Origin of the sequence: Dinoroseobacter sp. S124A, assembly GCF_049801015.1 — a bacterium.
Taxonomy (GTDB): domain Bacteria; phylum Pseudomonadota; class Alphaproteobacteria; order Rhodobacterales; family Rhodobacteraceae; genus Dinoroseobacter.
The window spans coordinates 1-222208 of the sequence record NZ_JBNAGD010000006.1 but is presented as its reverse complement, the minus strand read 5'-3'; the positions used below and the strand labels follow the sequence as shown (position 1 = coordinate 222208).

222 protein-coding genes, 1 tRNA gene, 2 pseudogenes and 1 riboswitch (1 of these 226 cut by a window edge) are annotated in these 222208 nt (G+C 66.2%); of the genes and pseudogenes, 115 read left to right on the top strand and 110 right to left on the bottom strand.

Translation table 11 applies throughout. The features are described from left to right. From ACP15I_RS16450 to gltB, 4 genes are all read left to right on the top strand, one after another. On the top strand, nucleotides 1–155 hold the final stretch of the coding sequence (locus tag ACP15I_RS16450) for an NAD(P)-dependent oxidoreductase (RefSeq protein ID WP_424975918.1). It extends 1285 nt beyond the left edge of the window; only the last 155 of its 1440 coding nucleotides appear in the window; its start codon lies beyond the left edge, outside the window; the stop codon is at nucleotides 153–155. Between the two features lie 133 nt (nucleotides 156–288). Beyond that, complete coding sequence (locus ACP15I_RS16445) at nucleotides 289–996, top strand: hypothetical protein (protein ID WP_424975917.1); 708 nt, start codon at nucleotides 289–291, stop codon at nucleotides 994–996. After that, nucleotides 996–1217 carry a hypothetical protein gene (locus ACP15I_RS16440; protein ID WP_424975916.1) on the top strand — a complete coding sequence of 74 codons (222 nt, stop codon included), beginning with the start codon at nucleotides 996–998 and terminating at the stop codon, nucleotides 1215–1217. The genes ACP15I_RS16445 and ACP15I_RS16440 overlap by 1 nt, the downstream gene beginning before the upstream one ends. Beyond that, entirely contained in the window at nucleotides 1214–5752 is a 4539-nt protein-coding gene (gene gltB / locus ACP15I_RS16435; RefSeq protein ID WP_424967180.1) for a glutamate synthase large subunit, read from the top strand. Before ACP15I_RS16440 ends, gltB begins: the two co-directional genes overlap by 4 nt. A 145-nt stretch (nucleotides 5753–5897) precedes the next feature. Here gltB and ACP15I_RS16430 read toward each other — a convergent pair whose 3' ends face one another. Further along, nucleotides 5898–6761: an LOG family protein gene (locus ACP15I_RS16430; RefSeq protein ID WP_424967179.1), complete on the bottom strand. Its 864-nt coding sequence runs from the start codon at nucleotides 6759–6761 to the stop codon at nucleotides 5898–5900. Between the two features lie 256 nt (nucleotides 6762–7017). Between ACP15I_RS16430 and ACP15I_RS16425 the strand changes: the two genes are divergently transcribed. From ACP15I_RS16425 to ACP15I_RS16415, 3 genes are all read left to right on the top strand, one after another. Then, nucleotides 7018–7677: a hypothetical protein gene (locus tag ACP15I_RS16425; RefSeq protein ID WP_424975915.1), complete on the top strand. Its 660-nt coding sequence runs from the start codon at nucleotides 7018–7020 to the stop codon at nucleotides 7675–7677. A gap of 64 nt (nucleotides 7678–7741) precedes the next feature. Then, complete coding sequence (dapD, locus tag ACP15I_RS16420; RefSeq protein ID WP_424967177.1) at nucleotides 7742–8569, top strand: 2,3,4,5-tetrahydropyridine-2,6-dicarboxylate N-succinyltransferase; 828 nt, start codon at nucleotides 7742–7744, stop codon at nucleotides 8567–8569. A gap of 3 nt (nucleotides 8570–8572) precedes the next feature. Next, nucleotides 8573–9661 carry a peptidoglycan-binding domain-containing protein gene (locus tag ACP15I_RS16415; RefSeq protein ID WP_424975914.1) on the top strand — a complete coding sequence of 363 codons (1089 nt, stop codon included), beginning with the start codon at nucleotides 8573–8575 and terminating at the stop codon, nucleotides 9659–9661. Nucleotides 9662–9799: 138 nt separating this feature from the next. Here ACP15I_RS16415 and ACP15I_RS16410 read toward each other — a convergent pair whose 3' ends face one another. Both ACP15I_RS16410 and ACP15I_RS16405 read right to left on the bottom strand, forming a co-directional pair. After that, complete coding sequence (locus ACP15I_RS16410) at nucleotides 9800–10657, bottom strand: homocysteine S-methyltransferase family protein (protein WP_424975913.1); 858 nt, start codon at nucleotides 10655–10657, stop codon at nucleotides 9800–9802. A gap of 132 nt (nucleotides 10658–10789) precedes the next feature. Next, nucleotides 10790–11332, bottom strand: coding sequence for a hypothetical protein (locus tag ACP15I_RS16405; RefSeq protein WP_424975912.1), 543 nt, complete (start codon nucleotides 11330–11332; stop codon nucleotides 10790–10792). A 234-nt stretch (nucleotides 11333–11566) separates the two neighbouring features. Here ACP15I_RS16405 and ACP15I_RS16400 point away from each other — a divergent pair, with 234 nt between their 5' ends. The 4 genes from ACP15I_RS16400 (at nucleotide 11567) to ACP15I_RS16385 (ending at nucleotide 16908) form a co-directional block, all read left to right on the top strand. After that, complete coding sequence (locus ACP15I_RS16400; protein WP_424975911.1) at nucleotides 11567–13990, top strand: NAD-binding protein; 2424 nt, start codon at nucleotides 11567–11569, stop codon at nucleotides 13988–13990. Then, nucleotides 13987–14616, top strand: a complete 630-nt coding sequence (locus ACP15I_RS16395; protein WP_424975910.1) for a hypothetical protein — start codon at nucleotides 13987–13989, stop codon at nucleotides 14614–14616. The genes ACP15I_RS16400 and ACP15I_RS16395 overlap by 4 nt, the downstream gene beginning before the upstream one ends. Nucleotides 14617–14618: 2 nt before the next feature. Continuing rightward, nucleotides 14619–16115, top strand: a complete 1497-nt coding sequence (locus tag ACP15I_RS16390; RefSeq protein WP_424975909.1) for a type IV secretory system conjugative DNA transfer family protein — start codon at nucleotides 14619–14621, stop codon at nucleotides 16113–16115. Nucleotides 16116–16188: 73 nt separating this feature from the next. Next, nucleotides 16189–16908 (top strand): hypothetical protein, encoded by a 720-nt coding sequence (locus tag ACP15I_RS16385; protein WP_424975908.1) that lies wholly within the window; start codon nucleotides 16189–16191, stop codon nucleotides 16906–16908. On the opposite strand, the gene ACP15I_RS16380 is transcribed toward ACP15I_RS16385, so the two are convergent. Both ACP15I_RS16380 and ACP15I_RS16375 read right to left on the bottom strand, forming a co-directional pair. Next, nucleotides 16883–21994, bottom strand: a complete 5112-nt coding sequence (locus ACP15I_RS16380) for an ankyrin repeat domain-containing protein (RefSeq protein ID WP_424975907.1) — start codon at nucleotides 21992–21994, stop codon at nucleotides 16883–16885. The two genes, ACP15I_RS16385 and ACP15I_RS16380, sit on opposite strands and share 26 nt — an antisense overlap. A gap of 135 nt (nucleotides 21995–22129) precedes the next feature. Continuing rightward, entirely contained in the window at nucleotides 22130–23164 is a 1035-nt protein-coding gene (locus ACP15I_RS16375; RefSeq protein WP_424975906.1) for a LacI family DNA-binding transcriptional regulator, read from the bottom strand. Nucleotides 23165–23324: 160 nt separating this feature from the next. Here ACP15I_RS16375 and ACP15I_RS16370 point away from each other — a divergent pair, with 160 nt between their 5' ends. Genes ACP15I_RS16370 through ACP15I_RS16355 form a run of 4 tightly spaced genes read left to right on the top strand, consistent with a single transcriptional unit; the run spans nucleotide 23325 to nucleotide 27030 of the window. Next, a complete protein-coding gene (locus ACP15I_RS16370) occupies nucleotides 23325–24449 on the top strand; it encodes an aryl-sulfate sulfotransferase (RefSeq protein ID WP_424975905.1) in 1125 nt (374 codons plus the stop codon). Continuing rightward, nucleotides 24440–25252 carry an ABC transporter permease gene (locus ACP15I_RS16365; protein WP_424975904.1) on the top strand — a complete coding sequence of 271 codons (813 nt, stop codon included), beginning with the start codon at nucleotides 24440–24442 and terminating at the stop codon, nucleotides 25250–25252. Before ACP15I_RS16370 ends, ACP15I_RS16365 begins: the two co-directional genes overlap by 10 nt. After that, on the top strand, nucleotides 25252–26040 hold the full coding sequence (locus ACP15I_RS16360; protein ID WP_424967165.1) for an ABC transporter ATP-binding protein: 789 nt from the start codon (nucleotides 25252–25254) through the stop codon (nucleotides 26038–26040). Before ACP15I_RS16365 ends, ACP15I_RS16360 begins: the two co-directional genes overlap by 1 nt. Nucleotides 26041–26067: 27 nt before the next feature. After that, entirely contained in the window at nucleotides 26068–27030 is a 963-nt protein-coding gene (locus ACP15I_RS16355; protein ID WP_424975903.1) for an ABC transporter substrate-binding protein, read from the top strand. A gap of 112 nt (nucleotides 27031–27142) precedes the next feature. On the opposite strand, the gene ACP15I_RS16350 is transcribed toward ACP15I_RS16355, so the two are convergent. Continuing rightward, complete coding sequence (locus tag ACP15I_RS16350; protein WP_424975902.1) at nucleotides 27143–27427, bottom strand: cupin domain-containing protein; 285 nt, start codon at nucleotides 27425–27427, stop codon at nucleotides 27143–27145. Between ACP15I_RS16350 and ACP15I_RS16345 the strand changes: the two genes are divergently transcribed. The 10 genes and pseudogenes from ACP15I_RS16345 (at nucleotide 27426) to ACP15I_RS16300 (ending at nucleotide 34120) form a co-directional block, all read left to right on the top strand. Further along, on the top strand, nucleotides 27426–28274 hold the full coding sequence (locus tag ACP15I_RS16345; RefSeq protein ID WP_424975901.1) for an LLM class flavin-dependent oxidoreductase: 849 nt from the start codon (nucleotides 27426–27428) through the stop codon (nucleotides 28272–28274). The two genes, ACP15I_RS16350 and ACP15I_RS16345, sit on opposite strands and share 2 nt — an antisense overlap. Nucleotides 28275–28344: 70 nt before the next feature. After that, nucleotides 28345–28536: pseudogene (locus tag ACP15I_RS16340) on the top strand (glutathione S-transferase N-terminal domain-containing protein); the annotation flags it as partial. Between the two features lie 66 nt (nucleotides 28537–28602). Continuing rightward, nucleotides 28603–28992, top strand: coding sequence for a glutathione S-transferase C-terminal domain-containing protein (locus tag ACP15I_RS16335; RefSeq protein ID WP_424975952.1), 390 nt, complete (start codon nucleotides 28603–28605; stop codon nucleotides 28990–28992). A gap of 66 nt (nucleotides 28993–29058) precedes the next feature. Further along, nucleotides 29059–29940: an alpha/beta hydrolase gene (locus tag ACP15I_RS16330; RefSeq protein ID WP_424975900.1), complete on the top strand. Its 882-nt coding sequence runs from the start codon at nucleotides 29059–29061 to the stop codon at nucleotides 29938–29940. 9 nt (nucleotides 29941–29949) lie between these two features. After that, nucleotides 29950–30324: a nuclear transport factor 2 family protein gene (locus ACP15I_RS16325; RefSeq protein WP_424975899.1), complete on the top strand. Its 375-nt coding sequence runs from the start codon at nucleotides 29950–29952 to the stop codon at nucleotides 30322–30324. 203 nt (nucleotides 30325–30527) lie between these two features. After that, nucleotides 30528–30890 carry a hypothetical protein gene (locus ACP15I_RS16320; RefSeq protein ID WP_424967159.1) on the top strand — a complete coding sequence of 121 codons (363 nt, stop codon included), beginning with the start codon at nucleotides 30528–30530 and terminating at the stop codon, nucleotides 30888–30890. A 1-nt stretch (nucleotide 30891) separates the two neighbouring features. Next, nucleotides 30892–32049 carry a succinyl-diaminopimelate desuccinylase gene (gene dapE, locus ACP15I_RS16315; RefSeq protein WP_424975898.1) on the top strand — a complete coding sequence of 386 codons (1158 nt, stop codon included), beginning with the start codon at nucleotides 30892–30894 and terminating at the stop codon, nucleotides 32047–32049. Continuing rightward, nucleotides 32046–32477 carry a GNAT family N-acetyltransferase gene (locus ACP15I_RS16310; RefSeq protein WP_424975897.1) on the top strand — a complete coding sequence of 144 codons (432 nt, stop codon included), beginning with the start codon at nucleotides 32046–32048 and terminating at the stop codon, nucleotides 32475–32477. Before dapE ends, ACP15I_RS16310 begins: the two co-directional genes overlap by 4 nt. A gap of 29 nt (nucleotides 32478–32506) precedes the next feature. Beyond that, a complete protein-coding gene (locus ACP15I_RS16305; protein ID WP_424975896.1) occupies nucleotides 32507–33079 on the top strand; it encodes a TIGR04282 family arsenosugar biosynthesis glycosyltransferase in 573 nt (190 codons plus the stop codon). A gap of 324 nt (nucleotides 33080–33403) precedes the next feature. Then, nucleotides 33404–34120, top strand: a complete 717-nt coding sequence (locus ACP15I_RS16300; protein WP_424975895.1) for a VPLPA-CTERM sorting domain-containing protein — start codon at nucleotides 33404–33406, stop codon at nucleotides 34118–34120. Nucleotides 34121–34407: 287 nt separating this feature from the next. Here ACP15I_RS16300 and ACP15I_RS16295 read toward each other — a convergent pair whose 3' ends face one another. Further along, nucleotides 34408–35268, bottom strand: a complete 861-nt coding sequence (locus ACP15I_RS16295) for an exonuclease domain-containing protein (protein WP_424975894.1) — start codon at nucleotides 35266–35268, stop codon at nucleotides 34408–34410. A gap of 190 nt (nucleotides 35269–35458) precedes the next feature. On the opposite strand from ACP15I_RS16295, the gene ACP15I_RS16290 reads away from it, so the two are divergent. From ACP15I_RS16290 to typA, 6 genes are all read left to right on the top strand, one after another. Then, nucleotides 35459–35596: a hypothetical protein gene (locus ACP15I_RS16290; RefSeq protein WP_424975893.1), complete on the top strand. Its 138-nt coding sequence runs from the start codon at nucleotides 35459–35461 to the stop codon at nucleotides 35594–35596. A 9-nt stretch (nucleotides 35597–35605) separates the two neighbouring features. Continuing rightward, nucleotides 35606–37861, top strand: a complete 2256-nt coding sequence (gene rnr / locus ACP15I_RS16285) for a ribonuclease R (protein WP_424975892.1) — start codon at nucleotides 35606–35608, stop codon at nucleotides 37859–37861. Nucleotides 37862–37978: 117 nt separating this feature from the next. Beyond that, nucleotides 37979–39199, top strand: a complete 1221-nt coding sequence (locus tag ACP15I_RS16280; protein WP_424975951.1) for a lytic murein transglycosylase — start codon at nucleotides 37979–37981, stop codon at nucleotides 39197–39199. 10 nt (nucleotides 39200–39209) lie between these two features. Continuing rightward, nucleotides 39210–39680, top strand: coding sequence for a DM13 domain-containing protein (locus ACP15I_RS16275; RefSeq protein ID WP_424975891.1), 471 nt, complete (start codon nucleotides 39210–39212; stop codon nucleotides 39678–39680). Nucleotides 39681–39826: 146 nt separating this feature from the next. Next, nucleotides 39827–40162, top strand: coding sequence for a hypothetical protein (locus ACP15I_RS16270; protein WP_424975890.1), 336 nt, complete (start codon nucleotides 39827–39829; stop codon nucleotides 40160–40162). A gap of 152 nt (nucleotides 40163–40314) precedes the next feature. After that, a complete protein-coding gene (gene typA, locus ACP15I_RS16265) occupies nucleotides 40315–42132 on the top strand; it encodes a translational GTPase TypA (RefSeq protein WP_424967150.1) in 1818 nt (605 codons plus the stop codon). 569 nt (nucleotides 42133–42701) lie between these two features. Here the strand turns inward: typA and ACP15I_RS16260 are convergent. Both ACP15I_RS16260 and ACP15I_RS16255 read right to left on the bottom strand, forming a co-directional pair. After that, entirely contained in the window at nucleotides 42702–43406 is a 705-nt protein-coding gene (locus ACP15I_RS16260; RefSeq protein ID WP_424967149.1) for a winged helix-turn-helix domain-containing protein, read from the bottom strand. Further along, the gene (locus ACP15I_RS16255) at nucleotides 43378–43674 is read right to left on the bottom strand and encodes a hypothetical protein (RefSeq protein ID WP_424967148.1); all 297 of its coding nucleotides are present in this window, start codon (nucleotides 43672–43674) and stop codon (nucleotides 43378–43380) included. Before ACP15I_RS16255 ends, ACP15I_RS16260 begins: the two co-directional genes overlap by 29 nt. Nucleotides 43675–43807: 133 nt before the next feature. Between ACP15I_RS16255 and ACP15I_RS16250 the strand changes: the two genes are divergently transcribed. The 4 genes from ACP15I_RS16250 (at nucleotide 43808) to ACP15I_RS16235 (ending at nucleotide 47055) form a co-directional block, all read left to right on the top strand. Beyond that, the gene (locus tag ACP15I_RS16250) at nucleotides 43808–44320 is read left to right on the top strand and encodes a hypothetical protein (protein ID WP_424975889.1); all 513 of its coding nucleotides are present in this window, start codon (nucleotides 43808–43810) and stop codon (nucleotides 44318–44320) included. A 71-nt stretch (nucleotides 44321–44391) separates the two neighbouring features. Then, the gene (locus ACP15I_RS16245) at nucleotides 44392–45012 is read left to right on the top strand and encodes a ribonuclease HII (RefSeq protein ID WP_424975888.1); all 621 of its coding nucleotides are present in this window, start codon (nucleotides 44392–44394) and stop codon (nucleotides 45010–45012) included. A gap of 91 nt (nucleotides 45013–45103) precedes the next feature. After that, on the top strand, nucleotides 45104–46210 hold the full coding sequence (locus ACP15I_RS16240; RefSeq protein ID WP_424975887.1) for a site-specific DNA-methyltransferase: 1107 nt from the start codon (nucleotides 45104–45106) through the stop codon (nucleotides 46208–46210). A 203-nt stretch (nucleotides 46211–46413) separates the two neighbouring features. Continuing rightward, complete coding sequence (locus tag ACP15I_RS16235; protein WP_424975886.1) at nucleotides 46414–47055, top strand: NAD(P)-dependent oxidoreductase; 642 nt, start codon at nucleotides 46414–46416, stop codon at nucleotides 47053–47055. A 3-nt stretch (nucleotides 47056–47058) separates the two neighbouring features. On the opposite strand, the gene ACP15I_RS16230 is transcribed toward ACP15I_RS16235, so the two are convergent. Next, nucleotides 47059–48192 carry an alkane 1-monooxygenase gene (locus ACP15I_RS16230; protein WP_424975885.1) on the bottom strand — a complete coding sequence of 378 codons (1134 nt, stop codon included), beginning with the start codon at nucleotides 48190–48192 and terminating at the stop codon, nucleotides 47059–47061. A gap of 39 nt (nucleotides 48193–48231) precedes the next feature. Continuing rightward, a complete protein-coding gene (gene mutY, locus ACP15I_RS16225; protein WP_424975883.1) occupies nucleotides 48232–49308 on the bottom strand; it encodes an A/G-specific adenine glycosylase in 1077 nt (358 codons plus the stop codon). Nucleotides 49309–49393: 85 nt separating this feature from the next. On the opposite strand from mutY, the gene ACP15I_RS16220 reads away from it, so the two are divergent. Beyond that, entirely contained in the window at nucleotides 49394–49903 is a 510-nt protein-coding gene (locus tag ACP15I_RS16220; RefSeq protein WP_424967141.1) for a DUF721 domain-containing protein, read from the top strand. Nucleotides 49904–49914: 11 nt separating this feature from the next. Continuing rightward, nucleotides 49915–50589, top strand: a complete 675-nt coding sequence (locus ACP15I_RS16215) for a DsbA family protein (RefSeq protein WP_424975881.1) — start codon at nucleotides 49915–49917, stop codon at nucleotides 50587–50589. A 54-nt stretch (nucleotides 50590–50643) separates the two neighbouring features. On the opposite strand, the gene lpxK is transcribed toward ACP15I_RS16215, so the two are convergent. From lpxK to ACP15I_RS16175, 8 genes are all read right to left on the bottom strand, one after another. Next, nucleotides 50644–51639 (bottom strand): tetraacyldisaccharide 4'-kinase, encoded by a 996-nt coding sequence (gene lpxK / locus ACP15I_RS16210; protein WP_424975880.1) that lies wholly within the window; start codon nucleotides 51637–51639, stop codon nucleotides 50644–50646. After that, nucleotides 51639–52955, bottom strand: a complete 1317-nt coding sequence (locus ACP15I_RS16205; protein WP_424975879.1) for a 3-deoxy-D-manno-octulosonic acid transferase — start codon at nucleotides 52953–52955, stop codon at nucleotides 51639–51641. Before ACP15I_RS16205 ends, lpxK begins: the two co-directional genes overlap by 1 nt. Before the next feature lie 6 nt (nucleotides 52956–52961). Continuing rightward, entirely contained in the window at nucleotides 52962–53204 is a 243-nt protein-coding gene (locus tag ACP15I_RS16200; protein ID WP_424967137.1) for a DUF4170 domain-containing protein, read from the bottom strand. Nucleotides 53205–53424: 220 nt separating this feature from the next. Further along, on the bottom strand, nucleotides 53425–53610 hold the full coding sequence (locus ACP15I_RS16195; RefSeq protein ID WP_424967136.1) for a Trm112 family protein: 186 nt from the start codon (nucleotides 53608–53610) through the stop codon (nucleotides 53425–53427). Next, nucleotides 53607–54254 carry an LON peptidase substrate-binding domain-containing protein gene (locus ACP15I_RS16190; RefSeq protein WP_424975878.1) on the bottom strand — a complete coding sequence of 216 codons (648 nt, stop codon included), beginning with the start codon at nucleotides 54252–54254 and terminating at the stop codon, nucleotides 53607–53609. The genes ACP15I_RS16195 and ACP15I_RS16190 overlap by 4 nt, the downstream gene beginning before the upstream one ends. Nucleotides 54255–54280: 26 nt before the next feature. Further along, nucleotides 54281–55198: a tetratricopeptide repeat protein gene (locus ACP15I_RS16185; RefSeq protein WP_424975877.1), complete on the bottom strand. Its 918-nt coding sequence runs from the start codon at nucleotides 55196–55198 to the stop codon at nucleotides 54281–54283. 94 nt (nucleotides 55199–55292) lie between these two features. Beyond that, the gene (locus ACP15I_RS16180; protein ID WP_424975876.1) at nucleotides 55293–56081 is read right to left on the bottom strand and encodes an exodeoxyribonuclease III; all 789 of its coding nucleotides are present in this window, start codon (nucleotides 56079–56081) and stop codon (nucleotides 55293–55295) included. Between the two features lie 701 nt (nucleotides 56082–56782). Further along, the gene (locus tag ACP15I_RS16175) at nucleotides 56783–57469 is read right to left on the bottom strand and encodes a response regulator transcription factor (RefSeq protein WP_424967132.1); all 687 of its coding nucleotides are present in this window, start codon (nucleotides 57467–57469) and stop codon (nucleotides 56783–56785) included. A gap of 159 nt (nucleotides 57470–57628) precedes the next feature. Between ACP15I_RS16175 and ribA the strand changes: the two genes are divergently transcribed. From ribA to ACP15I_RS16160, 3 genes are read left to right on the top strand one after another with little or no spacing between them, the layout of a single operon-like run. Next, nucleotides 57629–58699 carry a GTP cyclohydrolase II gene (gene ribA / locus ACP15I_RS16170; RefSeq protein WP_424975875.1) on the top strand — a complete coding sequence of 357 codons (1071 nt, stop codon included), beginning with the start codon at nucleotides 57629–57631 and terminating at the stop codon, nucleotides 58697–58699. Between the two features lie 14 nt (nucleotides 58700–58713). After that, nucleotides 58714–59136, top strand: a complete 423-nt coding sequence (locus ACP15I_RS16165) for a GFA family protein (protein ID WP_424975874.1) — start codon at nucleotides 58714–58716, stop codon at nucleotides 59134–59136. After that, complete coding sequence (locus ACP15I_RS16160; RefSeq protein WP_424975873.1) at nucleotides 59133–59627, top strand: L,D-transpeptidase family protein; 495 nt, start codon at nucleotides 59133–59135, stop codon at nucleotides 59625–59627. Before ACP15I_RS16165 ends, ACP15I_RS16160 begins: the two co-directional genes overlap by 4 nt. 4 nt (nucleotides 59628–59631) lie before the next feature. On the opposite strand, the gene ACP15I_RS16155 is transcribed toward ACP15I_RS16160, so the two are convergent. Beyond that, nucleotides 59632–60291: a YggS family pyridoxal phosphate-dependent enzyme gene (locus ACP15I_RS16155; protein WP_424967128.1), complete on the bottom strand. Its 660-nt coding sequence runs from the start codon at nucleotides 60289–60291 to the stop codon at nucleotides 59632–59634. A gap of 88 nt (nucleotides 60292–60379) precedes the next feature. Further along, a complete protein-coding gene (locus tag ACP15I_RS16150) occupies nucleotides 60380–61435 on the bottom strand; it encodes a porin (RefSeq protein WP_424967127.1) in 1056 nt (351 codons plus the stop codon). 296 nt (nucleotides 61436–61731) lie between these two features. Here ACP15I_RS16150 and ACP15I_RS16145 point away from each other — a divergent pair, with 296 nt between their 5' ends. Further along, nucleotides 61732–62214 (top strand): DUF3576 domain-containing protein, encoded by a 483-nt coding sequence (locus ACP15I_RS16145; protein WP_424975872.1) that lies wholly within the window; start codon nucleotides 61732–61734, stop codon nucleotides 62212–62214. Here the strand turns inward: ACP15I_RS16145 and ACP15I_RS16140 are convergent, their stop codons facing one another. After that, a complete protein-coding gene (locus ACP15I_RS16140; protein ID WP_424975871.1) occupies nucleotides 62215–62589 on the bottom strand; it encodes an STAS/SEC14 domain-containing protein in 375 nt (124 codons plus the stop codon). 70 nt (nucleotides 62590–62659) lie between these two features. Beyond that, nucleotides 62660–62971 (bottom strand): HNH endonuclease, encoded by a 312-nt coding sequence (locus ACP15I_RS16135; RefSeq protein WP_424975870.1) that lies wholly within the window; start codon nucleotides 62969–62971, stop codon nucleotides 62660–62662. 144 nt (nucleotides 62972–63115) lie between these two features. On the opposite strand from ACP15I_RS16135, the gene ACP15I_RS16130 reads away from it, so the two are divergent. After that, the gene (locus tag ACP15I_RS16130; protein ID WP_424975869.1) at nucleotides 63116–64312 is read left to right on the top strand and encodes a TIGR03862 family flavoprotein; all 1197 of its coding nucleotides are present in this window, start codon (nucleotides 63116–63118) and stop codon (nucleotides 64310–64312) included. Here ACP15I_RS16130 and ACP15I_RS16125 read toward each other — a convergent pair. From ACP15I_RS16125 to ACP15I_RS16085, 9 genes are all read right to left on the bottom strand, one after another. Continuing rightward, nucleotides 64288–64884: a glutathione S-transferase family protein gene (locus ACP15I_RS16125; protein ID WP_424975868.1), complete on the bottom strand. Its 597-nt coding sequence runs from the start codon at nucleotides 64882–64884 to the stop codon at nucleotides 64288–64290. The two genes, ACP15I_RS16130 and ACP15I_RS16125, sit on opposite strands and share 25 nt — an antisense overlap. 19 nt (nucleotides 64885–64903) lie before the next feature. After that, on the bottom strand, nucleotides 64904–65929 hold the full coding sequence (gene holA, locus ACP15I_RS16120) for a DNA polymerase III subunit delta (protein ID WP_424975867.1): 1026 nt from the start codon (nucleotides 65927–65929) through the stop codon (nucleotides 64904–64906). After that, nucleotides 65926–66420: an LPS assembly lipoprotein LptE gene (locus ACP15I_RS16115; protein ID WP_424975866.1), complete on the bottom strand. Its 495-nt coding sequence runs from the start codon at nucleotides 66418–66420 to the stop codon at nucleotides 65926–65928. The genes holA and ACP15I_RS16115 overlap by 4 nt, the downstream gene beginning before the upstream one ends. Continuing rightward, the gene (leuS, locus tag ACP15I_RS16110; protein ID WP_424975865.1) at nucleotides 66407–69007 is read right to left on the bottom strand and encodes a leucine--tRNA ligase; all 2601 of its coding nucleotides are present in this window, start codon (nucleotides 69005–69007) and stop codon (nucleotides 66407–66409) included. The genes ACP15I_RS16115 and leuS overlap by 14 nt, the downstream gene beginning before the upstream one ends. 91 nt (nucleotides 69008–69098) lie before the next feature. Next, the gene (locus tag ACP15I_RS16105) at nucleotides 69099–69722 is read right to left on the bottom strand and encodes a LolA family protein (RefSeq protein ID WP_424975864.1); all 624 of its coding nucleotides are present in this window, start codon (nucleotides 69720–69722) and stop codon (nucleotides 69099–69101) included. A 280-nt stretch (nucleotides 69723–70002) separates the two neighbouring features. Then, nucleotides 70003–70194: a hypothetical protein gene (locus ACP15I_RS16100; protein ID WP_424975863.1), complete on the bottom strand. Its 192-nt coding sequence runs from the start codon at nucleotides 70192–70194 to the stop codon at nucleotides 70003–70005. A gap of 39 nt (nucleotides 70195–70233) precedes the next feature. Continuing rightward, nucleotides 70234–73251: a DNA translocase FtsK 4TM domain-containing protein gene (locus ACP15I_RS16095; protein ID WP_424975862.1), complete on the bottom strand. Its 3018-nt coding sequence runs from the start codon at nucleotides 73249–73251 to the stop codon at nucleotides 70234–70236. 13 nt (nucleotides 73252–73264) lie between these two features. After that, nucleotides 73265–74446 carry an aminotransferase class I/II-fold pyridoxal phosphate-dependent enzyme gene (locus ACP15I_RS16090; RefSeq protein ID WP_424975861.1) on the bottom strand — a complete coding sequence of 394 codons (1182 nt, stop codon included), beginning with the start codon at nucleotides 74444–74446 and terminating at the stop codon, nucleotides 73265–73267. A gap of 132 nt (nucleotides 74447–74578) precedes the next feature. After that, nucleotides 74579–75910 carry an amidase gene (locus ACP15I_RS16085; RefSeq protein ID WP_424975860.1) on the bottom strand — a complete coding sequence of 444 codons (1332 nt, stop codon included), beginning with the start codon at nucleotides 75908–75910 and terminating at the stop codon, nucleotides 74579–74581. A gap of 54 nt (nucleotides 75911–75964) precedes the next feature. Here ACP15I_RS16085 and ACP15I_RS16080 point away from each other — a divergent pair, with 54 nt between their 5' ends. Further along, nucleotides 75965–77230, top strand: a complete 1266-nt coding sequence (locus tag ACP15I_RS16080; protein WP_424975859.1) for an FAD-dependent monooxygenase — start codon at nucleotides 75965–75967, stop codon at nucleotides 77228–77230. A 10-nt stretch (nucleotides 77231–77240) separates the two neighbouring features. Here ACP15I_RS16080 and ACP15I_RS16075 read toward each other — a convergent pair whose 3' ends face one another. The 3 genes from ACP15I_RS16075 to ACP15I_RS16065 form a co-directional block, all read right to left on the bottom strand. After that, the gene (locus ACP15I_RS16075; protein ID WP_424975858.1) at nucleotides 77241–78017 is read right to left on the bottom strand and encodes an inositol monophosphatase family protein; all 777 of its coding nucleotides are present in this window, start codon (nucleotides 78015–78017) and stop codon (nucleotides 77241–77243) included. After that, nucleotides 78004–79350, bottom strand: a complete 1347-nt coding sequence (locus ACP15I_RS16070) for a TldD/PmbA family protein (protein WP_424975856.1) — start codon at nucleotides 79348–79350, stop codon at nucleotides 78004–78006. The genes ACP15I_RS16075 and ACP15I_RS16070 overlap by 14 nt, the downstream gene beginning before the upstream one ends. Nucleotides 79351–79426: 76 nt before the next feature. Then, nucleotides 79427–80914: a DUF2125 domain-containing protein gene (locus tag ACP15I_RS16065; RefSeq protein WP_424975855.1), complete on the bottom strand. Its 1488-nt coding sequence runs from the start codon at nucleotides 80912–80914 to the stop codon at nucleotides 79427–79429. 117 nt (nucleotides 80915–81031) lie between these two features. Between ACP15I_RS16065 and ACP15I_RS16060 the strand changes: the two genes are divergently transcribed. Both ACP15I_RS16060 and ACP15I_RS16055 read left to right on the top strand, forming a co-directional pair. After that, a complete protein-coding gene (locus ACP15I_RS16060; protein ID WP_424975854.1) occupies nucleotides 81032–81790 on the top strand; it encodes an SDR family oxidoreductase in 759 nt (252 codons plus the stop codon). Next, nucleotides 81787–82395, top strand: a pseudogene (locus ACP15I_RS16055) (enoyl-CoA hydratase/isomerase family protein); the annotation flags it as partial. The gene ACP15I_RS16060 and the pseudogene ACP15I_RS16055, both read left to right, overlap by 4 nt. A 145-nt stretch (nucleotides 82396–82540) precedes the next feature. Here ACP15I_RS16055 and ACP15I_RS16050 read toward each other — a convergent pair. Beyond that, nucleotides 82541–83122, bottom strand: coding sequence for a lytic transglycosylase (locus ACP15I_RS16050; protein WP_424967109.1), 582 nt, complete (start codon nucleotides 83120–83122; stop codon nucleotides 82541–82543). A 77-nt stretch (nucleotides 83123–83199) separates the two neighbouring features. After that, the gene (locus ACP15I_RS16045; protein ID WP_424967108.1) at nucleotides 83200–84081 is read right to left on the bottom strand and encodes an AEC family transporter; all 882 of its coding nucleotides are present in this window, start codon (nucleotides 84079–84081) and stop codon (nucleotides 83200–83202) included. 85 nt (nucleotides 84082–84166) lie between these two features. On the opposite strand from ACP15I_RS16045, the gene hspQ reads away from it, so the two are divergent. Beyond that, entirely contained in the window at nucleotides 84167–84493 is a 327-nt protein-coding gene (gene hspQ / locus ACP15I_RS16040; RefSeq protein WP_424967107.1) for a heat shock protein HspQ, read from the top strand. A 28-nt stretch (nucleotides 84494–84521) separates the two neighbouring features. Here hspQ and ACP15I_RS16035 read toward each other — a convergent pair whose 3' ends face one another. The 3 genes from ACP15I_RS16035 to ACP15I_RS16025 form a co-directional block, all read right to left on the bottom strand. Further along, on the bottom strand, nucleotides 84522–86105 hold the full coding sequence (locus ACP15I_RS16035) for a gamma-glutamyltransferase family protein (protein ID WP_424975853.1): 1584 nt from the start codon (nucleotides 86103–86105) through the stop codon (nucleotides 84522–84524). A 71-nt stretch (nucleotides 86106–86176) separates the two neighbouring features. Further along, a complete protein-coding gene (locus tag ACP15I_RS16030) occupies nucleotides 86177–86614 on the bottom strand; it encodes an ATP-binding protein (protein ID WP_424967105.1) in 438 nt (145 codons plus the stop codon). Nucleotides 86615–86696: 82 nt separating this feature from the next. Further along, nucleotides 86697–87029, bottom strand: coding sequence for an STAS domain-containing protein (locus ACP15I_RS16025; RefSeq protein ID WP_424967104.1), 333 nt, complete (start codon nucleotides 87027–87029; stop codon nucleotides 86697–86699). A 104-nt stretch (nucleotides 87030–87133) separates the two neighbouring features. Here ACP15I_RS16025 and ACP15I_RS16020 point away from each other — a divergent pair, with 104 nt between their 5' ends. After that, a complete protein-coding gene (locus tag ACP15I_RS16020; protein ID WP_424975852.1) occupies nucleotides 87134–88312 on the top strand; it encodes an acetyl-CoA C-acyltransferase in 1179 nt (392 codons plus the stop codon). A 22-nt stretch (nucleotides 88313–88334) separates the two neighbouring features. Here ACP15I_RS16020 and ACP15I_RS16015 read toward each other — a convergent pair. Then, nucleotides 88335–88411 (bottom strand) — tRNA-Pro (locus ACP15I_RS16015). Between the two features lie 140 nt (nucleotides 88412–88551). On the opposite strand from ACP15I_RS16015, the gene ACP15I_RS16010 reads away from it, so the two are divergent. After that, nucleotides 88552–89436 carry a lysophospholipid acyltransferase family protein gene (locus ACP15I_RS16010; RefSeq protein ID WP_424975851.1) on the top strand — a complete coding sequence of 295 codons (885 nt, stop codon included), beginning with the start codon at nucleotides 88552–88554 and terminating at the stop codon, nucleotides 89434–89436. Here ACP15I_RS16010 and ACP15I_RS16005 read toward each other — a convergent pair. The 6 genes from ACP15I_RS16005 to leuC all read right to left on the bottom strand — a co-directional run bounded on the left by ACP15I_RS16005 (nucleotide 89433) and on the right by leuC (nucleotide 96275). Continuing rightward, complete coding sequence (locus ACP15I_RS16005; RefSeq protein ID WP_424967101.1) at nucleotides 89433–90422, bottom strand: DMT family transporter; 990 nt, start codon at nucleotides 90420–90422, stop codon at nucleotides 89433–89435. The genes ACP15I_RS16010 and ACP15I_RS16005 overlap by 4 nt on opposite strands. A 310-nt stretch (nucleotides 90423–90732) precedes the next feature. Further along, complete coding sequence (gene leuB, locus ACP15I_RS16000; RefSeq protein WP_424975850.1) at nucleotides 90733–91839, bottom strand: 3-isopropylmalate dehydrogenase; 1107 nt, start codon at nucleotides 91837–91839, stop codon at nucleotides 90733–90735. Between the two features lie 107 nt (nucleotides 91840–91946). Next, nucleotides 91947–93104 (bottom strand): endonuclease/exonuclease/phosphatase family protein, encoded by a 1158-nt coding sequence (locus tag ACP15I_RS15995; RefSeq protein ID WP_424975849.1) that lies wholly within the window; start codon nucleotides 93102–93104, stop codon nucleotides 91947–91949. 130 nt (nucleotides 93105–93234) lie between these two features. Then, on the bottom strand, nucleotides 93235–93840 hold the full coding sequence (gene leuD, locus ACP15I_RS15990) for a 3-isopropylmalate dehydratase small subunit (RefSeq protein WP_424967098.1): 606 nt from the start codon (nucleotides 93838–93840) through the stop codon (nucleotides 93235–93237). A 452-nt stretch (nucleotides 93841–94292) separates the two neighbouring features. Next, a complete protein-coding gene (locus ACP15I_RS15985) occupies nucleotides 94293–94832 on the bottom strand; it encodes an HdeD family acid-resistance protein (protein ID WP_424967097.1) in 540 nt (179 codons plus the stop codon). 39 nt (nucleotides 94833–94871) lie between these two features. Continuing rightward, complete coding sequence (gene leuC / locus ACP15I_RS15980; protein WP_424967096.1) at nucleotides 94872–96275, bottom strand: 3-isopropylmalate dehydratase large subunit; 1404 nt, start codon at nucleotides 96273–96275, stop codon at nucleotides 94872–94874. 312 nt (nucleotides 96276–96587) lie between these two features. On the opposite strand from leuC, the gene ACP15I_RS15975 reads away from it, so the two are divergent. The 9 genes from ACP15I_RS15975 (at nucleotide 96588) to ACP15I_RS15935 (ending at nucleotide 106322) form a co-directional block, all read left to right on the top strand. Then, the gene (locus tag ACP15I_RS15975; RefSeq protein WP_424967095.1) at nucleotides 96588–97193 is read left to right on the top strand and encodes an SOUL family heme-binding protein; all 606 of its coding nucleotides are present in this window, start codon (nucleotides 96588–96590) and stop codon (nucleotides 97191–97193) included. Nucleotides 97194–97401: 208 nt separating this feature from the next. Then, the gene (gene rsfS / locus ACP15I_RS15970; protein WP_424967094.1) at nucleotides 97402–97734 is read left to right on the top strand and encodes a ribosome silencing factor; all 333 of its coding nucleotides are present in this window, start codon (nucleotides 97402–97404) and stop codon (nucleotides 97732–97734) included. A 19-nt stretch (nucleotides 97735–97753) separates the two neighbouring features. Beyond that, on the top strand, nucleotides 97754–98224 hold the full coding sequence (gene rlmH / locus ACP15I_RS15965) for a 23S rRNA (pseudouridine(1915)-N(3))-methyltransferase RlmH (RefSeq protein WP_424967093.1): 471 nt from the start codon (nucleotides 97754–97756) through the stop codon (nucleotides 98222–98224). A 123-nt stretch (nucleotides 98225–98347) separates the two neighbouring features. Beyond that, nucleotides 98348–99865 (top strand): 2,3-bisphosphoglycerate-independent phosphoglycerate mutase, encoded by a 1518-nt coding sequence (gene gpmI / locus ACP15I_RS15960; RefSeq protein ID WP_424975848.1) that lies wholly within the window; start codon nucleotides 98348–98350, stop codon nucleotides 99863–99865. Continuing rightward, nucleotides 99862–100980: a murein hydrolase activator EnvC family protein gene (locus ACP15I_RS15955; RefSeq protein WP_424975847.1), complete on the top strand. Its 1119-nt coding sequence runs from the start codon at nucleotides 99862–99864 to the stop codon at nucleotides 100978–100980. The genes gpmI and ACP15I_RS15955 overlap by 4 nt, the downstream gene beginning before the upstream one ends. A gap of 7 nt (nucleotides 100981–100987) precedes the next feature. Then, nucleotides 100988–102319 (top strand): S41 family peptidase, encoded by a 1332-nt coding sequence (locus ACP15I_RS15950; RefSeq protein WP_424967090.1) that lies wholly within the window; start codon nucleotides 100988–100990, stop codon nucleotides 102317–102319. Nucleotides 102320–102332: 13 nt separating this feature from the next. Next, a complete protein-coding gene (locus ACP15I_RS15945; RefSeq protein WP_424975846.1) occupies nucleotides 102333–102815 on the top strand; it encodes an RNA pyrophosphohydrolase in 483 nt (160 codons plus the stop codon). Then, a complete protein-coding gene (locus ACP15I_RS15940) occupies nucleotides 102806–103273 on the top strand; it encodes a hypothetical protein (protein ID WP_424975845.1) in 468 nt (155 codons plus the stop codon). Before ACP15I_RS15945 ends, ACP15I_RS15940 begins: the two co-directional genes overlap by 10 nt. A gap of 97 nt (nucleotides 103274–103370) precedes the next feature. Next, nucleotides 103371–106322 (top strand): error-prone DNA polymerase, encoded by a 2952-nt coding sequence (locus ACP15I_RS15935; RefSeq protein WP_424975844.1) that lies wholly within the window; start codon nucleotides 103371–103373, stop codon nucleotides 106320–106322. A gap of 419 nt (nucleotides 106323–106741) precedes the next feature. Here the strand turns inward: ACP15I_RS15935 and ACP15I_RS15930 are convergent, their stop codons facing one another. Continuing rightward, a complete protein-coding gene (locus ACP15I_RS15930; RefSeq protein ID WP_424975843.1) occupies nucleotides 106742–106903 on the bottom strand; it encodes a hypothetical protein in 162 nt (53 codons plus the stop codon). Nucleotides 106904–107279: 376 nt separating this feature from the next. Here ACP15I_RS15930 and ACP15I_RS15925 point away from each other — a divergent pair, with 376 nt between their 5' ends. Next, the gene (locus tag ACP15I_RS15925; RefSeq protein WP_424975842.1) at nucleotides 107280–107774 is read left to right on the top strand and encodes an N-acetyltransferase family protein; all 495 of its coding nucleotides are present in this window, start codon (nucleotides 107280–107282) and stop codon (nucleotides 107772–107774) included. Nucleotides 107775–107798: 24 nt separating this feature from the next. Then, complete coding sequence (locus ACP15I_RS15920; RefSeq protein WP_424967226.1) at nucleotides 107799–108506, top strand: NYN domain-containing protein; 708 nt, start codon at nucleotides 107799–107801, stop codon at nucleotides 108504–108506. Here ACP15I_RS15920 and ACP15I_RS15915 read toward each other — a convergent pair. Further along, the gene (locus ACP15I_RS15915) at nucleotides 108503–109126 is read right to left on the bottom strand and encodes a TetR/AcrR family transcriptional regulator (RefSeq protein ID WP_424967225.1); all 624 of its coding nucleotides are present in this window, start codon (nucleotides 109124–109126) and stop codon (nucleotides 108503–108505) included. The two genes, ACP15I_RS15920 and ACP15I_RS15915, sit on opposite strands and share 4 nt — an antisense overlap. 119 nt (nucleotides 109127–109245) lie before the next feature. Between ACP15I_RS15915 and mbfA the strand changes: the two genes are divergently transcribed. From mbfA to ACP15I_RS15895, 4 genes are all read left to right on the top strand, one after another. After that, nucleotides 109246–110214, top strand: a complete 969-nt coding sequence (gene mbfA, locus ACP15I_RS15910; protein ID WP_424967084.1) for an iron exporter MbfA — start codon at nucleotides 109246–109248, stop codon at nucleotides 110212–110214. A 69-nt stretch (nucleotides 110215–110283) separates the two neighbouring features. Then, nucleotides 110284–111222 carry an AEC family transporter gene (locus tag ACP15I_RS15905; protein ID WP_424975841.1) on the top strand — a complete coding sequence of 313 codons (939 nt, stop codon included), beginning with the start codon at nucleotides 110284–110286 and terminating at the stop codon, nucleotides 111220–111222. After that, the gene (locus tag ACP15I_RS15900; protein ID WP_424975840.1) at nucleotides 111219–111671 is read left to right on the top strand and encodes a YaiI/YqxD family protein; all 453 of its coding nucleotides are present in this window, start codon (nucleotides 111219–111221) and stop codon (nucleotides 111669–111671) included. Before ACP15I_RS15905 ends, ACP15I_RS15900 begins: the two co-directional genes overlap by 4 nt. A 147-nt stretch (nucleotides 111672–111818) precedes the next feature. Beyond that, nucleotides 111819–112445 carry a VPLPA-CTERM sorting domain-containing protein gene (locus ACP15I_RS15895; protein WP_424975839.1) on the top strand — a complete coding sequence of 209 codons (627 nt, stop codon included), beginning with the start codon at nucleotides 111819–111821 and terminating at the stop codon, nucleotides 112443–112445. Between the two features lie 40 nt (nucleotides 112446–112485). On the opposite strand, the gene ACP15I_RS15890 is transcribed toward ACP15I_RS15895, so the two are convergent. Continuing rightward, a complete protein-coding gene (locus tag ACP15I_RS15890; RefSeq protein ID WP_424975838.1) occupies nucleotides 112486–113721 on the bottom strand; it encodes an MFS transporter in 1236 nt (411 codons plus the stop codon). 98 nt (nucleotides 113722–113819) lie between these two features. Here ACP15I_RS15890 and zapE point away from each other — a divergent pair, with 98 nt between their 5' ends. Further along, entirely contained in the window at nucleotides 113820–114902 is a 1083-nt protein-coding gene (zapE, locus tag ACP15I_RS15885; protein ID WP_424975837.1) for a cell division protein ZapE, read from the top strand. 40 nt (nucleotides 114903–114942) lie between these two features. On the opposite strand, the gene ACP15I_RS15880 is transcribed toward zapE, so the two are convergent. Then, entirely contained in the window at nucleotides 114943–115425 is a 483-nt protein-coding gene (locus tag ACP15I_RS15880; RefSeq protein WP_424967078.1) for a peroxiredoxin, read from the bottom strand. A gap of 87 nt (nucleotides 115426–115512) precedes the next feature. On the opposite strand from ACP15I_RS15880, the gene ACP15I_RS15875 reads away from it, so the two are divergent. Together ACP15I_RS15875 and rsmD are read left to right on the top strand one after the other, a co-directional pair. After that, a complete protein-coding gene (locus tag ACP15I_RS15875) occupies nucleotides 115513–116718 on the top strand; it encodes an NAD(P)/FAD-dependent oxidoreductase (RefSeq protein WP_424975836.1) in 1206 nt (401 codons plus the stop codon). Nucleotides 116719–116725: 7 nt separating this feature from the next. Continuing rightward, entirely contained in the window at nucleotides 116726–117283 is a 558-nt protein-coding gene (rsmD, locus tag ACP15I_RS15870) for a 16S rRNA (guanine(966)-N(2))-methyltransferase RsmD (RefSeq protein ID WP_424975835.1), read from the top strand. A 61-nt stretch (nucleotides 117284–117344) separates the two neighbouring features. Here the strand turns inward: rsmD and ACP15I_RS15865 are convergent, their stop codons facing one another. From ACP15I_RS15865 to sfsA, 4 genes are all read right to left on the bottom strand, one after another. After that, a complete protein-coding gene (locus tag ACP15I_RS15865) occupies nucleotides 117345–118397 on the bottom strand; it encodes a TRAP transporter substrate-binding protein (protein ID WP_424975834.1) in 1053 nt (350 codons plus the stop codon). Nucleotides 118398–118638: 241 nt separating this feature from the next. Then, on the bottom strand, nucleotides 118639–119604 hold the full coding sequence (locus ACP15I_RS15860; RefSeq protein ID WP_424975833.1) for a homocysteine S-methyltransferase family protein: 966 nt from the start codon (nucleotides 119602–119604) through the stop codon (nucleotides 118639–118641). A gap of 61 nt (nucleotides 119605–119665) precedes the next feature. After that, nucleotides 119666–120481 (bottom strand): type I methionyl aminopeptidase, encoded by an 816-nt coding sequence (map, locus tag ACP15I_RS15855; RefSeq protein ID WP_424967073.1) that lies wholly within the window; start codon nucleotides 120479–120481, stop codon nucleotides 119666–119668. Between the two features lie 57 nt (nucleotides 120482–120538). Further along, nucleotides 120539–121261: a DNA/RNA nuclease SfsA gene (gene sfsA, locus ACP15I_RS15850; RefSeq protein ID WP_424975832.1), complete on the bottom strand. Its 723-nt coding sequence runs from the start codon at nucleotides 121259–121261 to the stop codon at nucleotides 120539–120541. A 46-nt stretch (nucleotides 121262–121307) separates the two neighbouring features. On the opposite strand from sfsA, the gene ACP15I_RS15845 reads away from it, so the two are divergent. From ACP15I_RS15845 to ACP15I_RS15830, 4 genes are read left to right on the top strand one after another with little or no spacing between them, the layout of a single operon-like run. Further along, a complete protein-coding gene (locus ACP15I_RS15845) occupies nucleotides 121308–122036 on the top strand; it encodes a competence/damage-inducible protein A (protein ID WP_424967071.1) in 729 nt (242 codons plus the stop codon). Continuing rightward, nucleotides 122033–122773 (top strand): GNAT family N-acetyltransferase, encoded by a 741-nt coding sequence (locus ACP15I_RS15840; protein ID WP_424967070.1) that lies wholly within the window; start codon nucleotides 122033–122035, stop codon nucleotides 122771–122773. The genes ACP15I_RS15845 and ACP15I_RS15840 overlap by 4 nt, the downstream gene beginning before the upstream one ends. Then, on the top strand, nucleotides 122770–123345 hold the full coding sequence (locus tag ACP15I_RS15835; RefSeq protein WP_424975831.1) for a peroxidase-related enzyme: 576 nt from the start codon (nucleotides 122770–122772) through the stop codon (nucleotides 123343–123345). The genes ACP15I_RS15840 and ACP15I_RS15835 overlap by 4 nt, the downstream gene beginning before the upstream one ends. Next, entirely contained in the window at nucleotides 123342–124271 is a 930-nt protein-coding gene (locus tag ACP15I_RS15830; protein ID WP_424975830.1) for an OmpA family protein, read from the top strand. The genes ACP15I_RS15835 and ACP15I_RS15830 overlap by 4 nt, the downstream gene beginning before the upstream one ends. Before the next feature lie 4 nt (nucleotides 124272–124275). On the opposite strand, the gene ACP15I_RS15825 is transcribed toward ACP15I_RS15830, so the two are convergent. From ACP15I_RS15825 to ilvD, 6 genes are all read right to left on the bottom strand, one after another. Then, complete coding sequence (locus tag ACP15I_RS15825) at nucleotides 124276–125184, bottom strand: LysR family transcriptional regulator (protein WP_424967067.1); 909 nt, start codon at nucleotides 125182–125184, stop codon at nucleotides 124276–124278. A gap of 305 nt (nucleotides 125185–125489) precedes the next feature. Further along, the gene (locus ACP15I_RS15820; protein WP_424975829.1) at nucleotides 125490–127517 is read right to left on the bottom strand and encodes an FAD-dependent oxidoreductase; all 2028 of its coding nucleotides are present in this window, start codon (nucleotides 127515–127517) and stop codon (nucleotides 125490–125492) included. A 75-nt stretch (nucleotides 127518–127592) separates the two neighbouring features. Next, nucleotides 127593–128009: a hypothetical protein gene (locus ACP15I_RS15815; protein ID WP_424975828.1), complete on the bottom strand. Its 417-nt coding sequence runs from the start codon at nucleotides 128007–128009 to the stop codon at nucleotides 127593–127595. Further along, complete coding sequence (locus ACP15I_RS15810; RefSeq protein ID WP_424975827.1) at nucleotides 128009–128755, bottom strand: DUF6478 family protein; 747 nt, start codon at nucleotides 128753–128755, stop codon at nucleotides 128009–128011. Before ACP15I_RS15810 ends, ACP15I_RS15815 begins: the two co-directional genes overlap by 1 nt. Before the next feature lie 109 nt (nucleotides 128756–128864). Further along, nucleotides 128865–129470 (bottom strand): hypothetical protein, encoded by a 606-nt coding sequence (locus ACP15I_RS15805; RefSeq protein ID WP_424975826.1) that lies wholly within the window; start codon nucleotides 129468–129470, stop codon nucleotides 128865–128867. A 55-nt stretch (nucleotides 129471–129525) separates the two neighbouring features. Then, entirely contained in the window at nucleotides 129526–131259 is a 1734-nt protein-coding gene (gene ilvD / locus ACP15I_RS15800; protein ID WP_424975825.1) for a dihydroxy-acid dehydratase, read from the bottom strand. Between the two features lie 132 nt (nucleotides 131260–131391). On the opposite strand from ilvD, the gene ACP15I_RS15795 reads away from it, so the two are divergent. The 5 genes from ACP15I_RS15795 (at nucleotide 131392) to ACP15I_RS15775 (ending at nucleotide 137182) form a co-directional block, all read left to right on the top strand. Beyond that, nucleotides 131392–132813, top strand: a complete 1422-nt coding sequence (locus ACP15I_RS15795; protein ID WP_424975824.1) for a hypothetical protein — start codon at nucleotides 131392–131394, stop codon at nucleotides 132811–132813. Nucleotides 132814–132877: 64 nt separating this feature from the next. Further along, nucleotides 132878–133768: a lysostaphin resistance A-like protein gene (locus ACP15I_RS15790; protein WP_424975823.1), complete on the top strand. Its 891-nt coding sequence runs from the start codon at nucleotides 132878–132880 to the stop codon at nucleotides 133766–133768. 71 nt (nucleotides 133769–133839) lie between these two features. Beyond that, entirely contained in the window at nucleotides 133840–134820 is a 981-nt protein-coding gene (accD, locus tag ACP15I_RS15785; protein ID WP_424975822.1) for an acetyl-CoA carboxylase, carboxyltransferase subunit beta, read from the top strand. Beyond that, the gene (locus tag ACP15I_RS15780; RefSeq protein ID WP_424975821.1) at nucleotides 134817–136085 is read left to right on the top strand and encodes a bifunctional folylpolyglutamate synthase/dihydrofolate synthase; all 1269 of its coding nucleotides are present in this window, start codon (nucleotides 134817–134819) and stop codon (nucleotides 136083–136085) included. Before accD ends, ACP15I_RS15780 begins: the two co-directional genes overlap by 4 nt. Before the next feature lie 101 nt (nucleotides 136086–136186). Next, a complete protein-coding gene (locus tag ACP15I_RS15775; protein WP_424975820.1) occupies nucleotides 136187–137182 on the top strand; it encodes a Hint domain-containing protein in 996 nt (331 codons plus the stop codon). Here ACP15I_RS15775 and ACP15I_RS15770 read toward each other — a convergent pair. From ACP15I_RS15770 to ACP15I_RS15745, 6 genes are all read right to left on the bottom strand, one after another. Beyond that, nucleotides 137179–137472, bottom strand: a complete 294-nt coding sequence (locus ACP15I_RS15770; protein WP_424975819.1) for a 4a-hydroxytetrahydrobiopterin dehydratase — start codon at nucleotides 137470–137472, stop codon at nucleotides 137179–137181. The two genes, ACP15I_RS15775 and ACP15I_RS15770, sit on opposite strands and share 4 nt — an antisense overlap. Further along, nucleotides 137472–138710, bottom strand: a complete 1239-nt coding sequence (locus tag ACP15I_RS15765) for a GNAT family N-acetyltransferase (RefSeq protein WP_424975818.1) — start codon at nucleotides 138708–138710, stop codon at nucleotides 137472–137474. The genes ACP15I_RS15770 and ACP15I_RS15765 overlap by 1 nt, the downstream gene beginning before the upstream one ends. Nucleotides 138711–138779: 69 nt before the next feature. Further along, on the bottom strand, nucleotides 138780–139529 hold the full coding sequence (locus tag ACP15I_RS15760; protein WP_424975817.1) for a glycerophosphodiester phosphodiesterase family protein: 750 nt from the start codon (nucleotides 139527–139529) through the stop codon (nucleotides 138780–138782). Beyond that, on the bottom strand, nucleotides 139526–139993 hold the full coding sequence (locus ACP15I_RS15755; protein ID WP_424975816.1) for a RidA family protein: 468 nt from the start codon (nucleotides 139991–139993) through the stop codon (nucleotides 139526–139528). The genes ACP15I_RS15760 and ACP15I_RS15755 overlap by 4 nt, the downstream gene beginning before the upstream one ends. A gap of 27 nt (nucleotides 139994–140020) precedes the next feature. Further along, entirely contained in the window at nucleotides 140021–141325 is a 1305-nt protein-coding gene (locus tag ACP15I_RS15750) for an HlyD family type I secretion periplasmic adaptor subunit (protein WP_424975815.1), read from the bottom strand. Further along, nucleotides 141322–143061 (bottom strand): type I secretion system permease/ATPase, encoded by a 1740-nt coding sequence (locus ACP15I_RS15745; protein WP_424975814.1) that lies wholly within the window; start codon nucleotides 143059–143061, stop codon nucleotides 141322–141324. The genes ACP15I_RS15750 and ACP15I_RS15745 overlap by 4 nt, the downstream gene beginning before the upstream one ends. A 206-nt stretch (nucleotides 143062–143267) precedes the next feature. Here ACP15I_RS15745 and ACP15I_RS15740 point away from each other — a divergent pair, with 206 nt between their 5' ends. Beyond that, nucleotides 143268–144053, top strand: coding sequence for an MlaA family lipoprotein (locus ACP15I_RS15740; protein ID WP_424975813.1), 786 nt, complete (start codon nucleotides 143268–143270; stop codon nucleotides 144051–144053). Then, on the top strand, nucleotides 144043–144666 hold the full coding sequence (locus ACP15I_RS15735; RefSeq protein WP_424975812.1) for an MlaC/ttg2D family ABC transporter substrate-binding protein: 624 nt from the start codon (nucleotides 144043–144045) through the stop codon (nucleotides 144664–144666). The genes ACP15I_RS15740 and ACP15I_RS15735 overlap by 11 nt, the downstream gene beginning before the upstream one ends. Before the next feature lie 66 nt (nucleotides 144667–144732). Here the strand turns inward: ACP15I_RS15735 and ACP15I_RS15730 are convergent, their stop codons facing one another. Continuing rightward, nucleotides 144733–146988 (bottom strand): transglycosylase domain-containing protein, encoded by a 2256-nt coding sequence (locus ACP15I_RS15730; protein ID WP_424975811.1) that lies wholly within the window; start codon nucleotides 146986–146988, stop codon nucleotides 144733–144735. Between the two features lie 280 nt (nucleotides 146989–147268). Here ACP15I_RS15730 and ACP15I_RS15725 point away from each other — a divergent pair, with 280 nt between their 5' ends. Next, nucleotides 147269–147607 (top strand): P-II family nitrogen regulator, encoded by a 339-nt coding sequence (locus tag ACP15I_RS15725; protein WP_424967047.1) that lies wholly within the window; start codon nucleotides 147269–147271, stop codon nucleotides 147605–147607. A gap of 33 nt (nucleotides 147608–147640) precedes the next feature. Further along, nucleotides 147641–148954: an ammonium transporter gene (locus ACP15I_RS15720; RefSeq protein WP_424975810.1), complete on the top strand. Its 1314-nt coding sequence runs from the start codon at nucleotides 147641–147643 to the stop codon at nucleotides 148952–148954. Between the two features lie 205 nt (nucleotides 148955–149159). Here the strand turns inward: ACP15I_RS15720 and ACP15I_RS15715 are convergent, their stop codons facing one another. The 5 genes from ACP15I_RS15715 to dapA form a co-directional block, all read right to left on the bottom strand. Then, nucleotides 149160–150341: an aromatic amino acid transaminase gene (locus tag ACP15I_RS15715; RefSeq protein ID WP_424975809.1), complete on the bottom strand. Its 1182-nt coding sequence runs from the start codon at nucleotides 150339–150341 to the stop codon at nucleotides 149160–149162. An 8-nt stretch (nucleotides 150342–150349) separates the two neighbouring features. Continuing rightward, on the bottom strand, nucleotides 150350–151201 hold the full coding sequence (sseA, locus tag ACP15I_RS15710) for a 3-mercaptopyruvate sulfurtransferase (protein WP_424975808.1): 852 nt from the start codon (nucleotides 151199–151201) through the stop codon (nucleotides 150350–150352). Nucleotides 151202–151419: 218 nt separating this feature from the next. Further along, entirely contained in the window at nucleotides 151420–151902 is a 483-nt protein-coding gene (gene smpB, locus ACP15I_RS15705; RefSeq protein WP_424967043.1) for an SsrA-binding protein SmpB, read from the bottom strand. A 5-nt stretch (nucleotides 151903–151907) separates the two neighbouring features. Next, entirely contained in the window at nucleotides 151908–152378 is a 471-nt protein-coding gene (locus ACP15I_RS15700) for a GNAT family N-acetyltransferase (protein WP_424967042.1), read from the bottom strand. Continuing rightward, nucleotides 152359–153234, bottom strand: coding sequence for a 4-hydroxy-tetrahydrodipicolinate synthase (gene dapA / locus ACP15I_RS15695; protein WP_424975807.1), 876 nt, complete (start codon nucleotides 153232–153234; stop codon nucleotides 152359–152361). Before dapA ends, ACP15I_RS15700 begins: the two co-directional genes overlap by 20 nt. Nucleotides 153235–153406: 172 nt before the next feature. On the opposite strand from dapA, the gene ACP15I_RS15690 reads away from it, so the two are divergent. Beyond that, the gene (locus tag ACP15I_RS15690; protein WP_424975806.1) at nucleotides 153407–155362 is read left to right on the top strand and encodes a lytic transglycosylase domain-containing protein; all 1956 of its coding nucleotides are present in this window, start codon (nucleotides 153407–153409) and stop codon (nucleotides 155360–155362) included. Here the strand turns inward: ACP15I_RS15690 and ACP15I_RS15685 are convergent. After that, nucleotides 155359–156258 carry a DMT family transporter gene (locus tag ACP15I_RS15685; RefSeq protein WP_424967039.1) on the bottom strand — a complete coding sequence of 300 codons (900 nt, stop codon included), beginning with the start codon at nucleotides 156256–156258 and terminating at the stop codon, nucleotides 155359–155361. The two genes, ACP15I_RS15690 and ACP15I_RS15685, sit on opposite strands and share 4 nt — an antisense overlap. Continuing rightward, nucleotides 156255–156923 carry a tRNA (5-methylaminomethyl-2-thiouridine)(34)-methyltransferase MnmD gene (gene mnmD, locus ACP15I_RS15680; protein WP_424975805.1) on the bottom strand — a complete coding sequence of 223 codons (669 nt, stop codon included), beginning with the start codon at nucleotides 156921–156923 and terminating at the stop codon, nucleotides 156255–156257. Before mnmD ends, ACP15I_RS15685 begins: the two co-directional genes overlap by 4 nt. A gap of 66 nt (nucleotides 156924–156989) precedes the next feature. Here mnmD and ACP15I_RS15675 point away from each other — a divergent pair, with 66 nt between their 5' ends. Together ACP15I_RS15675 and ACP15I_RS15670 are read left to right on the top strand one after the other, a co-directional pair. Then, entirely contained in the window at nucleotides 156990–158051 is a 1062-nt protein-coding gene (locus tag ACP15I_RS15675; protein WP_424975804.1) for an NAD(P)/FAD-dependent oxidoreductase, read from the top strand. Continuing rightward, nucleotides 158048–158779, top strand: coding sequence for a TSUP family transporter (locus ACP15I_RS15670; RefSeq protein WP_424975803.1), 732 nt, complete (start codon nucleotides 158048–158050; stop codon nucleotides 158777–158779). The genes ACP15I_RS15675 and ACP15I_RS15670 overlap by 4 nt, the downstream gene beginning before the upstream one ends. Here the strand turns inward: ACP15I_RS15670 and ACP15I_RS15665 are convergent. Beyond that, entirely contained in the window at nucleotides 158766–159308 is a 543-nt protein-coding gene (locus ACP15I_RS15665; RefSeq protein ID WP_424967035.1) for an NADPH-dependent FMN reductase, read from the bottom strand. The genes ACP15I_RS15670 and ACP15I_RS15665 overlap by 14 nt on opposite strands. Before the next feature lie 458 nt (nucleotides 159309–159766). Between ACP15I_RS15665 and ACP15I_RS15660 the strand changes: the two genes are divergently transcribed. From ACP15I_RS15660 to cobO, 4 genes are all read left to right on the top strand, one after another. Continuing rightward, a complete protein-coding gene (locus ACP15I_RS15660) occupies nucleotides 159767–160237 on the top strand; it encodes a hypothetical protein (protein ID WP_424975802.1) in 471 nt (156 codons plus the stop codon). Between the two features lie 83 nt (nucleotides 160238–160320). Next, nucleotides 160321–160677 (top strand): CidA/LrgA family protein, encoded by a 357-nt coding sequence (locus ACP15I_RS15655; protein WP_424967033.1) that lies wholly within the window; start codon nucleotides 160321–160323, stop codon nucleotides 160675–160677. Continuing rightward, nucleotides 160670–161386: an LrgB family protein gene (locus ACP15I_RS15650; protein WP_424967032.1), complete on the top strand. Its 717-nt coding sequence runs from the start codon at nucleotides 160670–160672 to the stop codon at nucleotides 161384–161386. Before ACP15I_RS15655 ends, ACP15I_RS15650 begins: the two co-directional genes overlap by 8 nt. An 11-nt stretch (nucleotides 161387–161397) precedes the next feature. After that, complete coding sequence (gene cobO, locus ACP15I_RS15645) at nucleotides 161398–162012, top strand: cob(I)yrinic acid a,c-diamide adenosyltransferase (RefSeq protein ID WP_424975801.1); 615 nt, start codon at nucleotides 161398–161400, stop codon at nucleotides 162010–162012. An 83-nt stretch (nucleotides 162013–162095) separates the two neighbouring features. Here the strand turns inward: cobO and cobN are convergent, their stop codons facing one another. The 5 genes from cobN to ACP15I_RS15620 form a co-directional block, all read right to left on the bottom strand. Continuing rightward, entirely contained in the window at nucleotides 162096–165824 is a 3729-nt protein-coding gene (gene cobN / locus ACP15I_RS15640; protein ID WP_424975800.1) for a cobaltochelatase subunit CobN, read from the bottom strand. Between the two features lie 69 nt (nucleotides 165825–165893). Continuing rightward, nucleotides 165894–166376 carry a hypothetical protein gene (locus ACP15I_RS15635; RefSeq protein WP_424975799.1) on the bottom strand — a complete coding sequence of 161 codons (483 nt, stop codon included), beginning with the start codon at nucleotides 166374–166376 and terminating at the stop codon, nucleotides 165894–165896. A gap of 157 nt (nucleotides 166377–166533) precedes the next feature. Next, nucleotides 166534–166992, bottom strand: a complete 459-nt coding sequence (locus ACP15I_RS15630) for a GNAT family N-acetyltransferase (protein WP_424975798.1) — start codon at nucleotides 166990–166992, stop codon at nucleotides 166534–166536. Then, entirely contained in the window at nucleotides 166989–168083 is a 1095-nt protein-coding gene (cobW, locus tag ACP15I_RS15625) for a cobalamin biosynthesis protein CobW (protein WP_424967027.1), read from the bottom strand. The genes ACP15I_RS15630 and cobW overlap by 4 nt, the downstream gene beginning before the upstream one ends. Before the next feature lie 133 nt (nucleotides 168084–168216). Further along, entirely contained in the window at nucleotides 168217–168903 is a 687-nt protein-coding gene (locus tag ACP15I_RS15620; protein WP_424967026.1) for an energy-coupling factor ABC transporter permease, read from the bottom strand. 35 nt (nucleotides 168904–168938) lie between these two features. Further along, nucleotides 168939–169162: riboswitch (cobalamin riboswitch) on the bottom strand. Nucleotides 169163–169350: 188 nt separating this feature from the next. Between ACP15I_RS15620 and smc the strand changes: the two genes are divergently transcribed. Then, entirely contained in the window at nucleotides 169351–172803 is a 3453-nt protein-coding gene (smc, locus tag ACP15I_RS15615) for a chromosome segregation protein SMC (protein WP_424975797.1), read from the top strand. A 41-nt stretch (nucleotides 172804–172844) separates the two neighbouring features. Here smc and ACP15I_RS15610 read toward each other — a convergent pair whose 3' ends face one another. Then, entirely contained in the window at nucleotides 172845–173519 is a 675-nt protein-coding gene (locus ACP15I_RS15610) for a hypothetical protein (RefSeq protein ID WP_424975796.1), read from the bottom strand. 160 nt (nucleotides 173520–173679) lie between these two features. Beyond that, nucleotides 173680–174390 carry a class I SAM-dependent methyltransferase gene (locus tag ACP15I_RS15605; protein WP_424975795.1) on the bottom strand — a complete coding sequence of 237 codons (711 nt, stop codon included), beginning with the start codon at nucleotides 174388–174390 and terminating at the stop codon, nucleotides 173680–173682. A 168-nt stretch (nucleotides 174391–174558) separates the two neighbouring features. Between ACP15I_RS15605 and ACP15I_RS15600 the strand changes: the two genes are divergently transcribed. Beyond that, nucleotides 174559–174909: a hypothetical protein gene (locus tag ACP15I_RS15600; RefSeq protein ID WP_424975794.1), complete on the top strand. Its 351-nt coding sequence runs from the start codon at nucleotides 174559–174561 to the stop codon at nucleotides 174907–174909. Here the strand turns inward: ACP15I_RS15600 and ACP15I_RS15595 are convergent. From ACP15I_RS15595 to ACP15I_RS15580, 4 genes are all read right to left on the bottom strand, one after another. Then, a complete protein-coding gene (locus ACP15I_RS15595) occupies nucleotides 174906–176075 on the bottom strand; it encodes a lytic murein transglycosylase (RefSeq protein ID WP_424975793.1) in 1170 nt (389 codons plus the stop codon). The genes ACP15I_RS15600 and ACP15I_RS15595 overlap by 4 nt on opposite strands. A 97-nt stretch (nucleotides 176076–176172) precedes the next feature. Continuing rightward, on the bottom strand, nucleotides 176173–177084 hold the full coding sequence (gene cbiB, locus ACP15I_RS15590; RefSeq protein ID WP_424975792.1) for an adenosylcobinamide-phosphate synthase CbiB: 912 nt from the start codon (nucleotides 177082–177084) through the stop codon (nucleotides 176173–176175). After that, the gene (locus ACP15I_RS15585; protein ID WP_424975791.1) at nucleotides 177081–178049 is read right to left on the bottom strand and encodes a threonine-phosphate decarboxylase; all 969 of its coding nucleotides are present in this window, start codon (nucleotides 178047–178049) and stop codon (nucleotides 177081–177083) included. The genes cbiB and ACP15I_RS15585 overlap by 4 nt, the downstream gene beginning before the upstream one ends. Next, the gene (locus ACP15I_RS15580) at nucleotides 178046–178438 is read right to left on the bottom strand and encodes a DUF1636 family protein (RefSeq protein ID WP_424975790.1); all 393 of its coding nucleotides are present in this window, start codon (nucleotides 178436–178438) and stop codon (nucleotides 178046–178048) included. The genes ACP15I_RS15585 and ACP15I_RS15580 overlap by 4 nt, the downstream gene beginning before the upstream one ends. 388 nt (nucleotides 178439–178826) lie before the next feature. On the opposite strand from ACP15I_RS15580, the gene ACP15I_RS15575 reads away from it, so the two are divergent. Beyond that, entirely contained in the window at nucleotides 178827–179078 is a 252-nt protein-coding gene (locus ACP15I_RS15575) for a hypothetical protein (RefSeq protein WP_424967017.1), read from the top strand. Nucleotides 179079–179109: 31 nt separating this feature from the next. Here the strand turns inward: ACP15I_RS15575 and ACP15I_RS15570 are convergent, their stop codons facing one another. Continuing rightward, entirely contained in the window at nucleotides 179110–180099 is a 990-nt protein-coding gene (locus ACP15I_RS15570) for a glutathione S-transferase family protein (protein WP_424975789.1), read from the bottom strand. Nucleotides 180100–180437: 338 nt separating this feature from the next. Between ACP15I_RS15570 and ACP15I_RS15565 the strand changes: the two genes are divergently transcribed. The 8 genes from ACP15I_RS15565 (at nucleotide 180438) to ACP15I_RS15530 (ending at nucleotide 188670) form a co-directional block, all read left to right on the top strand. Further along, the gene (locus tag ACP15I_RS15565) at nucleotides 180438–180683 is read left to right on the top strand and encodes a DUF6732 family protein (RefSeq protein ID WP_424967224.1); all 246 of its coding nucleotides are present in this window, start codon (nucleotides 180438–180440) and stop codon (nucleotides 180681–180683) included. Further along, nucleotides 180680–181957, top strand: a complete 1278-nt coding sequence (locus ACP15I_RS15560; protein ID WP_424967015.1) for a sirohydrochlorin chelatase — start codon at nucleotides 180680–180682, stop codon at nucleotides 181955–181957. The genes ACP15I_RS15565 and ACP15I_RS15560 overlap by 4 nt, the downstream gene beginning before the upstream one ends. 911 nt (nucleotides 181958–182868) lie before the next feature. After that, nucleotides 182869–183507 (top strand): precorrin-8X methylmutase, encoded by a 639-nt coding sequence (locus ACP15I_RS15555; protein WP_424975950.1) that lies wholly within the window; start codon nucleotides 182869–182871, stop codon nucleotides 183505–183507. Then, a complete protein-coding gene (cbiE, locus tag ACP15I_RS15550) occupies nucleotides 183504–184709 on the top strand; it encodes a precorrin-6y C5,15-methyltransferase (decarboxylating) subunit CbiE (RefSeq protein ID WP_424975788.1) in 1206 nt (401 codons plus the stop codon). The genes ACP15I_RS15555 and cbiE overlap by 4 nt, the downstream gene beginning before the upstream one ends. Then, nucleotides 184706–185407: a precorrin-2 C(20)-methyltransferase gene (cobI, locus tag ACP15I_RS15545; protein WP_424975787.1), complete on the top strand. Its 702-nt coding sequence runs from the start codon at nucleotides 184706–184708 to the stop codon at nucleotides 185405–185407. Before cbiE ends, cobI begins: the two co-directional genes overlap by 4 nt. Next, nucleotides 185398–187203, top strand: a complete 1806-nt coding sequence (gene cobJ / locus ACP15I_RS15540; RefSeq protein WP_424975786.1) for a precorrin-3B C(17)-methyltransferase — start codon at nucleotides 185398–185400, stop codon at nucleotides 187201–187203. Before cobI ends, cobJ begins: the two co-directional genes overlap by 10 nt. A gap of 245 nt (nucleotides 187204–187448) precedes the next feature. Beyond that, nucleotides 187449–188231, top strand: coding sequence for a precorrin-4 C(11)-methyltransferase (gene cobM, locus ACP15I_RS15535; RefSeq protein WP_424967011.1), 783 nt, complete (start codon nucleotides 187449–187451; stop codon nucleotides 188229–188231). An 85-nt stretch (nucleotides 188232–188316) separates the two neighbouring features. Continuing rightward, nucleotides 188317–188670: a hypothetical protein gene (locus tag ACP15I_RS15530; RefSeq protein WP_424967010.1), complete on the top strand. Its 354-nt coding sequence runs from the start codon at nucleotides 188317–188319 to the stop codon at nucleotides 188668–188670. A 3-nt stretch (nucleotides 188671–188673) separates the two neighbouring features. Here the strand turns inward: ACP15I_RS15530 and ACP15I_RS15525 are convergent, their stop codons facing one another. Beyond that, on the bottom strand, nucleotides 188674–189846 hold the full coding sequence (locus ACP15I_RS15525; protein WP_424975785.1) for a MalY/PatB family protein: 1173 nt from the start codon (nucleotides 189844–189846) through the stop codon (nucleotides 188674–188676). Between the two features lie 111 nt (nucleotides 189847–189957). Here ACP15I_RS15525 and def (ACP15I_RS15520) point away from each other — a divergent pair, with 111 nt between their 5' ends. The 3 genes from def (ACP15I_RS15520) to fmt are packed head-to-tail and all read left to right on the top strand — an operon-like array spanning nucleotide 189958 to nucleotide 191906. Then, complete coding sequence (def, locus tag ACP15I_RS15520; protein ID WP_424967008.1) at nucleotides 189958–190482, top strand: peptide deformylase; 525 nt, start codon at nucleotides 189958–189960, stop codon at nucleotides 190480–190482. Nucleotides 190483–190515: 33 nt separating this feature from the next. Further along, nucleotides 190516–191010, top strand: a complete 495-nt coding sequence (def, locus tag ACP15I_RS15515) for a peptide deformylase (RefSeq protein ID WP_424975784.1) — start codon at nucleotides 190516–190518, stop codon at nucleotides 191008–191010. Beyond that, complete coding sequence (fmt, locus tag ACP15I_RS15510; RefSeq protein WP_424975783.1) at nucleotides 191007–191906, top strand: methionyl-tRNA formyltransferase; 900 nt, start codon at nucleotides 191007–191009, stop codon at nucleotides 191904–191906. The genes def (ACP15I_RS15515) and fmt overlap by 4 nt, the downstream gene beginning before the upstream one ends. Nucleotides 191907–192088: 182 nt before the next feature. Here fmt and rnhA read toward each other — a convergent pair whose 3' ends face one another. The 7 genes from rnhA to ispH all read right to left on the bottom strand — a co-directional run bounded on the left by rnhA (nucleotide 192089) and on the right by ispH (nucleotide 197196). Next, nucleotides 192089–192556, bottom strand: a complete 468-nt coding sequence (gene rnhA / locus ACP15I_RS15505; RefSeq protein ID WP_424967005.1) for a ribonuclease HI — start codon at nucleotides 192554–192556, stop codon at nucleotides 192089–192091. Next, nucleotides 192549–193148, bottom strand: a complete 600-nt coding sequence (locus ACP15I_RS15500) for a class I SAM-dependent methyltransferase (RefSeq protein WP_424975782.1) — start codon at nucleotides 193146–193148, stop codon at nucleotides 192549–192551. The genes rnhA and ACP15I_RS15500 overlap by 8 nt, the downstream gene beginning before the upstream one ends. Continuing rightward, nucleotides 193145–193597 carry a DUF3429 domain-containing protein gene (locus ACP15I_RS15495; RefSeq protein ID WP_424975781.1) on the bottom strand — a complete coding sequence of 151 codons (453 nt, stop codon included), beginning with the start codon at nucleotides 193595–193597 and terminating at the stop codon, nucleotides 193145–193147. Before ACP15I_RS15495 ends, ACP15I_RS15500 begins: the two co-directional genes overlap by 4 nt. Before the next feature lie 67 nt (nucleotides 193598–193664). Then, nucleotides 193665–194627: a phosphatidate cytidylyltransferase gene (locus ACP15I_RS15490; RefSeq protein WP_424975780.1), complete on the bottom strand. Its 963-nt coding sequence runs from the start codon at nucleotides 194625–194627 to the stop codon at nucleotides 193665–193667. Beyond that, the gene (locus tag ACP15I_RS15485) at nucleotides 194624–195283 is read right to left on the bottom strand and encodes a lysophospholipid acyltransferase family protein (protein WP_424975779.1); all 660 of its coding nucleotides are present in this window, start codon (nucleotides 195281–195283) and stop codon (nucleotides 194624–194626) included. The genes ACP15I_RS15490 and ACP15I_RS15485 overlap by 4 nt, the downstream gene beginning before the upstream one ends. Before the next feature lie 22 nt (nucleotides 195284–195305). After that, complete coding sequence (locus ACP15I_RS15480; RefSeq protein ID WP_424975778.1) at nucleotides 195306–195920, bottom strand: LysE family translocator; 615 nt, start codon at nucleotides 195918–195920, stop codon at nucleotides 195306–195308. A gap of 325 nt (nucleotides 195921–196245) precedes the next feature. Beyond that, on the bottom strand, nucleotides 196246–197196 hold the full coding sequence (ispH, locus tag ACP15I_RS15475; protein ID WP_424975777.1) for a 4-hydroxy-3-methylbut-2-enyl diphosphate reductase: 951 nt from the start codon (nucleotides 197194–197196) through the stop codon (nucleotides 196246–196248). 151 nt (nucleotides 197197–197347) lie between these two features. Here ispH and ACP15I_RS15470 point away from each other — a divergent pair, with 151 nt between their 5' ends. Further along, entirely contained in the window at nucleotides 197348–197779 is a 432-nt protein-coding gene (locus ACP15I_RS15470; RefSeq protein ID WP_424975776.1) for a c-type cytochrome, read from the top strand. A gap of 6 nt (nucleotides 197780–197785) precedes the next feature. Here the strand turns inward: ACP15I_RS15470 and ACP15I_RS15465 are convergent, their stop codons facing one another. After that, nucleotides 197786–198226 (bottom strand): YqaA family protein, encoded by a 441-nt coding sequence (locus ACP15I_RS15465; protein ID WP_424975948.1) that lies wholly within the window; start codon nucleotides 198224–198226, stop codon nucleotides 197786–197788. Nucleotides 198227–198310: 84 nt separating this feature from the next. Further along, nucleotides 198311–198883, bottom strand: a complete 573-nt coding sequence (locus ACP15I_RS15460; protein WP_424966996.1) for an NYN domain-containing protein — start codon at nucleotides 198881–198883, stop codon at nucleotides 198311–198313. Nucleotides 198884–198981: 98 nt separating this feature from the next. On the opposite strand from ACP15I_RS15460, the gene folK reads away from it, so the two are divergent. From folK to recO, 11 genes are all read left to right on the top strand, one after another. Continuing rightward, complete coding sequence (gene folK / locus ACP15I_RS15455; protein WP_424975947.1) at nucleotides 198982–199569, top strand: 2-amino-4-hydroxy-6-hydroxymethyldihydropteridine diphosphokinase; 588 nt, start codon at nucleotides 198982–198984, stop codon at nucleotides 199567–199569. 76 nt (nucleotides 199570–199645) lie between these two features. Next, entirely contained in the window at nucleotides 199646–199999 is a 354-nt protein-coding gene (rpoZ, locus tag ACP15I_RS15450; RefSeq protein ID WP_424966995.1) for a DNA-directed RNA polymerase subunit omega, read from the top strand. 28 nt (nucleotides 200000–200027) lie between these two features. Then, nucleotides 200028–202148 carry a RelA/SpoT family protein gene (locus ACP15I_RS15445; RefSeq protein WP_424966994.1) on the top strand — a complete coding sequence of 707 codons (2121 nt, stop codon included), beginning with the start codon at nucleotides 200028–200030 and terminating at the stop codon, nucleotides 202146–202148. 39 nt (nucleotides 202149–202187) lie between these two features. Continuing rightward, on the top strand, nucleotides 202188–202835 hold the full coding sequence (locus tag ACP15I_RS15440) for a DUF2062 domain-containing protein (RefSeq protein WP_424966993.1): 648 nt from the start codon (nucleotides 202188–202190) through the stop codon (nucleotides 202833–202835). A gap of 33 nt (nucleotides 202836–202868) precedes the next feature. Then, nucleotides 202869–203633: a pyridoxine 5'-phosphate synthase gene (locus ACP15I_RS15435; RefSeq protein ID WP_424975775.1), complete on the top strand. Its 765-nt coding sequence runs from the start codon at nucleotides 202869–202871 to the stop codon at nucleotides 203631–203633. Nucleotides 203634–203741: 108 nt separating this feature from the next. Next, nucleotides 203742–204161, top strand: coding sequence for a holo-ACP synthase (acpS, locus tag ACP15I_RS15430; protein ID WP_424966991.1), 420 nt, complete (start codon nucleotides 203742–203744; stop codon nucleotides 204159–204161). Nucleotides 204162–204214: 53 nt separating this feature from the next. After that, entirely contained in the window at nucleotides 204215–205000 is a 786-nt protein-coding gene (gene lepB, locus ACP15I_RS15425; protein ID WP_424966990.1) for a signal peptidase I, read from the top strand. Continuing rightward, nucleotides 204997–205686 carry a ribonuclease III gene (gene rnc, locus ACP15I_RS15420; RefSeq protein WP_424975774.1) on the top strand — a complete coding sequence of 230 codons (690 nt, stop codon included), beginning with the start codon at nucleotides 204997–204999 and terminating at the stop codon, nucleotides 205684–205686. Before lepB ends, rnc begins: the two co-directional genes overlap by 4 nt. Continuing rightward, complete coding sequence (gene era, locus ACP15I_RS15415; RefSeq protein WP_424975773.1) at nucleotides 205679–206605, top strand: GTPase Era; 927 nt, start codon at nucleotides 205679–205681, stop codon at nucleotides 206603–206605. The genes rnc and era overlap by 8 nt, the downstream gene beginning before the upstream one ends. Nucleotides 206606–206608: 3 nt before the next feature. Beyond that, entirely contained in the window at nucleotides 206609–206941 is a 333-nt protein-coding gene (locus ACP15I_RS15410; protein WP_424975772.1) for a DUF1491 family protein, read from the top strand. A gap of 68 nt (nucleotides 206942–207009) precedes the next feature. Then, entirely contained in the window at nucleotides 207010–207735 is a 726-nt protein-coding gene (gene recO / locus ACP15I_RS15405; protein WP_424975771.1) for a DNA repair protein RecO, read from the top strand. 6 nt (nucleotides 207736–207741) lie between these two features. Here the strand turns inward: recO and ACP15I_RS15400 are convergent, their stop codons facing one another. Continuing rightward, the gene (locus ACP15I_RS15400; RefSeq protein ID WP_424975770.1) at nucleotides 207742–208146 is read right to left on the bottom strand and encodes an META domain-containing protein; all 405 of its coding nucleotides are present in this window, start codon (nucleotides 208144–208146) and stop codon (nucleotides 207742–207744) included. Between the two features lie 117 nt (nucleotides 208147–208263). Further along, a complete protein-coding gene (locus ACP15I_RS15395) occupies nucleotides 208264–209958 on the bottom strand; it encodes an acyl-CoA dehydrogenase family protein (RefSeq protein ID WP_424975769.1) in 1695 nt (564 codons plus the stop codon). A 272-nt stretch (nucleotides 209959–210230) separates the two neighbouring features. Between ACP15I_RS15395 and ACP15I_RS15390 the strand changes: the two genes are divergently transcribed. Continuing rightward, nucleotides 210231–210995: a sulfite exporter TauE/SafE family protein gene (locus tag ACP15I_RS15390; RefSeq protein ID WP_424975768.1), complete on the top strand. Its 765-nt coding sequence runs from the start codon at nucleotides 210231–210233 to the stop codon at nucleotides 210993–210995. A 3-nt stretch (nucleotides 210996–210998) separates the two neighbouring features. Here ACP15I_RS15390 and ACP15I_RS15385 read toward each other — a convergent pair whose 3' ends face one another. From ACP15I_RS15385 to ACP15I_RS15355, 7 genes are all read right to left on the bottom strand, one after another. After that, on the bottom strand, nucleotides 210999–211868 hold the full coding sequence (locus ACP15I_RS15385; RefSeq protein WP_424975767.1) for a lysophospholipid acyltransferase family protein: 870 nt from the start codon (nucleotides 211866–211868) through the stop codon (nucleotides 210999–211001). Nucleotides 211869–211940: 72 nt separating this feature from the next. Continuing rightward, on the bottom strand, nucleotides 211941–212210 hold the full coding sequence (locus ACP15I_RS15380; protein WP_424966981.1) for an HPr family phosphocarrier protein: 270 nt from the start codon (nucleotides 212208–212210) through the stop codon (nucleotides 211941–211943). Between the two features lie 11 nt (nucleotides 212211–212221). Then, the gene (locus tag ACP15I_RS15375) at nucleotides 212222–212611 is read right to left on the bottom strand and encodes a PTS sugar transporter subunit IIA (RefSeq protein WP_424975766.1); all 390 of its coding nucleotides are present in this window, start codon (nucleotides 212609–212611) and stop codon (nucleotides 212222–212224) included. A 37-nt stretch (nucleotides 212612–212648) separates the two neighbouring features. Next, nucleotides 212649–213551 carry an RNase adapter RapZ gene (gene rapZ / locus ACP15I_RS15370; protein ID WP_424975765.1) on the bottom strand — a complete coding sequence of 301 codons (903 nt, stop codon included), beginning with the start codon at nucleotides 213549–213551 and terminating at the stop codon, nucleotides 212649–212651. A gap of 30 nt (nucleotides 213552–213581) precedes the next feature. Then, nucleotides 213582–214007: an HPr kinase/phosphorylase gene (locus tag ACP15I_RS15365; protein WP_424975764.1), complete on the bottom strand. Its 426-nt coding sequence runs from the start codon at nucleotides 214005–214007 to the stop codon at nucleotides 213582–213584. Nucleotides 214008–214010: 3 nt separating this feature from the next. Continuing rightward, nucleotides 214011–215735, bottom strand: a complete 1725-nt coding sequence (locus ACP15I_RS15360; protein WP_424966977.1) for a sensor N-terminal transmembrane domain-containing protein — start codon at nucleotides 215733–215735, stop codon at nucleotides 214011–214013. Further along, nucleotides 215732–216433 carry a response regulator transcription factor gene (locus tag ACP15I_RS15355; RefSeq protein ID WP_424966976.1) on the bottom strand — a complete coding sequence of 234 codons (702 nt, stop codon included), beginning with the start codon at nucleotides 216431–216433 and terminating at the stop codon, nucleotides 215732–215734. The genes ACP15I_RS15360 and ACP15I_RS15355 overlap by 4 nt, the downstream gene beginning before the upstream one ends. A 338-nt stretch (nucleotides 216434–216771) precedes the next feature. Here ACP15I_RS15355 and ACP15I_RS15350 point away from each other — a divergent pair, with 338 nt between their 5' ends. Next, nucleotides 216772–218370 carry a phosphoenolpyruvate carboxykinase gene (locus ACP15I_RS15350; RefSeq protein ID WP_424966975.1) on the top strand — a complete coding sequence of 533 codons (1599 nt, stop codon included), beginning with the start codon at nucleotides 216772–216774 and terminating at the stop codon, nucleotides 218368–218370. Between the two features lie 83 nt (nucleotides 218371–218453). On the opposite strand, the gene ACP15I_RS15345 is transcribed toward ACP15I_RS15350, so the two are convergent. Then, nucleotides 218454–219329: a 3-hydroxybutyryl-CoA dehydrogenase gene (locus tag ACP15I_RS15345; protein ID WP_424966974.1), complete on the bottom strand. Its 876-nt coding sequence runs from the start codon at nucleotides 219327–219329 to the stop codon at nucleotides 218454–218456. Between the two features lie 159 nt (nucleotides 219330–219488). Between ACP15I_RS15345 and ACP15I_RS15340 the strand changes: the two genes are divergently transcribed. Then, complete coding sequence (locus tag ACP15I_RS15340) at nucleotides 219489–220355, top strand: DUF6473 family protein (protein WP_424975763.1); 867 nt, start codon at nucleotides 219489–219491, stop codon at nucleotides 220353–220355. A 150-nt stretch (nucleotides 220356–220505) separates the two neighbouring features. Here the strand turns inward: ACP15I_RS15340 and ACP15I_RS15335 are convergent, their stop codons facing one another. Both ACP15I_RS15335 and ACP15I_RS15330 read right to left on the bottom strand, forming a co-directional pair. Then, nucleotides 220506–221435 (bottom strand): electron transfer flavoprotein subunit alpha/FixB family protein, encoded by a 930-nt coding sequence (locus tag ACP15I_RS15335; RefSeq protein ID WP_424974614.1) that lies wholly within the window; start codon nucleotides 221433–221435, stop codon nucleotides 220506–220508. Further along, nucleotides 221435–222193 (bottom strand): electron transfer flavoprotein subunit beta/FixA family protein, encoded by a 759-nt coding sequence (locus ACP15I_RS15330; RefSeq protein ID WP_424974613.1) that lies wholly within the window; start codon nucleotides 222191–222193, stop codon nucleotides 221435–221437. The genes ACP15I_RS15335 and ACP15I_RS15330 overlap by 1 nt, the downstream gene beginning before the upstream one ends. Between the last annotated feature and the right edge of the window lie 15 nt (nucleotides 222194–222208).

Genomic DNA, 222208 nt, shown 5'->3' with positions numbered 1-222208 from the left:
GCACCCATAAGACCGCCATGGATGGCGTCTATGCGGTGGGGGATATCGTGCGCGGCGCGAGCCTCGTCGTCTGGGCGATCCGCGACGGGCGCGAGGCGGCTGAAGCCATGCTCGAGGCGTTCAACGCCAAGGCCACATCGGTCGCCGCCGAATAACCAAACCCGTGCCCGACCCGTATCGGCAGAGCGTCTGACAGGTGTCGGACATCTGTCGGGCAAGTGTCGGGCATCCGGTTAACAGCAAAAAACGCAACGGTCAGAGAGACTGACCCAAAACCGAGAGGACATCATGCGCGCCATCGCAACGCCACGCGTCACCCGTGCTGCGGCTCTGCTGCCGCTGTGTGCCCTGTTCGGGACGGGCGTGCTGGCCACGGGCGCGCTGCCCCATCCGCTGGTCGATGAGATCACCGAGCGCTGCACGCCCATTGTCACGGCCCAGAAGGGCATGTGCGAGGTCGAGCTGTTCTATCGCTGCGACGATCAGGGCTATGCGATTGTCAGCGCCGAAGCGGGCGAGCTGGTCGGGGTCGAGTTCTCGGATCTGACCGGGGATCTCGGGGATTTCGTGTCGCTGGCCGGGCCGGGCTCGGTCACGGTCGAGACCACCCTCGATCCGCTCGACCTCAACCTGCTGCGCGAGACCGGCAGCGAGACCGCCCGCACGGAATCGACCCTCGATCTGGGCGAGGAGGTGGCGATCACGCTGTCCCTGCGGCCGGAGCTGTCGGAGAACACGGTCACCCGGAACGGGATGACCTTCCGCACGGGCAGTGCCGGGATGGATATGGAGACCGAGGCCTCGATTGGCGGGTTCTCTCGCGTTTGGGATCTGCTGCTGCCCGAGACCGAGAATTTCGTGATCCTCGGCCGCTCGACCATGGTCACCGACCGCGACACGCGCGAATTCGACACCGATGTGCGCGAGATCCTCGTGCCCGGTAATCCGGGCTTCCAGTCCCATCAGGGGCGATTCGATTGCGGGGAGGAGCTGTGATGGCGATGCGCCCCGATACAGGCCTCGGCGTGGCCCGGCACAGGGTGCGGGCCGAAGCTGCCTTTGACTTATTTCACAGTCCTGCGGGGCTGCAGCGGACCCGGCGGGTCCGGAACGATCACAGACCGGCGGGCTCTGCCCTGACCGGAGACCACATGCGCCTGACCAAAGCCGATATCTCGGCGGCGGTCGCGGCTGCCCAAGAAGGAGAGACGCCATGACGAAGTATGACGCAGAGTGGGCCGCCGCCGAAGAAGCGAAGCGCGCCTGGATGGCCGAGCATGGCCTGTATTCCGAAGAGGAAGAGCATTCTTCCTGCGGTGTGGGTCTGGTGGTCAACGTCAAGGGCGAGAAATCCCGGGCCGTGGTCGAGGCCGGGATCACCGCGCTGAAGGCGATCTGGCACCGGGGGGCCGTGGACGCGGATGGCAAGACCGGCGACGGGGCGGGCATCCATGTCCAGATCCCGGTCGAGTTTTTCTACGATCAGGTGCGCCATACCGGGCATGAGCCCGACATGGATCAACTGATGGCCGTGGGGCAGGTGTTTTTGCCGCGCACGGATTACGGCGCGCAAGAGACCTGCCGGACCATCGTGGAATCCGAAGTGCTGCGCATGGGCTATCACATCTATGGCTGGCGCCATGTGCCGGTGGATGTGTCCTGTCTGGGCGAGAAGGCCAATGCGACCCGGCCCGAGATCGAGCAGATCATCATCTCGAATTCCAAGGGCGTGGATGAGGAAACCTTCGAGCGCGAGCTCTATGTCATTCGTCGCCGGATCGAGAAGGCGGCTGGCGCGGCGCAGGTGGCCGGTCTCTATATGTGTTCGCTGTCCTGCCGGTCGATCATCTACAAGGGCATGATGCTGGCCGAGCAGGTTGCCGAGTTCTATCCGGACCTGCAGGACGAGCGCTTCGTGTCGGCCTTTGCGATCTATCACCAGCGCTATTCGACCAACACCTTCCCGCAATGGTGGCTGGCCCAGCCTTTCCGGATGCTGGCCCATAACGGCGAGATCAACACGCTGAAGGGCAACACCAACTGGATGAAGAGCCACGAGATCCGCATGGCCTCGGGGACCTTTGGGGATCTGGCCGAGGACATCAAGCCGATCATCCCGGGCGGCTCGTCGGACAGTGCCGCGCTGGACGCGGTGTTCGAGGTGCTGGTGCGGTCGGGGCGGAATGCGCCGATGGCCAAGACCCTGCTGGTGCCGGAGAGCTGGTCCAAGCAAGCGGTGGAGCTGCCGCAGGCCTGGCGCGACATGTATTCCTACTGCAACTCGGTGATGGAGCCCTGGGACGGTCCCGCCGCCCTGGCGATGACCGATGGTCGCTGGGTTTGTGCCGGGCTTGACCGGAACGGTCTGCGCCCGATGCGCTATGTGGTGACCGGCGACGGGCTGCTGATCGCGGGCTCCGAGACAGGGATGGTTCCGGTGAACGAGCATGGCGTCGTCGAGAAGGGTGCGCTGGGCCCAGGGCAGCTGATTGCCGTGGACATGTCCGAGGGCGTGCTGTTCCACGACACCGAGATCAAGGACAAGCTCGCGGCCTCCCAGCCCTTTGGCGACTGGGTCGGCAAGATCACCGACATGGATACCGAGCTGGAGGGTGTGACCGAGGCCGCGCTTTATGAGGGGGGCGAGCTGCGCAAGCGCCAGATCGCGGCGGGCTACTCCATCGAGGAGCTCGAGCAGATCCTCGTGCCCATGGCCGAGGACGGCAAGGAAACGCTGGCCTCCATGGGCGATGACACGCCGCCTGCGGTGCTGTCGGGCAAGTACCGGCCGCTGAGCCATTTCTTCCGCCAGAATTTCAGCCAGGTCACCAACCCGCCGATCGACAGCCTGCGGGAATACCGGGTCATGAGCCTCAAGACCCGGTTCGGCAACCTCAAGAACGTGCTGGACGAGACCTCGGAGCAGACTGAGATCCTCGTGCTCGAAAGCCCCTTCGTGGGCAATGCCCAATTCGAGCGTCTGATCGCCCAGTTCGGCGATGCGGTCTGCTATATCGACTGTACCTTCCCAGCTGGCGGCAGCGCGGACACCCTCAAGCAGGAGCTGGGGCGGATCCGCGACGAGGCCGAGGATGCGGTGCGCTCGGGCGCGGCGCATATCGTGCTCAGCGACCGGGCCCAGTCCGAGGACCGGGTGGCGATGCCGATGATCCTCGCGACCAGCGCCATCCATAGCTGGCTGACGCGCAAGGGGCTGCGGACCTTCTGCTCGCTCAATGTGCGTGCGGCGGAATGCGTCGATCCGCATTACTTCGCGGTGCTGATCGGCTGCGGGGCGACCACGGTGAACGCCTATCTGGCCGAGGACAGCCTCGCGGACCGGATCCGGCGCGGGCTGCTCGATTGCACCCTGACCGAAGCCGTGAAGCGGTATCGCGACGCCATCGACCAAGGCCTGTTGAAGATCATGGCGAAGATGGGGATCTCGGTGATCTCCTCCTATCGCGGCGGTCTGAACTTCGAGGCCGTGGGCCTGAGCCGGGCCATGGTGGCCGAGTATTTCCCCGGCATGACCAGCCGGATCTCGGGAATCGGGACGACCGGTATCCAGACCAAGCTCGAAGAGGTCCATGCCAAGGGCTGGCGGGGCGGTCAGGACGTGCTGCCGATCGGAGGCTTTTACAAGTCGCGCCGCTCGGGCGAGACCCACGCCTGGGAAGCCCAGACCATGCACCTGCTGCAGGCGGCGTGTAACCGGTCCTCTTACGAGCTGTGGAAGCAGTTCTCCAAGGCGATGCAGTCCAACCCGCCGATCCATCTGCGGGACCTGTTGGCGATCACGCCCATGGGCAAGCCGGTGCCGATCGAAGAGGTCGAGAGCGTGACCTCGATCCGCAAGCGCTTCGTGACGCCGGGCATGTCGCTGGGCGCGCTGAGCCCCGAGGCGCACAAGACCCTGAACGTCGCCATGAACCGCATCGGCGCGCGCTCGGATAGTGGCGAGGGCGGCGAGGATCCGGCGCATTTCGTCCCCGAGCCGAACGGCGACAACCCGTCCGCCAAGATCAAGCAGGTGGCTTCGGGCCGGTTCGGTGTGACCGCCGAGTACCTGAACCATTGCGAAGAGCTGGAGATCAAGGTCGCCCAGGGCGCCAAGCCCGGCGAGGGCGGCCAGCTGCCGGGGATGAAGGTCACCGACCTGATCGCGCGGTTGCGGCATTCGACCAAGGGCGTGACGCTGATCTCGCCCCCGCCGCATCACGACATCTATTCGATCGAGGATCTGGCCCAGCTGATCTACGACCTCAAGCAGATCAACCCGCGCTGCAAGGTGACTGTGAAGCTCGTGGCGTCCTCGGGCGTGGGCACGATTGCCGCCGGTGTGGCCAAGGCCAAGGCGGATGTGATCCTTGTGTCGGGCCATAATGGCGGGACGGGCGCGTCGCCCGCGACCTCGATCAAATATGCCGGTCTTCCGTGGGAGATGGGTCTGACCGAGGCGCATCAGGTGCTCGCCATGAACAACCTGCGCGACCGGGTGACCCTGCGGACCGATGGCGGTCTGCGGACGGGCCGCGACATCGTTCTCGCCGCCCTGATGGGGGCCGAGGAATACGGGATCGGGACCGCCGCGCTGATCGCGATGGGCTGCATCATGGTGCGTCAGTGCCAGTCCAACACCTGCCCGGTGGGGGTCTGCACCCAGAACGAAGAGCTGCGCGAGAAGTTCACCGGCAATGCGGACAAGGTCGTCAACCTGATCACCTTCTACGCTCAGGAGGTGCGCGAGGTGCTGGCCAGCATCGGGGCGCGCAGCCTCGATGAGGTGATCGGGCGTGCGGATCTGCTCAAGCAGGTCAGCCGTGGCTCGGCCCATCTGGATGATCTGGATCTCAACCCGCTTCTGATTACGGTCGATGGCGCGCAGAACATTGTCTATGACCGCAACAAGCCGCGCAATGCCGTGCCGGATACGCTGGATGCGCAGATCGTGGCGGATGCCGCGCGCTTCCTGAAGGATGGCGAGAAGATGCAGCTGTCCTATGCGGTGCAGAACACGCTGCGGACCATCGGCACGCGGACCTCGAGCCATATCGTCACCAATTTCGGGATGCGCAACGCGCTGCAGCCGGATCACCTGACGGTGAAGCTCGAAGGCTCGGCAGGTCAGTCGCTGGGCGCGTTTGCGGCGCCTGGGCTCAAGCTCGAAGTGTCGGGCGATGCCAATGACTATGTGGGCAAGGGCCTCTCGGGCGGGACGGTCGTGGTCAAGCCGGTTCTGGGCTCGCCGCTGAACGCGAGCGAGAACACGATCATCGGCAACACGGTGCTCTATGGCGCGACGGATGGCTTCCTCTTTGCCGCCGGGCGCGCGGGCGAGCGGTTCGCCGTGCGGAACTCGGGCGCTTCGGTCGTGATCGAGGGCTGTGGTTCGAACGGGTGTGAATACATGACCGGCGGTGTAGCGGTGATCCTTGGCGAGATCGGGGCCAATTTCGGCGCGGGCATGACCGGCGGGATGGCTTACCTTTACGATCCGGAGGGCAAGGCGCCCGACATGATGAACATGGAGACCCTGGTGCGCTGCCCGGTGACCATGGAGCATTGGGAGGCCCAGCTGAAGGGCCTGATCGAGCGCCATCTGGAAGAGACCGGCAGCCGGAAGGCCGCCGATATCCTCCAGCATTGGGATCTGGAGAAGGACCACTTCCTGCAGGTCTGCCCGAAGGAGATGCTGGTCCATATCCCGGTTCCGCTGGGCATCGAGGAGAGCGCCATTCCGGCGGAGTGATCCCGCTCATCCGGTGAAAAAGGAGGCCGCGCCCCGAGGGGACGCGGCCTTTTTTGCGCCTGCGGCGCAAGCCTTCGGCGAGGATATTTGGAGACTTAAGACAGGGGGCGGCGCAGGTGGGTTCGCGCGGCGCGGGCCCTACGGGTCATTCGGCGCGCAGGGAGCGTCCGGGGAGGCTGTCGCGCCAGCCGGTTTCGCCATCCCAGCCGTCGATCAGGGCGATCGCCTCCTCGGCGCTGTCGACCATGCGGAAGAGATCGAGATCCTCGTCCGAGATCGTGCCGGCCTCGGCCAAGGCGTCCCAGTTGATGATCTCGCGCCAGAATTCCGAGCCGAAGAGCAGGAAGGGCACCCGCGCCATGCGGCCGGTCTGGATCAGGGTGAGCGATTCAAAGAGCTCGTCCAGGGTGCCGAACCCGCCGGGGAAGACCGCGATGGCCTTGGCGCGCATCAGGAAGTGCATTTTGCGGACGGCGAAGTAGTGGAAGTTGAAGCACAGATCCGGGGTGACATATTCGTTCGGGGCCTGTTCGTGCGGGAGCACGATGCTGAGCCCGATGGACGCGCCGCCGGCCTCGTGGGCGCCGAGATTGCCGGCCTCCATCACGCCGGGGCCGCCGCCGGTGACGATCACGTCCTCGCGGCCATAGCTCTCCATGCTTTTCTGGGTCATGGCATAGGCGAATTTGCGGGCCTCTTCGTAGAAGCCCGAGAGATCGGCGAGGGTCTTGGTGCGCGCGCTGTCCTTCTCGGCGGGGGAGGGGATGCGTGCGCCGCCGAACATCACGATCGTGCTTTCCACGCCGCGTTCATCCAGCACCATCTGCGGTTTCAGCAATTCCAGTTGCAGCCGGACCGGGCGCAGCTCTTCGCGGCACAGGAAATCGGGATCGTCGAAGGCCAGCCGATAGGCCGGCGCGCGGGTCTGGGGGGTGTCGGGGCTGCTATCGGCGGTTTCCACGTCCTGATGGGCGTCGCGGAACGGGCCGTGCTTGTGGTCGTCTTTCATCGGGCTGCCTGCTTGTGAACATGGACGCGCCGGGTCTGGGGTGGCACGGGGGAAAGGGGGCTGGAGCACAGCATATCGCCCCAAACTGGCGGGTTTCTGTGAAAACGCAAGGGGATGCTGCGGGGCTGCGTCCTCGGGTCCGGTCCGGGGCGGGCCGGATTGTCGGTCAGGCGTGGCAAAAACGTTGCGACATCGCCGGGGATCGGGCTAAGATTTTTGCCATGGCGGCTATTCAGCCTGCCTTCGGGGGACAAGGGTGGGACTACGCATTACTGTGGGACGCGCGTCGCTGGAGGCTGCGCCGTTCGAAAGATTTCAGGATTATCAGGGGTTTGCAGAGCATGTGGCGCCACGCCTCGTGCCGCCGCCTGCGCCGTTGAACATCTGGGACCATGATCGTCAGGACTGGAAAGCGCCCGTGCCGCACGAACCGCTGGTATTGCGCCCGGCGCTGCAATGCATGGTGCCTGATGGCTTCGGGATGCGCGACGCCGCTGCCGAGCAGGCGATGATGGCGCGCTTCTGTCACGGGCTGCAGGTCTCTCCCGGCGGGCTGCGGGACGCCATTGAGGCCGAATTGCCCCCGGCGGTCTTTCCTCTCGACCTTGCGCGGGTGCTGACCGAGGAGCAGCGGCAGCGCGGCTCCTGGGAGGTGATGGGGCAGGCCCATTTCGAGCATTTCGTGCTGCGCGGCGCGGTCGGGCGGCTCGGGGATTGGATGCTGGTTACGCTGGCGGTGGATTTCACGCTCTCGGCCCGGGCCATGGCTGCCCCCCTGCGGGCCGCGAATGTCGAACGGGTGCCCGGGGATGTGGCCGAACGCATGTCCGAGTTCCTGACCCGCCACCCCCACGGCCCGGCCAGCAATGGCGCCAGCATACCCGCGCAGGGCGAGCAGGCCTCGGCGCGGCGCTGATTGCAGCGCTGGGCGGGACGGTCTATAGCCACCCAACCTGATCTTGCACGCTCGGAGGGGACCGATGTCCAACGCACAGCTCGAAACCGCGATTGAAGCCGCCTGGGAGGCGCGCGACACGATCACGCCCAACACCACGGGCGAGACCCGCGAGGCCATCGAGGACACGCTCAACGCCCTCGATAGCGGCGGACTGCGCGTCGCCGAGAAACAGGAGGATGGCAGCTGGCATGTGAACCAGTGGGCCAAGAAGGCCGTTCTGCTGGGGTTCCGCATCAAGGATATGGAACAGCAGGAGGGCGGCCCTCAGGGCGCGGGCTGGTGGGACAAGGTCGACAGCAAGTTCAAGGGCTGGGGCGACAACCAGTGGAAGGCTGCGGGATTCCGCGCCGTGCCGAACTGTATCGTGCGCAAATCCGCCTTCATCGCGCCGGGCGTGGTGCTGATGCCGTCCTTCGTCAATCTCGGTGCTTATGTGGATGAGGGCACCATGGTCGACACCTGGGCCACGGTCGGCTCCTGCGCGCAGATCGGCAAGAACGTCCACCTGTCGGGCGGGGTCGGCATCGGCGGTGTTTTGGAGCCCATGCAGGCGGGCCCGACCATCATCGAGGATAACTGTTTCATCGGTGCGCGGTCGGAAGTGGTCGAGGGCTGCATCGTCCGCGAAGGCTCGGTGCTGGGCATGGGGGTCTTCATCGGCCAGTCCACCAAGATCGTGGACCGCGAGACCGGCGAAGTCATGTATGGCGAGGTGCCGCCCTATTCTGTGGTCGTGGCCGGGTCCATGCCGTCGAAGAACGGCATCAACCTCTATTGCGCGGTCATTGTGAAACGCGTCGATGAGCGGACCCGCTCCAAGACCGGGATCAACGAGCTCCTGCGGGACTGATCCATGGGGCGCGGTCTGGTTGCATCGCTTCTGACCGCGCTTTTCCTCGCCACGGGCGCTTTGGCGTCTGAGCCAGGCGTCCACTGCCTGCAGTCCGTGTTGAACGCGGCTGGCCATGATGCCGGTCCGGAGGATGGTGAGATCGGGCCGCGCACCCGCGCAGCCCTGCGCCGGTTTCGCGCGGAGACCCCGCTTCCGGTCCTCCAATCCCTCACGCAGCGCAACGCGGTGGTCTTTTGCCGGTTGGCCGGGGAGGCACGACCAGAGCTCAAGCAGGTCTGGCCCGCGCGGGCGCAGCGATATGATGTCCGGTTTGGCGATGACGTGGATGCCGCGAACCGCCGTGACATCCGGACCGGGCTGGCCTTGTTCGAAGCCCTGCTCGAAGAGATGTCATTCCCGGAACTCCCGCTTACGGTGGATGTGCACATCGTCGGAAACAACGCAGATTTCCGCAGCGCTCTGAAGGCCGACCATGGGTTTTCCGACAAGGAGGCAGAACTCTGGTCCGACACCTCGTGCCGCGGGCCCGGAGACTGGGATGGGGTACACACCTGGAGCGGCGTCCTGATCTGTCTCGGTTCGGGGTCCGGTCCCGCAGACCGGGTGCGGCGACCGGATGTCTGGCGTGTGCTCGCCCATGAGCTGTTCCATGATGCGGAAACCCAATTGGCGGGGAAACGCCTCCGAACAGAGCTTCCGAACGGGATGGTCAGCCCGCTCGGCCCAGCCTGGTTCCGGGAAGGCAGTGCAGAGTTCGTCGAATGGGCGATCACCTATGGTCTCTCGGATCGCAAGCGCATTGGTCGGAGCGTCGGCTGGTTCTCGGATGGCTACCGGGCTGGCTTGCCGCCTCTGGAGGAGTTGCGCTTGTTTCCCCTGGAGGGGCGTCTGGCGTCCGAGGCCTATGACGCCGGCGCTCTCGCGGTCTATCATCTGACGGATCGAGGCTATGAGGGTGCCATCGCGGATTACTACAAGGGGATCGGTCTTGGTCTGGAACCGAGCCGAGCGTTCGAGGCTGCGTTCGATATTGGTCTTGTCGAATTCATGAACCATTTCGCGGAGGTCGCGCCCTCCGCCTCCGAGTAGCGCGGCGATCGGTGTCTGCGGGCCAGCCATGCGGAGCGTTTCGATGCGGCAAGTGCCTCGCGTCCGAGATCGGTGGTCGCCAGGCAGGACCGGGCGTTTGCGCGCGGGTCGGTTGGCAAACCGGCCGGAGGCGCGGGTTCAGGTCAGCCGCCGGGACAGTTCCGCGATATGGGCGGGGCCGACTTCGCAGCAGCCGCCGATGATCGTGGCACCCTTGGCGGCCCAGTCTTCGGCGAAGGCGGCATAGGCATCGGGGGTGAGGTCCGCGCGCGCCGAGAGGTTCTTGACCGTCGCGCCGACCTGCACGAAGCTCTGGGTGATCCGGGTGAAGCCGTTGGCATAGGCGCCGAAGGGGATGTCCACCCCGCGGATTACGTCGAGGGCCGTGCTCACCGCTTCGGGGGTGGAGCAGTTCACCAGCAGGGCATCGACCCCGTCGGCCCAGTCCATCACCTCGTCCAGCGGCTCGCCCGAGCGCAGTTTGGTTCCGTCCACATCATCCACCGAGACCGCGAGCCAGACCGGCTTGCCATGGCCGAAAGCGCCGGTCAGCGTGGCGCGGATCTGTGCGATGGATGCGGCGGTTTCGATCAGGAACAGGTCCACGAGCGGGGCCTGAATGCGGCAGATCTCTTCGAAGCGGTCGATGGCATCCTCTGGCAGGCGGTCGGTCTGGTAGGAGCCGTTCAGCGGGCCGAGCGCCCCGGCCACGCGTCCGCCACCGGCCGCATCCCGGGCCTCTGCGGCGAGGGTGCAGGCGGTGCGGTGCAGGCTGTCGAACTGCGCATCGAGCCCGGCGGGGCGCAGCCTGTCATGGTGGATGCTATAGGTGTTCGCGGTGGCCACGCTGGCCCCGGCGGCGAAAAAATCGTCATGGACCGCGCGCACCAGCTCGGGCGTGTCCAGCATCACCTGGGTCGCCCAGAGCGGTGTCGGCTCTGCCGTGCTCCGCGCGATCAGTTCCTGACCCATGCCGCCATCCAGGATCGTGATCATTTGCCATCTCCCACTTCGTATCGGCACCAGATGGGGCGCGATGGGGGCTCTGTCCAGTGACTTTCTGCTGAGTCGGGCGCGCACAGGCCCGATTTGCGCCGCGCGGCGGGCGGGGCCGGAGCGTTGGCGCGGTCACGGGACCCAGGTGAACCCGTCCGCGTCGAACCTGAGATGCAGCACGGGCTTGGCCGCCGCGCGCGCCGCGGCGACCACCGATCCGGTGCCGCCCGGTTTGCCCGGCGCACCGTCCCAGATCGCGAGGACCCGGTCGACCCGCGCGACCAGCGCTATGGCGAGCGCGGTCCAATCCACCGGCGGCGTCTGTCCCAGCGTTTCCACTTGCGCGCGGGCGATGAGCGCGTCGAACCGCGCGGGGTCCATGACCGGGGCGATGTTGGCGCGCCAATGGGCCTCTCCCGCAGGGAGCAGCCCGAGCAGCCCGCGATCGGCGGGCCAGGCCTCGGCGGTGATGGTGTCGGCCCCCTCGGCGAGACAGGACATCAACCGGCAGGCAGGATGCACCCGGGCGAACAGGGACCGGCTCAGGATCGCCAACTGCTCCTGATGGGGTGGGGTCAGGCGGTCCAGCCGGTGACCCGTCACGCCGAGCACCCCTTCGGTCGCAACAAAGCCGCGGGCAAAGGCGGGGACGGGGTCTGGTTGATCTGCGGTCATGGCGCGCTCGGCCCCTCTTGGTGCTGGTTCGGCACGGTTTTTTCTAGGCGCGCTCCGAAACTTGGTGTTCACTCCCCCGAAAGGCCCGGCCCCGTCCGTGGTCAGGACGCGACGACACAAGACGAGACAGGCGCGCGGGGGCTTGTGCCCATGGATGGCCCGGCGTGACCCGGCAGAGGATGTGAGACGATCAAAGGCAGTTTTCCTACAGTCCGACAAGTCCTGAACTGGCTGTTGCGGTATCTCGGCGTTCTTCTGTTCTTCGTGGTTTTGGGCACCGGGTACTACGGCTACCGGATCTGCGACCCGGAGGACGGGTTCTGGCACACGCTCTACAAGTCGGTGCAGCACTTCGCCCTGACCTCGGAAATGACCTGCGCGATCGATCCGAGCGCTGGCGCGGGCTCGGGCCAGACCGCGATCAACCTGTCGCGCTTCGGGGCGGCCTTCCTGCTGATCTTTGCGGCGGTGCGGCTGCTGTCCTCGTCGATCTGGACCTATTGCAAGCTGTGGACCCAGTCTCTGAACCTGTTCGGCGACCGCCATGTCCTGATCGGCTATGGCGCGGTCAACCAGGAGATCGCGCGGGAGCGGGTCTCGAAGGGGTGTCGCCTGACCATCGTCGCGCGCAGCTTCGATGATGCGGCAAAGGCCTTTGCCGCGAGGTATCGGATCGTGCTGGTGGATCGCGACATTCGCGACGAGAACGCCTTGCAGGGCCTGTTTTTGCACCGGGCGCACAGGGTGATCATCGCCGCCGGGGATGACAGCCTGACCATGGAGACCGCGCAGATCGTCTCGGGGATCCTCAAGGCCCGGCAGCCCAAGGCCCGGACCAAGGACATCGTCTTTGCGCATTTCACCAATGCCGAGGTCCATCGCCAGCTTCAGCTGACCTCGGATGCGGGGATCAAGGCCGAGCGCGGCTATCAGGGCTTTGCCATCCGGGAAGAGACCGCGCGCTACTTCTTTGCCCGGACCTGGCTGGCCGAACGCGCCGTGCGGGCGCAGCCCGCCCCGGGGCAGGCCCGCCCGCAGCTGCATCTGGTCGTCGTGGGGGCCGGGGATCTGGGGATGGCCATGACCCGCGAGGCGGTGATCCATGGCTGTTCGGCCCGGCTCGGGCGGCCCAAGGTCACCGTCGTCGACCGCGATCGCAGCGGTGGCCGCGACCGGTTCCGGGCGGTGATGCCCCATCTCTTTGACGGCACGCTGCCGCCCGAGGACTGTCCGGATATCCAGTTCGTGCAATGTCTGGCCGAGGATCTGTGCCAGGAGGATCTCAAGGACGGGGTGCCGATCACGGCGTGGATCCTGTGCTGCACGGATGATGCGACCAATATGGCGCTGGCCATGCGGCTGGAGAGCGAGATGCGGCGCGGTCTGCGCCCGCCCGCGCCGATCTATCCGCGGGTCTGGCAGTCGAATGTCCGCGACGGGGGGCGCCACCGGATCGGGCAGGAGGATCCCTGGCATCTGGTGGCACCTTTCGGCGGGATGCAGGATGTGATCCCCACCCTGAGCATTCTCGACGATACATGGGGTGACATCGCCAAGAGCATCCACGCGCATTACGACGCCACCGTGCAGGACAACCTGCGCAAATCCGGGCTGAGCGATGTGCTGCGCCAATACGGGCCGCCGCCCTGGGGTCCGCAGGACGGACCACCGGAGCCGGATCGCGCCCGGCTGACCGCCGCCTGGCACAATGAGCGGCAGCGCTTTCGCGGTGCTTGGGCGGATCTGACGGATGATGCGAAGCTGGCCAATCAGGATGCCGCCTATCAGGCCGCGCTGCGCCTGTGGGAGCTCGGCTTTGACTGGAAGACCCGGCACCGGGGCGGTTTGCCCACCCTTGGCCATGCGGCGATCGACCGGATCTTTGCGCCCGAACGGCTCGCGGATCTGGGGCCGGAGACATCGCTGGGCGCGGTCTGCGCGGCGGAGCATCGGCGCTGGATGGTCGAGCGGGCCATGCGCGGCTGGTCCGCGGTCAAGCCGGGGGAGCGTCGCCGCAACGCGATGAAGCTCCATGTCGATTTCCGCCCCTATGCGGAGCTCTATGATCTGGCCCGGCACCCCGCCGCGCCCGAGGCCCTCACCGCGCCGGAGCGGGCCGCCAATGCGCAACGTCTGGATGCGGCGAGCCTGCGCGGGATCGTGGCCGCGCTGGAACAGGTGGAGCAGGGCTATCCGGCGCGGGAGGTCACCTTGCCGGACAGCGTTCCCCTGCTGGACATCCCGCGCCTGCCCGAGAACAGCGCGGTGATGGTGATCGATGTCACCACGCCGCCATCCTTTGCCCCGCCCACCGACGCCGAAGGCCCCGAGGCCGAAGCCCGCGCCCGTGCAGAGGCCGAGGCGTATGCGCAGCGCGCCGTGGCCTGTGTCGAAAGCCTGCGGAGCTGGGCCCGGCCCAATACCGACGCCCCCTCTCAGGACCGGGCCTTTGCGATCCACCTGCGGGAGACCGCGGAAGGGGCCTTTGCCCACAGCCTGCACCGGGCGGCCTTCGAACGGCTGCTCGAGATCTGCCACGCCTATGACGTGGCGCTCAGCGTCGCGCATACGGATCTGACACAGGCGCGCGCCGCCATTGCCCGGGATCCTTCCGGGAAGGGGCCCGAGACCCGGAAAGACACCACCGAGACACCATGACAGACAGTTCATTCCCCGCCGCCCTTGATGGCGACTGGCACGACATTTCCGACGAGACGGCGCGTCTTCTGACCGAGCGGATCTACGATTTCGGCGTGCTCTCCCGCAAACGCAGGGTCCGCAGGATGCGGGCCATGGCCCTGCCGTTCTTTGCCGAGCATATCCTGTGCGATATGGAGACGACCCAGATGGGGCAGGCCACGGAATGGGTCTCCTGCCTCTATGGGTCGGACGGGGCGCGGGCGCTCACCGGGGATTCCGCCGTGATCCACGGGATCAATGGGCGCGAGGATCCGAACCTCGCCGATCCGGCGCTCGAGATGGCCTATCTGCAGTTTTTCTGCCGGTTCGTGCACGGAGACGAGGGCCCGTTCGAGATCGTCACCGGACCCGAGCAGGTGGCGGGTAACGTGGCGGCCAAGATCGCGCCCCCACGCAAGGATGCCGAAACCGGGCTCTGGTCGGCTTCGGTGCTCTATGGCGGGACCCTCTTCGAGGCTGCCTTCAAGATCGAGACCAATGGCCAAGTGAACATGGAAAGCGATACGCCCGTGGCGGAAGACGTGGGCCGCGTTCCGGATGTCATTTTTGACAAGGCGGCGCGCCGCCTGCGCAGGGAGGCGTGAGCATGCCCAACCGATCCCTTCCCTTTCCCGTCGATGTGGTGCTGCGGAAATACCCGCCGCAACTGCCCGGCGACGGCCTGCTCGTGGGCTGGTCCATGGAGGCCGAGCACGCGCGCGCGCCCGTCGGCTTCAACTTCGGAGATCCGGATATCACGCCGCAGGACGGCTATGTCGACCCGATCCTGATGGATCCCGAGGGCCATCTGATCACCATCGCGCCGACCGGGGCGGGCAAGGGGGTGGGTTGCATCATCCCCGCACTTTTGCGCCATAACGGCCCGGTGATCGTCGTCGACCCCAAGGGGGAGAATGCCGCCGTCACCGCCCGCGCCCGCCGGGAGCGGGGGGAAACCGTGGTCGTGCTCGACCCGATGGGCATCACCGGCGAAGAGCCGGGCGGGTTCAATCCGCTCGACCTGATCCGCCCCAACAGTGCCGAGAGCGTGGATGAGGCGACCGCGCTGGTCATGGCGCTGCTGCCGGACAGTATCGACGGCACCAAGAACCAGTTCTGGGTCTCGCGGGCGCGCCAGCTTCTGCTGGGTGTGGTGCTCCATGTGGTGACGGATCTGCCGCGCGAGAAACAGACCCTGATGGAGGTGCGCGCGATCATCCACGAGATGACCACGCAGCAGGCGGTGGTTGCCAAGCGGCTGCGCCAGTCGCGGCACCCGGAGGTCCGCCTGATCGAAGGCGCGCTGTCCATCGGGGCGTCCGAGACCCTTGGCGGGATCATCGCCTTCGCCCAGGAGGGGATCGATTTTGTCCGCGGCCCTCTGGTGCAATTCGTACTGGAACACTCGACCTTCGATCTGGAAAAGATCGTGCGGGGCGATCCGCTGTCGCTCTATATCGTGATGCCGCCTCATATGCTGCAAAGCCATGGCCGCGTGCTGCGCCTGTGGATCGGGGCCCTGATCCAGTTGATCCTGCGCCGCCGGACCAAGCCGCCGAAATCTACGCTCTTCGTGCTGGACGAGGCGGCACAGCTCGGCACGCTCGACGAGTTGCGGACCGCCATCACCCTGCTGCGCGGCTACGGGTTGCAGACCTGGAGCTTCTGGCAGGATGTCAGCCAGCTCAAGCAGCTCTACCCGCTGGACTGGCAGACCATGGTCAATAACAGCCGGGTGTTTCAGGCCTTTGGCGCCAACAATCTCAGCGCGGCCGAGAGCATGTCCGAGCTGGTCGGCTTCGTCTCGGGGCGACAGTTTCTCGACATGGAACGGGGCGAGATGCTGTTGCAGATTGCCGGGGACGAGGCGGTGGTCGCGCGGCTGCCGAATTACCTCACCGACCCGGTTTTCGAGGGGCAGTTTGATCCCAACCCCTTCTTCGACCCCGATTTTGAACCGGCTCCGCCGCCCCGGATGAGCCGCGCCTATCTGCGCAAGACCCGCACCATCGCGGATCCGGGATCAGATGTGCAGGCCAGATTGCGCCCGAACCCGCTGGACCGGTACATCCATGACCGGCTTCTGAAGGAGCTCACGTCATAGGCCGCGGGCCTTGGGGCTATGCGGGGCGGGCATTTTTTGCTGAACTGGCCCTGCGCGAACATAAGGGACAACGATGAAAACAATCGCCTTGAAGCCCGGATTTTCTGACGCACGGCTCGTCGTTCCCAACCCGTTCGAAGGGGTCTCGCCGGACCCGGTTCCCGAAGGGATCAAGGCCGCGACCCAAGCCCGGGACCTGCAGACCTGCCGGGCCTGCGGCTTTGCCTCCGACCGGTTCATGGAGGTGGTCCCGCGCGTTGTGCCCGCCGTCGTGCCGGAGGATTACGTCACCCTTTGCCGGGCGTGCTGGTTGGTCGAGAATCTCGACGTCGCGGCGATGAATGCCGCAGGGGATCCGATCTGGGCGCCGGAGCTCGACCAGCTCGAGATCAACCGCACCATGCCGCTTCTCTATGTGCAGCGGGTCTCGCCGCAGGGCCATGGGCGCGGGGCCATCGACCGCGTCGTCGAGATCTTCAAGGAGCGCCGGACCGAGGCCCTGACCCGGCTGGGCGGCAAGGAGGGCGACAGTTTCGTGGAGGTTCTGTCCAAGGGTTCCACCTCGGCGCGCCCCTCGGAGGCGGTGCTGGATCAATGGGACAGCGGGTTCCGCTTCTGGCCGCTGGATCGCTGGATCCAGCGTGCGGGTCAGCACGAGTTCAACGCCTATCCCAGCATGATCGCCCATTGGCGCCGTCGGCTCGCGACGGACACCCCGGGCAATTACGGTGTGGCCGCGATCGCGCAGGACTGGCTGACCCGGCTGTCTAGGACAGGGGACAATCAAGCTTGAAGGGCAGGTCGGCGGCGATGGGCTCGTCCTCGACCATCCTGACCATGCCGCCGGGCTGGACGGCGAATTGGGCTATGAAGATCGCGTTGGAATAATAGATCACGGCGTTGACCAGATAGTCCCCCTGCGGGTTCATCCCGTCGAAACTGAGCGGGCGCGCGGTCCCCTCGACGACGCTGCGCAGGGTAGGCTCCCGGATCGAGAGCAGCGGGTCCGCGGCATCCTCGAGCACGTAGAACGGGCCTTCCTCGCCGCGCACGAAGAAGCAGAAGTAGCGCAGGTAATCTGCCACGTTCTGTTCATTGATCTTCACCGGAGCCTTGGCGTTCACCTCGTGGATCGGGGGCGATGTCCCGTTGAGCCGGAACAGGTTCTCGCCATCCCGCAGATAGCACAGGGCGAGCTTGGGCTTTCTGAGGCTCTTGTCGCGCAATTGGATCAGCTCGACCGTGTCGTACCAGGGCAGGCTGCGGCGATGGCATTCGACAGTCTCGAGGTTCAGTTTGTAGCGCCCGTCCACCGGATTGATCTTCTCGATGAAGGCGGCAAGCTCCTCTCCGGCGACGGGCTGCCAGAGGGCCTTCTTGCGATCGTGATGGGCGTAGACATCGCTGGCCAGACCGTGTCTGCGCGATTGGGTGACCGTGTCGACCGTGCCCGACTTCGGGGGGCGGACCCTCGGGACGGGCGCCGGGGCAGGTTTCACGGCGGTATCGTCCCGGGCTGAGGCCTTGTCCTGACCCGTGGGCGGCGGGGCGGGGGCCGGGGCGGGTGTTTCGGCCTCCGGCGGGGCTTGGGGGAACAGGATCTCTTCAAGCCGCGCCGCCGGTTTCAGCGGGACCTTGGGCAGGACCTGCTGCTGGCGGGCGCGCTGACCGCTGTAATAGACCGAGAGCGGTATCTGCGTCACCGGATCTGTAATGTCGCCGTCGCCCGAGGCCGTCAGCAAAAGCGCAGCACAGTCGAACTGACCATGCTCGACCGCCTGCCAGACGAGCTTGGCCAGGGGCAGGGATTTCACGCCGGTATTCTCGATCAGCTGCGCCAGTGAGCTTTCCGCACCGGCCAGGGTCGCCAGGGTATGGGCGGTGATCTCGTCCCGGTCGCGCATGGGGCGTTGCGGGATCACGCTGTCCTCGCTCAGCAGCCACGCGACCAGCTCGTGATGGTCATATTGCGCCGCGATCATCAGGGGGGTCAGGCCGCGCCGGTCATAGCCATCGACCGGATAGCCCAGCTTGACCAGTTTCTGCGCAATCGGGGTGGAGCCTCCGCGTGCGGCCATGTGCAGGGCCTCGGGGCAGTCGGTCACCAGCGCGTCCCCGCCCCACGCATCGAGCAGGACCGAGGCGCTCCGGAACCGCCCGGCCAGACAGGCCAGCTCCAGCGCGGTCAGGCCCTTCCCGTCGGTTGCGCTGTGATCGAAGGCGCCGTGGGACAGAAGGATCGAGAGTTGCTTCATCTGCCCGTTGGCCGCCGCGACATGCAGGGGGGTGCGGCCGAAGACATCCCTGAGATCCTCGGGCAGATCCGAGTTCAGCAGGAACCGCGTGAGATTGTCGAAATCCTCGGCTACGGCATCATGCAGCAGCGTGAGCTTCTGGGTGTCAGTCACGCGGGAGCGATGGACATAGTCGAATTTCCGCGCCGGGTCATTGCCCGCGATCAGCATCGCCGCCGACAGGTCATCGCGCCGGACCGCCGCCTGAAGCGGCGTGTCATTGGAGGTGTCACGCAGGGTGAGATCCGTCACCCGCGCCAGCAGATCGACGCACTCCGCGTGCTCTTTCTCGATGGCCATGTGCAGGGGCGTCTTGTTGCGACGGTTCTGCGTATTCGGATCCGCGCCGGCCTCCAGCAGGGCCTTGAGGCAGCGCGTGTCGTTCTTCTCCACGGCCACATGCAGCGCTGTCCACTCCGCCAGCTTGAGCTGGGTCATGTTAGGCACCGGCTTCTCGAGCTCGGTCCGGATCTTGACGATCGTCTTGCTGTCCCAGGCGTAGTTCATCTTGGCATTCGGGCCGGGCGCGTCGCCGCGCGCCATCTCGTGGGTGAGATAGCTGGCGGTCACCGGATGGCCGTGCAGCACCGCAAAATGGAGTGCCGTGGCCCCGGCCGCATTGGGTTGGGTAACGGGGACGCCCGCCTCGACAAGGGCCTTCACGAAGTCCAGCGCGCCATTCGCCGCCGCGATATGGAGCGCGGTCATCCCGAAAGGCTCCTCGGCATCCGGATCGATGCTCGTGTTCAGATCAGCCCGGCCGATGAGACGGTCGAGGGAGGTGCATTGCCCCTGGGAGGCGGCGAACATGGTCGGCGTCCAGCCAGACTTGTCGCGCACATCCGGAGGGGTGTCGCAGTTGTCCAGATAGAATTGGACCAGCGCAGAGCGCCCATGGCTCGCCGCCAGATGGATCGGGTGACAGGGCCGGTCGCGGGGGATGGCCCCGGCCTTGATCAGCTTCTGCGTAAAGGCAACATCCCCGCCGATGGCGGCGAAATGAATGGGGTAGTAGCCGTCATCCACCTCGATGTCGGCCTTGGCACCGAATTCGAGCAGCGTGTCGAGCACCTCGTGGTTGCAGTTGAAACAGGGGGCGATAAGGGCCGTGCGGCCGTCCTCGCGCGTGATGTCCACGGCCTCCGGATCCGTGCTGAGCATTTTGCGCAGGATGTCCGCGCGCCCGTAAAGCGCCGCCAGATGCAGGCGCGGGGTCTTGAAGCGGGACTTCTGCACGATCTCGCGCGGTTGCGAGACCTCGTGCAGCACGGCGAGGCAAAAATCCCGGAGCATGGCGTCCTTCGGCTCCGGCTCCGGGGTGAAATAGGTGTTGAACCGGTGAATCCAGCGCCCCAGCAGATCGCAGGCCGCGCTGCCATGCTCAGCCACCTGATAGGTGTCGAGGGCGCGCCCTTCCTTCCAGCGGCGCGCGTCCACTTCCATCTCCTGCGCCAGACGATAGAGCGGGCGTTCGCGTTCCATGAACTCCGCCGCTTCGGGCCATTTCTTGAGCACGGTCTCATGGACCAGCCGGACCTTGCCCTCGCCTTCATCCATCAAGAGCCGGTACTTGCGCAGGGCCCGGGCCAGCAGCGCCTCGTCCCCTGTGCTGGGCATCTGGATGGCGGGGAGGGAAAATTGCGTGTCCTCCTCGGCGCCCCCGCCCGCCCAGCGCACCAGCTTGCGCAGCAGGTCGTCCAGCGTGCTCTCCTGGGTCTTGAGGGCGTTCTTCTGTTTCGCCTCCTGCATGGCCAGCTCGGCCAGCTTCGAGATCACCCCGTCCAGGTCGGCATGCTGTTTCGCAGCCGCCAGCGTGATCTTGACCGGGCTCGTGTCATAGCCCTGGCGCGCCGCGGCGAGCTGCATGTCCGCCGAGGCATCCGTCTGGCCGTCCGGCCCTTGGGGCGTGGCGGTCTTCTCGTGCTTCTTCTTCCAGCCCGGCTCGCCGACCTCCAGGTGGATTTGTTCCAGCACCAGCGAGACAAGCGGCATGACGCGGCCCGCATAGCGGCCCTTCTCGTCGGATTCGATCCGGCGCACTTGGGCCAGCAGGTGGGACAGCAGATCATCCGCCAGATAGCTGTGATTGATGATCTCGAAGGGGCGCATCATGATCCCGCGCAGGTCCTTGGCGCTGGGCACTTTCAGATCGTATTCGTGGCAGGAGGTCCGATCCCACAGAGGCGCGAGCTTGGGATGCTCCTGCATCTTCTGCAGCCGCCGCTCCCGCAGGGTGGCGGCCACGAAGATGTGCCTGGCGGCGGGGGCCTGCACGATGAAGTCGACGAAACTGGCCCATGGTGCCTTGCGGTCCCGGTCATGGAGCATGTCCACGATTTCCTCGAACTGGTCGATGCCGAGGATCAGGCGATGGGGTTGTCCGGTCTCGTCGGACTGGCTTTCGGCAACCAGCCGGTCGAGGGTGTCGACCACGAAGGCACCCCGGGCCTCTTGTGCGCAGCTTTCATAGGCGCGGGACTGTGCCTTCATGACATCCGGGCCGGGCAGGGCCTTGTAAAAGGTCTGGTGGATCGCGGTGATGGCCAGATCAAACAGCGCCTTGAGCGGGTCATTGCCCGGCGACAGGGCGGCTTTGGACAGCAGTTGGTTGGGGCGGAACACGGCCTGGCTGTAGCGCCCGGTGACGCGAAACGAGGTCACCAGCTCGCCGATGATGCCCGCTCGCAGGAAGGAGGACTTGCCGACGCCGGAGCTCCCCTTGACCCAGTAGAATTGCGGCGCCTCCGGGGTTTCGAAGGCCCGTTCGATCAGGTTGACCGCCGCTTCCACCTCGTCCTCGCGGCCAAAATAGGATGCGTGGTCCTTCACGTCGTAGCTGCGCAGACCCAGGAAGGGATTCGTGCCGACCTCCGCATGGCTGCCGGTGAAGCCGTTATTGCGCAGCCAGTACCGGTAGGCCTCTTCGATCTCGTCATGCTGCGGAATGAAGCGCAGCTCATGGCCGGACAGGTTCAGGTATTGCGCGAAATTCGCCAGCATCTGCCGTTGCAGGGACAGCTCATCCTGGGCCTGCCGGAGTTTCTTCTTCTGTTTCTTGAGTTGCGCGTATGTGTCATCCCAGAGCTGGTCATTGCCCCAGGGCGCGTCCTCTGCATCGTCGAATTCCAGCACCTCCTTGGGGGAGGCGAAGCACAGGAAGGAGGGCAGGCGGCGTTCCGAGCCCTGCGCGTCGAGGCGGGCCTGCCCGGAGATCGCGCAGAGCACCTCGAACGTGCTGCCGGTCAGGGGAAACCCGCCATCCTCCTCGGCGCCGTCGATCCATGGGTGGACGAGGCGATAGCGCTTGCCGTTTCGCTTGATGCCGCTGATCAGGTCCGGCAGGTCGCTGAGCATCCCCTTGTCCGAGTTGGAATGCAGATCCTTGCCGATCTTCTCGCCGAAGAAGGCAACGAGCCCTTCCGAGAGCTTGTCATCCGGGCGGCAGATCAGCTCCTGGATGGGCTTGGAATCCGTATCCTCCAGCTCGGCGTCTTCGTATTTGTAGATATGGATCCCGAGGGAGCGCCCGCCCTGCCGGTTCATGTCCTCGAAGATCGACGAGGCCATGCGGCGCAGTTTGACCATGTCTCCGGGCGACGCAACGAATAGTGACGGTGTGTCCAGACTCGGAAAACTAGCCATTCAAATCCCTTTGATTGGGCAGAGCTTAGCCACGGGCCTGAATTCAGACAATAGGTCTGTCCGCTGGTCCGGAGGGGGCTACCCGCGCGATTGCCGGCTGGAGGCGCGCACCACCAGTCGCGGTTCCGGTCCGGGGATCGCCGCGCCGGGTGCCGGGCCTGCCATGGTCTCGACCAGTTGCCGGGTGGCGAGGGTCGCCACCGCTTCGAGTTTCAGGTCCACCGCCGTCAGGGGCGGGGATTCGGTCTGGGCGCGCACCCCGTCATAGCGGGTGACGACCCGCACCTTGTCCGGCACTGTCAGGCCATGGTCGCGCAGGGCCTGCATCACCCCGGTGGCCATGGCATCCGTGGGCACGAGCACCCCGTCGAACATCTCGCCCCGGGAGATGAGCGTACTCAGGGCGGCGGCCGCCCCCGCCTCGGCCTGATCCTCGGGGACCTCGATCATGATCTCCGCCATGCCCCTGCGCCGGGCCGCCGCGCCATAGGCGGCCTTGAAGGCGAGATTGCTGGGCCGGGAACTGGCCCCGACGATCAGCGGAAACCGCGTGGCCCCGACCTCGAAGAGATGCGCGATCAGCAGTTCGGCAATCGCCGGGTAGTCCAGATCCACATGGGGAATCTCGGCATCTGGCGGTCGGCCGATGCAGACCGTGGGGATCCCGGCGCGGATCAGGCGGCTGAGCACCGGATCATCCGCGGCAGGTTCCACCACCAGCGCGCCATCCATGGCGATGGTGTCCAAGGTCTCTTCGGGATTGGCAATCGGCGGGACGAGGATCAGGGCGGTGTTCCGCGCCATGGCCGCGACGGCGGCGGAGGCGGCGATTTCCATCAGGAACCCGAGCTTGGACGGGCCGGCCGCCACGGCAAAGGGCATCGAGGAGAAGATTGCGATCGTGTTGGTCTGCCCGGTCCGCATCCGGCGTGCGGCCTGGTTGGGGCGGTATCCAAGCTGCTGGATGGCGGCCTCGATCCGGTCGCGGGTGTCTGCATCCACCTTGCGCTTGCCGCTGAGCGCGTTGGACACCGTGCCCGGCGACACCCCTGCCGCCTGGGCCACATCGATCACGGTCGGGCGCTTTCCCGGGGATTTCCGAGGGGGTGTCATACGCGGTCTGCCTTCGAAATGGTCAAATCGGCCTGCTGTGAGCGGTTTGCAGGCAGCGCAGGGCGTGGTCTGCCTGCCTGTGCTTTAAAACGTTTTACTCACTCAGGGGCAACTGCTACCGATTGTTAAAACGTTTTAATGTCACCTTGGAGATGCCGCGATGCCCGACGGACAGCCTGACCTACCCGATCAGATCACCCTGCGTCGCAGGCGGCTGGGTCTGACCGCCCATGATCCGCGCGGATCGGCGGGGGGATACACCCTCTTTGCGCGTCAGACCGGGGGCGGTGTCGTCGACCTGATCGATATCAGCGGCCAGACGGCCCATCAGTGGCACCTGCCCGTGCGGCCTGGGCGCGATGCGGTGATCCTCGCCAATGGCAATCTCGGCTATAACGGCAGCCACGCGACCTCGGCGGCGCTCTATCCGGCCTGGGACCTGTGGCACGGGGGCGATTTCTACGAGGTCACGCCCGAAGGCGAAATCGTCTGGCAGCATGAAGACATCTACCACCACCACGACGCCCAATGGCTGGCCAATGGCAACCTGCTCTATACTTTGGCCGCCGAGCTTCCGGCAGATAAGGCCGCGCGCATCACGGGCGGCGATCCGGCCAAGGATGGCGCGGACGGGATCGTGCAGTCCGATATCGTCCGCGAGGTGAACCGGGCGGGCGAGGTTGTCTGGGAATGGCGCATCTGGGACCATCTGGACCCGGCCGACCTGCCCATCCATCCCAATTTCGACCGCCGCCACTGGCCGATGATCAACGGGGTCTCCGAGACCCGGGACGGGCTGGTCCTGATGAGCCTGCGCACCACCTCGGGCGTGATCGCGGTCAACAAGACCACGGGCGAGATCGTCTGGCATGCAGGCCCCGACATCACCGCCCAGCAGCACACGCCGATTGAAATGGAAGACGGCACGGTCCTTGTCTTCGACAACGGCAACCTGCGCCCGGGCATGTCCAACCCGTTCTCCCGCGCACTGGAATTCGACCCCAAGACCATGGAGGTCACCTGGACCTATACGGATCCGACGCCGATCTCGTTCTTCTCGCCCTTCATGGGCAGCGCCGAGCGGCTCTGGAACGGCAATACCCTGATCTGTGAGAGCGCCTTCGGACGCCTCTTTGAGGTCACGCGCGACGGCGCGCTGGTCTGGGAATACGTGATCCCGGAATTCGCGGAGTATCCCAGCCCGCTCAACAGTTTCATCGCCGGGGCGACCAATTCCTGCTTCCGGGCCCATCGCTACAAGGCGGAGCAAGTGCCATGGTTGTGACCAATCCCACCGCGGAAAGGCCCCGGCCGGGGGGCTGGCGCAGTCCGCTGGCGGTGCTGGCCGAGGGGGGCGCGCCGCTGATCTCGTTCGGCTTCGTGCTGGCCATCTGGACGGCGGTTTCCCTGAGCCAGATCGTGCCCGAGACGATCTTCCCCTCCCCCTGGTCGGTCTGGTTTGCCACGGTCGAGATGTGGAGCAATGGCACCCTGCCCAATGACCTGATAGTGTCCCTGTCGCGGGCCGCCATCGGGTTCGGCATCGGCGCGTCCCTGGGTGTGGTGCTGGGCCTGCTGACCGGGCGCGTCGCACTTGTGCGGACCCTGCTCAACCCGTTCCTGAACCTGTTGCGACCGATCCCGGCCATCGCGCTGGTGCCGGTGGCCATCGTGTGGTTCGGCATCGGCGAGGGCTCGAAGTATTTCGTGGTCTCCTACACGGTGTTCCTGACGGTGTGGTTCAACACCCATCACGGGATGCAATACGTGCCGGACACCTATCTGCGCGCGGCCCGGTCGCTGGGCGCCTCCAAGCTGCGCGAGTTCGTCACCGTCATCATCCCCGCCGCCGCCCCGCATATCTTTGCCGGGATCCGGTTGGGCGTGGCGCTGGCCTTTCTCAGCCTGATCGCGGCGGAGCTTTCGGGGGCCTCGTCGGGCCTCGGCTTCCGGCTGCAGGAGGCGCGCCAATACATCCGCACGGACCGGATGTTCTCGCTGCTGATCATCCTCGGCATTCTCGGGGCCAGCGTGGATTACGTGGTCCACCGGATCGGCCAGAAACTCGTCCATTGGGAGCAAGGCTGATGCAGGATCAACCGAATGTGGGCCGTGTCGGCATCGAGGATGTGGTCATCCGGTTCAGCACCAAACAGGGGGACATGACGGCGCTGGACCGCACCCGGCTGGTGCTGGAGCCCGGGACCTTCACCGCGCTGATCGGCCCCTCGGGCTGCGGCAAGTCCACCCTGATGAACGCGATTGCAGGCTTTGTGACCCCGTCCGAAGGGCGGCTGACCCTCGATGGCGCGCCGATCACCGGTCCGTCCAATGATGTCGGCGTGATCTTTCAGCAATACGCCCTCTTCCCGTGGTTCACGGCGCTCGGCAATGTCCGTTTCGGGCTCAAGCAGCTGGGCCTGTCCCAGGCCGAAGAGATCGACAGGGCGCGCGCGGCGCTGGACGAGGTCGGGCTCAGCGCCCATGCGGACAAGTATCCCCAACAGCTCTCGGGCGGCATGAAGCAGCGGGTGGCGATTGCCCGGACCTTCGTGGTCGGCCCCAAGGTCCTGCTGATGGACGAGCCCTTCGGCGCGCTGGATGCCCAGACCCGGATCTCGATGCACAGCCTCCTGATGGGGGTCTGGCAAAAGCATCGCGCCACGGTCCTCTTCGTCACCCATGACGTGGATGAGGCCCTGCTTCTGGCCGACGATGTCCGCGTCATGAGCCAGGCCCCCGGGCGCATGATCCGCCACTACGCCCTGACCCAGCCCCGCCCGCGCGCCTTCAGCCGTTCGGGGCAGGAGCTGCTCGATATCCGCGAAGAGATCCTCGGCCTGTTGCGGCCGAAGGAAGACCTGATTGCCACCTGATCCAACAACCCTTCACTGGAGACAGCCATGACATTTCTGAAACCCCTGGCCCTCGCGGCCCTGATTGGCCTGCCGGGCGCGGCGCTGGCCGAGCAACTCACCTTCGCCTGGAGCCCGAACCCCCAGACCCCGCAGGTCGATATCGCCATCAAGAACGGCTATTTCAAAGAGGCCGGGCTCGACATCAATTTCGTGGCCTTCCGCACCGGCCGCGAAGGGTTCGAGGCGATGCTGGGCGGGCAGGTGGACATCACCTTCATGGCCGAGTTCCCGGCGGCGGTGGGTGCGCTCACCGGGCAGGAGTTCGGGGTCGTCGCGGATCTCGCGCGGTTCACCGGCTCGCGGGTGATCGTCAACACCTCCGGCGGCGCGGTGGACAGCCCTGCGGATCTGGCGGGCAAGAAGATCGGGACCACCCTCGGGACCAATGTGAACTTCTATCTCGACAAGATCCTGACCGAGGCCGGGATCGAGGCCGAGCTGGTCAGTGCCGCGCCGCCCGACCTGGTGCCCGCCGTGGCGCGCGGCGATGTGGATGCCATCGTGCCCTTCCCCAGCTTTTACAGCGCGGCGCGCACGACCCTGGGCGAGGATTACGGCGAGCTGCGCGTGCCCGGCTATCAGGTGCACTACATCCTGTCGGCCTCGCCTACGATGATCACCGAACGCTCCGAGGTGCTGGAGGCCTTCATGGGGGCGCTGGCCAAGGCGGATGCGGATGTCAAAGCCGATCCCGAGGCGGCCATTGCGGCGGTCAGCGCCTCCATGAGCGGCGCGATGTCCCCGGAGGATATTGCCGCCCAGTGGGAGGATGTGGATATCGGGCTGAGCCTCGATACCGGGCTGGCCGAGTTGCTGGTGGCCGAGGCCGACTGGATCCTCGCGCAGGGCGTGGTCCGGGGGGAGGCCGTCTCGCTCGAGGACATGCTGGAAAACTTCGCCCCGGCCGCGCTGGCCGCCGCGATGCCCGATGCGGTGATGCTGCCCTGACCATGGCGGCAGGCAGGGGGCAGACCCCTGCCTTCACGCCCCGGTTGCCGGGGCGCGCGCCCCTTTTGGCCGTTAAGCCCAGGCGACCCGGCAAGCAGGCCGGGTCGTGCGCCTACCAGCTGATGCGCACCGGGGACATGGCCCAGACCATCGTCGCGGGCGCCTCGGTGCGGTTGCGAAACCGATGCGCGATCATCGACGGATAGGAGAAACTGTCCCCCTTGCGCAGGATGATCCGCTCGTCCCCAAGCTGCAGCTCGACCTCCCCGTCCAGCACGATCGCGTGCTGTTCTCCGTCGAAGACATACCCTTCCATCGGTTCCGGCGGCGCGCCTTTGCCCGGCGCGAAATGGGACAGGATCAGATAGCACTGTCCGGACAGGGTACTCGACAACATGACGCTGGGGCGTGTGGATTTCGGGGTCGCCAAGGGGATCAACGCGCGCGCGACGTTGCAATTCAACCGCGATGCCGACCGGCGGGACAATGCCAAGGTGATGCGGCTTTATCAGGAAAGCCTTGAGGTGATCCTCAAGGCCTGGACGCAGGAGGCCTTCACCCACAAGGGCGAATTCTACGAGTTTCCCGTGCCGGGCTGGACCGAGACCAACCGGTTCTTCGAGCCGCTCGATCCGCGTTACCACGCGGCGGATGGCAGCTACAAAGCGATGTATGTCCATCCGCGCCCGTACCAGCCGGGGCATCCGCCGGTCTGGCTGATGTCCAATGCCCCGCCGACTTTCGCGCTCGCCGGGGAGCGCGGCTGGGGTGTGATCTCGATGCCGGCAGGCCCACGGGCGACGCGCGCCTGCTGGGAGCCCTATCGCGAGGCCCTGTCCAAGCGCGAGGGCCGGGCGGTCCGACTGGGCGAGGGCGTTGGCGTCTGCACGGCGGTTTATGTGGGCGAGAGCATGGCAGAGGCCGAGGCCACGATCCGCCCGGCCATCAATGCCTATTACGAGTTCCTCGGCGGCTCCCGCCCGGCGGGGGAATGGACCAAGGCGGGTTATCTCGACGTCGGCGAAGACATGACACCGGCGGAGGCCGATGGCGACTGGTTCGATTTTCTCAATGCCCGCGGCATCATCGTGGTCGGCGATGCTGCCTTCGTGGCCGAGCGTTTCGCCGAAAAGCAGGAGACCATCGGGCTCGACCACCTCATGCTCATGCAGCAGTACACAGGCGTGCCCTATGCCAAGATCCTCGCCAGCTGGGACCGGCTGTTCGAGTATGTGGTCCCGTAATTCGGCACCCAATCCATCGCCCAGAAACGAGAGTTGGCCCATGCTTGAGATCTGAGGACGGCCCTATTCGTCCAATGTCATCCCGGTTCTGTGGACCGCTGGCGAGCTGGGGCTCGCGTATCGCCTCCAGCTGGCCGGGGGCCGTTTCGGCAAGCTGGACACGGCGGCCTATGCCGAGATCAATCCCAACCGGATGATCCCCGCAATCCGGGACGGCGATTTCGCCCTGTGGGAGAGCCTTGCGATCATCCGCTATCTCAGCGACCGCTACGGGGCGGACACGCTTTCGCCCTCGGACCCGGAGGCCCGCGCCCGCGCGGATCAGTGGATGGAATGGTCCGCCAGCCGGGCCTTTCCGCCGGTCATCCAGCTTTTCTTTGCCACCGTCCGAACACCGCCTGCGGATCGGGATCCGGCGCGGATCGCGGCGCTTCGGGACGAGGCCCACGGGATCCTGACCCTCCTTGATGCGCATCTCGCGACGCACGCATTTGTCGGCGGCGACGCTTTCACCATGGGCGACATCCCCCTCGGCTGCGTGGTCTATCGCTACTTCAACATCGAGGTCGCGCGCCCGCCGCTGCCCCATCTGGAGGCCTGGTATCGTCGCCTTGCCGCGCGCCCGGCCTATCAGGCCCATGTCATGCGTCCCTTCGGCACCACGCCCGAGGACTGGGCCGCGCTCGAACAGGCCTCTGCGGCGGAGGGGGTTCTATGAGCGGCGCTGGCCCAGCTGGCGACGCGTTGCAGGCCGCCTCGATCTTCCCTGTTATGAGACGGTGCCATGACTGACCATCTGACCTACCACACCCGCTTTACACCCGCCGAATTCGACGCGCAGTACAACCTGCGCGCCGGGCGACCGGACTATGAGGAAACCGTGATTCCCGGCTGGGTCGCGGCCAGCGCCACGGTGCGCGCGGGCCTCACCTCCCGGCTCGATCTGCGCTACGGGACGGGGGCGCGGCAGACGCTGGATGTGTTCCTCTGTGGCGATCCGACCGCGCCGACGCTGCTGTATGTGCATGGCGGCTATTGGCAGCGCGGCGACAAATCCATCTACAGCTTTCTGGCCGCGCCCTTTGTTGCGGCGGGGGTGAATGTGGTGGTGGTCGGGTATGATCTGTGCCCGGCGGTCTCGGTCACCCGGATCTCCGAAGAGATCCGCGAGGCGGTGGCCTATCTCTGGGGCGCGGCGGCCGAGCTGGGGCTCAACCGGGATCGTCTGACCGTGATGGGGCATTCGGCGGGCGGGCATATCACCCAGATGATGATGGCGACGGATTGGCCCGCCTATGGGCCCGGCCTGCCACGGGATCTGATCAAAGCGGGCATTCCCGTCTCACCCCTGAGCTATCTCGAGCCGGTGCGCCTGACCGAGGCGCTCAATGCCGGGATCCGCATGGATCCTGCCGAGGCCGAGGCCGAAAGCCCCATGACCGCCCATCCGCCCGTCACCGATGCGCCGCAGCTCGTGGTGGTCGGCGGAGCCGAGACCGATGAGTTCCACCGTCAGGCCCGGATGTATGTCGAGGCCTATGCAACACCCGCCCGCGCCATCGCGCTCTACGTGGTGCCTGACATGGACCATTTCGACGAGCTGAACGTTCTGGCCGATCCGGCCAGCCCCTTCTTTGCCAAAACCTGCGCCATGCTTGGCCTGTGAGGAGTGCCCATGACTGATTTGACCCTCTCGATCGTGGATGCGGTGGGCGATGCCTTCAACGCCAATGACATCGACGCGGTGATACCCTTCTTTGCGCCGGATGCGGTGTTTGACCATGCCATCGGGCCCGAACCCCATGGCCTGCGCATCGAGGGCGCAGAGCAGATCCGGGCGGTCTTTGCCGGGCTGTTCGAAAAGGTCGAGACCGTCCACTGGGAAACGCTGGACTGCCGGATCGCGGGCGACAAGGCCTATTGCGAGTACCGCCGGACCGCGCGCCACAAGGACGGGACCACCGAAGCGTATCTGAGCGTCGATATCCTGACATTCCGCGATGGGCTGATCATTCACAAGGACACCTATAGCAAGCAACGCACCGCCTAGGCCGGTCGGCGCGCGCGCAAGTCAATATCCGGGGCCTGCGCCGCCCGTCGACAGACGCGGGCGGCGGGATGATGCGCCCTGCGCCGTGGTGCGGCGGGTGCCGAATTGCGCGCCCGGTCCGGCCGGCGGCGCGCCCTGTGCCACTCTGGTCAGCGCGGATCTGCGGTGCTAGGTCTGCCGCGATCAAAGCCCGGAGCGCCGCCATGGCCCAGACACCCAAGAAACCCAAGCGCCCCCATGAGGTCTATACCCTGCTGGTCGAGGTGGGGCGCCGCGATGGCGACGGGCTGCCCGACCATGCCTCCGGGGCGGCGCTGATGTGCTATGCCTCGGGTGTGGATGAGGCCGAGGCGGTGCGCGAGACCGTGGCCCTGCTGAAACAGGCGGATCTCAACCCGCTGGAGGTGACGGGCTATGGCTCGCTGCCTGAGCGGCTCGCCGAGGGGCATGACATTCCCGACGAAGAGCGGGACCTGATGCAGCGGGCGCTCGATGAGAACTCGGTCGTCATTGCCCAGACCACCGCCTTTTACGAGGACGCGGGAGCCCCCCGCGCGAGGAGCTGAGATGAAGGACGATCTTGCCGGTACCGACGCCGTCGCCCTGACGGCAGAGCTGATCCGCTGCCCCTCGGTGACGCCCGAGGAAGGCGGGGCGCTGACCCTTCTGGAGGCGCGGCTGACCGCGGCGGGCTTCGCCTGTACCCGGGTGGATCGCGGCGGGATCGCGAACCTCTATGCCCGCTGGGGCGAGAAGGGACATGCCCGCAGTTTCGGGTTCAACGGTCACACGGATGTGGTGCCCATCGGGGCGCGCGCCGATTGGCGGTTTGACCCTTTCGGGGCCGAACGGAACGGGGATTGGATGTATGGCCGCGGCGCGGTCGACATGAAATCCGGTGTGGCGTGCTTTGCCGCCGCCGCCATCGACTTCGTGACCCGGACGCCCCCGGACGGTGCCGTGATCCTCGCGATCACCGGCGATGAAGAGGGGGATGCAAGGGACGGGACCGTGGCGCTGCTGGACTGGATGGAGGCCGAGGGCGAGGCGATGGATCTCTGCCTCGTGGGCGAGCCGACCTGCCCGACGGAGATGGGCGAGATGATGAAGATCGGACGGCGTGGCTCGATGACCTTCTATTTCGAGGCCGAAGGCGTACAGGGCCACTCCGCCTATCCGCACCGCGCGAAAAACCCCGTGCCTGCGCTGGCGCGGCTTGTGGATCGGCTCGCGGCGCTGGAGCTGGATCAGGGGACCGCGCATTTCGACCCTTCGACCCTCGCGGTGACGACCTTCGATACGGGCAATCCGGCCAATAACGTGATCCCGGCCAGTTGCCGGGCGACGGTGAATATCCGCTTCAATGACGCCCACAGCTCGGCCAGCCTGACCTCCATGATCCGTGCCGAGGCGGCGGCGGTGGCTGCGGAGACCGGGATCATGATCACCGACCGGGTGTCGGTCTCGGGCGAGAGCTTTATCACCGCGCCGGGCCGCCTGTCGGACATGGTCTCCCGCGCCGTAGAGGCCGAGACCGGGCGGGTGCCCGAGCTTTCCACCTCCGGGGGGACCTCGGACGCGCGCTTCGTGCAGCATCATTGCCCGGTGGTGGAGTTCGGCCTTGTGGGCCAATCCATGCATCAGGTCGATGAACGGGTGGCAGTGGCCCAGATCCCGCAGCTCAAGGCCATTTATGGCCGGATTCTGGCCGATTACTTCGCATGATCACCGTGCGGGAGATCGCCGGGGAGGCGGAGCTCGAGGCGTGCCGCGCCCTGCGCCGGGCCGTCTTCATCGAGGAGCAGAATGTCCCCGAGGACGAGGAATGGGACGGGCTGGATGCTGCCGCGCGCCACTGGCTGGTGCTGGACGGAGAGCGGCCCGTGGCGACCATGCGCCTGCGGATCCTCGGCGAGACCGGCAAGATCGAGCGGGTCTGTGTACTGGCGGCCCATCGCGGGGCGGGCCATGGCGCGGTCCTCATGAGGACCGCGCTGGACGCGCTGGGCGCCATGCCGGGGGTGACCGAGGCGAAGCTGGGCGCGCAGCTCCATGCCATCCCGTTCTACGAGGCCCTGGGGTTCGCGGCATATGGCGCGGAGTTCATGGATGGCGGGATGCCCCACCGCCATATGCGGCGGGCCATCCCGTGAGGCACCGCCCGCGCCCGACCCTTGTCCTGATGATCAAGGAACCCCGCCCAGGCCGCGTGAAGACCCGGCTCGGACGGGATCTGGGCATGACCACTGCGGCCTGGTGGTTCCGCCATCAGGCGGGCCGTCTCATGCGCCGCCTGCGCGATCCGCGCTGGGATCTGGTGCTTGCGGTCTCGCCCGATGTCGAGGGGCTTGCGAGCCGTGTCTGGCCCGCCGACCTGCCGCGCTGGCCTCAGGGGCGGGGCGATCTGGGCGACCGGATGGGGCGCGCGCTGCGCAGTTTCGGCCCGGGCCCCGTGGTGGTGATCGGCGCGGATATCCCCGGCATCACCGCGCCGCGCATCGCCGAGGCCTTTGCCGCCCTCGGGCGCGCCGACGCGGTGCTCGGCCCGGCGCCGGATGGGGGCTATTGGCTGATCGGCTGGGCTGGACGGCGCGCCCTTCCGGCGCGGCTCTTTGACGGGGTGCGCTGGTCCATCGAGCACACCCGCGCCGATACGCGCGCCGGGCTGCGCGAGTGCCGCGTGGCGCTTGTGGCCGAGTTGCAGGATGTGGACACGGTCGCGGATCTCGCGCGGACCGAGGGGCCTGCGGGCTAGGTTGACGCGTCTCGCGCGCCCCGCCGCAACTGCCCGCGCCCAATCCCCGACCCAAATGTAACGCGCGGCCCGCAGGGACCGCCCTCCCGCCTCCGCGCTGGCCCGGACCCGCGGATCGGGATCCCGAGCGCGCAGGCCCGGCCCCGTTCTGATGGGCCATCCAACCTATCCCAAAGGATAACGCGCTATCCCCATGCTGCGTCGCACGGCCCGGGTTCGAGCGATATTGATCCTGTGTGAACGCCGGAACCGCTGACGATCCCCTGTCGATCGTCCCAGGAGCGCCCGGCGCGTTTTTGTAGGTTACCCAGCGAGGAAGACGTTATGAACATCCTGACCCTGAGCTCCGCAGCACTCCTGCTGTCTCTCCCCATTGCCGCGCAGGCGGTGCCTGTGACCGTCACGATCGGCGATCCCGGCGCCATGGAGGTTGATCTCGACGCGATCGGCGCAACAGGCGCCAAGGTCGAGACCTTCGACACGCTCGGGACCGGGTCGTTCACCCAGTACCAGTCCGATCTGGGCACCTATAGCGCCGGTCGCGTCAAACCCGTGAACCAGTATGGCGGCGCGGATGAAACCCAGTACCTGTTTTCCCAGTCGAGCCCGGGCACCACGCTGACCCTTGATGACGAGGCGACCTATTTCGGCCTGTGGTGGTCTGCAGGCAGCGTCGGGAACAGCGTTGAGCTGCTCAGCGACGGGGTCAGCGTCTTTGTCTTCGACACGGATGATGTGCTCGAGTTTTTGGACACCAACGCGGCGAATTCCTCCGCCTACTACGGCAATCCGAATGACAGCTATCAGGGCAAGGTCACCCATGAACCCTTCGTGTTCCTGAACATGTTCTCGGACACCCCTTTCGACACGGTGGTTCTGTCCGGTCCGAACTTCGAATCCGACAATCACACCCTGGCGACCAGCTTCACCACGCAGACCGGAACCTCGATCGCGCCGGTCCCGCTGCCGGCGTCGCTGCCACTGCTGGCGATGGCGTTCGGCGGGATGGCCTCCGTGGCCCGCCGTCGGAAAAACGGCTGACCCGGCGTGCCGAGGGGCGGGCGGTGTCCGGTCCCTCGGCGACACATAGGGCGAAACTGAGCCGCTCTCATACGCGCCACCGTTTGCCGCCAAGGGCCGCAATGCGACCCGTGAACACACCAAGTAATCCCGGTAGGATGCAAAGCGTTGCCTGCGAGGATCCGGCAGTCTCGCCGCTCTCAGCCGGCCCGCGTGGATCGACCGCTGAGCGGGAAAGAGGGTGAGTTCGCTGCGGCAGCGCTAACGTCCGCAACTGATTTAAATGACCTGCTACTTGGGTATGCTGTTTAGGAAAGCACGACCAACTCCTTGAAGTCGGTTTCGCGGATGATGCGTAGTTGTTGACCCGCTTCGACCAATTCTTCCGCTTTCCGGTGCTTCGACGACTTGTCGTGACCCGCGAGCTTCGTCACATCCATATCGCCCACGACGAGCACGGTCGTCTTCTTGGTGACGCTGTTCGCCACATTGCAGCCTACGGAAGCCGCAAGATCTGCGGCCTCACGACGCGGTAAGTCCAGCGCGCCCGTGAACACGATCACCTCACCTGCAAGCGGGCCGTCCGGGTTTCCGTCGCGCGTGATCGCAGCGGCTCCGCTCGACGACGGGTCGATGGGCTGCAAGATGCGCGTCTGGATCGCGTCGAGATCGAGACCGCTTTCCTGCATCGCAGCGAGCATGACGTGCCCCGCGGCCTTTGCATCCTCAAGCGCGTTGTGATGCTCGAAGGTGTAACCGATCATCTTGCAGACGTTCGCGAGGCCGTAGCCCGACTTCGCGCATTCCGCCCATGTTCTCCGGGCGACGCGTGCCGAGTCGAGCCAGGTACAGGCCGGGGTCGGGATTGCCCAGCGGCCCGCCGCTTGATGCATTGCAATACGGTCGAAATGTGTGTGGGTGACAACGACCTGCGACCCAAGAAACCGTTCGATGTCCACGGCGGCTTCCTTAAACGTCGGCGCGCCTTGCACGTCGCCTTCCGTGATGCCGTGGATCGACATGTTGACGGGATCGAAGAAGTCGTCCGGGTCTATGAGCGAGTACCATTCAGACGCGAGGGTACCGTTCTCGAAGGCGGCGACTCCGATTGAGCAGATGGACGCCATGGCGGCGTTCGCGGTTTCAACGTCGATGGCAACGAATCTCATAGCGACATCTATCCCTCATTGGTCTAGCTGGAAATGGAACGATGCAGGTTTCGTTAGCCAACGCACTCCGTTGATCTATCCAAGCATTTGCCTTCACCAAAGCCGCCATCCATACAGACCGCAGCATCGGCCCCTTCGGGCTCAGAGTGCTCTTTGGTGGCGCTGCAGCATTGCTTTTGAAGCGGGGCGCATGGATGGGTTGAATGGCCCGGAGGAGACTTCAGGGGCGCTGTATCGCTTTTCCGCATTGGCCCTGCTCGAACCGAAAGCGCTGCGCGGCGTGGTCGATCTGCGGCCCTCTATCGACCCGGCGGGCAACCCGTGCTAGGCGCGGCGGATGGAGCGTTTTCCCAGCAAAGATGAAATCCTCGCCTGGATCGAGGACAACCCCGCCCGCGCGAACAAGCGCGAGATCGCGCGCGCCTTTGGCATCAAGGGCGCGGCGCGGATCGACCTCAAGCGGCTCCTGCGGGAGCTGGAGGCCGAGGGCCATCTGGAAAAACGCAAGCGCAGCTACCGCGACCCCGAGAGCCTGCCGCCGGTCTCCGTCCTCAAGGTCGGGGATGCGGATGGCGATGGCGATCTCTTTGCCCGCCCGATGGAGTGGCAGGGCGAGGGGCCCGAGCCGGTCTGCCTGATCATCCCGCGCAAGGGCGACCCGGCTTTGGCCGAGGGCGACCGGATCCTCGCGCGGCTGACCAAGGTCGAGACCGAGGATTACGCCTATGAGGCGCGCCTGATCCGTCGCATCGGGACAGGGCCGCGCAAGATCCTCGGGGTGTTTCGCAAGACCGCCGAGGGCGGGCGGATCGTGCCCATCGACAAGGGGGCGGATCGCGAATGGCGCGTGGCCCCGGGCGGGATCCTCGGCGCGACAGACGGCGATCTGGTCGAGGCGGAGCAGGCCGGGCCCAAGGGCTGCATGGGTCTGCCGCTGGCCCGGGTGACGGATGTGTTGGGCGATCCGATGGGGGCGAAATCCGTCTCGCTCATCGCGATCCACCAGCATGGCATCCCCGATGATTTCCCCGAAGCGGCCCTCGCCGAGGCGGCGGCGGTGACCGCGCCCGAGCTTGGCGCCCGAACCGACCTCCGGGATCTGCCGCTGGTGACCATCGACCCGCCCGATGCCCGGGACCGGGATGATGCGGTCTGTGCCACACCCGACGCGGATCCGGACAATCCGGGGGGCTTTGTCCTCTGGGTGGCGATTGCCGATGTGGCCCAGGCCGTGGCCCCGGGCGGCGCGCTCGACCGCGAGGCGCGCAAGCGCGGCAACTCCACCTATTTCCCGGACCGGGTGGTGCCAATGCTGCCCGATACGCTGTCGGGGGATCTGTGCTCGCTGCACGAGGATGTGGACCGCGCCTGCATGGCCGTGCGCATGGTCATCGATGCCGAGGGCACCAAGCTGAGCCAAGAGTTCCATCGCGGGCTCATGCGCTCGCGCGCCTCGCTGGCCTATGCCGAGGTGCAGGCGGCGGTGGATGGCACGCCCAACGCGAAAACCGAGCCATTGCTGGAACCGGTGCTGCGCCCGCTCTTTGCGGCCTATGAGGCGCTGAAATCCGCCCGGGCCCGCCGTCAGCCGCTGGAACTTGACCTGCCGGAGCGCAGTATCGCGCTGAATGCCGAGGGCGAGGTGGCCTCCATAGCCTTCCGCGACCGGCTCGACGTGCACCGGCTGATCGAAGAGTTCATGGTGCTGGCCAATGTGGCCGCCGCCGAAACTCTCGCCAAGAAACGCACGCCGCTGCTCTACCGGGTCCATGAGGAGCCCGCCGAGACCAAGCTCGACGCCCTGCGCGAGACGGTGCAGGCGGCGGGGCTCAGCCTTGCCAAGGGGCGGGTGCTGCGCACGGCGGATCTGAACCGGCTGCTGGCCCAGGCCGAGAGCACCGACGACGCCGAGCTGATCAACATCTCGACCCTGCGCTCCATGACCCAGGCCTATTACAGCCCCGAGAATTTCGGGCATTTCGGCCTCGCACTCGGCGATTACGCGCATTTCACCTCGCCGATCCGGCGCTATGCGGATCTGATCGTGCATCGGGCGCTGATCACCGCCCATGGTTTTGGCACGGATGGACTCGACGCGGTGGAGATCGCGCGGCTGGACGAGACCGCCAAGATCATTTCCGAGAGCGAGCGCCGCTCCATGGCGGCCGAGCGCGACACGATCGACCGCTACCTTGCGGCCTATCTGGCGGACCGGGTCGGCAACGAGTTCTCGGCGCGGATCTCGGGGGTGGCGCGGTTCGGGGCTTTTGCCCGGCTGGACGAGACCGGCGCGGACGGGCTCATCCCGATCCGGTCCATCGGTGCGGAGTTCTTCCATTTCGACGCGGAGGCGCAGGCGCTGGTGGGGTCCGAGACCGGGTTCCGGCTGGCCATGGGCCAGCGCGTGACCGTCCGGCTGGCCGAGGCTGTGCCGGTGACCGGCGGCATCGGGCTGGAACTTCTGGCGGTCGAGGACGAGGCCCTGCCCGGCGGACGGCGGCGCGGCAAGTCCCGCCCGGTCCGGCGCAAGATCGCCGCCAAGAAGGCCAAATCCGCGAAACTCAAGAAGAAGCTCAAGCGCAAGCGGATGTGACCGCGCGCGATGCGCGGGATCCGACCGTCCCTCTTTGCCGAAACCCCTTTTCGGGGTACCTTATGGGCAAAACAACAGGGATGAGCAGATCCAATGATCCGAGCAGCAGTCGCGGCCATGGCACTGGCCTTTCTACCTGTCTCCACCGGGGCGGCGCCCATGGCGCAATCGCCCTTTCCCGATGCCCGTCCGGTCAGCCTCGCGCAGACCGTGGCCCTGCCCGCAAGGTTCGAGAACTGGATCAGCGGCTTCCGGGGCCGGGCCCTGTCCCAGGGGATCACGGCGGCGACCTTTCAGAGGGCCTTTGCCCGGGTCGAATACATGCCGCAGGTCATCCGGCGCGACCGCAACCAGGCGGAGTTTTCCAAGCAGCTGTGGGAGTATCTCGACACCGCCGTCTCGGAGGCGCGGGTGCGCAACGGTCGCAGCGCCTTTGCCACCCACCGGCGCACCCTGTCGCAGATCGAGGCCCGCTACGGCGTCGAGGCCGAGGTGGTCACGGCGATCTGGGGGCTGGAAAGTGCCTATGGCGCCGTGCGCGGGAGCACGCCCATGGTCAGTGCCCTGGCCACGCTGGCCTATGACGGGCGGCGCGGCGCGTTTTTCGAGGCGCAGCTGATCGCGGCGCTCAAGATCCTGCAGGCGGGGGACATCACGCCCGGGCGCATGACCGGGTCCTGGGCCGGGGCGATGGGGCATACGCAGTTCATCCCCACGAGCTATCTCGACTACGCGGTGGATTTCACCGGGGATGGACGGCGCGACATCTGGAGCGATGATCCCACGGATGCGCTGGCCTCCACGGCGGCCTATCTCAAGCGGTTCGGCTGGACCAAGGGGCAGCCCTGGGGGGTCGAGGTGCGCCTGCCGCAGGGGTTCGATTTCAGCCAGACCGGTGAAAAGATCAAGCGCAGCCCCCGCGACTGGGCCCGCATGGGCGTGCGCGACATGACCGGCGCGCAGGTGCCGAACCATGGCAAGGCCTCGATCCTGCTGCCGGCGGGCGCGCGGGGGGCGACCTTCATGATCTTTGACAATTTCCACGTGATCGAGCGCTACAACACCGCCGATGCCTATGTCATCGCCGTGGGGCATCTGAGCGACCGGATCGCCGGGGGGCCGCCGATACAGGCGAGCTGGCCGCGCGGTGATCGGGGCTTGTCGCTGTCGGAGAAAAAGGAGATGCAGCGCCTGCTGACCCGAGCCGGGTTCGACACGGGCAAGATCGACGGGATCATCGGGCCCAATACCATCGATGCGGTGCGCCGCTATCAGGCGAGCCGGGGATTGCAGCCCGATGGCTATGCCTCGCTCGACATGCTGAAACGGCTGCGCTGAGGGGGCCTTTATGGGCAAACTGCTATTGTTACTGATCACCCATGGCGGCGCTGTGGCCGTCGGCTTTGCCGCCGGGATCTACTTTCTGCCGATCCTGACCGCGCCGCCCTCGCCGGATGCTGCCGTGCTGGAGGCGAGCGCCGAGGACGCGATGTTCTCGGCCGTGCTGACCCGGGAGCTGCGGGGGAGCGACCGGCTCCACTGGGGCGAGGGCGAGATCAGCCTGACCCCGACCCAGATCGTGCATCAGGGCGCGCTGGCCCCGGGACCGGATTACAAGCTATACCTCGTCTCCGAGTTCGTCGAGCATGAGGACGAGTTCGAGCCGCTCAAGGCCAGTGCGCTGCAGGTGGGGGATGTCAAAAGCTTTGACGGGTTCATCCTCGACGTGCCGGCGGGCGTGGATCTGACGGCCTATACGACCGTGGTGATCTGGTGCGAGGCGTTTTCGGAGTTCATCACCGCAGCCCAGTACCGCTAGACGGGCGCGCGGGTTCTCGGGGCGGTGATCCAGCGGCGCGCCTGCGGCGCATTCCATGCTGCCCGCACTGCGTGCGGGAGGGGCGCGGGCGGCACCGGCGGCTGGTCTGCGCGGCCGGTTTGCTGGTCGAGAGGGACCGCCCCCGGATGATTGGACCGCTCATGCACCTGACCACTGCCCTCGCGGCGCTGCTGCTTTGCGCGGCGCTTCCCAGTACGGCGCTGGCCGCCTTTTGCCCAGCCAATGCGCCCGAGGGCGACAAATGGCTGCCCCGCTATGTCGATGCGTATCGCAAGATCGGTGCGGTCAGCAGCTGGTTCACCGACAGCCTGAACGCCCATCCCGAAGATTTCGCCTTGCTGGCGCTACAGGCCTTCTTTGACGCCAAGGGCGATATGGCCGAGGCCCGCGCGCTCTATCAGCGCCGGGGCGGATCCGGGGACCGGTTCGACATCGCCATGGCCTGCGCCCAGCAGCGCTGAAGGCTTTACCCGACCCATGCGCGGCGGAGCCCCCCCCCGGGGCGCTCGGGCACACGCCCCCGCGCCCCAGCGCCGCGGCGCAGAGAAAGCGCTGGATTTCGGCGGCTGTTCCCGTTAGTCCGCGCGCAACTCCCTCTTCAAAGGCACCTCCCATGGACCTTCGCAATATTGCGATCATCGCACACGTGGACCACGGCAAGACAACGCTGGTGGATGAGCTCCTCAAACAGTCGGGCACGTTCCGCGACAACCAGGCGACCACCGAGCGCGCCATGGACAGCAATGATCTCGAGCGTGAGCGCGGGATCACCATCCTCGCCAAGGCCACCTCGGTGGAATGGAAGGGCACGCGGATCAACATCGTTGACACGCCGGGCCACGCGGATTTCGGCGGCGAGGTGGAGCGGATCCTGTCCATGGTGGACGGGGTTGTCCTGCTGGTCGATGCCGCCGAGGGGCCCATGCCCCAGACCAAGTTCGTGACCTCCAAGGCGCTGGCGCTGGGCCTGCGCCCGATCGTGGTGCTGAACAAGGTCGACAAGCCCGACGCCGAGCCGGACCGGGCGCTGGACGAGTGTTTCGACCTCTTCGCCAATCTCGACGCAACCGATGATCAGCTCGATTTCCCGCATCTCTACGCATCCGGACGCTCCGGCTGGGCCGATTCCGAGCTTGACGGGCCGCGCAAGGACCTTGCGGCACTGTTTGACCTTGTGGTGCACCATGTGCCCAAGCCCAAGCAGATCGCCCGGCAGGACGAGGATTTCCGGATGCTCGCCACGACCCTCGGATCCGACCCCTTCGTGGGCCGCATCCTGACGGGCCGCGTGGAATCCGGCACGCTCAAGGTCGGCGCGACCGTGCAGGCCCTCAGCCGCATCGGCCAGAAGATCGAGCAGTTCCGCGTCACCAAGATCCGCGCCTTCCGCGGTCTCGGCCAGCAGGACATCGACGAGGCCCAGGCCGGCGACATCGTCTCCATCGCGGGCATGTCCAAGGCGACCGTGGCCGACACGATCTGTGCGCTGGCCGTGGACGAGCCGCTCGACGCGCAGCCCATCGATCCGCCCACGATCACCGTCACCTTCGGGATCAATGACAGCCCGCTCGCAGGGCGCGACGGCAAGAAGGTGCAGTCCCGCGTCATCCGGGACCGGCTGATGAAAGAGGCCGAATCGAACGTCGCGATCAAGATCTCCGACACGCCTGGCGGCGAGGCCTTCGAGGTCGCAGGCCGCGGCGAATTGCAGATGGGCGTTCTGATCGAGAACATGCGCCGCGAAGGGTTCGAGCTCAGCATCTCGCGCCCGCAAGTGCTCTTTCGCGAGATCGACGGCGTCAAGATGGAGCCGATCGAGGAAGCCACCATCGATGTGGATGACGAGTATTCCGGCGCCGTGATCGAAAAGATCACCGGATCCCGCAAGGGCGAACTGGTCGAGATGAAACCGGCAGGCGCAGGCAAGACCCGCATCGTGGCCCATGTGCCCTCGCGCGGCCTGATCGGCTATCACGGCGAGTTCTTGACCGATACGCGCGGCACCGGCGTGCTGAACCGCGTGTTCCATGAATGGGCCCCGTTCAAGGGCCCGATCCCGGGCCGCCGCGCGGGCGTGCTGATCTCGATGGAGAACGGCACCTCGGTCGCCTATGCCCTGTGGAACCTCGAGGATCGGGGCAAGATGTTCATCGGCGCGCAGGAAGCGGTCTATACCGGTATGGTCATTGGCGAGCACAGCCGCGAGAACGACCTTGAGGTGAACCCGCTCAAGGGCAAGAAGCTCACCAATGTGCGGGCCTCGGGAACGGATGAGGCCGTGCGCCTGACGACCCCGATCACCCTGAGCCTCGAAGAGGCGATTGCCTATATCGATGATGACGAGCTGGTGGAGGTGACGCCGAACGCGATCCGCCTGCGCAAGCGCTATCTCGACCCCCATGAGCGCAAGCGGCAGGCCCGCGCAGGCTAAACCGGCCCTGCACCCGGTCTGACCCAATGAGACAGGCGCGCGGAGTGATCCGCGCGCCTTTTCTGCATCTCAGCCGGGCTATGCCGCTTTGGCAGTGGTCACGCAGCGCGGCGGCGGCGTACCAGAAATAGGCCCAAAACCCCCGTCAGCATCAGCGGCAGAGCCACAGGCAGTAGGCCTGCGGCGCGGACTCGTCGGGGCATCGGGGGGCGCATGCAAGCGGTGAATCTTGACAGAGTGTGAAGGTCCCGATCTCTAATGCTCTGAAAACGCAACGAAAATCTTCTCCGCGGGGAAGGTTTGCCGGGGCGGAGAAGGTCAGGCGCAACCGCCGCCGCGCAGCGGCGGCCGGGCCCAACGCCGGACAAGCCCCCGAATGGGGGCGCGGGCCGGGGGCGGGAGCGCCCCGAGCCCTCCGGCTTGGCAAAACTGCGGTCGCTTCACCTGTGAGGCGGCTTTCCCAGACCGCGGGCTGGCGGCACGATCCGCGCCTCCAGGTGGCTGTCATGGCTCTGCTTGATCCACGGGGGGCGCATGCGATGGCTGCGCCAAAGTTGATGCCCAGGGCCCTAGATCATCTTGATGGAGGCCTTGTCCACGCTCAGCAGATAGCCCTTGCGCGAGATGTTCCGGATCAAGAGCTCGCTCACCATCTGGTTGCCCAAGGCATCCCGCAGCCGCTTGATCCGCGTCGCCCCGGCGGACTCGTCGCAATCGGCTGAATCGCGGCCCTGGATCATGCCCTCGATCGCCGCCCCGGACAGGATATCGCCATCCATCCGCGCCTCGGCCAGCACCGACAGGGTCTCCATCGCGGCCTCGGTCAGCTTGAACTCCATGTCGTTCAGCACCACGATCTGCTCTTCCCGGCTGATCAACAGAGATGAGACCTGGATCCCCTTCTTGTCGATCTCCGACACCCGCCGGTTCACCGTGACCAGCGCCACCAGACACAGCAACGCCGCCACCAGCAGCGCTGTGGAAAACACCAGCAGCACGAAGATCACCACCCGGTAAGAGGCCAGCACATCGGAAAACGCCGTGCCGCTCTGGGCGATGATCTCCAGCAGCTTGATCTGGTCCCCGGTGGTCAGGGCGTCATTCTCGACAAAGATCCGCTCGACCCGCGCGTTGAAGGCATTGGCATCGGGCAGGCTGCGAAACAGCACCACCGCCGCGATCAGCAGGATGGTCACGATCGCACCGATCCCGGCGAGCACCACACGGTTGCCCGTGCGCAGGGTCCTAGAAGCGGAGGTAGTAGGGTCCGGCATTCTTCTTCCGTTCAGCAAGACCCTCATCCGAGAAGGTCGACAGGATGTTCAACAGCGACCAGCCCCCGGCGGCGATCCGCGCCTCGGCCTCGCGTTTGGCGGTGGCGGGGCGGGCGCAGGCGTCGTCGCTCAGGGCGATCACCCCGTAATGCAGGCGCAGGGGGTCGTCCTGCTTGGCCTTGTAATCCGCATAGCACGCGGCCTGAAGCGGCCCGGCGCTCAGGGCAAGCCAACAGCAGATCAAAAGAAGACGAGACGCGGGTTTCATACTGCCGAGAGTGACCAGAGCGCCGGGGATATTCAATAGCGCAGGCCGCGCGCACGATAGCAGGGCCCTGATATTGAGCGCGTCTTTGGTCCGCATCCACGCTGGGGGCATCCACGGACCAGAGGAGTTTCCGATGTTCAAAACCCTGACCGCCGCCATCCTGAGCGGCATGATCGCCCTGACCAGCCTGACCGCGACCGCCTCTCCGGCCCGCGCCATGGACTCAGACACGCTTGGCAAGCTGCTCTTCGGGGCGGCGGCCCTCGGCGTGGTGGCCAAGATCTATAATGACCGCCAGGACGACAAGGATCGCAAGAAAGCCGCCCGCAAGAGCGCCAAATCCCCCAGTCAGACCTATTGGCATCACCATGGCAGCCATGGTCATCACAGCCATAGCGGCTCCGGGGCCCATAGCCACAGCAAGACGCCCAACGTCTCGCTCCCCAGCCTCCGGGTTCAATGCAAGCGGCGGCTGAACACCGAGCGGGGCTGGGTCAATTTCTATAGCCAGGCCTGCCTGGACCGCCGCAACGTCGCGGTGGAGGTGCCGCAAAGCTGCCTGCGGCAGCGCTGGGTGGATGGTCGCTGGCGCCAGTATTTCAGCCGCCCCTGCCTGCGCAAGCATGGCCAGGTCGACAACGCCTGAGACAGACCCAAGACCCGCCCGGCGCGCGCTTTGCCCTTGAGGCCCCGGCGCGCCCGGGCCAGTCTCGGCCCATGAGCCGCCCCCATTTTCAGTTCGAGAACGATCTCGCCGCCCGAGGCTACACCCGGATCGCCGGGGTGGACGAGGTCGGGCGCGGCCCGCTCGCCGGTCCAGTCATGGCCGCCGCGGTGGTGCTGGACCCCGACAACATCCCCGAAGGGCTCAACGATTCCAAACAGGTGACCGCCAAGCGACGCGAAGCCCTCGCCGAACAGCTGCGCGCGGTGGCCCAGGTCGGGTTGGGCGTGGCGGAGGTGGACGAGATCGACCAGATCAACATCCGCCGCGCCGCCCATCTCGCGATGCTCCGGGCGCTGGCGGACCTGCCCGCGCCGCCGGATATGGCGCTGATCGACGGGCGCGACCGTCCCGACGATCTGCCCTGCGCGGCCCATGCGATCATCAAGGGCGACACCAAATCGCTCTCGATCGCCGCGGCCTCGATTGTTGCTAAAGTGGCACGGGATGCGGAGATGACCCGGCTTGCGGGCCTCTATCCCGGCTATGGCTGGGAAACCAACGCGGGATACCCGACAAAAATGCATCGCACGGCGCTTCTAGATCTTGGGGTCAGCCCACATCATAGACGCAGTTTCCGCCCCGTCCACAATATCTTGTATCAAGAAAAATAACTAACCTCTTGATTCAAAAAAGAATTTGACCGCGAATCACGTTTGACTCATCTTTGACGCAACAACAGCGCAAAGCGCGGACGAGGCAGATATGACAATCAAGACGAAAAAACCGGAGGCGGCGACGCTTCCCCGGAATGAAATTCTCGCGGGTGATTGCATCGAGGTGATGAACGCCCTGCCGGAGGCATCGGTGGACCTGATCTTTGCCGATCCTCCTTATAACTTGCAGTTGCGGGGCGATCTTCACCGACCGGATAACTCCAAGGTCGATGCGGTGGATGACGCTTGGGACCAGTTCGCGAGCTTTGCCACCTATGATAAGTTCAGCGCCGAGTGGCTGGCAGCGGCGCGCCGCCTGCTCAAGCCCAATGGGGCGATCTGGGTGATCGGCTCCTATCACAACATCTTTCGGGTGGGCGCGGCGCTTCAGAACACCGGCTACTGGATCCTGAACGATGTGGTCTGGCGCAAGTCGAACCCGATGCCGAATTTCCGCGGCAAGCGGCTGACCAATGCCCATGAGACCCTGATCTGGGCCAGCAAATCCGAGGGCGCGAAATACACCTTCAATTACGAGGCGCTCAAGCAGCTCAACGAGGGCATCCAGATGCGCTCGGACTGGGTGCTGCCGATCTGCACCGGCCATGAGCGTCTGAAGGACGAGGCGGGCGACAAGGCCCATCCGACCCAGAAGCCCGAGAGCCTGCTGCACCGGGTGATCGTGGCCACGACCAATCCGGGCGATGTGGTGCTCGACCCGTTCTTCGGGACCGGGACGACCGGCGCCGTGGCCAAGAAGCTCGGCCGGGATTTCGTCGGGATCGAGCGCGAGGAGGCCTATCGCAAAGTGGCCGAGAAGCGTCTGAAGGATGTCCGCCGCTACGATCGCGAAAGCCTCGCCGTCAGCCAGTCCAAGCGTGCTGAGCCGCGCGTGCCCTTCGGCCAGCTGGTCGAGCGCGGCATGCTCCGCCCGGGCGAGGTGCTGACCTCTCCGGGGGGCAAATCCGCCAAGGTGCGGGCCGACGGGACGCTGGTCGCGGATCAGGTCACCGGCTCGATCCATCAGGTCGGCGCGGCGTTGGAACACGCGCCCTCCTGCAATGGCTGGACCTATTGGCATTTCCGGCGTGAGGGCAAGGATGTGCCCATCGACTTGCTCCGCCAGCAGATCCGCAAGGAAATGCGCGCCAACTAAGACATCACGGACACAAAGTTACCGCCCGTGCCTGCGGCCTGCAGCCCGGCACGCACCTCGACCCTGCCTGACCCTCAGGCAGGGTCTTTTTTCGTCTGATATCCCGCTGTCCTGCCGCGCCGGGCGCGCCCATGCGCAATTGGCCGCTGCCGGGGGTTCATTTCGCGCCGCGCACCCTATCTGAGAAGAAACGGAGGTGCGGTATGGCGAAATTACTGGTGATCGGTGGCAGCAAGGGGATCGGGCGCGAGGTTGTTCTGCGCGCTCTGGAGCAGGGGCACAGCGTGCGGGCCTTTGCCCGGCACCCGGAGGGGATCAAGCACGACCATCCCGAGCTGGAGCTGGTCGCGGGGGACGCGCTGGACCCGGCGGCGGTGGCGCAGGCGCTGGAAGGGTGCGACGCGGTGGTCTCGGCCCTCGGCATCCCGAAATCCATTCCCGCGCTGGCGCGGCCCACGACGGTCTTTTCCGATGCCACTGCCGTGCTGATCCCGGCCATGGAGGCCGCGGGGATCAAGCGTCTGCTGGTGGTCACGGGCTTCGGTGCGGGCGAGAGCAACGCCGCCATGAGCACGCTGGAGCGCATGGGCCACAGCGCCATTCTGGGCCGCGCCTATGCCGACAAGGCGGTGCAGGAGGACATGATCAAGGCCTCTGGCCTCGACTGGACCATCGCGCGTCCGGGGATCCTGTCGAACAACCGCCGCACCGGGGTCTACCGGGTGCTGACGGAGCCGTCCGACTGGCGCAACGGGATTATCTCGCGCGCGGATGTGGCCGATTTCATCGTCACCGCCTGGGAGGAGGGCTCCCATATTCACGCGGCCCCGGTGCTGGTGCGCTAGGGCTCAGCGCGGCAGGGGCAGCTCGGCGCGTTTATAGGGGCCCCAATCCTCGATCTCGGGGTAGTGGGCCTGCCGCCAGTCGCGCACCAGCGGGTTCATGACCTGCCGCCAGAGCGGCGGGATCATCGCCAGCGCGGTCATCACCGGATAGCCATGGGGCAGCTGCGGCGCCTCGGCGGCATCATAGGTCTGCAGCAGCGGAAAGCGCCGGTCGGGCTTGTAATGGTGGTCCGAATGCCGCTGCAGGTTGATCAGCAGCCAGTTCGACGCCTTTTGCGAGGCGTTCCACGAGTGGTGCGGCTGCACATGCTCGTATTTGCCCTCGCCCAGATGTTTGCGGGTCAGGCCGTAATGCTCGACGTAGTTCACCAGCTCGAGCTGCCAGATCGCGACGCCCGCCTGCACGAAGAACAGGCCGATTCCGGCCCAGCCGCCCACATAGCCCGCCAGAAGGATCCAGCCGAGCTGCAGCAGCCCGTAGCGCCAGAAGGGGTTCGTGCTGTGCCAGGCGGGCAGGTTTCGGCGCGCCAGCAGGGCGGTTTCGGCGGCCCAGGCCGATTGCAAGCATTCGCGCAGGACCCGGGGGTAGAAGCGGTGGAACCCTTCGTTGTAGCGCGCGGTGACCGGATCGCGGGGCGTGCCTACATAGCGGTGATGGACCAGCAGATGCTCAGACCGGAAATGGCTGTAGAGCACCGAGGCCATGAGCAGGTCCGCGAGCCAGCGTTCGATCCGGTTCTTCTGATGCATCAGCTCATGGGCATAGGTGATCCCGACCGTGCCCGAGGCCACGCCGAACCCGCAGAACACGGCGATCTTTTCCCAGATCGCCAGATGGGCCGCCTCGGGCACCGTGCCCAGCAGCATCAGCAGCACGAGCGTTTGCACCGGCAGCCAGACGAGCGTGATCACCCGGTAGAAGCTCAGATCCTCGATCGGCGTCTCGGGGTCGGCATTCTCGGTCTCGAGCCCGGCGACCGCATCCATGATCGAGAAGAGCCCCCAGCTGGTCAGCGGCGGCAGGAGCAGCGCCCATCCGCCAAAGGCCGCCGCCAGCAGCAGCGCGGGCACCAGAAACAGCGAGAGCCAGAAGGGCAGGGCCCGGGACAGGCGCGCCATTTTCTTGGGCGGGATCATGCAGCCTCCGTCATTGGATCCACCCCTAGGCCAGAGCGTTTAAGGCTCTGTTAACTCAAACTGGGGTGCTGCGAGATCATAGGCCTTGCGCATCAGGGTCGGAAGATCCGCCGGGCGGAAAGCGTGCTTCGGCGTAAATTCGCCGCGGCTGGGCGGGGCGGTCCCGACCTGCGCGAGGCGGATCGCGAGGCGCAGGTGGAAATGTGTGAAGGTATGGCGGACTTCCAGCCCGGGATCGGCCCAATCGGCGCTGAGGGGCGGGGCTTCGGCGGGGGACTCTTCGGTCCAGTCGGAGCTTGGAAAGGCCAGCATCCCACCCAGCAGACCCTTGTTGGGCCGGGTCTCCAGCAGCCATGCGCCATCCCCGCGGCGGGCGATATAGACATAGCCCAGCCGTGTCGGTTTGGGCTTTTTCGGCAGCTTGCGGGGCAGCTCGGCGGCATTGCCCGCAGCCCGCGCCGCGCATGGCTCACGCCAGGGGCAGATCCCGCAGGCCGGGTTGCGCGGGGTGCAGATCGTGGCCCCGAGATCCATCACCGCCTGCGCGTAGTCGCCGGGCCGCGCCTGTGGCGTCAGGGCGGCGGCGGCTTCGGTCAGTTCGGGTTTGGCGGGGGGCAGGGGCGTCTCGATCCCGTGGAGGCGGGCCATGACCCGTTCCACATTGCCATCGACCACGGTCTCGGCACGGTCAAAGGCGATGGCCGAGACCGCCGCGGCGGTATAGGGGCCGATCCCCGGCAGGGCGCGCAGCCCCTCGGCCGTATCGGGAAAGACCCCGCCATGCTTGGAGGCCACGACCCGCGCGCATTTCAGCAGGTTCCGCGCCCGTGCATAGTACCCCAGCCCGGCCCAGGCCCCCATCACCTCGGCATCCTCCGCCGCCGCCAGATCCGACACGGTGGGCCAGCGGTCGGTGAAAGCGCGGAAATAGTCTTTCACGGCGGCCACGGTGGTCTGTTGCAGCATGACCTCGGACAACCAGACCCGGTACGGATCGGGCCGAATGCCCGCCGCGCGATCCTCAGGGGCTACGCGCCATGGCATCACCCGCGCATGCCTGTCATACCAGTCGAGCAGGTCGGCGCTGTCTGCGGTGCTCTCGAAGTTTTTATGCATCGTGGGACATCGGATCCTTCTGGGGTCTGGAATGGGCCGCGCAAGCGATTAGACTAAGGCGTATGCACACGAAAGCGAGAGGGCGATGGCCACGCGCGTGAAAAACCGGAGCTTCGGGTTCCGCCAGACGGGCAAGCTGCTCGAAAGCCGGATCCGCACTGCGGGCGAGAGCCGGGGCTTCGCCGTGTCCAAACTGCTCACCCATTGGGATGAGATTGCCGGTCCGGATCTGGCGGCCAAGGCGCGGCCCGTGAATGTGGGCTATGCCCGGCGCGGGTTCGGCGCGACGCTCACGGTGCTGACCACGGGGGCCTTTGCCCCACTTCTGGAGATGCAGAAAGAGCGGCTGCGCGAGAAGGTCAATGCCTGCTACGGCTACAACGCCATCTCGCGGATCAAGATCACCCAGACCGCGCCCACGGGCTTTGCCGAGCCGCAGGCGGGTTACACCGCGGCACCGCGCGGCCCGCGCCAACCCTCGCCGCAGGTCGCCCAGGCGGCGGATGCGGCAGCCGAAGACATCCAGAGCCCCGAGCTGCGAGCAGCACTTGCCCGGCTCGGGCGCAACATCCTGTCCAACGACACCAAAACGTGAAAGGGGCTTTCATGGCTCGACTTCTTCCCAGTGCGGCTCTTGCCCTCGCCGTGATCGCCGGCGGGACCTATTGGTACAGCACGCAGCAATCCGGTGGCACGGCCCAGGGCGTGTCCTTCTCGCCGGTTTCGGCGGCCACGGCGCAGGAGGTTGATACCTCGGGCGTCATCGACATGACGCTCGGCGCCGAGGATGCGCCGATCACTGTGGTCGAATACGCCTCCTTCACCTGCCCCCATTGCAAGACGTTCCACGAGAATGTCTTCAAGGACATCAAGGAAAACTACATCGACACCGGCAAGGTGAAGTTCGTCTATCGCGAGGTCTATTTCGACCGCTTCGGTCTCTGGGCCGGGATGGTCGCGCGCTGCGGCGGGGAGGAGCGGTATTTCGGGATCACCGATGTGCTCTTTGAACAGCAGAGCGAATGGACCGGCAATGGCAGCCCCGCCGTGGTCGCCGACAACCTGCGCCGCATCGGCCGTGTCGCGGGCATGTCCGACGAGCAGGTGAATGCCTGCCTGCAGGATGGTGAGAAGGCGCAGGCGCTGGTGGCCTTCTATCAGCAGAATGCCGAGGCCGACGGGATCAGTTCCACCCCGTCTTTCATCATCAATGGCGAGAGCTATTCCAACATGAACTACCGCGATTTCTCGGCGGTGCTGGATGGCCTGCTGGAGGAGTAATCCCGGCGCCATGTTGCGAGATCGGGGCGGTCCTGCGGGGCCGCCCTTTGCGTGTCAGGCCAACAGCCGGTCCAGCGCCGCCTCGAGCGCCTCGGGCGCGTCCAGCGCGAGCCGCACGGGCAGGGTGAGCACATCGCCCCGCATCTCGGGCGGCAGGCGCACCGCGTCCTTCTCGGTGGTCACCAGCTGCGCGCCCTGGGCCTTGGCATCGGCCAGAAGCCGCGTGATGAGCCGCGCGTCCAGCGGCTGGTGATCGTCGAGCCCGTGGGTCCCGCACAGGATCACCCCCTGATCGCGCAGGGTGGCAAAGAATTTCTCGGGATGCCCGATCCCCGCGAAGGCCACGGCGCGCAGCCCGTCCCAGTCCATCCCGGTCTGCAGCGGGGCGAGGTGCCCGGTCAGGTGGGGCAATTGCCCCAGCGCGGACCCCCAGGCGGCGCGGAACCGGGTCTGGGCCGGCTCTGGCCCGATGCTCAGCACCAGATCCGCGCGGGCCAGCCCCTTGGCCACCGGCTCGCGCAGGGGGCCTGCGGGCAGGACGTGCCCATTGCCAAAGCCGCGATGGGCATCGACCACGACGATCGACAGGTCGCGGGCGATGGCCGGGTTCTGAAACCCGTCATCGAGCAGGATCGCCTGTGCGCCGGCGGCCTCGGCGGCACGCGCCCCGGCGGCCCGATCCTTGGCGACCCAGGTTGGCCCGAACGCCGCCAGGAGCAGGGGTTCGTCGCCCACATCTCCAGCTTGGTGGGAGCGCGGGTCCACGGCCACGGGGCCCTCCAGCGCGCCGCCATAGCCGCGGCTGACCACATGGGCGGCGATGCCCCGGGCCATCAGCGCCATTTGCAGGGCGATCACCGTGGGGGTCTTGCCGGTCCCACCGGCATTGATATTGCCGACGCAGATCACCGGGATGCCCGGGCGCAGGGCTGCTGGCTTGGCCACGCGCCGCGCGGTCCCCGCCGCATAGAGCGCGCCCAGCGGCGCCAGAAGCCGCGCCGGCAGGGCCGGGGCGTCGGGCGGGGTAAACCAGAAGCCCGGGGCCCGCATCAGCCCGGCATCCGGCCAGCGGCGCGCCCGGCCTCCTCGGCATCATCGAGCTGTGTCAGCACCTCGGAGACCGCGATATCGGTGACCTGCGCACCACGGGACGAGACCTCCCAGGCGGCATGGGCCATGCTCGCGGCCTTGTTCGGGGCCAAAAGGTCATCGAGCGTGCTGGCGAGGCTTTCGGAGTTGTGCACCACGCGGCAGGCTCCGGCTTCGGCGAGCCGGGTGTAGATATCCACAAAGTTGAAGACATGGGGGCCATGCACGATGGCCGAGCCGAGGGCGGCGGGCTCGAACGGGTTGTGTCCGCCGACCTCGGTCAGCGATCCGCCGATGAAGCTCACCGGGGCGATCCGGTACCACAGGCCCAGCTCGCCCAGCGTGTCGGCGAGGTAGATCTGGGTGTCGAGATCGACCCCTTCCCCCTCGGAGCGCACGGCTACATCCCAGCCCTCGTCGCGCAGGGCCGCGGCGATTTCGGGGCCGCGCTCGGGATGGCGTGGGACCAGCACCATGAGCAGGCGGTGGGTCTTGCGCACGAGCACCCGGTGCGCGGCGCTGACCATCACCTCCTCGCCGGGATGGGTCGAGGAAGCGAGCCAGATCGGGCGGCCGTCGGCCTCTTCGAGGAAATCCTTGTAGAGCGTTTCGGAATAGGGGAGGACCTGCGCCCCTTCTTTGAGGCTGCCGATGGCGCGGGTGCGATCCGTGGGGGCGCCGAGACGGCTCAGAAAGCGCAGGGTCTGGTCGTCCTGAGCCAGGATGCGGTTGAACCGGCCCAGCAGGGCGCGCACGGTGCCGCGCATCCAGCGCCAGCGCTTGTAGCTGTCCGGGGACATGCGGGCATTCATCAGGAGCATCGGGATGCCCCGTGCCGCGGTGTCATGGATCATGCGCGGCCAGAGCTCGCTCTCGATCCAGATCGCCAGATCCGGGCGCCAATGGTCGAGAAAGCCGGTCACGGCGGGTTTCGAGTCCACCGGGGCGAACTGGTGCAGCGCGCCCTGCGGCAGGCGCGAGGCCAGCAGATCCGCCGAGGTCCGGGTGCCCGTGGTCAGCAGGATCGTCGCCTCCGGGCGTTCCTCGCGCAGGCGGCGGATCAGCTCCTGCACCGAGAGCGCCTCGCCGACGCTGGCCGCATGGATCCAGATCAGCGGGCCATCGGGGCGCGGGCGGTCGGTCTCGCCGAGGCGTTCGCGATAGCGGTCGGGGTCTTCCTTGCCCGCGGCCAGACGTTCGGCGATCTTGCGCTCGGCCCAGCCGGACAGGCGGCTGTTCACCGCGAGATAGAGAGCGAGACCGAGGGACCGGGGCATGGGATCCTAGCTCAGCGTCTGGGTCGAGGAATCCTCGGTCGCTTCGTCCAGCAGGCGATGCACATGGGCAATGAAATAGCGCATCTCGGCATTGTCCACGGTGCGCTGGGCCTCGTTCTTCCAGGCGTCATAGGCGGAAGCGTAGTCGGGATAGACGCCGACCACATGGACGTCGTCGACATTCTTGAACTCGGTGCCGGACGGGTCGACAAGCTCCCCCCCGAAGACGATATGCAGGCGCTGTGTCATGAAAACACTCTCTGGTCTGGATAGATTGGCCGCAGCCTACGGTCCGCGCGGGCGGGGTCAAGCGCTGGCCCCGGATCCGGACGCCGCGCCGCAGCGGCGCGGCGGACCCGCGGCGTGCGGGGCGTTTTGCACCTGTCCGGCGGTGGGCAGGGGCGCAGCGGATCAGCGGCGCGCGTCCGCCGCCCCAACGGGGCGGCCTGACCCGGTCTCGCCATGACGGTTAGTCGAGCGCGCGGGCCTCATCCGCGATCATGATCGGGATGCCGTTGCGGATCGGAAAGGCCAGATGGGCCGCGCGCGAGACAAGCTCCTGCCGCTCCGCGTCATAGGCCAGCGGCGCGCGGGTCACCGGGCAGACGAGGCTCTCCAGCATGTGGCGGTCATATTCACCGGCCTCCTGAGTCATTGCAGAAGCTCCTCGCTATTGCCGCCGCGCAGGGCAAACTCGATCAGGGTGACGAGGGTCTCGCGCCGGGTCGACAGGGACGGCGCCTCGAGCAGGGCCTGCTTGTCCTCGGGGTTGAACGGGCACAGCATCGAGAGCGAGTTGATCAGCAACTCATCCTCGGCTTCCGACAGGCTGTCCCAGTCGGTCTGCATCTCCTGATCCTCGAAGAACCGGCGCAGCAGGGAGAGAAAGCGATCCCGCTCGAACCCCACATCCTGTTCGGTCTTGCCGAGATCGCGTCCAAAATCCTCCCAGTCCACATCCGCCTTGAGATAGGGGGTGAACCCGGACACTTCGCGCGACACGCGAAAGCGCGAGATCCCGGACAGGGTGATCATGTAGCGCCCGTCCTCGGTCTCGGAAAACGCCGAGACCCGGCCCGCGCAGCCGATATGATGCAGCCGTCGATCCTTGGACCCCGGCACCTCGCGGGGCTGGACCATGCCGATCAGGCGGTGCGGGGTTTTGAGCGCATCCTCGAGCATCGCCAGATAGCGCGGCTCGAAGATATGCAGGGGAAGCCGGGCCCGCGGCAACAGCAGCGCGCCGGGCAAAGGAAAGACCGGGATCGTCTCGGGAAGGTCGGCGGCTGAAAATCTCATACCTGTCACGTAGCCCCGCGACCCGCTCAGGCAAATATCATCGACGACAGGCGGCGGCGGCCATTCAGGGCAATCGGGTCCTGGGGCTTGAGCGCATCGAAGATCGTAAAGAGCTGCGCCTTGGCCGCTCCGTCCTGCCACTCGCGGTCCCGGCGGAACAGCTCGAGCAATTCGTCCACGGCCGCCTCGGTCTCGCCATTGGCATGGAGCGCCTGGGCCAGATCCAGTCGCGACTGGTGATCATCGCCATCGGCCTCGACCTTGGCGCGCAACTCGGCCACCGGCCCGGCCTCGGCGGCCTGACGGGCCAGCTCCAGCTGGGCGCGGGCCACGTCGAGCTCGGGGGCCTTGGCAATGGCCTCCGGCGCGGCCGACAACAGGCCCTCGGCCTGATCCAGCTCTTCCATGGCCAGATGCGCGCGCACCAGCCCACCATAGGCGGCGGCATTCTCGGGCTCCTCGCCGAGGATCGCGGCAAAGGTCTGGGCGGCATCCACCGCGGCCCCTTCGGCCAGCATCGCCTCGGCAGCCTCGACCGCCTCGGCTAGACCGCCATCCGCATCCCCGGCCAGCGCCGAGACGCGGGTCACGAAATCGGTGATCTCGGCAGGGCTGATCGCGCCCTGAAACCCGTCGACGGGCTGACCCTTGTGAAAGGCATAGACCGTGGGAATGGACTGGATCCGGAGCTGCCCGGCGATCATCTGGGCTTCGTCCACATTGACCTTGACCATGCGGACCTTGCCCTTGGCCGCGGTCACGGCGGCCTCAAGCGCGGGGCCCAGCGTCTTGCACGGGCCGCACCAGGGCGCCCAGAAATCGACGATGACCGGGATCTCCTGGCTGGCGTCGATGACATCCGCCATGAAGGTCGCCTCGGTCGTGTCCTTGATCAGATCACCTGCGCCCGCGGGGGCGGTATCCGCCTGTCCGAATTCCAACATGGCTGTCCTCGTTTCCTCGTTCGCTATGGTATATGGAACCTCCCGCAGCCGAGGCCAAGGGGAGAGTTCCCGGCACGGGCCCTCTGGCGCGGTCTCAGAGGGTGAAGCTGGCCAGAACGGGCGCGTGGTCGCTGGGCTTTTCCCAGCCGCGCACATCGCGCAGGACCTTCGATCCATGGGCCCCGCCCGCGATATCCGGGGTCGCCCAGATATGGTCGAGCCGCCGCCCCTTATCCGCCGCGGACCAGTCCTTTGCCCGGTAGGACCACCAGGAATAGAGCTTGCCCTCGGGGATATCGGCGCGGGTCACATCGACCCAAGCCCCGGCTGCGCGGGTCTCTTCGAGGGCATCGACCTCGATCGGGGTGTGGCTCACCACTTTCAGGAGCTGCTTGTGGGACCAGACGTCGTCTTCCAGCGGCGCGATGTTCAGATCACCGACCAGCACCGCGCGCTGGGGCGGCTCGGCGGTGAACCAGTCCCGCATCTCGGACAAAAAATCGAGCTTGTGGCCGAACTTGTCGTTCACCTCGCGGTCGGGGACATCGCCCCCGGCGGGGACATAGAAGTTATGCACGGTTAGCCCGTTCCCGAGCCGCGCGGCCACGTGGCGGGCATCGCCCTTGCCGACGAAATCCCGGTGCCCCGCATCCTCCAGCGGGTGGCGCGACAGGATCGCGACGCCGTTATAGCCCTTCTGCCCCCGCGCAACCACATGGCCATAGCCCAGCTCGGCGAAGACCTCGGCAGGGATCTTGTCCACCGGGCTCTTGCATTCCTGCAGGCAGAGCACATCCGGCGCCTCGTCGCGCAGAAGCCGCGCAACCAGCTCGGCGCGCAGCCGCACGGAGTTGATGTTCCAGGTGGCGATGGTCAAGGTCACAGGGCAAATCCTTTCGACAGCGTGCCATCTGCCTAGCGATTTGCCGCCCGGGAAGAAAGCCCCAGACCGCCCCCTGAAGGTGCGGGGTCCCGGCATGTGCCATCGCCGAACCGCGCCGCGCCGCCCGAGAGCTGGGCGCACAGGCGACGCCAGCATCCAGAGGCTGCATGTCGGCGGATTGCAGGTGCTGGCGGGGCGGGGCGCTGACGGATCAGCGGCCCTCGATTGCGCGGTTCTTCTTGCTCAGACACGCGTAGCACCTCTGCTCGGGCGTAATTCTCTGAATTACGGAGATCTTTGGCGTTTTGAAAGCAGGCTGTCGGCGCGGTTTCTGCGGCCGCATAGGCTCTTCGCGCGGCCGCCTCCGCCGAGGTGGCCTTGGTCCGAGGCGCAAGCGTCGTTCTCCCAAGTAGTGCGAACTCCAGCGCCGCCCTGCGTGCCGGGGTCAACAAGGCACCCTTCGGCTGTCCCGGCGGGTGCCTTCTTCATGGCGTGATGCCGGGTGCGGATCCGGCGCGCGTGAAAATGGCGGCCTGTGCTGGGCGACAAAAAAAAGCCGGGCACGAGGCCCGGCTCAGTCCAACAGGGAGGTGCTGTGGCATAACCCCGTCACAGCATAGGGTGTCTTGCTCCTTCAACATCTACGCTTCCAAAAGGTTCCAGAGAATAGGACCTTTGGACACGGGACGCAGAGTGTTGCCTCAAGCCACCAGTCGGTAGCCGCCGGATTCGGTCACTAAAAGCCGTGCATTTGACGGATCTGGCTCGATTTTCTGGCGCAGGCGATAGATATGGGTCTCGAGCGTGTGGGTGGTCACACCCGCGTTATACCCCCAGACCTCATGCAACAGAACGTCGCGGGCCACCACGCCCTCGGTGGCGCGGTAGAGGAATTTGAGGATGTTCGTCTCTTTCTCGGTGAGGCGAATCTTCCGGTCATCCTCGGTCTCGAGCATCTTCATCGCGGGCTTGAACGTGTACGGCCCGAGCGTGAAAATGGCATCCTCGGACTGCTCGTGCTGGCGCAGCTGGGCGCGGATCCGGGCCAGCAGCACCGGCAGCTTGAACGGCTTGGTGATGTAGTCATTCGCCCCGGCGTCCAACCCGAGGATCGTGTCCGCATCGCTGTCATGGCCGGTCAGCATCAGCACCGGGCACTTCACGCCCTGCTTGCGCATCAGACGGCAGAGCTCGCGCCCATCCGTGTCGGGCAGACCCACATCGAGGATCACCAGATCGTAGAGACCGGCTTTGGTCTTTTCCATCGCTTCCGCGCCTGAGCCCGCTTCGAAGACGTCGAAATCCTCGGTCATCACAAGCTGCTCGGACAGGGCCTCGCGCAGATCCTCATCATCATCGACGAGCAGAATTTTTCTCAAAGTGGCCATCGGGTCCTCCGGTTCGCTTGGATCACAGATGCGTGCCGGAACCGGATCGGGCAAGGTTTCCGCGCGATCGCTCACGCCGTCGTGTCGCAGGCTCGGGGAATGTTTCAATTTCGGGCCCGGACGGTTACAGGAGGAGGCGAAGTGTTACAAGGACGGACCATGGCCCTGAGCCCCGATCGCCACGAAATGCGCGCCCGCGCCCGGGCTGATTTGCGGATGGGCGTGCCGGTTGTCCTGCGCGCAGGGGCGCGATTTGCCCTCGCGCTGGCCACCGAAACCCTGACCGCGGCGCGGCTCGCGGCGGTGATCGAGCGCTCCGAAGATGCGGTTCTGGCGATCACGGCACGGCGGGCCGAGACCCTACGCGCGATCGCCTATGACGGGGATCTGGCCCGGATCCAGCTGCCGCGCGATGCGGATCTGCGCTGGGTTCAGGCGGTGGCGGACCCCGCGGATGACCTGCGCGTACCCATGAAGGGCCCGTTTCGGATGGCGCGGGATGGCGCGTCGGATCTGGCCCGGGCCGCACTTGTGCTTGCCAAGGAGTCGCGGCTGTTGCCGGCCGTGGTCATGGCCCCGGTCGCCGCCGAGATGGCGGCGGCGGCCCATCTCACCACGCTGGAGGCCGACACCCCGGCCCAAAGCGACCTTGCCGAAGTGATCGCGGCGCGGGTGCCCTTGGAGGTGTCCGAGGCCGGGCGGCTCCATGTGTTTCGCCCCAGTGATGGCGGCGAAGAGCATTACGCGGTCGAGATCGGCAGCCCGCCCCGGGATCAGCCTGTGCTCTCGCGGTTGCACTCGGCCTGTTTCACCGGCGATGTGATGGGATCGCTGAAATGCGATTGCGGCCCGCAACTGCGCGGGGCGCTGACCCAGATGGGTGCAGAGGGGGCGGGCATCCTTCTCTATCTCAATCAGGAGGGGCGCGGGATCGGGCTGGCCAACAAGATGCGCGCCTATGCGTTGCAGGATCAGGGGTTTGATACGGTAGAGGCGAACCACCGTCTGGGTTTCGAGGATGACGAGCGGGATTTCCGGCTGGGCGCGGACCTGCTGCGGCAGCTTGGCTTTTCGGCCACGCGGCTGATGACGAACAATCCGGCCAAGGTCGCGATGATGGAGGCGTCGGGTATCGCCGTCGCCGAACGCGTGCCCTTGCAGGTGGGCCAGACCGCCGAGAATGCGGCCTATCTCGCGACCAAGGCGGCGAAGTCGGGACATTTGCTCTAGGGGGAGGACGGTCCATGCAGGGACGGTGTTATTGCGGCGAGGTCCGCTATGAGGTGACCGAGGCACCGGTGATGAAGGCCCAGTGCCATTGCCGGGAATGTCAGTATATCTCGGGTGGTGGCCCGAATTTCTTCATGGCCGTGCCGGAGGGGGGCTTTGCGGTGACGCAAGGCATGCCCAAGACCTTCACCCGGTCCGATCTGGACACGCCGCGCACGCGGCAGTTTTGCGGGACCTGCGGCACCCATCTGACGACGCTGCTGCCGGGACGGCCTTTGGTGATCGTCAAGGTGGGCACGCTGGACAATCCGGCCGAGGATTACGGCGGCTCGAAACTGGCGATCTTCATGAAGGACCGGCAACCCTATCACGTGGTGGCGGAGGGGCTGCCCTGTTTCGAGGATCTGCCGCCAGCCCCACCCCCGGCGGGCTCATGACGCCGACGGATCTGGTCCTGACCCCGCTGGGGCTGCGTTTTGGGGGGCGGGTGCTGCCCTGCACCATCGGACGTGGAGGGCTCAGCGCGGCCAAGGCCGAAGGGGATGGTGCCACGCCACTTGGCGTGCATCGGCTGATCGGGATGCTCTACCGTCCGGACCGCATGGCGCCACCAGCCAACTGGGCGCTGCCGATCCGGCCCCGGGACGGCTGGTCCGATGATGTGGCGGATCCCGATTACAACCTGATCATCCGGCGTCCCCACCCGTTCGGGCATGAGCGGCTCTGGCGGGCGGATCCGCTCTATGATCTGGTGGTGCTGACCGATTGGAACTGGCCGCAGGCGCGCAAGGGGGCGGGTTCGGCGATCTTCATTCACCAGTGGCGCGGAGCGGGGCGTCCGACCGAAGGCTGTATCGGGCTCGCGCGCGATGATCTGCGCTGGCTCGCGCCGCGCATCACCCTGCAATCGCGGTTGATCGTAGGCTGAGGGCTCAGGCGGCGGGGGGAACCCGCGCGCCGAAAATCGCGGAGCCGACCCGGATATGGGTCGCGCCCTGGGCGATGGCGCTCTCGAAATCGCCGCTCATCCCCATGCTGAGGCCGGTCAGCCCGTTGCGCGCAGCCAGCTTCGCCAAAAGCGCGAAATGCAGGCTCGGTTCCTCGTCCACGGGGGGGATGCACATCAGCCCTTGCAGCGGCAGATCGAGGGCGCGGCATTCGGCAACAAAGGCGTCTGTCTCCGCGATGGGCAGGCCTGCTTTCTGGCCCTCATCGCCGGTATTGATCTGGACAAAAATCTCGGGGCAGCGCCCCAGCTCCTGTGCGTGATCGGCGATGCGGCGGGCGATCTTGGGACGGTCCACGGTGTGGATGACATCGAAGAGCTCGACCGCCTGGCGGGTCTTGTTGGATTGCAGCGGGCCGATCAGATGGAGCGTGATGCCGTCAAATTGCGCCCGGAAATCGGGCCATTTGCCTGCGGCTTCCTGGATGCGGTTCTCGCCAAAGACCCGGTGCCCTTCGTTCAGGACCGCTTCGACACGTTCATTGGGCTGCACTTTGGAGACCGCGATCAAGTCGATCTCGGAGGCATCGCGCCCGGCCTTGGCCGCTGCGGCCGCGATGCGCGTCTGGATGTCTGACAGTCCCATGTTCCCTCCTCGGTGCCACAGATCCCGTCTTTCCAAAAGAAAAGAGCGGGCACAAGGCCCGCTCTCAACTTCAATCGACAGATGTCGATTAGAAGGACATTGCGATCCCGAAGGAAGCAGTCGTGAAGTTGTCGTCTTCGGCCGGGTTCCACAGGGACGCAACACCGGCTTGCAGCGATGCGCCGCCGCCGAGGTCGTAGGAAACGCCGATACCGTATGCGGTGCCGTCGATGTCACCCATGTCGGTGTTGTCGAGCTCAACCTGGTTCACAGCGAAGGTCACTTCGTACATGCCGAGGTCATATGCGCCGGACAGGCCATATGCTTTGGCGTCTGCGTCGAAGTCGTTGGTGTGATCTGCGTAGACAAAGTCCAGATCGAAGCCTGCGAAGGAGCCACCGATGGTCGCACCCCAGGTCTCACCACCGCCGGGAGTACCCGGAGTGCCGCCAACTTCAGAAACTTCACCGGTGACAAGGTCTGCAACGAGGTCGCCGTCGGTAGCACCGATGATCACTTCGTCAACCGACACGTAGGACAGGCCAACGTTGAAGGTACCGAAGTCATACTCGGCAACTGCGCCGAAGTCTTTCTCGTGGGAGTGCGCGGTCGCGGTCAGGGACAGACCACCAAAGGTGCCCTGGTACATGATGTTCGCTGCGCCGCTCTCGTCCGAGTTGAACAGGTCGGATGCGTTCACGAAGAGGATTGCGTCGATCAGGTTGTCAACGCCTACACCGTCGTAGCCGGGGTCACGGGTGTTACCGAAGCCAGCGGCGTCGGGTGCGACGTCGAGTGCGCCAACGGTCAGGGTGCCGAAGCCGGAAGTGATGAAGATTTCCGGGTCGATCGACTGAGCGTTCTGGTTGCCTTCGCCGTCGGAGTCGGACTCGAGCTCAGCGCTCATGCCGAAGCCCAGACCGCCATCGGTTTCGCCAGATGCGGAGAAGTCGAACTGGAGTTCGTAATCCAGGAACAGCTCTTCGGTTGCGTCCGAGTCGGTGGTACCAACGCCAGCGTTGGGATCAGCGCGATCCTCGATATAGATGACGCCGAACTGTGCGGAGCCACCCAGGGTCACGTCGGCATAAGCAAAGCCGGACGTGGCAACCAGGGCGGTAGAAGCGATGAGAAGCTTTTTCATCGGGTTTCCCTCGTGTGTTAACAGTGCACCCCAGCGCAGTGGATCCGGCTGGGTATGCTTCTCTTTCCGTTGTTCGAAGTGTGATTGCAAGAAATGCCAAATTGGCCAATCCGTTCTGCGAAGTGATTGGTGCAACAAAGACACAGTGATGGCAGGGGCCGGTTTCGCACCGTTCTGAGCGGAACTTGGCGTGGTCGATCTTGCCACGCCGAACGGGGCGGCGAAACGCCTTGTGAGGTGCCGGGCCCTCGGGTAAGACAAAGGCCGAAGTTCACGGTCACCTGCGGGGGGACGCAATGATTTATCCGGGTTTGCGGGCCTCTGCATTGGCACTGTCTCTGACGGTGGTGGCGGCCTGTAGCGGCTTTGACAGCCTCGGGCCCAGCGCGCCGCGGGAAGACTTGCCCACGAATATTGACGATGTCTCCGGGAGTGACGGATCGATCTGGGATCTGTTCGATGCACGGGATGATCCCAACACCACCGTTGAGGTGAACAAGTATATCTGGGCCGCATCGCTCGATGTGCTGGATTTCATGCCCGTCGAAGCCGTGGATCCCTTCACAGGGGTGATCGTCATGGGCTTCGGGACGGCACCGGGGTCGAGCCGCGCCTATCGTGCGACGGTCTATGTTCAGGACCCGGCGCTGGATGCCCGCTCCCTGCGGGTGGCGCTTGCGACGCGCAACGGCCCGGCCTCTGTGGACACTGTCCTGGCGGTCGAGGATGCGATCCTCACCCGGGCCCGTCAATTGCGGCTGCAGGACAGCCAGCTCTGATCACGGATCGAGACTGGCCCAGTTGCGGGCCCAGTCCCGCGCGTCATCCAATTGATCCCGCTTGAATTCCTTCACCTGCAGATGGGTGAGGGCATCGGCCATGCGCGCAAAGGGGCTGAACCAGGTCATATCGGTGACGATCGCCACCCGGCGGAACTCGGACCAATGGGCGATGTCGAACTTCAGCCCGTCCCATAGCGTATCGAGGTCGAACCCCTCGAAACTGTCGATCACCTCCACGAGGCTCAACGGACCACGGTCCAGCTCGGCTTCGATCTGCGGCAGGATCGCCTCGAAATCGGCATGGGTGATCTTGCCCGAGACGGTCAGTTCGACCACGCGGGCCCGGCTGTCTGCGGAATAGTGGACGGTCATCGCTTCCTCCCTGACGTGACATGCTCCATCGCCCCATTTTATCGCGCGGATGCAGCCCCGTCAGCGTGACCTATCGCCTGCGCTTCCAAGCGCGGCGCCCGCCGGTGGTCTTGCCGTGAAACTCGGGCGGTCGCTTGGCGATCCACGAAATGAAGCGGGCCAGATGCGGATGGGTACGCAAGGCGTCAATCGTGGCATAGCTCCGCGCGAGGTCGGCCTCGCTCAGCACCGCGTGGATTTCATTATGGCAGATCTGGTGCAGCAGGACCGTTGGCCCGCCCTTGCCACCGCGCAGTTTCGGCACGAGATGGTGCAGGCTCTGGGGCGCTTCGGGCGGGATCGGGCGCGCGCAAAGCGGGCAGATCGGGTCATCCTCACGCATGAAACGGCTCCCCTCTTGTCTGCCACAAATCTGGCGCGTCGGCGGTCGCTGGCAAGCTTTCCGGCGCGGAGGGGTTGATTTCACTGCGCCCGGGCGGGATGGAGGCGGCATGACACACGCCCTTTCATCCACAGGATCCTCCCGATGAGCCGCCCCGATGCGCTGGTGATCGGGGCGGGGCCGGCCGGGCTCATGGCGGCAGATGTCCTGTCTGCGGCGGGAAAGCAGGTGCTGGTCGTCGACCGGATGCCCAGCCCCGGGCGCAAGTTCCTGATGGCGGGCAAGAGCGGGCTGAACCTGACCAAGGTCGAACCGCCCGAGGCGTTTGCGGCGGCCTATGGCCCGGCGCATGCATGGCTCGCGCCCATGCTCGCGGCCTTTGGTCCCGACGCGGTGCAGGATTGGGCGCGCGGCTTGGGGCAGGAGGTGTTCACGGGCTCCACTGGGCGGGTGTTTCCCAATGCGATGAAGGCCTCACCCCTGCTTCGCGCCTGGCTCGCGCGGTTGCAGGCGCAGGGCGTCATCTTGCGCACCCGCTGGCGCTGGACCGGTTGGGCCAAGGACGAGGGAGTGTTCTTCGAGACCCCGGATGGGCCCCAGCAGGTGGCGGCGCAAGCCGTGATCCTCGCCCTCGGCGGGGCGAGCTGGCGGCGGCTGGGCTCTGACGGGGCTTGGGTGGATTGGATCGGGGCGCCCTGTGCCCCCTTCGCCCCGGCCAATGTGGGGATCGCGCGCCGCTGGTCGGACCATATGCCCGGGCATTTCGGCACCCCTCTCAAGGGGATAGCCATGCAGGCCGGTGCGCTGCGCTCGCGCGGTGAGGTGGTGCTGAGCGCGCGGGGCATCGAGGGCGGCGGCATCTATACCCTGTCCCCGGCCCTGCGGGCGGGCGCGCCGCTTGTCCTCGACCTTTGCCCCGATCTCACGGCGGAGGATCTGGCCCGGCGCCTGGCGCGGGTGCCCCGCAAGGCGAGTATCTCTGCGCGGTTGCGCAAGGGGGCGGGGCTGACCCCGGTCAAGATCGCGCTCGTGCAGGAATGCGCCCGCCCCCTGCCAACATCCCCCGAGGCGCTGGCCGCGCAACTCAAGGCGGTCACGGTCGCGCATGACGGTGCCCGTCCGCTGGACGAAGCGATTTCGGTGGCCGGGGGGCTGCAGGCGCAGGCGCTGGACGCGCAGCTCATGCTGCGGGATCGGCCCGGGGTCTTTGCCTGCGGCGAGATGCTGGACTGGGAGGCGCCGACCGGGGGCTACCTGCTGACCGGGTGCTTCGCCACCGGGCGCTGGGCGGGGCAGGGCGCGCTGCGCTGGCTGGATCAGGCGGCCTGCGAGGTCCGCTGATATGCGGGACGCGCGCGCATCCTAGTGTGATAGGCATCCAGCGGCGCGGGCAGCGGGTCGAACTTCGCCATGAGCGACCAGCCCATGCAATGGGTCAGAACGAAATCCGGCACGGTCATCTCGTCCCCCATCAGGAAGGGGCGGTCCCCGATCTCGGCCGCGATCCGCTTGAGATTGCGGGCGAATTCCCGCTTGAGTGAGGGTTTGACCTCGGGCACCCGCTCCCCCTCGGGCAGCACGAAGGAATGGCGCGCCGCGGCCCAGACCACCGCGTCCAGTTCGTCGAGGATCCGGTAGAGCCACGCATCCTGACGGGCGCGCTCCACCGACCCGGCGGGGGCGGTCATCGCGCCATGAGCGTCGGCCAGGAAGGTTAGGATCGCACTGCTATCGGTGATCGCGGTCTCGCCCACGGTCATCGCGGGCAGCTTGCCTGTCGGGCTGATGGCGCGGATCTCGGGGGATTGCGGGGCAACGGGGTTGAGCGTGTAGGGCACGCCCAGCTCTTCCAGCATCCAGATCACGCGAAAGGCCCGGCTCCGCGGGCTGCCATAAACGGTGTAGTCGGACATCGGAGGACTCCTTGCGGGGCTATCGTTGTGCGCCGAGCATGGCGAGCCGGATCAGGGCCCGTTCCATCACGGCCATTTGTGGCGCCTTCTGGGAGGAGCGCAGGGTCAGGTCGGTTTCCGTGATGATGCCGAGCGCGGTCTCCAGCCGCATGGCGCCCCAGCTTTGCGCCTGGCGGATCATGCGGTTGCGCGCGGGGCCAAAGACCGGGGGGCGTGCGCGCGAGATGCCCGCCGCCGGGCCGCCCGGGTCGATTGCCGCCGTATAGAGCCGCCGGAAATGCTGGGCCGTCCCGATGCACAGCCGTACCGCGCCCTCCCCCTGATCCGAGAGCCGCGCCACCAGCGGCGCGATGCGCTGCAGATCCGCCTCGGCCACCGCATGCAGCAGGGTGTCGAGCTCCGCCTCGGTCGAGGCAGGCGCGACGGCGGCGACATCCTCGGGCGTGGCGGGGCTGGGGTCGCCATGCTTGTAGACGGCCAGTTTCTCGATGATTTGCGCCAGATCCCCGGGATCGACCGCGCGTGCGAGATCGTTGAGATCAGTCATCCCCTCGCGGCTGATCTCGCCCAGACCCGCGCTGCGCAGCATCGCTTCGATCTCGGCCCGGTCGGGCGGGTCGTCATAGATCCCGGCGGCATAGGCGTTCTTGTGCCCCTCGAAGGTCTTGCGCAGACCCGAGCGTGCGGCGAGGCTGCCTGCGGTGATCACCAGCGTGGCGTCCCCGGGCTGGAACTCCGCAAGGGCGGCGGTGATGGCCGGGGCGGCCTGCTCGGTTGCGCCCTCCACATGGACGGCGCGGGGGCCGGGATACATGCTGATCGCCTTCATCGCATCCATCAGGGCTGCCGGGTCGCGCCGCAGATCCGCCCCCGCGATCCGGGTCAGGCGCATCTCCTCGTCGCCCTTGGGTCCCACCAGCGCCTTGATCAGGGCCTGCCGGCGCAGGGACACCCGCATGGCGTCGCCGCCATAGAGCAGCACGCCGGCCCGGTCGGGTTCGGGGCGGGCGACATAGCCCGCCAGATCCCGGGGAGACAGCTTCACAGGGCGAGGCTTTCGGGCGACGCGATGAGACGGGTGACCACGAGATTGGCGAGGTTGATCATCAGCCGGGTGCGGGCATCGCGCTCGGCGGTCAGGGTGCTGACGGTGGTGCCCGTGGCGGAATAGGAGGTGAAGCTGTCCACTTCCCCCGCCAGCAGCACGCGGTTGTCGGCGAGGCTGCGCATGGCGAAATCCGCCCTGCCGATCAGGTTGAACCGGGTGATGTCGCGCGAGCCCACGATCGACAGGGATTCCTCGTCGACGCTCGGGGTGATGGTCAGCCCATAGATCGGTGCCGTCGGGCGGCCCAGCCGCTGCTCGATCTGGCGGACGATGTCGAAGCTGTCCTCATTGGTCGGATCGTCCATTCGGACCGTGCCCTGCAGGTTGGTCGCCTCCGAGCCCGGGGCATAGACCGGCGTGAAGCCGCAGCCCGCAAGGGCGGCGGCGGGCAGGGCCAGCAAGAAGGTCCGACGATCAGATAACGACATTCACGATCCGGCCGGGCACCACGATCAGCTTTTTCGGCGTCCCCCCGGCGAGCGCCTTGACCACAGCATCATCCGCCAGCGCGCGCTTTTCAACCTCGTCCTTGGGCAGATCCTTGGCCACCACAAGCTCCGACCGGCGCTTGCCGTTGATCTGGATCGGCAGGGTGACGGTGTCCTCGACCAGAAGGGCCGGATCGGCAACGGGCCAGGGGGCCTCGGCCACAAGGCCGGAGCCACCGAGCATGGACCAGACCTCTTCGGCCAGATGCGGGGTCATCGGCGACATGAGCTGCGCCATGATCCGCAGGGCATCGCGCCGCTCGGCGTCGGGGGCCTTGGATTTCTGGATCGTGTTGGTGAACTCATAGAGCTTGGCCACGGATTTGTTGAAGGCAAAGCCCTCGATCCCCGCGGTGACCTCGGCAATGGCGCGGGCGGAGGCCCGGGCCAGAGCCAGCGACGCCGAGGCGGCTCCCGCAGGGGGCTCCGAGGCGTCGCTCCCCCTCAGCTCATTGGCCATCCGCCAGACCCGGCTCAGATGCTTGAATGCTGCATCTGCCCCCGAGGCGGTCCATTCCACATCCCGCTCCGGCGGGCTGTCGGACATCACGAACCAACGTGCGGTATCCGCGCCATAGGCCTCGATGATATTGACCGGATCCACCACGTTCTTCTTGGATTTCGACATCTTGGCCGAAGGGATCACCTCGACCGCCTCGCCCGTGGCGCGCAGCACCCGCGCCTCCACATCCACATTCTCGGGCAGGTGATAGACCGGCCGCGCCGCATCGTCGCGGGTCATGTAGATCTCGTGGGTTACCATGCCTTGGGTGAAGAGCGCATTGAACGGCTCGCTGGCCTTCTCGGGCAGATGCCCGGTGATCTGCATCGCCCGGGCAAAGAACCGCGAGTAAAGCAGATGCAGGATCGCATGCTCCACCCCGCCGATATACTGGTCCACATTCATCCAGTACTCAGCCTCGGCCAGATCCGTTGGCGTCTCGGCCCGGGGCGCGGTGAAACGCGCGTAATACCACGAGCTGTCCACGAAGGTGTCCATCGTGTCGGTCTCGCGCTTGGCCGGGGCGCCGCATTTCGGACAAGCCACATCGCGCCAGGTCGGATGCCGGTCCAGCGGGTTTCCGGGGATGTCGAAACTGACATCCTTGGGCAGCTCCACGGGCAGGTTTTCCTTGGCCTCGGGCACCACGCCGCAGCTCTCGCAATGCACAACCGGGATCGGGCAGCCCCAATAGCGCTGGCGCGAGATGCCCCAGTCCCGCAGGCGGAACTTGGTCACGCCCGTGCCCCAGCCTTTGGCCTCGACCCAGTCAATCGTTGCATCGATTGCCTCTTGCCCTGTGGCTTCATCCAAGCCTGCGAAATGGTCCAGCCAGCGGACCTTTTCGGTCTTGGGCGGCACAAAGGCGGTATCCGCCACCGGTGCGCCATCTTCCAGCGCCAGGAAGGTATCGATCACTGGCAAATCGTACTTCCGTGCGAAATCCAGGTCCCGCTGGTCATGGGCCGGACAGGCAAAGATCGCGCCGGTCCCGTAATCCATCAGGATGAAATTCGCGACCCAGACCGGCAGTTCCCAGTCCGGGTTGAGCGGGTGGCACACCTTCAGCCCCGTATCGAACCCGCGCTTCTCGGCCTGCTCCAGATCAGCCTCGGAGGTGCCCATCTGGCGGCACTCCGCGTTGAACGCGGCCAGTTCCGCGTTCTCGGCCTCCAGTGCCTTGGCCAGTGGGTGATCCACCGAGATCCCCACAAAGGACGCGCCCATCAGCGTATCGGGTCGGGTCGTATAGACCTCGATCTTCTCCTGCCCGCCCGCCGGAGCAGTCAGATCAAAGGCGAATTGCAGCCCGCGCGACTTGCCGATCCAGTTGGCCTGCATGGTGCGGACCTTCTCGGGCCAGTCCTTCAAACCGTCCAGCGCCTCCAGCAGCTCCTCGGCCATGCCAGAGATGTTGAAGAACCATTGGGTCAGATCGCGTCGCTCCACCGGCGCGCCGGAGCGCCAGCCCTTGCCGTCGATCACCTGCTCATTGGCGAGCACGGTCATATCCACCGGGTCCCAATTCACCGTGGCGTTCTTGCGATAGACCAGCCCGGCTTCGAGCATATCGATAAACAGCGCCTGCTGCTGGGCGTAATACTCCGGGTCGCAGGTCGCGAACTCGCGGCTCCAATCGATGCTCAGGCCCAGAGGCTTCATCTGGTCGCGCATCACGGCGATGTTCTGATAGGTCCACTCCGCCGGATGGCCGCCACTGTCCATGGCGGCGTTCTCGGCGGGCATCCCGAAGGCGTCCCAGCCCATGGGGTGCAGCACGTTATGGCCCGTGCTCATCTTGTAGCGCGCAACCATGTCGCCCATGGTGTAGTTGCGCACATGCCCCATATGGATCCGCCCCGAGGGGTAGGGGAACATCTCAAGCACGTAGTATTTCGGCTTGTCCGTATCCGGCGTGGCCTGAAAGGTCCCGGCAGCATCCCAGGCCGCGCGCCATTTCGGCTCGATCTGGGCAGGGTCGAAGCGGGCGGGCGTGTCGGTGGTGGGCGTGTCTGGGGTGGACATGGGCGGACGGCTTTCGTGCAAAAGGGCGCGCAGAGGCGCGGTCGCGGTCGGTGTACCGCCGCCTGCCGCCAAGGTCCAGATCAGCCGCGCGTTAGTCCCGGCGTCGGCGGTCCATCTCACCCTTGATGTTGAACAGGTTGTTGGACAGCTGCCCGGGCCGGGTCAGCGTGCCAAGCTCGATCACGGTCCGCTCGCCTGCCTCGCCGGTGATCACCCAGCGGCTGAGCCGGGTGGGACCGGGGGCGAATTGCAGGGCGATCTGGCCATATTGCGGGTTTTTCGGATCATGGGCGAAGACCGTGGTCAGTTCCCCGTCGAGCCGGTGGGCAAAGATCGCATCGGACCCGGCCAGATCCACATTGCGCGACAGGATCACCGACAGGGGCGTGCGGCGCAACGGATAGCTCTCGGGCGTCGGGTCGCCCTTGTCGTCGAAGATCGCGACCGTGCCGCCCCCGACCATCACAAGCGCCTCGGCGGGCGGGTCATACTCGAACCGGGCGCGTCCGGGGCGGCGCAGAAAGAGCGTGCCCGTGGAGGTCGAGCCATCGGCATTGCGCTGGGTGAACGGGGCCTGCGCCAGATCGAGCCCGCGCAGATAGGCGGAGATCTCGCTCAGCGGGATCAATCCGCCGCTCTGGGCGAGGGCCGGGGCAGAGAGGGACGGGGCCAGAAGGCCGGCAAGGGCGAGGGCGGTAAAATCGCGGCGTTTCATGAAGTGGTATCTAGGGGTGAGCGGTCCGCTATGCCATAGCCACCGGGTCACGCTGGCGAGACCCAGCCGATCCCGGGCGGGACCGCGCGGGGCACATGTGTCCCGCGCCATGCGGCTCCGGGGCACGCAAGCCAGGGCCCCGAGGTTCAAGGGCTTGGCGTTTCAGACAGGGGTTTGCCATTCTTGAAATGGCGAAAGCGTAGACGGCTCTGCAGTCGATCGGCGGGAATCAATCGCTCTGTGCGGGCTGCAGGGGCGGGGACTGTATCGCCGCCGATGGTCAGCTGGCGATCGTTTGTGACGAATCTACCTCGTCGGACACGGGGTCATTGTCGTTGAGCTCGACAATCGTGGGCGCGGTTTCCGCCTTCAGCGCTAGCTGGAACCCGCCGACGCCATAGGCCCTGTCCCCATGCTCATCCGGCAGCCCATGTTCGAAATCATCGGGGGCATAGGCATAGGGAAACAGCATCTGTCCCGGCCCTTATGCGCGCCGGGACAGGGGGGCAGATCAGCCTTGTTCCGGCACCAGAATTTCGCGCTTGCCCACATGGTTTGCGGGGGAGACGAGGCCTTCATCCTCCATCTGCTCCACAAGGCGCGCGGCCTTGTTGTAGCCGATGGCGAGTTTGCGTTGGATATAAGAAGTCGAGCATTTGCGATCCTTGATCACGATCGCCACCGCCTGATCATAGAGCGCGTCCTCGCCATCGGTGTTCCCGCCGAGACCCAGCACCAGATCGATGTCATCGGCCTTCTCGTCATCTACGCCCTCGACCACGCCGCTCATGTATTCCGGCGGCCCGAAGGATTTCAGATGGGTGACGACCTCTTCGACCTCTTCATCCGAGACGAAGGGCCCGTGGACGCGGGTGATCTTGGACCCGCCCGCCATATAGAGCATGTCGCCCATGCCCAGCAGCTGTTCGGCGCCCATCTCGCCCAGGATCGTGCGGCTGTCGATCTTCGAGGTGACCTGGAACGAGATCCGGGTCGGGAAGTTGGCTTTGATCGTGCCGGTGATCACATCGACCGAGGGGCGCTGCGTGGCCATGATCAGGTGGATCCCCGAGGCGCGCGCCATCTGCGCCAGACGCTGGATGCAGGCCTCGATCTCCTTGCCGGCGACCATCATCAGGTCGGCCATCTCATCGACGATCACGACGATATAAGGCAGGGCCTCGGGCATGTTCTCTTCGGTCTCGAAGACCGGTTCGCCGGTTTCGTCGTCAAAGCCGGTCTGGACCGTGCGGGTGAACATCTCGCCCTTGTCGAGCGCATCCTTCACCCGGCCGTTGTACCCTTCGATATTGCGCACACCCATCTTGGACATCTTGCGATAGCGCTCTTCCATCTCGGCCACGACCCATTTCAGGGCGACCACCGCCTTCTTGGGGTCGGTCACAACCGGGCTGAGCAGATGGGGAATGCCGTCATAGACGCTGAGTTCCAGCATCTTGGGGTCGATCATGATCAACCGGCATTCCTCGGGGCTGAGCTTGTAGAGCAGGCTCAGGATCATGGTGTTGATGGCCACGGATTTTCCCGAGCCCGTCGTCCCCGCGATCAGCAGGTGGGGCATCTTGGCGAGGTTCGCCACCACGGGCTCACCGCCGATATCCTTGCCAAGCGCGAGCGGCAGGCGCAGGTTGCTGTCGCCGAAATCGCGGGCGCTGAGGATCTCGCGCAGCACGACCTTTTCGCGTTGGGCATTGGGCAGTTCGATCCCGATCACCGAGCGCCCCGGCACGGTCGACACCCGCGCCGACAGCGCCGACATCGACCGCGCGATGTCGTCCGACAGACCGATTACCCGGCTGGCCTTGAGGCCCGGCGCAGGCTCCAGCTCGTACATGGTGACCACGGGGCCGGGGCGGACGCTGACGATCTCGCCCTTCACCCCGTAATCATCGAGCACCGACTCGAGCATGCGGGCGTTCTCTTCGAGCGCCTCGTCACTCAGGTGCAACCGCTCGATGCTGCGCGGGCTGGTCAGCAGCGACAGGGGCGGGCTTTCATACTCCGCCACTTCCTTGGGTTCGAATTGCAGGGCGGGCTGCGCCTCGGCCTGTGCGGCACGCGAGGGTTGCGGCGCCTTGCGCGGCGGGTGCTGAACCACGGATTTCGGCTCCGGCGTGCGCGGACGCTGAAAGATCGGCGCGGTCCGGTCGAGCACGGGGGCCGCGCGGGGCTGCACGATATCGGAGGCGGCCAGATCATCCTCCGGCTCGGGCGCGTCGGAGAGTGCCTCGGGCCAGTCCTCGTCGGTCTCGTGCGGGGCGAGGTCCATGTCGTCGGCCATGGGCGCGGCGTCGAGATCCTCGGGAATGTCCCAATGCGCGTCCGCTGTTTCGACTGGCGCGGCACTCCGGCTGGTCAGGGGTGGCTCGGCAGGCAGGATAGCGGCCGGGCTCGCCTCGGGTGTGACGGGCGGGGCCTTGGGCAGCATCAGGCTGCGTCCGGAGACGCGATTGCGCCGGCGGGTGATAGCATCGGTGATCGCTGCTGAGACCCGGTCCGGTTCGCTCGGCGGGACATCCGCGTCCAGCGGTTCCGGGTCGACCAGTTCCGGCGTGGGCAGGGCCAGCGCGCGGGCCTTCACCCGGGCCAGAAGGCTCGGCTTGGCCAGCGGTTCGGGCATCTCGGGGGCATATTCCTCGGCCACTTCGAACGCGTCGTCCTCGACCAGCATCTCGTCTTCGCGGCTCAGCGCGGGCTCGGCGCGCAGCACGCGCGCAGGCGTGTGGCCCGAGATCACCGGATCGTTGCGCACGGCGGCAATCGCGGCGGCCTTCTGCGCGTCGCGATCCGCGGCGCGATCCGCCGCGCGGGTCTTGTGGGCCTGCCAACCAGCCGATCCCGCCGCCACCGCGCCGGAGCCCGCCCGGCCCAGCAGGCGCAACACGGCCTCATAGACCGTCACCAGCCCGATCAGGAAGAACACGGCCATGCGGCGCAGTTCGTCACGGACAAACCCGGCCACATAGGCGACCAGCCCGAGCGACAGCACCGCAAGGGTCAGCGAGGTCAGCTTCAGCGCCAGACCGGGGGCGATGGGCGACACGCCCAGCACCGCGCCCAGCACCGTATCGCCAAAGAGCCCGCCCAAGCCAAAGGAATGGGTCCAGTCCGGCCCCGGCACCAGTGTCGCGGCATAGACCGCCACGGCGGCCACGGCGATGGGCGCGAAGATCATCCGCCCGACGAAGCGGTCCGCCCCGCGATGGAGCATGAACCGCCCGCCCCAGAGCGCGAGGATGACCACCAAGGCCCAGGAGCCCTGTCCGATGATGATGTTGAGCGGTGCGGCGATGGTCGCGCCGGGGCGGCCCATCCAGTTCTCGGCGGGCGCCTGGCTCGTGCTCATCCAGCCGGGATCGTCCGGCACATAGCTCGCCAGGGACAGGGCCAGCGCGAGGGCCATGGCCACAAGGGCCACGCCCAGAAGCTCGCGCCCGCGTCGTTCCAGCGCGGCCTGGGTGTTGGTGTCGAGCAATGGGTCTCGTTGACGGAGGGGTTGGTAAGCCATCGACGCGCTCTCCTCAGGAATACAGACAATCGCGAATGTGGATCAGGCCCCGATCCACATCCTCGGCGGGCGCGACCAGCGCGACCCGGATAAACCCCTTGCCGGGATTGCCGCGATCGGTGTCGCGGCTGAGATAGGCTCCGGGCAACACCCGCAATCCGGTCTCGGTCCAGAGCTTCAGGGCCGCTGCCTCGCCATCGGGGACGGGCAGCCACAGAAAGAACCCGGCAGAGGGGCTCACATAGGCGGGCAGGTCGGCGAACACCGCATCGGCCCGATCGAACTTGGCGGCATAGAGCGCGCGGTTCTCGACCACATGGGCCTCGTCGCGCCAGACCTTGGCGGCGACCGCCTGCAGCGGGCCGGGCAGGGGCGCACCGGCATAGGCGCGCAGCTTCTTCAGCTCGGCCATGGCCCGGGGGCCCCCGGCGGCAAAGCCCGAGCGCAGGCCCGGCAGGTTCGACCGCTTGGACAGGGAGTGAAAGATCACCACCCGGTCCGGGTCCACACCCATCTCGGTCGCGATCTGCAGCGCGCCGGGGGGCGGTGTGTTGCGATAGACCTCGGAATAGCACTCATCGGCGAAGACATAGAAATCATGCCTCTCGGCCAGCGTCAGCAGCGCGCGCCAATACGCGGCATCCGCGACGGCCCCCTGCGGGTTCGAGGGGGAACAGACATAGGCGATGGCGGTCTCGTCGAGTTCGGCCTCCGACAGGGTCGTGAAATCCGGCAGGAACCCGGTGTCGCGGGTGGCATTCACGAAAAGCGGCTCGGCCCCGGCGGCCTTCGCGCCCACGGCATAGACCTGATAGAACGGGTTCGGCATGGCGACCCGGGGCGTGGCGCCTGCCTTGCGATCCGGGCAGAGCGCAAGGCAGGCCGCAAAGAGCCCCTCGCGCGTGCCGTTCAGGGCGAGGACTTGCGTGGCGGGGTCCACCGTGACGCCGTAGCGCCCCGCGATCCAGTCGCCAATCGCCGCCAGAAGGTCCGGCGATCCGTCATTGGGCGGGTATTTGTTGAAGAGCGGCATCGCCTCGGCCAGCGCCTCGGACACGAAGGCCGGGAATGCGTGCTGCGGCTCGCCAATCGACATGGCGAGGGGCGCGCCGCCCGGCGCGTGGGAATCCAAAAGCGCCCGCAAACGCGGGAACGCATATTCCGGAAGCGTCGAAAACCGCTCGGGAAAATCCATAACTGCCTCAGTGTTCGGGGTCTTTTGCCCCTTATTCCGAGCAGATTAGCCTGCGCGCCCGGCGCGGTCCACGAAAAAGGCGGCTTGGTTGCGGCCTGTTGCGGCTTTGCCCGGACGCGGCGCGGCGGGGTCTCAGGTCAGGGCGGTCTCGGCAGCCTGACCGAGGCGCAACAGGGCCGCCTCGCCAAAGGGTTGGCCCATGATCGAGATCCCGCAAGAGGGCACGCCTGTTGGCAGGCTCAGCGCGCAAACCCCCATCAGATTGCCGATCCGCGTGTTGCGCAGAGCCATCAGGTTCTCCTGCACGTAATAGGCGTCATCGGTCATCAGCCGCCCGGCATCGGGGGGCAGGATCGGGGCTGTGGGCACCAGCACCCCGTCGAATTGGCGCGTCCGCGCCGCCCAGACGGTGCGCAGCGCGCGCAGCTGGTTCCAGCCCGCCACATAGGTCGGGGCATCGATTTCCTTGCCGCCGCGGAACCGCTCGAGGATCGGGGGAAACATCTTCTCCGGCGCGGCTTCGATGGTCTCGGACCAGTAGCCATAGCCCTCGGTCGCAAAGAGCACGCCGGACAGGGCCATCGCCGTGCGCACCTCATCGGCGGAGATCTCGGTGATTTCGGCCCCGGCATCGGCCAGTTTCGCAACCGCCGCGTCGAAAGCCGCCTGCGGCTCGGGCCGGATCCCGTCGAAGGCCACGTCGCGCAGGATGGCCAAGCGCGCGCCCTTGATCCGGGCGCCGCGCAGATCCGGGGCCTGTGTCCCGCCGAGGGCGCCGAGAAATAGCGCTGCATCCTCCACCGTGCGGCAAAGCGGGCCCACCGTGTCGAAAGAGGCCGCCAGCGGCACGACACCCCCGAGGGACAAGAGCCCCGAGGTCGTCTTCAGCCCCACCAGGTCATTCCAGGCCGAGGGGATGCGCACGGATCCGCCCGTATCCGAGCCCATGCCCGCCGCCGCGAGCCCGAAGGCCACCGAGGCCGCCGCCCCCGACGAGGACCCGCCTGGCACCGCATCCGGGTCGTTCACGCAAGGTGGGGTCGCGGTGATCGGGTTCAGCCCGAGCCCAGAAAAGGCCAGCTCTGACATATGGGTCTTGCCGAGACAGACCAGCCCGGCGGCGGTGGCATTGCGCAGCACGTCGGCATCGCGGGTGGGCACGCGCCCCGCCAGCAGGGCCGAGCCCGCCTCGGTCCCGGCCCCGGCCGTGTCGAACAGGTCCTTCCACGAGATCGGCACCCCGTCGAGCAGCCCGAGACGGGTCTGGGACTTGGCGCGGTCATGGGCCGCCACGGCCTCGGACAGGGCGCGCTCGGGCGTGGTGCGGGCGTAGATCCGCGCGCTTTCGGGCGCGGCGGCAATCGCATCCAGATAGGCCTCGGTCAGGGCGACCGGGTCCAGCGTGCCCTCGCCAATGGCGCGCCCTTGCTCCGCCGCGCTCTGCGTCAACCAATCCTTGTGCACACCCTCACCCTCCGACAGAGACGTTTCGCCGCGAAGCTATCCGCTGCGCGCGCAATGGACAATCGCCGGGTCGGGCGCATATCCATGGGCATGGCACAGAGCGAGAGCGATATCCTCATTGTTGGCGGCGGGCTGAACGGCCCGACCCTGGCCCTGGCGCTGGCCCAGGCCGGTCTGCGATCCACGGTGATCGACGCGCTGCCCGTGGACCGCCAGGTGGATCCGGGCTTTGACGGGCGCAGCTATGCGCTGGCGCTGGCCTCGCAACGCATGCTTCGGGCGCTGGGCCTCTGGGGCGCGCTGGCGGATCGCGCGCAGCCCATGCTGCAGATCAAGGTGTCGGACGGGCGCGCGGGCGAGGGGGCTGCCCCCTGGTGGATGCATTTTGACCATGGCGAGATTGAAGAGGGGCCCATGGGCTTCATGGTCGAGGACCGCTTCCTGCGCAGCGTCCTGCTGGAGGCGATGGAGGCCGCGCCGGAGATCACCCACCTGTCCGAGACACGGGTTGTTGCGCAGGACAGCTCGGCCACCGGCGCGTCGGTGACGCTCGAGACCGGCGAGACCCTGACCGGGCGGCTTCTGGTGGGCTGCGACGGGCGGTCGAGCGGGACGGCGCGGCGCGCCGGGATCTCGCGGACGGGCTGGGGCTATGACCAGACCGCGCTGGTTTGCGCCATCGAGCACGCGCTGCCCCATGAGGGCTGCGCACACCAGTTCTTCATGCCCGCCGGGCCGCTCGCGATCCTGCCTTTGCCGGGCAATCGCAGCTCGATCGTCTGGTCCGAACGCACGGCCCAGGCACGCCAGATCGCGGCGCTGGATGACGCGGCGTTCCTCGATGCCCTGCGCCCGCGCTTTGGGGATTTTCTGGGCGAGATCGCATTGGCCGGGGACCGCTTCACCTATCCGCTGGGCCTGACACTGGCCAATGCGCTGGTGGCGGAACGTCTGGCCCTGGTGGGGGATGCCGCCCATGGGGTGCATCCCATCGCGGGGCAGGGGCTGAACCTTGGCTTCCGGGATGTGGGCGCGCTGGCCGAGACCCTGATTGACGCGCAGCGCCGGGGCGAGGATTTCGCCGCCCGCGACGTGCTGGAGCGGTATGCCCGCTGGCGGCGGTTCGACACGGCGACGCTGGCCGTGGCGACGGATGCGGTCAACCGGCTCTTTTCGAACGACAATCCCCTGCTGCGCCTCGGGCGGGATCTGGGGATGGGGCTGGTCAATGCCCTGCCCGGCGCGCGCCAGCGCTTCATCCGCGAGGCGGCGGGGTTGACGGGCGATGTCCCCAAGCTCCTGCAGGGGCGCGCCCTCTGAGGCCACGCGCCTAGACTGTCAGACGGTCCATCAGCGCCGCATGGAGCACCGGGTTCGCGGTCACAACCCCATCTGTCTGCGCGTCGATGCTGTTGAAGCGCAAGGGCGCGCCGGTGCGGTCCGAGCTCTGCCCCCCGGCCTCTTCGGCGATCAGGCTGCCCGCGGCTATATCCCATTCCCAGCTCTTGCGCAGGGTCATCATCGCATCGAACCGCCCCTCGCCGATCAGCGCCAGCCGATAGGCCAGCGAGCTGCGGAAATGTCGTTCCAGCCCCGGTGCCCGCCCGCCCCAGTGGCGCGGATCGAAGGTCGGTTTCGCCGCCAGCATCGCCGCCCCGGCGATCTCGCGGCGGGGCGAGATTGCCAGCGGCGCCCCGTTCAGCGTCGCGCCCTGTCCGGCGGCGGCGGCATAGAGCTTGTCGCGCAAAGGCAGGTAGACCACCCCGGCCGTCACGCGCCCGTTCTCGACCACCGAGAGGGCATGGGCAAAGGTCCGTTGCCCTGCCATGTAGGATCGCGTGCCATCGATGGGATCGACGATGAATACCCGCGCGCGGTCCAGCCGGTCCGGCGTATCGGCGGTCTCCTCGGACAGCCAGCCGTAATCCGGGCGCGCGGCCAGCAGCTCGGCATGGAGCATGCGGTCCACGGCCAGATCGGCCTCGGTCACCGGGCCTGCGCCATCGGGCTTTTCCCAGGTCTCGGGGGATTGGCCCCAGAACCGCTCGGCGATCTCGCCAGCGGCCCTTGCGGCATCGATCAGAAGGTCGAGGTCACGCGCCGGCAACCGTCAACCCTTCGACGAGGAGGCTGGGCACCACCCGGCTGAGATGGCCGCGCGCGTCATTGCCCGGCACCAGTGTCCGCAGCATGTCGCGCAGGTTTCCGGCGATGGTGCATTCGTTGACCGCATAGGCGATCTCGCCATTCTCGACCCAATAGCCGCTGGCCCCGCGCGAGTAATCCCCCGTGGTCGGATTGATCGACGCGCCGATCATCGACGTCACCCAGAGACCGGTGCCCATCTCGCGGGCCAGCTCGGCGGCCGACTGCGTGCCCGGGGTCAGCGTCAGGTTGGTCATGGCGGGCGAGGGCGGGCCGGAGGTGCCGCGCGCGGCACTGCCGGTGCTCGGCATACCCAGCTTGCGCCCGGTGGCCAGGTCGAGGGTCCAGCCCTGCAACACGCCGTTTTCGACGATAACCCGGCGGCGCGTGGGCAGGCCCTCGCCATCGAAGGGGCGTGAGCCGGACACCCGCGCCCGGTGGGGGTCTTCCACAAGGCTGAGCGCGGGGGGCAGGACCTCCTCCCCCAGCGCATCGAGAAGCCAGCTCGATCCGCGGGCGATCGCACTGCCGCTGATCGCGGCCACGAGATGGCCCATCAGCCCGCTGGAAATCCGTTCGTCATAGAGCACCGGGAAGGCCCCGGTCGGCGGCTTGCGCGCCCCGGCCCGGGCGAGGGTGCGCTCGGCGGCCAGTGCGCCAACCTCTTCGGGCGGGGGCAGATCGGCCTGGAAAATCCGGCTCTCGCCCGCATAGTCCCGCTCCATCTCCGTGCCGGTGCCGGTGATCGCCACGACCGACAGGCCCCGATCGGTCCGCGCGAACCCGCCCGAAAACCCGGCGCTGGTGGCCAAATGCATCTGGCGGCGGCCATAGCCTGCGCTGGCGGACTGAACCTGACTGATGCCCGTGACATCCCGCGCAGCCGCCTCGGCGCGGCGGGCGTCCTCCTCGAGCTGGTCGGGCGCGGGCTCGTCGGACGGGTCCTGCAGCTCCAGCGCGGCGACATCCCAACCGCGCGCGAGCTGATCGGGATCGGCGAGCCCGATATGCGGGTCATCCGGGGCCTCGGCGGCCATGGCGACCGCGCGTTCGGCCATCTGGCGCAGGGTGTCGGGTTTGACATCCGAGGCCGAAACGATGGCCTGTTTCTGGCCGATCAGGACGCGCAGGCCGAGATCGACACCTTCGGAGCGTTCCGCCTGTTCGAGCTTGCCCTCGCGGACATCGATCGACAGGGCGGTGCCCTCGACCGCGACGGCATCCGCATCCTCCGCACCGGCCGATTTGGCAGCAAGCAACAGGGCTTCGGTCAGATGGGACAGGTCTTGGGGCATGGATCTCGCTCGCGCTGGGGTGCCACAGACCTAGGCCGCGCCTGCCATGGGTGCAAGCGCGGACCCGGCAATGATCTCAGCGCAGGCGCATTCCATTGGCGATCACACCGCCATCGGGGGTGAATTCCAGCTCGGACTCCAACGTATCAGGCTCCGCCCCCGGACGGGCGACCACGCCAAGCATCATGCGCGCCCCGATCAGGGCCTGATTGTCGAAGAGGCCGATATCGGCCAGCCCCTGCAACAACCCGTCCATGCCGGCGAGGGTGATCGAGACCTCCCCAACCAGGTTCGGGAGCGCGGGCATGCCGCTAAACTGCGGTTGCATACCGAGAAACTCCAGCGCGCCCGTGGCGTCGAGCTGCGCGCCGGCGAAATCCAGAACGAATTGATTTATGGTCATGCTGCGCGGTTCCATCGCCTGGAAGCTTTGCTGACCACCGGGCAGGATCTGCTCGCGCAGTTCGGCTGTTCCGTCGAGATCGACCGCGAGCCGCGCTGGATCGCGGGGCAGCACGCCATTCGGGTCAAAAAGTCCCCAGGTCGCCTCACCTAGCGTGAAATTCTGGAGATCGAGGTCGAGGGCGAAAGGGTACTCGCCCGAGGGCTGGTTGGCGGGCAAGGTGGCGTCGAGGCTCAGGTTCTCCGCAGCCCAGTTGATGGGGCCGGGCAGTCCCTCTCCGCGCATGTCGAACCCGATATCGGAGGTCGCGCTGGCAAACCGGGCCAGTCCGTCATTGGCCGACATCCGACCGCTGCCGACGCCTCCGGTCAGCGCCAAGGTGCCTGTTGAGACGGTTGCGCTGCTGGCCACGCCCAGCGAGAAGGCACCATAATCGATGGCCAGATCGAAGTCCGGCAAGCCTTCGATGGCCTGCGCGATTTGGGTCAGAGGACCGGAGGAGGCTGTGACGATATCCGAAATCTCGTAGACGACCTCCAGCTCCTGACCCGTGTCAGCATCGGTGGCGTTCATGCTCACGGCTAAGCTGTCTGCGGTGCCGGTGCTGTCTGTCCGGCTGTCGCCGAGGGTTGTGCGAAATGCCAGCCCCTTTGCCAGGACTTCAATCTCGGGGATCTCGGGGACGTCCGTGGGCTCAAGGATCCGCAAGCCGCCGCTGGTCGCAGTGTAGCGGAGGCTGAACTCCGAGCCGGACTCTGTCGCGACCATATCGAGATCGGTCGAAAAGACGTCGAACACGAGCCGTTCCACTCCGAAGCTTGCCTGATCCTGAAACTCGACAAGGATGCTGTCCGGAAGGTCGATCCGGACCGATCCGTCCGCCTGCTCGGTCAGGGTCATGACCTCGATCAGCATCGTGTTCGACCCGACCCCGTCCACGGAGCCGGACAGGGTCAGCCCGTCAAGGGTCAAGCTGCCGGGGCCCGGGGTTTCGGACGCCGCGCTGAGTGTCTGGCCCGTCTCTGCAACGGTTTCCTGAAACTTCGACCAGACCTCTTCGGCGGTCAGGCTCCAACCGGCTGCGGGGGTGAGGGCTACGGCGAGGGCGGCGGCGCGGGCGAGGGTGGCGGAGACTTGGGACGGCGTGTCTGCGATGACCATGATGGGCCCCCATGTAAGATACACAAAAAATTACTTTCTTTGTTTCCGCCTCTCCGTATACGGTCAAGTGCGGAAGGGACGGGAGTGGCACAATATACGAAAGGTTTGCCGCGACCCATGCAAACAATTTCAGGAAAATCTGTTCTGATCACCGGAGCCAGTACGGGCATCGGCGAATCTGCGGCGCGCGTTTTTGCGGCGGCCGGGGCGCGTGTCGGGCTTTTGGCGCGCAATGCCGAGGCCTGCGCCCGGATCGCCGATGAGATCGGGGAAAACGCCTTGGCCCTGCCCGGGGATGTTTCCGACCCCGACGCCCTGCCAGCGGCGGTGGCCGCGATGCAGGCCCGGTTCGGCACGCTTGATGTGCTGATCAACAATGCTGGCGTGATCACACCGATCGCGCCGCTGGATGCGGCGGACCCTGCGGATTGGGGCAAGCTGATCGATATCAATCTCAAGGGTGTCTTTTACGGCATGCGCGCCGCGCTGCCGGCGATGAAGGCGCAGGGCGCAGGCACGATCATCACCATCAGCTCCGGCGCGGCCAGCCATCCTCTGGAAGGCTGGAGCGCCTATTGCGCCTCCAAGGCCGGGGCGGCGATGCTTACCCGCTGTGCCCATCACGAAGCTGCCGCGAGCGGCGTGCGGATCATGGGCCTGAGCCCGGGCACCGTGGCCACGGACATGCAGACGGTGATCAAGGCGTCGGGGATCAACCCGGTGAGCCAGCTCGACTGGTCGGTTCATATCCCCGCCGAATGGCCCGCCCGGGCCCTGCTGTGGATGTGCAGCGCGGAGGCGGATGCATATCTCGGACAGGAACTCTCCCTGCGCGACGAAGAGCTACGACAGAAGATAGGATTGATTGCCCCATGATTACCACGACGATGGATGGGGCCCAGTGCACCATCATGCTGGACCGCCCGGACAAGGCCAATGCGCTGACGGCGGAGATGCTCGAGATGCTCGAGCGCGCCCTGAGTGAAGCCGAAGCCGCCGGGGCGACGGTGCTGATCCTGACCGGGGCGGGCAAGGTGTTCAGCGCCGGTGCCGATCTGGACGCCGCGCGCAATGGCAGCCTGACCACCGATGCCGTGTGGGAGCGCGTCTCGACCCGCATCGCGCGCTATCCGGGCCTGACCATCGCGGCGCTGAACGGGACCTGCGCGGGCGGGGCGCTGGGCATGATGCTGGCCTGCGACCTGCGGATCGCCGTGCCCCATGCCAAGGTGTTCTACCCGGTGCTGAAAAACGGGTTCCTGCCGCAGCCGTCGGATCCGCGGCGCCTTGCGGCGCTATGCGGATTGAGCCGGGCCAAGATGATCCTGCTGGGCGGGGCCAAGGTGCCGGCCGAGACGGCGCTGTCCTGGGGGCTGTTCGACGCGATTGCCGAGCCCGACGCCCTGATGGAGACGGTGCAGGCCCATACGGCGGATGCGATGACGGCCACGCCGGCCCTGCTGGCGCAGATCAAGGCGCTCTGCCATGGGGAAGGCCCCCGGCGCGACATGCCGGGTCCGAGCCCGACCCCCGCAACGCAACTCAACCCGCACCCGCAACAGGCGCGGGCGGTTCTGGCGGCGTCAGGCCTCTCGGCGGCGAAGGGACCGGCGCGCTAGGCTTGGCCTAGCGCTTGCGGCAGGATCGGAGCTGCGCGTCATACATGGCGGCGCGGGCTTCGACGCTGCGGGCCACTCGGACAAGCCAGTCCTTGGAATTGTAGCTGCCCCGTGCGTATCCCGTATGGCCTTCGTGATAGGCAAGATACTGGCGGCGCGCATCGGTCTTGGGGATGCCGTTCCGCTTCTCGGTCTTGTCCATGTACCAGCCCATGAAATCCGTCGCGTCGCGGATATTGTCCCGCTTGGCCCAGCGACCGCCTTCTTCCTTGCGGTAGTCATCCCAGGTGCCGTCCAGCGCCTGGGAATAGCCATAGGCCGAACTCACCCGCCCCATGGGAATGATCCCCAGGGCATAGCGGTGCGGGGTCCGGGCATCGCTGTCGAATTTGCTCTCTTGATAGATCGTGGCCATCTGCACGGGCACGGGGACGTCCCATTTGCGCTCTGTCTTCTTCATGGCGCGCAAATAGGCAGGACGCTGCGCGACAATCGCACAGGCATCATCCAGCCGTGACGGCGGATTGGAGCCGGACCCGCAAGCTGCGAGGGCCAGGACCACAATCGAGAGGCGAAGTTTACTGCTCATCCTGCTCTCTCAGTGTTTTTTGTTTTGCGGGCAGGGTAGCGAAAAATCGTGGCGTGGAAAATGATTAAAGCGCGCTCTTAGATCACAAAGGAGAGGATGAGCGGCAAAGCGACAACAGATAGGAGGGTCGAGACCACCACGAGGCCCGCGACCGCCTCGGCATCGGCGCCGTATTTCTGCGCCATGAGGTAGCTGGTGACCGCCACTGGGGTGCAGACCTGCAGCACCAGAACGCCAAAGGCGATGGGATCGAGGGCAAAGGCCTGGCCGATGCCCCAGGCCAGCCCGACACAGACTGCGAGCTTGAGCAGCGAGAGCAGGGCGGCGCGTCCGATCTTGCCCGGGCGCAGCCCTGCCACCGCGACACCGAGCGTGATCAGCATGATCGGGATCGCCATCTGGCCGATCAGCTCCAGCGCATTGGTCAGAAAGAGCGGCGTCTCCCATCCCTGCCAGAGAAACAGTGCGCCGAGAAGCGTGGCCGCCACCATCGGCTCGCGGATCACGGTCAGTGGCGAGCCTCCGCCCGCCACGACCCAGGTGCCGAAGGTGAAGGACAGGACGGCCATGGCCGCGAAGACCACGACGCCGTAGCTGAGCCCGATTTCGCCGAAGGCGAAGAGTGCCAGCGGAAGCCCGAGATTGCCCGTGTTGCCGAAGGTGAGCGGCGAGAGGTAATCGCGCATGCGCAGGCCCAGCCCCCACAGGATGAGGGCGAGCAGACCGGCGATGGCGACATAGACCGCGAGCGTGGCCAGCGACAGGGTGCTGAGCGCGGTCGGGTCGATCTCGGTCTGCATCAGGGCCGTGAAGATCAGGCAGGGCACCGCCAGCGTCATGGACAGGCGCGTGACGAAGGCCAGCGGATACTCCCAGCCCAGTTTGACCCAGGCAAAGCCCAGACTCGCCAACAAAAACACCGGAGCGACAACATTGAGGACTGTAAGGACCAAAGTCACGATGTGCTCATCCCAGCGACTGTTTGTTCAATGGACATCTGCCCCCCTGCGCCTTATTTTGTCGCCGAAGACAAGGTGCAGAGTTATGTTGAAAGCGCACGCCAAATACAATCTGGGACAGGTCGTCCGCCACCGCAAACACCCGTTTCGCGGGGTTGTCTTCGATATCGATCCGGAATTCGCGAATACCGAGGAATGGTATGACGCGATCCCGGAGGAAAGCCGTCCGCGCAAGGACCAGCCGTTCTATCATTTGCTCGCCGAAAACGAGCAGAGCTATTACGTGGCCTATGTGTCCGAGCAGAACCTTGTCGTCGACGGGGCCAGCGGCCCGGTGGACCACCCGGATGTGCCGGATCTCTTCGGGGATTTCGACGGGCGTCAATATCCCCTCCATTTCCAGATGAACTGACCGCGCCGCGGTCGGCCGCGCGCCGGGCTCAGTAGCCCAATGCGCAGCCATCCTTGCGCGGGTCTGACGCGCCTTGCAGGATCCCGGTTTCCGGATCGATCCAGATCGCCTGGGCCCCGCCGATCGGTGCGTCGGGGATGACGACCGTGTGGCCCATCTCGGCCAGCTCCGCATGGACGTTGTCGGCATAGCCGCGCTCAACCTGCAGCCCGTAGCGCGGGTCATAGAAGCTGCGCGGCGCGTCGAGGGCTGCCTGCGGGTCGAGGCCGTAATCGACCATGTTGGTGAGCACGCGCGCATGGCCGTTGGGCTGGTAGGGGCCACCCATGACGCCGAAGGGCATGACGAGCTTGTCGTTCTGGCGCAGCATCCCGGGGATGATCGTGTGCATCGGACGTTTGCCGCCGCCGGCCTCGTTCGGATGCCCGGCCTCGAGGGTGAAGCCCGCTGCCCGGTTCTGAAAGAGGATGCCGTAACGGTCCGAGGCGATGCCCGACCCGAAGCCATCGAAGATCGAATAGATCAGCGAGACGGCCATGCGGTTGGCGTCCACCACGGTGATGTAGATCGTCTCACGATGGACGTGGTCGGACAGCGGCGCAGGATCGGCCATCGCGCGCTTGGGGTCGATCAGCCCGGCGAGGGCTTCGGCTGTGTCCATGGATGTCATATGCGCGAGCCGCGTGGTGTGATCTGCGTCGGCGATGATCCGGTTGCGCGTGTCATAGGCGAGCTTGGCGACCTCGGCCTCGATATGGGCCCGCGCGGTCCCGAAGGGATCGAGCGCCTGCAGGTCGAAACAGGACAGCATATTCGTCATCAGGATTGCTGTCGCGCCGTGACTGTTGGGCGGCAGCTCGACCAGTTCGGTCCCCTTGTAGGTGCCGCGGATCGGGGTGACCTCCGAGCAGGCGGTGGCCGCGAAATCCTCGAGCGTATGCACGCCGCCCGCAGCGCGCAGGCTGTTGACCATGTCCTCGGCCACTGGCCCGGCATAGAACCCGTCGCGCCCTTCGCGGGCGACATGGCGCAGAACCTCGGCCTGCCCGGGCGCTCTGAAGAGAGTACCCACCGCCGGGGCGGCGTCATTATGGAGGTAATGGGTCCTGGCCGCACCTTGCAGACGCGGCCCATCGCGCAGCCAGTCGAACGCCACGCGGGGGGCGACGGGGATGCCGGCTTCGGCGTAATGGATTGTCGGGGCGAGGAGGGTTGCGAGATCGAGCTGCCCCCAGCGCGCATTCATCGTGCAGAAGGCATCAATAGCCCCGGGGATGGAGATGGACGCCGCCTCGGCCCGGGGCATGGCGCTGTGACCCTCGGCGCGCAACGTCTCGGCGCTCAGTGCTGCGGGGGCGCGGCCGGACCCGTTGATCCCGAAGATGTCTTCCATTCCGGCCGGTTTGACCAGAGCGAAGCAATCGCCGCCGATCCCTGTCATCTGGGGTTCGCAAATCCCGAGGAGGATCGCCCCGGCTATGGCCGCATCCATGGCATTGCCGCCTTGCTGGAGCATGTCCAGGGCCACTTTCGCGGCCAGCGGGTGGGAGGTCGCGCACATCCCGGATTGGGCAAAAACAGCCGAACGGCCCGGCTGGTGAAAGTCTCGCATTGGTCGGCCTCCTCGCTCAGGAGGGGCACTGTAATGCGGCGCGGGCTGACGGCAAGGGCCGTCAGGTCCTGTCAGTCTTCCCAGGTCATGGGGATTACGAAGCTCGTGACATTCTGATCGTTGATCCGCTGATAGGTCAGATCCTCGGTCAGTGTATGGATCAGGGCCCAACCGAAGCCACCCTCGGGCAGGTCCTGCAGCCCGGTGTCAATCTCGGGCAGGTCGCCACTGGGCAAAGCCAGCCCCGGCATGGCCACGCCACTGTCGGTCATGCGCACGGACAACCCGGTCTCGACCAGCGAGCTTGTCAGAACGAAGCTGCAATCCGGATTTTCCTTGTAGGCATGTTCGACCACATTGTTCAGCGCCTCGGCGAGGACCAGTTCGATCGTGCCGGTGTCTTCGGCTCCGACGCCTGCCTCCCGGAGTTTGGTCAGAAGGGATGCGAGGGCCTCCCGCACCGCATCATACCTGCTCGGGATCGTGTATTCCGCGTCACACTTGATCACGCGCTGCCTCATGATTGATGTAGACGAAACGTCTTCGCCGGAGCGAAGCGCATTGGAAACACTTCGAGACGCCATCGATCGATTACGCCGCTTCCAACGCCTGTTCGGGGCTGTTGTAGATCTTGAACACCTTGTCCATGCGGGTCAGGCGGAACACCTTTTCAACCACCGGGCTGAGGCCAGCGAGTTCGAGCGTCTTGTTCGGCGCGAAGGCTTTCATCACGGCGACCACGGCGCCGAGGCCGGAACTGTCAAGAAACTGGACCTGCGTCAGGTCGAGAATGACACGGCTGCCATCGCCGCGACCGATCTCTTGCATCACGTCCTTGAACTGTACCGCAGAGGAGGCGTCGATGCGCTCTTCATGCACTTCCGCGACGACAACATCGTCATGCGCATGTGTTGTAATTTGCATAAGGGGGCCCTCATTCTGGTCTTGCTTCGGTCGAGCGTAGGGCCGATGGGTTACCAGAGTGTAAGCAAATGGACGGGTTTCCGAGCTCCTGGGAGGTTTTTTTGATGCAAGATGTCTTTATTTGCGGCGCGGCCCGGACGGCCATGGGCGGCTTCCAGGGTGCGTTTGCACCGGTCTCGGCGGCGGAACTGGGGGGCGCGGCCATTGCCGGGGCGCTGCGGGATGCGGGATGCGGCGCGGAGCAGGTCAGCGAGCTTCTGATGGGCTGCGTGCTGCCGGCGGGTCAGGGACAGGCCCCGGCGCGGCAGGCTGGGTATCAGGCCGGTCTCGGCGACGGGGTCCCGGCCACGACGCTGAACAAGATGTGCGGCTCTGGCATGAAGGCGGCGATGCTGGCCACGGATCAGCTCGCGCTCGGCGCGGCGGATGTGGTCGTTGCCGGCGGCATGGAGAGCATGACCAACGCGCCCTACCTGCTGGAAAAAATGCGCGGGGGCGCACGGATCGGCCATGGCGCGGTGCTGGATCACATGTTCCTCGACGGTCTGGAGGACGCCTATGACAAGGGGCGTCTCATGGGTACCTTCGCCGAGGATTGCGCCGAGGCCTTTCAGTTCACCCGCGAGGCACAGGACAGCTACGCCTTGAGCTCGCTCGAGAATGCGCTGAAGGCGGAGGCGACGGGATCCTTTGCGTCCGAGATCGTTCCGGTCACCGTGACCACACGCAAGGGCGAGACCGTGATCGAGGCCGATGAGCAGCCCGGTTCGGCACGTCCGGACAAGATCCCCCAGCTCAAACCAGCCTTTCGCAAGGGCGGGACGGTCACGGCGGCAAATTCCTCGTCGATCTCGGACGGCGCGGCGGCGCTGGTTCTGGCGCGCGGCGATGTCGTCGCGGCGCAGGGCCTCAAGACGCGCGCGCGGATCCTCGGGCATGCGAGCCACGCCCAGCAGCCCGCGCTCTTTCCCACGGCCCCGGTGCCGGCGGCCCGCAAACTGCTCGACCGGCTCGGCTGGCAGGTAGGCGACGTGGATCTGTGGGAGGTGAACGAGGCCTTCGCCGTGGTCCCCATGGCCTTCATGCATGAGATGGGCGTGCCGCGGGACAAGATGAATATCCGCGGCGGCGCCTGTGCCCTCGGACACCCGATCGGGGCGTCCGGCGCGCGGATCCTCGTCACGCTCCTCAACGCGATGGAACAGCACGACCTCAAGCGTGGCGTGGCCGCGATCTGCATCGGCGGCGGCGAAGGCACGGCCATCGCGATCGAACGCGGTTAGGCTGATCTGGCTGGAGGTTATTTGGTCGGGCTGAGAGGATTCGAACCTCCGACCCCCTGCTCCCGAAGCAGGTGCGCTACCAGGCTGCGCTACAGCCCGACCGAATGGCGGGGACGTACCCCTTTCATCCCATGGATGCAAGCGGCCATCCGCCGCGCCGCGCGAAAAAACGTCTGTCGCGCGAGACCGGCGCGAGAGGCTGGCCCAGGGCCGAGGACCTCGTTACACACGGTCGCAAGATGACCTTTGCCAGCCGCCTGTCCTACCTGATCAGCTTTGCGCCGATCTACCTGTTCCTCAAGCTCGCCCGGCTGGTGCCGTTCCGGCGCAGGGTGGCGCTGGGCGGCGCACTGGCGAGTATCGCGCTGCGTCGGTTCCCGCCGGCCCGGGCGCGGGTCATGTCGAACCTCGCGCGGATCCGGCCCGACATGTCCGAGACCGAGGCGCTCAGCTTGTGTTCCGAGATCGGGCGACAGCTTGGCCGGACCCTGACCGAGATCCTCTTTGGCGAAGAGCACCAATCCCGTCATCTGGCCTTCCGCGTCTCTGGTCCGGGGCTGGCGGCGATCGAGGCGGCCCATGCTGAGGGCAAGCCGATCCTGCTGGTCAGTGCGCATTTCGGACAGTGGGATGCGGCGCGGATCCATCTGCGCGATGCGCTCGGGGTCGAGGTGGGCGCGCTCTATCGTCCGAACAACAACCCTTATTACGAGCCCTATCTTGCGGCGGGGGCGGCGGCCTCGGGCACGCCGTTGGTGCCCAAGGGCAATGACGGGTTCCGGATGCTGCTGCGCCATCTCAAGGGGGGCGGTGCCTTTGCGATCATGGCGGACCAGTACCATTCCGGAGGCGAGGTGCTGCCCTTTCTCGGGGCGGACGCCAAAACCGCGCTGACCCCGGCCGAGCTCGCGATCCGCTACAAGGCGCCGCTTGTGCCCTGTTTCGGGATCCGGCGCGATGCCGAGGAGGCGATCGATGTGGTTTTCGAGGCGCCGATCCCTGTCGCCTCTCCCGAAGAGATGATGACCGAGTTCAACAACCGGGCCACGGCCCGGATCGAGGCCGATCCGGATCAGTGGCTCTGGCCCCACCGCCGATGGAAGGGCCTGGAGACGCGCGGCTAGCCGCGCGCGCTGTCCTCCGGCGCGCCAATCTCGGGTTTCGCGCTCTCCGGCAGGAGCGGGCTGACCCGCGGCAGGGTCGCGGTTTCGGGCGGTGTGCGGGTCCGCAGCACGGGCTTGTTGTCCGAGACGCTCTGCCGGCTTTCCCGCGCCACGATATAGATCCCCGACGCGATGATGATCCCGGCTCCGATGGCTGTGGCCGCGTCGATGCTTTCCCCGAACAGGACATAGCCGAAGGCCGAAGCCCAGAGGATCTGGGAATACTGCATGGGCGCGATGATCGCCGCCTCGCCCGCGCGGTAGGCGCTGATCAGGCAGAGATTCGCGACAAAGCCCAAAAGCGCCATGACCCCGACCGCCGCCATGTCACCCAGCGGCATGGGCCGGTAGGTGAAGGGCATGAAGGCTGCCATCAGCACGAAGTTTGCCACCATCGGGTAGAGCAGCAGGACAACCGAGCGTTCTTCGCGCCCGATCTTGCGCACGATGACCGAGGCCGTGGCCCCCCCCACCGCCGCCGTGAGCGCCGCCATATGGCCGAGGGTGATCTCCGTGCCACCGGGGCGCAGGACGATCACCACGCCGATCAGGCCCGCAATGACCGCCAGCCAGCGGCGCAGGCGGACGGTCTCGCCGAGGATCGGGATCGACAGCACCGTAATCAGAAGCGGTGAGGCAAAGAGGATCGCATAGGTCTGTGCCAGAGGCAGGACGCTGAAGGCGTAAAAAGCCGTGATCCCGGTGATCACGGCGGCGACAGTCCGGGTGGCGATCCACCAGGGATGGCGTGGTTTCAGCGTGCCGACATTGGTGTCGCGCATCATCATGACCGTGGTCAGCGGAAAGCTGAACAGCACGCCGAAGAACATGATCTGGAAGGGCGCGTAACTGCTGCCGAGGCTTTTGACGACCACGTCATGGACGGCGAAGAAGGCAAAGGCGCACAGGCCGAGCAGGGCGCCTCGGAGATTTGGGGATAGTGTCATGGGACGACTCGAAGGATGTGAGAGGCGCGTTAGCGCCATCAACCACCTTCGCTTTGCGTCTGAACCCGGTGAGTCGCCAAGGTCCAAATGGCCGCAGTTCCCGTGGCTGCAGCCCGGCTATGCGCCCAATGCGGGGCTTGGCGGGACGGTGGCGCGTGCGGTGCACGCGCCTTGCCAGGCCAGATCGGGGTGCGGAGCGGATCCGCGAGGCACAGGCTGACGGGGTCAGGCACAGCTGTGCCGCCCTGTCCCACCGTCGCCGCAGGCGGCGTCGCGGATCTCAGATCCGCGCCACGCGCCGTCTCGGTCCTCAGAGGCTCGCGTCGAGGGCGGCGATCACCGCGTCGCCCATCTGGCTTGTGCTGGCCGGGGTGGCATCACCCGCCTGCATCAGGTCCGCCGAGCGGATCCCATCGGCAAGCACTTTTTCGACCGCCTGCTCGAGCCGGGTGGCCTCGTCGCCCTGATCGAAGGAATAGCGCAGCGCCATGGCAAAGCTCAGGATGCAGGCACAGGGATTGGCCTTGCCCTCCCCCGCGATGTCCGGCGCAGAGCCGTGCACGGGCTCGTAGAGCGCCTTGGGACGCCCGTTGTCCATCGGCAGGCCCAGCGAGGCCGAAGGCAGCATACCCAGCGATCCGGTCAGCATCGCCGCCGCATCGGACAGAAGATCCCCGAACAGGTTGTCGGTCACGATCACGTCGAACTGCTTGGGCGCCCGCACCAGCTGCATGGCACCGGCATCGGCATACATGTGGCTCAGCTCCACCTCGGGGTACTCGGCGGCATGGACCTCGGTGACCACATCGCGCCACAGGATCCCGCTTTCCATCACATTGGCCTTCTCCATGGAGCAGACCTTGTTGTTGCGCCGCTTGGCCAGCTCGAAGGCAGACCGTGCCACCCGGGCGATCTCGCTCTCGGTATAGCGCTGGGTGTTCACGCCCACGCGCTCATTGCCTTCCTTGAAAACCCCGCGCGGCTCGCCGAAATAGACCCCGGAGGTCAGCTCGCGCACGATCATGATGTCGAGCCCGGCCACGATGTCCTTTTTCAGGGACGAGAAATCCGCCAGCGCGTCAAAGCACTGGGCCGGGCGCAGGTTCGCAAAGAGATCCATTTCCTTGCGCAGGCGCAACAGCCCGCGCTCGGGCTTTACCGAGAAATCCAGAACGTCGTATTTCGGACCACCCACGGCGCCGAGCAGAACCGCGTCCACCTCCTGCGCCTTGGCCATTGTCTCATCGGCGAGCGGGACGCCATGGACATCATAGGCCGCGCCGCCCACGAGATCCTCGGATACGTCGAACGCCATACCGCGCTTGGCACCGAACCAGTCGATGATCTTGCGCACTTCGGCCATGACCTCGGGGCCAATGCCGTCTCCGGCGAGGATCAGAAGGGAAGGTGTGCTCATCTCTAGGTGTCTCCGGCTGCGTTTCGTCGGCTGCGGTAGCCCGTCCGGGGCGGAGGGTCAAGGTGACGGGATGGGATGGCCGGTCTCGTCACCCCGGCGCGCCGGGCTCAGAAGGCCAGATCCACCCAGATCAGGCGGTGGCGGGAGGCCGTCTCGGCCTCCTCAAGCAGCTCTGCCTCCGCAGCCTCCGGCCAGTGCAACCCGCTCTCCACGACCGAGAGCGTCCGGCTCGGCAGGATGTAGTCCACCCGCAGGTTGCCCGGATCATTCGGCCGGTCATCGGGCCAGTCGACCGTGTCCAGCGCCGGATCTCCGCGCTGGGACGTGTTCACGCCGCCCTGCCGGGCGCTGGCCTCTGCCGCGCCGGGGGCGGTCGGGGCCGGGTCCTGCAGTTTGGGATGGCTGTGCAGGCGCGCCACGGCCCCCGGGCGCGCCTCTCCGTCCTGCGGGTCCGCGTTCAGGGTTCCGATGACCACGGCCTGCGGTCCCAGCGCGCGTTGGGGCGCGGGGGTCCAGCCATTCAGGTAATCGGCCCAGAATCGCTGCTGATCCGCGTTGCGGCGGCCATTGCGATCCTCGGGTCCGTCAAAAACCGGCGGCGTGGCGTGCAGGGGCAGGAGATGCAGATGCGACCCATCGGGCAGCAGGATCGGCACATCCCAATGCCCCGTGGAGGACAGGCGCAGAACCTCCAGCGCCGCAGGCTCCGGCAGGGCGGGCAGATCGGCGGCGGGAAAGGCGGACCAGAGAAGGCCGCTGAACTCCAGAACCTCGTCCCGCAGAATCGGATAGCGCGACAGAACCGCGAGCCCGCCCGCGCCACGGAACTCTCCGAAGGCCTGCGCATCCTCGGGCTCTTCCCGCCGTCCGTCGCCGTCCAGATCATAGCCCGTGGGCACGCCCGTGTTCGGTGCGCCCGCGAAGGCATGGGGCAGCGGCAGTCCGGATTTCGTCAGCGCCGCCTGCAGCGCGCGCAGGGTCTGGCCCCCCGCGTCATAGTCGATCCCCCCGAGCACCACGATATCCGCCGCGCTCCGGCTGAGGATGTTCAGCACCGCGTCGAGCTTCTTGGGGCGTTTTTCCTTCAAGAGGTCGCGCAGGAGCAGCCCCGGCCCCTTGGCCGAAAGCTCCGTGTGGAAATAGGCGATGCGGATGGTCTCGGCCTGTGCGGCGGGCGCAAAGGCCAGCAGCGCCGCAAACACAAGGGCGCAGAGCCTGGCAGCCCGGTCGCCGCCGCGACCATCGCGAGATGTCAGAAGACCCATCTGCCCACCAAATGGCGGGTCGCCCAATGCGACCCTGTTCAGCGGGCAGGAAACAGGGAAGGGGTTAAGACCGGATTAACCAAGATCCCCGGCGCGCTGATCCGCGCGCCGGCAAGGGCCTGTGGGTCAATCAGACCCAGGGGCGGGCCGCGGAGGCCTGTGCTTCGAACGCGTCGATCGAAGCGGCCTTCTCAAGGCTCAGACCGATATCGTCGAGCCCGTTCAGCAGGCAGTGCTTTTTGAACGCATCCACCTCGAAGGAGATCGAGCCGCCATCGGGGCCGGTGATGGTCTGGTTCTGCAGATCCACGGTGAGGACTGCATTGGCGCCCCGCTCGGCATCGTCCATCAGCTTGTCGACCTCTTCCTGAGGCAGGGCGATGGGCAGGATGCCGTTCTTGAAGCAGTTGTTGTAGAAGATATCCGCAAAGCTCGGTGCGATCACACAGCGGATGCCAAAATCCAGCAGGGCCCAGGGCGCATGCTCGCGCGAAGAGCCGCAGCCGAAATTGTCCCCGGAGACGAGGATCTGCGCATCGCGATACTGCGCCTTGTTCAGCACGAAATCGGGGATCTCCGCGCCGTCATCGTCGTAGCGCATCTCGTCAAACAGGTTCACACCCAGGCCCGAGCGCTTGATCGTCTTCAGGAACTGCTTGGGGATGATCATGTCCGTATCGACATTGATCAGGGGCAGGGGGGCCGCGATGCCCGTGAGCGTGTCGAACTTGTCCATCTGGTCTCTCCTCGCGCCCTGACGCGGGCGGTCTGATGTCATCGGTCGATGTCCGCGCAGCCGCGCCAGGCGCTGGGGACGGATCGCCGGTGTGATGCCTTATTTTGCAGGCCGGTGCAATCCAAAGGCTTCGCGACAAAAAAGAGCGATGCCGTGTGCGGGTGCGCTGATCCGCGTCCGTATGAACGGGCCGGTATCACCGGGTGCAGTGATCCGCAGCCAGTGGCGCTGACGAATGCGCCCACACGGACCTTGATCCGTAGACTGCCCTCAAACCGCGACGCCGGAGGTAAGGAGGGAAGGCTCCGTATTGAGCCATTGATCCAGATGGGCCGCAGAGAGCGTTTGATGGGCGGCGACGACCTGCGCTCTTGCCCACGATCGAAGGCCAGAATCTGCGATGTTTGGGGAGAAACTGGTCAGAGAGGGCGCGGTTTGCGCCCGATCCGCCGTTATTCCTTGGGCGTCTTGGCGAGCTCCGGATGGGCCCGCAGGAAGAAGCCGAGCACGGTGAAGCCCAACCCGTTAAAGAGCAGCTCGACCCCGAGAAGGACCCCAAGAAGCTGCGCCGAAGCGGTCGCGAAATTCGCGAGGATATAGCCAGCCAGAAGGATCGAGAGCGCGCCCGAGATCAGCATGGGCCAGAAGAACTGGGTCTGCTTCATGGTCCAGGCAAACACGATCCGCGCGCCGCCGCTGACGGCCAGCAGGATCGTGATCAGCAGCGCCAGCGAGATCGCGCCTTCGAGGGGGTGGAACAGGAAGGAGATGCCGAGAAACGCGGCCAGCGCCCCCATCCCGATGGAAAACAGTTTGCTGCCCATGCTCTCGGCCTGCAGACCGCCCGCGATCTGCGCGGCACCGGCAAAGAGGAACAGGGCGCCGGTGACGGCTGTGACCGCCACCGAGGCCAGAACGGTATTGCCCAGAACGATAATGCCGCAAATCAGGGAGAGCAGGCCCAAGAGAACCCATTTCATCCAGTCTTTCATGCGTCGTCTCTCCTCAGGGCTGTCCGCGTTATGGGCAGGCTACATCAGTTCGCGCACATCCGTAAGCCGCCCTGTCACGGCGGCCGCGGCGGCCATGGCCGGGCTCAGCAGATGGGTGCGGCCTCCGCGGCCCTGCCGGCCCTCGAAGTTCCGGTTCGAGGTCGCGGCGCAACGCTCCCCCGGGGTGAGCTGATCGGGGTTCATGGCCAGGCACATGGAACAGCCCGCCAGACGCCATTCGAACCCGGCCTCCTTGAAGATATCCGCCAGACCTTCTTCCTCGGCCTGCGCGCGCACAAGGCCGGAGCCCGGCACGACCATGGCGCGTTTCACGGCGATCTTCTTGCCCTTGAGGATCTCGGCCGCGGCGCGCAGATCCTCGATCCGGCCATTGGTGCAGGAGCCGATGAAGACCGTGTCGATCTCGATCTCGCTGAGCGGCGTGCCCGGGGTCAGGCCCATATAGTCGAGCGAGCGCTTGGCCGCGTCGACCTTGCCGCCGGAGAAATCCTCGGGCGCGGGGACCAGCGCGCTGATCGGCAGCACATCCTCGGGGGAGGTGCCCCAGGTCACGACGGGCGCGATATCCTCGCCCTTGATCGTGATGACCTTGTCCCAATGGGCGTCCTCATCCGAGAATAGGGTCTTCCACCAGTCCAGAGCGGCTTCCCACTGCGCGCCCTTGGGGGCGTGGGGGCGGCCTTGGACGTAGTCATATGTCTTCTGGTCGGGCGCGATCAGGCCTGCGCGGGCGCCGCCCTCGATGGCCATGTTGCAGACCGTCATCCGGCCTTCCATGCTGAGATCGCGGATCGCCTCGCCACAATACTCGATCACGTAGCCGGTCCCGCCGGCGGTGCCGGTCGCGCCGATCACCGAGAGGGTGATGTCCTTGGCGGTGACACCGGGGCGCAGCTTGCCCGTGATCTCCACCTTCATGTTCTTGGACTTCTTCTGGATCAGGGTCTGGGTGGCGAGCACATGCTCGACCTCGGACGTGCCGATCCCGTGGGCCAGCGCGCCGAACGCGCCATGGGTCGCGGTGTGGCTGTCGCCGCAGACCACAGTCATGCCGGGCAGGGTCCAACCCTGTTCCGGGCCGACGATATGCACGATGCCCTGACGGATGTCGGAGACCGGGTAGTAGTGGATGCCGAACTCCTTGGCATTCTTGTCGAGCGCCTCGACCTGGATGCGGCTGTCCTCGGTCATCTGATCGGGATTCTCGCGACCGGCGGTGGTCGGCACGTTGTGATCCGGCACGGCGATGGTCTTGTCCGGCGCACGAACACCGCGCCCGGCCATGCGCAGACCTTCAAAGGCCTGAGGGCTGGTCACTTCGTGCACGAGGTGACGGTCGATATAGAGAAGGCTGGTGCCATCCTCGGCCTCATGGGCCAGATGGGCGTCCCAGATTTTGTCATAGAGTGTGCGGGCAGTCATTTTTGTCTCTCCCGAGGTGCGGGTTGGATCATGTCAGGGGGCGATGCGCGGCGCGCGGCAGTCAGCTGTCGGCAGGCTCGGCCCGCAGGGCGGCGTGGAATCGCCACGGCATCCGCGTCCGGTCCGATATGTTGAAAACCCTATCCATGGGCAGCAGATACAACCCAAGGCCCGGACCCGCAAGACAGCAGGCTGGCCTGTCCGGGCAGAGGCTGCACATGTGTCGCACCCGGAAGATCTGGAAAAAACTGATCCAGACCCAATCTTCCTCCGTAACTCCCACAAAGTTGGCTAGACAAAGGACGCGGCGCCATGATCCGCTTGACCCATATCGCACTGATGCTCGGTCTGACCGTTGCCGCCGTGTCCGTTGGTGCGGAGGCGCAATTGTATCGTGGTTACGAGACCCCAGCCTATGAAGTCACCGTCAAGAAGGGCGATTTCGAGCGTCGGGATTACGCCCCCCAGGTCGTTGCCGAGGTGATGGTGCGTGGTGACCGCGAACAGGCGGTCTCGCGCGGGTTCCGCGTGCTGGCCGATTACATCTTTGGCGGCAATGTGGATGAGGCCAAGGTGGCCATGACCACCCCGGTCAGCCAGCAGGCCAGCGATGATGATGACGGCCCCAACCTCTGGGTGGTGCGCTTCGGCATGCCTCAGGGCTATACGCTGGACAACCTGCCCACGCCGGAATCGGCTGCGATCCGTCTGGTGGAGACCCCTGCCGAGGACCAGCTGGTCGTGCAATTCTCGGGCCGCTGGAGCGATACGCTTCTGACCCAGAAGGAGCTGGAGCTGCGGGCCTTTGCCGCCGCCCACGGGCTCGAAGCCTCTGGCGCGCCGCGCTTTTACTTCTATGACGGGCCGTTCACACTGCCCTGGACCCGCCGGAACGAAGTCGCGCTGGTCCTGAACTGATCCGCTTTCCCCTGCGGCACGCGTCATAACGCCCGCAGAGTTGAGCAAACACCGCTTCAATGCTATGCTTTGGGCAACCCTGCGCCGGGGTGGGATCGGCGTGTTGATGTAGGAGGACAGAAATCTGTCTCACATTCCCAATGCGGTTGGGGTCTCCGCTGTGACTGAAACCTCGACGCCTGGGCTGGCTGCGATGCCGTCCACGGACATGAGCGACGATATTCTCTCGCTTGTCCTTTCCTCTCTTGATCAAGACAAAGCCGAAGACATCGTGTCCATCGACCTGCAGGGCAAGTCGAGCATGGCCGATCATATGGTGATCTGCTCGGGCCGGTCCTCGCGGCAGGTTGCGGCGATCTCGGACAAGCTGGTCGAGCGCATCAAGGCCGAGCTCGGACAGAGCTGCAAGGTCGAGGGCAAAGGCCAGGGCGACTGGGTGCTGATTGATACGGGCGATGTGGTGGTCCATGTCTTCCGTCCGGAAGTCCGCGACTTCTATCAGCTCGAAAAAATGTGGATGACCCCGGCGGCGCAAGCCTGAGCCGGGGTGCTATGCGCCCATGAAAGTCACGCTTTGCGTGGTCGGTCGCCTGCGGGCGGGACCGGAACGCGACCTGATCGACGATTACCTGCAACGTTTTGACCGCACCGGGCGGGGCTTGGGCCTCGGCCCGGTTTCCGTTGTCGAGGTCGAGGACCGCAAGGGTGGCGGGTCCGAGGCCGAGGCGGTGCTCTTGCGCAAGGCGGTGCCTGCGGGCGCGGTGCTTTGCGTGCTGGACGAGCGGGGCAAGGTGATGTCCTCGCCGGAATTTGCCGGGCAGATCGCAGAGTGGCGTGATGCGGGGCGGGGCCATCTGGCGCTGGTGATCGGTGGGGCGGACGGGCTGACCAAGGCCCTGCGCGCCGAAGCAGATGCGCGTTTGTCCTTCGGCAAGATGGTCTGGCCCCATATGCTGGTCCGCGTGATGCTGGCCGAGCAGCTCTATCGTGCGGCGGCCATTCTGGCCGGAACGCCCTATCATCGGGCGTAGCACACGCGGCGACCGTCGGATTTTGAGTATTTTTGGAACAATGAGGCAGGCAGGCGCTCTGTCGAGGTTCCGATCCGCCTGTGGCTTCGGTAGAAGGCGGGTGACGAAGCAAAGGATGGTCCCATGAGCGCGCCGAAACCAGTTGTGTTGTGTATTCTCGACGGGTGGGGGCTTGACCCGGACGGGCCTGCCAATGCGCCTCTGCTGGCCGACACGCCGGTGATGGATCGGTTGATGGTGGAGTGTCCCAACGCGACGCTGACCACCTTTGGCCCGGATGTGGGCCTGCCCACGGGCCAGATGGGCAATTCCGAGGTCGGACACACGAATATCGGCGCCGGGCGCGTGGTGGCCATGGATCTGGGTCAGATCGACCTGGCGATCGAAGATGGCAGTTTCGCCGAGACCCCGGCCCTGCAGGACTTCATTGCCAGGATGCAGGCCTCGGGCGGCACCGCGCATCTGATGGGCGTGGCCTCCGATGGCGGCGTCCATGGCCATAGCGCCCATATCGTCGCCGCGGCGCGCGCAGTGGCGGTGGCGGGCGTGCCCGTGGTCCTCCACGCAATCACTGATGGTCGCGACGTGGCCCCGAAATCCGCCGATAGCTTCGTGCCCGCGCTGGAGGCCGAACTGCCCGAGGGGGCGCGGATCGGCACGGTGATCGGGCGCTACTATGCCATGGATCGGGATAATCGCTGGGAGCGGGTCTCGCGCGCCTATGGGGCCATGGCCCGGGCCGAGGGGCAGGCTGCCGACAGTGCGACCGAGGCGGTCAGCGCCGCCTATGGGCGCGGCGAGACGGATGAGTTCATCGCCCCCACGGTTCTGGCTGGGTATGGCGGGATGGCGGAGGGCGATGGCCTCTTTTGTCTGAACTTCCGCGCCGACCGCGCCCGTGAGATCCTGCGCGGCTTCGTGCAGCCGGATTTCACCGATTTCGACATCTCCGGGCGGCCGGATTTCGCGGCGGCCCTCGGCATGGTGTCCTATTCCGACGACCATGACCGCTGGCTCGGCATCGTGTTTCCCAAGCGTGAGATCGTGAACACGCTCGGCGCCTGGGTTGCCAAGCAGGGGCTGCGCCAGTTCCGTCTGGCCGAGACCGAGAAATACCCCCATGTGACCTTCTTTTTGAATGGTGGGCAGGAGGTGCCGGAGGAAGGCGAGGATCGCTACATGCCGGCCTCGCCCAAGGTCGCCACCTATGACCTGCAGCCGGAAATGAGCTCGGAGGAGGTCTCGGACCGCTTTGTCGCCGCGATCGAGGCGGGCTATGACCTGATCGTGGTGAATTATGCCAATCCAGATATGGTGGGGCATACGGGCGATCTGGAGGCCGCGAAAGCGGCTTGTGCGGCGGTGGATACCGGGCTCGGTCGCGCTTTGGCCGCTCTGGAGGCGGCGGGGGGCGCGATGATCGTCACGGCGGATCACGGCAATTGCGAGACGATGGTTGATCCCGTGACCGGTGGGCCGCACACGGCGCATACCCTGAACCCGGTGCCGGTGATCCTCGTGGGCGGGCCGGAGGGCGCGGAGCTTGCCGAGGGGCGGCTTGCGGATCTCGCCCCCACGCTGCTGGAGCTGATGCAGGTGCCGCAACCGTCCGAGATGACCGGCAAGAGCCTGCTGCGGTGAAGGCGGTTCGCACCTGTCTGATCGCGCTGGCGCTCTTGGCGAGCGGGCCTGCCGGAGCCCAGACCAACCCGGATCCCGTGGCGCAGGCCAATGAAGCCGCCGCCCTGCTGGCCAAGGCGCGCGCCGCGCTGACGGCCGAGGCCGGGGCCTCGGACCGGATCGCGGTCCTGACGGAGGCGGTGCGCGGCTTCGAGGCCGGGCTGGAGGCCGTCCGCGAAAGCACGCGGCAGGCGGTGATCCGCGAGCAGGCGATCACTGATCGGCTCGCGGCGGAACAGGCCCGGCTCGGGGCCCTGCTGAGCGTGTTGCAGACCATTGGTCAGACACCGGAGCAGGCGATGCTGCTCCATCCCGATGGTCCGCTCAGCCTGGCCCGCGCGGGTATGCTCGTCTCCGAGGTCACGCCCGCCGTGGCGGCTGAGGCGGCTGAGCTGCGCGCGACGCTTGAGGAGCTCAACCGGATCCGCCGCACCCGCACCGTGGCCGCGGCCCAGCTCGAACAGGCGCTGCTGGATATTCAGGCGGCCCGGGTGGCGCTGGCCGATGTGGTGGCCCAGCGGGTTCGCCTGCCGCAGGAGAACGCACCGGATCCGGTGTTGCTGGGCGTGCTGTCGGCCTCCAGCGCGACCTTGCAGGAATTTGCCGCGCAACTCGGTGCTCTGGACGGGCCCGCGGCTCCAAACGCGGATTTCGAAGCCCGGCAGGGGGCGCTGCCCCTGCCCGTGGCCGGACGGGTCCTGCGGGCCGCGGGCGAGCCGGATCTTGCGGGCATCGAACGGCCCGGTCTGGTGCTCGCCGCTCCGGCGCGCGCCCTTGTAACGACCCCCGCTGCGGCCACCGTGCGCTATGTGGGAACCCTGCTCGACTACGGAAACGTGATCGTCCTTGAACCCCAAACCGGCTATTTGCTTGTTTTGGCGGGGGTCGATGATCTTTATGTTGATGCAGGAGAGGTCTTGTCCCCGGGCGCTCCGCTTGGCCTCATGGGCGGCAGACCGCAAACCCAGATCGGTTTTGCCAGTGGTCAAACCCGGCAAGAGACGCTTTACTTGGAACTCAGAAACGGCGGCGAACCGGTCGACCCGGGAACGTGGTTCGTGACAGACAAGGATTGAAACGCAGATGAAGAACTTCGTTATGGCCGCGCTTGGCGGCACCGTGGCCGGCGCACTGCTGACAACCCAGATCGCCGGACCGCTGCTGGCGCAGGAGAATGCGCGCAAGACCTCTGTCTATGAGCAGCTCGACCTGTTCGGTGACATTTTCGAGCGGATCCGCGCGCAGTATGTGGAGCAGGTCGAAGAGGGCGAACTGATCGAGGCGGCGATCAACGGCATGCTGACCTCGCTGGACCCCCATTCCAGCTATCTGCCGCCCAAGGATTTCGGCGATATGCAGGTCCAGACCCGTGGCGAGTTCGGCGGGCTCGGGATCGAAGTGACCCAGGAAGACGGCTTCGTGAAGGTTGTCTCGCCCATCGATGACACCCCGGCCGCCGAGGCCGGGATCGAGGCGGGGGATTTCATCACCCATGTGGATGGCGAGAGCGTGCTGGGCCTGACCCTTGACGACGCGGTGGGCATGATGCGCGGGCCCGTTGGGTCCGAGATCGTGATCACCGTGGTGCGCGAGGGCTTTGACGAGCCTTTCGACGTGACGATCACCCGCGACACGATCAAGCTGACGGCTGTGCGCAGCCGCACCGTGGGCGACACGGTGGTGATGCGTCTGACGACCTTCAACGACCAGACCTATCCCAACCTCGAAGAAAAGCTCGCCGAGGAAGTCGCCGAGCTGGGCGGGATGGAGGCCGTGAATGGCTTTGTCATCGACCTGCGGAACAACCCCGGCGGGCTCCTGACCCAGGCAATCAAGGTCTCGGACGCCTTCCTCGACAAGGGCGAGATCGTCTCAACCCGGGGGCGCGATCCGCAGGATGGTGAGCGGTTCAATGCGACCGAGGGCGATCTGACCGAGGGCAAGCCGATTGTCGTTCTGATCAATGGCGGGTCCGCCTCGGCGTCCGAGATCGTCGCGGGCGCGCTGCAGGATCACCGCCGCGCCATCGTCGTGGGCACCAAGAGCTTCGGCAAGGGCTCGGTCCAGTCCGTCGTGCCCCTGCGCGGCGACGGCGCCATGCGCCTGACCACGGCGCGCTACTACACGCCGTCGGGCCGCTCGATCCAGTCGCTTGGCGTGTCGCCGGACATCGTGGTCGCCCAGCCCTCCCGTCGTCCCGATGCCGAGGAGGAGGTCGACAATCGGCCCAGCCGCTCCGAGGCGGATCTGCGCGGCTCTCTGGACAACGACTCGATCTCCGAGGACGAGCGTCAGCTTCTGCTCAAGGAGCAGCAGAAGGCCGAGGATGCCGCGAAACTGCGGGACGAGGATTATCAGCTCGCTTATGCCATCGACATCCTCAAGGGCCTGAACGCTCTCGGGCCGACGGACTGACCATAGGCGCGCCATGACACCGGAAGAGATCTCAGCACTGCCCTATCGCAAATGCGTCGGGGTGGTGCTGTGGGATGGGGCGGGCCGGGTCTTTACCGGTCAACGCTTCGACAGCGAGCTGCCCGCCTGGCAGATGCCCCAGGGCGGGATCGAGACGGGCGAGGATGCCCGGACCGCTGCCCTGCGCGAGTTGGGCGAAGAGACCGGGGTCATGCCCGATCTGGTCGAGGTCGTGGCCGAGGCGCCGGACTGGATCTCCTATGACCTGCCGGTTGAGATCGTGCCACGCATCTGGAAGGGTCGCTACAAGGGGCAGACCCAGCGCTGGGTCCTGATGCGGTTTCAGGGCACGGATGCGGATATCAATATCGAGACGGCCCATCCGGAGTTTTCCGAGTGGCGCTGGCTGGAACCGCCCAAGGTTCTGGCCTCTATCGTGCCGTTCAAACGCGATGTTTATGAACAGGTGTTCAAGGCTTTCGACGCATGGCTCTGATCCGGGCGCTTCTCTTGGGGCTGCTGGTGACGCAGCCGGCCCATGCCCTGAGCTGCCTGCGGGCGGATGCGGTGCGCAGCTATCTCGACCGGGCGGAGCGCCCGGATCAGGTTGTGCTGCTGGGCACGTTCGATTTCACGCCGGGGGCGCTGGACCGCCCGGACGGTACGATGACCCGGATCCCCGAGGACAAACAGGTTGCCGGCCAGTTCCGGGGCGAAGATCTTCTGACCGGCACCCGGATCGAAGGGCCGATCACGGTTGTCAGTCATTGCATGGCGTCGTGGTGCGGGAACATGGTGCCGGGCATCCATCTGGCCTTTGGCACCCAAACCGCGGCCGGGCTCGTGGTGTCGGTCGATCCCTGCGGCACGGCGGCCTTCCCGGATCCGGACATGGCCTCCCTCGCGCGGCTCGAGCGCTGCATGGTGGACCGGGACTGCGAGATCCTCGAATAGCTTCCGACAGATCCCGGCGGCTTGACGGGCGGGCCGTGGCGTTCCATGTTTTGCGCTAGAACATAAAGTGAACAAATAGCGGGAAAACGAGTCGCCCATGTTCGTTGAACTGAGCGCTTTGTCGAATTTCACCTTTCTGACAGGCGCCTCGCATCCTGAGGAATATGCCCAGAAGGCGAGCCTTCTGGGTCTGCCCGCCCTGGCGATCGCGGATGTGAATTCCGTGGCGGGGATCGTGCGCGCCCATACCGAGATCAAGGAGATCGCGCGTCAGGTCCGGTTGCGCATGGCGGCCGAGGCCAAGGACGGCCTGATCGGTCCGGTTCATCCCGACCCCGCCCGGCAGTGCCCGCCGCCGCGTTCGGCCGCGATCCGCAACGTGCCGCGCTTCTTGCCAGCGGTGCGGCTGCACCTGCGCGAGGGGCTTGAGATCACGGCCCTGCCCGAGGACCGGCAGGCCTGGGGACGGCTGACGCGGCTGCTGACCACCGGCCAGTTGCGCGCCGCCAAGGGGGAGTGCGATCTCGGCCTCGCGGATGTGCTGGAGGGGCTCGCGGGGGTGCAACTTCTCCTCCACGGGCCGCCACAGGTCCAGACGGCGCAGCGCGGCGCGGGCGGATGGATGACACAGGCGGGCCAGTTGACGCGCCGCTTCCCCGGGGCAGTCAGCCTGCTCATGGGGCCGTCCTATGACGGGCAGGACCCGGCGCGCTTCGCCGCCTGGGCCGGGATCGCCGCGGATCTCGGCATCCCCACCGTGGCCAGTGGCGCGCCGCTCTTTCACAGCGCGACCCGCCGCCGCCTCGCCGATGTGATGACAGCGATCCGCACCGGGCGCCGGGTCGAGGCGCTGGGCCGCGCCGCCCAGGCCCATGCGGAACAGCGCCTGCGCTCCGAGGCCGAGATGCTGCGCCTGTTTCGCGGCCATGAGGCAGCGGTCCATCGCAGCGCCGAGATCGCCGCGCGCTGCGGCTTCTGCCTGAGCCAGTTGCGCTACGTCTACCCCTCCGAGGTGCAGGGCGGCGAGACCGCCCAAGAGCGCCTGTCGCGCCTCGCCCATGAGGGGCTGCACTGGCGCTACCCCGCCGGTGCCCCGACCAAGGTGCAGAACATGCTGGCCCATGAGCTGCGCCTGATCGGCAAGCTCGGCTATGCGCCCTATTTCCTGACCGTCAACGATATCGTGGCCTTTGCCCGCACCCGCGACATCCTCTGTCAGGGGCGCGGCTCGGCGGCCAATTCCGTGGTCTGCTACTGTCTCGGTATCACCTCGGTCAGCCCCGAGATCGGCACCATGGTGTTCGAGCGCTTCGTCTCCGAGGCCCGGGACGAGCCTCCGGATATCGACGTGGATTTCGAGCATGAGCGCCGCGAGGAGGTGATCCAGCACATCTATGCCCGCTATGGCCGCCACCGGGCGGGCCTGTGCGCGACGGTGATCCACTACCGCGGCAAACGGGCCGTGCGCGAGGTGGGCCGCGCCATGGGACTGAGCGGCGACACGCTTTCGGCCCTGTCGAGCCAGATCTGGGGCTTCGGCTCGGTCCGGGGCATCGAGGAGGCGCGCCTGCGCGAGATCGGCCTCGACCCCGCAGATCGCCGCCTGCGCCAGACCATCGACCTGATCTATCAGATCCAGGGCTTTCCCCGCCATCTGAGCCAGCATGTGGGCGGCTTCGTGATCACCGAAGGGCGGCTCGACGAGCTTGTCCCGGTGGAAAACGCCACCATGGAGGACCGCACGGTCCTGTGCTGGGACAAGGATGATCTCGACAGTCTCGGGATCCTCAAGATCGATATCCTTGCCCTCGGCATGCTCTCCTGCGTGCGCAAGGGGTTCGAGCTCATGCAGCAGCATCACGGGCTGGATTACGACCTCGCCACACTGCCGCCCGAAGACCCAAAGGTCTATGACATGCTCTGCCGCGCCGACAGCATCGGTGTGTTTCAGGTCGAGAGCCGGGCGCAGATGAACTTCCTGCCCCGGATGAAGCCGCGCAGCTTCTACGATCTGGTGATCCAGGTGGCCATCGTGCGCCCCGGTCCAATTCAGGGCGATATGGTCCACCCCTTCATTCGTCGCCGCAATGGCGAAGAGCAGGTGCAGTTCCCCTCGGATGCACTGGGGGAGGTCCTGTCCAAGACCCTCGGCGTGCCGCTCTTTCAGGAACAGGCCATGCAGATCGCCATTATCGGTGCCGGGTTTGACCCGTCCGAGGCGGATCGGCTGCGCCGGTCGCTGGCCACCTTCAAGAAACATGGGAATGTCTCGGAGTTCCGCGACCGGTTCCTCAGGGGCATGGCCGCCAATGGCTATGAGCGCGACTTCGCGGAGCGGTGTTTCTCGCAGATCGAAGGGTTTGGCAGCTACGGCTTTCCCGAGAGCCACGCGGCGAGCTTCGCCCTGCTGGTCTATGCCTCCTCCTGGATCAAGTGCCACCATCCGGGGATCTTTGCCTGCGCGTTGCTGAATTCGCAGCCCATGGGCTTCTATGCCCCCGCGCAGATCGTGCGCGATGCCCGGGAGCATGGGGTCGCGGTGCGCCCGGTCTGCGTCAATGCCAGCTACTGGGATTGCGTGATGGAACCGGACGGGCAGGGCGGTCTGGCCCTGCGGCTTGGGTTCCGGCAGGTGAAGGGGCTCAAGCAGGAGGATGCGGATTGGCTCGTCGGGGCGCGGGGCAATGGCTATGGCGCGGTGGCGGATCTGTGGCGGCGCGCGGGCCTTGGCAGCCCCGCGCTGACGCGCCTCGCGGAGGCGGATGCTTTTGCGGATCTGGGGTTGAGCCGGCGCGAGGCGCTCTGGCAGGCAAGGGCGGTGCAGGGGCCGAAGCCCCTGCCGCTCTTTGCCGGGGATCTGGAGGGCGAGGCCGGGGCGGAACCGGCGGTGCAGCTGCCGCAGATGAGCCTCGGTGAGGAGGTGGTGGAGGATTTCGTCGCCACTCGGCTCAGCCTGCGGGCCCATCCCGTGGCCCTGCTGCGGCATCTGCTGACCCCGGGGATGGGGGATCCGGGGCGCGCTGCAGCACCGGATCCCCGTGGGCCCTGAGCGTGGAGCGAGGGGCCAGCCCCTCGCGCTCCCCGGGATATTTGACGACTTAAGATCAGGTCAGCGGGGCGCGAGAGATCAGGCACAGGGCGGTGATCCGGGCGGTGTCTTGTGCGCGAAAGTTGTAAGACAACGACAGGCTGACGGTCTTTGGCGCAGGAATGGCGCGGAAGTTGCAGCGGTTTTGCTTTGGCGGGTAAGGCGCGTGCCAACGCGGCCCGGGTTTGCGCGGGACGACAAGTGATATGATCGTAGAGATGCAGACGACCTTTTGGCGACCAGGGAGGCCAAGTTTGGGACAGCGCCGCGCGATGCCAAAGAGGGCGGCAGGTCTGCGGCAGCGGGCCCTGCCTTGCGTTGCCCGCGGGGCGTGAAGCCAAGCCTTGAGCAGTTGCACGCGCAAGATGTGGCGCGGGGCGTCAGAAGAGGTCCGCGCCCTCGCGCCGTGTTTGCAGCAGGATCACGACGCCGCCGAACAGCACGATCGCGTTCAGCGCGGTGAGGGTTGTAATCGTCGCGAGAGACAGGGGGGTGTTGGCGAAGACGCCGGACCGGCCCATGAGGATCACCGCGCTCTGCACGCGGCCGAAGACGCGGCGTGCCAGCCCGGAGCTCGAGGCGAAAACATCGGGCTGGCGAGGTTGCAGGCGCGGATCGGGACGCTGGCGCTGCTCTCGCGGACGCAGATCGACGCGCAGAGCGGGGCTTCGGCGGACCGTTGCGTGCGCGGATCACGTCGCGCCGGGGTCCATACGGGCGCGGGGTCATTGCCGCCGCCGTGGATTTCGACCATCCTGCCCCCAACGGATGGGAGGGATCACGTCATGGGAGATCTGGCGAAGGCTATCCTTGCCTGCGGCGCATCATCGGCACTCGTTGCCTGCGTGAGTGGGGCCTGCGCCCCGGGGCACATCCTGGCCGCGATGCGTCACCGGGGGATGGGACGTCCTGTGTGCCATGACCTCTGAGGTCACGCTCCGCCGGGCGGAGCCCGCCGATTGGTCCGCGATCTGGGAGATGCTGCGTCCGGTCTTTCGGGCGGGGGCGACCTACGCGATTGACCCTGAGATCTCCGAGGCCGATGCACGCGCCTATTGGATGGCGCCGGAGCGGCAGACCTTTGTGGCCGAGGGGGCGGAGGAGCACTTGGGCACCTATTACCTTGTGGCGAATTTTGGCGGGCCCGCGGACCATATCTGCAATTGCGGCTATGTGACCGCGCCTGCGGCCCAGGGGCGCGGGGTGGCGCGGGCCATGCTCGCCCATTCCCTGGAGGCCGCGCGGCATGCTGGGTTCCGGGCGATGCAGTACAATTGCGTGGTTGCGACCAATACGCGGGCGGTGGGTCTTTGGCAGGCCCATGGGTTCGAGATCGTCGGCACCCTGCCCGAGGCGTTCCGCCACCCTGCCGAGGGGCTCGTGGACGCCTATGTCATGATGAAACGCCTGTAACGCCGGAGAGCCCCTGTGACCTCAATCCACCGTGAACGCCCGCTATTGGCCGTTCTGATCGATGCCGACAATGTCCCGGCCAAATTCGCCGAGGCCATCCTGAAAGAGATCGCGTCCATCGGCGAGCCCGCCTTGCGCCGGGTCTATGGCGACTGGTCCAGCGGGCGCTTGCGCAACTGGTCGGACAAGGTGCTGAGCCTCGGGCTGGTGGCGCATCAGGACACCGCCAACACAACCGGCAAGAACGCTTCGGATATCGGTCTGGTGATCGATGCGATGGATATCCTCCATGGCGGGCGGTTCGATGGTTTTGTGCTGGTCAGCTCGGACAGCGATTTCACCAGTCTTGCCAACCGGTTGCGCGAGGACGGCAAGGAGGTGATCGGGATCGGTGAGAAGAAAGCGCCCGAGAGCCTGCGCAATGTCTGCAACCGGTTCATCTTCATCGAGAATATTGTACAGGACCGGGGCGAAGAGACCTCGACCGCGCGCTCGGCCAACCGCGAGAAAGCGGCGGATGCGGTGCCGCTGATCCTGAACGCGATGGACGAGATCACCCAGGATGACGATTGGTACCCGCTCGGCCAGTTGGGCCAGTACATCTCGGCGGTGAACCCGGATTTCGATACGCGGAGCTATGGCCACCGCAAGCTGAGCAGCCTGATCGCAGAGCTCAAGCGGTTCGAGACCAAGAAGGTCGGCAATCAACTGGTGGTGCGGCGGCTCGACTAGGACAGCGCGGTGCCATAACGGGCGAGGAACATCTCGACCGCGCCGGACAGGACCCGTTTGACCTCTGCCGGGGTCGGTGCGGGGGGCACCCGCATCAAAAGCCGCATCTGCAGATCCGCCCGGCACAGCTCGACAAACTGGTCCGCGGCCAGGGTGAGGTCGTCGATCTCAAGCTCGCCGCGCGCGCAGGCTTCGGCGAAGTAGTCGCATAGCGCGGCCTGGGTCGCCATGGGGCCGGTGTCGTAGAACGCCTGGGCCAGTTCGGGAAAGCGCTCGCCCTCGGCAATGCAGAGGCGGAAAATCCCCAGCCCCATCACCGACAGGCTGAAGCCGATGATGGTCTCGCCCGCCTGGGTGAGGACTTGCGCCGGCTGGGCGGAGCGATCGATATCGGTCATCGCCCGGTCGGTGATCGCGCCGATCTCGACCCGGGTCACTTCGAGAAAGAGCAGCCGCTTGTCATCGAAATAGCTATAGAGCGTCGCCTTGGAGACCCCGGCCTCGCGGGCGATGTCATCCACGCTTGCGCCCTCGAACCCGTCACGCAGGAACACGCGGCGCGCTCCTTGCAGTACATCTTCATATTTCCGGCCGCGTCTGACCTGCGAGGGGACGTTCATGCAATCTCCGATCCTGAGCCGAGCATAGAGCGCCGGGCGCACCGGTCTCAAGTCCATGGTTGAAATCCGTGTCAAAGGGCTCTAATTTAGAATCATTCTAAAGTGAGGCCATCCCCCCCATGGTTACCCTGTCCCGTCGGCGGTTTTCCGATCTCAGCGAAATGGAAGTGCTCGCGCTCGCCATTGCCTCGGAAGAGGATGACGGGCGCATTTATCGTACCTATGCGATGCATCTGCACAGTGACTTCCCCGAAAGCGCCCGGATCTTTGAAGAGATGGCGAAGGAGGAGGAGACCCATCGCACCCGTCTGATCGAGCTCTTTCAGGCGCGGTTTGGCGAGACCATCCCGCTGATCCGGCGCGAGCATGTGGCGGGGTTCTATGCGCGGCGGCCGATCTGGTTGATGGAGAATCTGAGCATCGAGCGGATCCGGGCCGAGGCCGCGATGATGGAGCGGGATGCCAGCAGCTTTTACCACAAGGCGGCACAGCACTCGTCCGATGCGCAGACCCGCAAGCTTCTGGGGTGGCTCGCTGCGGCCGAGGCCGGGCATGAACGTCTCGCCGAAACCCTGACCGATCAGGTCTCCGAGGACGCGCGCGGCGAGGAAGAGGCCGTCGCCAAGCGCAAATTCATCCTGACATGGGTGCAGCCGGGGCTGGCCGGGCTGATGGATGGATCGGTCTCGACCCTCGCGCCGATCTTTGCCGCCGCCTTTGCCACGGGCGATACATGGCAGACCTTTCTCGTGGGGCTGGCGGCGAGTGTCGGCGCCGGGATCTCCATGGGCTTCACCGAGGCCGCGTCCGATGACGGAGAGCTGTCGGGCCGGGGCGCGCCGTGGAAACGGGGGCTGGCCTCGGGCGTGATGACCACCCTTGGTGGGTTGGGCCATGCACTGCCCTATCTGATCCCGGATTTCTGGACCGCGACGACCATCGCGATCATCGTCGTCTTCATCGAGCTCTGGGCCATTGCCTGGATTCAGCAGAAATACATGGAGACGCCCTTCCTGCGCGCGGCCCTGCAGGTGGTGCTGGGCGGGGGGCTGGTTCTGGCCGCAGGGGTTCTGATCGGCTCGGGCTAGGCCGCGTCATTCTTTCTTTTGAGGGCGCTTCGGGCTTGGCGCTGCCCGGGGCTGATGTAAGGTGCCGCCATGCTGGCGATTTTTCTGCAAACCCTCCCGTTCTTTGCGATTATCGCCTTGGGGTATGGGGCCGGGCGCACGAATTTCTTCTCGCCCGAGGCCACAGCCTATCTGACGAAATTCGTCTTCTACTTCGCGCTGTCGGCCATGCTGTTCCGATTTGCGGCCAATCTCAGCCTGTCCGAGATCCTCGATTGGCAGATCGTGGGGGCATACCTCTGGGCGACCGGGGTGATCTACCTGCTGGCCACGGCGGTGGCGCTGTTCCGCAAGCTCGGGATCGAGGAGGCTGCGGTCGAAGCGCAATGCGCGGTGATCGGCAATGTGGGCTTTCTCGGGATCCCGATGCTGGTGCTTTTGCTGGGCGAGGCGGCGGTGGGGCCGGTCCTGCTGGTGCTGACGGTGGACCTGATCGTCTTTGGTAGCCTGATCGTGATTCTGATCACCGGGTCCCGGGATGGGCGGGTCTCCTTCGGGGTGCTGCAATCCGTGGGGCTGGGTCTGGTCAAGAACCCAATGATCGTGTCGATCTCGCTGGGGCTGCTTTGGTCCGGGCTGGCGATTCCGATCCCGGGGCCCATGAACGCCTTTCTCGACATCATCGGCTCGGCGGCCACGCCCGGGGCGCTTTTTGCCATTGGCGCGTCGCTCGCCACGAAATCCGCGGAGCGGATCCAGGTGGCCGGATGGCTGTCCTTCTGCAAGCTTGTGATCCATCCCGCGGCGGTCGCCCTCGCCGCACTGGTGATCTTCCCGGTGGAGGACAGCTATGCCGCCGGTGTCATGATCGCCGCGGCGGCCCTGCCCACGGCGGGCAATGTCTACATCCTCGCCCAGCATTACGGCGTCGCCCCGGCCCGGGTCTCGGCGACAATCCTGATCTCGACCGCGCTGAGCATCCTGACCCTCTCGGCAATCATCGCCGCCCTCGGGCAGGGCTGGATATGAGCCTCTATATCGATGCGGATGCCTGCCCGGTGAAGGCCGAGGCCGAGCGGGTGGCGACCCGGCACGGGGTGCAGATGTATGTGGTCTCCAATGGTGGGCTGCGCCCGTCCCAGAACCCGCTGGTCGAGATGGTGTTCGTCCCCGACGGGCCGGATGTGGCGGATATGTGGATCGCCGAGCGCGCAGGGCCGGGCGATGTGGTCGTGACCGGCGATATTCCTCTGGCCGCAAAATGTGTGGAGGCCGGGGCCGAGGTCCTCAAGCATAATGGCGAGCGGCTGACGCAGGCCAATATCGGCAATGTGCTGGCTACGCGGGACCTGATGGCCGATCTGCGCGCGGCGGATCCGTTCCGGCAAGGGGGCGGGCGCGCTTTCTCCAAGGCGGATCGGTCGCGATTTCTCGACGCGCTCGAACGCGCCCTGCGAGCGGCCAAGAGCAAACGATAACCCAAGCAGAACCTGCAACCGAATACACTGTTTCCGCAACGAAAACTGGTATTGGTGAATCCTTGACATGGAGCGGCGCAACAAAGATTGTGGCGCATGCGTCAAGCTTTTGGCGCGTTTAACGAATAATTAGTGGAGATATTAACTATGATTCCGAGACTGCTGACGCTTTCAGCTGCCGCGATTGTCGCCGCAGGCGCAGCGCAGGCCATGACGATTTCGTCGACCTTTGACGCGGACCTCGAAGGATGGACCGGGGATGGTGGCTCGGTGAGCTATGTGGCGACGGGTGGCAACCCCGATGGCTACTTGTCTCAGACAGATGTCACGGGCACCTTGATGTTTGTAACGCTACCTGCGGCCTATAATGGCGACCTGTCCGCGTTCGACGGTGGGATGGTTGGGTTTGACGCCATCGATCTGGGCGGAAACGGCTCTGAGCTCGACGGCTTTGGCCTTCTCTCGATTTCTGGCGCTGGTGGCACCGCCACTGCCGATCTCTATGTGGGCCCGATTGCGGACACTTGGACCAGCGTGAGCGCGGCCTTCACGGCCACCACCTTTGGGGTCAGTCAGGCCACCTGGGAGGCTATCTTGGCCGATGTTACGAGCATGACTCTGGAGACAGAGTTCATCAACGGTCTGGTGGAAACTGCTGGCATCGATAATTTCGAACTCAAAGCGCCTGTCGCGCCGATCCCGCTGCCGGCGGGGGCGGTCCTGCTGCTTTCCGGGCTGGCTGGGCTGGGCTTGGCCAGACGCCGCAAATCCTGACACGAGATGGGGGCTGGTCCTGGACCAGCCCTCTCTCGCCTCAGGCTGGGACGGGCGCTGCGCGCTCCCGGATGGGCAGGTGAACGAGCGCCGAGAACAGGCCCACGCCGACACCGATCCACCAGACGAGGGTGTAGTCACCGTAGACGTCGTAGAGCCGCCCGCCGAGCCAGACGCCCATGAAGCTGCCGATCTGGTGGCTGAGGAAGACCACGCCATAGAGCGTGCCCATGTATTTCAGCCCGTAGAGATGCCCGATCAGTCCCGAGGTCAGCGGGATTGTCGCCAGCCACAGGGACCCCATGGCCAGCGAGAACAGGATCACCGTCTCGGGCGTGATTGGTACCATGATGAAGGCCGCCGCCACCAGCGTCCGGCCAAGGTAGATCCCCGCCAGCAGGTTCTTTTTCACATAGCGCTTTCCGGCCCAGCCCGCGGCCAGCACCCCGGCGATATTCGCGATCCCGATCAAAGAGATCGCCACTGCCCCCAGCGCCGAGGTCGTCGTGATCCCAAGCCCGCTCAGCATGCCGCCGGGCGCGATGGGGCCGCAGAGCTCGGTCACGAAGGCCGGGAAATGCGCGGTGATGAAGCCCAGCTGATACCCGCAGGAGAAAAAGCCCAGAAAGATCAGGACAAAGCTCGGATCTTTCAGGGTGCGCCTCAGCACGACCCCCATGGGCTCCGCGCGCTGAGACAGGGCCGAAGGGGGCGGGCTTTTGAGGGCTGGCAGAACCAGCAGGGTCGACAGGATGGCCAAGGCCAGGATCACGAAGACCGTCTGCAGGCCCAGCATCTGCAAGAGCATTTCGGTCAGGGGCGGGCCAAATATCTGCCCCCCTGAGCCCGCGGCGGTGGCGATGGCCAGCGCCATGGAGCGGTTCTCGTCCGAGGCGGCGCGCCCGACAATGGCGAGGATCACCCCCATCCCCGTGCCCGCGATCCCAAAGCCCACCAGCACCTCGAGCAGGTTGTGTTGCATCGGGGTCGTCGCCCCGGCGCTCAGCAACAGCCCGATCGCGTAGAAGGCCACGCCCAGAAGGATCGCCTTGCGGTCGCTGAACCGCTCTGCAATCGCGCCAAAGATCGGCGCCCCCAGCCCCCAGGCGAGGTTCTGGATCGCGATGGCCAGCGAGAAATCCGACCGGAGCCAGCCGAACTCCTCTTGGATCGGGATCTGGAACACGCCAAAGGCCGAGCGGATGGCGAAGCTGATCAGGATGATCGCACAGCCGGCCAGCAGGACCGGTGTGATCAGAGAGGGGCGCTGTGTCATGGGCGCGAGCCTGCGGCGATGGGTCGGGACGGTCAAACGAATATTTCTGGCCCTCACCATCAAAATCGCTTAACCGTAGCGGGCGAAAGGACCCGGATATGTCGGAATTAACCGAGCGTTATCATGCGCTTGTTGCTGCGGGCGAGATCACGGCGGATGCCGCGCAGGTGAGTGTCCTTCACGTGCTCGACGGGCTGATGGACACGCTGGGTGCGCCTGCGCCCAAACGGGGCCTGCTCAAGCGCTTTGCCAAGCCGCAAGCGCCCGAGGGCAAGCGGGGCGCCTATCTCTGGGGCGGGGTGGGGCGTGGCAAGTCCATGCTGATGGACCTGTTCTACGAGACCGCGCCGATTGCCGCCAAGCGGCGGGTGCATTTCCACGCCTTCATGCAAGAGATCCATGCCGCCCTGCACGAGGCGCGTAAGACCGGGGTCGAGGATGCGCTCGCGCCCGTGGCCGCCGATGTGGCCAAGGATCTGCGCCTGCTCTGTTTTGACGAGATGCAGATCACCGATATTACCGACGCGATGTTGGTGGGGCGGCTCTTTGACCTTCTGTTTGCGCGCAACGTGGTGATCGTGGCGACGTCGAACCGGGTGCCGGATGATCTCTACAAGAACGGGCTGAACCGCGATCTCTTCCTGCCGTTCATCGCGCTGATCAAGGAACGGCTCGTGGTGCATGAGCTCGTCTCCGAGACCGATTACCGCCAGAACCGCCTGACCGGGGCGCAGCGCTATTTCACGCCCAAGGGGGCGGAGGCGCGGGCCAAGCTCGACGCGATCTGGGCGGACCTGACCGGGGGCGAGAACCACCCGCTGACCCTGACGGTGAAAGGCCGCGCGCTGGAGATCCCGCGCTATCACAACGCGGTGGCGCGGATGCGGTTTTGGGAGCTTTGCGGTCAACCCTTGGGGGCCGCCGACTACCTCGCGCTGGCCGAGGCGGTGCGCGTGCTGCTTCTCGATGACATCCCGGCGTTGGGGCGTACGAATTTCAACGAAGCCAAGCGCTTCGTCACCCTGATCGACGCGCTCTACGAGGCCAAGGTGCAGCTGATCTGTTCGGCGGAGTCCCAACCCGAAACCCTCTATGTCGAGGGCGAGGGCACCTTTGAGTTTGAACGCACCGCGTCGCGTCTGCGGGAGATGCAGGATGCGACCTGGGGCACGGAGGAATAGCCCCCGCGCCCCTGGGCGGCGCCCGAAAGCGCCAACCGGATCAGAGGGCCTCGAGCAGGGCCTCGCCGCCGGAGGTTTCGCAGACGCCCGGATTTTCCTCGGCATGGAGCACGGTCACCGTGCCATCCTCGACCACCATGGCATAGCGCTTGGACCGCGCGTGCAGCCCGGCGGGCGGCGCGTCGAAATCCATGCCCACGGCCTTGGTAAAGGCGCTGGCCGGATCGCCCAGCATGGTGATGCCCGCGCCCGCGGCCCCGGTGGCCTCACCCCAGGCTTGCATCACGAACGGGTCGTTCACGGACACACAGATGATCTCGTCCACGCCTTTGGCGGCGAAGTCGTCCTTGGTGCGCATGAAGCTCGGCACATGGGCCGAGTGGCAGGTGGGCGTATAGGCCCCGGGCACCGCGAAGATCACCACTTTGCGCCCGGCGGTCAGGCTCGAGACCGTGACCTCTTCGGGTCCTTCGGCGCCCAGTTTTACCAGCGTGGCCTCGGGCAGTTTGTCCCCTGTTTGCATTGCGTATTCCCTTCGCGTTGCGTTTCGCACTAGACCGCATATAGCTTTTGCACAGCCAGACACCAGAGCGAATACGGAGCCCCGCCCATGTCCCACATAGTCATTATCGGCGCTGGCCAGGCGGGCAGCGCGCTGGCGGCGAAACTGCGCAGCTCCGGCTTTGAGGGCGATGTGACCCTGCTCGGGGCCGAGGCTGTGCCGCCCTATCAGCGCCCGCCTTTGTCCAAAGCGTACCTGCTGGGCGACATGGCGCAGGAGCGGCTCTACCTGCGGCCCGAGGCGTATTATGCCGAAAACGGGATCACCCTGCGCACGGGGACCGAGGTGACGGGGATCGATCTGGCCGCCAAGCAGGTGCAGATCGGGGATGAGGTGTTGGCCTATGACCAGCTCGCGCTGACCACCGGCTCGACGCCCCGGCGCCTGCCCGCGGCAATCGGCGGGGATCTGGACGGGGTCTTCACGGTGCGGGACCTGCTGGACGCGGATGCCATGGCGCCGCTGCTGGTTGAGGGCAAGAAGGTGCTGATCGTCGGTGGCGGGTATATCGGCCTCGAGGCGGCGGCGGTCACCGCCAAGAAGGGCCTCAGCGTCACGCTGGTCGAGATGGCGGACCGGATCCTGCAGCGGGTCGCGGCCCCGGAAACCTCGGATTTCTTCCGGGACCTGCATAAGAGGCACGGGGTCGATCTGCGCGAGGGGGTCGGCCTCGACCGGCTACTGGGCGAGGGCAAGGTCACGGGCGCGCGCCTGACCGACGGAACCGAGATCGATGTGGATTTCGTGGTGGTCGGTGTCGGTATCTCGCCCGGCGCCGCGCTGGCCGAGGCGGCGGGGTTGACCGTCGAGAACGGGATCTGGACCGACGAGATGGGCCGAACCTCGGACCCGTCGGTCTGGGCTGCCGGGGATTGCGCGTCGCTGCCCTATGGCGGGGCGCAGATCCGGCTCGAGTCGGTGCAAAACGCCATTGATCAGGCCGAGGCCGTGGCGGCAAACATGCTCGGTGCCGAGACCCCTTATCATCCGAAACCGTGGTTCTGGTCGGACCAGTATGACGTGAAACTGCAAATCGCGGGGCTGAACACAGGCTATGACCGCGTTGTGGCCCGCGAGGATGAGGGCGCGCGGTCTCACTGGTATTTCGCAGCCGAGCGTCTGCTGGCTGTGGACGCGATGAATGCGCCGCGGGCCTATATGGTCGGCAAGCGCCTGATTGAGGGCGGTCGGAGCCCCGCGCTCGACGTCATCGCGGATCCCGAGACCGACCTCAAAGCGTTGCTGCGAGGCTGACGCGCCGATGCGCATCATCGCGGGGGCGTTCGGCGGACGGCGTTTGGCCAAGCTTGGCAAGGGCGATCTGGCGGCGCATCTGCGCCCGACCCCGGACCGGGTGCGCGAGGCGCTCTTTTCGTCGCTGACCTCCGGAGCCTATGGCGACCCGATCACCGGAGCCCGCGTGCTCGACCTTTTTGCCGGGACCGGGGCGCTGGGGCTCGAGGCCCTGTCGCGCGGGGCGGCGGAGGTGACCTTTGTCGAGAATGGTCGCGTGGCCCAAGGCCTTCTGCGCGAGAATATCGCAACCCTGCGCGTGGCGGATCAGACCACGCTGATCGGGCGCGACGCGGTCAAGCGCCCGTCTCATCCCGTCGCGCCCTTCGATCTGGTCTTCCTCGATCCGCCCTATGGCAAGGGGCTGGGGGCGCGGGCGCTTTCCGTGCCGGGCTGGATCGCGCCGGGTGCCTTGATCGTCTGGGAGGAAAACGCGCCCCAGACCCCGCCCGAAGGCTTTACCCTGCTGGAACATCGCCGCTATGGCGACACCCATGTCACCCTGCTGGAGGCGCAGGAGCCCTAGGGGGCGAAACGCAAAAGGCCGACCCAAATGGGCCGGCCCTCTGTATCTTCCGCGTCCGGGCTCAGTTCAGCGATGCGCTGTCGCTCCGCGTGACCTGCACGGCAGCCCGCGCATCGGCCACCAGACCGGCCCCGTCGAGACCCTTCTCGGTCATCTCGGCAATCCACGCCTGCGTGACCTCATCCCCGAGCAGGGCAATCTCGCCGGTCAGCTCGGGCGACATGGTCGCGATCTCGTTGCCCGCATCGGTCATGGCCTGCTTGCCGGTGGTATCCCCGGTGTCATGGGCGCGTCCGGCCCAGGCCGAGGCGGCAAAGCCGGAATTTGCGTCGATCACGGCCTTCAGGTCATCGGGCAGGCTGTCATACTTGGCCTTGTTCATCGCCCAGATGAAAAAGAGGTTATAGAGGCTCTTGTCGCCTGCCACATCCGTGTGACTGTCGGTCAGCTCGTCGAGCTTGAGCGAAGGCGACATCTCCCATGTGATCACACCGCCATCAACCACGCCGCGCGACAGGGCTTCGGGGAAGGCGGGCACGGCCATGCCCACAGGCGTGGCGCCCACTTCCTTGAGCAGCAGTGTCGCCGGGCGCGACGGCCCACGCAGCTTGAGACCCTTGAAATCGCCCAGTTCTGCGATTGCGGGGCCTTTCTTGTGGACCAGCCCACGCCCGTGCATGTGGGCCGCGATCACCTTCACATCGGCGAAATCATCCATCAGGTGCTTCTGGGTATAGACCCAGGCCGCCTTGGAGGCGTCCTCGCCGGATTTCGTGGTCATGAAGGGCAGCTCCATGGCCTCGGCCTCGGGGAAGCGGCCGGGCTGGTAGCCGGGGATCACCCAGCCGCCATCCACCGCGCCGTCGCGGATCAGGTCATACTGGTTCGGGGCTTTGCCGCCGAGCTGCATGAAAGGGTAGAGCTCGACCTTGATCCGGCCATTGCTGTCGGCCTCGATCTTGCGGGCCCAGGGCTCCATGAAATGGGTCGGGTTCGCGCTGAGCGGCGAGACGAAATGCTGAAACCGGAGCGTGACCTCCTGCGCGATGCTCGGCAGAGCGGTGGCGGAGAGGGCAAGCATGGCCAGAGCGGCGGTCTTGGAGAGGAAGGTCATCGCTGGGGCCTCCTTTACAATCTGAATACGGTCCTGCGAGCAGGTGTCGAAGGCGCGTGATACGGCGCGCCGCCGACAGTATCTAGGGTTAAAACGCCCTAGTTGCAAATCATTCGCAAAAACAATGCAGGGCAAATCATCGCAACCAAATGGTCAAATATCTGAAACAAGTCGATTTTCTGCATTGGATCAAAACACAGGAATTATTTTCTGCGCGCCCGGCGGGCGAACACACCCGCACTCAGGCGGGGACCAATCCGCTGCGGGCAGCGCTCACATATTGGGCAATCCGATCGAAATGCCGGTCCCAGGTGCCGCAGCACCCGCCCCAGATGTCGACCTTGGGATAACGCCCTGCGAGATCGCCCATGCGGCGGCCCAGATCCTCGGGGTCGCCCTCCTCGATATGGCCGAGCTTGCAGAGGGAGACCTTGTCCATGCTCACCGCGTTCGGGCGCAGGGAGCGGATCCGATCCGTCCAATCCCCGGGCTCCAGAGCAGGCTCAAACTCCAGCGGGTGGGAGCAGTTGATGCCATAGCTGTCGGGCCGTGCCGCACCGGTCGCGGCATCCGTTGCCTCGATCGCCTCTTTCAGCGACGGACCCGATTTCAGCTTGTGGTGGCTGTCCAACGTGAAGGAGAGGTTGAGCGGCACGCCGATCCGGGCCGCCGCGCGGCTGATCCCGACCGCCTCGGGGATGTTGTTGATGGTCGCCGCCCAAACGAGATCGACGCCACACTCCTTGAGGTTTTCGATCTGCGTCGCGTGATACTCTTCAGCCTCGTCTGCGGTGATGTCGCGGTTCAGGGCATAGGCATCGCCGCGCGGTCCGAGGCAACCGGCGATGGCGATATGGGGGATCTGTCCCGCATAGGGCGCCGACACCTCGCGCAGGAAATCGATGCATTTCTGCTGCATCTCGCGTAGGCCTTCGGCGGAATAGCCGAGCTTCTCAGCCCAATCCGGGCTCGCGCGATAGTCAAACCCGGCCAGCAGCGCCCCGCATTGATGCCGAGCCACCACATCGAGATAGCGGCGGTACATGTCATGCATATCGGCCACGGCGGCGGGCTTGTTCATCAGCTCAAACACTGCGAACTCGCGCAACTCATGACCGTGACGGTACATCAATTCCGTCTCGGTGCCGCCTTCGGCGAGGTAAATCTGATTATTTAATCTTGGAAATTCAGCGCTTTGAAATGACATTGGGGTCTCCTCTGGTGCCTCAGGCTACCAGAAAAGGCCTCTCTTGTCTGCGCAGGGGGGCTCAGAGCGTGTAGGTCGGGTGGAACAGGCCGCCGGGCGAGAGGGTGAAGATCTCGCAGCCATCGGCGGTCACGCCGATCGAGTGCTCGTATTGCGCGCTCAGGCTCTTGTCGCGGGTCACGGCGGTCCAGTCATCGGCCAGGACCTTGGTCTCCGGGCGGCCCAGATTTACCATGGGCTCGATGGTGAAGAACATGCCCTCTTCGAGGACCGGCCCGGTCCCCTTGCGCCCGTAATGCAGCACATTGGGCGGCGCGTGGAACACGCGGCCCAGCCCATGCCCGCAGAAATCGCGCACCACGGACATGCGGTGGCTTTCCACGTAAGTCTGGATCGCGTTGCCGATATCGCCAAAGGTATTGCCCGGGCGGACCGCCTCGATCCCCTTGAAGAGGGCATCATGGGTTACCTGGATCAGGCGCTCGGCCCGGCGGGCCAGCTTGCCGGCCACATACATCCGCGAGGTGTCGCCGAACCAGCCATCCACGATGACCGTCACGTCGATATTGAGGATGTCGCCATCCTTGAGCTTCTTCTCGCTGGGGATGCCGTGGCAGACCACATGGTTGATAGAAATGCAGGAGCCGTGCTTGTAGCCCTTGTAGCCGATGGTCGCCGAGGTCGCCCCCGCCGCATCGACCTTGTCGGTGATGATCCGGTCCAACTCACCCGTGGTGACGCCCGGAACCACATGGGGCGCGATCTCGTCGAGGATCGTCGCCGCCAGCTCCCCGGCCTTGCGCATGCCGGCGAAGTCGCCGCGTTCATAGAGGCGAATACCATCCTTGGTCAGGGTTGCCCGAGGTTGTTCGTTCACGCTGGTCTCCATCATGCATGACAGATAAGGGTTTTTCCGCCGTGCTGCTAGCCCCGCTTAGGCGGTTTGCCGCGCAGGATCAACGGGAAGCGCGTGACCGAGCGTCACTCCGCCGATCTCGATCTCGGTGCCGTAGCAGAGCATCTCAACCCCCACCTCGCGCGCCGCGTCAAAGGCCGCCGCATAGCCCGGATCGAGATCCGGCGCCATGCGCAGCCGGGCGCAATCCGTGCGCTGCACGAGATAGAGCATGACGGCCCGGTGCCCGGCCTCGACCATGCGGCTGAGCTCGACCAAATGCTTCGCGCCCCGGGTGGTCACGCTGTCGGGGAATTCGGCCCAATCCACCTCGCGGCGCAGGTGGACATTCTTCACCTCCACATAGGCGTCGGGCAGCCCGTCCTGGATGGCCAGGAAATCCACGCGGGAGTTGTTGCCGTATTTCACCTCGGGCCGGATCGTCTTGTAGGCGGCAAGCTCGGGGATCGCGCCCGCGACCAAAGCCTCGCCCACCACCTTGTTGGGCACCGAGGTGTCGATCCCGGCCATGTGCCCATCCTCCAGCTCGACCAGGCGCCAGCCATAATTGAGCTTCTTCTTGGGGTCGTCGTTGGGCTCGAGCCAGATCCGCCGGCCCGGCTCCTTCAATCCCAGCATCGCGCCGGGATTGGGGCAATGGGCGCGGACCTTCTCGCCGGTCTCCTCGAGCGTGGCATCGCTGAGAAAGCGGTTATAGCGCCGGATCAGGCGCGCAGGGACGAGAGGGGTTTGAAAGCGCATGATGCTCGACCTATACCGAGGCGCAGCACAAGGAAAGAACCACGCGATGAGCACACCCACCGCCGCCATGATCGTGATCGGGGACGAGATCCTGTCCGGCCGCACCCAGGACAAGAACATGCACCACCTCGCCGGAGAGCTGACGGCCAAGGGCGTGCCGCTGGTCGAGGCGCGGGTGATCTCGGATGACGCCGAGACAATCATCGCCACCGTGCGCGAGCTGAGCGGGCGTTACACCCATGTCTTCACCTCCGGCGGGATCGGGCCGACCCATGACGACATCACCGCCGATGCGGTGGCGGCGGCCTTCGAGCGTCCGATCGATGTGCGCGAGGATGCGCGCGCGCTGCTGGCGGCCCATTACGCGGCCACGGGCAAAGAGCTCAACGATGCGCGCCTGCGCATGGCGCGTATTCCGGACGGGGCCAGCCTGATCGAGAACCCGGTCAGCACCGCGCCGGGCTTCACCATCGAGAATGTCCATGTGATGGCAGGGGTGCCTTCAGTGTTCCGGGCCATGGTCGCCTCGGTGCTGGCCACGATCAATGGTGGTGCGCCGATCCTGTCCGAAAGCCTGCAGGTGATCCGCCCCGAAAGCGAGATCGCGGGCCCTCTGGGGGATCTGGCGGCGCGCTATCCGGACCTGTCCTTTGGCTCCTACCCGTTCATCCGCGACGGTGTGTTCGGCGCCAATGTGGTGGTGCGCGGGACCGAGCCCGGTCTGCTGAGCGAAGCTGTCACCGCCCTGCGGCAGGCCTTCCCCGAGGCCGCATGAGCGCGCTCTGGGCGGCCATTGATGCGACCTGGGCCGCGCCGCAGACCCATCGCAGCGGGCCCTTCCTGCTGCGCGAGGGGCAGGGCGGGGGGCAACGGGTCTCGGCGGCCACCCTGAGCGAGGCCGAAGGGCCGGACCCGAGCACGGATGAGATCGACGCCGCCGCATCCGCCATGACCGCGCTAGGCCAGCGTCCGCTCTTCATGGTGCGGGGGGCGCAGACCGGCTTTGACGCACGGCTTGCCGCGATGGGCTACACGATCAACGACCCGGTCGTGGTGATGACCGCCCCGATCGACACCGTGGCGCAGGATGGCCCGCCCCCGGTCAGCGCCTTCGCGATCTGGCCACCGCTGCAGATCATGTGCGAGATCTGGGACGCAGGCGGGATCGGTCCCGCGCGCCGGGCGATCATGGCCGGGTCCAGCGACCCCAAGACCGCCATTCTGGGCCGGGTCCGCGACCGCGCGGCGGGCTGCGCCTTTGTCGCGCTGCATCAGGGCATCGCCATGATGCATGCGGTCGAGGTCAGCGCGCCTCTGCGCCGTCTAGGCACGGCGCGCAACATGACCCTCGGGGCTGCCGACTGGGCGCGTCGCCACGGGGCCCATACCTTTGCCATCCTGACCACGCGCGAGAACGCCGCAGCCCAAGGGGTCTACGCTTCCCTCGGCATGGTCCCTGTGGAACAGTACCATTATCGCCAAGACCCCAACTGGATGGAGCCCGCGCCGTGACCGATACACCAGAGCTTGTAACCGCGCTTGATCTGCCCGCGGTGGACCCGCTCCCGCCGGAAACGGCCAAGTATTTCGCGATCTGCGAGGAAAAGCTCGGGCTCGTGCCCAATGTGCTGAAGGCCTATGCCTTTGACATCGACAAGCTGAACACCTTTGCGGCGCTCTATAACGACCTGATGCTCGCCGAGAGCGGTCTGACCAAGCTCGAGCGCGAGATGATTGCCGTGGTCGTGTCCTCGGTGAACCGGTGCTACTACTGCCAGGTGGCCCATGGCGCGACGGTGCGCGAGCTGTCTGGTAACCCGGAGCTGGGTGAGCAGATGGTGATGAACTACCGGGTGGCGGATATCGATGCGCGGACCATGGCCATGCTCGACTACGCGGTCGCCCTGACCGAGGCGAGCGCGAAGGTCACCGAAGCGGATCGCGAGGTCCTGCGGGGCCACGGATTCAGCGATCGCGATATCTGGGACATCGCCAGCGTCACGGGCTTTTTCAACATGACGAACCGGCTCGCCTCCGGTGTCGATATGCGCCCGAATGCCGAGTATCACGGGGCGCATCGGTGAAATGGCTGGCCGGGATCGTCCCGGCCTGTCTGGCCAGCGCTCTTTGCGCGCAAGACATCTCGCTGCCCGAGGGCGCGCGCCTGATCCATGACGCAACCGACCGGGCCATCCGCGCACGCCTGCCTGCGGACCGGGCGGCGGCAGACGAGGTGCCAACCCGGATCGCCGAAGGCGATGCTCGCCACCGGGTCTGGCGGCTGGAGCCGGCCCATTCCGTCGCAAGCCTGATCGCGAGCCTTGCTCCGCAGCTGACGGAGGCGGGCTACACGGCCTTTCTGACCTGCGAGACATGGGATTGTGGCGGCTACAATTTCCGCCTCGCCATGCCGGATGTGGATCCGCCGACCATGATCGTGGATCTCGGGCGGTTCGGCTATATCGGCGCCGAGGATCCCGGGACCGGCGCGGTCCTCGGGCTCATTCTCAGCACGACCCGGGATGCGAGCTATGTGCAGCTTACCACCGTGACGCCCGCTGGCATCGCCGTCCCCGTGGCCGCCGGCCCCGCCGAGACGCCCCCCGATGCCCTGCTCGCGCCGACCCCCGACCCGTCCGGGTTCAGCGCGGCGTTTCTGCGTGAGGGCGGGATCGTGCTGGAGGATCTGCGCTTCGAGGTCGGCAGTGCGACTCTCTCTGCCGGACCCTTCGCCTCGCTCAGCGCGTTGGCCGGGTTCTTGCGGGACAATCCGGATCGCCGCGTTGTGCTGGTCGGGCATTCCGATGCCCAGGGCTCGACCGCGGGCAACATGGCGCTGTCCAAGCGCCGGGCCGAAGCGGTGCGCGCGCGCCTGCTGTCGGAGTACGACCTGCCGGGGGATCGGGTGCAGGCGGATGGGGTGGGCTATCTCGCCCCCCGCGCCAGCAATGACACCGAGACCGGGCGCGAGGCGAACCGGCGGGTCGAGGCCGTGCTGGTGCAGCCCTGAGCGGTCAGAGCGTGCTGGGCTGCCCGTCCGGGGCGTATTCCGCCACGAGGAAGTCGATGAAGGCGCGAACCTTGGGCTGGGTGAACCGGCCCGGCGGATAGACCGCATAGATGCCCAGATCCTCGTACGGCAGATCCGGCAGGACTTCGACCACCTCACCGGCCTCCAACGCCTTGCGATAGAGGAAGGTGGGCAGATAGGCGATGCCAAGCCCGGACGCGGCTGCATTGAGCAGCGATTGCCCGTCATTGACCGTCAGCCAGCCCGCTGTTCGGATCTGCCGTCTCTCGCCGGACGGGGCCGTGATCTTCCACAGATTCCCCGAGGCCTGGTTCGAATAATGCAGCAGTTTGTGGTCACTCAGATCGTCGATCTTCTCCGGGGTCCCGAAGCTTTCGAGATAGCCAGGTGCCGCCACCAGGCGTTTCGACGTCTCGGTCAGCTTGCGCGCCCGGAGCGTGCTGTCTTCCAGCTCGCCGACCCGCACGGCCAGATCGAACCCCTCGGAGATCAGCTCCACATAGCGGTTGTTCAGCACCATGTTGATCTGGATATCCGGGAATTCATGCAGGAACTTGGCCAGCACAGGAGAGAGGTGATTGACCCCGAAATCCGTGGCCACCGAGATCCGCAGCAATCCGCTGGGCTGGGACTGCATGGCATTGACGAGGGCATCGGCCTCGCCCGCATCATTCAGTACACGCCGCGCCCGGTCGTAATAGGCCAGCCCGATCTCGGTCGGGCTCACCCGGCGCGTTGTCCTGTTGAGCAGGCGTGCGCCGAGACGCGCCTCGAGCGACGAGACGTGTTTGGAGACCGCAGATTTCGAGATCCCCATCTTTTTGGCCGCATCGGTGAATCCGCCTTGGTCCACCACTGTGGCAAATGCTTCCATTTCGGTCAGTCGGTCCATCGGATTGATCCTGGCAGCTACATTCACTGATCAGGTATCGGAGACAATTCAGGCGTTATTGGGCCGTCATCCCGTCATTATAGGGATTTTGCCCTGCTATTGTTGGCGGAATCAGCCGCAACCCGGCCAGAACGTGGCGATGCCGCTATTTTGCCTTGTTTTCCGAAGGATTTAGCGGCGGCCCGACCGTTAGAGCCGTGTGGCCAGTGCCACCCTTTGGATCCCGAAAAAGTGACCGGAGCACGACGAATTTGCAGCCCGGGCCGGATGCGGGCCCGGGGGCTGGACGCCCCGGGGCCGCGCGGTCAGAGCGTGGCGGCCAGCCGTGCGCCCTGATCGATGGCGCGTTTCGCGTCGAGCTCGGCGGCCACATCTGCCCCACCGATCACATGGACGGGCATACCGGCATCGCTCAGCGCATCGGCGAGGCTCCGGTCGGGCACCTGCCCGGCGCAGAGCACCACCGTATCGACCGCCAGCGTCTCCGGGTCGTTGCGCGCCTCGCCCCTGGAGATCTGCAAACCCTCCTCGGTCACCGCTTCGTAATTCACGCCGCCGATCATCTGGACGCCCTTCATCTGAAGACTGGCGCGGTGGATCCAGCCCGTGGTCTTGCCCAGTCGCTTGCCGAGCTTCTCGGACTTGCGCTGCAACAGGGTGATCTGGCGGGCGCTGGCTTCGGGTTGCGGACCCTCGGGCGCGAGCCCGCCCCGGATCTCGGCCGGGTCCGCCACACCCCATTCGCGCTGCCACAGCTCGGGGTCTTCGGTCGGGCTCTCGCCTTGATGCGCAAGGTATTCGGCGACATCGAAACCGATCCCACCCGCGCCGACAATCGCTACGCGCGGACCAACCTCGGCCCCGCCGCGCAGCACATCTATATAGGACAGCACATTCTCGGCGTCCTGACCGGGGATTGCCGGGTCGCGCGGCAGCACGCCCGTGGCCACCACTACCGCGTCATAGCCCGCGACGGTGTCGGGGGTGACCTCGGTGCCTAGGCGCAGCTCGATCCCGCGCTCGGCGACCATGGTCTCGTACCAGTCCACGAGGCCGTGGAACTCCTCCTTGCCGGGGACCATGCGCGCCATGTTGAGCTGCCCGCCGATCCGGTCCGCCCGGTCAAAGAGCGTGACCGCATGGCCCCGTTCCGCCGCGACCAGCGCGGTCGACAGGCCCGCCGGGCCCGCCCCGACAATCGCGATTTTGCGCGGTGTCTCGGCGGGCGCGTAGGTCAGCTCGGTCTCGTGGCAGGCGCGCGGGTTCACAAGGCAAGAGCTCAGCTTGCCCGAGAAGGTATGGTCGAGGCAGGCTTGGTTGCAGGCAATGCAGGGCGCGATGGTCTCTGACCGCCCGGCGGCGGCCTTGGCGACGAAGTCCGCATCCGCGAGGAAGGGTCGCGCCATCGAGACCATGTCCGCGCAGCCTTCGGCCAGCACTTCTTCGGCGACCTCGGGCGTGTTGATCCGGTTCGACGTGATCACGGGGATCGAGACCTCGCCCATCAGCTTCTGGGTGACCCAGGCAAAGGCCTTGCGCGGCACCGAGGTGGCGATGGTCGGGATCCGTGCCTCGTGCCATCCGATCCCGGTGTTCAGGATCGATGCGCCCGCGTCCTCGATGGCATGGGCGAGCTGCACGACCTCTTCCCAGCTAGAGCCGTTGGGGATCAGGTCGATCATGCTCAGCCGGTAGATCACGATGAAATCCGGGCCGACGGCTTCGCGCACGCGGCGCACGACCTCGACCGGCAAGCGCATCCGGTTCTCGTAGCTGCCGCCCCAGCGATCCTCGCGCCGGTTGGTATGGGTCACGAGGAACTGGTTCAGGAAGTAGCCTTCCGAGCCCATGACCTCGACCCCGTCATACCCGGCCTCACGGGCCCGGGCGGCGGCGGTGGCGATATCGGCAATCTGCTTCTCGATGCCCTCTTCATCCAGCTCCTTGGGCGGAAAGGGGGAGATCGGGGATTTCACCGCCGAGGGGCCGACGCAATCGGGCGAATAGGCATAGCGCCCGGCATGGAGGATCTGCATCGCGATCTTGCCCTCGGCCGCGTGGACCCGGTCCGTCACGATCCGGTGGTTCGCGATGTCCTCGGGCGTGAACAGCCCCGCCGCGCCGGGAAACACGCCGCCCTCCTTGTTGGGTGCCATGCCCCCGGTCACCATCAGACCCACGCCGCCCCGGGCGCGCGCCGCATAGAACTCGGCCACCCGGTTCCAGTCGCGCGTCTCTTCGAGCCCGGTATGCATCGACCCCATGAGCACCCGGTTGCGCAGGGTCGTATGCCCGAGCTCCAGCGGGCGCAGGAGGTGCGGATAGGCTGTCATGATGGCTCTCCGGTGGTGTGACGGTTGGCGCGCAGACTGCCGGGGGGCGGACGGGATGTCATCCGCAACGCTGCGTCAGTCCTTGGGCGGCCGGGTGGTCCGCGACCGCGCCTCGGCCTGAAAGGCGGCGCGCAACTGGTCGAGCTCGGCCCGCAGCAGTGCAACCTCGCCGCGCAGGTCATCGGCCAGATCGCCCCCCGCGAGGATCGGCAGACGGGCCAGCACCGTGTCGGTGGCGGTGTCGGTGATCAGAAAGACCGAGGTCCCGTCGCGCAAGGCCGCAACGGGCAGGGTCCAGCGAACCTCCCATAGACCCGGCTGGCCGGGCAGGGCGGTGACCTCGGGCTCGGCAACCCGGGTGCCATCGCGGAACACCGCAAGCTCCGGGGCAGCTGCGGGCGTGGGGGCGCTGAGCCGGCCTTGCCAGATGCCCTCCGCGAAGGCGGTCATGTCCAGCTGAAAAGGTGTGGTGTCGGCAGGGGGCATGGGCATCACAGCTCCGCTCGGGGATGGCGCGACAGGATCAGGTCGTGGAGTGTGACGCGGCGCATGGCCGGGTCTTCGACCATCAGGTCGATCCAGACCCGCTCCACCGGCAGGTCGCGCAGATCGCCATAGGCCAGATCGAAGGCGATCTCGGTCGCCCCCTCGTCGCCCGGTGGGACTTCCGCCAGCATCTGCGCGGTGTTCGGGCCTTGCTGCAGGTTCAGGCGGCCATAGAGCCGCGTCTGCGCGCTCATCTCGACAGCAAGCGTCAGCCTAAGCACATCGCGCAGGCCGATCGCGCTCGTCTGCGCCTCGGGCAGGGTCAGGACCAGCGACAAAAAGGATCCCTGGAACCGCAACGTGTCCAGCGACAGGGCAAAGCGGGCCGGGGCAGCGACGGGCGCGAGGGTCTGACGCAGGGTGATCTCGGCCAGCGGGCAGTCGTGAAAGAGCGTGAGGTCCGGGCTGACCTCGGTCCCGGTCTCCGGCCCGACATGGGCGGCGGGCAGGGTCGCACGGGTCCAGCAGAGGGGCCTGTACGCGTCGAGCGCGCCGGCGGGGCCGGTTGCGGGCGTGCCCGCAAGGGCGCGCAGCGCGGCTTCTGCGTCCCGGGCGTCGCGATCCGCCACCCCGCGCGACAGGCGCGCGGCGTCCCGGCGCGCGCGCAGCTCTTCGGCGGTCACGTGCGGGGGCGCGCCCCCGGTGAGCGGGTCCTTTTGTCCGGTGATCAGATCGCTCAATCGGCGCAGCATGCGGCGTGGTCCCTTTCCATCGGCCCATGGACTGGCGCGTCCTCCTCCGGGGCGCACGTCATTACCCTACCGCTGAACGCCCGCGCGGCAAGCGCGAAGCGGGCGCGCTCTATTGCGCCTCGGCCACCGTGGCGGGATTGCTGCGCTGGATCGCGCTGACAAAGTCGCGCGCCGCCGCCAGACCCTCGCGCGCCGAGAGCGGGTCCGCCTCGAACCCCAGCACGGCCAGGGCAACGACCCGCCCGTCCACATCGAGAAAGGCGCGCCAGTGCTCGGCGCTCATGCCGGGCGCATAGCTCGGGCTGGTGTCGCGGGTATGGACATAGAGCACATCGCCGCGCTCGAAACTGTCGAGGATCGTGACCGTCTCGGCCTCCTTCGCGCGGCTGAGCATCGCCCGCCCTGTCTCCGAGCGCAGGAACTCCGCCAGAACTGCGGCCTGGCTTGCGACCTCGATCGCGTCGGTTTCGCGGACGGTGGCGGTCAGGACCGCGTGGATCGGGGGTTGCGGGGCTTCTTCCGAGCGGGTGATCGCCGCGCAGTTCCCCAGCAGGACAAAGGCCTGCGGGCCGCGATCCCGCGTGGCGAATGGGTAGACGCAGAACCCGTCGGGGCCGGCAATCGTGACCTGCCCGCGGGACACGGCGACAGTGGGTTGGCCGATGGCGCCGATCGACAGGCCGATCGCGCCCAATTCGGCGCAGCCCGCCAGCATCAGGCTGGCGAGCCCGGCCAGGCCCGCATTGCGGACCCGGCGCAGAGCGAACCGCTCAGAGATCGGCGTAAACGTGCTTTTCTTCGCCGCCGCCGGGATGGGTCACCGCCCCGAGACGCGCGCCGCCCACGAGCTGGGCGTATTTCCACAGGGCACCGGTGGCATAGATCGTCTCGCGCGGCCCGGCCCAGTTCGCCTTGCGCTCGGCCAGCTCGTCCTCGCTGAGCGCGACGGACAGCTCGCCCTTGAGCGCGTCGATGGTGATCATGTCGCCATTCTGGAGCATCGCGATCGGGCCACCATGGGCCGATTCCGGACCCACATGCCCGACGCAGAAGCCACGCGTCGCCCCCGAGAAGCGGCCATCGGTGATCAGCGCCACCTTCTTGCCCATGCCCTGACCCGAGAGCGCGGCGGTGGTTGCCAGCATCTCGCGCATGCCCGGACCGCCTGCGGGGCCCTCGTTTCGGATGACGAAGACATCGCCTTCCTCATAGGCGCGGTTCTGCACCGCTTCGAAGGCATCTTCCTCGCATTCGAACACGCGGGCCGGGCCGGTGAAGCTCAGCTGGTCCTCGGTCATGCCCGCGATCTTCACGATGGCACCTTCCGGGGCGAGGTTACCCTCCAGTCCGACAACACCGCCCGTGGTCGAAAGCGGCTTGTCCACCGGGTAGATCACCCGGCCATCGGCCTCGAGCGCGACCTTGTCGAGCTCTTCGCCCATGGAATAGCCCGTCGCGGTCATGCAATCTTCGTGGATCAGACCGGCGCGGCGCAGTTCGCGCATCACGACCGGCACGCCGCCCGCCTCGTACATGTCCTTGGCCACGTATTTGCCGCCCGGCTTCAGGTCGACGAAATAGGGCGTGTCACGGAAGATGTCGCAGACATCCTGCAGCGTGAAGGAGATCCCGGCCTCATGGGCAATCGCGGGCAGATGCAGACCGGCATTGGTCGACCCGCCGGTGCAGGCCACGATCCGTGCCGCGTTTTCCAGCGACTTGCGGGTCACGATGTCCCGTGCGCGGATGTTCTTCTCGATCAGGTCCATGACCGCGCGGCCCGAGGCCTCGCCATAGGCATCACGGCTCTCATAGGGGGCAGGGGCCCCGGCGGAGTTCGGCAGTGCAAGGCCAATCGCCTCGGAGACACAGGCCATGGTGTTGGCGGTGAACTGACCGCCGCACGCCCCGGCGGACGGGCAGGCCACACGCTCCAGCACTTCGAGCTCGGCATCCGAGTAGTTCCCGGCCTGGTGCTTGCCCACGGCCTCGAACACGTCCTGAACCGTGACGTCTTCGCCGTTCAACCGGCCCGGCAGGATCGAGCCGCCATAGATGAAGACCGAGGGCACATTCAGGCGCACCATGGCCATCATCATCCCCGGCAGGGACTTGTCGCAGCCCGCCAGACCGACAACCGCGTCATAGCAATGGCCGCGCATGGTCAGCTCGACCGTGTCGGCAATCGCCTCGCGCGATGCCAGCGACGAACGCATGCCTTCATGGCCCATGGCGATCCCGTCGGTCACGGTGATCGTCGTGAATTCGCGCGGTGTGCCAGAGGCCTGCTTGACGCCCATCTTGACCGCCTGGGCCTGACGGCTCAGCGCGATGTTGCAGGGCGCGGCCTCGTTCCAGCAGGTGGCGACCCCGACCAGAGGCTGGTGGATCTCTTCCTCGGTCATGCCCATCGCATAGTAATAGGACCGGTGCGGCGCGCGGGCCGGGCCTTCGGTGACATGACGGCTGGGCAATTTGGACTTGTCGAACGGACGCTTGAGCATGACGTGTCTCTCCTGGCAATTGCCCCGCCTGATACGCGCTCGCGGGCGCGGGTACAAGATGGCGGGCACCTAACGGGCCGCTGACGGAGGGCTTGGCAGCCTCCGGGGGCTATTTCAGCCTCGGAGATTTTCATGACCCGTATTTCCCAATTGATGACTGCCCTGCTGACCCTTGCGCTGCCGCTTCCGGCACCGGCGCAGGACACGACCCCCGGCCTCAGTATCCTGCCGGAGTCCACGCTGATCGTTCGACCCCAGGCCGAGCTGATCGTCCGGCCCGAGATCCTGCGGGATCTGCGCCTGAGCGCCACCCAGATTGAGCAATTCCTGCGCGCCCATCCCGAGTTGGAAACGGAGGCCAAGCCTCTGCCCGATGGGCGCATCGTCCTGCCGCCCGAACTGACCGAGGGCGCGCGCTATGGTTTCGAGAAACGCATGGCCATCGCCGGCCACGGACAGGCCTTCGATATCGAAGGTCGCCCGGTCGAGATCTCGCGCGGGGAGGCGGCCAAGCTTCTGTCCGAGATCCAGGAGGTCGCCCTGCTGGAGCGGCGCGCGGGCAAGCCCCGCGAGCTGCCGGACATGGATCGGTTGCTCAGAATGACCAAGATGCTCGACGAGTTACGCGGGATCCGCGATCTAGACGACACGAACCGGCTCTATGCCCAGTACCTCACCATCCGGGCCGAGGCGCAGATGCTGGAGGATGAGCGCCGCTCGGCGCTGATCTGGCGGGCGGAGTTCCTGTCGCGGCTGCTTTTTCCCGAGCAACAGATCGAGGCGGTGCTGCGCCCCGAGATCCTGGAGGTGAAATTCCAGCTCGCCGAGTGGGTGATCGCCTCTCTGAGCCAGACCGATTACATGCGCAGCTGCGGGGCCGACGATGTACCCGTACCACCGGATTTCTCGACCAATTCGTCGAAATGGACGTTCCAGGGCAATCTTGCGAGCACGCTGATCGTTCAGGGTCAAACCGCGGCGGTCTATACCTATGCCTCGCCCTCGGTGCGCGGCAGCTGTATCGCCCTGCCGCGCGGATCCGGGGGCCCATCGAACGTGGCGGGCGTGATCTGTCAGAGTGCGGAGACGGGCAAGGCCTGTTTCTGGGACAACCTCGAGAAGGGCACCGGTGACATCATTCCCTTTGGCAACAACGCGGTCATCAAGATCCGCGAGATGCAGGATGCGACCGAGCTGTCGCAGAACTGCACCAGCTGCCATCGGGGCAATAACGTGTTCAATATCTCGCCCGATGACCCCACCTGGTGCCGTCTGCTGCGCGGTGGGAAGCCCGGGGCGAATTGCAGCACCCTGTCGGGCCCGAACGCGGCGAATTTCACGACCGAGGTGGATCCGGGCGTCCTGCCCCTGAGCGTGCCGGGGACTAATCCGCCGGTGCTCCATTCCCGCTATACGCCGCTTTCGGGGGCTCCGGCGCGCCCGGGTTGGGTGAACAACACCGGTCCGGGCTGTGGCAGCGCCTGCCATCTGGGGCCGAACGCGCCCTTCGCGCCGCCACTGATGCCGCCCGCCTGCGGCGCGAATTGCAACTGAGGACGGTTGTCCTCGGCGTCCGCGCGGGCCATAGGGTCCGCGCGCACAGCCGGAGCCATGCCCCATGTCCTTCTGGACCCCTGAATTCGACCGATTTGCCGCCCCCGCGCGGGCACGTCCCGCGCTGTGGCGGTTGTTTGCCGGTCTGGCCTTGCTGGTCGTGGTCTATAGCGGGTGCCTCGCGGGGCTGTTTGGCCTGATCGCGCTGATCGGGGGCGAGGCGGCGCTGGTGCATTGGATGCAGCGGGTCGAACAGGCCGCCGGGCCGACCGCGACGCTTTTGCTGCTGGCGACGTTTGGCGGGGTGATCCTTGGGCTTTGGGCGGCGCTTAGGCTGGTTCATGGGCGCGGGCTGGCCACGACGCTTGGCCCACCGGGGCTGGGGCAGCGCGGCTTTCAACGCGCTGCGCTGATCACCGCTGCGGGGCTGGTCCTGTCCATGGTGCTGTTTCTGCCGCGGATCGAGATCCTGCCCAACCTGCCGTTCGCGATCTGGGCGTCTTTCCTGCCCCTCGCGCTCTGCTTGATCGCGGTGCAGACCGGGGCCGAAGAGATGCTCTTTCGCGGCTACCTGCAACAGGAGATCGCCACGCGCTTTGCCAACCCTCTGGTCTGGATGCTCCTGCCCAGCATCCTGTTCGGGCTGGCCCATTACGACCCGACCGCCACCGGAGAAGTCGCCTGGATGGTGGCGCTGGCTGCCGGGCTCTTTGGCCTCCTGGCGGCGGACCTGACCCGGCGGACGGGTCATATCGGCGCGGCCTGGGGGATGCACTTTGCCAATAACTGCTTTGCGATCCTCGGGATCTCGGTGCAGGGCACGATCCCGGGCCTGTCCCTCTATACAACCGAGCTGGCGATTTCGGACGCCGCCGAGATCGCGCCGCTCCTGTGGCAGGATATGGCGATGACGGTTCTGCTCTACCTCGCGGTGCGCTGGGCTGTCGCGCGCTGATTGCATTTCCCGGCGGCGCCGACTATCTCAGGCGCATATGGCCACGCCCCCCCCTCTGACCTGAGCGACCGATGAACTGGATCTCCAACTACGTCCGCCCGACCATCAACTCCCTGTTCTCGCGCCGCGAAGTGCCCGAGAACCTGTGGACGAAATGCCCCGAATGCGGAACCATGCTGTTCCACCGGGAGCTGTCGGATAACCAATTCGTCTGCGTGAGCTGCGACCATCATATGGGCATCACGCCCCGGGCCCGCTTTGAGGGCCTGTTTGATGGCGGTGTCTTCTCTGAGGTGGAGGTCCCCGCCCCGATCGCCGATCCGCTGCAGTTCCGCGACCAGAAGAAATACCCAGACCGCATGAAGGCCGCGGTGAAAACCACCGGCGAGAAAGAAGCGATGCTGGTCGCCGAGGGCGAGATCGGGCGCACGCCGATCATTGCCGCGGCACAGGATTTCAGCTTCATGGGCGGGTCCATGGGGATGTATGTGGGCAATGCGATCGTGGCCGCCGCCGAGCGCGCGGTCGAGCTGAAACGCCCGCTGATCCTGTTCTCTGCCGCCGGGGGCGCGCGTATGCAGGAGGGCATTCTCAGCCTGATGCAGATGCCGCGCACGACCGTCGCGGTCGAGATGCTCAAGGAAGCCGGGCTGCCCTATATCGTCGTGCTGACCCACCCGACCACGGGCGGGGTGACGGCTTCCTACGCGATGCTGGGCGATGTGCAGATTGCCGAGCCCAATGCGCTGATCTGCTTTGCCGGGCCGCGCGTGATCGAACAGACCATTCGCGAGAAGCTGCCCGAAGGGTTCCAGCGGGCCGAGTACCTGCTCGATCACGGGATGCTCGACCGGGTGACCCACCGCATGAAGATGCGCGAAGAGCTGATCCGGATCACCCGGATGCTGCTCGGGCTGGATCCGGCCATTGCGGGCGACCTGCCCGCCCCTGCGCCCAGCCCCGCCGCCGAAGAGGGCGCGGCAGAGCCCGCCCCGGCCGATTCCTCCCCGCCGCTTGCACAGCCCGGGGAAGGACGCCCCTCCGGCGCGTGAGCGGGGCAAATTCGGACATCATCCTCGAAAGGCTGATGTCGCTGCATCCCAAGATCATCGATCTGACCCTCGACCGGGTCTGGCGCCTGCTGGCGACGCTCGATCACCCCGAGCGCGCCCTGCCGCCGGTGATCCATATCGCCGGAACAAATGGCAAGGGCTCGACCGTCGCGATGATCCGCGCCGGGCTCGAAGGGGCCGGGCTCACCTGTCACGCCTATACCTCGCCCCATCTGGCGCGATTTCATGAACGGATCCGGGTGGCCGGAACGCTGATCTCCGAGCCCGATCTCGCGGAGCTGCTCGAGGAATGCGAGCGCGCCAATGGCGGCGGGTCGATCACCTACTTCGAGATCACCACGGTGGCGGCCCTGCTGGCCTTTGCCCGGACGGCGGCGGATTACACCCTGCTGGAGGTTGGGCTGGGCGGACGGCTTGATGCGACGAATGTGGTGGACCGGCCCGCGCTCTGCGTGATCACGCCGATCTCCCTCGATCATCAGCAGTTTCTGGGCGAGACCGTGGCCGAGATCGCGGGCGAAAAGGCCGGGATCCTGAAGCGTGGCGTGCCCTGCGTGGTCGGGCCGCAATCGGATGAGGCGCTGGAGGTGATCGAGGCCAAGGCGGCAAGGGCGGGCGCGCCGCTCCTGATCCATGGCCAGCACTGGCATGTGGGGATCGAGCATGACCGGCTGGTCTATCAGGACGAGACCGGCCTTCTGGACCTGCCGCGTCCGGCACTGCCCGGCCCGCACCAGATCGAGAATGCCGGGGCGGCCCTGGCGGGGCTGCGTGCGCTGGGCGCGGGGCAGGCCGAGGCCGCGATGACCCAGGCCGAATGGCCCGCCCGGATGCAGCGTCTGCGCAGCGGGCCGCTGGCCGAGGCGCATCCCGAGCTCGATCTGTGGCTCGATGGCGGGCACAACCCGGCGGCGGGAACGGCCCTGGCCGACACCCTGTCCAGCCTGCCCGCGCGCCCGACCTATCTGGTCTGCGGGATGCTGCGCACCAAGGATGTGAGCGGGTTCCTCCGCCCGCTGGCGACCCGGGCCCAGGGCCTGCATGCGCTGTCGATCCCGGGCGAGCAGGCGACCCTGACGGCGGCGGAAACCGCCGAGGCCGCGCGTGGTGTCGGGCTCGTGGCGACCGAAGCTGCGGGCGTTGCCGAGGCGCTGGCCGAAATCGCGGCGCAGACCCCGCAGGCTCGCGTCGTGATCTGTGGGTCCCTCTATCTTGCGGGGGCTGTCCTGCGCGAGGCGGGCTGACCGCGGCGGCCCACAGGGCTCTGTTAACCAGAATCACACCGGCACAGGTCTAGAACAGACCCTGAACACGCCTGCGCGGCAGGCACCATCGGGATGTCGGTTTGCCCAAGAAATCCAAATCTCTCGCGACGCAGGACGACGCCTCGGACCACAGCTATTCCAGCGTGGGCTATCCGAATGACGCCTATTACCTGCCCGAGGGGACGGACCTGAAGGTCATGGATCTCAAGCTGGTGGATGAGGACGGCGATGGCGATATTGGCCCCGGCGACACGATCAACGGGTCCAAGGTCACTGCATCCTATCTCGGCGATGCGGTGGGCGTGGATTTCGGCGATGGGGAGCAGGTGGTGGAGGGCGTGACCTTCTACCTCTCCGATGGCAGCCAGATCTTCATGGCCACCGATGGCACGCAGCTCGAGGATGGCGAGGCCACGGGCAGCAAATGGGTCAACAGCAGCACCGATGTCCCGGTCAGTTCGATCACGGCGCCTTGTTTCGTCGCGGGCACCCTGATCGCCACACCCGAGGGCGAGGTCCCGGTCGAGGAGCTGCGCGCGGGCGATCTGGTGTTGACCCGGGACCATGGGGCGCAGCGCTTGCTCTGGGTCGGGCAGCTCACCCTGCCCGGCGACGGCGCCGCCGCGCCGATCCGCTTCGCGCCCGAAGCCCTTGGCGGCACGCGCCCGCTTTTCGTGTCGCCGCAGCACCGGATGCTGCTGCAGGATGGGCGGCTCGATCTGCTGCTCGCCGAGGAGGAGGTGCTGGCCGCGGCCTGTCATCTGGTCAACGGGGCGAGCGTCGCGCCCGCGCCGCGGATGCAGGTGACCTATGTCCACCTTCTCTTTGCCCGACACGAGATCGTCTTTGCCGAAGGTGTCCCGAGCGAGAGCTTTCATCCCGGCGAGGAAGGGATGCGCGCCTTCGGTCCCGCCCGCACCGAGAGCGCGGTCGCAACCTTTCCGGATCTTGCGGCCTTCATCGCAGGCTACGGTCCCTGCGCGCGCCGGGTTTTGCGCGCCCATGAGGCGGTGGTGGCCGGGCGTCTGGTCATCGGCGCGGACCGCGCGGCACTTGCCGCGCCGCTCGCGGCCTAGGCCAGCGCGTCGATCTTGGTCGCGAGCTTGATGTCGAGATCGGACAGACCGCCCACATCATGGGTGCTGAGCGTCACGTCCACCTTGCGATAGACATTGAACCATTCCGGATGGTGGTCCCATTTCTCGGCCCAGAGCGCCACATGGCTCATGAAGGCGAATGCGGCGGTGAAATCCGCAAATTCGAAGGTCTTCTCGATGGCGTCGCGCCCATCGACCAGCGCCCATCCCGTCGCCAGAAGAGGGGCCAGCACCGCATCGCGGGTCTCAGGGGTCAGTTTCTCAGCCATCAGTCCTCCGACAGGGTTTTCTTGAACGGGCCATAGCCCGTCATCACTTCGATCTCTTCGTCCACCGCGTCCTTCTCGGCGACCAGATAGGTGCGGATCGCATCGGCAAAGCCCGGATCGCGCACCCAGTGCAGGGAATGGGTCTGGGTCGGCAGGTAGCCGCGCGCAAGCTTATGCGCGCCTTGGGCCCCGGCCTCGACCGTCGCGAGCCCGTGGGCAATGGCGAAATCGATGGCCTGATAATAGCAGGCCTCGAAATGCAGGCAGGGGTAATCCTCGATACAGCCCCAGTAGCGGCCATAGAGCACGTCGCGACCGATGAAGTTCAGCGCACCCGCGATGGGCACACCGTCCCGCAGGGCGAGGACCATCATCATGTCGTCGCGCAGGGTCTCTTGCGCGATGTCGAAGAAGCGCCGCGTGAGATAGGGCGTGCCCCATTTGCGCGCGCCCGTATCCTGATAGAACACCCAGAACGCATCCCAATGGGCGGGCTGAATGTCGTCGCCGGTAAGCTGCACGATCTCGCCGCCAAAGGCCTGCGCGGTCTGGCGTTCCTTGCGGATATTCTTGCGTTTGCGTGACGAGAGCGAGGCGAGGAAGTCGTCGAACTGCCCGTAATCGCGGTTCTCCCAGTGGAACTGCTGGCTCGTGCGCGCCATCAGGCCCATCGCCTCGCCGGCGCGGGCCTCCTGCTCGGTGCAGAAGGTGATGTGGAGCGAGCTGACCTCCGCCTCTACCGCGACCTGCACCGCGCCCTGAACCAGGGCGGATTGCCCGATGGTCTCGTAGCCCGGGCGCACGAGCAGCCGCCGCCCGGTGGCCGGGGTGAAGGGGACCGCGACCTGCAGTTTCGGGTAGTATCGTCCGCCCGCGCGCTCATAGGCATGGGCCCAATTGTGGTCGAAGATGTATTCGCCCTGGCTGTGCGACTTCGCATAGAGCGGCGCGACCGCGATCACCGTCTCGGCCGCGCGCGCCACGAGGTAGCGCGGGCCCCAGCCACTGCCGGCGCCGACCGAGCCGGACCGTTCCAGCGCGAACAGGAACCTGTGCGTCGTGAACGGATCCGCCGGGCGGCCGCCATCGGCGGCCTCGGGGCAGGCGCAGGCATCCCAGACCTCCGGCGCGATCTCGGCCAGCGTGTGGATCACGCTGATCTCGACGCGGGTCTCGTCAGGATCGGGGGGCGTGGGCGTCTCGGGGGCGGGATCTGGGATCATCGAAGCTTTCACCATCGGGCTCTGCTGTCAAAGATGGCCCCGGGGCGAGGGGGGTCAACCCTGCGCAGGTCCGATGCGGTGCGCTCAGGGCAGGTATCCCTCGAAGGTGATGTTGTCGGCGGTCTTCAGGGCGGCTTGGGCATCTTCGGGGCTCTTGATGGTCCATGTCAGAACGGGAACACCGCGCGCCTTCATGCTCTGAACCGGGGCCATGTGGAGGGATTTGCAATCATGGCTGATGAAACTGGCTCCGACCGCGTCGAAATCCGTCATGTTGTTCAGGTGATCCTGCCGTGCCGCGCTCAGATAAGGCAGGGTCGAGAAATCCTCGGTCACCAGTCCAAGGGCGCGATCCGGGGCGGCCTCCCGCAGGGGGGCGACGGCCTGCGGGTTGAAGCACATCGTGGCCGCCAACCCGTCATACCCCGACAGGGCGCGCGCGACGGCCCGGGCGAGGGTGCCATCCTCGGGCGCGTCCTCGCTCGGCTGGCTCTTGAGTTCGATCAGGACCGGAACGCGCCCGCCCACCATTTCCAGCACATCGCGCAGCGAAGCAGAGGGTTCGTCCCCGCCCAGCAGGGGAAACCGGGTCATCTCGGCCAGCGTGTGGTCGCGGACGAGGCCGTCCTGCCCGGTCAACCGCTCCAGCCTCGCGTCATGAAACACCAGGGCCTCGCCGTCCCGGGTGACCTGAACGTCCAACTCGATGCCATAGCCATGGGCGACGGCGGCGGCCATGGCGCTCGGACTGTTCTCGATGATCCCCGCGCGCTCGTCATGGAGACCACGATGCGCGAGGGGCCGATCCAGGAAAGCTTGCGGCAGGGCGGTCATGGGCGGATCTGGAAAATCCCTTCGATCTCGACCGCGACGCCGAAGGGCAGGGCGGCCGCACTGACCGCGGAGCGCGCGTGGCGCCCGGCATCGCCGAGGGCCTCGACCATGAAGTCCGACGCGCCGTTGATCACCTTGGGCTGGTCCTCGAAGTCGAGGGTCGAGTTCACGAAGCCCACCAGCTTGACCACGCGCACCAGCCGCTCGAGATCGCCATCACAGGCCGCGCGCACCTGCGCCAGCAGGTTGATCGCGCAGCGCTTGGCCGCCTCGGCACCTGCCTCGGCCTCCAGATCCGCGCCGAGCTTGCCCTTGATCATCGCCCCATCGGCCATGGGCAGTTGCCCGGACACATGGACCAGATCGCCGACCTGGACGAAGGGCACGTAATTGGCCGCGGGCGCGGCGGCCTCGGGCAAGGTGACGCCCAAGGCGGCGAGGCGGTCTTCGAAGGTGGTGGCCATGCTCAGTCTCCCGTGATTTCGGGTCGTTTATCCCTCACGGAAGGCGCGATTGAAATAGTCGCTGAGCGGTTTCACGAAATACTCGATCGGGGTGCGATCGGCGGTCCGGATGAAGGCCTCGACCGGCATGCCCGGGATCAGGTCGAGCCCGGACAGTTTCTCGATCTCGCCTTCCTGCGGGGCGGTCTCGACCCGGTAGAAGGACGCGCCGGTGGTTTCGTCGATAAAGGCGTCGGGCGAGACGCTCACGACCTCCCCCTTGAGCTCGGGCGTGCGGCGCTGGTCGAAGGCCGAGAAGCGCAGGTTGACCTCCTGCCCGACAAAGACTTCGTCCACATTGATCGGGTTCACCCGGCTGGTGATGATCAGGGGCCGGTCTTGGGGCACGAGATACAGCACGGGCTCCGCCGCCCGGATGACCGAGCGTTCAGCAAAGATCGTCAGGTCATAGACGATGCCGCCTACAGGCGCGCGGATATCAAGCCGGCTGAGCCGCTCGCGCAGGGCGCGGCGCTGCTGCTGCAATTCGAGTTCCTGGGCCTGGGTGTCGCGCAGGCGGGCGATCGCCTCTTCCCGGCGCGAGGTGGTCAGTTTGAGGATCTCGATATCGATCTCGGTCTGCCGACCGCCGAACTCCGCCTTGGAGGCGGTCAGTTCCCCGACCGAGCCGAGCAGGCGAGCCTGTTCCCGTTGCAGGGACAACACGCGCGAGGCCTGCGCCAGACCGCGATCCAGCAAGCTTTGCTGATCCGCGAGTTCCTGTTCGATCAGGTCGAGCTGCTTGCCGAGGGCCACCTGCTGCGCGGTGATGCCCTCGATCTGGTTGTCGATCTGGGATCGGCGGCGGGCGAGCTGTTCGGTTTCGGTCTGGATCGAGGTGTTGCGCGCCTCAAAAAGGCGGCGCTGCCCGGCCATGACATCGGCGATCTCGGCGCTCGTCGCCGCCGCAAGCAGCAGCGCGTCGTCGAAGATCACCTCATCCACCCCGTCCCGCTCGGCCACGAGGAGCGCGCGACGGGCCATCAGCTCAAAAAGCTGCCCCTCGACAATCGCGAGATCCGTCAGAAGAAGCGTCGGGTCGAGCTGGATCAGCAGCGCGCCGCTTTCCACCGTATCCCCCTCGTCCACGGCGATGTTCTGGACCACGCCACCATCGGGATGCTGCACGACCTGCCGGTTTTGATCGACCTCGATCTGGCCGGGCGCGATGATGGCCCCGGCGATATTGGCCATGACGGACCAGGTGCCGAACCCTCCGACCAAGATCGCGAGGGTCAGACCGCCAATCAGCAATTGGCGACGGGCGGGGAATTTGCGGGATGAGGGGCTCATGACACGCCTCCGGCAGCTTTCTTGAGGATTTCCTTGTGGTTCGAAACCATGGATTTCAGGACCTCGTCACGGGGCCCGAAGGCCTTGCGCGAGCCGCCTTCGAGCACGAGCAGCGTATCGCACTGCTCGATCGCGGCGGGGCGGTGCGCCATGATCAGCACGGCCTTGCCGTCCTTCTTCATCCGCGCGACGGCGGCGTTCAGGGCCTGCGACCCACTGTTATCGAGGTTCGAGTTCGGCTCATCCAGCACCAGAAGCACCGGATCGCCATAGAGCGCGCGCGCCAGCCCGATCCGCTGCATCTGGCCGCCGGACAGCTTGGTCTGGCTGCCGAGGATCTGGGTGTCATAGCCTTTGGGCAGCTTCAGGATCATCTCATGGGCGTCGGCCCGCTTTGCGGCATCCACCACGGCCTGGGCATCGGGTTGCGTCGCGAGACGGGCAATGTTCTCGGCAATCGTGCCGTCAAACAGCACCACCTGCTGCGGCAGATAGCCGATATGAGTGCCCAGCACATCCGGTCCGAACTGGTCGAGGGACGCGCCGTCGAGCCGGATCTTGCCGCCCGCCGCTGGCCAGATCCCCGTCAGGGCCCGCGCCAGCGTCGACTTGCCCGCGCCGCTCTGCCCGATCACGCCGCAGGCCTCGCCCGGGGCCACGGTGAACGAGATGCTGCGCAGGGCGGCCTGTGCCTCCCCCGGGGGGACAACGATCAATTGCTCGACCGCGAGGCGCGCCTTGGGCTTGGGCAGGGGGGTCCGTTCGGGATCGGGGGGGATCGTATCCAGCAGCTCGATCAGGTCGCGCCGCCCTTTCATGGCGCGCTGCACCAGCGGCCATTGGCCGATGGCCATCTCGATCGGGGCGAGGGCACGGCCCATCAGGATCGAGCCTGCGATCATGGCGCCCGCCGTCAGCTCCCCCTGCAGGACGAGATAGGCGCCGAGGCCCAGCATCGCCGATTGCAGGAACAGCCGAAACGTCTTGGTCAGGGTCGAGAAGCCGCCCGTGCGGTCCGAAGAGGTCAGCGTCTCGGTCAGCGAGGCGCTGCGCACCTGATTCCATCGGGCAAAGGCCGAGCCGCGCATCCCCAGCGCCTCGACGGTTTCGGCCCCGCCGGCGAGCTGTTGCGACATCATCTCGGCCCGGGCCGAGGCTTCGTTCGCCTTGCTGACCGGGCGGCTGGTCAGCCATTGGTTCAGCACGGTCACGATGATCAGGAAGGTCCCGCCCAACATGGCGAGATAGCCCAGCCACGGATGGAAGATGAAGATCGCCGCCACGAAGAGCGGGGTCCAGGGAATGTCGAACACGGCCAGCAGGGCAGGCGAGGACAAAAGTCGCTGCATCGCTTCGAGGTCGCGCAAGCCTGTTGCGGCGGTGGTCTGCCCCTCGCGCAGGGATTTGCGCAGGGAGGCTGAGAAGACCCGCTGGTCCAGCGTGTCCTGCATCCGCGCCCCGGCCCGGGCCAGCACCCGGCCCCGCGCCCAGTCGAGCAGGCCCATCATCAGGAAGAGAAAGGCGACCAGCGCCGAAAGCGCCAGCAACGTCTCTTCGGACTGGCTGCCCAGCACGCGGTCATAGACCTGCAGCATATAGAGCGGCCCGGTCAGCATCAGCAGGTTCACAAAGATCGAGAACACGAACACCGACCCGAAGAGCGGCATGTTCGCGCGCCGGATTGCGCCCAGTTCTTCCTTGCCCTTGCCGGCATTTGGCGGTCTGCGTGCTGCCATGACGTGTCCCTGTTCTTCTTCGGATCCACCGCCCGGAAAGGCGGAGCTCTGCCGATTCTTACGCTTACTTGTTTAACGTGGCTTCTCTAATCACGAAGCCTTTCCTATCTAAGGGCGTATAGGCGTATATACTGCAAGCCAATTGTCGCTGCTGATCCCGGAAGCCGAGTTCTATGTCCCAATCTCTTCGCCGCATTTTGCGGCCTGTGTCCTGTCTTGTTCTGATTGCCGCTCTGGGGGCCTGCGCAAAGCCGCAGAACGCCAGTGACATCATCGACCCGCTGGAGCCCGCCAATCGCGGGGTTCATACCTTCAACAAGACGCTGGACAAGGCCGTCCTGCGCGATGTGTCCCGGGCCTATGTCACCGTGGTGCCCGAGCCGGTGGTCGACGCGATCAGCAACGCGACCCACAATCTCGAGCAGCCCTCGCGGATCATGAACAACCTGCTGCAGGGTCGGGTCGAGAATGCGGCCCATAACTCCTTTCGGTTCCTCGTGAACACGACCTTCGGGCTGCTGGGCGTGCTGGATGTGGCTGACGCCATGGGGCTTGAGGAGATCGACACCGATTTCGGCGAGACGCTCTATGTCTGGGGCGTGGGCGAGGGGGCCTATCTGGAGGTGCCGCTGCTGGGCCCGCACACGTCGCGCCGGCTTGTCGGGCGGGCCGTGGACATCGTGACCGACCCGATCGGCGAGGCCGTGTCGTTCACGCGCCCGCTGGCCGTGCGCGCCGGGCTCTACACCACCGAGCAGCTCAAGGACCGGGCCGAATTCTCCAACGTGGTGGACGATGTGCTCTACAACAGCATCGACAGCTACAGCGCCACACGCATTTTTTACCTGCAGAACCGCCGCTTCATGCTTGGGAGCGCCGAGGGCCCGGACTATCTCGATCCCTACGAGCTGTCTGCTGACGGCGATGGCGGCGCCGCGGGTGCCGCGGATGATTTATACTTCGACCCCTACGAGGACCCCTATGCCCAGTAACCTGCTTCGCCGTACCTTCTTGCGCCAATTCGCGGGCTCTGCCCTGGCGGCGGTGCCACTGCTTGGCCTGGCCGGGGCCCGCCCGGCCCAGGCGCTGAACACGCAGCAGGCCTCCGATCTCGTGGGCCGGGTCGTGGAGGAGATCGACAAGGCGATCAATTCCGGCAAGACCGGTCCGGCGCTCTACCGCGAGTTCGAGAAGATCTTTCAGCGCTACGCGGATGTGAACATCATCGCGCAATCCGTGCTCGGGGTGGAATGGCGCAGCGCGAGCAATGCGCAGCGGCGCGCCTATACCGAGGCATTCGCGCCCTATATCGCGCGCAAATACGGGCGCCGGTTTCAGGAATTCGTGGGCGGGCGGATCGATGTCGAGAGCGCGCGCCCGGTGCGCAGTTTCTTCGAGGTGAAGGGCACGGCCTATCTGCGCGGCGAATCGCCCTTCGAGGTGATCTTCCTGGTGTCGGACCGCTCCGGGCGGGACCGGTTCTTCAACATCATCATCGAAGGCGTGAACCTCGCGATCACCGAACGCGCCGAGATCGGCGCGCTTCTGGATCGCAATGGCGGCGATCTGGACGCGATGATCCGCGACCTGCGCAACACCCAGTAACGGGGCGCGTCCGCGCCGCCCTGGCCCAGGGCGGCGCCACAGGTCCCAATCGTTCCTGCCGAGGGCCTAGTTCCGCCCGAGGATCTGTCCCAGAACATCGCGAATGACCCGCTCCGCCGCGTTGCGGATCGGATCCTCGCGCGTATCGGGCCGGGATTGCACCACCTGCGGTGCTTCCGGCGCGCGCGCCGGCGGCAGGGTCATGGGCAGCGGCTTTTGCGGACGCCCCTCATGGACCCGGGTCATGGTTTCGCGCCAGATCTCCGCCGGCAGACCGCCCCCGGTCACACCGGTCAGGGGCGTGTTGTCGTCATAGCCCATCCAGATCCCGGCCACGTAATCGGCGGTGAAGCCCACGAACCAGGCATCCCGCGCGGCCTGCGTCGTGCCGGTCTTGCCCGCCGCCTGCCGGTTCTCCGGAAGTTTGGCGCGCCCGCCTGTTCCGTCGGCAATGACGCGGTACATCATATAGGTGAGCTCCTGCGCCGCGCGCTGGCTCACCACGCGCTCGCCGATTCCGCCCGCCTGCCCCATCAGCGGGGTCGTATCCCCCAAAAGCCGCAACTCTGTCAGCCCGTAGGGGGCCACGCTGCTGCCACCATTGAGGATCCCGGCATAGGCCGCCGTCATCTCCAAGAGCGTGCTCTCGGAAGCCCCGAGCGCCAGCGCGGGACCATCGGCCATCTTGCGCGCGATCCCGAAATCCGTGGCGACCTTGCGTACATTCTCGCGCCCGACCTCTTCGGACAGCCGGACCGCAGGCGTGTTGAGCGAGTTCATCAGGGCCTCGGTCAGCGTCACCTCGCCATAGAAATTGCCCGTGTAGTTCCGCGGGCTCCAGGGGCCGGAGCCGGGGATGTTGATCGTCAGCGGTGCATCGAGGATCAGGTCGTTGGGCCGGTAGCCCAGATCGAGCGCGGCGGCATAGACGAAGGGTTTGAAGGCCGAACCGGTCTGGCGCAGGGCTTGCGTCGCGCGGTTGAACGCGCCCGAGACCTGCAGCTTGCGTCCGCCCACCATGGCCCGCACCGCGCCATCGGCGGACATCACCACGATGGCGGCCTGCGCCTTGGAGCCCTTCGAGACCTTGGTGTCGAAGACATATTGCAGCGCCTCTTCGGCGGCGTTCTGGATCCGCTGATCGAAGGTCGTGCGGATAATCACGTCCTCGGTCGTCTCCGATGTCAGGAAGCTCGGGCCCGAATCCATCACCCAATCGGCGAAATACCCGCCGGCCAGACGCTCGGCCGCGGCCGACAGGGTCGCCGGGTTGGCCTGGGCCACGGCGGCCTCGGTGTCGCTGAGATAGCCCTGCTCCTGCATCAACCCGATGATGGTGGCTGCACGGCGCTGGCTGCGGGCCAGATCATTGGTCGGGGCAAATCGTGTGGGCGCGACCAGCAGCCCGGCGAGCATGGCCGCCTCGGGCGGGGTCACCTCGGCGGCGGACTTGCCGAAATACCGCTGGCTCGCAGCCTCGAACCCACGGGCCCCCGCGCCCAGATAGGCGCGGTTGAGGTAGATCGTCAGGATCTCGTCCTTGGTATAGGCCGTCTCCAAGGCCATGGAGTACGGGATCTCCTTGACCTTGCGCCATATCCCGCCGGAGCGGCACTCGGCTTCGTATTCCGCTTCGGTCTGCCCGCTTTCGGGGGAGAACTCGGTCCCGAGGCAGAGAAGTTTCGCCACCTGCTGCGTGATGGTTGAGCCGCCATGCCCCGAGAGCGGACCGCGTCCTTCGCGCAGGTTGATGCGCACGGCGCTGGCGATGCCGCGCGGGCTGATCCCGAAATGGCGATAAAACCGGCGGTCCTCGGTGGCGATGATCGCGTTCTTGAGATGGGGCGAGACCGTATCGGCAGTGATGATCCCGCCGAACTGATCCCCGCGCCAGGCATAGACGTCGCCTTCCCGGTCCAGAAGCGTCACCGAGCCCCGCACCCGCGCATCCGTCAGGTCCAGCGCGGGAGGCAGCGTCGAATAGTGATAGGCCGTGGCCCCTGCGAGGATCAGCAGCAGGACCGCGATCCCGCGCCAGGTGATCGCGAAGATCACGCCGAAGATCCAACCGATCAGCCGTTTGATGCTCCAGCCGATGCGGGCAAAGAAGCCGCGCGGCGGGCCGCCGCCGCTGCGCCGCTTTTTACGGGCGGGCGCGGGTTTGCGTGCCACGGATTTGCGGGCTGCGGCCTTCTTGGTGGGCGCCTTGCGCGCGGGCGCCTTCGGCTTTGGTTTGGGCTTGGCTTTGGCGGCCTTGGCCGGGCGTCCGGCAGGCCGCGGGTCGGCGCGCAGCACCGGCCGTTTTCGGTTATCTGAACTCATACGCGGTGCCTGTACTGCTCTGCATCGCCCTGCAAGGGCCCGGGTCTCCGCCCTGTTGCAATGTAACCCTTCGTGACTCGATTTTGCACGGGTCGGAATCGAATTCTCCGTTCTTCAACTGCCCAAAAAATGTGCCATCGCGCAGAATCGTGCAAAAAATGTGCGACAACAACCTCAGGTTGTCGAGAATTGCCGCTGTCGGATTGAAGCTGCACCACGTGACGTTCTGTTGTGCGCCCGTGAACTCTCGCAGGGAACCTGCCTTAAGGAAGGGTAAGACGTGAAACTCATCATCGCAGCAATCAAACCGTTCAAGCTGGAGGAGGTGCGCGAAGCGCTCACATCCATCGGCGTGCGCGGCATGATGGTCACCGAGATCAAGGGCTTCGGCTCTCAGTCCGGTCACACCGAAATTTACCGCGGCGCCGAATATGCCGTGAACTTCGTGCCGAAGGTCAAACTTGAAATCGTCGTGGGCGATGCCATGGCCGACCAGGTGGTCGAAGCCATCCAGTCCACCGCCAAGACCGACAAGATCGGCGACGGCAAGATCTTTGTTCTCGACGTGCAGCAGGCGGTCCGCGTCCGCACGGGCGAAACCAACGACGACGCGCTGTAAAGCCTGCGTCTCTTTTCAGAGGGTAACCGTATAATGAAAATAACCAAGCTCCTTCCCCTGGCGGCCGCTGCGATCGCGCTGCCGAGCCTGGGTCTTGCTCAGGACGCCGCGCCGACATTCGACGAAATCGGCCCGTACATCATGACCACGCTGCTGTTCTGCATGGCGGGTTTTCTGGTGTTCTTCATGGCCGCGGGCTTTGCGATGCTCGAAGGCGGCCTGGTGCGTTCCAAGAACGTCACCATGCAGATGACCAAGAACATCGCGCTCTATTCCATTGCGGCCATCATGTACTGGCTGATCGGCTTCAACCTGATGTATCCGGGTGATTTCAACGGCTATGTGGGCAGCTTCTTTGTCCCGACCGTGCTGGATCCCGTGGGTGTTGCCGCCGCTGATGCCGCGCTTGACTATGCGTCCATCGGCTCGGACTTCTTCTTCCAGCTGGTGTTTGTGGCCGCGACCGCATCCATCGTGTCCGGTGCTCTTGCCGAGCGCATCAAGCTGTGGCCCTTCCTGATCTTCGTCGTTGTCCTGACCGGTGTCATGTACCCGATCTCCGGCTCCTGGCAGTGGGGCGGCGGCTGGTTGTCCGAGATGGGCTTCTCCGACTTCGCCGGTTCGACCGTTGTGCACTCCGTGGGTGGCTGGGCCGCTCTGGCCGGTGCGATTGTCCTCGGCCCGCGCCTTGGCAAGTACAAGGACGGCAAGGTCAACCCGATGCCCGGTTCCAACCTCGCCCTCGCCACGCTGGGGACGTTCATCCTGTGGCTCGGCTGGTTCGGTTTCAATGGCGGCTCGCAGCTGGCCATGGGCACCGTGGGCGATGTCTCTGACGTGTCGCGCATCTTCGCCAACACCAACATGGCCGCTGCGGCCGGTGCGGTGACCGCGCTGATCCTGACCCAGGTTCTCTACAAGAAGCCCGACCTCACCATGGTGCTGAACGGCGCACTGGCAGGCCTCGTGTCCATCACGGCAAGCCCGCTTGACCCGTCGCTGTTCGGCGCGCTCTGGATTGGTGCCGTCGGTGGCGTGATCGTGGTCTTCACCGTGCCGCTTCTGGACAAGTTCAAGATCGACGACGTGGTCGGCGCCATCCCGGTGCACCTCTTTGCCGGTATCTGGGGCACCATCGCGGTGGTCTTCTACCAAGAGGGCGCAAGCCTGATGACCCAGCTGATCGGTATCGCGGCCTACGGTATCTTTACCTTCGTCGCCAGCCTCGTGGTGTGGTTCATCCTCAAGGCAGTGATGGGCATCCGCGTCAGCGAAGAAGACGAGATCAACGGCTTGGATATGTCCGAAATGGGCATGGAAGCCTATCCGGAGTTCTCCAAGGGCTGAGACTCCTTCCACTCAGCCTGAACACTCCCCGGGCGTCTTTTCGCCCGGGCTTTTTATCAAAGTATCACCGCGTATTTGGTGATGTGCGTTTGGCCCTCGGGTCGTTTAGTGTGTCTCTTTGTATACAGTGCAGAGCCGGGTCGTTCGGGAAACCGAGGGGCCCGGTTTTCTTTTGGAGATGATGGTGGTGCGGGCGGGGCGCGCCTCAGCGCAGGACAGCTGCCAGCGCGTCCGCCACGGTGGCGCAGGTTTCTTCGGTCACACCGGCCATGTTGATCCGGCCCGCGCCCACGATGTAGATCCCATGCGCGTTGCGCAGCTCTGCCACGCGCGCTTCGCCCAAAGGCAGCATCGCGAACATGCCCTTCTGCCGGGTCAACCGATCGAACCGATCCGTGTTCAGGCGCGTCCGCAGGGCCTCGGCCAGCCGAGCCCGCTGCGTGGTGATCGCGTCGCGGATCGACCCGAGCTCATCCTGCCACTCCGCGCGCAGGGTCTGATCCCCGAGGATCTCGGTCACCGTGCGCGCGCCGTGATCGGGCGGGAAGGAATAGGTTACGCGGTTGATCCGGGTGAGATGGTTCTCGACCACATCCCGGGCCTGTGGCCCATCCGCCAGCGCGAGGCAGAGCCCGACACGCTCGCGGTAGAGCCCAAAGCTCTTGGAGCCGGAAAACGCGATCAGGACCTCGGGCAAGGTGCTGAGGCGGCGCAGAAACGCGCAGTCCTCTTCCGGGGTGGCCCCGAAACCCAGATAAGCGCAGTCGATGACCGGCACGGCTCCGGTCCGGGCGAGGCTGGCGACGATTGCCGCCTGCAGTTCCGCATCGGGATCGGCGCCTGTCGGGTTGTGACAACAGGCATGGAGCAGGACCACATCCCCCGCCTGCGCCCGGTCCAGATCGCGGAGAAGGCCCGCGCGGTCAATCTCCTGCGTATCGGGGTCGATATAGGCAAAGCTGCGAGTCTCCAGCCCGAGGCTCCGGGCCAGAACCCAGTGGTTGGGCCAGGTCTCCGCCGGGATCCAGACCCGCAGATCCGGGTGGGCGGCGCGGGCCAGGGTCAGGGCCGTCTGTACCGCCGAGGTGCCGCCCGTCGTCGCGCTGGCCGCCCGCCATTGTCCATCGGTCGCGGGCCCCAGTAGCAGGTTGGACACCGCCTCGTGAAAGGCCGCATCGCCGCGAAACGACACATAGGTCTTGGTCTCCTGACGCTTCCAGATCCGCTTCTCGGCCCGTTTGACGGCGCTGAAGACCGGGGTACGGCCCTCGGCATCGCGCCATACGCCGATCCCGAGATCAACCTTGCCCGGGCGCGGGTCTGCCTGGAACGCCTGCATCAGCGCGAGGATCGCGTCCGGGTCCGTGGGCGTCAGGCGCTCGAACATTGGCGGGGTCAGCCCGTGGCGACCTTGAGCCCGTCATACATGCCCCACTCGCTCCAGGAGCCGTCATAGAGGCTGTGATCCCGGTGGCCGATCCGTTCCAGCGCGAGGCTGAGGATCGCCGCCGTCACGCCGGAGCCGCAGGTGGTGATCACCGGCTTCGACAGATCGACCTCGGCCGCCTCGAATGCCGCGCGCAGTTCGGGGATCGGTTTCATTGTGCCGTCCTCGGCCAGCAGGCTGGCATAGTGCAGGTTGCTGGAGCCTGGGATATGCCCCGCACGCAGCCCGGGACGGGGCTCCGGGTCCTCGCCGCGGAACCGGCTGGGGGAGCGGGCATCCACCACCTGCGGCACGCCGAGCTTCGCGGCGGCAGCCACCTGGGTGACGTCCTTGATCAGATGAGCCTGACGCTGCACGGTCATGTGCCGGTCGCGGATCACCGGGGGCAGGTCCTCGATCTCGCGGCCTTCGGCCTGCCATTTGCGGAACCCGCCATCAAGAACCGCGATGTCGGTCTTGCCCATCAGCCGGAACAACCACCAGATCCGCGCGGCGGAAAACAGCCCCGCGCCGTCATAGACCACGACCTGGTGGCCATCGCCCACGCCCAGGGCGCGCATGCGGGACATGAATTTCTCAACCGGCGGGGCGGTATGGGGCAGCTCCGACCGCGCGTCGCTCACATCATCCATCGCCAGGAACCGCGCGCCGGGGATATGTCCGGCGTCATACTCGGCCTTGGGATCGCGCTGCGCATCGGGCAGATACCAGGACGCATCCAGGATGCGCAGATCCGGATTGGTCAGATGCGCCTCCAGCCATTCGGTGGATACCAGGGTCTTGGGATCGTCTTGTGACACGGGATGCGGCCTTGTCCTGCTGTGGTCTCATCCTTGGGTAACGAGCGGAGCCCGCGCTGGCAAGAGAGGCCAACGGGCGGGATCTGGGACCTCCCACGGGAGTTTGAGTATTTTTGGAACAATGAGGAGAGGCGCGCGCTTCGATCCGCAGCGCGTTCTGCAGGTTCATGGTTCTGCAAATACTCATGGCGCGGCCTGTCCGCCGGCGCGCCGCCCGCCTAGTGGCCTTGCTTCAGTAACCGCTGCTTCTGCCGGTTCCAGTCGCGCTTGGCATCCGTGGCGCGCTTGTCGGCGAGCTTCTTGCCCTTGGCGATGCCGATCTTCAGCTTCACCAGCCCGCGATGGTTGAAATACATCACCATGGGGACGAGCGTCATGCCCTGCCGCTGGGTGGCGTTCCAGAGACGCGACAGCTCGCGCTTCGAGACCAGCAGTTTGCGCCGCCGCCGTTCCTCGTGCTTCCAGGTCTTGGCCTGGGCATAGGGGGCGATATAGCTGTTCACCAGCCAGAGCTCGGCCTCGTCCACGGCCGCATAGCTCTCGGCGATGTTCGAGCCGCCTTCGCGGAGGGATTTCACTTCGGATCCTTCGAGCACAATACCGACTTCGAGGTCGTCCTCGATCGCGTATTCCCGCCGTGCGCGCCGGTTCTCGGCGACGACTTTGTAATTCTTCTCTTCGGGGGTCTTCGGTTTGGCCATACTGCTCACATAACAGGCGCGGCGGGGGATTCAACCAGCCGCATCTGCACCCGCTCCAGACCGGTTTCGGGATCCATGCGCCGCCCGGTTTCGACAAAGCCCAGCCGATGATAGGCGGCGCGGCCATGCATGTTGAGCGTGTAGACCTCGAGCGTCACGTCCTGCCCGGCGCAGAGCTCGGTCAGAAGGGCGCGACCGATCCCGCTGCGCTGCGCCTGCGGCGCGACAAAGAGCCCGGCCAGCTCGCGACCGCGGGTCAGGGAGGCAAAGCCCACGACCGCGCCATCGCGGAGCGCCACGAGCGTCTGGGTTGCGGGGAAGTAGTCTCCTTCCAGACGCGCGCGTTCCGCCGCGATCAGGTCGTCGCCGAGAAAGGGATGGGTACTGCGGGTGGCGGCCTCCCAGACGTCGCAGAGCGCGTCCAGATCCGCCGCCAGCCGCGGACGCAGGATCAGATCAGTCGAAGAGCCCGGCATGGGCCATCGCGGCCTTGACCGCTTTCTGGGTGTCCTCGGTCAGCCCCAGGAGCGGCAGACGCACCTCCTCGGAGCATTTGCCGAGCAGGGACAGGGCGTATTTCGCGCCCACGAGCCCGGGTTCCATGAAGATCGCTTCATGGAGCGGCATCAGCTTGTCCTGCAGCGTCAGGGCGGTGGCGAAATCACCCGCCAGCGTCGCCTCCTGGAACCGGGCGCAGAGCTTGGGCGCCACATTGGCCGTGACCGAGATGCAGCCGACGCCGCCATGGGCATTGAACCCCAGCGCCGTGGCATCCTCGCCCGAAAGCTGGATGAAGTCCGGGCCACAGGCCATGCGGGTCTGGCTGACCCGGGCGAGATCGCCGGTCGCGTCCTTCACACCCACGATCGTCGGCAACTCCGCCAGTACCGCCATGGTGGCGGGCGTCATGTCGACGATGGACCGGCCCGGGATGTTGTAGATCACAATCGGAATGTCCGCCGCCGCGGCCAGTGCCGTGTAATGGGCGATCATCCCGGCCTGGGTCGGCTTGTTGTAATAGGGCGTCACCACGAGCGCGCCTTGCGCCCCGGCCTCGGCGGCGTGGCGGACAAAGCGTACCGCCTCGACCGTGTTGTTCGACCCAGCACCCGCGATCACCGGCACGCGGCCGGCAGCAACCTCGATCACCTTGGCGACCACGGCCTCGTGTTCGTCATGGCTGAGCGTCGGGCTTTCGCCGGTCGTGCCCACGGGCACCAGACCATGGCTGCCCTCGGAGATCTGCCACTCGACAAACGCCTCCAGTGTCGCGAAATCCACGGCCCCGTCTTTCATCGGCGTGACCAGCGCTGGCATAGACCCTTTGAACATGGATACCCTCCTTAACGATGATCGATCCGATAGTGTCACGGGCGCATACCGCTCCGGCCGGGGGCAAGGCAAGGGGCTCGGGCGAAATACCCGGCGCTTTCCCCTATGATGGACGGTCACAACACCCTAGATGACCCCTAACACCAATAAACACGAGCAGGCGAGGCGCGAGATGAACAGGATCGGCAGAGCTTTGGGGCAGATGGCGCTGGCAGCGGCGCTGGTGATGGCGCCGGCAATGATGCCCGCGGCGGCGAAGGCGGATCTTGCGGGCGCGTTGCAGGCCGCCCGGGGCAGCGATTGGGACCGGGTCGCGCGCGAGGCGGGGCGGATCACCGATCCGGCGGCCCGGGACGTGGTGGTCTGGACCCTGTTGCGCGCGCGGCAGGGCAGCTGGTCGCAGTATCGCGATTTCCTCGACCGGAACGCGGATTGGCCGGGCCTGCCGCTCTTGCGGGCGCGGGGGGAGCCGAAGATCCCCGAAAACGCGAACCCGGCGGATGTCCGCGCCTATTTCGCCGCTCAGGCCCCGCGCACGGGCACGGGCGCGCGCCGTCTGGCCGCCGCGCAGCGCGCCGCCGGACAGAGCACCGCCGCCGCCGAGACCCTGGCCACCGCCTGGCGCGATCTCAACCTCGATGCCGAGGAGCAGGCGATCTTTCGGCGCGCGCACCGCGCTGACATTGCCTCGGCCCATGTGGCACGGCTCGACAGGCTCCTCTGGGCCGGACGGACCCGGGATGCGAGCGCGATGCTCGATCTCGTGCCCGCCGATTGGCGCAGGCTGGCCGAGGCGCGGATCGCGCTGCGGCTGGATCAGAACGGTGTGGATGGGTTGATCGCGGCGGTGCCCGCCGCGCTCAGCGGGGATCCGGGGCTCGCCTATGAGCGATTTCTGTGGCGGGTGCGCAAGGGGCGCACAGACTCCGCCCGCACCCTGATGATGGAGCGGTCGAGCTCGGCAGACGCGCTGGGTCGGCCCGAGGAGTGGGGCAATCGCCGCCGCTCGCTGGCCCGGGACCTGATGCGCGATGATCGCGATCGCGAGGCGTACCGGCTTGCCGCGAACCACCATCTGAGCGAGGGGCGGCATTACTCGGATCTGGAATGGCTGTCGGGCTTCATTGCCTTGCGTAAGCTGAACGATCCCGAGACCGCCCTGCGCCATTTCCGGGCCTTCCGCGCCTCGGTGGCTTCGCCGATTTCGCTCGGCCGGGCGGGGTATTGGGAAGGTCGCGCGTTGGAGGCCATGGGCCAGCGCGAGGCCGCGCGTTCGGCCTATGGCTTCGGGGCGCAGCACCAGACCGCCTTTTACGGCCAACTGGCTGCCGAGCGGGCGGGGATCGCCCCTGATCCGGCGTTGGCCGGGCGCGAGAATTACCCGGACTGGTCCGCGACGCCCTATGCCCGCACCTCGGTCTATCTGGCCGCGCGGGCACTGCAACGGGCAGGCGAGCGCGGGCTGGCCGAGCGGTTCCTCGTGCATCTGAGCGAACGCCTGACACTGGAAGAACAGGGCGCGCTGGCGGATGTGGCCCTGGGCTGGGACGAGCCGCATATCGCGCTGATGATCGCGAAATACGCGGCCCGCAGCGGGGGCGTGCTGCACCGGGCCTATCACCCGGTGACATCGCTGGTGCCGGGCGCGCTGCCGGTGAACCGGGCGCTGGCCCTGGCCATTGCCCGCCGCGAGAGCGAGTTCGACCCGGTCGTGGTCAGCCCCGTGGGCGCGCGCGGGCTCATGCAGCTCATGCCGAGCACCGGACAGTCTATGGCGCAGAAGCTGGGCGAGCCCTTTTCGGTCTCACGCCTGCTGAGCGATCCGGCGCAGAATGTGCGCTTTGGCTCGAGCTATCTCTTGCAGCTGATCGACGAGTTCGGACCGAACCTCACGCTGATCTCCATCGGCTACAATGCCGGGCCGGGGCGCTCGCGCAGCTGGACGGACCGGTTCGGCACGCCCAAGGGGCTGGGCGAGGACGCGATGGTGGACTGGATCGAGCATGTGCCCTTCCGGGAGACGCGCAATTACATCATGCGCGTCACGGAAAGCCGGATCATCTACGGCATGCGGCTGGCTGGCGAGGCACAACCCTTCCGCGTGATCGACCGGTTGACCGCGCGCTAGTCGCCGGTCTGGCGGGCGCGGGCCTCGCGCGCGGCCGCGACCTGCGCCCGCCAGAGGGTGAAGATCCCGGCCCCGACCACGAGGGCCGCGCCGAGGGCCACGTTCAGCCGGATCTCTTCGCCGAAGACGCTGACGCCCAGCATGGCGCCCCAGACCAGCTGCAGATAGGCGAAGGGCTGGACCGAGCTCGCCTCGGCCACCTCGTAGCATTTGATCAGCAGGAAATGCCCGCCCGCCCCGGTGATGCAGAGCGCGATCATCCAGGCCCAATCGCTGGGGATCATCGGCTCCCAGCCCCAGATGCCCACGCCCGTGATCGCCAGTGCGCCGACGGTGCCGGTCCAGAAAAAGCTCGTCTCGGCACTGTCCTTGCGCGCGGCATAGCGGGTCAGCAGGCCGTAGAGCGCAAAGAGAAACGCCGCGAGCAGGGGGACGAGGGCTTCGACCTGAAACACCCCGAAGCCCGGCTGCAGGATGATCAGGACGCCGACAAAGCCCACGCCGATCGCGACCCAGCGCCGCCAGCCCACCCGCTCGCCCAGCACCGGACCCGAGAGGGCCGCGATGAGCAGCGGGTAGCAGGTGAAGACCGCGTGGCTCTCGACCAGCCCGAGCAGGACAAACCCCGCCACCATGATGCAGATCTCGGTTACCAGCAGCACCGCGCGGAACCCCTGCAGCACGGGTTGTTCGGTGGCCGCGGCCGCGCGGACCCCGCCCGCCTGACGCGCGGCGATGGTGATGACGAAGGCGGCAAAGAACCAGTAACGGATCATCACCACCATCAGCACGTTATACTCGCCCGCCAAGTGGCGCGAGATCCCGTCCTGCAGGGCAAAGACAATCGTCGTGGCGACCATCAGCCAGATGCCCAGCCGCGTATTTGTGCCGGTCATGGCAGGCGTCCCACGCTCATATGCCGCTTGCGGCCAAAGCCGGGGATGCGGGTGACCTCGAACCCTGCCGCGGCCAGGGCCCGGCGGACATGCCCCGCCGCCGTATAGGTGGCGAAGCTGCCGCCCGGTGCGGTATGGCGCGCGACCTGAGCCATCAGGTCCGGATCCCAAAGCTCGGGGTTCTTGGCGGGCGAGAACCCGTCGAGACACCAGGCATCGGCCCGTCCTTCCCATTTGGGCAGGGTCTCGCGGGCATCCCCGAGGACCAGCTCGAACCTCAGGTCCGCAGCCTCGAAGGTGGTCGCCCCGCCCTCCAGCGCGGAGAGGACATCCTCCAGCACCTCGGTCACCCCGGGAAAGGCGCTCAGCGCCGCGCGCATCTCGGGCACCGGCATTGGAAAGGCCTCAAAGCTGGTGAACCGCAGGGGCCCGGCCCCTTTGAGCGCGCCCCACGCCATGCGCATCACCGCCAGCGTCAGCCCGGTGCCAAAGCCCAGCTCGGCCACGGCAAAGCCCGGGCGGAACCGCGCGGGCAGCGCATTGCCCGCCACGAAGACATGGCGGGTCTCGGCCAGCCCGTCCGCCTTGGAATAATAGGGGTCGTCGAAACGCACCGAGACCGGCACGCCATCCGTCCACGCCACGTCTGCCTGCTGGCTTTGCATCCCGTCCTGCCTTACATCTCGGGGCCGGATCGCGGCCCGGCGCGACAATGGGCAAGGAGGGCGAGTTTGGCAATTGCGGATGTGACCGTTCTCGGGGCCGGGATCTTTGGGCTTTCGGCGGCCTATGCCTGTGCCCGGCGCGGGGCGCGGGTGCGCGTGATCGAGGCTGCGCGGATCGGTGCGGGATCCTCGGGCGGCGTGGTCGGCGCGCTGGCCCCGCACACGCCGGAAAACTGGAATGCCAAGAAGCAGGTGCAATTCGACAGCCTGATGCGGGCCGAGGCCTGGTGGACCGAGATTGCCGCCGCCACGGGGATGGATCCGGGCTATGCGCGGCTGGGCCGGGTGCAGCCGCTGGCCGATGACCGGGCGCGGGCTCTGGCCGAGGCGCGCGCGGTGCAGGCCGAAACCCTCTGGCAGGGGCGCGCGGCGTGGCGGATCCGGCCGGTTTCGTACTTCCCGGGCTGGGCGCCAGACAGCCCCACGGGGCAGATCATCCACGACACGCTCACGGCACGGCTCCACCCGGCCAAGGCCTGTGCGGCCATGGCCGAGGCCCTGCGCCAGATGGGGGCGGAGATCCTGATCGGCGACCACGCCCCGCGCGGCAAGGTCATCGAGGCGACCGGCGCCGCAGGGTTGGCCGAGCTGAGTACGGCGCTGGGCGCGGTGGTCGGCAATGCGGTCAAGGGGCAGGCGGCCGTGCTCGGCCATGACGCGCGGGATCTGCCGCAGCTCTTTGTCGAGGGGCTCCATGTCGTGCCCCATAAGGACGGGACCACAGCCGTCGGGTCCACCTCGGAGCGGGAGTTCGACGCGCCTGCGCGCACCGATGCCCTGCTGGAGGATGTGATTGCCCGGGCCCGGGCCGCCGTCCCGGCACTGGCCGAGGCGCCGGTGCTGGCGCGCTGGGCCGGGCTGCGCCCCCGGGCCAAGTCGCGCGCGCCCATGCTTGGCGCACATCCCTTGCGTCCCGACCACGTGATCCTCAATGGCGGGTTCAAGATCGGCTTCGGCATGGCCCCGGAACTGGCCGAGATGGTCGCGGATCTGGTGCTGGAGGGCCGCGACCGTATCCCCGACGCGTTTCGCCCCGAGGTCAGCCTGCCCCGCGCGCCCGCGCCATGACCCTGCTGGGCTATGGGCCTGAGGTGCTGGGCTTTGCCTTTGCTGCCGTGTTCTGCGGCACGCTTTTGCAGCGGCTCGCGGGGCAGGGGTTCGGGATGCTTGCGGCCCCGCTCATCGCCATGGTCGCGCCCGAGGTCCTGCCCGCCGCGCTCCTGTTTCTCGGGATCGCCGTGGGCGCGGGGGCCGTGTCCGTCGATCGCACGCAGCTGCGCCGGTCAGAGTTGCTGCCCGGCTTTGCCGGGCGCACGCTGGGCGCGGTGCTGGCGGCGCTGATCGCGGCGCGCCTCGCGGATCCCGAGGCGCTGGCCGCGCTGGTCGCTCTGGTGGTGTATCTGGGGATCGCGCTGTCCCTGATCGGTGTCCGCGTGCCGATCATCGCGCCGACGCTGTTCGGCGCGGGCACTCTGGCGGGGATCATGGGGACGCTGACGGCGGTGGGGGCGCCGCCCATGGCGCTGCTCTACCAACATGAAACCCAAGCCCGTTCGGCGGCCATGCAGAACGCGTTCTTCGCCTTTGGCATGGTGGTGAGCGTCGCGGCGCTGGGCTGGCAGGGGTTGCTCAGCCTGCGCGCGCTGGGCTTTTCCGCGCTGCTGCTGCCGGCGGTGCCGCTCGCTCTCTGGCTGGCGCGCCCGCTATCGGCGCGGGTGGCGCGTCACGCCATCCGCCCCTGGGCGCTGGGTCTCGCGGGGCTGGCCGCGACGACCCTGCTGATCAGGCTGCTGTAGCCGCGGCGCGCAGCTTGGCCATCAGGGTGTCGAGGATCTCCTGATAGCTTTCACCCTTCAGTCGGCCTTCCTCGTCGAACTCGCGGAAGGCCCCGGCGACCAGAACCTCGGGCCCGGGCAGCACATGCGCCTGAAACGGCATCATCGCCAGCCGCAGGGCATAGACCCCGCGCGCGCCACCGGAGCGCCCGGCGGCGGCGGCCACGATGGCCACGGGTTTGTCCTGCCACGGCTTGCCCTCGACGCGGCTCACCCAGTCGAGCGCGTTTTTCAACACCCCGGTCAGGCTCTGGTTGTATTCCGGTGACGAGATGATCACCGCATCCGCCGCCGCGATCTGATCGGCGAGGGTCTGGACCTCGGCCGGGATGCCCTTGGCCTCGAGATCGCCATCATAGAGCGGCAGGCGCAGGTTCCCTTCGGAGAACTCCGCAGGCCCGAAGCGTTGGGCGGCCTCGCGCACCAGTTTGCTGTTGAAGCTGTCGGCACGGAGCGATCCGGAGATCCCCAGAAGTTTCGGCGTTGTCATCGGCTGTCCTTTCCCTTTGAGCCACAGGTAGCGGCCCGGCGCGCCGAGGCAAAGAGGGGAAACTGCTCGGGAGCGCACGGGCGATGTGCGCGGCGCCTTCGCAAGTGCTTCGATCTGAATTCTTTCAGTTTTACATAGATTTATGTGGGGTCTGAGACGAGATTTCAGCCTGAGGTTACCCGCAGAAAACCGTCACAACCGGGCCGGGTGCCATGCGGGATTTGCCCTGTTGCCGGGCCGATCCGGAAGTCAGGTGCCCCGGCTTTGGGCGGCTTGCGGATTCATTGCGACATTTTTGCCGAACCGGGCCGGGGTTTCGCGGCCAATCGCTGGGCGGCGCCTCGTCCCCTACGACTTTGGTCGTATTTTTGTGTCGCGGGAGGATTGAACCGCGTCACGACCCGATGACGCCCCATCCAGTTTGCTGCGGCCCTGTGCGCCGCCCCTGCGAGGCCCCGATGACTGAGCTTATGACTGCGCTGATGCTGTGGATTTCCGCTAATACCGCCTATGAGACCGCCGGTCTCCCCCTGCCTGAGCTGGTCGAGATGACCCCGGCCGAGCTGACCGCCGAATACTATACGGACGTGCCGCACCTGATCCCGTCCAAGGGGATCGATACGCGGGTGCAGGCCCTCTATTCTCAGCAGGACGGGCCCCATGGCCGGGTCTATGTGCTGGCCGCGCATCTGGTCGAGGGCGCGGATCAGGATGACGATCCCTATTCCAACCCGGCCTTCCGCGAAATGGTCCTGCATGAGCTGATCCACCATGTGCAGTTCCAAACCGGCACCACCGAGACCTATCTTTGCCCGGCGCAAGGGGAGGCCGAGGCCTACGCCGCGGGCGGGCTCTATCTGCGCCAGAGGAACGCGCCGGACCCGTTGCCGAACCGGAATTTCTGGGGCCATGTCTATTCGCGCTGCTGAGCCCCCGGGGCGCGTTTCGCGATTGCGTCCGGGGGGCGGGGCCTTAGTCTGAGCCCACCTGCCCTGACCGAAGGACCCGACCCATGATCCTGCATCTTCTGGTGCTGCTGGTGTTCCAGCTGATCGGCGAGGTCCTGGCCCGAACCCTCGGCCTCTTGGTGCCGGGGCCGGTTCTGGGGCTTGTGCTGCTGCTGGCCTTCTTCCTGATGGTGCCGAAGGTCGCCGAGGCGGTGCGCCCCACGGCGAGCGGGCTGCTGTCGCATCTGTCGCTGCTCTTTGTGCCGGCGGGGGTCGGGGTTGTCGCCCATCTGGATGTGCTGGGCCATGATGGCGGGCCGCTGTTGATCGTGCTGATGGTGTCGACGCTGGTCTCCATCGCGGTGGGGGCGCTGGTGTTCACCGGGGTTGCCCGTCTGGTCGGAGGGGCGGGCGATGACTGATCTCGGCGCGATCTGGGTCTATCTCTCATCCGAGCCGCTCTTGTGGCTGACGGCCACGCTGGCGGCCTATGTGATCGGCGACGCCCTGTTCCGCGCCTCGGGTCGCGCGCCGCTGGTGAACCCGGTGCTGGTGGCGGTGGCGCTGCTGGCGGCGGTGCTGTGGCTGTCGGACACGCCCTACCGGACCTATTTCGAAGGCGCGCAATTCGTGCATTTCATGCTCGGCCCGGCCACGGTGGCCCTCGCCGTGCCGCTCTATTCCAACCTTGCCAAGGTGCGGGCTGCGGCCTTGCCGATGATCGCGGCTCTGCTGGCGGGCTCGCTCACGGCCATGGCGACGGCGGTCGGGCTCGGCTATGCGCTGGGCATCCGGGGTGAGGTTCTGATGTCGCTGGCGCCGAAATCGGCCACGGCCCCCGTGGCGCTGGGCATCTCCGAGGCGATCGGGGGGCTGCCCACGCTGACGGCGGTGCTGGTGATCCTGACCGGGATCATCGGTGCGGTCTTTGCCACGCCGCTGCTGAACCTTCTGCGGATCCGGGACTGGCGCGCGCGCGGCTTTGCCACCGGCGTGGCCGCCCATGGTATCGGCACCGCGCGGGCGTTTCAGGTCAATGAGACCGCCGGGGCTTTCGCCGGGATCGGCATGGGCGTAAACGCAGTGTTGACGGCGGTTCTCGCCCCGCTGCTGGTGGGGCTCTTTTTCTGACGGAGGATGCGATGACAGAGGCAAATGACACGGCGCGCCACAACGCCAAGATGGCCAAGAAGAAGGCCGCGCGCGACAAGATCATGGCGACCAAGACCGACGAGAAGGGCCTGATCATCGTCCATACGGGCAAGGGAAAGGGCAAATCCTCCGCCGCCTTCGGGATGATCTTTCGCTGCATCGCCCATGAGATGCCCTGCGCCGTGGTGCAGTTCATCAAGGGTGGCATGAGCACAGGCGAGCGCGACCTGATCCTGTCACATTTCTCCGACCGCTGCGCCTTTCACACCATGGGTGAGGGCTTCACCTGGGAAACCCAGGACAAGGACCGCGATATTGAGATGGCCCAGGCCGCCTGGGCCAAGGCCAAGGAGCTGATCCGCGATCCGGACAACCGGATGGTGCTGCTGGACGAGATCAACATCGCCCTGCGCTACGACTATCTCGATATCAACGAGGTCGTCGGGTTTCTGCAGGCCGAGAAACCCGAGATGACCCATGTGGTCCTGACCGGTCGCAACGCCAAGGACGAGCTGATCGAGGCCGCGGATCTCGTCACCGAGATGGAGCTTGTCAAACACCCCTTCCGATCCGGCATCAAGGCGCAGATCGGCGTGGAGTTCTGACGCCGCCACGCGCCCCTTCCTGAGGGCGGCGTCCAGCCCCCTCATTGTTCTTCAAATACTCATCTAAGGCTGGCCTGCCGCGCCTACGGGCTCGGAGCGGCGAGATCCCTCAACAGCGCCTTGGCGCGGTTCGAGCGCGGCTGCCAGAGCCCCCGGTCGATGGCCTCGTTCAACCGCTCGGCAATCTCGCGCAATGCATCCGGGTTGGCCTCGGCGATGAAGGCGCGGGTGTCGTCATCCTCCAGCATCGCCGCATGGACCAGATCGAAATGGTGGCTCGCCACCGCCCCCGTCGTGGCCGCAAAGGCAAAGAGGTAATCCACCGTCGCCGCGATCTCGAAGGCGCCCTTGTAGCCATGGCGCTTGACCCCGGCGATCCATTTCGGGTTCACCACGCGGGAGCGGACCACGCGCCCGATCTCCTCCTCCAGGGTGCGGATCACCGGGCGTTCGGGACGGGAATGGTCGTTGTGATAGATCGGCCGTTCCGCGCCCTGCAACGTGGCGACCGCCGCCGCAGCGCCGCCCTCGAACTGGTAGTAATCGTCGCTGTCCAGCAGATCATGCTCGCGGTTGTCCTGGTTCTGAACGATCGCCTCGGCCTGGCTCAGCCGCGCGGTGAAACCCGCGCGATCCGGGGTGCCCTCGTCAGAGGCGCCATAGGCATAGCTCGACCAGGCGATATAGGCCTCCGCCAGATCCGCCTTGTCGGCCCAGAGCCGCTCATCGATCATCGCCTGCAGGCCCGCGCCATAGGCCCCGGGTTTCGAGCCGAACACACGCGCCTGATGGCCCTCGGCCCGGGCGCGGGCGGCGGCGGGGTTCTCGGTCTCGGGCTCGTCCATGGCCATGACCGCCCGGGCTGCAGAATCCACTAACGCGATCTGCTGGGGAAAGGCATCGCGGAAAAACCCCGAGACGCGCAGGGTCACATCCACACGCGGACGCCCCAGCACGGACAGGGGCAGCACCTCGAACCCGGTGACCCGGCGATTGGCACTGTCCCATTGCGGCTTTACCCCCATCAGGGCGAGGCACTGGGCGATGTCATCCCCGCCCGTGCGCATATTCGCCGTGCCCCAGGCCGCCAGCAGCAGGGACCGGGGCCAATCCCCGTGATCCTGCAAATGCTTCTCGATCAACAGGTTTGCCGAAGCCCAGCCCAGCTTCCACGCGGTGGGCGTGGGGATCGCGCGGCTGTCGACACTGAAGAAATTCCGTCCCGTAGGCAGGACATCCATGCGCCCCCGTGTGGGCGCGCCGGAGGGCGCCGGGGCGACGAACCGCCCTGACAGGGCTGTGAGGAGGCCCGATTTCTCCGCCGGCCCACACTCCGCAATGGTCGGCAGGACATGGTCTGCAATCGCCTCGAGAACCGCGCGGCTCGCCGGACCGGGTGCAGCCATGCCGCCCTCGACACACGCCACGGCCAGAGCCTCCAGCCGCTCCACTGTATCGCCATGGCTGCGCCATGGATCAGAAAGAAGACCTGCCAGAAGATCAGGACGCGGCCCCGCCCAAGGCGCCGCCATCTCGCAATCAAGCGGGTCGAAGCCAAGCGCCAGATCCGCTGCAAACGCCCGCAGGAGCGAGGCGTCGCCCTCCTGGCCGTCGCCCCGGGGCAGGCGGGTCAGCGCGATCGCAAGATCGCGCGCAAGATCGCCCTCGGGCGCGGTGCCGAAGACATGCAACCCGTCGCGGATCTGCGCCTCTTTCAACTCGCAAAGATAGGCGTCGAGCTTGGCCAGATCGCCCTCCTCGTCGCCGGTGAACCCCGCATCCTTGTCGAGCCCGGTGACCGAGGTCAGGGACAGGATCTCGCGCCGCAACTCGGTGATCCGCCGCGGATCCACGCCGGCGGCCTCGTAGAACTCATCCACCAGCGCTTCGAGATCGCGCAGCGGCCCATAGGTTTCGGCCCGGGTCAGGGGCGGGGTGAGATGATCGATGATCACCGCCTGCGCGCGACGCTTGGCCTGGGTCCCTTCCCCGGGGTCGTTGACGATGAAGGGATAAATATGGGGCAGGGGGCCGAACACCACCTCTGGAAAGCAGGTCTCTGACAGGGCGATGGATTTCCCGGGCAACCATTCGAGATTGCCATGCTTGCCCATATGCACCAGCGCATGCGCCCCATGGACATGCCGCAGCCAGAAATAGAAGGCGAGATAGTTATGCGGCGGCACGAGGTCCGGCGCGTGATAGGTCTCGGTCGGGTCGATGTTATAGCCCCGCGCGGGCTGGATCCCCACCACCACATGTCCATAGCTCAGGATCGACAGGGCGAAGGCACCGCTTGGGGCCGCGTCGGAATTGAGTATTTGCGGAACAATGAAGAAGGGATCGTCTTCCGGGGCGCCCCAGCGACTCTCGATCTGGTCCCGCACGACGAAGGGCAGGGCGCGGTAATGGGCGAGATAGGTCTCCAGCGGCAGATGCACGCCGCCCTCTCGCTCGGCCCGGTCGGTCAGCCAGTTGGTCGGGCCTTTGCGGATTGCCGCCATCAGGGCGGCACTGTCCCGGGGCGCGTCGCGCACGTCATAGCCTTCGGCGGCCAGCGCGGTCAGCATCCGCGCGGTGGCCTCGGGCGTGTCCAGCCCCACGCCATTGGCGAGCCGTCCGTCCTTGTTGGGGTAGTTCGCGAGGATCAGTGCGGTGCGCCGGTCGCCCACCGGCATGCGCCGGAGTGTGGCCCAATTCGCCGCAAGATCCGCCACAAAGGCGATCCGGTCGCCCTGGGCCTGATAGGTGGCGATAGCGCATTCTGTTGCATCATCATAAAACGCCTCCCCCTTGAAGCTGACCGCACGGGTCAGGACGCGACCATCCACCTCGGGCAGGGCCACGTTCATGGCGATGTCCCGTGCCGAGAGGCCGGTGGTGCCCTCGTCCCAAGCGGCTTCGCTGCTGCCCGCGAGGACCACCTGAAACACAGGCGCCTCGCGCGTCTCTGCCATGGTCAGCGGGTTGGCGCCGGCCTTGCCCGTCCCGTCTGGGGTGCCCACGGCAAAGCTCGTACAGTTCAGGATCACATCCGGCGGTGCTTGCCGGAAAAGCCCCTGAAGGGTCGCGACCGAGACCGGATCCTTGAGGGAGGCGACGAAGATCGGCAGCGGGTTCAGCCCCTTGCGCGCCAGTGCCCGGACCAGCCGGTTGATCGGGTGCAGCCCGGCCCCCTGCACCAGTGCGCGGTAGAAGATGAGCGGTACAACCGGCGCGTCTGCGCGCCACTGCGCTTGCACGGTCGCCAGATCGCTGAGCCCGGCACCGGGCCAATAGACCCCGGCCCGCAGGAGCGGGGCGGCCGCCGGCGGCTCGGGCCGTTCGGGATCCAGCAGATGCTGCGCATAGGCGAGGAAATTCGCGGCATTCTCTGGCCCGCCCTCGACCAGATAGGACCAGAGCGCGTCATACTCGGCCCCGCGCAGGGTCGACAGCTCTCGCAGGGCGTCGTCGGGCTTGTCATCCCCGGGCAGCAGGATCACGTGGCCGCCCGCCGCCGCGACCCGGGCGGCGTATTGCTCGGCCCCGTAGCGCCAATAGCCCAGCCCGCCCAGAACGCGCGCGATCACCAGCCGGGCCCGGGACGCGCAGTCATCGATATGGAGATCCACGGACATCGGGTGGCGCAGATGCATCATGCTCGCCAGCCGCAGGCTGGGCGGCGCGGCCATCTCGGCGCGGGCCGCGCTCAGGGCTGCCAGTTCCGTATCGGCGGCGGAGATGAACACCAGATCGCCGGGCGTCTGGCTCAGATCCACAGGCTCCTGCCCGTCATCGATGCTGCCGGGTGTCGCGGCCAGAAGATGCATGTTGCGCCCCGTTTCTCCAAGTGCAGCGGCGGGTCTATCAAGCCTGCCGCAGCCCGGCAATGGCGGGCGCTAGCGCTTGGGAAAAATCGGCGGGCCCTTCAGGACTGGGTCGCTCAACCGGTGGGGCGCGCGATGCAATTCCCGCTCATAGAGCACCAACTCATCGCTCCCCAGCTCTTCGGAACTGGCGATATACTGGTTGCGGCGCAGGGCTTCGGCCTGGATCGGGTGCATCCGATCCACCCAGGCGCGGATCACGCGCAGGCGCAGGCTGCGCGCGAGCGTCTCGACCTGCTCGATCAGGATATCCGGCAGGCTGCCGCCGGCCTCGGCGGCGACGAAGCGAAAGGCGCTGACCAGACCGAAACTGCCCATGTTGCGCAGGGCGATACAGCCCAGTCCGACCTCGTCCCGTGCGGCGAGGTAGAAATAGCCGTTCGGCCCCGTCACATCGGACATGTCCGGGCGGGTCCGCGATTTCGGCGGGATCAGCAGCGTTTGCGCCAGAGGGTCAAACGGGGTGGACCGGTAAATCCGGATCTCGCGTGGCATATGTTCATAACTCCGGGCCCGCAGACGGACCCATACCCCTCGACCAAAGTATGACCGGTTGCGGAGGGAAAGGCGAGGATGAAATCCAGCTTTGCGCCGCGACGGCAAGCAAACCCGGGAGAAACTGACTAAAAACCGCGCAGAAAGTTGCGCCGGATCAAGCCCCGAGTGGTTTTTCGTAAAAGCGGCTAAGGGGATCGTCGAGATAATCGCCAAAAGGACCGCGCGTCGCGAATCCCTCACGCTCGTAGAGCGCGCAGGCCGAGGTCAGATCCGGTCCCGTCTCGAGCCGCAAAGCGGGCAGCCCATCCTCGCGGGCAAACCCCTCAAGCGTGCGGAGCAGAGCCGCGCCCGCGCCGAGGCCGCGCGCCTCGGGGGCGACGAACATCGACTTGATCTCGCCATATCCCGCCCGGGTGGCCAGCGCCGCGCATCCGATCGCCGTGTCGTCCGCGAAGGCCAGCACGAAGCGGATCGCCGGATCGTCCAGATCCTCGGGGGCCATGCTGTAATTCACCTCAGCCGGGTACCGGTCGGCCATCATTGCCGCGCTGGCCCCGAGAAGCGCGCGCGCCTCAGGGCCGAGCGGGTCAGCGCGTCGGACGGTGACGGTCATGCACGCAGGGCCGCGTCGATGGCGGCCTGGTCGAGCCCCGCCTGGCCGATCACCACCAGCCGGGTCTCGCGCGGCTCCGACGCGCCGAGCGGGCGGTCGAAATAGGTGTCGATCCGGGGGCCAACGGCCTGCAGGGTCAGGCGCATGGGCTTGCCGGCCACGGCGGCGAACCCCTTGAGGCGCAGGATATCGTGATCCTCGATCACCCGGGTGACATGGGCCGCGAACCCCTCCGGGTCGGTGATCTCGGGCAAGGTCACCACGAAGGAGGTGAAAGCATCATGGTCGTGATCATGATGGTGGTGATGGTCATGGTCGTGAGGATGGTCGTCATCATGGTGGTGATGGTCGTCCTCGTGATGATGGTGGTGATGGACCTCGCCGCGCGCGTCCAGATCCGCCTCGGCCCCGATGCCCTGCCCCAGCAGGACATCCACCGGCAGCGCGCCTTGCGTCGCGCTGACCACCTGCACGCCAGCGCGGGCTTCGGATTTCAGCCTGCCGGTCAGGGCCTCGGCCTCTGCCGGGCTCAGCAGGTCGGACTTGTTCACCACCAGCATGTCGGCGCAGGCCACCTGATCCTCGAACAGCTCCGAGAGCGGGGTCTCATGGTCGAGATTCTCGTCCAGCTTGCGCTGGGCATCCACCGCGTCGACGGAATGGGCGAAACGGCCCTCGGTCACCGCCTTGCCATCGACCACCGTCACCACGCCATCCACGGTCACCTTGGTCGAGATCCCCGGCCAGTTGAACGCCCGGACCAGCGGTTGCGGCAGGGCCAGCCCCGAGGTTTCGATCACGATGTGATCGGGTGGCGTGTCGCGGGCCAGCAGGGCCTCCATGGTCGGGATGAAGTCATCGGCCACGGTGCAGCAGATGCAGCCATTGCTGAGCTCCATGATGTCATCCTCGGTGCAGGTCTCGTCCCCGCAGCCCTTGAGGATGTCGCCATCGACGCCGAGATCGCCGAACTCGTTGATGATCAGGGCGATCCGCTTGCCCTCGGCATTGGCGAGCATATGGCGGATCAGCGTGGTTTTCCCGGCGCCGAGAAAGCCGGTGACGACAGTGGCAGGAATTTTGGCGGGCATGGGTGGCTCCGATCAGGGGATGCGCGACCGGGGCATCGCCCGGCCGGGATAAGGTCGCGGGGCTCTGGCCCTTTGCCGCGACCCGGAACGTGGTATTGCCCGGGTCATGCGGCGCGGGCCAGAGCGGCGTTTGTCAGGCCGTCTGCGGGTGAAAGAGCCGCGGTGTGACCAGCGCGCTCTGGCGGCCCGAGCGGTTCAGGGTCTTGGCAGCCCAGAGGATCGCCAGATCGGCCACCGGTTCGATGATCAGAACCAGCATATAGGCCGCGCCAAAGCTGACCACGGCGGCCAGGTTCTCGGCCCCGACCCCCGAGCCATAGATCGCCCAGAACGCCACCCAGGCGACCACGCCGCCCTGATAGGCTGCCGACAGCTTCAGCGCCTGGGCGTAGCTGAGGTCTACATAGGCCGTATCCGGCGCGATGATCCGCTTTGCCATCAGGTGAATGCCAAAGAGCGGCACCAGCAGCGTCGTCAGGTTCATCCCGTATTGCGGCAGGTCGATGGGCGCGAAGAGCACGCCCTGCAGCAGCAGACCGAGCGCCAGTCCGATGGCCGCAGGCGCCGTCCCGAGGATCAGCAGAAGCGTCGTGCCGAGGATGAAATGCACCTCCGAGACGCCCACGGCGAAATGGGGCAGAAGCTCGAAGAAGACGAAAACCGCCAGCGTCGCCAGCAGGCTGCGGGCCACCAGCGAAGGCGCGCCGCGCGCCACGAGGCTGTCCCAGATCAGTTTGCCGGAATAGGCCACGGCCCCGGCTGCGGTGGCATAGCTCAGGACAAGTTTGGCGCCGTTCACGACGCCGGGTTCGATATGCATGTTGTATCTCCATACCCTGTCACACCCGACAGGAGGGGGTTGCGGTCTGCATGGCTGGTCTCCTGGCTCACGGGTCGATGGGTATCCCGGCCTTCCCAGAGCAGGGCGCTCCAGTGGCGTGTCGGCATCCCTCTCCGCATACAGTCGCGGGGGCGGCTGAGGCTTGGGCCCTCCGGGTTGGATCGGGCCGTTCCACATTCCCATTTGATCCCCCGGACGCTTGGCGCGGGCACGGGGAACCATGCCCGGCGTTTGTGCGCGCGGGACCCGCGGGCCGTCAAGATCCGAGTTGGGGCGCAGGTGCCGCAGGCGGCACGGGTTATCTTGAAGTCACCGCAATATATCGCGGATTTCGACTTATCCACGACGATATTTGGTGGCGGGATTGACTCATGAGCCGCAGGCCGTGACCCTCGGAGGTTGAAGAATCATGCCCGGAGACCCCCGATGCGGTTCAACCGACTGCGCCTGAATGGCTTCAAGAGCTTCGTGGACCCGACCGATCTGATCATCGGCGACGGGCTGACCGGCGTGGTCGGACCGAACGGATGTGGCAAGTCGAACCTGCTCGAGGCGTTGCGCTGGGTGATGGGGGAGAACCGGCCGACTGCCATGCGGGGCGGCGGCATGGAGGATGTGATCTTTGCCGGGGCGGCCAGCCGCCCGGCCCGCAACTTCGCCGAAGTGGCGTTGATCATGGACAATTCCGACCGCCGCGCCCCGGCGGGGTTCAACGATACGGACCAGCTCGAAATCATCCGCCGGATCACCCGGGATGTGGGCTCGGCCTACAAGACCAACGGCAAGGATGTGCGGGCGCGCGACGTGCAGATGCTCTTTGCCGATGCCTCCACCGGGGCGCACTCCCCGGCGCTGGTGCGGCAGGGCCAGATCTCGGAGCTGATCAATGCCAAGCCCAAGGCGCGGCGGCGGATCCTCGAAGAGGCTGCCGGGATCTCGGGGCTCTACCAGCGGCGTCACGAGGCCGAGCTCAAGCTCAAGGGCGCCGAGGCCAATCTCGACCGGGTCGATGACGTGTTGGAGGCGCTGGCCGCGCAGCTCTCGACCCTCGCGCGGCAGGCCAAGCAGGCGGCCCGCTACCGTGAAATCGGCACGCAGCTGCGGCAGGCCGAGGGGCTTCTGCTCTATCGGCGCTGGCGCGAGGCCGATGAGGCCCGGCTGGTCGCGGTGCAGGCACTGACCGCCCGCACCACCGAGGCGGGGGCGGCCGAAACCGCCGCCCGGCAGGCGGCGCAGGCCCGGGTCAAGGCAGACGAGGCGCTGCCCCCCCTGCGCGAGGAAGAGGCGATTGCGGGCGCGGTGGTCCAGCGGCTCCATGTGCAGCGCGACACTCTGGCCGATCAGGAAACCCGGGCGCGCGACGCGATCGAGACCCTGACCGGGCGGATCACCACCCTTGAGGCCGACATCGCCCGCGAAGAAGGGCTGAACAAGGATGCGGGCGAGACCATCGACAAGCTCGAATGGGAGCAGGGCCAGATCGCCAAGGCCGCCGAGGGCCATGACGAAAAGCTCGCCGAGGCGGCAGAGGCCGCGCGCGCGGCGGGCGAGGTTCTGACTGACCGCGAGACGACCCAATCGGAGATGACCGAGGATGTGGCGCGGCTCGCGGCTCGGCACCAGTCGACCCAGCGCCTCTTGCAGGAGGCAACGCGGACCGAGGCCCGCGCGCAGGAACAGGCCGCCAAGGCCGATACCGCCCTGTCCGAGGCGCAGAGCGGTTTGACCCAGGCCGAGGCGCGATTTGCCGAGGCCGGAACGGCCCAGACCGCCGCACAGGCCGAGACCGAGGCCGCCGAGGCCGCCCTGACCGAGGCCGAGGCTAAGCGCAGCGACATTCAGGGGCAGGAGGCGGATGCCCGCGCGGCCCGCTCCGAGGCCGAGGGCGAGGCGACGGCCCTCCGGGCCGAGGTCGGCGCGCTGGAAAAGCTTGTGGCGCGCGACCGGGCCGAGGGTGGGCAGGTGCTGGATGCGGTGACCGCCGCGCCGGGCTTCGAAGCTGCACTCGGGGCCGCGCTGGCCGATGATCTGAAAGCGCCTCAGGTCGATGGGGACCGCTCGGGCTGGCATTTGCTGCCGGGCTATGACAGTGCCGCATCCCTGCCCGAAGGGGCCACTCCGCTTGGGTCCCATGTGACCGTGCCGGGGGTTCTGGCGCGTCGGATGGCGCAGGTCGGGCTGGTGGACCGGGCCGATGGTGCGCGCTTGCAGGCCGCCTTGCGGCCCGGCCAGCGGCTTGTGTCGCGCGAAGGCGATCTCTGGCGCTGGGACGGGTTGGCCGCCCGGGCCGAGGACGCGCCCTCGGCCGCCGCCGCCCGGCTGCAGCAGATCAACCGGCTCTCGGCGCTCAAGGCGGATCTTGAGCAGGCCGAGGCGCAGGCATCCACCGCGCGGGCCAGTCACGAGGCGTTGCAGGCCGAATTGCGCGCCGCTGCCGAAGCCGACCGGCTCGCCCGGGACGCGCGCAAGAGCGCCGAGCGGGCATTGGGGGATGCGAGCCGCGCCCTGAGCCGGGCCGAGGCGGACAAGAACATCATGGCGGGCAAGCTCGAGACGCTCTCGGGCTCGGTCGCGCGCTACCGCGACGAGGTGCTGGAGGCGCGCAAGGCCCTGTCCGAGGCCCAGACCGCCCAGGCCGGGCTCGGCGACCTGGAGGCCGCACGCGCTCAGGTCGAGGCGATCCGTGTCACGGTGGATGCGGCGCGCATGACCATGCTCGCCAAACGCTCCGCCCATGATGAGCTGCGCCGCGAGGGCGAGGCCCGCACCCGGCGCAGTCAGGAAATCACCCAGCAGATCAGCGGCTGGCGGCACCGGCTCGAGACGGCGGAGGCGCATAAGACCGAGCTCGAAGGGCGGCTCGCGGAGAACCGCGCCGAGCTGAAGACCGCCACCGCCGCGCCCGGCGAGATTGCGTCCAAGCGTGATGCGCTGGCCCATGAGATCTCGCGCGCCGAGGCCCGCAAGGCGGCCGCTGCCGACGCCCTCAGCACCGCCGAGGGGGCCGCGCGCAAGGCTGAGCAGGCAGAGCGGGATGCCGAGCGCGCCGCGTCCGAGGCGCGGGAGGCCCGGGCGGCCTCCGAGGCGCGCGCCGAGGCGGCTGCCGAGACCGTGGCGCTTGCCGCCGACCGGATCCAGGAAGCGCTGGAGGTCACGCCCCAGCAGCTGCTCGACACGCTGAAGGTCGACGCGGACGGTATGCCCGCCGCCGAGGCCATCGAGGCCGAGGTCAACCGCCTCAAGCGCCAGCGTGATGCCATGGGGGCCGTGAACCTGCGCGCCGAGGAAGACGCCAAGGCCGTGGACGAGGAATACCAGACCCTGACCACCGAGAAAGGCGATCTGGAGGGCGCAATCGGCAAGCTGCGCACCGGTATCTCAAGCCTGAACAAGGAGGGCCGCGAGCGGCTGTTGACGGCATTCGAACAGGTGAACGAGAACTTCTCGATGCTCTTCACCCATCTCTTTGGCGGCGGCGAGGCCAAGCTGGTGCTGGTCGAATCCGATGACCCGCTCGAGGCCGGGCTCGAGATCATGTGCCAGCCTCCGGGCAAGCGGTTGAGCACCCTGAGCCTGCTGTCGGGGGGCGAGCAGACGCTCACCGCGCTGGCGCTGATCTTTGCGGTGTTCCTTGCGAACCCGGCCCCGATCTGCGTGCTCGACGAGGTGGATGCGCCGCTTGACGATGCGAACGTGACCCGTTTCTGCGACCTGCTCGACGAGATGACCCGCCGCACGGAGACCCGGTTCCTGATCATCACCCACCACGCGGTGACAATGGCGCGGATGGACCGGCTGTTCGGGGTGACCATGGGCGAACAAGGGGTCAGCCAGCTGGTCTCGGTGGATCTGCGCAAGGCGGAGACACTGGTCGCATAGCAGATGCGCGTCGGCGTCAGCCCGGGCTTGAATTCTGCCGGTCAGTTTGGCCGGTAGTCCGGTTCAGAGCACGGAAGATAGGCACCGCTGTTTGGACCTGTCACGTGATAGGGTTTGCACTCGAACGCATGGTTCAGTTTCACGGCCGCGCCGGGTTTGTCCGGAAACACACCAGAGATGTCGTAGGCGAAGCTGCTTTGCGGATCATAGGCACCATGCGGCCAAGTCTTGTAGGCCGCGATGTAGATCCGGTGATAATAGGCGGCCTTGCTGGGCGCGCGCGCCGGTTCCGTAAAGAAGTGCCGCCACGCTCCGGAGACATGGTCGGACAGGCCGTCTCCAAATTCGGAATTGGGGCGGGCGTTATGGGCGTTCACCCAGATCTCCGCCAATTGCGCAGACTGGCTGGGGGTCATCCTCTCGAGGCCGACATAACACCTCCCCGATTGGTAGAGCACGGATACGGCGGAATCCGGTGCTGAAACATCAATGCGCGTTGCTGTTCCTCCGAATCTCGAGGCAACCGGGTATTGGGAGACGGTGAACCCGGCGCGTTGAAAGTTTTTGAGGACGCGCTCTTTGTTGAGGGGCTCAGAACACGCCCTGACCGCCTTTTGTGCAACCGCAAAGCTTTGTGGGTCCGCGGGGACGGAGCTGATGAATGTGGGGTCGACCGGGGGGACCGTGCATCCGATCACGGTGAGAAAGGCGATCAAGGATCGCGCTGCGCGCCATCGCATCCTGCACTCCAATCAAAACAAATAGGCACCCAAAGATGGTCTTTGGGTACCACGCCCGTGTGGTTGCAATCGATGTGACGTAAGCGCTTGTGTCCACTTTGGGAGCTGTCAGCCGGGTTGTGGCTGGAGGAGGTCTTTAACGGGCCCGCAGGCTGGCCCAGAAAAACCTTCCCTGATGCTCGAGATGTTCGACCCCCCATCCTGACAGAGCGGCGAGTTCCTCGAGCTCGTGGGGTTCGGGGTGGAACCAGCCGAACTCGGGCCCGGTCTCGCCCTCATAGGAAAGGCGGAGTTTCAGCTCACCGCGCCGTCGGCCTGCGGCGAGGTTGCGCTCTTGATAGGCGACGTGCGTTGGGTTTTCGGTCCCTTTGACGTTGAGCCCCGTCAGCAGGAGCTGTCCGCCCGCGCCGCAGATTCCGTGCAGGATGCGCAGCAGGGTGACGCTGCCATCGAAGGTCCCTCCGATTCCGACATTATTGCCAAAAAGCGTGATCTGCGCGGGTCTGAGCGGAAGCTCTGGCAGGGGGTCGGACAGCACATCGACCGCGTTGACCCCGGTCAGCCCCTGTGCCCGGCACACCGCCACAGCCCCCTCCGAGCTGTCCAGCCCGACGGCCTCATGCCCCTCTGCGGCCAGCCATCTCAGGTGGCGCCCCGCGCCGCAGCCCACATCCAGGGTCGGCCCGGAGATGCGCCGCAGGGCGGGGACCTCGAATTCGAAGGGCGCGTCCTGAAAATAGAGGCCGGGGCTGTGCTCATCCGTCCATCCGTCATCCCGCAGCACCTTGAGCGGGATGTCGGTTTGCCCGTTGTAATACCCCAGAAGGGCCTTGCCAAAAATGTCCATGGCGGAACGCTACCGGGGCGTCGGGCAGGGGACAACACGCGACCGGGATGGACCGGACCGTTTGCGGGAGGCCGCTTTCTGCTGCGGCCATGTCAGCGCCTGACTGAAATGTGACGGGGGAAATCGCGGAGACCGGGCTACCATTGCGGCACATAACCCGGAGATCCCATGCGATACCTGACACTCGGATTGATACTTCTCGCCCTGCCCGCCGCAGCGCAGGACTGGGCCGTGCGCGACGGCGACAAGTCCCTCGCACAGGCCGCCCTGACCGAGCGGCTCGTGGGGCAGCAGATCCAGTTCTACGATAACGGGATTTCGCGGTTCGAGACCGACGGGCGCTACTCTTATACCTATGATCAGGGCGGAACGGCCTATGGCCAGTTCGAGATCGCCGAGGACGGGCTGGTCTGTATCGACTTCATCAACGGGTTCTCCCGTTGCGACCGCTATGTCGAGAATGGCGAGCGATTCATTCTGCTGACCACGGACGGGCTGCGCTTTCCGATCCGTCCCTAGAGCTTGGACAGAAGCGCCTGCGTGGGCCAGGCATCTGCCGGCAGGCCCAGACGCGCCTGCTCGGCCTGCACGGCGGCGCGGGTGCGGGCCCCGAGAATGCCGTCGATCTTGCCTACGTCGTAGCCTTTGGCCTGCAACCGGGTCTGGAGCTGTTTCATCTGCGCATCATTGAGGCCGGGCTCGGGGCTACCGGCGTCAAAGACCGGCGCGCCGGAGAGGCGCGTGGCGAAGTAAGCCGCCGTGGTCACATAGACGAAGCTCTGGTTCCATTCGAAGAAGACGTCGAAATTCGGATAGGCGAGGAAGGCCGGGCCCTTGCGCCCCTGGGGCAGGATCAGCGCAGCCTTGAGCCCGCTCTGGATCTCGCCCCAGCGCGGGGTGACGCCCATGCGGGCCCAGTCGCGTCCGGACTTGCGATGCGTCAGGCCCGTTTCCGCCCAGTTGAGGTCGCTGGGCACCGAGACCTCCTGCAGCCAGGGCTCGCCCTTGCGCCAGCCGAGGCCGCTCAGCATGTTCGCCCCGCTCAGCAGTGCATCGGGCGCCGAAGTCTTGAGATAGACATGCCCGTCGCCATCGCCGTCGATCCCCTTGGTGAGGATGTCCTCGGGCAGCATCTGAACCATCCCGATCTCGCCCGCCCAGGCGCCGGTGGTGCGCGCCGGATCGAAATCGCCCGCCTCGTAGAGCTCCAGCGCGGCAAAGACCTGCGGGCGAAACAGCTCGGGACGGCGGCAGTCATGGGCGAGGGTGACCAGCGAGTTCAGCGTGTTGAAATCGCCCTGCACCGCGCCGTAATCGGTCTCCAGCGCCCAGAGGGCCAGAAGCACCCCGCGGGGCACACCGAACCGCGCCTCGGCCTGATCGAACACCGCGTCGAAGCGCTGGGCGTTGCGGCGGCCATTATCCATGCGGTTCTGGCTGATCACCCGGCGGGCAAACTCGGTGAAGGGCATCTTGAACACGCCCTGGGCCCGGTCCGCGCGCAGGGTGCGTTTGTCCTGGGCGGCGGTGCGAAAGAAGGCGTCAACGGTGGATTTGCTGTGACCCTTGGCCTGCGCCTCCGCCTTGAGCCCGGCGACGAAGCTCGAAAAGCTGCCCCCGCATTGGGCGGCGGCGGTCCCGGTCAGTGCGAGCGAGATCAGGATCGGCAGGATGGCTTTACGCATGGGGCTCCCCTCAGGCTGGTCGCGGCGACGGTAGCAGGCTCGTCCCCGACCGCAAGCGCCCAGGGGTTAACGTGGGGGGGCATGGGGGCACCGTGGGTCAGACGACGGCGAGGATCGCGACCAGTGCCAGCGTCAGGCCCCAGGCCCGCCAGAGCGCGCGGCAGGCACCCTCGATGGTGTCGGGGCCGGGGGTGCGGCTGCCCTCGGGATGGACGAAGGGGAACTCCCGCATTGCGCCGTCATAGCTGCGGGGGCCGGCCAGTGCCGTACCAAGCGCCACGGCCATCGCCGCCTCGGGCCAGCCCGCATTGGGGGAGCGGTGCAGTGGCGCGTCCCGGGCGATCAGCGGCCAGTCCTGCGGGCGCCCGGCGGCCACGAGGATGACCAGCGCGCTGAGCCGCGCGGGCACCCAGTTCAGCAGGTCGTCAAACCGCGCCGCAGCCCAGCCAAAGGCCTCATGGCGCGGGGTGCGGTAGCCGATCATGCTGTCGGCGGTGTTGGTGATCTTGTAAAGCATCAGCCCCGGCAGCCCGCCGATCAGGAACCAGAAGGCCGGGGCCAGCACCCCGTCCGAGAAGTTCTCGGCCCCGGATTCGATGGCCGCCCGCGCCACGCCGGGGGCGTCGAGCGTCGCGGTGTCCCGCCCCACGATCATCGCCACTGCGGCGCGGCCCTGGGGCAGGCCCGCCTGCAATCCCGTGGCCACGGCGCGCACATGCTCCACAAGGCTGCGATGGGCGAGCAGGATCGCGGCGAGCAGGGCCTCGACCACCCAGCCGAGACTGGCCAGTGCCACCCCGAGCGCCACAGCACCCAGGCCCAGCGTGACCATCACCAGCACCCCGCGGAACCGCCCGTCCTTGCCGGTATTGAGCCGTGCATCCGCCCCGCCGATGAGCCGGCCCATCAAAACCGCCGGATGGGGCAGGCGCGACCAGAGCCAATCGGGCTCACCAAAGGCCGCATCGAGCAGCAGCGCCACCAGCAGGATCGCGGCATGCTCGGTCATGACAGGGCGCGCTCCAGCCGGGCCCAGTCCTCCGCGCGCCCGGGCAGGCCAAGGCGCAGCCATGTGGTGGAATAGGGGAAGCGGCGGGTCAGGATGTGATGGCTGGCGAGATGTCCCTGAGCGTCTTCTGCCGAGCGGGTGTCATAGAGCCGAAACAGCGGCGTGCCCCCGAGACAGCGCCAGCCCGCACCGGTCGCCATGGCGTCGAGCCGCGTGGCATCCCGCGCCAGCCGCGCGCGGGTCTCCTCGGCCCAGTCTAGATCCCGCAGGGCCGTTGTGCCGATCCGCAGGGCCGGGCCTGACACCGCCCAGGGCCCGATCCGCTCGCGCAGCGGGGCCAGGGTCTCGGGGTGCCCGATGGCGAAGCCCAGCCGCAGACCGGCCAGTCCCCAGAATTTGCCAAAACTCTTGAGCACCAGGGGCCCGGGCCGCACGGCCCGGGCGATCAGGCTCGCCTCGGGGGCGACGTCGCAGAAGCTTTCATCGATCACAGTCAGCGCGTCATCCGCGGGGATCTCATCCCCGCGCCACTGCCGCCCGTCGGGATTGTTTGGATGGACAAGAACCCGCGCGCCAAGGCCCGGTTGATCCAGACTGCCCGCCACCAGATCCCAACCATGGGCGGCAAAGGCGGCCCCGTGTTCGTTATAGGTGGGCGCGGGGATCGCGACACGGCCCCGTGGTCTGAGCCCCGGCAGGCTCGCGATCAGAGCCGAGGCCCCGGGCGCGGGCAGGATGTCGACCCCCTCAGGCACCTGCCAGAACGCCCGGGCCGCCGCGCAAAGCGCGTCAAAGGCGGGCTGATCGGGCAGGGCGGTCCAGTCCGACGCGGTGAATGTGCCCACCGGATAGGGCACCGGGTTGATCCCGGTCGAGAGGTCGATCCAGGCCTCACGCGCGCCGCCCCAGAGGGTCCGCGCGGCCTCGATCCCGCCGCCATGGTCGCGGGGCGGGCTCTGGCTCATGGGGTCTGGTCCTCAGCCTCTTGCGTCGGCAGGGGCAGGTGGCGGGTCACGAAATGCCCCTTCACCCCCTGCGGCCAGGTCCGGTAGGGCACCTGCCCGGTTTCGGACACCGCATGGAGGGCGGCATAGGCCACGATGGCCTCCGCCGCCTCGGCCCCGGCCTCGAAATCTCCCAGCGTGTAGGAGAGCTTACCAGCCCCCTGGATCGTCACGTTGCAGCCGGATTTGCAGCCCATCAGGCAGGAGTGCCGCCTTGTGCGCACATCCGACGCCCCGGTGGCTGCGGCCTCGATCAGCGCGGCGAGCACCTCGCCATCGGTGGTCTCGGCACCGCGATCCTCCCAATCGGCGCGTTTGCAGGTGTCGCAAATGGTGATCCAGCTTGTCATGGCACGTCCTCGATGGGTGGCGATTGCGCGTTCCCCGTCATGTCCCGCATTTCGCGGCAAGGTTCAATCGGCGATGCGCGTTTGCCCGTCGGGCGTCCTGGACCGGTGCAGACTTGAGCAGCGCTCTATCCTGAGCGGACATGATGAGTGAAAAATTGCCGATCCCGTCAAAATTTGAAGAACGGGTCAAAAAGTATTACCGATCTGCCGGGCTTATGGGCTAGCTTGCCGGCAGAGCGAGTCCGGCGGCTTGGCCGTCCAGAATCGCCAAGGGGGTAAAATGCGCGTTTTGATCGTCCATGGCCAGGCGGGTCTCGCCGGTATTTGGGCTTCACATCTCAAGCGCGGCGGAGCACGTGTCGACTGTGTGTCGGCACAGGAAGATGCCGTGCGCCACCTGAGCGAACATCCTGTGGATGTGGTGCTTCTGTCACTGACCCTGACCGAGGGCAGTGCCTTGGCGATTGCCGATTATGCCAGCTACCGCCGTCCCGAGACGCAGGTGATCTTCGTGAACAACTCGCAGTTCTTCAGCGATGGATCGATCTTTAACCATGTCTCGAATGCCCGGGCGATGATGCCCGAAGACACTCCGCCCGAAGACCTGACGGCGATGGTGGAGCATTACGCCACCCACTGAAACCCTGCTGATGTCCGCCCGCAGGCGCGGGTCAGGCGGCGAGCAGACGCTCGCGGCCATGGGGCGCCATCCAATCGATCTCGGGATTGATCGGAATGATTCGGTGCGGATTGATGCTCTCGTGGCTGTAATGGTAGTGGCGCACGATATGGTCGAAATTCACCGTCTCGGCGACACCCGGCCATTGGAAAAGTTCCCGGGTATAGGCCCAGAGGTTGGGGTAATCGACCACGCGCCGCCGGTTGCATTTGAAATGCAGGTGATAGACCGGATCAAAGCGCACCAGCGTGGTGAAGAGCCGCCAATCGGCCTCGGTGATCCGATCCCCGGTCAGATAGCGGCGGGTGCTCAGCCGGTCCTCGACCCAGTCCAGCGCGCCGAACAGCGTGGTGACCGCCTCGTCATAGGCGGGCTGGCTCGTGGCAAAGCCGGATTTGTAGACGCCGTTATTGATGTCGGAATAGACCCGGTCATTGACGGCGTCGATCTCGGCGCGCAGGGCCTCGGGGTAGAAATCCTGAGTGTCGCCGGTCAGCCCGTCAAAGGCTGTGTTGAACATCCGGATGATCTCGGAGCTTTCGTTGGACACGATCGTCTTGCTCGCCTTGTCCCACAGGATCGGCACGGTCACCCGGCCCGAAATCTTGGGATCGGCCTTGGTATAGAGGTCTCGGGCAAAGGGCAGGCCATAGAGCCGGTCGCCCGTCGCCCCCTCCTGATCGGTCTCGAAGGTCCAGCCATCGGACAGCATGTCCGGATGCACGACCGAGACGTCGATATGCGGGGTCAGCCCCTTGAGCGCGCGAAAGATCAGCGTGCGGTGTGCCCAGGGACAGGCCAGCGAAACATAGAGGTGATAGCGCCCGCTCTCGGCGGGAAAGCCCGCCTTGCCCGAGGGGCCCGCGCTGCCATCGGCGGTGATCCAGTTGCGGAACCCGGCAGTCGACCGGACGAACTTCCCGCCCGTGCTTTTGGTGTCGTACCAGACGTCGTGCCATGTGCCGTCGACAAGCTGTCCCATCGTGGATCTCCTCTCCTTGCGTGCTCCAAGACCTAGCGGGCCGAGCGGTCTGCGGAAATACGCAGGGCCGCAGAGCCTCTCCCACATGGACGCACAGATCGGCCAAAGGTTCCGCGGCGCTTTGGCCTGTGCTGCGGCGCCGAAAGCAATTGCGCGCCTGCGGGGCGGCAGCTATGACCCGAAGAGACGACGCCCGTCATGGGCCAGAATGGTTGCCTTGCAGGCCGCTGACCCAACCCGGGAGCGCGCGGCAAGGATCGTCAGGGCGCTGCTCGCAACAGCGGCGCTGCGCATGGGCCAGGTCTGGACGGGCATGTTGAATGACAAGGACCGTGCCGATGACTCGCCTCTGCCTCCGTTTTCTCACTGCCTGCCTGGCGCTGGGCACCGGCCCGCTCTGGGCGCATCCCGGGCATTTGTCGGGGCTGGCCGGGCATGATCATTGGGTCGCGGGCGCGGCCATCGGTCTGGCGATCGCGCTGGGCATCTATGGCGCGCTGAAGGGGCGGAAATCCGACGGTCAGACCCAGGAGGCCGAGAGCGACGAGGCCGCCGAGGATGACAAGGCCGAGGCCCCCGCATGAGCGCGCCGGACGCGCCCGAGGGCAAGATCGGCGTCATGATCTGCGGTCATGGCTCGCGCAGTCAGGCAGCCGTGGATGAGTTCGCCCTGCTGGCCGAAAAGCTGCCGGTTTACCTGCCCGCCGGGTGGGAAATGGAATACGGCTATCTCGAGTTTGCCAACCCGGTGATCCGCGACGGGCTCGACAAGCTGCGTGCCAAGGGATGCGACCGGATCCTTGCGGTGCCGGGCATGCTCTTTGCCGCGATGCATTCCAAAAACGACATCCCCACGGTGCTGAACACCTATGCGGCCAAGCATGGGCTTTCGGTGTCTTATGGGCGCGAGCTGGGCGTGGACCCCAAGATGATCGCCGCCGCCGGGGCCCGCGCGATGGAGGCCGTGGCCGAGGCGAATGCCACCCATGGCGAGGTCGCGCTGCATGACACCTGCCTCGTGGTGATCGGGCGCGGCGCGTCGGACCCCGATGCCAATGGCAACGTGGCCAAGATCGCCCGGATGCTGCAGGAGGGGCTCGGCTTCGGCTGGTGCGAGGTCGGCTATTCCGGCGTGACCTTCCCGCTGGTGGAGCCCTGCCTGCAACACGCGGCCAAGCTCGGCTACAAGCGTATTCTCGTCCTGCCCTATTTCCTCTTCACCGGCATCCTGATCGATCGGATCTACGGCTTCACCGATCAGGTGGCGGCCGAGCATCCGGACATCCAGTTCGTCAAGGCGCTCTATCTGCGCGACCACGAGGCCGTGCTGCAGACCTTCGCCGAGCGCGTTCAGGAGCAGATGTCCGACACTCCGCCGCCCAATTGCGGGCAATGCGGGTATCGCGCGCAGGTCCTGTCGCTCGAGGATGGCGCGTCCCATGTGATCACCGCCGAGGAGCGGAGCCATCCCGCCTTTGGTGCCGTGCCGCCCGCCACCTGCGTGCTCTGTAAGTACCGGACGCAGGTTCTGGGTTTCGAGGCCGAGGTCGGCGCGGTTCAGGAGAGCCACCACCACCATGTGGAGGGGCAGGGGGCCTCGGCGCCCGGCTCGAACGTGTCCGATTGCAAGCTCTGCGACACGTTCTGCACCGGGCTCTGCCGGTTGGAGGCGCAGCACGATCACCATCACCACCATGGGCATGACCACAGCCATGATCACGGCCACGGCCACACGCATGGACACGATCACGGGCATTCCCACGACCACGGGCACCATCACCACCACGCGCCCTACCCCCATGCGAAACACCCGCACGGGCCTGAAAGCGCGCGCAAGTCGGCGAAGCCTGCCGGCTGATGACGCGGATCTTCGGTTCTTATCTCGTTGCCGATTGGTCGGCCAATGGCACGCCGAAAACCGGCAAGGACAGCATCTGGCTCGCGCTGGCGCGTCCGGGCCGTGACCCGCTGGTCGAGAACCCGGCGACACGGGCCGAGGCGGTGGCGCGACTTGCAGAGCTGATCGGGACCGAGCAGGCCGCCGGGCGACGGGTGCTGGCGGGGTTCGATTTCCCCTTCGGTTATCCGGCCGGCTTTGCGGAGAAGCTGGGCGAGGGGGCCGATTGGCGAGCCGTCTGGGCGCGCATCGCCGCCGAGCTTGTAGAGGGTGAGAACAACGCCAACAACCGCTTCGATGCCGCCGCCGCGCTGAACGGGCTGTTCCCCGGCATGGGGCCGTTCTGGGGCAACGGATTGAAACGGGACATTCCCGACCTGCCGCGCAAGCTGCCCGACGGGTTTGGCGAGACATTGCCGGTGCGGCTGCGCCATGCCGAGGGGCAGGCGAGTGCCGCGCAGGAGGTCTGGAAACTGTCGGGCGCGGGCTCGGTCGGGGGTCAGGCCCTGACCGGGATCGCCGCGCTCGAGGGGCTCCGCCATAGGCTTGGAGCCCGGGTCTGGCCGTTCGAGGCATGGTCGGACGGGACCGCGCCGGTCCTGGCCGAGGTCTTTCCTTCGCTGGTGGAGGTACCCCATCTGCCCGGCAAGGTGCGCGACGCGGTGCAGGTCGAAAGCCTGGCGCGTGCCCTCTCGGCGCTGGACGGGGCCGGGCGGCTTGCGGGGATGCTCGATGCGCCCAAGGCCCAGCCCGACGATGTGATGCGGCACGAGGCGACGATCCTAGGGCTCGGCTACGAGGCGCTGCTGGGCCGCGCGGTGACCGAGGCCGCAGCCGAGATCGCCACGCCGCCCAAGGCATCGCGCCCACCCATGCGACCCTATGAAAAGAACCCGTCCGCGATCTATGCCCAAAGCTTTGCCACCGTGCAGGCCGAAGCCAATCTTGGCCGCTTTCCCCAGGGGCTCGACCGTTTGGCCACGCGGCTGATCCATGCTTGCGGCATGGTCGAGGTGGCGGACCGGCTGGTCTTCTCGCCCGAGGCGTTCACGGCCGGACATGACGCGCTCCGGGCTGGAAAGCCCGTGCTCTGCGATTGCGAGATGGTGGGGGCCGGGATCATCCGGCGCTATTTGCCCGCCGAAAACCCGGTGATCGTGACCCTGAACGACCCGACCGTTCCCGCGCGCGCGCAAGACATCGGCAACACGCGCTCTGCCGCGGCGGTGGAGCTTTGGGCGCCGCATCTCGACGGCGCGGTGGTGGCCATCGGCAACGCGCCCACGGCCCTGTTCCACCTGCTGGAGCTGATCGATGCGGGAGCGCCGCGGCCCGCGGTCATCCTTGGCTTCCCCGTGGGCTTTGTCGGGGCCGCGGAATCAAAGGCCGAGTTGGCGCGGGATCCGCGCGGCTGCGATTTCGTTGCCTTGCGCGGGCGTCGGGGCGGCTCGGCCATGGCCTCGGCGGCGGTGAATGCACTGGCCGCGGGACTTCCGGAGATCGCTTCATGAGCACGACCCCCTGGCTTCATATCGTGGGCATTGGCGAGGATGGGCTCGCCGGGCTTCTGCCCGCCACGCGCGCGGTGGTCGAGGCCGCCGAGGTGATCGTCGGCGGCGAGCGGCACCATCAGCTTTCGGCTTCGGTCACAGCGGAACGTCTGGCCTGGCCCCATCCGTTCGACGCGCTGGTCGACACGCTGAAATCCCTGGCCGGGCGGCGGGTCGTGGTGCTGGCGACGGGCGACCCCCTGTGGTTCTCGGTCGGCGCGCGGATCGGGCGGGCCATACCGGCTGCCGAGATCACCTATCACCCGCAGCTATCCGCTTTTCAGCTGGCCTCGGTCCGGATGGGCTGGAGCCTTGCGGATGTCGAGACGCTCACCGTGCATGGCCGTCCGGTCGAGCAGATGATCGCCTTCATCCAGCCCGACCAGCGGCTCCTGATCCTGACCACCGGGGCCGAGACCCCGGGCCAGATCGCGCGCTTTCTGTCCGAGCGGGGCTTTGGGCAGTCGAAACTGACGGTGCTGGCGGCCATGGGCGGGCCGGAGGAGGCGCGGTTTGACGGCGTCGCCGAGAGCTGGGACCACGAGGTGCCGCCCTTCAACACGCTGGCGGTCGAGTGCATCGCGGCACCCGATTGCGCGCTGCTGCCCCGGGTGCCGGGGCTGGCGGATGATCTCTTTGTCCATGACGGGACGATGACCAAGCGCGAGGTGCGGGCAGTGACGCTGGCCAAGCTCATGCCGATGCGCGGGGCGCTCTTGTGGGACATTGGAACGGGCTGCGGATCGGTCGCGGTGGAGTGGATGCGCGGCGCACGCTATGCCCGCGCCATCGGGATCGAGCCGCGCGCGGACCGGCGGGCCATGGCGGCGGCGAATGCGCTGGCGCTGGGGGTGCCCAAGCTCGAGGTGATCGAGGGGACCGCCCCCGCCGCTCTGGCAGGGCTCGAGGCGCCGGATGCGATTTTCGTCGGCGGCGGGCTCAGCCCGGATGTGTTCGAGGCCGCCTGGAGTGCGCTGCGCCCCTTGGGGCGGCTGGTGGCCAATGCGGTGACGCTGGAGAGCGAGCAGGAGTTGATCGGGCTGCACGCGGCCCATGGCGGTGAGCTGACCAAGCTGTCGGTGCATCGGGCCGAGCCCGTGGGGCCGCGCACCGGCTGGCGGCCCTTCATGCCGGTGACCCAGTGGAGCCTCGTCAAGCGATGAGCGGGACCCTCTACGGAATTGGCCTCGGCCCCGGGGATCCGGAGCTGATGACGCTCAAGGCGGACCGGTTGATCCGTGGGGCGCGCGTGGTGGCCTATCCGGCGCTGGTCGCGGGCGAAAGCTTCGCGCGCGGGATCGCGGCAAGCGCGATCCCGGAGGACGCGCGAGAGATCCGGATCGAGGTCCCCATGACCCCCGAGCGCGCCCCGGCGCAGGCGGCCTATGATCGCGCCTCGACCGAGATCGCCGAAGCGCTCTCGGCGGGGGAGGACGTGGTGTGCCTGTGCGAGGGGGATCCGTTCTTCTATGGCTCTTTCATGTATCTCCATGCCCGGCTGGCGGATCGTTTCCCAGTAGAGGTCGTGCCGGGGGTCACCTCCATGACCGCTTGTGCTGCGCTGGCGGCGCGCCCCTTGGTGGCACGCAACGAGCGTTTGACGGTCCTGCCCGGGCCCTTGCCCGAGGCAGAGCTGACGGCCCGTCTGGCGGAGTGTGAGACGGCGGTGATCATGAAAGTCGGGCGACATCTGGCAAAGATCCGACAGGTGCTCGAGACGGTCGGGCTGGCGCGGAACGCGGTCTATCTGGAGCGCGCGACCCTGCCCGCCGAGAAAGCGCTGCCACTGGCCGAAGCACCGGACCCCGCCCCCTATTTTTCGATGATTCTGGTGACGAAAGGAGCCGATCCATGGCTGTGACGCCGATTGTTGTGGCGATTTCAGCCGCGGGTGAAGAGATGGCGCAGCGGATCGCGGCGGCGCGCGGTTGGGCGGTCCATGGCCGTGCCGGGCGCGTGGTGCAGGCGGATGCGCATTTCGACAATGCACTGACTCATGTGCGCGACCTCTTTGCCGCGGGTGTGCCGGTGGTCGGGGTCTGTGCGGCGGGGATCCTGATCCGCGCGGTGGCGCCCCTGCTGGCCGACAAGACCACCGAGCCGCCGGTGGTGGCCGTGGCCGAGGATGGCTCGGTCGTGGTGCCGCTTCTGGGCGGGCATCGCGGGGCCAACCGGATTGCGGCGGATCTTTCTGAGCTGCTGAGCGCTGTGTCTGCCGTGACCACTGCAGGCGACGTGGCGCTGGGCGTGGCGCTGGATGCGCCGCCTGCGGGCTACCGTCTGGCCAATCCAGGCGATGCGAAACCGGTGATGGCCGGGCTTTTATCCGGGGGGGGCGCGCGCCTTGTCGGCGAGCCGTTGTTCGATCTGCCTGAGGGCGATGGCGCGGAGATCGCCGTGACCGAGGCCCCGCTAGAGGGGGGGGCGACCCGCCTTGTCTATCACCCGCAGCGCTATGCGCTGGGCGTGGGATGCGCCCGGAATGCCGCGCCCGAGGTGTTGCGCGCGCAGGTTTTTGAGATGCTCGCCGAAGCCGGGATCGCCCGTGGCGCGGTGGCCTCGGTGAATACGCTGGACCTGAAGGCGGATGAGCCGGCGATGCACGCGCTGGCCGCTGAGCTGGACGTGCCCTTGCGGGTGTTCACGGCAGCGGAGCTTGAGGCCGAGGCGTCGCGTCTGGCCAACCCGTCGGAGGTGGTCTTTGCCGAGGTCGGGTGCCACGGTGTGGCCGAAGGGGCCGCGTTGGCGGCTGCGGGCGGTGATGCCGCGCTGGTGGAGGCCAAGCGCAAGACCGCGACGACGACCTGCGCACTGGCGCGCGCGCGGGAGCCGATCACCGAGTTGCACGGCCGGGCGCGGGGGCGGGTCTCGGTCGTGGGGATCGGACCCGGGCAATCGGCCTGGCGCACGCCGGAGGTGAGCCGGCTTGTGGCCGAAGCCGAAGAGCTGGTGGGCTATGGTCTCTATATCGATCTGCTCGGGCCTTTGGCGGCGGGAAAAACGCGATCGGACTTCCCGCTGGGCGGGGAAGAGGATCGGTGCCGCTACGCGCTGGAGCGCGCGGGCGAGGGGCGCAATGTGGCGCTGGTTTGCTCGGGGGATGCGGGGATCTATGCCATGGGCGCGCTGGTCTTCGAGCTTTTGGACCGGGGACCGGAGGCGCAGGGCGTGTCAGATGCGGCGCGGCGGGTCGAGGTGGTCTGCTCGCCGGGCGTCAGTGCCCTGCAGGCGGCGGCGGCCCGAGCCGGGGCCCCGTTGGGGCATGATTTCTGCGCGATCTCTCTGTCGGATTTGTTGACGCCCCGGGCAGATATCCTGCGCCGGTTGCAGGCGGCGGCGGAGGGTGATTTCGTCATCGCCTTCTATAACCCGGTGTCGAAAACGCGGCGGACGCTCTTGGCAGAGGCGCGCGAGATCCTGCTGCGGCACCGTCCGGCGGACACGCCGGTTCTGCTGGCCAGTTCGCTGGGCCGCCCCGAGGAGGAGATCCGCTATCGCCGTCTCGATGCGCTGGAAGTGGATGAGGTCGATATGCTCACGGTTGTGCTGGTCGGGTCCTCGAACTCGCAGCTGGCTCAGCTGGGCGCCGGGCCGCGCATGTATACGCCGCGCGGCTATGCGCGCAAGATCGACGGGGATCTCTCGGATGTGGGGTGATCCAATTGCGCAGGCTGCGCCTGCATTCGATTTTTTGTCCGCCCTTGGCGACGACAAGCGCGTGATACTGGGTGGTGCGGCGGCTTCGGGGGGCGGAGTTTCTGCTGCGCGGCCGTTTGCGGGCAGGTCTGCCGCAAACAGGCCAGTCCCAGTCTGTATCCGGGCGTCCGCGCCTCAAGGCCAAGCGGGCGATTCCCGGCGCTGCGCGGGCTGTGACCCGCGCCCGACCTCAAGGAGAGGCTGATATGACCGTGTATTTCATTGGTGCGGGTCCCGGGGATCCGGAGCTTCTGACCCTCAAGGCGCAGCGCGTGATCGGGGCGTGCCCGGTCTGTCTCTATGCCGGGTCGCTGGTGCCGGCGGAGGTGGTGGGTTGCGCGCCCGAGGGCGCGCGGGTGCTGGACACAGCCCCCATGACGCTTGAGGACACCCATGCGGAGATCGTTGCGGCCCATGGCCGAGGCGAGGATGTGGCGCGGGTGCATTCCGGGGATCCGTCGCTTTACGGTGCAATTGCCGAGCAGATCCGACGCCTGCGCGCCGATGGCATTCCCTATGAGATCATCCCGGGTGTACCGGCCTATGCGGCCGCCGCTGCGGCCCTCGGTCAGGAGCTGACCATCCCGGAAATCGCGCAATCCATCGTGTTGACCCGGGTGTCGATGAAGTCGACCTCCATGCCCGAGCACGAGACGCTGGAGAATTTCGCCCGCACCCGGGCCACTCTGGCCATCCATCTGGGCGTGCGGAACCTGCGCGAGATTGAGCGGGTGCTCACCCCCTATTACGGGGCCGATTGCCCGGTGGTCGTGGCCTATCGCGTGGGCTGGCCGGACCAGATGTTCCTGCGCGGCACGCTCTCGGATATCCACGCCAAGGTTCGGGCCGAGAAGATCACGCGCACGGCGCTGATTCTCGTTGGCCCCGCCTTGGGCGAGGTGGGGGATTTCAAGGACAGCGCGCTTTATGATCCCGAGATGCCCCATGTCCTGCGCCCCCATGCGCGCAAATCGGCAACAGCTGGCTGAGCGCGAAGGGGGCCGGGGGGACTCATCTTGATCTTCGCGCGTGGCGGCGCATTTTGTTTCTCGAGGGATACGAAAGGCTGCCGCCATGTCCAGTTATCTGCCCAAGGAGGTCCGCGAGGGTCTCGAGCAAGCCCGCGAGCGCGCGGCCCGCAAGTCCAGGACCCGACTGCGGGTGCATGTGGGTCCTGAAGCCTACACGATCCGGAAATTCGGGGCCGAGGCCTTTACGCTGAAGGCCGACGGCGCGCCGCATCTTCGTGGGCTCGTGGATATCTTTCGCGGCTCCGAGCACCTGTATCAGGCGCTCATCGTGACGGCGGCGCAGGACGGGCCGGAGATGCGCTATGAATTCAAGCGCATGACCCGGACCCGCAATCAGGTCCCGCTGGATTACGCGCGGGACCGCACCGCGCCTGCGGCGCTGATCACCAAGCAATAGGCCTTATTGCAGGTCCTTGAACGCATCTGCGAGGCGGGTCACCGCCTCGTCGATCCGCGCGCGGTTGGTGCCGATATTGAACCGCAGGAAGCTCTCGCCGCCCTGGCCCAGCGTATGCCCGGGGGTGGTGGCGATCTTGGCACTGCCATAGACCCGGTCGGAGAACTCTGCGCGGGCCATGCCGGTATCGGCGAAATCGACCCAGGCGAGATAGGTGCCCTGCATCGGCATCGCGCGCAGGCCGGGGATCGCGTTGACCCCGTCGATGAAGCGCGTCGCGTTCTCTTCGAGATAGGCGCAGAGCGCATCGGCCCAGGCCGCCCCCTCGGTCGAATAGGCCGCGCGGGTCAGGGCCACGCCCATCAGGTTGGGCTGCATATCGAGCGCATTGAAGAACTTGAAGAACCGCGCGCGCAGCTCCGGATCCGGGATGGTCACGCAGCCCGTGCGCCCGCCCGCGATGTTGAAGGTCTTGGAGGCCGATGTCGTCATGACCAGCCGGTCCGTGATCTCGGGGGCGGCCACATGCATCGGGATATGCCTGTGCCCCGCAAAGGTCAGATCCGCGTGGATCTCGTCCGAGATCAGCATCAGGTCGTGCCGCTGACAGAAGGCCGCCAGGCCGCTCAGCTCGGCCTGGCTCCAGACCCGTCCCGCCGGGTTATGGGGTGAGCAGGCGATGATCATCTTCTCGCGCCCCGAGAGCATCCCGTCATAGGCGTCGAAATCCATCCGGTAGATCCCGTCCTCGATCACCAGTGGCAGCTCGCGGACCACGCGCCCGGTCTTGCGGATCTTGTTGGCGAACTCGTGATAGACCGGCGAGAAGATCGCGATCTCGTCGCCAGGCTCGGTCAGCGCGTTGAGGGTGATCGCGATTCCGTTGCCGAGCCCGTATGTGGTGAACATCCAGTCCCGGTCCATGGTCCAGCCATGGCGGTCCCGCATCCAGCCGATGATCGCATCCTCATAGCTTTCGAGCCCGCAGAAATACCCGTAATCGGCGCGCTCCAGCAGGCCCCGCATGGCGTCCTGCAAAACGGGGGCCGGGGCGAAATCCATATCCGCGATCCACATGGCGAGCCCGTCTTCGGCAGGCACGCCAAAGGCGCGCTCCATCAGGTCCCATTTGGAGCAATCCGTGCCGCGCCGGTCGATCTGGGTGTCAAAGGTCATGAAGGTCTCCGTGAGTACCGGCCGAAGCTAGCGGGATCCGGGGCAGGTGCAAGTCCCCGGGCCGGGGGACACGATGTTGCGCTGACCATACGGGTCGATTACATCAGCTTCATGACCATTCGACCGATCCTGATCCACCCCGACCCGCGCCTGAAGAAAACCGTCGATCCGGTGGCCGAGGTCACCGACGAGATCCGCGCGCTCGCCGAGGATATGCTGGTGACCATGTATGACGCTCCGGGGATCGGGCTGGCCGGGCCGCAAGTGGCGGCGATGACCCGGATCATCACCATGGATTGCGCGCCCAAGGACGGGGACCCGGATCCGATGGTTCTGATCAACCCCGAGATCATGTGGTCCTCGGAAGAGATGAACACCTATGAAGAGGGCTGCCTCTCGATCCCCGAGATGTACGCGGATGTCGAGCGCCCGGCCGAGGTCGAGGTCCGCTGGACCACGCTGGACGGGGGCGAGGCCAGCGCCAAGATGGACGGGCTCTACGCCACCTGTGTGCAGCACGAGATCGACCATCTCGATGGCAAGCTCTTTATTGACTATCTCAAGCCGCTGAAGCGGCAGCTCATCACGCGCAAGATGGTCAAGCTCAAGCGCGAGCGGGCCCGTGCGGGCAGCTGACGCGCGCCTGCGCGCGCGCTCTGAGAGGCGGCGATGATCCGACCCTTCATCCCCTGGCCCGACAAGCGTCTGCGCAGTGCCGCAGAACCTGTCAACGAGATCACCGACGAGATCTGCGCCATCTGGGACGATATGATCGACACGATGGAGGCGATGCCCGGTGTCGGGCTTGCCGCCCCGCAGATCGGCGTGATGCAGGCCCTCGCGGTGGTCGACGCGTCCGAGGATCGCGGGCGCGCGGTGCGAATGGCCAATCCGGAAGTCCTCCATGCCAGTGCCAAGCTGCGCAGCCACGAAGAGGCCTCGCCGAACCTGCCCGGGGTCTTTGCCAAGATCGAACGTCCGCGCGCCGTGACGGTACGGTTTCTCGATGCGACCGGCGCGGTGAAAGAGCAGGATTTCGTCGGCCTCTGGGCCACGAGTGTGCAGCACCAGATCGATCATCTGGCCGGGCGGATGTATTTCGACCGGCTGAGCAAGACCAAGCGCGACATGCTGCTGCGCAAGGCACGAAAGCAGGGCAAATGAGACTGGTTTTCATGGGCACGCCGGCCTTTTCGGTCCCGGTGCTGGACGCGCTGGTTGCAGCCGGGCATGAGATCGCCGCGGTCTATTGCCAGCCGCCCCGCCCCGCAGGTCGGGGCAAGAAGCCCCGCCCGAGCCCGGTCCAGGCTCGCGCCGAGGCGCTGGGCCTGATGGTCCGTCACCCGGTCTCTTTGAAAGCGGCCGAGGCGCAGGCGGAGTTCGCCGCCCTTGGCGCCGAGATCGCGGTTGTCGTGGCCTATGGGCTGATCCTGCCGCAGGCGGTGCTGGACGCGCCAGAGCATGGCTGCTGGAACATCCATGCCTCGCTTCTGCCGCGTTGGCGCGGGGCGGCACCGATCCACCGGGCGATCCTCGCCGGGGATGCCGAGACCGGGGTCTGCATCATGCAGATGGAGGCGGGGCTCGATACAGGCCCGGTGCTGTTGCGCGAGGCCATACCGATCGGGCCCGAGGATACCACCGGCGCGCTCCACGATCGGCTCTCGGATCTGGGTGCGCGCCTGATCGTGGAAGCCTTGGCGCAGCGCCCGGACCTTGTGGCCGAGACCCAGCCCGAGACCGGCGTGACCTATGCCGCCAAGATCGACAAATCCGAGGCCCGGATCGATTGGACCCAGCCAGCGACAGACATCGACCGGCAGATCCGCGGATTGTCGCCATTTCCGGGGGCCTGGTGCGAGATCGCGGGCGAGCGGGTGAAGCTTCTGGCCTCCCGTCTCGGCAGTGGCACAGGCGCACCCGGTCAAGTGCTGGAGGGGTTCACCGTGGCGTGCGGCAACGGCGCGGTCGAGATCACCCGGGCGCAACGGGCCGGAAAGAAAGCGGCCGAAGCTGCGGATGTCCTCCGTGGTCTCAGCCTGCCTGAGCAGCTTTCCTGATCATCTGTTTGCGCTGGTGGCGCGGATGGGAGCCTCCGGCGGGGATATTTGGGGACTTAAGAAACCTGCTGCGAAAGGTCGGGCGGTCGGCCTGTCTGAAGCCGGTCAAACTTGGGCGCGCGCTGATGTCTTAAGTCCGGAAATATCCCCGCCGGAGGCACAAAATCTCTTCTGGTGCGCGCCTAGCTCTTGCTCTTGCCGGGTTTGAACGGGGCCATGCCGGCCCGGGCCAGCTCGTCGGCGCGTTCGTTTTCCGGGTGGCCTGCATGGCCCTTCACCCACTCCCATTGCACGTCATGCCGGGCCTGCGCTTCGTCGAGGCGACGCCAGAGATCCTCGTTCTTCACGGGCTTCTTGGTGGAGGTTTTCCAGCCATTGCGTTTCCAGCCGTGGATCCACCCGGTCACCCCGCCCTTTACATAGGCGCTGTCGGTCACGACCGTGAGCTGAGCGGGTCGTTCCAGCGCCTCGAGCGCGTTGATCGCGGCCAGCAGTTCCATGCGGTTGTTGGTGGTGTGGGCCTCGCCGCCCTTCAGGGTCCGCTCTTTCACGACCGCGTCGCCGTCGCGCGCAATCAGCAGCGCGCCCCAGCCCCCCGGGCCTGGATTTCCCGAACAGGCGCCATCGGTATAGGCAAAGAGCTCAGCCATGATCGGGTCTCCGGGAGGTGAGGATGATATAGGGATCGGTGCTGCCCGAGAGGCCCTCGCCCCGGCCGTAATCGGCATCGGTGACCGTCAGGCCCATCTCGGCGAGCAGGGCGCGCAGAGCCTCTTCGGTGTAATAGGTGTAGAACCTGCCGAGCGCGTCGCGTTCCTCGCCCTCTCCAAGCTTGAGGCCGAGATGGAACAGGCCGCTGGGGCGGAGCGCCCGGGCGATCGCAGCAAGGTGGCCCGGCATTTCGGCGCGCGGGGCGTGGAGCAGGCTGAAATTGGCCCAGATCCCGTCGAAGGCCGCCTCGGCGGTCAGATCGTCGAACCGGGCAAGGCGGGCATCCACGCCCAGCTCTCTGGCCTGGGCCACGAATTCCGGCGTCGCATCATAGGCAATGACCCGGTGACCGGCCTTCTGCATCAGGGAGGCCGCCCGCCCGGGTCCGCAGCCCAGATCGAGCACATCCGCCTTGTCCGGCAGCCCGTCGAGAAAGGCGCGCAGATGGCCATCGGCCCCCTTATCCGCAAATCGGGCGCGATACCGCTCGGCTTCGCGCCCATAGACCGCAAGGGTTTGCGGATCGCTCACAGCAGGACCCCGACCGCCAGACAGGCCACAACGATGCTGGTCAACAGCACGCGCAGATGCATCCACCAGGCCGGGGCGAGCCCTTGTTTCCAGAACAGATAGTCGAGCGCCAGGAGCCCGACAAAGCCCGTGATCAGGTTCATCTGGGCCGAAACCGGCCCCCCACCGACCATGAAAAACGCCCAGAGCGCGGGTACGACGCTCAGCCCGTAGCCGGTCGTCGCCACTGTCCCCGTCGCCTTGGTTGCAAAGCCCCAGAGCACGCCGGACATGAAGGCCAGAATGATCGTGCCATAGAAGATCTGCACATAGGGCCCGATGAAGCGGGGGCCGAAGCTGTCCATCCCGAAACGCGCCAGCCCCTCGGACAGGAGCGTGCCCGCGCCGAACAGGAACGGGAGCAGACCGGCGAGACCGAGGATCAGGGCGGAACGGGGGATCTGTGTCATGGGGCCTTTGTGCCGCCCCCGCCGGGAGGCTGCAAGAGGGCGCTGTCTGTGCCGGGCAGTTTGCGCCTCAGGGGCTTGCGTCGAAGAAGAACCGCACCACGTGAAAGAAGATCGGCGCGGCAAAGAGCACGGAATCGAGTCGATCGATGAAGCCGCCATGGCCCGCGAACATCGGGCCCCAATCCTTGACCCCGCGATCCCGCTTGATCGCATTCATCACCAGCGCCCCGAACATCCCCACAGCTGCCACCATGAGCGCGAGCAAAAGGGCCTGCCACGGGGCGAAGGGCGTAATCCACCAGAGCGCACCGCCGATCAGGCTCGCCAGCAGGACACCGGCCATCGTCCCCTCCCATGTGCGCGAGCGCGACAGGGCGGGCGCGATCTTGCGCCGTCCGATCAGCTTGGTCCCGGCATATTGCAGCACATCCGCGATCTGCACCACGATGACCAGCCAGGCGATCAGCAGGATCAGTCGCCCATCATAGCCGGGGATCTCGAGCGTCAGGAGCGCGGGCACATGGCTCATGCAATACACGCAGATCATCAGCGCCCATTGGGTTTCTGCCACGCGTTCGAGGAAGTTCGTCCGATCCCCCTCCAGCGCCGAGAGGATCGGCAGCAGCAGAAAGGCATAGACCGGGATGAACATCGAGGACATCCCGTACCAGCCCATCCCGACCAGCACATATTGCACCGGCAGCACCACGAAGAAGGACGCGGCAATCGCCCAGTGGTCGGCCACCCGTTTCCGGGTCAGCGTCATGAACTCCCGCAGGGCCGAGAAGGAGCAGATCGCGAAAAGCACCACGATCCCCGCATCCCCGCCCAGCGAGAACAGCGCAACCAGCGCGGTCATCGCCCACCAGGCCATGATGCGCGCGTTCAGGTTCTCGATCGTGGTGTTGTACTCGGTGGGCGCATAGCGCCAGCGCAGGGCCTCGCCCAGCAATGTCGCGAGGATCAGGAGCGTCCCGACGCCGATGATCTCCCAAGCGAAAGGATGGGGCTCGAGCGGGATCTCTGTCATGCGCGCGGCCCTCCATTCTGCGGGCGCAGGGCGACCATCGCGTCCGAGGCGCGGGTGAGAAAGGCGTCGATGCTTTCACCCGACTGCACCCGGACCGGCGCGCCAAAGCTGACCGTGCAGAGCAGCGGCACCGGGATCACATGGCCCTTGGGCATGACGCTGTTGAGGTTTTCGATCCAGACGGGAACGAGGTCGAGGTCGGGCCGCGCCTTGGAAACGTTGTAGATGCCTGATTTGAAGGGCAGGACCGGCTGATCGGTCATGTTGCGCTTGCCTTCGGGGAAGATGATCAGGGAATCCCCCTGATCCACCGCCTCGAGGATCTTGGCCACGGGATCCTCATCCCCCCGATGCTCGGGCCGTCGTTCGATCATCACGGCGCGGACGACCTCATGGCCGACAAAGGCGCGCAGCCTCGATTTCAGCCAGTAATCGCTGCCCGCGACCGCACGGGTCTGCTTGCGCAGGCGCGGGGGCAGGACGGTCCAGATCAGGATCAAATCGGCGTTGCTGGTGTGGTTGGCGAAATAGACCCGTTGGCGCGGGACAGGTTCAATCCCTTGCCAGATCGCCCGCGGCGCGGTCAGCAGCCGCGCCAGCAGGATCAGGCCCGAGCCCAGCAGCCAAGCCGCAAAGGAGGTGACCAGCCGCTTCACGGGCCGGGACAGGCGCGGCGCGTCACGCGCGCTCCATCGCAAGCCGCCCGGCCAGCAGTGCGAAGACCGCCGCGAACGAACGGTTCAGCCAGGTCATCACCCGGGCCGAGCCGAGCATCCAGTCCCGCGCCTTGGCCGCGAAGGCGCCATAGCCGAGAAAGACCACGAAGGTCATGGCCATGAAGACCGACCCGAGCAGGGCCATTTCCGCCGTGGCGGTCGCTGCGTTCCCGCTCAGGAACGGCGGCAGCAGTGCGAGGAAGAAAATCGACAGCTTGGGGTTCAGGATGTTGATCAGTGCCCCGCGCCGGGCGATGCGCCAGCCGGGCTCGGCGGTGGTTTCCGCCCGGACCTGCAGCGCGCCGCCGTCGCGCAGCGCGCCCCATGCGAGCCAGAGCAGATAGGCCACCCCCGCGAACTTCACCACATTGAACAGCAGGGCCGAGGTATGCAGCACCGCCGCCAGACCCAGCGTCGCCGCCAAAAGGTGCGGCACGATCCCGAACGTACATCCCAGCGCGGCCCAGGCCGCCGCCCTGCGCCCGCGACCCAGCCCGAGGGCGAGCGTATAGACCACCCCGGTACCCGGCGACAGGACGACCACAAGGGCAGTAAGCAGGAAGGACGTGGTGATCATCGGGCCGGACCTTTCGCAGAAACCTGAAAGCGCCCCAGCGTAAGGCGAAACCAACGCGCTTGGCCAGCGTCTTGGCGCCTTCCGGTCCACAGAGCCTGTGGTTCGGGCGAGCGCGACGCGGATCCCACATCCCGGGCGTGCTTTCCCGACGGAGGCGCTGGTATTTACAGGCTATTTCGCGGGTTTATGGGCACCGTCCACGTGGCGGGCCGCGCCCTGTTGGCCCGTGCAGCTTGTGGCGTGAGATTGTCTCGGCGGGACGGGTGTGCAGCCGGGCGATGCCCGCGCGCACGCTGGACCGGCCCGGGCGTCGGCCCGCGCGCGATCAGGCCGTTTCGCGCAGGACGCGCGGGACCTTGAATTCGACATTCTCCTGCGCGGTCTCGACCTGCTCGACGGTGACGTCGAACCGTGCGCGGAAGGCGTCGATCACCTCATTCACGAGGATCTCGGGTGCCGAGGCCCCGGCCGTGATCCCGATGGAGCCGATCCCCTCAAGCGCGCGCCAGTCGATGTCGTCGGCGCGCTGGACCAGTTGCGCATACGCGCATCCCGCCGCCCGGCCCACTTCGACCAGCCGCTTGGAGTTGGACGAGTTCGGCGCGCCGATCACCAGCATGGCATCCGCCTTGGGGGCCATGGCCTTGACCGCTCCCTGCCGGTTCGTAGTGGCGTAGCAGATGTCTTCCTTGTGGGGCCCGACAATCGCCGGGAATCGGGCCTGCAGGGCGGCCACGATATCGGCGGTATCATCGACCGAGAGCGTCGTCTGGGTGATGAAGGCCAGCTGATCCGGGTCGCGCGGGGTGAGCGTCGCCACATCCGCCACTGTCTCGACCAGCAGGACCTCGCCCTCCGGGAGCTGACCCATGGTGCCCACGGTCTCGGGATGGCCCTCATGGCCGATCATCACCATCTGCAGGCCGTTTCCATGGTGGCGCTCGGCCTCGATATGGACCTTGCTCACCAGCGGACAGGTCGCGTCCACATAGACCATCTCGCGTCGGGCCGCCTCGGCGGGGACGGCCTTCGGCACGCCATGGGCCGAGAAGATCACCGGGCGGTCATCGGGGCAATCTTCCAGTTCCTTGACGAAGACCGCGCCCTTGGCGCGCAGCCCGTCGACCACGTATTTGTTGTGCACGATCTCGTGGCGGACATAGACCGGCGCGCCCCATTTCTCGAGCGCCATCTCCACGATCTTGATCGCCCGATCCACGCCCGCGCAGAATCCACGCGGGGCGGCGAGGTAGAGGGTCAGCGGGGGCAGGGACATGGCGTGGTCCTCGATCTGTCAGAGTTTCTTTACGAATAGGTGTCCAGAGCGCGTTTGACCAGTCCCGAGCGTCGCGTCCCGGCGCGGTTTCTCGCGGGGCTTGACCTTCCAGCGGGGGAAGCGGCTTGGCTGGCCCCAAAGGAGGATCGGAATGCGTGCTCTCACTTTGATCTGTGCCGTGACGCTGGCCCATGGCGCGCAGGCGGACGGGCTGTTGCCTTGGCAGGACCCAGCCGCCGTCGCGCGCGGGGCCGAGATCTATGCGGGGTATTGCGCCGCCTGCCATGGCGAGACCCTCGAAGGTCAGGTGCCGGATTGGCGGTCGCCGGGGGAGGATGGCCTGCTGCCTGCGCCGCCCCACGACGCCACGGGGCACACCTGGCATCATGCAGATCTGTTGCTCTTCCGGATCACGAAATACGGGACCGAAGCGCTGGTCGGGGGATCCTATCGCAGCAATATGGCCGGGTTCGACGGGGTTCTGAGCGATGCCGAGATCCTCGCGGTGCTCGGCTATATAAAGAGCACTTGGCCCGACCGCATCCGCGCCGCCCATGATCGGGTGAACGCCGCCGCGCAATAGGCCGCGTCAGGACAGCAGCTCGCCTCCGCCCACGACGGCTGCGGCGAGCACGACATAGCGGGCCGTCTTGGCAAACCCGACCAGCAGGACAAAGACAATGAGCGGCGTGCGCATCACGCCCGCAGCGACGGTGATCGCGTCTCCTAGGGGTGCCCAGCTGAGCAAAAGGCTCCACTTGCCGTATTTCGTGAACCAGCTCTGCGCCTTGTCCAACTGCGCTTCGGTCACGGGAAACCAGCGCTTGTCGCGAAAGCGCGGGATCTGCCAGCCGAGCGCATAGTTCAGAACCGATCCGAGCGTGTTGCCGACCGAGGCCACGAGCAACAGCGCCCAGAGCGGCACCGCGGCCTGGATCTGGAACGCGGTGAACACGATCTCGGATTGCAGGGGCAGCAGCGTCGCTGCCCCGAAGGCCACGGCAAACATCGTCGCCAGCACGCCTGTCATGGTGTCCCAGATCCCCAAAAACCTCTCCCCTTGAATGAAAAAGACCCGCCGGAGCGGGTCCAATCCTGCGCGGTGATGGCGCGCTCAGTCTGCGGTCTCGGTGACCGTCTCGCGGGGCTCGCGCGGCTCACGCGGCGGGCGCCCGATGATCTCCTTGAGCTCGTCGAGCTCAATGAAGTTGTCGGCCTGACGGCGCAGCTCGTCCGAGATCATCGGCGGATGCGACCGGATGGTCGAGACCACCGAGACCCGCACGCCACGGCGCTGCAGGGCTTCGATCAGGGGGCGGAAATCTCCGTCGCCCGAGAACAGAACGGCATGGTCCATATGGGGCGCGAGTTCCATTGCGTCCACGGCCAGCTCGATGTCCATGTTTCCCTTCACCTTCCGGCGACCCTGGCTGTCGGTGTATTCCTTGGCCGGCTTGGTCACCATGCTGAACCCGTTATAGTGGAGCCAGTCCACAAGCGGGCGGATCGGTGAATACTCATCGTTCTCCAAGAGCGCAGTGTAATAGAACGCACGCAGCAGTTTTCCGCGCCGCATGAATTCTTGCCTGAGCAACTTGTAATCGATGTCAAACCCCAGCGCTTTGGCTGCGGCGTAGAGGTTGGAGCCATCAATAAACAGCGCCAACCTGTCGTCTTTATAAAACATTACTGGTCCTTCCAAGTAATGCGTTTCATCGAATTCCGTGAGTGCGAATTATTTTAAATTGATGAAACGCGTCATGGAAAGTAAGCCATTTCACGGCCATCGCAACTGGAAAGGCGCTCAAAATTTCGTCCATAGGCATAATAGCGCTGGGCGCAAATCAACCACTCGGTGATTTTGCGCCAGAGCTTACTTTACGTCAAGCTTACGACGCTCTGGAGGAGGCATCGCTGCAGATTGTGGCGCGCAGCCGGTTCTACGCGACGCCCGCATTTCCAGATCCGTCTGAACCAGAGTATGTTAACAGCTGTGTGACCGTGGAAACTGCGCTGTCCCCCAAAGCGCTTTTAGAGGTCTTGCACGGGATCGAGCGCCGTTTGGGCCGGGCCCGGGTGCAGCGCTGGGGCGCGCGGACGCTGGACCTCGACCTGCTGACCTACGGGATCACGATCCTCCCGGATCTTGAAACATATCAGCGCTGGGCGGCGCTGCCGGTTTCGGAACAGATCGCCCGGACGCCGGATCACCTGATTCTCCCGCATCCGCGGATCGCCGATCGGCCCTTCGTTCTGGTGCCGCTGCGCGATGTCGCGCCGCTCTGGCAGCACCCGGTGACCGGGAAAACCGCCGATCAGATGCTCGAAGCCCTGCCAAAAGAGGATATTGCCGCGATCCGGGCCCTCGACTGAGTGCATTTTACTTGTCAAGGGTTTTCCGAGGCCTTACATGCTGGCCACTGCCCCTTTTCGTGAAACGGAGACATCCATGGCCCGCGTGACGGTTGAAGATTGCGTTGACAAGGTTCCCAACCGGTTCGAGCTGGTGATGCTGGCGGCCCATCGCGCCCGCGAGATTTCCGCCGGAGCAGAGCTGACCATTGACCGCGACAACGACAAGAACCCGGTCGTGTCCCTGCGCGAGATCGCCGAAGAGACCCAGTCGGCCGATGCCCTGCGCGAGCGTCTGATCGAGTCCAACCAGACCCAGATCGAAGTGGACGAGCCCGAAGAGGACACCATGGCGATGCTCATGGGTGGCCAGCCGGACAAGCCCGCCGAGGACGACATGTCCGAGGAGAAGCTCCTGCGCGCGCTGATGGAAGCGCAAGGTCAGCCCTGATCCCATGCCTCGGGATCAGCCGGAGTCCATGCTCGAAGCGCGCGACCTCGTCGCCCTGATCCAGACCTACAACCCGAAAACCAACGCGGCCCTGATTGAGGCCGCGTATGCCTATGGGCGCGAGATGCACCGGGGCCAGATGCGCCATTCGGGGGAGGAGTATTTCACCCACCCCGTCGCCGTGGCCGCGATCCTCGCCGAGCAGCGGCTCGATGACAGCACGATCATTACCGCCCTCTTGCATGACACGATCGAGGACACCCGCTCCACCTTCGCCGAGCTCGAGCGCCGCTTTGGCCGCGAGATTGCCGAGCTGGTCAACGGGGTGACGAACCTCACCAACCTGCAGCTCACCAGCCGCGAGAACAAGCAGGCCGAGAACTTCCGCAAGCTCTTCATGGCGATGTCCAAGGATCTGCGCGTGATCCTCGTGAAGCTGGGCGATCGGCTGCACAACATGCGCACGATCAAGCACATGCCCCAGGCCAAACAGGTCAAGAAGGCGCAGGAGACCATGGACATCTATGCCCCGCTCGCCGGGCGCATGGGCATGCAGTGGATGCGCGACGAGCTGGAGGATCTGTCCTTTCGCGTGCTCAACCCCGATGGCCGCCAGTCCATCATGCGCCGCTTCATCAAGCTGCAGAACGAGACCGGCGACATGGTGCAGAAGATCACCAGCGATATCCGCACCGAGCTTGACCGCCACGGGATCCAGGCCGAGGTCTATGGCCGGGCCAAGAAACCCTATTCGATCTGGCGCAAGATGGAGACTAAGAAGCTCGGCTTCTCGCGCCTCTCGGATATCTACGGGTTCCGCGTCATCACCCAGAGCGAGGATGACTGCTATGGCGTGCTGGGGGCGATCCACCAGCGCTGGCGTGCGGTGCCCGGACGGTTCAAGGATTATATCAGCCAGCCGAAATCCAATGGCTACCGCTCGATCCACACCACGGTCTCGGGCCGGGACGGCAAGCGTGTCGAGGTGCAGATCCGCACCCGCCAGATGCACGAGGTGGCCGAGGCCGGCGTCGCGGCCCACTGGTCCTATCGCGACGGGATCCAGGTCGAGAACCCCTTTGCGGTGGATCCGGCCGAATGGATCTCGACCCTGAGCGAGAGGTTCGAGCAATCCGAGGATCACGGTGAGTTTCTCGAGCACGTGAAGCTCGAGATGTATTCCGACCAGGTCTTCTGCTTCACGCCGAAGGGCGAGGTGGTCAAGCTGCCCAAGGGCGCCACCCCGCTGGACTATGCCTATGGCATCCATACCCGGATCGGCGACAGTTGCGTGGGGGCCAAGGTGGACGGCATCCGCGTGCCCCTCTGGACGCGGTTGAAGAACGGCCAGTCGGTCGAGATCATCACCGCCGATGGCCAGCGTCCGCAGGCGACCTGGATCGATATCGTGGTCACGGGCCGCGCCAAGCAGGCGATCCGCCGGTCGCTGCGCGAGGAAGACCGCGCGCGCTTTGTGAAGCTGGGCCAGGAACTCGCCCGGGTGGCGTTTGAGCATGTGGGCAAGCGTGTCACCGACAAGGCGCTCAAGACCGCGGCCCATCAGCTCGGCTATGGCGGGCAACAGGACCTGCTCTCGGCGCTGGGCAGTACGGATATCACGGCCCGCGAAGTGGTCGAGGTGCTCTACCCCGATCTGCAGGGGGCCACGGGCGACGAGGTTGATGCGGAACGGGCCGTGGTCGGCCTGAACCCGGACCAGAGCTTTGAGCGGTCGCGCTGCTGCCAGCCGGTGCCCGGCGAGCGAATCGTTGGGATCGCTTATCGCGGGCGCGGGGTGCGCATCCACGCCATCGACTGCCCGGCACTCGAAGAGTTCGAAGACGAAATGCGGCGCTGGATTGACCTCCAGTGGCATTCCGGTCGCCACGCGGCGGCCCATGCGGTCCGTCTGGATGTTACGATCGGCAACGATCAGGGCGTTCTGGGACGAATCTGCACATTGATTGGCGAACAGAGGGCAAATATTTCAGACCTACACTTTGTTGACCGGAAACCTGACTTTTACCGCCTACTTCTAGAGGTAGAGGTACGTGACCTGGAGCATTTGCACCGCGTCATGACGGCTGTTCAGGCCGATAGCGACGTCGCCGGGCTCGACCGGCACAGAGATTTAAGCCGCAAGCCCTGATCCCCAGGGGCGGGCGGGCCAGATGGAAAGAGGACCCGCTTGGTATTCAAGCGCCGCGATAAACGTCCGGTCTGGAAGACCGTGGCAGAGGCCCTTTGGCCTCGTGGCGGGTGGACTCGGTCCTTCCACTACATCGCGCGCCGGTTGCAGCGACTGCCCGATCCGCCCGAACGGATCGCACGCGGGATCGCGGCGGGGGTGTTCACGACCTTTACACCCTTCTACACGGTGCATTTCGTCATCGCGGCCCTGCTGGCCAAGACGATGCGCGGCAATATCCTTGCCTCGCTGCTGGCGACCTTCTTTGGCAATCCGCTCACCTATATCCCCATCGGGGTGATCTCGCTCAAGACCGGGCATTTCATCCTCGGGACCGAGTTCGATCCGGAGGATGAGACCTCCTTCGTGGGCAAGTTTACCGAGGCGGGCGCGGATCTGGGCAACAATATCGTTGCGCTCTTTACCGACCGCGATGCGGAATGGGCCCATCTGCAGCGCTTCTTCGATGAGGTGTTCTTCCCCTATCTGGTGGGCGGGATCATCCCGGGCATCATCGCGGCCTCGGTCATGTACTATCTCAGCCTGCCGGTCCTGCGGGCCTATCAGAAACGCCGCAAGGGCCAGCTGAAGAAAAAGATCCAGGCTTTGCGCGTCAAAGCGAAGTCGAGGGCTGACGAAGCCCATTGAGCGCCCTAGGTTCGCGGTCAGGAGGCCCTGACCATGACTGTTTCTGACGCGACCCCGGATCTGCTGCGCCTTGGGGTGAATATCGACCATGTGGCCACTGTGCGGAATGCCCGGGGCGGCACGACCCCGGACCCGGTGCGCGCGGCCATACTCGCCCAGGAGGCTGGGGCCGATGGCATCACCGCCCATCTGCGCGAGGATCGCCGCCATATCGCGGATCGCGATATCGAGGCGCTGATGGAGGCGCTGACCGTGCCGCTCAACTTCGAGATGGCGGCGACTGCCGAGATGCAGCAGATCGCTCTGCGCCACACGCCCCATGCGGTCTGCATTGTGCCGGAAAAGCGCGAAGAGCGGACGACCGAGGGCGGTCTCGAAGTGGCGCGCGAGGAAAACCGGCTGGCTCATTTCATCGCGCCCCTAGCCGAGGCGGGCTGCCGGGTGTCGATCTTCATCGCGGCAGAGAAGGCGCAGATCGAGGCGGCGCACCGGATCGGCGCGCCGGTGATCGAGCTTCATACCGGGGCCTATTGCGACGCCCATGCGGAGGGCGATGTCGCGACCCGCGATGCCGAGCTTGGGCGCCTGACGGAGATGGCGGCCTTCGCCGCTGATCTCGGGCTCGAAGTGCATGCGGGCCACGGGCTGACCTATGACTGCGTCGGCCCGATTGCCGCGCTGCCCCAGGTGCGGGAGCTGAATATCGGACATTTCCTCATCGGCGAGGCGATCTTTCGCGGGCTGCCCGAGGCCATGGCCGAGATGCGCCGGAGGATGACCGCCGCCCGCGGGGGCTAGGCGCGCGGGCGGTCGACCGCCCCCGTGTCACCGGGATGTCTTGCAATCGGCGCGGTTATCCCGCAGAGAATTCATGTCTCTCAGACTCGGAATTACTAAGGGCGGCCTATGATTATCGGGATCGGGACGGATCTTGCGAATATCGAACGGATCGAACGCACGCTGGAGCGGTTTGGCGACCGGTTCCGCAACCGTGTCTTCACCGAACAGGAGCAGCGCAAGGCCGATAGCCGGGCGCAGACCGCTGCCACTTATGCCAAGCGCTGGGCCGCGAAAGAGGCCTGCTCCAAGGCGCTGGGAACGGGGCTGCGGATGGGGATCTCCTGGCGCGACATGGCGGTTCAGAACCTGTCCACCGGGCAGCCGACCATGTATGTGACCGGCTGGGCTGCCGAGCGGCTCAAGGATCTGACCCCCGAAGGCCATGAGGCGGTGATCCATGTCTCGCTCACCGATGATCACCCTTGGGCGCAGGCCTATGTGGTGATCTCGGCGGTTGCGATTGATCCGGGCGCGCCCTCCGCTTGACTCCCCGCCTTTGCACGCCCATGAAGCGGGCCAAACCCGGGTAGAGGCGTGATATGGCAAGCACTGAAAAGGCCGAAGGCGGCATTGTGGAAACGGTCAAGACCGTGGTCTATGCGCTGCTCATTGCGGGGATCTTCCGCACCCTGTTCTTCCAGCCGTTCTGGATCCCGTCGGGGTCGATGAAGGACACGCTGCTGGTCGGGGATTTCCTTTTCGTGAACAAGATGGCCTATGGCTACAGTCAGGTCTCCTGCCCGTTCTCGATCTGCCCGATCCCGGGCCGCATCCTGGCCTCTGATCCCGAGCGTGGCGATATCGTCGTCTTCCGCCATCCGGTCAACGGTTCGGACTTCATCAAGCGCCTGATCGGCCTGCCCGGCGACCGGATCCAGTTCCGCGAGGGCGCGCTGTTCCTGAATGGCGAGGCTGTGCCGACCGAACGCGATGGCACCTTCGAGGAGGTGTTCGACCGCCAGGGTCCGATCGGCTCTTACCCGCGTTGTTCGAACCAGCCCGTGGGCGAGGGCGGCATCTGCGAGAAAGAGAAATTCGTCGAGACCCTTCCCGGTGGTGTCAGCCACTCGATCCTGAACATCGACCGCAGCTTTGGCGACAACACGCCCGAGTTCACGGTGCCCGAGGGTCATTTCTTTTTCGTCGGTGACAACCGCGACAACAGCCAGGACAGCCGCTACGCCCAGTCCGTTGGCGGTGTCGGCTTCGTGCCCTTCGAGAACCTGATCGGCCGCGCGGATCGCGTGATCTTCAGTTCCGCAGGCTCCCGGATGCTCTATTTCTGGACCTGGCGCGGGGATCGCTTCTTCAAGGCGCTCGATTGAAGCTGTCCAAGGAGCTTGTCGCCTTCAGCGACCGGATCGGACACACGTTCGCCCGCCCCGAGATCCTTGTCCGGGCGGTGACCCATGCCTCGCGCAGCGCGGCGGTGAGGTCTGACAACCAGAGGCTCGAGTTTCTCGGCGACCGCGTGCTGGGGCTTGTGATGGCCGAGGCGCTGCTGGAGGCCGACCCGGATGCGCGCGAGGGGCAACTGGCCCCGCGGTTCAATGCGCTGGTGCGCAAGGAGACCTGCGCCGAGGTTGCCCGTGAAATCGGGCTTGGCGAAGTGCTCCGGCTGGGGCGGTCCGAGATGCTGACCGGGGGGCGCCGCAAGGAGGCTCTGCTGGGCGACGGGATGGAGGCGGTGATCGCCGCGGTCTATCGTGATGGCGGGTTCGAGGCGGCCAGGGCGCTGGTGCTGCGGCTGTGGGGCAAGCGGATCCGCACGGTCGAGGCCGATGCCCGCGACCCCAAGACCGCGTTGCAGGAATGGGCCCAGGCCCGCAAGCTGCCGCCGCCGAATTATGATGAACTGGGCCGCAGCGGCCCGGACCACGCGCCGGTCTTCACGATCATGGCCCGGCTGCAGACCGGCGCCGAGGCCAAGGCCAGCGCGGGCAACAAGAGACAGGCGGAGCAGGCCGCGGCCAAGGCCCTGCTGAGCCAGGTAGAGAGCAAGAATGACTGACGCATCCACGACCACCCGCGCCGGATTCGTGGCGCTGATCGGCGAACCGAATTCTGGGAAATCGACCCTGACCAACGCGATGGTGGGGGCCAAGGTCTCGATCGTGACGCACAAGGTGCAGACCACGCGCGCGCGGATCCGGGGCGTGGCCATCGAGGGCAACGCGCAACTGGTTTTCGTGGATACGCCGGGGCTGTTCCGTCCGCGCCGGCGGCTCGATCGGGCCATGGTGGCGGCGGCCTGGGGCGGGGCGGCGGATGCGGATGTGGTTGTCCTGCTGGTCGAGGCCCATCGCGGGATGACCGACGGGGTCAAGGCGATCCTGGAGGCGCTGGCCGAGCGGACCAATCCGCGGCAGGCCGTGGCGCTGGCGATCAACAAGATCGACCGGGTGAAGGCCGAGGTCCTGCTGAAGCTGACCGAGGACATGAACGCGGCCTATCCTTTCGCCCGGACCTTCATGATCTCGGCCGAGAAGGGCTATGGCGTGGGTGATCTGCGCAGCTGGCTGGCCGAAACCCTGCCCGAGGGGCCGTGGCTCTATCCCGAGGACCAGATCGCCGATGTGCCCATGCGCATGATCGCCGCCGAGATTACCCGCGAGAAGCTGACCCTGCGCCTGCATCAGGAGCTGCCCTATCAGCTGACGGTGGAAACCGAGAGCTGGCAGGAGCGCAAGGACGGCTCCGTGCGGATCGATCAGGTGATCTACGTGGCGCGCGACGGCCATAAGGGGATCGTGCTGGGCAACAAGGGGGAGACCGTCAAGGCCGTCTCCAAGGCTGCCCGCGAGGAGCTGATCGAGTTTCTCGGACGGCCTGCGCATCTCTTTTTGCAGGTCAAGGTCCGGCCCGGCTGGCTCGAAGAGAAAGAGCGCTTCGACGAGATGGGGCTCGACTTCAAGGACGGGAACGCCTGAGCCATGGCGCGTCTGGCGGCGGGTCTCTGGGTGCAGGCCTATATGATGCGTTGTCAGATCGAGGGGATCCCGGTCTATGTAGAGGCGCGCGGCGATGGCACCGCGGGGGCCGTGATCATCAAGCTCTGCACGCTGGACGGGCAGGCCTGCGCCTATGAACGGCGCTATGACCTGATGCGCGACACACGCTCCTGGGAGGTGCTGGTCGAGGGGCCCGAGCCCGAGGTGGACGCGGCCCTGGCCCGGGCGCGGAGCCGGGATCCGGATCTCTGGATCGTGGCGGTGGAAGACCGCGCGGGACGACACCTGCTGGATGCGCCGGGGCTCGAAGGCTAGGCGCAGCTTGTGCCCGTCGGAGCCTTCGGCGAGAGTATTTCAGGAACAATGAAGGAGGGAGCGCCCGGGTGATCGAGTGGCGCGAAGAGGGCGTGCTCTTGTCCGTCCGGCCCCATGGGGAGACCTCGGTCATTGTCGAGGCCTTCACCGAGGGGCATGGGCGGCATCTGGGCGTGGTGCGCGGGGGCATCTCGCGCAAGCTTGCGCCGGTGTTACAACCCGGTGCGCAGCTGGATCTGCATTGGAAGGCGCGGCTCGAGGATCATCTGGGCAGCTTCTCGGTCGAGCCGATCAAGGGCCGGGCGGCGGCGGTGCTGGGCGACCGGCTGGCCCTGTCGGCGATGAGCGCGGCCTTGGCGCTTGCGGGGTTCTCGCTGCCGGAGCGGGCGGCCTATCCCGCCTTTTATGCTCAGACGATTGCCCTTCTGGACGCGATGGCGGCGGGGACCGGCTGGCTGCCAGCCTATCTCGATTGGGAGATGGCGCTCCTGGAGCAGATGGGCTTCGGGCTGGACCTGTCGGCCTGCGCGGTGCGCGGAGTGAACGAGGATCTGGCCTATGTCTCACCCCGCACGGGCCGGGCCGTGTCACGTCAGGCCGCCGGGGCCTGGGTGGACCGGTTGCTGCCGCTGCCGGATGTCATGCTCGGCGGGCCTGCGGGGCTGTCCGGCGTGCAGGATGGGTTGCGGACCACCGGGCATTTCCTGACGGAGAAGCTCGCCCCGGCATTGGGCAACCGCCCTTTGCCTCCGGCGCGGGCGCGGTTTGTGGATCTCTTGGCGAAATCCGGGTGAGACCGTTCAGGGCGCGGCGCGAAACACCATCTCTCGCCCGAGCTCGGAGTTGCGCAGGATCAGGACCGGGCCGCTGACCTCGGCTTCGGTCATATCGGACAGGGCTTTGAACACCATGTCCTCGGCGGCGAGATCCGGGCAAGCCATGCGGGTGGCCGCCAGGGGCCCTGTGCCGAACCATGGATAGGGGACCGTCAGTGCGCCGGTGAACCGGTTGCACGGGGCCTGCCCCGCAATCTGTCCCGGTTCGAGGAATTGCAGGGTCATGCGCGCGGCAAAGGGCGTGCCGTCCAGTTCGGACAGGGTCCAGACCGTCTCAGGGCTTGTGAAGCCCGACAGGGTTTCGTCGGAGGCGGTGCATGCCGCCAGAAACGGGATGAGCGCCGCGGCGGCGAGGGGAAGCTTTGTCATACCCCTGAGATGGGGCGCCGACGCGAGAGGCGCAAGCGCGGCGCTGTCCCGGACCTGAGGGACAAAAAAACACCCCGCGCAGGGCTCGGGGTGTTTTGCCGTCCTTATTCGAAGGGCTTAGCCCAGCAGGCGGCGCGCAATCACCTGAGCCTGGATCTCGGCCGCGCCTTCGAAGATGTTCAGGATCCGCGCGTCGCAGAGGATGCGGCTGATCGAGTATTCCAGCGCGAAACCGTTGCCGCCGTGGATCTGCAGCCCGTTATCCGCCGCGGCCCAGGCCACGCGCGCGCCAAGCAGCTTGGCCATGCCCGCCTCGACATCGCAGCGCCGGCCCTCATCCTTCTCGAAGGCCGAGAAATAGGTGAGCTGGCGCGCCACCATCAACTCGACCGCCATCATCGCCAGCTTGCCGGAGACGCGGGGGAAGTTGATCAGTGATTTGCCGAACTGCTTGCGGTCGATCGCGTATTGCATTGACACGTCGAGTGCCGATTGCGCCACGCCGATGGCGCGGGCGGCGGTCTGGATGCGGGCGCTCTCGAAGGTTTCCATGAGCTGTTTGAAGCCCTTGCCCTCTTCGCCGCCGAGCAGGTTCTCGCCCTTCACGTGGAAGTTGTCGAAGGCCAGCTCGTATTCCTTCATGCCGCGATAGCCCAGCACCTCGATCTCGCCGCCGGTCATGCCCTCGGTGGGGAAAGGGGCTTCATCCGTGCCGGGGGTTTTCTCGGCGAGGAACATCGACAGACCCTTGTGGTTGTCGTTGCTCGGATCGGTCCGGGCCAGCAGCGTCATGATCTGCGTGCGTGCCGCGTGGGTGATCCAGGTCTTGTTGCCGGTGATCTTGTAATCGCCGTTGTCGTCCTTGACCGCACGGGTCCGGAGCGAGCCCAGATCCGATCCGGTATTCGGCTCTGTGAAGACGGCCGTGGGCAGGGTCTCGGCAGAGGCCAGCTGCGGCAGCCATTTCTGCTTCTGCTCTTCGGTCCCGCCGCAAAGGATCAGCTCGGCTGCGATCTCGGAGCGGGTGCCCAGCGAGCCGACACCGATATAGCCGCGCGACAGTTCCTCGGAGACCACGCACATGGAGGCTTTGGACAGGCCGAACCCGCCATATTCCTCGGGAATGGTCAGGCCGAAGACACCCATCTCGGCGAGCTCCTCGATGATTTCCATCGGGATCAGCTCGTCCTTGAGGTGCCATTCATGGGCGTTGGGCTCGACCCGGTCCACGGCGAAGCGGCGGAATTGCTCGCGGATCATCTCGAGCTCGTCATCGAGGCCGGAGGCGCCGACGGTGATCTCGGCAGCGCGTTCCTGCATCAACTCAACCAGACGCGTGCGCGCGGCCTGGGTGTTGCCGGACTGGGTCAGGGTCATGATCGCGGGGATCATCATGCCGCGCTGGTCTTCCTGGCTCAGGCCGATGTCCTGCAGGCGCAGGATTTCGCCCTGGGACATCGGGATCCCGCCATAGAGCTGCCAGAGGTACTCCCCAAAGGCGATCTGGTGGATGAGCTGCTCGACCTCGCCGAACTTGCCCTCGGTGTTCAAGGCTTCGGCCCATTTCTGCATCTGGCGCAGGGATTGGGCGTAGGTCGCGAGCCAGGCCAGCCCGTGGGAGGCGGTCTGATTTTCCTCGACCAATGCGCCGGAAATCCGGCCATCCACCGACAGGGCGTCCTTCAGCGTCGCAACGGCCTTCTCGACCAGCGCCTCGACTGGGGGCACGGCTGCGGCTGTCAGGCTCAGCAGATCCGGGAGGATCACGTGTTGGGCGTCGCTCAGGGCAAGATCCTGTCCATCATGGGGCATCGTCATTCTCCAGCAAATTCCGGTTTGGTCCGAGATAAGGACTTCGCAACCGCAGCGCAAGAAAAATTCGCAAACGCGGCAATTTGCGAAGCATTATGACCCTCGCTAGGGCCGATTGGGGCCCGGACAAGGCGAGAATGCACGAAAAATGTAAGGTTTCCATGTGGCGTATCGGAGCGTCGTCGTGTGCTGCGCTGCAACAGGGGCCGGCGAATCGCGCTCCCTTGCGGCGAAGCGGCAGGGGGGCTATGGCGCAGGGGAAGGAGCCTGACATGGATCTGTTTCTGTCGCTGCCCGGCGCTGTGATGATCTTCCTCGTGGGGGTTGCCCTGTTTGCCGGGGTGGTCAAGGGGGCGGTCGGCTTTGCCATGCCGCTGATCATGATGTCGGGGCTTTCGGCCGTGCTGCCGGTGCCGGTGGCCTTGGCGGGGCTGATCCTGCCGACGCTGGTGATGAACCTGTGGCAGGCCCTGCGCGGTGGCTTGCCCGCCCTTGGGGTCGCGGCGCAGCGCCATTGGCGGCTGCTGGCGCTGGTTCTGGTGTTCATTGTCCTGTCGGGGCAACTGGTTCTGGCCCTGTCGGATCGGGTGCTGTCGCTGATGATCGGCGTGCCGGTCGCGCTTTATGCGGCTAGCCAACTGGCCGGGTGGCGCTTGCGCGTGGCCCCTCGGCACCACCGCTGGGCCGAACTGGCCACCGGTGTGGTGGCCGGGTTCTTCGGCGGGTTCAGCGGGATCTGGGGGCCGCCCATCGTGGCCTATCTGACGGCGCTCGACACGCCCAAGGCCGAGCAGGTCCGCGCGCAGGGCATGCTCTATGGGCTGGGCAGCGTGATGTTTCTGGCGACCCATCTGAAGACCGGTGTGGTCACCGGGCCGAGCCTGCAATTCTCGGCGATCCTGCTCGCACCGGCGGCGGTCGGGATGCTGATCGGTTTCTGGTTGCAGGACCGTATGGACCAGAGCCGGTTCCGGCAGGCCACCATGGTGCTCTTGCTGATCGCGGGGCTGAACCTGATCCGGCGCGGGCTACTTTAGCGCTTATTTGAGCGCGAGCGTCCGGCTGCGCAGCCACTCCATGAAGCCGCGGGCATTGCTCTTCTGCGCGTCGATCTCGGCCTGATCGAGCGGCTCGCCGACGATGGGCGCCTGAGGCTTGTTCAGGGCGTGCACCACTTCGTGCAGCAACAACCCCTGCCGCAGGGCCGGGTGGATCTGGTTGGCGATCTGGTACCAGCGCGAGTTCTGCCCCGGAAACCGGATCGGGACCACGGTCGCCCCGCTGCGCAGGATCATCTTGGCGGTGAACGGGTTCCATTCCCGCTCGATGGCTGGGCCGAAGGCGGTGTCCGAACTGGCCACGACACCCGAGGGGAAGAGCACGATCACCCCGCCGCCCGCCAGATGGGCCATGGCTTGCTTGCGCATGTCGAGGTTCTTCTGCAGCGCGTCCTCGTCATGGGGAAAGGGCACCGGGATCATGAATTGCTGGATCTCTTCCACATCCGTCAGAAGAGACCGGGTCAGGATCTTGTAATCTGTGCGCACGCGGCCGATCAGATCCGCGAGGACCATGCCGTCCACCAGCCCGTGGGGGTGGTTGGCCACGATGATCACGGGCCCCTCGGCGGGGATGCGGGCGATCTGCTCTTCGGGGGTGGTCAGATCGATGCCCATGATGTCCAGCGCCGGCCGCCAGAATCCCTGCCCCTCGGGCACGCCCTGGGCTTCGAATTTGCGGATCAGGCGAAGCAGGCGGATCTTGCCGGTGGACCATTCCAGGCTGCGGATGACCGCAGAAGCCCAGGGATTCGTGAAGGTCTTGGCGTAAGACAGATTCTTGACGTCATAGGGCTGATCATCCCGGTCGGGCAGATCCGTCGATGCCGGTTGCGCAGAGCCTTCGGTCACAATCTCGGTCCTCTGCACGTTACATCACACATGGAAATCTCCGACCGTTGCGCGCAGGCGCGCCGCGGGATCCTAAAACTTCTCGCCGAACCGGTTGGCCACCAGAGCTTCGAGCGCCGCGGCAAGCTCCTGCGCGGCGGGACCCTTGGTCTCGACCTGAATGGACGTGCCCTTGGAAGCGGCCAGCATCAGCAATCCCATGATCGAATCCCCCGCAGCCGACAGGCCGTCCTTCTCCACCTCTGCGCTGGCGTCATGCGCCTCGACACATTCCACGAATTTGGCAGATGCCCGGGCGTGAAGGCCCTTTTCGTTCACGATCTTCAGTTCCTGGCGGATCATCTGACCTCCCTTCAGACAGTTCCGTCAAAGCTATTTATATACTTCCGACCGGCGTCGAGCGAAAGCTTTACTGCATCGTCCACCGAAGCGCGCCGCGATTTTGCCAATTTGATGAGCATCGGCAGGTTCGCGCCATAGATGATCCGGCGGTTCCCCGGCGAGCAGGCGCTGAGCGCGAGATTGGAGGGCGAGCCGCCGAACATGTCGGTCACCACCACCACACCATTGCCCGTGTCGACCTCGTTCGCGGCGGCGCAGATCTCGGCCTGTTTGGCCGCGCGGTCGCAATCGGCAGCAATGGAGATCGCGCGCATTCCGGTCTGCGCGCCGACCACGTGTTCGACCGCATGCAGATACTCTGCGGCAAGGCCCCCATGGGCGACGATCACGATTCCAATCAAGCGGCCTCCTCGGGGCTGACCTGCGGGGTGAAGCGCGTCAATGGCGTCGTGATGCATGGCGCTGCTCCAAGCCCAGATGTCTTATAGATACCTGCCAACCGTCTTCGACAAGGGCCGCCGCCAGCTTTTCTGTGACTGTGACGCTGCGATGCTGCCCGCCCGTGCAGCCGAAGCCAATAGCGAGATGGGATTTGCCCTCGGCGCGGTAGGCAGGCAGCAACAATCGCGTCAGGGACAGAACATTGTCGAAGAATGCGTCGAAGCGCGGGTCACTGGCCACGTAGTCGGCCACCGCCTGGGAGCGACCGTCGAGCTTGCGCAAGTCCTCCTGCCAATAGGGATTCTGGAGAAACCGCACGTCAAAGACCATGTCGGTGCTCTGCGGTGTGCCGCGTTTGTAGGAAAACGAGCGGACCGAGACCGCGAGGCGCAAGCTGTCGCGGTTGCCGAACCAGCGCAGCATATCCGCCCGCAGGTCATGGGGCGACATGTCGGAGGTATCGATCAGGATGTCTGCCCGCGCCCGGATCGGTGCCAGCAGGTCGGCCTCGCGCTCGATCCCTTCTGACGGGCTCTCGGCGGGCGCCATGGGATGCCGGCGGCGGGTCTCGGAAAAGCGCCGCGCGAGCACCGAGGCCGAAGCGTCGAGATAGAGCATCTGCGCATCCGCGTGCGGATCGGCCTCGAGCGTGCTCAGCAGGTCGGCGAGCCCCGGAAGGCTGAAGTCGCGCGTCCGCACATCGAGCCCGAGCGCCAGAGGGCGACGCAGCGGGGGCCCATCCAGCAGCCGCGGCACCAGCGAGAGCGGCAGGTTGTCGATCGCCTCAAACCCCAGATCCTCCAGCCCCTGAATGGCCGTGGTCCGCCCCGCGCCGGAAGGGCCTGTGACCAGAACAATCTTCTGGGGCGGGTCGCTGGGACTGGGAGGGGCATCTTGCATGGCTGTCTCTCAAGGGGCGGGCAGGGTCGCTCAGGGGGCGGCCCGTCCCTGCCGAAGATAGAGGATCAGCGCGGCGGGGAAAGAGGGGCTCGTCACCTTGTGAAGCAGCACCACCGGCAGGCCGAGCAGACGGCGCGTCCGTTCGGGCGGGAGGCGGTCCGTTTCCGATATGGTCAGATCGAGCAGCGCGGAGATCGGCGCGGGTGCCGCGTCCGGCGCGGGCAAAAGCCCGAGCCCGCGCGCCTCGATCAGGCCCGTGGCATTGGGAGCCGGGTTGGCCCAGAGTTGGTCACCCTCGCGCCGGATCCGCGTGCGGTCATCGCAGATGAGCCCGGCCCCGAGTGCGATCATTTGCAGCGCGAGATCGGACTTCCCCGTCCCGCTGGGTCCGGTGATCACCAGCGCGCGCCCCTCAATGGCGACGCTGGTGGCATGGAGGATCTCCTCCTCATCCATGGATCAGAGAGGCAGGCCGACGATGAACCGCGCGCCAAGAGGCTCGGAGGTGATGTCGAGATCGGTGGGGCGGATATTCTCGGCCCAGATGACGCCGCCATGGGCTTCGACGATCTGCTTGGAAATCGCGAGCCCAAGCCCGGAATGATTGCCAAACTGCCGCTCCGGGCGCTCGGAATAGAAGCGGGTGAAAATCTTGTTCAGCGCTTCCTCGGGGATGCCGGGGCCGGTGTCCTCGACCACGACCAACACCCGGTTGTCGCGCTGTCGAACCCAGAGCCGGACCGCATCGCCCTGTTCGCAGAACGAGATGGCATTGCCCAGCAGGTTCACGAAGACCTGCGCGAGGCGCGGCTCCAGCCCCTGGATCGGCAGGGGGCGCGGCGGCAGGTCGGTGATGAAATCGATCCCGCGTTTCGCGACCTCCTCGGCATGAAAATCCGTCAGGGTGCGGAGCATCTTGATCAGGTCGAAGGTCTCTTCCTCTTCCTTGACCAACTCGCTGTCGAGGCGCGACGCGTTCGAGATATCCGATACAAGACGGTCGAGCCGTCGCACATCATGTTCGATGACATTGAGCAACTTCTGTCTCTGGTCCTCACGTTTGGCAACCCGCAGCGTGCCCGTGGCAGAGCGCAGGGAAGCGAGGGGGTTCTTGATTTCATGCGCGACATCGGCGGCGAATTGTTCGTTCGCATCGATCCGGTCATAGAGCGCCGAGACCATGCCCCGCAGCGCCCCGCTCAGACGGCCGATCTCATCCGGGCGCGTGGTCAGGTCGGGGATCCGCACACGGCCCGGGCTCATCTTGCGGGCGTTTCGGTCGCGCCCCAGCTCGGCCGCGGCGGCCAGATCCGAGAGCGGGTTGGCGATGGTCCCGGCCAGCACAAGGCTCAGCCCAATCGACACCAGCAGCGCGACCATGAACATCTGCAGGAACTGCTCGCGCTCGTTCTGCACCAGCGTGTCGATCTCGCCCGAGGCGGTCGTGAGGGCCACAACCCCGGCCACCTCCCCCCCGATCAGGATCGGCGTGCCCACGGCAAAGATCTGGTTCCCGGCGGGGTCGATACTGTTCTCGATGGTGGTGCGTCCGGTCAGAGCACCGGGCAGAAGACTGCGCGCCTGATCCTCGCTGGCCAGCAGGACGGGCAGTGTCTCGCGCCCCAGAAGGCGGGCGATCCCCTCCCATAGGGTGATGAACATATCCGTGATAAAGGTGGGGGGCGGCGCATCCGTTTCGGTCAGGGCCACCCATTCCGACCGTTTCGCCCCTTCGCCCCGCGCCAGAACATCGCCATCCGGAGCGAACACGAACAACTCAAGCGATGGGGCCAGGTCGAGCGATGCCACCAGCCGGGGCACATTCATGGCCCCGAGATCCGCGGCGGTTTCATCCGTGGTGGCCACGGCCTCGAACACATCGGCGATCAGATGGGCCTCGAAGACAAGGCCCTGCTCGCGCTGGAACACAAGGCTGTCGCGGAACGGATTGAGATAGAGCACCCCTGCCACAAGGATCAGCAGGGCCAGCAGGTTGAAGCTGATGATCTTGCGCGCCAGTGGCGAGCTGTTGATGGCCAGCACCCGACGGGAGCGGGCCTGCCCCCTTGGGGGCTTGCCGGGCTCCGGCTCAGGGGAGGTCTGCGTCTCGGCTCCCAAATCTCCGGTTTCCGACCCGTCGGGTCGGCGCGCAGGAGATCCGTCTGGAGCCGATACGAATGTCATTCTTCGTTATACTTGTACCCAATGCCATAGAGCGTCTCGATGGCGGTGAAGCTTTCGTCGACCGAACGCATCTTCTTGCGCAGACGCTTGATATGGCTGTCGATGGTCCGATCATCCACATAGACCTGATCATCATAGGCCACATCCATCAGCTGATCACGGCTTTTGACGAATCCGGGGCGTTGCGCCAGGGCCTGCAGCAGCAGAAATTCGGTCACGGTCAGGGCGACATCCTTGCCCTTCCACAGGACCGCGTGGCGCAGCGGGTCCATGGTCAGGTTGCCCCGCACGATTGTCTTGCTCTCGTCCAGATCACCGGCTTCATGGCTGGCCACGGCATCCTGACGGCGCAGGAGCGCGCGGATCCGTTCAACCAGCAACCGCTGGGAGAAGGGCTTCTTGACGTAGTCATCCGCCCCCATGCGCAGTCCGAGCACCTCGTCGATCTCGTCATCCTTCGAGGTGAGGAAGATCACGGGCATCTTGCTCTTCATGCGGACGCGCTGGAGCAGGTCCATCCCGTCCATCCTGGGCATCTTGATATCAAACACACCCAGTTCGGGCATGCGACGGCTGAAGGCATCCAGCGCCGACTGTCCGTCATTATAGGTCTCGACCTGGAACCCCTCGGCCTCAAGCGTGATGGCCACCGAGGTCAGGATATTGCGGTCATCATCGACCAAAGCGATCCGCGACATAAGCGAGGTCCTTTTCCTGCGTCCTGCCTCTTTTTTGCGACGAGGATGAGTCCTCGACTCCCGAGAATCAACGGTTTTCTCGCCTTGGCAGGGTTTCGACGCCGCCAAAACACACCAGTTCGGATAATAAAGAGCTAATATTGCAGCTTTTCCGAAATTTGGTTGCGCTAACTTACACTTGGTGGCGCTAACTGTGCGGAACGGTCCTGTTCTCCCCTCCTTGGCCCATGATATACAGACCTTCATGCGCCAAGACGGCGCTATGCGAACAAGTGGTTCACATCTTTTTTCGGGTCCCGGCCGCGACTGGCGGTGCGTAACGAAGCAGGAGCTCACACATGGCAAATGGACGGGTGAATCCAACATTCACGTTGGAGGATCAGGGTATCACGGGGCTCGGAGCAGCCCATTACAACCTGATCGAGCCTGCGCTGATCCAGGAAGCGCTCAAACGTGAGGAGGGGACACTCGGAAAGGGTGGCACCTTCCTTGTGACCACCGGCAAGTACACGGGCCGGTCACCCCAGGACAAGCACGTGGTCAAGACCGCGTCAGTCGTCGACACCATCTGGTGGGAGAACAACGCCGAGATGTCGCCGGAGGGCTTTGACGCGCTTCTCGCGGACATGCTCGAGCACATGAAAGGCAAGGAATACTTCGTCCAGGATCTGTTCGGCGGGGCCGATCCGGCCCACCGTCTGGATGTGCGCGTGGTGACCGAGCTGGCCTGGCATGGCCTGTTCATCCGTCACATGCTGCGCCGTCCCGAGCGGTCCGAGCTGGATACCTTCACCGCTGATTTCACGATCATCAACTGCCCGAGCTTCAAGGCCGATCCGGCCAAGCATGACTGCCGCTCGGATACGGTGATCGCGCTGAACTTCGACAAGAAGATGATCCTGATCGGCGGCACCGAATATGCCGGTGAGAACAAGAAATCGGTCTTCACCCTGCTGAACTACCTGCTGCCCGAGAAGAACATCATGCCGATGCACTGCTCGGCAAACCACGCGGTGGGCAACCCGGTGGACACGGCGGTCTTCTTCGGCCTGTCCGGCACCGGCAAGACGACCCTGTCGGCGGATCCCGAGCGTGTGCTGATCGGCGATGACGAGCATGGCTGGTCCGAGCGCGGTACCTTCAACTTCGAAGGCGGCTGCTATGCCAAGACCATCAATCTGAGCGCAGAGGCCGAGCCCGAGATCTTTGCCACGACCGAGATGTTCGGCACCGTGATCGAGAACATGGTCTTTGACGAGGAAACCCTCGATCTCGACTTCGAGGATGACAGCCTGACGCCGAACATGCGTTGCGCCTATCCGCTGAACTACATCTCCAACGCGTCGGACTCGGCGCTGGGCGGGCATCCCAAGAACATCATCATGCTGACCTGCGACGCCTTCGGTGTCCTGCCGCCGATCTCGCGGCTGACACCGGCCCAGGCGATGTATCACTTCCTGTCGGGCTTCACCTCCAAGGTGGCGGGCACCGAGCGGGGCGTGACCGAGCCGCAGCCGACCTTCTCCACCTGCTTTGGCGCGCCCTTCATGCCGCGTCGTCCCGAGGTCTATGGCAAGCTCCTGCAGGAGAAGATCGCCAAGCACGGCGCGACCTGCTGGCTGGTCAATACCGGCTGGACCGGTGGCGCCTATGGCACCGGCTCGCGGATGCCGATCAAGGCGACCCGCGCCCTGCTGACCGCAGCGCTGGACGGCTCGCTGGCGGATGCGACCTTCCGCAAGGACGCAAATTTCGGCTTCGACGTGCCGGTGACGGTCCATGACGTGGATGCCGCCCTGCTCGATCCGCGCAGCACCTGGGAAGACAGCGCCGCCTATGACGCGCAGGCCCAGAAGTTGGTGGATATGTTTGCCGAGAATTTCGAGCAATACGTGCCCTATATCGACGAGGACGTGAAAGCCGTCGCCATCGGCTGAGCCCGCCTCGCAGACAAAGAAAAACCCCGGTCCATTGGGCCGGGGTTTTTTTGTCTCTAAGTTTGTCTCTAAGGGGGGGCGGCCTAGCGCGTGGGCACCGGCGTCTCGCCGCGATAGTCGTAAAACCCGCGCTGGGTCTTGCGCCCCAGCCAGCCGGCCTCGACATATTTCGTCAGAAGGGGGCAGGGGCGGTACTTGGTATCCGCCAGCCCGTCATGCAGCACGTTCATGATCGCGAGACAGGTATCGAGACCGATGAAATCCGCCAGCTCCAGCGGGCCCATCGGGTGGTTCGCCCCGAGCTTCATGGACTCGTCGATCGACTTCACCGAGCCGACCCCCTCATAGAGGGTGTAGACCGCCTCGTTGATCATCGGCATCAGGATCCGGTTCACGATAAAGGCGGGAAAGTCCTCGGCACTGGCGGCGGTCTTGCCAAGCTGCTCGACCACGCCGAGCAGGGTCTTGTAGGTCGCCTCATCCGTGGCAATCCCGCGGATCAGCTCGACCAGCTGCATCACGGGCACCGGGTTCATGAAATGGAATCCCATGAAGCGTTCGGGCCGGTCCGTCCGGCTTGCTAGCCGCGTGATCGAGATCGAAGATGTGTTCGAGGTCAGGATCGTCTCGGGCTTCAGATGCGGCTGAAGATCCTCGAAGATCGCGGATTTCACGGTCTCGCGCTCAGTCGCGGCCTCGATCACCAGATCTGTCTGGCCCAGCTCCGGCAATTTGAGGGTCGTCTTGATCCGCGCCATGGCGGCGTCCAGTGTCTCGGCGGTAATCTTGTCTCGGCTCACCTGACGCTCGAGATTGCGCCGGATCAGGCCTGTACCCTTATCCAGCGCCTCCTGCGAGATGTCGGTCACCAGAACGTCAAACCCCGCGACCGCGAAAACATGGGCGATCCCGTTGCCCATTTGCCCGGCGCCGATCACGCCCACGGATTTGATGTCCATCTCTGCCCTCACTGACTTGTGCCGCCGCAGCATACGCGGCGCATCCCCTCCTCTCAAGGGAAAGGGAAAGATAAAAATGTCGTCGAATTAGAGGGTTAGGGCTTCGCTAAAGCTTTGGGCGCAATGTGGCTCTGGGTGAGTCGAAATTGAGGTGGCGAAATGACGTATGTGCGTCACGGCGCGCCAGCGCTGAATTATTCGGCATGTCATTATCCGGGGTTGGAAATGGCATTCCGTGGACCGAAACGGTCCCTTTGCGAACCGTATGTTACGTTCCTGGGTGGAACGGCGTTTTACGGCAGATATGTCACGCATGCGATCCCGGACCGGGTCGAGGCGGCGATTGGGCTTGGGTGTGTAAACCTAGGTCTGATGAATGCCGGCGTGGACGCCATGGGGGCCGAGGGGATGGTGTCTCTGGCCAATGGCGGTATGGCCACGGTGATTGAAGTCGTCGGGGCTCAGAACCTGAGCAATCAGTTCTACCGGGTCCATCCACGGCGCAATGACCGGATGGTGACGCCGACGCGGCTCTTCCGGCAGGTCTTTCCAGAGCTTGACCTGTGCGAGGTGCATTTCACGCGCCATCTTCTGGCCCTGATGAAACGCGAGGCTCCCAGTCGCTATGACACGGTGGTCGAAGAGCTGCGCTCTGCCTGGGTGGAGCATATGGCACGGCTGCTGGAGGCGCTGAAGGGGCCGTCGGTGCTGCTTTGGGTGGTGCCCGCGCCGCTGCCTGGCGGCGAGCCCGGGCTGGATCAGGACCCGCTCCTCGTGGACCGGGCCTCGGTGCAGGCCATTTCCGGGCTGGTGGACCGTGTGGTGGAGGTGCGGGAAACCCCATCGATTACCGCGCAAGGCTTGCTTGGCATGCAGATCCCGGAAACGGAGAGTCCCATCGCGTCCCATGTGCCCCGCGGGGCCTTGTTACGCGAGGCGGCGATGGCCTTGCTGGATCCGTTACAGGAGCTTGGATTTGGCCCCGGTCGCGCCTTTGTCGAGGCGGGGGATGGGTTGCGGGCCTGAGCCCACGGCCTGCAGTATTCCCACCCAACGTTTAAGGCCGGAGGTTTTTCTCCGGCCTTTGTGTTTGGTTTGGGCCCGGGTTGGGTCTGGCTGTGTCCGGGTCTTGTCCCGGGGCGGGGTTTGGGCCGCTGTTCCGGGTCGTCGTAGTCCTCAGCCGAGTTTTTCGGTGAGTTCGGGGACGGCGGCGAAGAGGTCGGCGACCAGGCCGTAATCGGCGACCTGGAAGATCGGGGCTTCCTCGTCCTTGTTGATCGCCACGATCACCTTGCTATCCTTCATCCCGGCCAGGTGCTGGATCGCGCCGGAGATGCCCACGGCCACGTAGAGATCCGGTGCCACCACCTTGCCGGTCTGCCCGACCTGCCAGTCATTCGGCGCGTAGCCGCTATCGACCGCGGCGCGCGAGGCGCCCACGGCCGCGCCCAGGGTATCGGCGAGCTTCTCGATCATGGCGAAGTCCTCTTCGGAGCCCACGCCGCGCCCGCCGGAGACCACCACGCCCGCGGAGGTCAGCTCGGGCCGGTCGCTCTCAGCGACTTTGTCCTCGACCCAGGCGCTCAGGCCCGGATTGTCGCCCGCGGCGATCTCTTCGATCGGCGCGCTGCCGCCGGTCTCGGCCGCATCGAAGGTCGAGGTCCGGAAGGTGATCACCTTGGTCGCATCCGCCGATCTCACGGTCTGGATCGCGTTGCCCGCATAGATCGGCCGGTCGAACGTGTCCGCATCCACCACGGCCACCACATCCGACAGCACCATCACATCCAGAAGGGCCGCCACCCGGGGCATGATGTTCTTGGCATCGGTCGTCGCCGGCGCCACCACATGGGAATAGCCTTCGGCCAGGGACGCGATCAGCGCCGCCACCGGCTCGGCCAGGCGATGGCCGTAAAGCGCATCCTCGGCCACCAGCACCTTGGCCACGCCCGAGATCGTCGCCGCCTCGGCCGCCGCCGCCTTGGCCGACGCGCCCACGCAGAGCAGCGTCACCTCACCCAGGGCCGCGCTCGCGCTGACGGCCTTGGCGGTGGCATCCATCGCCAGCGCCCCATCGGTTACTTCTGCCAGACACAAAACAGCCATCAGACAGCTCCTGCTTCCTTGAGTTTCGACACCAGCTCATCCACCGAGCCGACCTTGATCCCGGCGGCGCGCTCGGCCGGCTCGGAGGTCTTGACCACGCTCAGGCGCGGGGTCACATCGACGCCGTAATCGGCCGGCGTCTTCTCATCCAGAGGCTTCTTCTTGGCCTTCATGATATTGGGCAGCGAGGCATAGCGCGGCTCGTTGAGGCGCAGATCCACGCTGACAATCGCCGGCAGCGAGACCTTGATCGTCTGCAGACCGCCATCGACCTCGCGGGTCACGCTGGCGCTGTCGCCCTCGACGGCCAGCTCGGAGGCAAAGGTCGCCTGGGACCAGCCCAGAAGCGCGCTGAGCATCTGGCCCGTGGCGTTCATGTCATTGTCGATCGCCTGCTTGCCACAGAGTACAAGCCCCGGCTCTTCCTCCTTGACCACCGCCGCGAGCAGCTTGGCCACCGCCAGAGGCTCGATATCGGTGTGCACATCCTCGGCCGCATTGATCAGGATCGCCCGATCCGCACCCATGGCCAGCGCCGTGCGCAGGGTCTCCTGGGATTGCTTGACGCCGATCGACACCGCCACAACTTCCGTGGCCGTCCCCGCCTCCTTCAGACGGATCGCCTCTTCCACGGCAATCTCGTCAAACGGGTTCATCGACATCTTCACATTCGCAAGATCAACACCGCTCCCATCCGCCTTAACACGGACCTTCACGTTATAATCAATAACGCGCTTCACAGGCACCAATACCTTCATAAGACCATGTCTCCT

Excerpts from the sequence above, each read along its gene's own strand:
- ACP15I_RS16445 (WP_424975917.1), top strand. The coding sequence starts at position 289 with ATGCGCGCCATCGCAACGCCACGCGTCACCCGTGCTGCGGCTCTGCTG.
- ACP15I_RS16440 (WP_424975916.1), top strand. The coding sequence starts at position 996 with ATGGCGATGCGCCCCGATACAGGCCTCGGCGTGGCCCGGCACAGGGTG.
- gltB (WP_424967180.1), top strand. The coding sequence starts at position 1,214 with ATGACGAAGTATGACGCAGAGTGGGCCGCCGCCGAAGAAGCGAAGCGC.
- ACP15I_RS16430 (WP_424967179.1), bottom strand. The coding sequence starts at position 6,761 with ATGAAAGACGACCACAAGCACGGCCCGTTCCGCGACGCCCATCAGGAC.
- dapD (WP_424967177.1), top strand. The coding sequence starts at position 7,742 with ATGTCCAACGCACAGCTCGAAACCGCGATTGAAGCCGCCTGGGAGGCG.
- ACP15I_RS16415 (WP_424975914.1), top strand. The coding sequence starts at position 8,573 with ATGGGGCGCGGTCTGGTTGCATCGCTTCTGACCGCGCTTTTCCTCGCC.
- ACP15I_RS16410 (WP_424975913.1), bottom strand. The coding sequence starts at position 10,657 with ATGATCACGATCCTGGATGGCGGCATGGGTCAGGAACTGATCGCGCGG.
- ACP15I_RS16405 (WP_424975912.1), bottom strand. The coding sequence starts at position 11,332 with ATGACCGCAGATCAACCAGACCCCGTCCCCGCCTTTGCCCGCGGCTTT.
- ACP15I_RS16395 (WP_424975910.1), top strand. The coding sequence starts at position 13,987 with ATGACAGACAGTTCATTCCCCGCCGCCCTTGATGGCGACTGGCACGAC.
- ACP15I_RS16390 (WP_424975909.1), top strand. The coding sequence starts at position 14,619 with ATGCCCAACCGATCCCTTCCCTTTCCCGTCGATGTGGTGCTGCGGAAA.
- ACP15I_RS16385 (WP_424975908.1), top strand. The coding sequence starts at position 16,189 with ATGAAAACAATCGCCTTGAAGCCCGGATTTTCTGACGCACGGCTCGTC.
- ACP15I_RS16380 (WP_424975907.1), bottom strand. The coding sequence starts at position 21,994 with ATGGTCAAACTGCGCCGCATGGCCTCGTCGATCTTCGAGGACATGAAC.
- ACP15I_RS16375 (WP_424975906.1), bottom strand. The coding sequence starts at position 23,164 with ATGACACCCCCTCGGAAATCCCCGGGAAAGCGCCCGACCGTGATCGAT.
- ACP15I_RS16370 (WP_424975905.1), top strand. The coding sequence starts at position 23,325 with ATGCCCGACGGACAGCCTGACCTACCCGATCAGATCACCCTGCGTCGC.
- ACP15I_RS16365 (WP_424975904.1), top strand. The coding sequence starts at position 24,440 with ATGGTTGTGACCAATCCCACCGCGGAAAGGCCCCGGCCGGGGGGCTGG.
- ACP15I_RS16360 (WP_424967165.1), top strand. The coding sequence starts at position 25,252 with ATGCAGGATCAACCGAATGTGGGCCGTGTCGGCATCGAGGATGTGGTC.
- ACP15I_RS16355 (WP_424975903.1), top strand. The coding sequence starts at position 26,068 with ATGACATTTCTGAAACCCCTGGCCCTCGCGGCCCTGATTGGCCTGCCG.
- ACP15I_RS16345 (WP_424975901.1), top strand. The coding sequence starts at position 27,426 with ATGACGCTGGGGCGTGTGGATTTCGGGGTCGCCAAGGGGATCAACGCG.
- ACP15I_RS16350 (WP_424975902.1), bottom strand. The coding sequence starts at position 27,427 with ATGTTGTCGAGTACCCTGTCCGGACAGTGCTATCTGATCCTGTCCCAT.
- ACP15I_RS16335 (WP_424975952.1), top strand. The coding sequence starts at position 28,603 with ATGGAATGGTCCGCCAGCCGGGCCTTTCCGCCGGTCATCCAGCTTTTC.
- ACP15I_RS16330 (WP_424975900.1), top strand. The coding sequence starts at position 29,059 with ATGACTGACCATCTGACCTACCACACCCGCTTTACACCCGCCGAATTC.
- ACP15I_RS16325 (WP_424975899.1), top strand. The coding sequence starts at position 29,950 with ATGACTGATTTGACCCTCTCGATCGTGGATGCGGTGGGCGATGCCTTC.
- ACP15I_RS16320 (WP_424967159.1), top strand. The coding sequence starts at position 30,528 with ATGGCCCAGACACCCAAGAAACCCAAGCGCCCCCATGAGGTCTATACC.
- dapE (WP_424975898.1), top strand. The coding sequence starts at position 30,892 with ATGAAGGACGATCTTGCCGGTACCGACGCCGTCGCCCTGACGGCAGAG.
- ACP15I_RS16310 (WP_424975897.1), top strand. The coding sequence starts at position 32,046 with ATGATCACCGTGCGGGAGATCGCCGGGGAGGCGGAGCTCGAGGCGTGC.
- ACP15I_RS16305 (WP_424975896.1), top strand. The coding sequence starts at position 32,507 with ATGATCAAGGAACCCCGCCCAGGCCGCGTGAAGACCCGGCTCGGACGG.
- ACP15I_RS16300 (WP_424975895.1), top strand. The coding sequence starts at position 33,404 with ATGAACATCCTGACCCTGAGCTCCGCAGCACTCCTGCTGTCTCTCCCC.
- ACP15I_RS16295 (WP_424975894.1), bottom strand. The coding sequence starts at position 35,268 with ATGAGATTCGTTGCCATCGACGTTGAAACCGCGAACGCCGCCATGGCG.
- ACP15I_RS16290 (WP_424975893.1), top strand. The coding sequence starts at position 35,459 with ATGGATGGGTTGAATGGCCCGGAGGAGACTTCAGGGGCGCTGTATCGC.
- rnr (WP_424975892.1), top strand. The coding sequence starts at position 35,606 with ATGGAGCGTTTTCCCAGCAAAGATGAAATCCTCGCCTGGATCGAGGAC.
- ACP15I_RS16280 (WP_424975951.1), top strand. The coding sequence starts at position 37,979 with ATGGCACTGGCCTTTCTACCTGTCTCCACCGGGGCGGCGCCCATGGCG.
- ACP15I_RS16275 (WP_424975891.1), top strand. The coding sequence starts at position 39,210 with ATGGGCAAACTGCTATTGTTACTGATCACCCATGGCGGCGCTGTGGCC.
- ACP15I_RS16270 (WP_424975890.1), top strand. The coding sequence starts at position 39,827 with ATGATTGGACCGCTCATGCACCTGACCACTGCCCTCGCGGCGCTGCTG.
- typA (WP_424967150.1), top strand. The coding sequence starts at position 40,315 with ATGGACCTTCGCAATATTGCGATCATCGCACACGTGGACCACGGCAAG.
- ACP15I_RS16260 (WP_424967149.1), bottom strand. The coding sequence starts at position 43,406 with ATGCCGGACCCTACTACCTCCGCTTCTAGGACCCTGCGCACGGGCAAC.
- ACP15I_RS16255 (WP_424967148.1), bottom strand. The coding sequence starts at position 43,674 with ATGAAACCCGCGTCTCGTCTTCTTTTGATCTGCTGTTGGCTTGCCCTG.
- ACP15I_RS16250 (WP_424975889.1), top strand. The coding sequence starts at position 43,808 with ATGTTCAAAACCCTGACCGCCGCCATCCTGAGCGGCATGATCGCCCTG.
- ACP15I_RS16245 (WP_424975888.1), top strand. The coding sequence starts at position 44,392 with ATGAGCCGCCCCCATTTTCAGTTCGAGAACGATCTCGCCGCCCGAGGC.
- ACP15I_RS16240 (WP_424975887.1), top strand. The coding sequence starts at position 45,104 with ATGACAATCAAGACGAAAAAACCGGAGGCGGCGACGCTTCCCCGGAAT.
- ACP15I_RS16235 (WP_424975886.1), top strand. The coding sequence starts at position 46,414 with ATGGCGAAATTACTGGTGATCGGTGGCAGCAAGGGGATCGGGCGCGAG.
- ACP15I_RS16230 (WP_424975885.1), bottom strand. The coding sequence starts at position 48,192 with ATGATCCCGCCCAAGAAAATGGCGCGCCTGTCCCGGGCCCTGCCCTTC.
- mutY (WP_424975883.1), bottom strand. The coding sequence starts at position 49,308 with ATGCATAAAAACTTCGAGAGCACCGCAGACAGCGCCGACCTGCTCGAC.
- ACP15I_RS16220 (WP_424967141.1), top strand. The coding sequence starts at position 49,394 with ATGGCCACGCGCGTGAAAAACCGGAGCTTCGGGTTCCGCCAGACGGGC.
- ACP15I_RS16215 (WP_424975881.1), top strand. The coding sequence starts at position 49,915 with ATGGCTCGACTTCTTCCCAGTGCGGCTCTTGCCCTCGCCGTGATCGCC.
- lpxK (WP_424975880.1), bottom strand. The coding sequence starts at position 51,639 with ATGCGGGCCCCGGGCTTCTGGTTTACCCCGCCCGACGCCCCGGCCCTG.
- ACP15I_RS16205 (WP_424975879.1), bottom strand. The coding sequence starts at position 52,955 with ATGCCCCGGTCCCTCGGTCTCGCTCTCTATCTCGCGGTGAACAGCCGC.
- ACP15I_RS16200 (WP_424967137.1), bottom strand. The coding sequence starts at position 53,204 with ATGACACAGCGCCTGCATATCGTCTTCGGGGGGGAGCTTGTCGACCCG.
- ACP15I_RS16195 (WP_424967136.1), bottom strand. The coding sequence starts at position 53,610 with ATGACTCAGGAGGCCGGTGAATATGACCGCCACATGCTGGAGAGCCTC.
- ACP15I_RS16190 (WP_424975878.1), bottom strand. The coding sequence starts at position 54,254 with ATGAGATTTTCAGCCGCCGACCTTCCCGAGACGATCCCGGTCTTTCCT.
- ACP15I_RS16185 (WP_424975877.1), bottom strand. The coding sequence starts at position 55,198 with ATGTTGGAATTCGGACAGGCGGATACCGCCCCCGCGGGCGCAGGTGAT.
- ACP15I_RS16175 (WP_424967132.1), bottom strand. The coding sequence starts at position 57,469 with ATGGCCACTTTGAGAAAAATTCTGCTCGTCGATGATGATGAGGATCTG.
- ribA (WP_424975875.1), top strand. The coding sequence starts at position 57,629 with ATGGCCCTGAGCCCCGATCGCCACGAAATGCGCGCCCGCGCCCGGGCT.
- ACP15I_RS16165 (WP_424975874.1), top strand. The coding sequence starts at position 58,714 with ATGCAGGGACGGTGTTATTGCGGCGAGGTCCGCTATGAGGTGACCGAG.
- ACP15I_RS16160 (WP_424975873.1), top strand. The coding sequence starts at position 59,133 with ATGACGCCGACGGATCTGGTCCTGACCCCGCTGGGGCTGCGTTTTGGG.
- ACP15I_RS16155 (WP_424967128.1), bottom strand. The coding sequence starts at position 60,291 with ATGGGACTGTCAGACATCCAGACGCGCATCGCGGCCGCAGCGGCCAAG.
- ACP15I_RS16150 (WP_424967127.1), bottom strand. The coding sequence starts at position 61,435 with ATGAAAAAGCTTCTCATCGCTTCTACCGCCCTGGTTGCCACGTCCGGC.
- ACP15I_RS16145 (WP_424975872.1), top strand. The coding sequence starts at position 61,732 with ATGATTTATCCGGGTTTGCGGGCCTCTGCATTGGCACTGTCTCTGACG.
- ACP15I_RS16140 (WP_424975871.1), bottom strand. The coding sequence starts at position 62,589 with ATGACCGTCCACTATTCCGCAGACAGCCGGGCCCGCGTGGTCGAACTG.
- ACP15I_RS16135 (WP_424975870.1), bottom strand. The coding sequence starts at position 62,971 with ATGCGTGAGGATGACCCGATCTGCCCGCTTTGCGCGCGCCCGATCCCG.
- ACP15I_RS16130 (WP_424975869.1), top strand. The coding sequence starts at position 63,116 with ATGAGCCGCCCCGATGCGCTGGTGATCGGGGCGGGGCCGGCCGGGCTC.
- ACP15I_RS16125 (WP_424975868.1), bottom strand. The coding sequence starts at position 64,884 with ATGTCCGACTACACCGTTTATGGCAGCCCGCGGAGCCGGGCCTTTCGC.
- ACP15I_RS16115 (WP_424975866.1), bottom strand. The coding sequence starts at position 66,420 with ATGTCGTTATCTGATCGTCGGACCTTCTTGCTGGCCCTGCCCGCCGCC.
- leuS (WP_424975865.1), bottom strand. The coding sequence starts at position 69,007 with ATGTCCACCCCAGACACGCCCACCACCGACACGCCCGCCCGCTTCGAC.
- ACP15I_RS16105 (WP_424975864.1), bottom strand. The coding sequence starts at position 69,722 with ATGAAACGCCGCGATTTTACCGCCCTCGCCCTTGCCGGCCTTCTGGCC.
- ACP15I_RS16100 (WP_424975863.1), bottom strand. The coding sequence starts at position 70,194 with ATGCTGTTTCCCTATGCCTATGCCCCCGATGATTTCGAACATGGGCTG.
- ACP15I_RS16095 (WP_424975862.1), bottom strand. The coding sequence starts at position 73,251 with ATGGCTTACCAACCCCTCCGTCAACGAGACCCATTGCTCGACACCAAC.
- ACP15I_RS16090 (WP_424975861.1), bottom strand. The coding sequence starts at position 74,446 with ATGGATTTTCCCGAGCGGTTTTCGACGCTTCCGGAATATGCGTTCCCG.
- ACP15I_RS16080 (WP_424975859.1), top strand. The coding sequence starts at position 75,965 with ATGGACAATCGCCGGGTCGGGCGCATATCCATGGGCATGGCACAGAGC.
- ACP15I_RS16070 (WP_424975856.1), bottom strand. The coding sequence starts at position 79,350 with ATGCCCCAAGACCTGTCCCATCTGACCGAAGCCCTGTTGCTTGCTGCC.
- ACP15I_RS16065 (WP_424975855.1), bottom strand. The coding sequence starts at position 80,914 with ATGGTCATCGCAGACACGCCGTCCCAAGTCTCCGCCACCCTCGCCCGC.
- ACP15I_RS16060 (WP_424975854.1), top strand. The coding sequence starts at position 81,032 with ATGCAAACAATTTCAGGAAAATCTGTTCTGATCACCGGAGCCAGTACG.
- ACP15I_RS16050 (WP_424967109.1), bottom strand. The coding sequence starts at position 83,122 with ATGAGCAGTAAACTTCGCCTCTCGATTGTGGTCCTGGCCCTCGCAGCT.
- hspQ (WP_424967107.1), top strand. The coding sequence starts at position 84,167 with ATGTTGAAAGCGCACGCCAAATACAATCTGGGACAGGTCGTCCGCCAC.
- ACP15I_RS16035 (WP_424975853.1), bottom strand. The coding sequence starts at position 86,105 with ATGCGAGACTTTCACCAGCCGGGCCGTTCGGCTGTTTTTGCCCAATCC.
- ACP15I_RS16025 (WP_424967104.1), bottom strand. The coding sequence starts at position 87,029 with ATGCAAATTACAACACATGCGCATGACGATGTTGTCGTCGCGGAAGTG.
- ACP15I_RS16020 (WP_424975852.1), top strand. The coding sequence starts at position 87,134 with ATGCAAGATGTCTTTATTTGCGGCGCGGCCCGGACGGCCATGGGCGGC.
- ACP15I_RS16010 (WP_424975851.1), top strand. The coding sequence starts at position 88,552 with ATGACCTTTGCCAGCCGCCTGTCCTACCTGATCAGCTTTGCGCCGATC.
- ACP15I_RS16005 (WP_424967101.1), bottom strand. The coding sequence starts at position 90,422 with ATGACACTATCCCCAAATCTCCGAGGCGCCCTGCTCGGCCTGTGCGCC.
- leuB (WP_424975850.1), bottom strand. The coding sequence starts at position 91,839 with ATGAGCACACCTTCCCTTCTGATCCTCGCCGGAGACGGCATTGGCCCC.
- ACP15I_RS15995 (WP_424975849.1), bottom strand. The coding sequence starts at position 93,104 with ATGGGTCTTCTGACATCTCGCGATGGTCGCGGCGGCGACCGGGCTGCC.
- leuD (WP_424967098.1), bottom strand. The coding sequence starts at position 93,840 with ATGGACAAGTTCGACACGCTCACGGGCATCGCGGCCCCCCTGCCCCTG.
- ACP15I_RS15985 (WP_424967097.1), bottom strand. The coding sequence starts at position 94,832 with ATGAAAGACTGGATGAAATGGGTTCTCTTGGGCCTGCTCTCCCTGATT.
- leuC (WP_424967096.1), bottom strand. The coding sequence starts at position 96,275 with ATGACTGCCCGCACACTCTATGACAAAATCTGGGACGCCCATCTGGCC.
- ACP15I_RS15975 (WP_424967095.1), top strand. The coding sequence starts at position 96,588 with ATGATCCGCTTGACCCATATCGCACTGATGCTCGGTCTGACCGTTGCC.
- rsfS (WP_424967094.1), top strand. The coding sequence starts at position 97,402 with ATGAGCGACGATATTCTCTCGCTTGTCCTTTCCTCTCTTGATCAAGAC.
- rlmH (WP_424967093.1), top strand. The coding sequence starts at position 97,754 with ATGAAAGTCACGCTTTGCGTGGTCGGTCGCCTGCGGGCGGGACCGGAA.
- gpmI (WP_424975848.1), top strand. The coding sequence starts at position 98,348 with ATGAGCGCGCCGAAACCAGTTGTGTTGTGTATTCTCGACGGGTGGGGG.
- ACP15I_RS15950 (WP_424967090.1), top strand. The coding sequence starts at position 100,988 with ATGAAGAACTTCGTTATGGCCGCGCTTGGCGGCACCGTGGCCGGCGCA.
- ACP15I_RS15945 (WP_424975846.1), top strand. The coding sequence starts at position 102,333 with ATGACACCGGAAGAGATCTCAGCACTGCCCTATCGCAAATGCGTCGGG.
- ACP15I_RS15940 (WP_424975845.1), top strand. The coding sequence starts at position 102,806 with ATGGCTCTGATCCGGGCGCTTCTCTTGGGGCTGCTGGTGACGCAGCCG.
- ACP15I_RS15935 (WP_424975844.1), top strand. The coding sequence starts at position 103,371 with ATGTTCGTTGAACTGAGCGCTTTGTCGAATTTCACCTTTCTGACAGGC.
- ACP15I_RS15925 (WP_424975842.1), top strand. The coding sequence starts at position 107,280 with ATGACCTCTGAGGTCACGCTCCGCCGGGCGGAGCCCGCCGATTGGTCC.
- ACP15I_RS15915 (WP_424967225.1), bottom strand. The coding sequence starts at position 109,126 with ATGAACGTCCCCTCGCAGGTCAGACGCGGCCGGAAATATGAAGATGTA.
- mbfA (WP_424967084.1), top strand. The coding sequence starts at position 109,246 with ATGGTTACCCTGTCCCGTCGGCGGTTTTCCGATCTCAGCGAAATGGAA.
- ACP15I_RS15905 (WP_424975841.1), top strand. The coding sequence starts at position 110,284 with ATGCTGGCGATTTTTCTGCAAACCCTCCCGTTCTTTGCGATTATCGCC.
- ACP15I_RS15900 (WP_424975840.1), top strand. The coding sequence starts at position 111,219 with ATGAGCCTCTATATCGATGCGGATGCCTGCCCGGTGAAGGCCGAGGCC.
- ACP15I_RS15895 (WP_424975839.1), top strand. The coding sequence starts at position 111,819 with ATGATTCCGAGACTGCTGACGCTTTCAGCTGCCGCGATTGTCGCCGCA.
- ACP15I_RS15890 (WP_424975838.1), bottom strand. The coding sequence starts at position 113,721 with ATGACACAGCGCCCCTCTCTGATCACACCGGTCCTGCTGGCCGGCTGT.
- zapE (WP_424975837.1), top strand. The coding sequence starts at position 113,820 with ATGTCGGAATTAACCGAGCGTTATCATGCGCTTGTTGCTGCGGGCGAG.
- ACP15I_RS15880 (WP_424967078.1), bottom strand. The coding sequence starts at position 115,425 with ATGCAAACAGGGGACAAACTGCCCGAGGCCACGCTGGTAAAACTGGGC.
- ACP15I_RS15875 (WP_424975836.1), top strand. The coding sequence starts at position 115,513 with ATGTCCCACATAGTCATTATCGGCGCTGGCCAGGCGGGCAGCGCGCTG.
- rsmD (WP_424975835.1), top strand. The coding sequence starts at position 116,726 with ATGCGCATCATCGCGGGGGCGTTCGGCGGACGGCGTTTGGCCAAGCTT.
- ACP15I_RS15865 (WP_424975834.1), bottom strand. The coding sequence starts at position 118,397 with ATGACCTTCCTCTCCAAGACCGCCGCTCTGGCCATGCTTGCCCTCTCC.
- ACP15I_RS15860 (WP_424975833.1), bottom strand. The coding sequence starts at position 119,604 with ATGTCATTTCAAAGCGCTGAATTTCCAAGATTAAATAATCAGATTTAC.
- sfsA (WP_424975832.1), bottom strand. The coding sequence starts at position 121,261 with ATGCGCTTTCAAACCCCTCTCGTCCCTGCGCGCCTGATCCGGCGCTAT.
- ACP15I_RS15845 (WP_424967071.1), top strand. The coding sequence starts at position 121,308 with ATGAGCACACCCACCGCCGCCATGATCGTGATCGGGGACGAGATCCTG.
- ACP15I_RS15840 (WP_424967070.1), top strand. The coding sequence starts at position 122,033 with ATGAGCGCGCTCTGGGCGGCCATTGATGCGACCTGGGCCGCGCCGCAG.
- ACP15I_RS15825 (WP_424967067.1), bottom strand. The coding sequence starts at position 125,184 with ATGGACCGACTGACCGAAATGGAAGCATTTGCCACAGTGGTGGACCAA.
- ACP15I_RS15820 (WP_424975829.1), bottom strand. The coding sequence starts at position 127,517 with ATGACAGCCTATCCGCACCTCCTGCGCCCGCTGGAGCTCGGGCATACG.
- ACP15I_RS15815 (WP_424975828.1), bottom strand. The coding sequence starts at position 128,009 with ATGCCCATGCCCCCTGCCGACACCACACCTTTTCAGCTGGACATGACC.
- ACP15I_RS15810 (WP_424975827.1), bottom strand. The coding sequence starts at position 128,755 with ATGCTGCGCCGATTGAGCGATCTGATCACCGGACAAAAGGACCCGCTC.
- ACP15I_RS15805 (WP_424975826.1), bottom strand. The coding sequence starts at position 129,470 with ATGCTGGCGGGCTGCGCCGAATTGGGCGCGATCGGCCTGTCGATCGGC.
- ilvD (WP_424975825.1), bottom strand. The coding sequence starts at position 131,259 with ATGCTCAAGCGTCCGTTCGACAAGTCCAAATTGCCCAGCCGTCATGTC.
- ACP15I_RS15795 (WP_424975824.1), top strand. The coding sequence starts at position 131,392 with ATGACCCGTATTTCCCAATTGATGACTGCCCTGCTGACCCTTGCGCTG.
- ACP15I_RS15790 (WP_424975823.1), top strand. The coding sequence starts at position 132,878 with ATGTCCTTCTGGACCCCTGAATTCGACCGATTTGCCGCCCCCGCGCGG.
- accD (WP_424975822.1), top strand. The coding sequence starts at position 133,840 with ATGAACTGGATCTCCAACTACGTCCGCCCGACCATCAACTCCCTGTTC.
- ACP15I_RS15770 (WP_424975819.1), bottom strand. The coding sequence starts at position 137,472 with ATGGCTGAGAAACTGACCCCTGAGACCCGCGATGCGGTGCTGGCCCCT.
- ACP15I_RS15765 (WP_424975818.1), bottom strand. The coding sequence starts at position 138,710 with ATGGTGAAAGCTTCGATGATCCCAGATCCCGCCCCCGAGACGCCCACG.
- ACP15I_RS15760 (WP_424975817.1), bottom strand. The coding sequence starts at position 139,529 with ATGACCGCCCTGCCGCAAGCTTTCCTGGATCGGCCCCTCGCGCATCGT.
- ACP15I_RS15755 (WP_424975816.1), bottom strand. The coding sequence starts at position 139,993 with ATGGCCACCACCTTCGAAGACCGCCTCGCCGCCTTGGGCGTCACCTTG.
- ACP15I_RS15750 (WP_424975815.1), bottom strand. The coding sequence starts at position 141,325 with ATGAGCCCCTCATCCCGCAAATTCCCCGCCCGTCGCCAATTGCTGATT.
- ACP15I_RS15745 (WP_424975814.1), bottom strand. The coding sequence starts at position 143,061 with ATGGCAGCACGCAGACCGCCAAATGCCGGCAAGGGCAAGGAAGAACTG.
- ACP15I_RS15735 (WP_424975812.1), top strand. The coding sequence starts at position 144,043 with ATGCCCAGTAACCTGCTTCGCCGTACCTTCTTGCGCCAATTCGCGGGC.
- ACP15I_RS15730 (WP_424975811.1), bottom strand. The coding sequence starts at position 146,988 with ATGAGTTCAGATAACCGAAAACGGCCGGTGCTGCGCGCCGACCCGCGG.
- ACP15I_RS15720 (WP_424975810.1), top strand. The coding sequence starts at position 147,641 with ATGAAAATAACCAAGCTCCTTCCCCTGGCGGCCGCTGCGATCGCGCTG.
- ACP15I_RS15715 (WP_424975809.1), bottom strand. The coding sequence starts at position 150,341 with ATGTTCGAGCGCCTGACGCCCACGGACCCGGACGCGATCCTCGCGCTG.
- smpB (WP_424967043.1), bottom strand. The coding sequence starts at position 151,902 with ATGGCCAAACCGAAGACCCCCGAAGAGAAGAATTACAAAGTCGTCGCC.
- ACP15I_RS15700 (WP_424967042.1), bottom strand. The coding sequence starts at position 152,378 with ATGCCGGGCTCTTCGACTGATCTGATCCTGCGTCCGCGGCTGGCGGCG.
- dapA (WP_424975807.1), bottom strand. The coding sequence starts at position 153,234 with ATGTTCAAAGGGTCTATGCCAGCGCTGGTCACGCCGATGAAAGACGGG.
- ACP15I_RS15690 (WP_424975806.1), top strand. The coding sequence starts at position 153,407 with ATGAACAGGATCGGCAGAGCTTTGGGGCAGATGGCGCTGGCAGCGGCG.
- ACP15I_RS15685 (WP_424967039.1), bottom strand. The coding sequence starts at position 156,258 with ATGACCGGCACAAATACGCGGCTGGGCATCTGGCTGATGGTCGCCACG.
- mnmD (WP_424975805.1), bottom strand. The coding sequence starts at position 156,923 with ATGCAAAGCCAGCAGGCAGACGTGGCGTGGACGGATGGCGTGCCGGTC.
- ACP15I_RS15670 (WP_424975803.1), top strand. The coding sequence starts at position 158,048 with ATGACCCTGCTGGGCTATGGGCCTGAGGTGCTGGGCTTTGCCTTTGCT.
- ACP15I_RS15665 (WP_424967035.1), bottom strand. The coding sequence starts at position 159,308 with ATGACAACGCCGAAACTTCTGGGGATCTCCGGATCGCTCCGTGCCGAC.
- ACP15I_RS15660 (WP_424975802.1), top strand. The coding sequence starts at position 159,767 with ATGACTGAGCTTATGACTGCGCTGATGCTGTGGATTTCCGCTAATACC.
- ACP15I_RS15655 (WP_424967033.1), top strand. The coding sequence starts at position 160,321 with ATGATCCTGCATCTTCTGGTGCTGCTGGTGTTCCAGCTGATCGGCGAG.
- ACP15I_RS15650 (WP_424967032.1), top strand. The coding sequence starts at position 160,670 with ATGACTGATCTCGGCGCGATCTGGGTCTATCTCTCATCCGAGCCGCTC.
- cobO (WP_424975801.1), top strand. The coding sequence starts at position 161,398 with ATGACAGAGGCAAATGACACGGCGCGCCACAACGCCAAGATGGCCAAG.
- cobN (WP_424975800.1), bottom strand. The coding sequence starts at position 165,824 with ATGCATCTTCTGGCCGCGACACCCGGCAGCATCGATGACGGGCAGGAG.
- ACP15I_RS15635 (WP_424975799.1), bottom strand. The coding sequence starts at position 166,376 with ATGCCACGCGAGATCCGGATTTACCGGTCCACCCCGTTTGACCCTCTG.
- ACP15I_RS15630 (WP_424975798.1), bottom strand. The coding sequence starts at position 166,992 with ATGACCGTCACCGTCCGACGCGCTGACCCGCTCGGCCCTGAGGCGCGC.
- cobW (WP_424967027.1), bottom strand. The coding sequence starts at position 168,083 with ATGCCCGCCAAAATTCCTGCCACTGTCGTCACCGGCTTTCTCGGCGCC.
- ACP15I_RS15620 (WP_424967026.1), bottom strand. The coding sequence starts at position 168,903 with ATGCATATCGAACCCGGCGTCGTGAACGGCGCCAAACTTGTCCTGAGC.
- smc (WP_424975797.1), top strand. The coding sequence starts at position 169,351 with ATGCGGTTCAACCGACTGCGCCTGAATGGCTTCAAGAGCTTCGTGGAC.
- ACP15I_RS15605 (WP_424975795.1), bottom strand. The coding sequence starts at position 174,390 with ATGGACATTTTTGGCAAGGCCCTTCTGGGGTATTACAACGGGCAAACC.
- ACP15I_RS15600 (WP_424975794.1), top strand. The coding sequence starts at position 174,559 with ATGCGATACCTGACACTCGGATTGATACTTCTCGCCCTGCCCGCCGCA.
- ACP15I_RS15595 (WP_424975793.1), bottom strand. The coding sequence starts at position 176,075 with ATGCGTAAAGCCATCCTGCCGATCCTGATCTCGCTCGCACTGACCGGG.
- cbiB (WP_424975792.1), bottom strand. The coding sequence starts at position 177,084 with ATGACCGAGCATGCCGCGATCCTGCTGGTGGCGCTGCTGCTCGATGCG.
- ACP15I_RS15585 (WP_424975791.1), bottom strand. The coding sequence starts at position 178,049 with ATGAGCCAGAGCCCGCCCCGCGACCATGGCGGCGGGATCGAGGCCGCG.
- ACP15I_RS15580 (WP_424975790.1), bottom strand. The coding sequence starts at position 178,438 with ATGACAAGCTGGATCACCATTTGCGACACCTGCAAACGCGCCGATTGG.
- ACP15I_RS15570 (WP_424975789.1), bottom strand. The coding sequence starts at position 180,099 with ATGGGACAGCTTGTCGACGGCACATGGCACGACGTCTGGTACGACACC.
- ACP15I_RS15565 (WP_424967224.1), top strand. The coding sequence starts at position 180,438 with ATGACTCGCCTCTGCCTCCGTTTTCTCACTGCCTGCCTGGCGCTGGGC.
- ACP15I_RS15560 (WP_424967015.1), top strand. The coding sequence starts at position 180,680 with ATGAGCGCGCCGGACGCGCCCGAGGGCAAGATCGGCGTCATGATCTGC.
- ACP15I_RS15555 (WP_424975950.1), top strand. The coding sequence starts at position 182,869 with ATGCGACCCTATGAAAAGAACCCGTCCGCGATCTATGCCCAAAGCTTT.
- cbiE (WP_424975788.1), top strand. The coding sequence starts at position 183,504 with ATGAGCACGACCCCCTGGCTTCATATCGTGGGCATTGGCGAGGATGGG.
- cobI (WP_424975787.1), top strand. The coding sequence starts at position 184,706 with ATGAGCGGGACCCTCTACGGAATTGGCCTCGGCCCCGGGGATCCGGAG.
- cobJ (WP_424975786.1), top strand. The coding sequence starts at position 185,398 with ATGGCTGTGACGCCGATTGTTGTGGCGATTTCAGCCGCGGGTGAAGAG.
- cobM (WP_424967011.1), top strand. The coding sequence starts at position 187,449 with ATGACCGTGTATTTCATTGGTGCGGGTCCCGGGGATCCGGAGCTTCTG.
- ACP15I_RS15530 (WP_424967010.1), top strand. The coding sequence starts at position 188,317 with ATGTCCAGTTATCTGCCCAAGGAGGTCCGCGAGGGTCTCGAGCAAGCC.
- ACP15I_RS15525 (WP_424975785.1), bottom strand. The coding sequence starts at position 189,846 with ATGACCTTTGACACCCAGATCGACCGGCGCGGCACGGATTGCTCCAAA.
- def (WP_424967008.1), top strand. The coding sequence starts at position 189,958 with ATGACCATTCGACCGATCCTGATCCACCCCGACCCGCGCCTGAAGAAA.
- def (WP_424975784.1), top strand. The coding sequence starts at position 190,516 with ATGATCCGACCCTTCATCCCCTGGCCCGACAAGCGTCTGCGCAGTGCC.
- fmt (WP_424975783.1), top strand. The coding sequence starts at position 191,007 with ATGAGACTGGTTTTCATGGGCACGCCGGCCTTTTCGGTCCCGGTGCTG.
- rnhA (WP_424967005.1), bottom strand. The coding sequence starts at position 192,556 with ATGGCTGAGCTCTTTGCCTATACCGATGGCGCCTGTTCGGGAAATCCA.
- ACP15I_RS15495 (WP_424975781.1), bottom strand. The coding sequence starts at position 193,597 with ATGACACAGATCCCCCGTTCCGCCCTGATCCTCGGTCTCGCCGGTCTG.
- ACP15I_RS15490 (WP_424975780.1), bottom strand. The coding sequence starts at position 194,627 with ATGACAGAGATCCCGCTCGAGCCCCATCCTTTCGCTTGGGAGATCATC.
- ACP15I_RS15480 (WP_424975778.1), bottom strand. The coding sequence starts at position 195,920 with ATGATCACCACGTCCTTCCTGCTTACTGCCCTTGTGGTCGTCCTGTCG.
- ispH (WP_424975777.1), bottom strand. The coding sequence starts at position 197,196 with ATGTCCCTGCCCCCGCTGACCCTCTACCTCGCCGCCCCGCGTGGATTC.
- ACP15I_RS15470 (WP_424975776.1), top strand. The coding sequence starts at position 197,348 with ATGCGTGCTCTCACTTTGATCTGTGCCGTGACGCTGGCCCATGGCGCG.
- ACP15I_RS15465 (WP_424975948.1), bottom strand. The coding sequence starts at position 198,226 with ATGACAGGCGTGCTGGCGACGATGTTTGCCGTGGCCTTCGGGGCAGCG.
- ACP15I_RS15460 (WP_424966996.1), bottom strand. The coding sequence starts at position 198,883 with ATGTTTTATAAAGACGACAGGTTGGCGCTGTTTATTGATGGCTCCAAC.
- rpoZ (WP_424966995.1), top strand. The coding sequence starts at position 199,646 with ATGGCCCGCGTGACGGTTGAAGATTGCGTTGACAAGGTTCCCAACCGG.
- ACP15I_RS15445 (WP_424966994.1), top strand. The coding sequence starts at position 200,028 with ATGCTCGAAGCGCGCGACCTCGTCGCCCTGATCCAGACCTACAACCCG.
- ACP15I_RS15435 (WP_424975775.1), top strand. The coding sequence starts at position 202,869 with ATGACTGTTTCTGACGCGACCCCGGATCTGCTGCGCCTTGGGGTGAAT.
- acpS (WP_424966991.1), top strand. The coding sequence starts at position 203,742 with ATGATTATCGGGATCGGGACGGATCTTGCGAATATCGAACGGATCGAA.
- lepB (WP_424966990.1), top strand. The coding sequence starts at position 204,215 with ATGGCAAGCACTGAAAAGGCCGAAGGCGGCATTGTGGAAACGGTCAAG.
- era (WP_424975773.1), top strand. The coding sequence starts at position 205,679 with ATGACTGACGCATCCACGACCACCCGCGCCGGATTCGTGGCGCTGATC.
- ACP15I_RS15410 (WP_424975772.1), top strand. The coding sequence starts at position 206,609 with ATGGCGCGTCTGGCGGCGGGTCTCTGGGTGCAGGCCTATATGATGCGT.
- ACP15I_RS15400 (WP_424975770.1), bottom strand. The coding sequence starts at position 208,146 with ATGACAAAGCTTCCCCTCGCCGCCGCGGCGCTCATCCCGTTTCTGGCG.
- ACP15I_RS15395 (WP_424975769.1), bottom strand. The coding sequence starts at position 209,958 with ATGCCCCATGATGGACAGGATCTTGCCCTGAGCGACGCCCAACACGTG.
- ACP15I_RS15390 (WP_424975768.1), top strand. The coding sequence starts at position 210,231 with ATGGATCTGTTTCTGTCGCTGCCCGGCGCTGTGATGATCTTCCTCGTG.
- ACP15I_RS15380 (WP_424966981.1), bottom strand. The coding sequence starts at position 212,210 with ATGATCCGCCAGGAACTGAAGATCGTGAACGAAAAGGGCCTTCACGCC.
- rapZ (WP_424975765.1), bottom strand. The coding sequence starts at position 213,551 with ATGCAAGATGCCCCTCCCAGTCCCAGCGACCCGCCCCAGAAGATTGTT.
- ACP15I_RS15365 (WP_424975764.1), bottom strand. The coding sequence starts at position 214,007 with ATGGATGAGGAGGAGATCCTCCATGCCACCAGCGTCGCCATTGAGGGG.
- ACP15I_RS15360 (WP_424966977.1), bottom strand. The coding sequence starts at position 215,735 with ATGACATTCGTATCGGCTCCAGACGGATCTCCTGCGCGCCGACCCGAC.
- ACP15I_RS15355 (WP_424966976.1), bottom strand. The coding sequence starts at position 216,433 with ATGTCGCGGATCGCTTTGGTCGATGATGACCGCAATATCCTGACCTCG.
- ACP15I_RS15350 (WP_424966975.1), top strand. The coding sequence starts at position 216,772 with ATGGCAAATGGACGGGTGAATCCAACATTCACGTTGGAGGATCAGGGT.
- ACP15I_RS15345 (WP_424966974.1), bottom strand. The coding sequence starts at position 219,329 with ATGGACATCAAATCCGTGGGCGTGATCGGCGCCGGGCAAATGGGCAAC.
- ACP15I_RS15340 (WP_424975763.1), top strand. The coding sequence starts at position 219,489 with ATGACGTATGTGCGTCACGGCGCGCCAGCGCTGAATTATTCGGCATGT.
- ACP15I_RS15335 (WP_424974614.1), bottom strand. The coding sequence starts at position 221,435 with ATGGCTGTTTTGTGTCTGGCAGAAGTAACCGATGGGGCGCTGGCGATG.
- ACP15I_RS15330 (WP_424974613.1), bottom strand. The coding sequence starts at position 222,193 with ATGAAGGTATTGGTGCCTGTGAAGCGCGTTATTGATTATAACGTGAAG.